Genomic DNA, 228,732 nt, shown 5'->3' with positions numbered 1-228,732 from the left:
GCGGACGGTCGAGCAAGCTCAGCGGCAGAATTTCAAAGTCGTCGACCCGTTGGCTGCCGGTGGCCCAGACCGGACGCACACCCATCAGCGCCATGGCCTGGGCGATGTCGTCGCCGCCGGTGCGCATGGTCGCGGTGCCCCAGACGGACAGGCCGAGCTGGCGCAAGTGATCGCCGTGGTCCTGCAAATGCCGTTCGAGAATCAGGTTCGCCGACTGAAAACCGATGCGCCACGCGGTGGTGGTCGGCAGGTTGCGCACGTCCACCGAGTAGAAATTACGCCCGGTCGGCAGCACGTCCAGCCGACCGCGACTCGGTGCGCCACTGGGGCCGGCCGGGACGAATCGGCCGCACAGGGCGTCGAGCAGGCCGCGCATTTCTGCCGGGCCGCAGGCGTCCAGACGTGGTGCGACCACTTCACGCAGACTGTCGAGGATGGCGCCAACCTCATCCCAACCCCTCTCCTGTGGGAACAGGTATTTGTGGCGAGGGAGCTTGCTCCCGTTGGACTGCGCAGCAGTCCCATTTTCTGGGTCCGCTTCGCGAACCAACGGGAGCAAGCTCCCTCGCCACAAAAGCTCACTCCCACAGGATTCGGGGTTGGCATTCAACGTCTGCGAGATCAGTTGAGCGGCGAACAATTCCAGGCGTTCGCGGGTATCTCCGGCGGTACGCCAGATTTCTTCGCTCATCGATTGCAAGGCATCCGGTCGCGGCCCGGTCCACGGTTCGGCCAACGCACAATCCAGCGGATCGAACCCCAACTCGAACGCCTTGGCCAACGCCCGCAACAAACTCGACTGCGCCCCACGACCATCGCCACGGGGAATGCGCAACAGCGCCAACAACGTATCGATGCGCAAGCGCCCGGTCGGCGACTCGCCAAAGATGTGCAGGCCATCGCGGATCTGCGATTCCTTCAAATCGCACAAGTAGGTGTCCAGCCGCGGCAACCAGATCGCCGCATCGGCGTCGCTGTTGAGCTTTTCGTCCAGTTGCAGTTCACGGTCGATGTGCGTGTCGCGCACCAGTTGCAGAATGTCGCGCTGCAACTCCCGGGCACGGCGCGGGTCGAGCAATTGCGCTTCGTAATACTCGTCGGCCAGCAACTCAAGGTTGCGCAACGGGCCGTAGGTTTCGGCGCGGGTCAGCGGCGGCATCAGGTGGTCGATGATCACCGCCTGGGTGCGGCGCTTGGCCTGGGCGCCCTCGCCCGGGTCGTTGACGATGAATGGATAGATGTTCGGCAGCGGCCCGAGCAGCGCGTCCGGCCAGCAGTTTTCCGACAGCCCGACACCTTTGCCCGGCAGCCATTCAAGGTTGCCGTGCTTGCCAACGTGGATCACGCCGTGGGCGCCATAGGTGTTGCGCAGCCAGAAGTAGAACGCCAGGTAACCGTGGGGCGGCACCAGGTCCGGGTCGTGATACACCGCGCTCGGATCAACCTGATAACCCCGCGCCGGTTGAATACCGACAAAGGTCAGACCAAAGCGCAACCCGGCGATCATCATTCGTCCGTCACGGCACATCGGATCGCTGTCGGGCGTGCCCCAGCGCTCCAGCACGGCGTGCTGATTGGCCTCGGGCAAGGCGTTGAACATCCGCCGATAGTCGTCCAGCGCCTGGCTTTGCTGACAGGGACGCTGGTCGATCGTGTCGAGGTCGTTGCTGACGCCGCCGAGCAATTGTTGAATCAACGCAGTGCCGCTTTCCGGCAATTCGGCGGGCAACGGATAACCTTCGGTGTGCAGCGCACGCAGGATGTTCAGCGCGGCGGCCGGGGTGTCGAGGCCCACGCCATTGCCGATGCGTCCGTCGCGGGTCGGGTAGTTGGCGAGGATCAGCGCGATGCGTTTTTCGCGGTTCGGCACCCGGGCCAGATCGATCCAGCGCCGCGCCAGTTCGGCGACGAAATCCATGCGCTCCGGTTGCGCCCGATAGCACACCACGTCCGACTGACTGCGCTCGCTGCGCCACGCCAGGTCCTTGAAGCTGATCGGCCGGCTGATAATCCGCCCGTCCAGCTCCGGCAAGGCGATGTGCATTGCCAGGTCACGCGGGCCGAGGCCTTGCTCGCTGGCACGCCAGCCCGGCTCGTTGTCCTGAGCACAGATCGCCTGGATCACTGGGATGTTGCGACGAAACGGTCGCAAGTGCGGCGCTTCGGGGCTGGACTGGGCGAAGCCGGTGGTGTTGAGAATCACGCCCGCCTCGACTTCATCCAGCAGATCCTCGACCACCGTCAGGCAGCCGGGTTCTTTTAAACTGGCCAGCGCAATCGGCAAAGGGTTCAGGCCCGCGGCCTGCAAACGCTGGCAGAAAACATCGATAAAAGCGGTGTTCGCCGCCTGCAAATGCGAGCGATAAAACAGCACCGCTGCAACCGGTTGATCGGCCTGCCAGTCAGCTTGCCAATCGTGAAGGTCTGCGGGGCTTTTGTGCGGGTGGTAAATCGCCGTGCGCGGCAGGGTTTGCGGCTCGGCCCACACGTAATCGCGATCCAGCCAGCGATTGGCCAGGCAGCGGAAAAAATCCAGGGCATTGGCCATGCCGCCCTGACGCAAGAACTGCCAGAGGCGGTCGCGGTCGTTGGCAGCCACGCTGCTCAGGTCGCTGAGTTCCGGGTCCGGGCGATCATCGCCGGGCACCAGAATCAGCTGCACGCCACGCTGGGACAGCTCCACCAGACGTTCGACACCGTAACGCCAATAGGCGATGCCGCCGTGCAGCGAAATCAGTATCACCTTGGCGTGGCGCAGCACTTCGTCGACATACAGGTCGACCGACGCATGATTCTGCACCTGCATCGGGTTGGCCAGGCGCACGCTCGGGTAATCGTCCGGCAACTGTTGCGCCGCTTCGGCGAGCAGCGCCAGGCTGGAGTCACCGCTGCACAGGATCACCAGCTCGGCGGGGGTTTGTCCAAGGTCGGCAATGTTGTCATCCGACACGAAACCGCCGGGCTGGGTCCTGAGCAGGTGCATGGCTTAAGCGCTGAGCGCAGCGCGCAATTGCGCTTCGATTAGAATTCCGTCCAGTTCCTGGCCGATCAATACCAGGCGCGTGGCGCGCGCTTCATCGGCGCCCCACTGACGGTCGAAATGCTTGTCGAAACGCGTGCCCACGCCCTGGATCAGCAGGCGCATCGGTTTGTTCGGGATCGCGGCGAAACCTTTGACCCGCAGGATGCCGTGCTGAACCACCAGCTGGGTCAGCGCGTCCAGCAGCAGGCTTTCGTCGGCTTGCGGCAGTTCGATGGAGATCGAATCGAAGGCGTCGTGATCGTGATCGTCTTCACCTTCGTGGTGGTGATCGTGATGGCTGTGACGACTGTCGATGTGTTCTTCGGAACCGGCACCGAGGCCGATCAGCACGTCCAGTGGCACGCGCCCGCTGCTGGCTTCGATGACTTTTACCGCTGGCGGCAGTTCTTCGGCGACTTCCAGGCGCACACGGGCCAGGTCTTCAGGGCTGATCAAGTCGGCCTTGTTGAGGATCACCAGGTCGGCGCTGGCCAGTTGGTCGGCGAACAGCTCGTGCAGCGGCGATTCGTGATCCAGGTTCGGGTCGAGTTTGCGTTGGGCATCGACCTGGTCCGGGAACGCGGCGAAGGTGCCGGCGGCGACCGCTGGGCTATCGACCACGGTGATGACCGCGTCAACGGTGCAGGCGCTGCGGATTTCCGGCCACTGGAAGGCTTGAACCAAGGGCTTTGGCAAGGCCAGGCCGGAGGTTTCGATGAGGATGTGGTCGAGGTCACCGCGACGGGCGACGAGTTCGCGCATCACCGGGAAGAATTCTTCCTGGACGGTGCAGCACAGGCAGCCGTTGGCCAATTCGTAGACGCGACCGTTGGCTTCTTCTTCAGTGCAACCGATGGAGCACTGTTTGAGGATTTCACCGTCGATGCCCAGCTCGCCAAACTCGTTGACGATCACCGCGATGCGGCGGCCCTGGGCGTTGTCGAGCATGTGCCGCAGCAAGGTGGTTTTGCCCGAGCCGAGGAAGCCGGTAACGATGGTGACGGGGAGTTTGGCCAGTGTTTTCATCGGATGCCCTTTGGCAAGGTGGCGGGCATACGGGACGACAATCGCAGCGACGGGCGCGCGCGGAAGAGTTCGCCACCGGATCACCCCGCCCGGTTGTAGTGAGAATCTGTGTCGAGGCAGGTCTCCTGGCTGACGGTGTGCCGGGCGGTTGGCCTGGCATTCGCTGCGCCTTCCCGCGAACCCGTTGGACAGGGCTTGCAGTGGCGTGGCAGCGAACATCACCGTTCACAGTTGCGGGGGCAGCCGCGGCATCGACCGCGTTCCCTTCTTAGCTTCGGCAAATGCCGAAGAACCTCGAAAGCGCAAGGCTACGCATCGCGTCGGGGCGGGTCAATGTTCAGCTTGGTTCAGTGGTGACTGTGAGGGCCTCTTCGCGGGCAAGCCTCGCTCCTACAGGACCGCGACGCCCTTGTAGGAGCGAGGCTTGCCCGCGAAGGCGTCACCTCGGTCCGGGATCTGGCATTGAGAACCCATGCCAATTGACTCCCGCGCCCCGCCCATGCTCTCCTACACGCCTTGTTACGGGTGCCCTTCACAGGGTGAAACGGGAAACCGGTGAATCATGTGCTTTACTCAAAGCCATGTCAGTCCGGTGCTGCCCCCGCAACGGTAAGCGAGCGAAGCGTCAAATCCACTGTGCCAGCAGTTCGGCATGGGAAGGTGATGCTTGCAGGTTCAGGCGCAAGCCTTGGCCCCTCGTGAGCCCGGAGACCGGCCCGCAACACAAAGTGACCTTTACGATCACTGAATAACAAACCCGCGGTGGGTGGGCGCTGTTTGAACCTCTGCGTGCCCGACTCGCAGGGGTCTTCCATGCGCTCTATTCACCCGCTGACAGACCAGAGGGAAGCGCCATGTCGATCATCAGCAGCACTAGCCACACAACGGCCAGCACCACCACGACCCTGACTCAACGCCTGACCGCTGCCGTTTGCGCATCGATCCTTGGCGCGTGCCTTGTGTATTTCGCCGGTTTCTCGCACATCGAAGCGGTCCACAACGCCGCGCACGATACCCGTCACAGCTCCGCCTTCCCGTGCCATTGAGATCTGCTGACATGATCAAGCGTATTGCGCAAACCGCAGGTTTCACTGGGCTGCTGGCCGCCCTGTTGCTGACCCTGCTGCAGAGCTTCTGGGTCGCGCCGCTGATTCTGCAGGCCGAAACCTACGAAAAATCCGAGCCTGCCGCGGTTGAAGTTCACGAACACGCCGCGGGTGTCGCCGCTCACACTCACGATGCCGAAGCCTGGGAACCGGAAGACGGCTGGCAGCGCGTTTTGTCGACCACGGGCGGCAACCTGGTGGTAGCCGTCGGCTTCGCCCTGATGCTCGCCGGTCTCTACACCTTGCGTGCACCGACCAAAACCTCGCAGGGCTTGCTCTGGGGCCTGGCCGGTTACGCGACCTTCGTGCTGGCGCCGACCCTCGGCCTGCCGCCTGAACTGCCGGGCACTGCCGCGGCCGATCTGGCCCAACGGCAACTCTGGTGGATCGGCACGGCCGCTTCCACGGCTGTCGGCATCGCGCTGATTGTGTTCAGCCGCCACTGGCTGATGAAGATTCTGGGCGTGGCCATTCTGGCCGTTCCGCACGTGATCGGCGCGCCACAACCGGAAGTGCACTCGATGCTGGCCCCGGAAGCTCTGGAAGCGCAGTTCAAAATCGCTTCGCAGCTGACCAACGTCGCATTCTGGCTGGCCCTGGGCCTGATCAGCGCGTGGTTGTTCCGCCGCAAAAACGACGGCCAATACCACGCATGACAGATACCGGCACAGCGCCGACTTTAGTGGTCGGCCTGGGCTGCCAGCGCGGCTGCCCCGCCAGCACGCTGCGGGCGTTGCTCGATCAGGCATTACAGGCGCATAAAATCGAACTTCACCAGATCAAGGCCCTGGCCAGTATCGACTTGAAGCGTGATGAACCGGGCCTGGTCGAACTCGCCGAACAACTTGGGCTAGAAGTGACGTATTTCAGCAGTGAGCAACTGCAAGGTTACAAAGCGCAGCTCAGCCATCACTCGGACATCGCGTTCGAACGCACCGGCTGCTATGGCGTGGCGGAAAGTGCAGCCCTGGCCTTGGCCGAACATCTGGCCCAGGCACCGGCGAAACTGCTGATTTGCCGACAAAAATACGCCCAGGCCACCCTGGCATTGGCCTGCGTTGCGTAAGATCCGCGATAATCCCCGCCTTCGATCATGAGCAATCTTCATCTGAAGCCTTGCCCGCGCCCTTTTTCTGACAGACTCTTTTTTCAAAGGAACGGACGATGACCGTCTACTTCATTGGCGCAGGTCCCGGCGACCCGGAACTGATCACCGTCAAAGGCCAACGGCTGATTCGCAGTTGTCCGGTGATCATCTATGCCGGCTCTTTAGTGCCCGCCGCCGTGCTGGAAGGCCATTGTGCCGAACAGGTGGTCAACAGCGCGGAATTGCATCTGGAACAGATCATCGAACTGATCAAAACCGCCCATGCCAACGGCCAGGATGTGGCGCGGGTGCATTCGGGTGATCCGAGTCTTTACGGGGCGATTGGTGAGCAGATTCGTTATCTGCGCGAACTCGGGATTGCGTTTGAAATCATTCCCGGGGTCACGGCGACCGCCGCGTGTGCGGCGCTGCTGGGGGCTGAACTGACGTTGCCAGACGTTTCACAGAGCGTGATTCTGACTCGCTACGCCGACAAGACTGCGATGCCGGCCGGAGAAGAGCTGGGGAGTCTGGCTCAGCATGGGGCGACCATGGCGATTCATTTGGGCGTGAATCACTTAGAAAAAATCCTTGCTGAGCTGCTGCCACATTACGGCGCGGACTGCCCGATCGCGGTGATTCACCGGGCGACCTGGCCGGATCAGGATTGGGTGGTGGGGACGATTGCAGACATTGCCGAAAAGGTGGCGGCGAAGGGCTTTCGGCGCACGGCGTTGATTCTGGTGGGTCGGGTGTTGGGAAGTGATCAGTTCAGCGAGTCATCGCTGTATCGCGCAGGGCATGCGCATTTGTATCGCCCATAAAGCACCTGTGGCGAGGGAGCTTGCTCCCGCTGGACCGCGAAGCGGTCCCAACATCAGCCAACGCATTCATCACGGGAAAATGCATTAGCTGCATTGCGATTGCTTCGCAATCGAGCGGGAGCAAGCTCCCTCGCCACAGTGCCGTTTTTTCATTTCGCAGCGAACACCTTACTCAGTAGTAGGCGTTTTCTTTCTGCGTGTGATCGGTCACATCGCGAACACCCTTGAGCTCGGGAATGCGCTCGAGCAAGGTGCGCTCGATACCTTCGCGAAGGGTGACGTCTGCCTGGCCGCAGCCCTGGCAACCGCCGCCGAACTTCAACACGGCGATGCCGTCCTCGACCACATCGATCAGGCTGACCTGACCGCCGTGGCTGGCCAGCCCCGGGTTGATTTCGGTTTGCAGGTAGTAGTTGATGCGCTCGTTGACCGGGCTGTCGGCGTTGACCATCGGGACTTTGGCGTTTGGTGCCTTGATCGTCAGCTGGCCGCCCATGCGGTCGGTGGCGTAGTCGACTACCGCGTCGTCCAGGAAGGCTTCGCTGAACGAATCGATGTAAGCGGTGAAGCTTTTGAGCCCCAGCGCCGTGTCTTCAGGTTTCTCTTCGCCCGGCTTGCAGTAAGCAATGCAGGTTTCGGCGTACTGGGTGCCAGGCTGGGTGATAAAGACGCGGATGCCGATACCCGGGGTGTTCTGCTTGGAGAGCAGATCAGCCAGATAATCGTGTGCGGCGTCGGTGATGGTAATAGCGGTCATGGAAACTCCTCGCAGGCTTGGGCGCAGTTTACGCCAATCATCGCGCCGTACAAAGTCCTAGTATTTTTGTCGGGAAAGAGCCGCTGCGGACTGAAGAACCGTTTCGCCGTCAATCCGGGCTTTAAGCCACTGCTAGCTGCGTTTTTCTACAAATTCGTAACTTGCCCAGGACGCCAGACCGATAGTCGCCGCGCAAACGGCGAACATCACGTAGGGATTCACGCCATAACGCTGTGCGACAAATCCACCGGCAGACAGCACCAGCACGTGACCACCGCCCAGGCCGCGGCGGCGCGCAGGGCTTGTACAGAAATCAACATTGACCGCCCTCCCGACCTATAAATGCATACCACCGCAAATTCCTGTAGGAGCGAAGCTTGCTCGCGAAGGCGATCGACCTGCCAACAATGATGCTGAATGAACCGGCCTCTTCGCGAGCAAGCTTCGCTCCTACCAGGGGGGCGGCGGTGCCTATAGAATCCGACACCGTGCAGCGTTCAAAAGTCGATCAAAGATTCTCGTACCGGTTCATGTCCAGCACGCCCTCTTCCACTGGCTCGGTTTCGTGGAGGTAGCGACTCAGGTCATGGAAGTAAAACCAGAACTGCGGATGGCTGCGGCGAATACCCCAGCGCTCGACGATTTTCTCGAAGCGGTGCGCGTCTTTGGCGTTTTCCATTGCATCAACAAATGCCGGGACCTGGTCGGCGGGAACGCTGAACATGAAATTCGGGTAGCTGCTGAGCACGCCCGGAAAAATGGTCAACGTATCAAGCCCCGGCTGATAGCGCAGCGATTCACCGAGCAGGAAGGCCACGTTGCTGTGAGCCCGGTTGCGCAGCAGGCTGTAGACCTCGCGTTTGCCGCCAGCGGTTTCGATGCGCAGCATGGTCGCTTCCGGTAGCTGATCGATGACTCTCAAACCGGCCGCCGGGCGTGAAGTCAGGCGACTCAAGGCTTGCTCGGCGCTCTGCAAGTCCGGGTCGATGTTCGGCCGCGAGCAATAAGCACCGTCGCAACGATTGATCGGATCGGGCTTGGCGTTGAGCTCCCCATAACGGGACAGCAACTGCATCGCAAAGTCGCGCTTGGGGTCTTTCTCATCCAGTCTCAGCGCCGTCGGCGTGTCGTTGTCGATGGCTTCGTAATCCAGCCACATCTTGAATTGGCCGCCGCTCTGATACCAATCGTCGAGGTAATCGTCCCGAGAATCGGCCGGCATCAGACGCAGGAAATTCTGCTCGGCGCCGTTGCGGATCAGGTCGAAGTACAGCCGCGTCTGCGCTTGGTGAGAGACGTTACCGAACACGTCGAAGTTGACCGCCAACTGATAATAGGTGCGCTCCAGCAGCGGAAAGTCAAACAACCACATTGTTTGCGGCACGTCGCCGATCAGGCCCTTGTTTACCGAAGCGCTGTCGAAATGCCGAAAGATGCTCAGCAGCGCGTTGTCATTGCCCGCCCACAGGGTCGACCAGCTCGGCGCCGGCAGCTCGGCGTAATTATCCCGGCGCAGCGCTTCGTACTCGTTGCGCTTGTTTCGGTAGTCATGCCACAGGCTGAGGACGCTGCCGACGTCGTCGTTTTGCCCCGGCATGGCCAGCAACGGCGTGGCCTGGCCGCGATAGTTCGGGTCGGTGATGTAGAGATCGTGTTCCGGCGCCTGAAACAGCGCCCAAAAGTTATCGCGGATCACATCGGTGGCGATCTGGCCGCGGCAGACCGGGCCGCGAATGAAGGTGCGTACAAAGTATTCGGCGTTATCGAGCATGAACTGATAACGCGCCTGCGCCGGGATCGCTTCGAACGTGGTGAACGGATTGGCCCGGCGCTCCGGCCCATATCCCGGCAAGGCGTTGACCTGCCAGTTACCGCTGTAAAAGAGGCTTTTGATCCGCGCCATTTTTGCCGCGCTCAGCGGATAGGTGATGTGGGTCTTGTGCACGATCACGCCCTGTACCGGCCACAAGCGGTAATACACCTGGGTGCCTGGATCATCGTTCGGACGACGTGTATTGATCAGGTCGATAGGCTGCCCGGTCGGCGTTCGCGAGCGTACCCACTGGAAGAAATGCCCCGGCTCGCCGTCCTTGAAGTAGAGATGGGCAAGGAACCAATGCTCGAACAACCAGCGGCCGACCAGGCTTTGCCGCGCCCCCCGGGCGTTGAGCAGATTTTCCCACTGCACCACCTGCAAGGCTTCCTTCGCGCTTGGGACCAGGCCTTGCTCATCGATGGGCGCACCGGAGGCAAGCCAGCGTTGCAGCGTCTGGTATTGCTGGTCGGTCAGGCCGGTGACCGCCAGCGGCATGCCTTCTTTGGGGTGGGTACTGGCGTAGCCGTTGAACTCCGCCGGCATGGCGCACATGTTTTCCCGGTTCAGGCCCAGGACGATGTCTTCCGGCAATTTGGCGTTGGGCGTTAGTGGCGTGGTGTGGCCCAGCTCCAGCATTCGCGCCATCAACGCCGCTTGGCTGCCTTGGGCGTCAAGGACCGAATAGAAGCCCTTCTGCTGCCAGGCGCGTTTTCCGAAGGCGTCATAAAACAGCCGGGTCGGCGCGGCGGCCTGGCTGCGTTCGCCGTCGTAGACCGGGGTTTTGGTCGCGCCACGCGCCACCCCTTCGCCGCTGCCCAGATTGAGCTGACAGGCGGAGTCGTAGCAGGCATGGCAGGCCACGCACTTTTCGGTGAAGATCGGCTGGATGTCCCGGCTGTAGGAAATGGCAGGGGAAATCGCGGGTTCTTGCGCAACGGCATCCCAGCTTAAAAGCAGCATAAAAATGCTGGTGATGACGCGATACGACATGTCCCTGGTCCCGATCATGGAAAAACGCCGCGATTCTACCGGTCCGGCACCTGCACCAACATGAGCGATATTCATGAAAAACCGGCGCATGCTCTAAAACCGCACAGGTTTGCTATCATCCCGGCCCTTCGTCATGGTCTTTCCGAGTAGTCCCAATGTCCGATCGCAGTGTTCGCCTTCAAGCTCTCAAGCACGCCCTCAAAGAGCGCATCCTGATTCTCGATGGCGGTATGGGCACGATGATCCAGAGCTACAAGCTCGAAGAGCAGGATTACCGCGGCAAACGCTTCGCTGACTGGCCGAGCGACGTCAAAGGCAACAACGACCTGTTGGTGCTGACCCGCCCGGACGTGATTGGCGGTATCGAGAAAGCCTACCTGGATGCCGGCGCCGACATTCTGGAAACCAACACCTTCAACGCCACCCGGATTTCCATGGCCGATTACGGCATGGAAGAACTGGCCTACGAACTGAACGTAGAAGGTGCCCGCCTGGCGCGCAAGGTCGCCGATGCGAAAACCCACGAGAACCCGGACAAGCCGCGCTTCGTCGCCGGCGTGCTCGGTCCGACCAGCCGCACCTGCTCGCTGTCACCGGACGTGAACAACCCCGGCTACCGCAACGTGACCTTCGATGAACTGGTGGAAAACTACACCGAGGCCACCAAAGGCCTGATCGAAGGCGGCGCCGACCTGATCCTGATTGAAACCATCTTCGACACCTTGAACGCCAAAGCCGCGATCTTCGCCGTGCAAGGGGTTTACGAAGAACTGGGCGTCGAACTGCCGATCATGATTTCCGGCACCATCACCGACGCCTCCGGCCGTACCCTGTCGGGCCAGACCACCGAAGCGTTCTGGAACTCGGTGGCCCACGCCAAACCGATTTCCGTCGGCCTGAACTGCGCCCTCGGCGCCAGCGAATTGCGTCCGTACCTGGAAGAGCTGTCGAACAAGGCCGGCACCCACGTCTCGGCGCACCCGAACGCCGGCCTGCCGAACGAATTCGGCGAGTACGACGAACTGCCGTCGGAAACCGCCAAGGTCATCGAAGAATTCGCCCAGAGCGGCTTCCTCAACATCGTCGGCGGCTGCTGCGGCACCACGCCGGGCCACATCGAAGCCATCGCCAAAGCAGTGGCCGGCTACGCGCCGCGTGAAATTCCGGAGATCCCGAAGGCCTGTCGCCTCTCGGGTCTGGAACCATTCACCATCGATCGCAGCTCGTTGTTCGTCAACGTCGGCGAGCGCACCAACATCACCGGTTCCGCCAAATTCGCCCGTCTGATCCGTGAAGACAACTACACCGAAGCCCTGGAAGTCGCCCTGCAACAGGTCGAAGCCGGCGCCCAGGTGATCGACATCAACATGGACGAAGGGATGCTCGATTCGAAGAAGGCCATGGTGACCTTCCTCAATCTGATTGCCGGCGAACCGGACATCTCCCGCGTACCGATCATGATCGACTCCTCGAAGTGGGAAGTGATCGAAGCCGGCCTCAAGTGCATCCAGGGCAAGGGCATCGTCAACTCGATCAGCATGAAAGAAGGCGTCGAGCAGTTCATTCACCACGCCAAACTGTGCAAGCGCTACGGCGCCGCCGTGGTGGTTATGGCGTTCGACGAAGCCGGCCAGGCCGACACCGAAGCGCGCAAGAAAGAAATCTGCAAACGCTCCTACGACATTCTGGTCAACGAAGTCGGCTTCCCGCCGGAAGACATCATTTTCGACCCGAACATCTTCGCCGTGGCCACCGGCATCGAAGAACACAACAACTACGCGGTGGACTTCATCAATGCCTGCGCCTACATCCGCGATGAGCTGCCGTACGCACTGACCTCCGGCGGCGTTTCCAACGTGTCGTTCTCGTTCCGGGGCAACAACCCGGTGCGCGAGGCGATTCACTCGGTGTTCCTGCTGTATGCGATCCGCAACGGCCTGACCATGGGTATCGTCAACGCCGGCCAGCTGGAGATCTACGACCAGATCCCGGCCGAGCTGCGTGATGCGGTCGAAGACGTGGTACTCAACCGCACGCCGGAAGGCACCGACGCCCTCCTCGCCATTGCCGACAAGTACAAGGGCGACGGCAGCGTCAAGGAGGCCGAGACCGAAGAGTGGCGCGGCTGGCCCGTCAACAAGCGTTTGGAGCATGCACTGGTCAAGGGCATCACCACGCATATTGTTGAAGACACCGAAGAATCGCGTCAGTCCTTCACGCGTCCGATCGAAGTGATCGAGGGGCCGCTGATGTCCGGCATGAACATCGTTGGCGACTTGTTCGGTGCCGGCAAAATGTTCCTGCCGCAGGTGGTGAAATCCGCCCGCGTGATGAAGCAGGCCGTGGCGCACTTGATCCCGTTCATCGAACTGGAAAAAGGCGACAAGCCGGAAGCCAAGGGCAAGATCCTGATGGCCACGGTGAAAGGCGACGTGCACGACATCGGTAAGAACATCGTCGGCGTGGTGCTCGGCTGTAACGGCTACGACATCGTCGACCTCGGCGTGATGGTGCCTGCAGAGAAAATCCTGCAGGTGGCCAAGGAGCAGAAGTGCGACATCATCGGCCTGTCCGGCCTGATCACGCCTTCGCTGGATGAAATGGTCCACGTGGCCCGTGAGATGCAGCGTCAGGACTTCCATCTGCCGCTGATGATCGGTGGCGCGACCACCTCCAAGGCGCACACGGCGGTGAAGATCGAGCCGAAGTACAGCAACGATGCGGTGATCTACGTCACCGACGCCTCCCGCGCCGTGGGCGTGGCGACGCAGTTGCTGTCCAAGGAATTGAAACCGGCGTTCGTCGAGAAGACCCGCCTGGAATACATCGACGTTCGCGAACGCACCGCCAATCGCAGCGCCCGCACCGAACGCCTGAGCTACCCGGCCGCCATCGCCAAGAAGCCGCAGTTCGACTGGAGTGCCTACGAGCCGGTGAAACCGACCTTCACCGGTTCCAAAGTGCTGGACAACATCGACCTGAAAGTCCTGGCCGAATACATCGACTGGACGCCGTTCTTTATCTCCTGGGACCTGGCCGGCAAGTTCCCGCGCATCCTCACCGATGAAGTGGTCGGTGAAGCCGCCACCTCGCTGTACGCCGACGCGCAGGAAATGCTCGCCAAACTGATCGACGAAAAACTGATCAGCGCCCGCGCGGTGTTTGGCTTCTGGCCCGCCAACCAGGTGCGTGAGGATGACATCGAAGTCTACGGCGATGACGGCAAGGCGATTGCCAAGCTGCATCACCTGCGTCAGCAGATCATCAAGACCGACGGCAAGCCGAACTTCTCGCTGGCCGACTTCGTAGCACCGAAGGACAGCGAAATCACCGACTACGTGGGTGGCTTCATCACCACCGCCGGGATCGGCGCCGAGGAAGTGGCCAAGGCTTATCAAGACGCTGGCGACGATTACAACTCGATCATGGTCAAGGCCTTGGCCGACCGCCTGGCCGAGGCGTGTGCCGAATGGCTGCACCAGCAAGTGCGTAAAGACTACTGGGGTTATGCCAAGGACGAGACGCTCGACAACGAGGCGCTGATCAAAGAGCAATACACCGGCATCCGCCCTGCTCCCGGCTACCCGGCCTGCCCGGATCACACCGAGAAAAGCACCCTGTTTGCATTGCTTGACCCCGAAGCCCGCGAAATGCAAGCCGGCCGCAGCGGCGTGTTCCTCACCGAGCACTACGCGATGTTCCCGGCGGCAGCGGTCAGCGGCTGGTACTTCGCTCACCCGCAAGCGCAGTATTTTGCGGTGGGCAAGATCGACAAGGATCAGGTGCAGAGCTACACATCGCGCAAAGGGCAGGAATTGAGCGTGACCGAACGCTGGTTGGCACCGAACCTCGGGTACGACAACTAACCCTTAAGCCAACAAAGATCCCTTGTAGGAGCGAGGCTTGCCCGCGAAGAGGTCATAACATTCAACATCTTCGTTGACTGTTACGCCGCCTTCGCGGGCAAGCCTCGCTCCTTGTATGTTGACCCTGATTCCAACGAGAGAGGTTACGCTCAAGGACTCATACAACATCAAGTGTGTTTCTGGGGGAGGTCGATCGCTCCTAAAGGCAGGATTTACTCCTGACCTTGTCTGTAGAGAGGCCCCCCCGCCTCATTGCCCACCACGAAGAGTATCGAGAAGCCGACAAGTCGGACTTCGCATTACAAGGTTGCAGTGGCATGAAGTTCGAGGTCGGGGGAACCAGGAGCAATCTTACCGAAAGTCAGGGAAGTGAAAAGCATGAATACTCATGTCGGCATAGACATTGGTGCCCGCACATCTGCTATGGGATGGCGGCAGAACGGTAAAACATCAGGCCAGTGGGACATTCAGCACACACCCAAGGGGCGTAAGGCTGCCGTGACCAAGATGTTGGGCCTCAAACCGCTGAGCGTGGTCATGGAGGCCACCGGCATTTACTACCTGGACCTGGCGATAGAGTTGCATGCCGCCGGCTTACCGGTCTCGGTGATCAACCCCAAAAGCTTCCATAACTTTGCCAAGCTGATGCTGCAAAACAGCAAAACTGACCAGATTGATGCTCAGTTGCTGGCCGAGTATGGCGAACGTATGGCGCCTAGACTGTGGGTGCCACCTACTGCAGATCAACTGATGCTGCGTGCTATTGGTCGCCATATCAACCGGCTGATTGGCCATCGGACCCGAGCCAAGAATGAGTTGCACGCACTACAAGCGACGGAAACGAGTGTTGAGCTGCTGATCGAGGATGAAAAAGATGCGATTGCAGCGCTAGACACACGGATTGATCGTTTGAAGAAGGCCGCTCGCGAGGCCATCGCCAAATGCCCAGATCTGAGCTTGCAGTTTCGCTGCATGATGGCTGCACCCGGCGTGGGAGAGGCCTCGGCCATCGCAGCACTGGCTGAGTTGACGACACTTCCTGTGACGCTTAAATCGGCGCAGGTAAGCCGTTATGCAGGACTCGATGTAAGGTTGACCCAGTCAGGCACCAGCGTGAACCGGCCAGGCCGAATGTCCAAATGCGGCAACGCGTATTTACGTGCAGCGATGTTCATGCCGGCAATGACGGCAATTCGCTGTGATGAGAATGTGAAAGCCTTTTACGAGGCGCTGGTAGCCCGCGGCAAGAAGAAAATGCAGGCCATCGGAGCAGTGATGCGCAAATACCTGACCGGGTTATGGGCATGCATGCGTTCTGGAGAAGAATTTAATACGGCCAAGCTTTTTAGCGAAAAACATCTCGCGAAAGCTTGACCGTGAACAGAGTATCTACAGGTGTTTTTGGGGGGGGGTCGAAAATGCCCGGATCAACCGGATCAAGGGTGGGAGTGAGCCTGCTCGTGATGGCGGTGTAACAGTCAACGAAGATGTTGAATGTTATGGCCCCATCGCGAGCAGGCTCGCTCCCACATTTGGTTTGTGTATGCCGTGGATTGTCTATGCTTGCCTGACACACATACATGACGAGGGATTTATGGACGATCCAGTCGACAACAAGCCGCCGACGTTCTGGCAAATGCTGCACAGCGTCATGGCGGCGGCGTTCGGGGTGCAGAGCGGGAAGAACCGGGCGCGGGATTTCACCCACGGCAAGCCGAGTCATTTCGTGATTCTGGGGATTCTGTTTACGGCGGTGTTTGCATTGACGCTGTTCGGCATCGTGCAGCTGGTGGTGCATCTGGCCGGGGTTTAGCGCATCAGGGTTTGCAGGCTGAACGGATAGCGATAGGACGTCGGCCGGCCTTTGGCAGACAAACGACGGAAGTTCACCCCATAGTTCGGTGATGCGCCCATGGCCAGCAAGCGTTTGGCCTGGGCCTTGTCGATCAGTTGCAGTAATGGAATCAGCCGGTCGCGCCCGCCGTACTGTTCCAGATCCACGCCCCGTTCAAGGTCATGCAACTCCACCAGCGCCCAACCGCCCAACGTGAAGTGCCCGCCCAACAACACGCTCATCCGACCGTCGACCATCGCCTGCAACGCGGCGGGCGACGTGTTCACCGCGCTGAACAGCGCGTCTTTGCCGGGCACTCCGCCCGTTTCCGAATACGCCTGCATGGCACCAAAGGCCATTTCGTCATTGGCCGACCACACCAGCGAGACCTTTGGGTAACGTCGGAACAACAGCTTGGCCTGCTCGTAAGCCCGGTTCCGGGTCCAGCCGCTGTAAACCAGCTGGCGCAGACGTACTTCCGGGTGCTCGGCCAAGGCGCGCATCATGCCTTGCTCGCGCAGTTGCGCCGACGGCGTGATCTTCAGGCCGGAAAATGCCAGTAATTCGATGACCTGACCGGGCGCCACCGGTGGATGCTGGCGAATCAGCTCCTTGAGCATCAGGTAGCCACCCTCTTCATCGTTCGGCACCAGGCTACCCAATCGATCGGAACGCTCGCCCAGCAGGCTCAGCTGATTGGCCGTCAGCGCAGCGTTGACCGTAAACAGCTTGACCCCACTGCCCTGGGCCAGACGCAAAATCTGCGGGGCGACGTACTGTTCGTTGACGAACACCAGATAGTCCGGACGATCGGGACCTTGCAGCGCCAGGCGAGCTTGCGCCACGGTGAGTTCAGGCATGCGTTGGGAATAGAGAATTCGCAGATCAATGCCCAGATCCGTGGCGGCTGCCTGCATGAATTGCGAATAGCTGAGCCAGAAGGCTTCGTCCGTCTTCCCGGGATTCAGGAACAACACCGACTCCGCGCGCGCAGCAGGGCCATAAGCCGCGCCCAGCATCAGCAGGAAGGTGTAGAAAAACTTCAACATTAACGTCCGAGCCCCCGGAAATTTCGCCGCGCATTATAGCCAGCGAAGTCCCGGCAAACGGGGTTTATTCCGGTTTTCGTCCGACAATCGTCGGAACCGGGCCAGGACGGGGTCGGTTATTGATGGCTGACCCAAAATACTGCAGTGCCCACGACCAGGATGATCAGGAACAGAATCGCCCAAGCATCGACCGTGCTATCAGGCTTTGTCGCTTTGGTAGGGTTGCTCATTGCATCGCCTCTTGTCGGTTTTATCGGTGATTGCATAAAGACTCGACCACAGTAAAGACGACGATTGCCCGCACTACAAATACGGGATTACCAATAACGGTTCTCGTTAGTCGTTTTGGTTCTTTGCATATACTCAAACATCACTTTTGCGCATAACTGCAAACTGGTATCTTGCCCCGGCTCCGTAGGGAGTGCGCGGCCGTGCGCGCAGAATTGCCGAGGCAGTATCGGAGACCTCCAGGCGAAAAAACGCAACGGGATCCGACCGGCCCAAGCCTGAGAACAGGACTTATATGTACGTATACGACGAGTACGATCAGCGGATCATCGAGGACCGCGTCAAGCAGTTCCGTGATCAGACCCGACGCTATCTGGCAGGCGAGCTGAGCGAAGAAGAATTCCGCCCCCTGCGCCTGCAAAACGGGCTTTATGTCCAACGCTTCGCGCCGATGTTGCGGGTGGCGGTGCCTTACGGCCAGCTCACTTCGCGCCAGACGCGAATGATGGCCAAGATTGCCCGCGACTACGACAAGGGCTATGCCCACATCAGTACCCGGCAGAACGTGCAGTTCAACTGGCCGGCGCTGGAAGACATCCCGGACATCCTCGCCGAGCTGGCCACCGTGCAGATGCACGCGATCCAGACCAGCGGCAACTGCTTGCGCAACGTCACCACCGACCAGTTCGCCGGTGTCGCTGCCGATGAGCTGATCGACCCGCGCCCATGGTGCGAGATCGTTCGTCAGTGGACCACGTTCCACCCTGAATTCGCTTACTTGCCACGCAAGTTCAAGATCGCGATCAACGGTTCGACCTCTGACCGTGCCGCCATCGAAGTCCATGACATCGGCCTTGAGCCGGTACACAACGCCGCAGGCGAACTGGGCTTCCGTGTGCTGGTGGGCGGTGGCCTCGGCCGTACGCCGGTGGTGGGCGCGTTCATCAATGAATTCCTGCCGTGGCAAGACCTGTTGAGCTACCTCGACGCCATCCTGCGGGTCTACAACCGCTATGGCCGTCGTGACAACAAGTACAAGGCGCGGATCAAGATTCTGGTCAAGGCGCTGACACCTGAAGTCTTCGCGCAAAAAGTCGACGCGGAAATGGAACACCTTCGCGGTGGCCAGACCACGCTGACCGAAGCCGAAGTGCATCGCGTCGCCAAGCACTTCGTCGACCCGGACTACAAGGCCCTGGACAATCAGAGCGCTGCGCTGGCCGAACTCGACAAAGAACACCCGGGTTTCGCGCGCTGGCGCACCCGCAACACCCTGGCCCACAAGAAGCCGGGTTATGTGGCGGTGACCCTGTCCCTGAAGCCGACCGGTGTTGCTCCGGGCGACATCACCGACAAGCAGCTCGACGGCGTGGCCGACCTGGCCGATCGCTACAGCTTCGGTCAACTGCGCACCTCCCACGAGCAGAACATCATTCTGGCCGACGTTGAACAGACCCAACTGTTCGCGATGTGGGGCGAGTTGCGCGAACAGGGTTTCGCCACGCCGAACATCGGCTTGCTGACCGATATCATCTGCTGCCCTGGCGGTGATTTCTGCTCGCTGGCCAACGCCAAGTCGATCCCGATTGCCGAGTCGATCCAGCGTCGTTTCGACGACCTGGACTATTTGTTCGACATTGGCGAACTGGACCTGAACATCTCCGGCTGCATGAACGCCTGTGGTCACCACCACGTCGGCCACATCGGCATTCTCGGGGTGGACAAGAAAGGCGAAGAGTTCTACCAGGTTTCCCTCGGTGGCAGCGCGAGCCGCGACGCCAGCCTGGGCAAGATCCTCGGCCCGTCCTTTGCCCAGGAAGCCATGCCTGATGTGATCGAAAAGCTGATCAACGTGTACATCGAACAACGTACCGAAGACGAGCGCTTCATCGACACCTATCAGCGTATTGGCATCGACCTCTTCAAGGAGCGCGTCTATGCAGCGAATCATTAAGAACAACGAGGTCGTCGACGAAACCTGGCACTTGCTGCCAAAGGACTTCAACATCGACGACGTCAGCAACTGCGACGACCTGATCGTCCCGCTGACGCTGTGGCGTGAACACGCGCGCATGCTCAAGGCTCGCGACGGCGGCCTGGGCGTTTGGCTGGACGCTGACGAAGAAGCCGAAGAAATCGGTGAGGACGTTGCGAATTTCCAGGTCATCGCCTTGAACTTCCCGGCCTTTACCGATGGCCGCAACTACTCCAATGCCCGTTTGCTGCGTGACCGTTACGGTTTCAAAGGCGAACTACGGGCAATTGGCGATGTGCTGCGCGACCAGCTGTTCTACCTGCGTCGCTGCGGTTTCGACGCCTTTGCGTTGCGCGCCGATAAAGACCCGTACGAAGCCTTGGAAAGTCTCAAGGACTTCTCCGTGACCTATCAGGCCGCTACCGACGAACCGCTGCCGCTGTTCCGTCGCCGCTGACCGGTAAACCTTGAACCCCGCCCGGGGTTCAAGGCTCCCTCCTTCGCTTAGAAACCGGCACGATCCTCCAGCGCCCTGAACGCCGCCAACGGGTGATCAAACCGCCCGCTGCTACGACTCATCCGCCCCCACATTTCATCCGTGGCATCTGCTTCTTGCAATAATCGCCAGACCCGAGCCTGAAGCGACAGGTAACTGACCTGAAAGTCGGCCGTCAGGCTGAGCCGGTCTATTACGGCTAGAAATCGCGTACCGGAGGGTTTGCTTGCCAGTCGCTGCCAAAGGGCTTGCCGGGACTGTTGCAACGCTTCGTCGCAGTCGCGTAACCATACCGTCGGCGTGCCATAGTCTGCGCCCGGCACGCTCAACCACAGATTGACTCCCGTTTGTTCGCGATGACTGACCAACCGACGCAACGTGTCCTCGTCGGTCAACGGATTCCCCCATAACAGCACGCGGTCGTCGGCCACCGCCTGATTCATTATCGCTGGCGGGACCCGCGTAATACCGTTGTCGCGCAAATCCAGCATCGTCAGATAAGGCTCGTCCTTGATCCCGACCGGACAGCGGGTAATTCCGGTATTCCTCAGGTTGAGCTGACGTAAATTGTCCATGCCCAGCACCATAGGCGGCACACCTAGCGGGTTGTCGCTGAGGTCCAGCGTTTGCAAGTGGGTCAGCTCACTCAGTTGCGAAGCGGCGCTCTCGGAAAATACCAGCTGAGTGGCTCGCAGGTTGAGTGAGGTCAGGTGGGTCAACTGGCCGATGACGGGCGGCAAGGCGCGCCCTGCGTCGCCGTCCACGAAGAAATGACGCAAGTCGACTCGTTCCAGATTCAACACTTCAAGGTTTGGAAAATTCTCCAGGAACCCGTTCAAACTGTCCTGCTCGGCCAGGTGAAAACCCCGCATCGACAATTCGATCACATCGGTGAGCCTGACATTCAAGGCGGGTAATCGGTGGTAGTCCTCGAAGGTCAGATCCAGCCTGACACCGCGCAGTTGCCCGTCTGCATAAACATGATCCTGCAGCGACCCGCGCTTTTGCCAAATGGCGACAAGCTCCTCGGCGAGCTCTGTCCTGACCCCACGCTCCTGTTCCAGGGCGGTTTGCAGCAGGTGAGCATTGTGCACGGCGATTTGCGCGCGGCTCATGCCCTCTGCCTCCTCATCACCCATGGCCACGAAGGAAATATCCATGTCGGCAATGTCTTGCGCCGCTTGATCAATCCAGCCGCTCAGATCAGTGTGAAGCTGTTGCAGTTGCAGATTCAACTGGTCGATATACGCCTGCACCCTGACACCCGCGAACTGCAGCACCTGATCAACACCCGCGTCGGTGATGTCCGGGTAAATGTCCTTGATCTGCAACTTGGTCGCTTGCAACTTCATGGCCTCGCCTTGCGGTGTCGCCGGGTAACCTCCGCCGCGCAGGCCCTGCCGCTCGAAGGTCAGACCGGTGTCCAGCCGTTGCAAACCCAGGATGGTTTCTGAACGGGACAATGCCCTATCGCTGATGCTGAGCCGCAACTCACTGGCGGGATCCGGAGAGGTGAAATGCAATGCCGAATGTTCCTTGTCCGACAGCACGCCAAGGATCGCGTCGTAGAAATCCGTTTGCCGGCCTTGTCGCAGGTAACGGTTTCCCACCTTGATGACGTTTCGGTTATGAGGGGTATCAAGGGGGCCACATCGGTCGAGAACCCGGCCAGTGGACGATCCGTCGAGGATCTCGATTCGCAAATCCTTTGGCCAGCCGGGCAGGTTTTTCAGGGAGTGCAATGCCAGCGTGTCCGTCTCGGCGCTCACCACCGACTGCAGATAAAAGCCTTCATAGGCTCGATCGAGCCGTACATGCTGTTGGTATTGGCGCGCCTTGCTGTCCAGCCGCGTGAACACTTGCCTGGCCTCGGTAGCGTCGGGCAATGCCTGGATGTCGACGCCATAGCGGTCAAGCATTTGCTCAATGGCGGTTGTCGGCAGGCCCGGGTATTCGCGCTGAAACAGTCGGACCCATTCATGCTCCGACCGTTGAAGCGCTTCGTAATGTTGATTGAATAACACGGGGTTCCCGGCCGGACCGAGGTCCTGATCGATCTTGAAGCGGCTGATCGTGTCCGCCAGCAAGGGGGTCGGTGGGCGGCCCGTTTGCATCAACCGCAGCATGTCGTCGTCAATCGTGCTGACCTTGGCGATCTGCTCCAGGATCTCATCGTTGAAGGAGGCCACCGAGGGACCGATTCCACGGATGAGCTCGGTCCGGTTGCTCATGGGCGTCGGGGCAACGGTTGCATCCGACGCGGGTCGAGGCCCTTGCTCTCCCGGATCAGCGCCGGGCTCGTGGGCGCGCTCCGCCATGCTATCGGCCTCGGCAACATCCCCCTTCACAGCCGACTCTGCACCCAGCATCGGCAACGCATTCAGCAAGCCAAACACCGTGCGCGTCCGCCCTTCCGAACGTTGGCTCAGGGTCTTTCCGTTGACCGCCTGATTCAGACCATAACCGGCGTCAATGAGCCCGGCCAATGCCAGCAGCCCCTCGCCTCCGGGGACGAATATGGCGAGCGGAGCAAACCGGTTGACCCATTGCACAATCGGTTCGACGACAGCGCTCAACTGATCCCGGTTGACCTGCGCATCGTCACGGATGGTCGCGATGCCTGACCGTGCGGCCTGCTTCATCGTCAGTACCAACCGGGAAAAAGGATCGGTGGCGACGGCCGGATCGTCGTAGCCGATGTACTCGTTCGGGTCCCAATAGCCGTCGTTGTTGAAGAAGCCGGCGTTGTGGGTCAGCCAGTGCTTTGCAGGATAAAGCGCCATGCCATCCAGCGCCGTCAGCACACCGGCGTGAAACGTACCGTCCTCGCGATCGTCCTCGGCAAAGTGGAGGGCCAATGCCTGTTTGGCCTTGCTGGACTTGCCCTGGGCGACAATCCATTGGTGCAGTTGCGTGGCATCGGCAAATTCATGCAACGGAGAAGAATTGCCAGGGATGTACACCAGCACGCGGGCACTGGCAGTGTCGCGGAAGACCCAGATATCGGTCGCGGTGTAACGGTACAGTTTCAGAAGGCCAAATTTGGCGGTTGAAGGAACGCGCGCCGGTGCTTGCAGTTGCTCAAGGGTCAGCGTTGCCCATGGCTGATCGGCTGGCAAACCTGCCGCCCGCATCGCAAGCTCCAGACCTTTTTGCGTCAGGCGTTGCTCATGATGCTGCAACCAGGCGGCCATGACGAACGCTGCTTTGACCGACGTTCTCAAGGCGTAAGGTGTGGCCGCAACGAGCACGTCATCGGCAGGCCAGACCTGATCGAGATACGCTTGGTACAAGTTCTTTAACTCCAGTTCCCAGACCCATTTCTTGAAATCGGCGGGTCTGAGAGTGATCTGGGTCTTCGGCCCATAAGCTTGCGGTGTGGTTTGGCGATAAATGCCTTCGTACATCTGGTGATTGCCGCTGCCGTGATCGGCGAACTCGTCGACGTGTTCGACCATCCGGACCGTTGGCCCGATGTCCGGCGGCGTGTACAGACCGAATGCCGTTTCAGCGAAACGACCGTCACCCACGGTCTGGTAGTTGGACAGCAGCGTTTGCAGCAGCGAACGGGAACTCGCCACTCGCCCTTGCTCGATACCGTTTTCTGCGGGATGGCCCTTGTAGTGGTAATCAAGCGTGACCAACAAGGCCGTCCGCGGATCGATGTCCGCCCCCCACTTTTCCTTGATCAAGCGTTCGCCAAACTGGCCGGGGGATTGCGGCAAGGCGAGATCCACCATGGCTTGCAGTTCGTCGCGCATTGGCAGAGTCGGTACTGGATGGGGGCCGGCAACATTATCGTCGGGTTCATTCATGGTGCATTCCATTGCATTCATTTCAGGACCATCACCCTACCCGGCCTGAGTCCAGTCGAAAGCCGGAGCGATCGACAATGGCCCTAGGAAAGTTCGCTATTTCCCCGTGGACCTTTCTGAAGGCAAAAAAAAAACCGTGGACATCCACGGTTTCAATTTTTTGTTCGGTGTAGAAAATTACCAGAAGCGTTGCTGAGTCAACCGGCTCCACCAGCTCAGCAATACGCGATCAACCGAACCACTGGCCGCCATGCCGATACGCTCTTGCAGGCTTTTGCGTTCGGCGTAATGCAAGTGGTACAGCTCGGACTTCTTCGCCCGTTCAGCGAGATATTCGTCGCTGGTCTTCAGCTCATCCACCAGCTGTTTATCCAGCGCAGCGATGCCGAGCCAGATTTCACCGGTGGCGACTTCGTCGATGGCCAGTTGCGGGCGATAGCGCGAGACGAAGTTCTTGAACAGCTGGTGGGTGATGTCCAGGTCTTCCTGAAACTTCTCGCGGCCTTTTTCGGTGTTTTCGCCAAACACGGTCAAGGTGCGCTTGTATTCGCCGGCAGTCAGAACCTCGAAGTCGATGTCGTGCTTTTTCAGCAAGCGATTGACGTTCGGCAACTGCGCCACTACGCCGATCGAGCCCAGAATCGCGAACGGAGCGCTGATGATCTTCTCGCCGATGCACGCCATCATGTAGCCACCGCTGGCCGCGACCTTGTCGATGCAGATGGTCAACGGCACGCCGGCGTCGCGAATGCGCGCCAGTTGCGAGGACGCCAGGCCGTAGCTGTGAACCATGCCGCCGCCGCTTTCCAGACGCAGCACCACTTCGTCTTTTGGCGTCGCCAACGTCAACAGCGCGGTGATCTCGTGGCGCAAGCTTTCAGTGGCCGACGCCCTGATGTCGCCGTCGAAATCCAGCACGAATACCCGTGGTTTGACCTCGGGTTTCTTCTTTTGCTTTTTATCGGTTTTAGCCTGGGACTTGCGCAAGGCCTTGAGCTGGTCCTTGTCGAGCAAGGTTTGCTCAAGGCGTTCGCGCAGCCCTTTGTAGAAATCATTCAGCTTGCTGACTTGCAACTGCCCGGCCGACTTGCGCCGACCTTTGCTGCGCAACGCCACGAAACTGGCCAGGACCACCAGAATGGCGATCACCAGTGTCACGGTCTTGGCCAGAAAACTGGCGTACTCGGACAAAAACTCCACAGTGACTCCTTCAAAACGATGCGCGGCTTAAAACACGCGCGGGACAACGCCAGCATACCCATGCTCCGCCTCGGCGGCCAGCCGTGAAACCTCTGGCAACACGCCTGTAACGGGCATTTCAAACAAGCGTATGTTTTTTCATTGACAGCTCTCCGTCATCCTCATAACCTCGCCAAACCTTCAACGTACCGGGATGACGCGGACGTGGGCAGCATCTATCTGATTCGACATGGCCAGGCCTCCTTTGGTGCAGACGACTATGACGTCCTGTCGCCGACCGGTGTTCGCCAGGCAGAAATCCTCGGCCAGCACCTCGCCGAGCTGGGTGTCAGCTTCGACCGCTGCCTCTCGGGCGACCTGCGCCGCCAGCAGCATACGGCCACTAGCGCGCTGGAACAGTTCGCTGCCGTAGGCATGCCGGTGCCGATCCTGGAAATCGATTCCGCCTTCAATGAATTCGACGCCGACGCGGTGATCCGCGCGCTGCTGCCAGCCATGCTGGAGGATGAGCCGCAAGCACTGGAGATCCTGCGCAACGCCGCGCAAAACCGTGCCGAGTTCCAGCGCATTTTCGCCCTGATCATCGAACGCTGGCTCGCCGGCACCTATGACACGCCGGGGCTTGAAAGCTGGCTGGGTTTTGTCGAACGCGTGCAGGCCGGTCTTCACCGCATTCTCGAAAGCGCCGACAACACCCAGAAAATCGCCGTGTTCACCTCCGGCGGCACCATCACTGCCCTGCTGCACCTCATTACGCAAATGCCGGCAAGGCAGGCGTTTGAACTGAATTGGCAAATCGTCAACACCTCGCTCAACCTGCTGAAGTTTCGCGGTCGCGAGGTGGCTCTGTCTTCTTTCAACAGTCATGCGCACTTGCAACTGTTGAAGGCACCGGAACTCATCACGTTTCGCTGAGTCCGGACTATTGTGACCCTGGCTGTAATCACCCAGCTCTAACTACCCAAGAAAGGATCGAACCATGACCTCCGTAGCTGATGCCGTACAAGCAATGAAAGCCAAGTTCAACCCAGCCGCCGCTGCCGGTCTGGACCTGGTCTTCGGTTTCCGCATCGACGACACCAAAAACTTCTCGCTGATCGTCAAAGACAGCACCTGCGAGCTGCAAGAAGGCGAAAACCCTGACGCCCAGGTCACTCTGGTGATGGACGGCGAAACCCTGCAAGGCATCGTCGACGGTTCGACCGACGGCATGCAAGCGTTCATGGGCGGCAAACTGCGCGCTGAAGGCGACATGATGCTGGCGATGAAACTGTCCGAGCTGTTCCCAAGCTAAGACGGCGGTTTCCGTCTTCGGAAACCTTCCTGGTTGCACACGAATCCCGCCCCTAGAGACGGGATTCGTCGTTTTCCGCCCCCCAAAAACGGCTACCTGTGGATTTGCCGTCTATATTCCTTCTGGCCGCATGCGTCAGACATCGGCTGTTTGCCCCTCGATCATTTGGCGCGGAGCACTGCCCATGAGCCCACCTGACGACCACGAAGGTTTCAACCGCCGACGTGTACTGCAAGGCCTTTCGGCAGGCGCCGTCGGTGCCTGGATCAGCCCGCTATTCGCAGGGAGTAAAACCATGCCCGATACCCCCGCCGACCTCATTCTATACAACGGACGCCTGCACACCGTCGATCGCAAGAAACCCCAAGCCAGCGCCGTCGCGATCAAGGACGGACGCTTCGTGGTGGTCGGCAGCGACGCCCAGGCCATGGCCCTGCAAGGCCCCGGCACACAAATCATCGACTTGCACGGCCGCACGGTGATTCCCGGTCTCAACGACTCGCACCTGCACCTGATCCGCGGCGGCCTGAATTACAACCTCGAACTGCGCTGGGAAGGTGTGCCGTCGCTGGTCGATGCCTTGCGCATGCTCAAGGACCAGGCCGACCGTACGCCCACGCCACAATGGGTGCGGGTGGTCGGTGGCTGGAACGAATTCCAGTTTGCCGAGAAACGCCTGCCGACGATTGATGAGCTGAACAAGGCCGCGCCGGATACGCCGGTGTTCGTGCTGCACCTCTACGACCGCGCCCTGCTCAACCGCGCCGCGCTGAAAGTGGTCGGTTACACCCGTGACACGCCGAACCCGCCTGGCGGAGAAATCCAGCGTGACGCCAACGGCGATCCCACCGGCATGCTGATCGCCCGCCCGAACGCGATGATTCTCTACTCGACCCTGGCCAAGGGACCGAAGTTGCCATTGGAGTATCAGGTCAACTCGACCCGCCAGTTCATGCGCGAACTCAATCGCCTCGGCGTTACCAGCGCCATCGATGCCGGCGGCGGTTATCAGAACTACCCGGACGACTACCAGGTGATTCAGCAACTGGCCAAAGACCAACAACTCACCGTGCGCATCGCCTACAACCTGTTCACCCAGAAACCCAAGGAAGAGCTGACCGACTTCAAAAACTGGACCAGCACTTCCCATTACGGCCAGGGCGACGACTTCCTGCGGCACAACGGTGCCGGGGAAATGCTGGTGTTCTCGGCGGCAGACTTCGAAGACTTCCTCGAGCCACGCCCGGACCTGCCGCAAACCATGGAACAAGAGCTGGAACCGGTGGTGCGCCATCTGGTGGAACAACGTTGGCCATTCCGCCTGCATGCCACTTACAACGAATCGATCAGCCGCATGCTCGATGTGTTCGAGAAGGTCAATCGCGACATTCCGTTCGACGGTTTGCCGTGGTTTTTCGATCATGCCGAAACCATCACCCCGCAGAACATTGAGCGGGTGAAAGCCTTGGGCGGCGGTATCGCCATCCAGGATCGCATGGCCTTTCAGGGTGAATACTTCGTCGATCGCTATGGCGCCAAAGCCGCCGAACACACGCCTCCGATTGCGCGCATGCTCGCCGAAGGCATTCCGGTGGGCGCCGGCACCGATGCCACGCGCGTCTCCAGCTACAACCCGTGGACCTCGATGTATTGGCTGGTCAGCGGCCGCACCGTCGGTGGATTGGAGCTGTACCCGCAAGGCTTGAGTCGCGACACGGCACTGGAGCTGTTCACCCACGGCAGCGCCTGGTTTTCCTCCGAACAAGGCAAGAAAGGTCAGATCAAAGTCGGGCAATTGGCGGATCTGATTGCGCTGTCGGCGGACTACTTCCACATTGAGGATGAAGCGGTCAAATGGATTGAGTCGGTGTTGACCATCGTCGACGGGAAGATCGTCTATGGCGCCGTCGAGTTCGAAAAACTCGGGCCGCCGCCGGTGCCTGTGGTGCCTGAATGGTCGCCCGTCGCCAAAGTGCCGGGCCACTGGAAACCCCTGGCACCACTGACGGCGCAGGTGCATCAATGCGTCGGCGCGTGTGCGGTGCATGCACACAGTCATGAGCGAGCGCGATTGTCGTCAGCGCCGGTCAGTGACTTTCAGGGGTTCTGGGGGGCGTTTGGCTGCTCGTGTTTCGCGTTTTAAACAAAGACCTGACAAACACCGAAAATCTCCTGTAGGAGCGAGCCTGCTCGCGATAGCGGTCTGACACCCACCGTCGATGTTGACTGGACTATCGCCATCGCGAGCAGGCTCACTCCTACAAGGGTTCTGCATCAAGCAGACTTCTCTAGCTGCGACGACTGTCGCGAATCTATTTGTCCCCTTCTTTAGCTACCGCCGTCATCGCAAACTCGTCTAATAAACTGTTACTTCTTACAGGTGTCAGTACGAGGGCGTTAGTTCTACTCTTTCAACTAACAATCAAGCAGGAATGGTTTGACCCACGTCAACTTCCCGCGCCTGTAAATCCCGCACGATAACTTTCATCGAAAGCCAATGACGGCTCATTCGAGGCCGATGGCCGGCCATCCTCAAGGAAGAGACAAACATGCGACCACTCAACATTATTCTGTTGTCATCGGCATTCAATGGCCTGAGTCAAAGAGCCTGGCTAGCGTTACGCGAAACGGGGCATTGCCCCAGCGTAGTGCTGTTCACCGACGAAAAAACAGTCTGCGAGCAGATTGAACAGTCTGGCGCCGACCTGGTGATCTGCCCGTTCCTCAAGGACCGGGTGCCGCAACAATTGTGGAGCAACCGTGAACGCCCCGTTGTGATTATTCATCCGGGCATTGTCGGCGACCGTGGAGCCAGCGCACTGGACTGGGCCATCACCCGTGAGTTGACCCATTGGGGTGTCACCGCGCTGCAAGCCGTGGAAGAAATGGACGCCGGGCCGGTCTGGTCCACCTGCTGTTTCAAACTGCCCCAAGGCCTGCGCAAATCCGAGCTGTACAACGGCCCGGTCAGCGATGCGGCGATCCGCTGCATTCGTGATGTCGTAGACAAATTCATCAACGGTTATGTGCCAGTACCGGTGGACTATGCCCATCCTCGGGTGGTGGGCGGCTTGCAGCCGAACATGACGCAGGCTGATCGGACGTTCAGTTGGCACGACTGCTCACGTTTCATCAAACGCTGCATCGACGCCGCCGACGGTCAGCCCGGTGTTCTGGCGAGCCTGGCGGGTGGTCAGTATTACGTGTACGACGCCCATCTGGATTCACGTAGCGGCACGCCCGGAGAGATTCTGGCGGTGCGCGACGACGCGGTACTGGTCGCCACCGGCGATCGCAGTGTGTGGATCGGTTCGTTGCGACGCAAACCCCGGCCCGGCGAAGAAACCTTCAAGCGCCCGGCCCGACACGTACTAGGCGCGCAGTTGAATGACGTGACCACACTTGACGAACCGATTGCCTCAACCCTCTACAACACCGAAACCTATCAACCGATCCGCTACCGTGAATCGGGGCCTGTCGGCGAGCTGACCTTCGAGTTTTACAACGGTGCCATGAGCACGGAGCAATGCCAGCGACTGGTCACGGCCCTGCGCTGGGCCAAATCCCGAGACACTCAGGTGCTGCTGATCAAGGGCGGGCGCGGCAGTTTCTCCAACGGCGTGCACCTCAACGTGATCCAGGCCGCCGAGGCGCCGGAGCTTGAGGCCTGGGCCAACATCCAGGCGATCGATGACGTCTGCGCGGAATTTTTCAGCGCCCGGCAACTGGTGGTCAGCGGCCTGACGGGTAGTGCCGGGGCCGGCGGCGTGATGCTGGCGCTGGCCGCAGACCTTGTCTTCGCCCGTGCGGATATCGTGCTCAACCCGCACTACAAAACCATGGGGCTGTATGGCTCTGAATACTGGACCTACAGCCTGCCCCGCGCCGTCGGCCCGCAGATGGCGGAAAAACTCTGCGAGGAATGCCTGCCGGTCAGCGCGACCCAGGCAATGCAACTGGGCATGGTTCAGGAAATCGGCCCACGTTGCCCGGAAGCGTTTGGCCAGTGGTTGTTGCAACGGGCGGGCAATGCGCTGACCGATCCGGCGTATACCGCTGTGCGCGAGCGCAAGGAGCGGTTCGATACCCAACTCATGCAGCACTGCAGAAATGCCGAACTGCAGCAGATGGAACTGGACATGGTGCACGACCGCAACCGGTTCGCCGAGAAGTGCCGCAATTTTGTGTTCAAGCGCAAGGCGTGTGGCACCCCGATGCGGCTGGTGGCGCCGTGGGCACGGCAGCGTAGTCGGACGCAGAGTTTGGCCACGGCTACATAAGCCAAATACCGACAATCCCCTGTGGGAGCGGAAAGCTGTTCACTTAAGACAATCATCAGTCGAGCGAGAACCTGTGGCGAGGGGATTTATCCCCGTTGGGCTGCGAAGCGGCCCCCTAGGCCCGTTCAGACAGACCGAGTCGTCTGGATTTACGACTGCTTCGCAGCCGAACGGGGATAAATCCCCTCGCCACAAATGAGTGCCCGCGCTTAAGTGAACAGCATTACTTGTGGGAGCGAGCTTGCTCGCTCCCACAGGGGTTCTGCGTCGGGCACAAATCTCTGCAATTGCGCAATCAAGGCTGCAACAACAACGCAATCAGCGCGCTCCATCCCGTCTGATGGCTGGCCCCCAATCCGCGTCCGGTTTCCCCATGAAAATACTCATGGAACAGCACCAGATCGCGGCTGGCAGGGTCAGCCTGCAACTGCGTATACGCCGCCATTGACGGCCGATTGCCCGCTTCATCGCGAAGCACAAGCCGGGTCAGTCGTTGACTCAAGCTGTCGGCCACCTCTTCCAGTGACGCCAGAAACCCCGACCCCGTAGGGTATTCCACCGAAAAGTTCTGATCGTAATAGCGATGAAACTCGCGCAGGGATTCGATCAGCATGTAGTTGATCGGCATCCACACCGGCCCGCGCCAATTGGAGTTTCCGCCGTACAGGCGCGATTCGGATTCTGCCGGCTCGTAATGGGCACAAAGCCGTTCGCCATCGATTTGCAGGCCGAATGGCTGTTCGGCGAAGGCTTTGGACAACGAGCGAATACCGAATTCGCAGAGGAACTCGCTTTCATCAAGCATGCGTTTGAGCAGGTCCTTGGTGCGCTCGCCACGCAATAGCGCCAACAGCATCCGGTTGCCTTCGCCCGGTTCGGTCCAGCGTGAGATCAGGCTGGCGAGGTCCGGGCGATGCCGCATGAAACCGAGCAAACGCTCACGCAAACCGGGCAGCCCTTCATGCTCGTGTTGCTCCAGCACTTGCACGGCAAACAGCGGCATCAGGCCGACAATCGAGCGCAAACGCAGTGGCTCATTCACGCCTTCGGGGCGATGCAGGACGTCGTAGAAGAAGTGATCCTGCTCGTCCCACAGGCCTTCGGCATCGGAGTCGACCCGATTGATGGCCCCGGCGATGTAGAGGAAGTGTTCGAAGAACTTCACCGCAATATCGACATACACAGCGTTGCGCCTGGCCAGTTCCAGCGCGATGCGCATCAGGTCCAGCGCATAGGCGGCGACCCACGCCGTACCGTCGGCCTGGTCGAGCTGATAGCCGGGCGGCAACAGCGCCGAGCGGTCGAACAGCGCAATGTTGTCCAGCCCCAGGAAACCGCCCTGAAACAGGTTGCGCCCTTCGGCGTCCTTGCGATTGACCCACCAGGAAAAATTCAGCAGCAGTTTGTGGAAGATCCGTTCGAGGAAATCCATGTCCCCTGTTCCGGTCAGCGCCTTGTCCTGCTGATACACCCGCCAACAGGCCCAGGCATGCACCGGCGGGTTGGCGTCGTCGAAACGCCATTCGTAGGCCGGTAACTGGCCGTTAGGGTGCATGAAGCGGTCTTTGACCAGCAGCAATAATTGATGCTTGGCGAATGCGGGATCGATCAGCGCAAACGCCACGGCCTGAAAGCCCAGATCCCACGAGGCGTACCACGGGTATTCCCAGGTGTCTGGCATCGACACGATGTCGAAGTTCGACAGGTGGCGCCAATGGGTATTGCGCCTGTGCGAACGCCCGGGCGGCGGCGAAGGTTGAGCCGGATCGCCGTCGAGCCACTGATTGACGTCGAAGTAATACAGCTGTTTCGACCAGAGCAACCCGGCCAGGGCTTGACGCTGAACGTTGCGCGCATCCGCATCGTCGATGCCGGCTTGCAGGGCTGCGTAAAAATCATCGGCTTCACTGCGACGCCGAACGAACAGGGCTTTGGCGTTGACCTGAACCGCGCTGGTCGGAGCGAAACGCAAGTACACGCATCGGCTTTGGTCTGCTGCAAAAGCCAGGGTGAAGTGTGCCGCCACCCGGGTCCCCGCATCATGGCGGATCGCATCGTTGTTGCCCGCGACCAGAAAATCGTTGATTCCATCCTTGAATGGACCGCTCGCCGCCACGCCATCGAGTTTGGGGAAGTTGCTCTCGTTGTTGCAGAACAGCCATTGGCAGTCTTCCTCGCCCCAGGCGCTGGCCTGCCGATCAGCGACTTGCGGATGCCGGGCCAGGACCTCATCGCCGCTCAGCGTGAGGCTCGGTGGCTGCCCGTCCGGCGCCCAGCTCCAGGTGTTGCGAGCCCAGAGCTGCGGCAACACGTGCAGCCGTGCCGGCTGATCGGACCGGTTGTGCACGGTGACGCGCATGAATAGGTCATCGGCCGCGTGTTTGGCGTACTCCACCGTTACATCGAAATAGCGGTTGTCCTCGAACACGCCGGTATCGAGGATTTCGTACTCGGTATCGGCCAAGCCACGGCGAGCATTTTCAACCACCAGGTCGGCGTAGGGAAATTCGGCCTGCGGGTATTTGTAGAGCATGCGCATGTACGCATGACTTGGCACGCCATCGACATAGAAATACAGCTCTTTGACGTCCTCGCCGTGATTGCCTTCGGCATTGTTCAAGCCAAACAGACGCTCTTTGAGAATCGGGTCACGCTCGTTCCACAGGCCCAGCCCCAGGCACCAGTGCTGAGCCTTGTCACAAAACCCGGCAAGCCCGTCCTCGCCCCATCGATAGGCGCGGCTGCGGGCGTGATCATGGGGGAAATAACCCCAGGCATCGCCATCGGCGCTGTAGTCCTCGCGCACCGTGCCCCATTGGCGTTCGCTCAAGTAAGGGCCCCATTCGCGCCAGGCCTCGGCATCGCGGCCGGCCAGGCGCAGGCCTTCAGTGGTGTCGAGGATGTTTGCTGCGTGCTTTGCCGTCATGGGGGGCGCCGTTGGGCTAGAGACGGTTGCAGTGTAGTGCTTCGCCGCGCCCCATAACTGAACACCCCCTGTAGCAGCTGCCGAAGGCTGCGTTCGGCTGCGAAGCAGTCGCAATATCAGGCACTGCGGTATTTCAGATAGACCGAGACAGCCGGATTTACGACTGCTACGCAGCCGAACGCAGCCTTCGGCAGCTGCTACATGAACCGGCTCCGGCAGGATCCGTTTACAATGCCTGCACTTCCCGCACCGGCCGCCCCATGGACATTGATCTCGCTCGCACCTTTCTGGAAATTGTCCGCCACGGCAGCCTGGCCGCTGCCGCCGAAAAACTCCACGTCACCCAGACCGCGATCACCGCGCGCGTGCAAAAACTCGAGAGTCAGCTGGGCAGCACGTTGTTCGTGCGCAACCGCGCCGGTGCGCGTCTGACGCCCAATGGCGAGGCCTTTGTGGTGTACGCCAATCAACTGGTCGAGACCTGGGAAGCCGCGCGTCGGGACTTGCCGTTGCCCGAGGGTTACCGCGACGTGCTGCATATCGGCGGCGAGGTCAGCCTGTGCAATCCGCTGATGCTCAGTTGGGCCGGTGAACTGCGCGAGAAGATTCCCAGCCACGCCTTGCGCATGGAAATCCGTGACGGCGAAAACCTGTTGCGCCAACTGGAACTGGGGGTGCTGGACGCGGCGCTGGTCTATCAGCCTGAATATTGGCCGCGTCTGCAAGTCGAGCAGATCCTCGAAGAAAAACTGATCCTGGTACGCCTGGCCGGGCGCCCCGATCCTTACGTGTACATCGACTGGGGTCCGGACTTCCGCCGGCAACACGATGCCGCATTACCGGAAAAAGCCAAGGCCGCCCTGAGCTTCAACCTCGGGCCGCTGGCCCTGCAATACATCCTGGAAAACGGCGGCAGCGGCTACTTTCGCACCCGGGTGGTCCAGAGCTATCTGGAAAACGGCGTGCTGGAGCCCGTGCCCAAAGCCCCGGAGTTCAGCTACCCGACCTACCTGGTTTACTCGCGCGATCGGGACTCGGCGACCCTGCAACGGGCTTTCGATTTATTGCGCGAAGTCATCAAGACCGACGACGACTGGTCCCAGCGCTGGAACCCGCTGACCTGAATACACCGGATCATGGCGCTTGTGTCCTCCAGGTTTGCTCAAGTCTGCGCAGGCAGATCAGCTAATCTGCTGGTTATAACTATAACCAGAGGTGACCGCAGTGAGGCAGACCACCCAGGCATTTCGCAGCCGCTATCGCGCTGACATTCATCCCCGCTACAACCCCTGGCTGCACGGCGCCTTTGTGCTGCTGTTCGGGGTGCTGGCCATCGGCGGGTTCTGGAGCACCGTGCATCAGGTCCAGCCGCTGGAATGGCTGGCGGTGCCGCTGACGCTGCTGTTCTTCAATTTCGGCGTGTACATGGTGCACCGGCATTTGGGGCACCACAAAAAGAGCTTCGCGCGGATGTTCTACGCCCGCCATGCCGGCGACCATCACAGCTTTTTCGCCCCCGGCCACATGACTTACGACAGCGCCCGGGACTGGCGGGTGATTCTGTTCCCGGCCTGGCTGATCGTGTTGCACACCGTCGCCATTACCCTGCCCCTCTGGTGGCTGCTCAAGCAGGTTGATGCCAACGTCGCCGGGTTGTTTGGCGGCTGTCTGGTCCTCGGGTACCTGATGTACGAGGTGTTTCATGCCTGCGAGCACTTGCCCCCCGAAAACCCGGTCACGCGTCTGCCGTGGATCCACCAGATGCGCCGCCTGCATGAGCTGCATCACCGTCGCGAGCTGATGCAGGAGCGCAATTTCAATATCGTTTTTCCGCTGATGGACTACCTGTTCGGCACCCTGTACTGGGAGCCGGAGCATGACACCCTGCCCCTGACGAGAACGACCATGACCCGCATGCAGCACCAGATCGCTATCGCTGGAAACCCGATTGAAGTGCTCGCTTATGCCTGCACCGTCATCCGTTGGCCGGAGTGGCACCCATCCTCCCTCAAGGTCCAGGGGCAGGTTGGCCCGCTGCATGCCGGTCAGCGGTTCGAGGAGGACATCAGTGCCGGCGGGCGGGCGGGGCACTTGAGCTGGGAGGTCAACGAATACCTGCCAGGACGACGCTGGAGTGCCTGGGCACGCGGTGATCATGGGTTATCGCTGGTCGTGACCTACGAATGCGAGGCACAGGGTGAAGGCACACGCTTCGTGCGCACGTTGGAGTATCAATTCAGTGGCCTGGCGATGCGTATCACCAATCAACTGCTGCTCAAACGTCGCATCGAGCGCGAATCCGCAGCGTCGATGCTGGCATTGCGCGAAATGGCGCAAAAACACCTGACGCCGGCAGGAGTCAGCGCGTGAGAAGAACCTTAAGGCTTCGCAATCTGCTGTTGCTGCTGATTATTGCCCTGGGGGCTTTCCTGTTGTTGTTCCCGACCAAGGTTCGGCCGGTGGCCTGGACACCGCCGCCTGCGCCTTCCCTCATCAGCGGCGTGTATGCCGACAATCAGCGTCTCAAAGGGGTGGAACGTGTCGGTCCAGCGGACATCGACGGGCCCGAGGCGCTGTTACTGGAAGACAACGTACTCATCACCGGTCTACACGACGGCCGGCTGATCCGCACCAGCCTCGACGGCAAGGTCATCAAAGTGCTGGCCGACACCGGCGGCAGGCCTCTGGGCCTGGCGCGACACCCGAATGGATTGCTGGTGATCGCTGACGGCGTCAAAGGTTTGCTGTCCCTGGATGCCCAGGGTCGGTTGATCCCGCTGACCACTGCGGCCGGCGACGTGCCCTTCGGTTTTACCGATGACGTGGCCATCGACAAGCCCGGGCACTACGCGTACTTCAGCGACGCCTCCAGCCGCTGGGGCTACGGCAAGGATGGCGAGGCGATCCTTGAGCACGGCGGCGACGGTCGTTTGTTGCGTTATGACTTCCAGACCGGCAAGACGGCGGTGCTGCTCGACAAGCTGGAGTTCGCCAACGGTGTGACGCTGGGGCCGGACGATAGTTTTGTGCTGGTCAATGAAACCGGTGCTTACCGAATCACTCGCTTGTGGTTGAGTGGGCCGAAAGCCGGCACCCACGACGTGTTTATCGACAATCTGCCCGGGCTGCCGGACAACCTCGCTTTCAATGGCCGCGACCGCTTCTGGGTGGCGCTCTACGCCCCGCGCAATGCACTGCTTGACGCCACGGCGCCGCACCCGTTCGTGCGCAAGATGATCGTACGGGCAATGACGGTGCTACCCAAACCCGTGGAAAAGCGCGCCTTTGCGCTGGGTCTGGACCTTGACGGCAAGGTGATTGCCAACCTGCAGGATGCTAATACCGGCAATTACTCGCCGATTACCACGGTGCGCGAGTATGGGGACTGGTTGTATCTGGGCTCGCTGAAAGCAAACAACATGGCGCGCTTGCCCCTGACCACCGCCCTCCAGAAATAACGAAAATCAACTGTAGGAGCGAGGCTTGCCCGCGAAGGCGTCTATTCAGTAGATATCTATATTGAATGTGTAGGCCTCTTCGCGGGCAAGTCGGATCGCCGCACCGCTCGCTCCTACAGGGGATCTGTGTGGAGTGGGGTTAGCGGGGATCCATTTTGTTATCGCGTACGGCGTGGTCCGTTTCTTCACGCACCCGTTCCGGGTCCATCGAGGTGGAGTCGTCCTCATCCAGCGGACGCACACCTTCATTGTTCGGCAATTCGTCGATGCCCGGTTCATCCTCGGGGTTCACCGCTGTGCGGCCGGGGCTTAACGGTTCAGGATGAGTGGGAATCGGGTCGAACCCGCCCTGCTCTTCGCTGGGAAACTCTTCTTTGTCGGGAAACGCTGGTTCGGTCATAAGGCACCTCGCAGGGAGTCGAAAAGGTCGGACTCTGATCTTTCGAGGTGCCGGTATTGATCACCGTTCCAATTTTTCAGTCACCGGTTGTCGGTGGGTTGGCAAGGTGCGTCAGGATGGCGTCTGGAGCCGATCAACGATCTGATTCTTGACCTGCACGCGCTTCTCCTTGAGTTTCTTCAATGCGTCATCGCTGGGCGCATCCGATTGTGCGGTTTCAGCCTTTACCACCTCGGCGTCCGCTTGCGAATACTTGTTGATCAGCGAATCCAGTAACGGATCCTTGGTGCGTTTTTTCTGGACATCTTCCTTTGAAAGTTTCAGGTCCTGATAAAGGTCGTGTGGCACCGGCATGGAACACCTCCGTTTGTTTTTCGGGTAGCAAACGCGATCGATTGCGTTCACCAACTATCAGAATGGCCTCGGTTAACGGGTTCTGTCGACCGCCTATCAGACCAGCGGTGTCCGTTCGTCGTCCTGGCGCAATCCCGATAAAACCTTTGCCCGAGCGCCCGCCTCCATTGAATAACGATCATCTTGATCGCTGACCAAAATCCTGTGTGGAGAATGACCAATGGACGGATTCACCCTGCGCCACCTCGCCCTGGCCGTAGCCTTGAGCGCCAGCATGGGCACCGCTTTTGCCGCCACTTCCAATGACTTTGTCGACAACGCCGCCGCAGGCGGCATCGCTGAAGTCGAAACCAGCAAACTGGCCCTGGAAAAAAGCTCATCAGCGGACATCAAGGCGTTCGCCAATATGATGATCACCGACCACACCAAGGCTAATAAGGAATTGACTGCGCTGGCGAAAAAGAACGATATCGAGGTGCCGGACGACACGACGCTGGTCAAGCAGGCCAAGGAAAAAATCCTCGACATGCGCGACGAATCCTTCGATGCGGCCTATGCCAATAACCAGGTGAAGGCCCACGAAGAAACCATCGAGCTGTTCAAAAAACAAGCCAACACGGTGACGGACGACAAGGTCAAAGGCGCCACCGACCTGAAAGGCTTCGCGCAGAAAATGTTGCCAGCCCTGGAAAAACATTTGGATATGGCGAAAAAGCTTCAGGCCGCCCATCCCAGCAAATAATGTTCAAAAAGAAGGCCGCATCGTTTGATGCGGCCTCTTTTTTAAGCCTGACGGGACTAGCCGCCATCCGTATCGATGTCGGCATCCGTATCTTCGCCGGGTTTTGGGCGGTCGGGCGTCGGTTTGAAACCAGGGCTGAACTCATTGTCGTTGTCGGTGTGATGGTTCTTCTGATCCACCGCTGCATCGGCGCTTGGCGAGCCGGTGGATTGGCTTTGACGCTGACCACCCGGCGCGCCCTCACCCGGGGTCTGCGGGTCAATCGCCGGGTCATTGCGGTCGACCGGCGCCCCCGATTGTTCCTGTCGTTGTGTCGATTCGTCTTTCATACGTACCTCGCTCGTGACGGCAAGCCCACGATACAAACAGCCGGGGCCTTGAAGGTTCGAAGCCAACCGCGGACAGGGGTTCAATCCAAAGGACAGTCACCTGGCAGGATCAAGGTCAAAAAATCGTCGTCGACGGCTGTGCCGACTAGAGTTATCGGGCAAGTACTGGTCAGGATGGAAAATATCCCGCCCGATTGACCAACTATTTCACTCGGCAAATGTCACTGACTCGGGCCCGTTGTTTTTTGGGGAATCGGCCCGTCAAATTTCAGGAGCACAAGGACATGGCAGCAATGCAGATCAGCACGCTCGACGCGATGAAAAACAACCACGCGCAATTGCTTGGCGATTGGGTCACAAGCCTTGAAGCCAGTGGTGCCAACCGTAACCTCAAGGACCATGAGCTGAAGCAGCAGACCTCGGAATTTCTGCAACTGGTGGTCACGGGCCTGGAAAACGGCAACGGCCCGAACATCGCCGCACCGGGCTGGGACGAAGTTCGCCAATTCCTCGAAAAACTCTCCCACAGCCGCGCCCAGCTCGGTCAGGACTCCCACCAGACCGCCAGCTTCATTTTCTCGCTGAAAGGTCCGCTGTTTTCCCTGTTGCAATCCCACTACAAAGACAACCCGGCGGTATTAGCCGAACAGCTCTGGGAAGTGTCCGAGCTGCTCGATGCGCTGGGCATGCACACCATTCGTACCTTTCAGAGATCCCGCGAAGCGGTGATCAAGCGTCAACAGGAAGAACTGCTGGAACTCTCCACCCCGGTGGTCAAGCTCTGGGACGGCGTACTCGCCTTGCCGATGATCGGCACCCTGGACTCGCAACGCACCCAGGTGGTGATGGAATCGCTGCTGCAAAGGATCGTCGACACCGGTTCGGAAATTGCCATCATCGACATCACCGGCGTGCCCACCGTCGACACCCTGGTGGCCCAGCACCTGCTCAAAACCGTGACCGCGATTCGCCTGATGGGCGCCGATTGCATCATCAGCGGCGTGCGTCCGCAGATCGCTCAGACCATCGTCCACCTGGGGCTGGACCTGCAAGGCGTGGTCACCAAGGCCAACCTGGCCGATGCCCTCAAACTGGCGCTGACCCGTCTGGGAATCACTGTCAGCAAGACGGTATAAGCCGATGGAACGCATTCCTATTCTGAAAATGGGCGATTTTCTGCTGGTGACCATTCAGGTCGACATGCACGACCAGCTTGCCCTGACCTTGCAGGATGACCTGTCGGAGCGCATCAGCAAAACCTCGGCGCGGGGCGTGTTGATCGATATTTCCGCGCTGGACATGGTCGATTCATTCATTGGCCGGATGATCGGGACGATTTCCGGGCTGTCGAAAATCATGGACGCCGAGACCGTGCTGGTGGGCATGCAGCCCGCCGTGGCGATTACGCTGGTTGAGCTCGGCCTGACCTTGCCCGGGGTCAGCACCGCGCTGAACGTCGAGCGCGGGATGAAACTGCTTCATGAACGAGTACTCAAGCAATGACCCTGCGCAGCAGCGGCACTCAGCCAATCCAGATCGAGCAGGACGTGGTCCTGGCCCGGCAGACTGCGCGCAAGCTGGCCACCGAATGCGGCATGCGCCTGATTGACCTGACCAAACTGGTGACTGCCGTCAGCGAGCTGGCGCGCAACACCATGGTGTATGGCGGCGGTGGCGACATGGACTGGCAGATCCTCGACGAAAACTCGAGGGTCGGCTTGCGCCTGACGTTTCGCGATGAAGGCCCCGGCATCCCGGACATCAAACTGGCCATGACCGACGGCTGGACCTCCGGCAGCGGTCTGGGCCTTGGCTTGACCGGGGCAAAACGGCTGGTGGAGGAGTTCGAACTGGACACCGAGCCCGGGAAAGGCACTCGCATAACGATCACCCGATGGACATGAACATTGGGGGGTTGATGACCCAAGTGCTGTTGATCGAGGACAGCAGCCAGATCGGCTTTGCCCGGCGCACCGCGCAGAAGCTCGCCGAAGACCATGGTTTCGACGCAACGGATGCCGGCCGCGTGGCGCTGGTGGCCACTGAATTGGCCAGCAACGTACTCAAGCACGCAACCCGGGGCGAATTGCACTTGCGAATCCTGCCCGGTAAAAACGCCAGCGGCATCGAGATGCTTGCGGTGGACCGTGCCCAAGGCTTTGACTTGCAGGCGTGCATGGCTGACGGGTTTTCCACGGGAGGCACTCAGGGCATCGGCCTCGGTGCGGTGTCGCGCCAGGCGGACGTCTTCGATGTGCACACCGACTCGCGCGGCACCGTGTTGCTGGCCCGTTTGTATCCACGCGCCAGCAAGGCAGCGGACTTGCGCATCGGCATCAGCCAGCACTCGTTGCACGACGACCCGGCGTGCGGCGACGTCTGGCACCTGGCGTTCGATGGGGCAAATATCAGTGCCTTGGTCATCGACGGCCTGGGCCATGGTGAAGAAGCCGAACGCGCCGCTCGCGCCGGTGAAAAAGCCTTCGCCGTGGCGCCGTTTGCCTTGCCACTGTTCCTGCTCGAAGACATCCACCAGGCCATGATTGGCACCCGGGGCGGCGCCCTGGCAATCGCGCAGTTCGACGGCCACCTTGGCACCCTCAGATTCACCGGCATCGGCAACATCGGCGGCAACTTGATCAGCCTGGACAAGTCCCGTGGCCTGGCGTCCCATCCGGGTATCGTCGGCGGGCAATACCGGAAAGCCCAGCCTTTTGACTATGCTCACGTGAACGGACATCTATTGATCATGTACAGCGACGGCCTGCAGTCCCGTTGGAATTTGAACGACTACCCCGGCCTGGTGCACCGACATCCCGCCGTGATAGCCGCAGTCCTGCATCGCGATTTCTGTCGCGGCCGGGACGATGTGACGGTACTGGTCGTTGCTTTGGAGGCCGCCCATGGCTGAGTCGCCCATGCCGCCGATCGAAGAACCCTCGGCACTGATTGAGCGCTTGCAGAACGAAACCGCAGCGCTGCGCGAAGAGCTCGATGAAACCAATCAGGGCGTGCTCGCGCTGTACGCCGAGCTCGACACCCAGGCTGAAGAACTGCGCCAGGCGTCGGACCTCAAAAGCCGCTTCCTGTCGTACATGAGCCACGAGTTTCGCACGCCGCTGGGCTCGATCCTGAGCATCGCCAGCCTGCTGACCGATGAACTCGACGGCCCGCTAAGCCCCGAGCAACACAAGCAGGTCACGTTCGTCAGCACCGCCGCGCGGGAACTGAGCGACATGGTCGACGACTTGCTGGACCTTGCGAAAATCGAGGCCGGGCGTATCACTATATCGCCTGCCTGGTTCGACATGTTCGACTTGTTCGCCGCCCTGCGCGGCATGTTTCGCCCGATCGTCGACGCTTCGGCGGTGGACCTGATCTTCGAAGAACCGGTGGGTCTGCCGCGCCTGTACACCGATGACAAGAAGCTGGCGCAGATCCTGCGCAACTTCATTTCCAATTCGCTGAAGTTCACCACCCGCGGTGAAGTACGGGTTTCGGCCTCTCTCGAAGGCGCCAGCCACGTGCGCTTTGCCGTCACCGATACAGGAATAGGTATCGCTGCCGAGCTACATGGCGCATTGTTCGAGGACTTTTCCCAAGTCGATTCGCCCCTGCAGAAACGCTTGCGCGGTACCGGTCTGGGCTTGTCTTTGTGCAAACGCTTCGCCGAACTGCTGGGTGGCGAAGTCGGGGTCGAGAGTACTCCCGGGGTCGGTTCGACCTTTTTCGTGATCATCCCGCTGGCCATTGCCATGGAGCCTGCCGATGAAACGTGACATTCGCCTGTTGATCGTCGACGACAACGTCGCCACTCGCTACGCCCTGCGCCGACGCCTGGAGCCGCACGGCTACATCGTGCTCGAAGCCGGGACCGGTGGCGACGGCCTGGCGCTGATCGACAGCGAATTGATCGATGCGCTGATTCTGGACGTCAACCTGCCCGACATGAGCGGCTTCGACATTGTCCGTAAACTGCGCTCGGAACCCGCCACGGCGTTGCTGCCGGTAATTCACGTGTCGGCGGCGTCGATCCAGACCGGTGACATCATCACCGGCCTGGACGCCGGGGCCGATGCCTACCTGATCCATCCCGTGGACCCGGACGTGTTGCTGGCGACCCTGCGCACCCTGCTGCGGGTGCGTGATACGGAAAACGCCCTGCGTGAAAGCGAGGCGCGTTTTCGCGAGATTTTCGTCAATGTCTCGGCACCCATCGCGGTGCTGGACGCCCAGTTCAAAGTCCACGAATGCAACCATGCCTTCTCCCGATTGATTCAGGACAACCGCGACCCGGACACCTTGCGCGAATGCTTCGCCGACCAACAGCAAGCGATCCTTGATGAACTGCGCCTGCGCCTGACAGCGGGTGAACGCTGGAAAGGCACGCTGAATATGCGGATCGAAGGGGAACTGCGGGAAACCGAGTGGCAGATTTCGCCCTATCGCACCCCTGAACTGAGCCTGGTGTTCGTGGAGGACGTCACCGAGCATCGCCATCGCGAACGCTCGCACCTGGCCCGGCTCGACGACACCACGTTGCAACTGGAACACGAGATCGCCGCGCGCGTGCGCACCGAAAGCCAGTTGCTGCAAGTGCAGAAAATGGACGCACTGGGCAAGTTGACCGGCGGCATCGCCCATGACTTCAACAACCTGCTGACCGGCATCATCACCAGCCTGGAATTGATCCAGAAACGGGTGGCCGATTCGCGTACCGACAAGGTCCAGTTCTATGCCGAAGCGGCGCTGAACTCGGCCATGAGCGCTGCCTCCCTGACCCATCGCTTGCTGGCCTTCGCCCGCCAGCAGCCGCTCAATACCCGGCCGGTGGACATCAACGAACACATCCGCTCCCTTGAAGAATTGCTGGCGCGCACCATCGGCGAACACATTGCGCTGAAACTCGAACTGACCTCCAAAGCCGCAATTGCCCTGGTCGACCCGATCCAGCTGGAAAGCGCCGTACTCAATCTGGTGATCAATGCGCGCGATGCGTTGCCGCAAGGCGGGAATATCTGGGTCAGCACCTACGCGGCGTATTCGCGCGGTGATCTGAAACTGGCGGACGGGGCGTATGTCGCGTTGTCCGTGCGCGATGACGGGACGGGCATCGAACACAATGTGATCGACAAGGTGTTCGACCCGTTTTTTACCACCAAGCCACTGGGCCAGGGCACCGGGCTTGGGTTGTCGAGTATTTACGGGTTCGCCCGGCAATCGGGTGGCGATGCGCACATCCGCAGCGTGGCCCGCCGTGGCACCGAAGTGACCATCATGCTGCCCGCCAGTGCCGATCCGACGGCCACTGAAGCGGAACAGACGACAGTCGATCAACAGGGCTCGGGTGAGCATGTGTTGATTGTCGAAGACATGCCGTCGGTGCGCATGTTTGTCGCCGAAGTGTTGGTGGATGCCGGTTACCGCTGCACCCAGGTATGCGATATCGAAGGCGCCCTTGAACGCCTGCAAAACGACCCCACGATTGATCTGATGCTGACGGACGTGGGTTTGCCGCGCATGAACGGCCGGGAACTGGCCGATGTCGCCCGTAGTTGGCGTGAAGACCTACCGATCCTGTTCATGACCGGTTACGCGGAGAATGCGATCAACCGCCAGGTGTTCCTGGGCGAAGGCATGGACATGCTGATCAAGCCGTTTCAGATCAATGAGCTGTTGGACAAGGTCCGGCGCACCATCGACTGCGCCTGACGCAGGTCCTGTAGGAGCGAGCGGTGCGGCGATCCGACTTGCCCGCGAAGAACGATAACCGGGTTTGTCTGAATGTCCGCGGCGCTTCATTCGCGGGCAAGCCTCGCTCCTACAGGGAAAGTGTCCGGGCTAAAAACGGAGCCGTGCGGCTCTTCTTGCTCCTGGCCACTTTCTGCGGCGTGCCGGCAACGACAATCTTCCCGCCCTGATCCCCCGCCCCCGGTCCGATATCGATCACCCAGTCACTCTGCGCAACCACGCGCATTTCATGCTCAACCACAATCACCGTGTGCCCCGCCGCCACCAGCGTATTCAACTGTTCAAGCAGCCGGTCAACGTCCCGTGGGTGCAAACCGGTCGTCGGTTCGTCGAGTACATACAACGTCGCCCCACGCTGGTTGCGTTGCAGCTCGGTCGCCAGTTTGATGCGCTGGGCTTCGCCACCCGAGAGCTCCGTGGCTGGCTGGCCGAGGCGCAGATAGCCCAGGCCGATATCGCGCAGCACCTCCAGCGAACGGCGAATGCCTGGTTGCTCGGTGAACACCTCGACCGCTTCGTCCACCGTCAACTGCAACACCTGCGCAATGTTCAGATCCTGCCAGATGATCGCCAGCGTCTCGGGGTTATAGCGGGCGCCATGACACGTCGGGCACGGGGCATAGACGCTGGGCATAAACAACAACTCAACGCTGACAAAGCCCTCACCTTCGCAGGTCGGGCAACGGCCCTTGGCGACGTTGAAGGAGAACTGCCCGGCGTCGTAACCCTCGGCCTGGGCCTGGGGGGTGGCGGCGTACAGTTTGCGCACGTTGTCGAACAGCCCGGTGTACGTCGCCAGGTTCGAGCGCGGCGTGCGGCCGATGGGTTTCTGATCGACCTGCACCAGGCGCTTGATCGATTCCAGCCCGGCCGTGACCTGACCGCCGCTGACTTGCGGCGCATCGTCTTCAAGGCTCAACTCTTCAGGCTCGCTGCCGCTGGCGGCACGTCCCAGATGCGCGCCCACCAACTCCAGCAACGCCTGACTAACCAGGCTTGATTTGCCGGAACCGGAAACACCGGTCACCGAGGTGAAACACCCCAGAGGAAACTCGACGCTGAGGTCGTTCAGGTTGTTGCGCGTGATGCCTTCCAGGCGCAGCCAGTCGGTCGGCTTGCGCTGAGTTCTGGTTTCAGTGACCTGTTCGGCGAACAGATAGGCACGTGTCTGCGAGTTATTGACCTCGGCCAGCCCCTGCGGTGGTCCGCTGTACAGAATCCGCCCGCCATGCTCACCCGCCGCCGGGCCGACGTCGATCAGCCAGTCCGCACGACGCATGGTTTCCAGATCGTGCTCAACCACAAACAGCGTGTTGCCGGCCGCCTTCAAGCGTTGCAGCGCTTCAAACAGCGCTTCGCCATCCGCCGGGTGCAGACCGGCCGACGGTTCATCCAGCACGTAGATCACGCCGAACAACTGCGAGCCCAGCTGAGTGGCCAGGCGCAGCCGCTGCAACTCGCCGGACGACAACGTCGGCGTGCTGCGCTCCAGGGCCAGGTAACCAAGACCCAGGTCGGTCAGGGTGCTGACCCGCTCCAGCAAGTCCTGAGCGATCCGTTGCGCGGCCAGGCGTTTCTCCACTGACAGGTTAGGCGTATGCCGCACGTCCGGCGCGTTGGCATGAGCGCTGGCGCCGTGGGCCACGCGCTGTTCACGGGCTTCGCGCGTCTGGCTGTGAGTCAACACTTCGCCCGCCTCATCGGCCTGCTCCAGGTAACTGTGGGCCGCCACCGGTTTCAGCACCTCGGCCACTTGCAGCAACGGCATCTGCGACAGCTCACCGATGTCATAACCGGCAAAAGTCACCGACAACGCCTCGCGCTTGAGCCGTTTTCCGTCGCACAACGGGCACGGGCTGCCAAGCATGAATTGCGCGACACGCTTCTTCATCAGCGCACTTTGCGAATGGCTGAACGTGTGCAGGATGTAGCGTCGAGCGCCGGTAAACGTTCCCTGATAACTGGGCTCCATTTTACGTTTGAGCGCGACTTTGGTTTCTTCGGGGGTGAGCCCGGCATACACCGGAACGGTCGGTGTTTCCTCGGTGAAGAGGATCCAGTCACGCTGCTTTTTCGACAGATCGCGCCAGGGTTTATCGACGTCGTAGCCCATCGTCACCAGGATGTCGCGCAGGTTCTGTCCTTGCCACGCCGTTGGCCAGGAAGCCACCGCGCGCTGGCGGATGGTCAGGCTCGGGTCCGGGACCATCAAGGCTTCGGTGACTTCATAGACCCGGCCCAAACCATGGCATTCGGGGCAGGCACCTTGAGGCGTATTGGGCGAGAAGTCCTCGGCGTACAGCATCGGCTGGCCCGGCGGATAGCTGCCGGCCCGGGAGTACAGCATGCGGATCAGACTCGACAGCGTTGTCACGCTGCCCACCGAAGAGCGCGTACTCGGTGTGCCGCGCTGCTGTTGCAGAGCCACGGCCGGTGGCAGGCCTTCGATGGAATCCACGTCCGGTACACCGACCTGATCGATCAGCCGCCGCGCATACGGCGCTACGGATTCGAAATAGCGGCGTTGCGCTTCGGCATACAAAGTGGAGAACGCCAGCGACGACTTGCCCGAACCCGAAACGCCGGTGAACACCACCAATGCGTCCCGGGGAATGTCGACGTCAATGTTCTTGAGATTGTGTTCTCGGGCACCGCGTACCCTGACCATGCCGGAAGGAGGATTGGAGGTGCGCGTTGAAGTCATCGGGGGCCCTAATTAGATTGCAGAAAAAAACACAAACCCCTGTAGGAGCAAGTCCTGTGGTGAGGGGATTTATCCCCGTTGGGTCGCGAAGCGGCCCCTAAAATGGGCCTGCTGCGCAGTCCAACGGGGATAAATCCCCTCACCACAAGGCTCACTCCTACAGGGGTTATTCCCACATTGGATGTGGTTAGCCGCTGAGGACGGTGTGAATCATGTGTGCCAGTGCCTCAGGCCCATACGGTTTGCTCAGCAGATGAGTATCGGGGCTGAGTTGGTGATTGCGCGAGATGATGTCCCGAGTGTGGCCGGAGGTAAACAGCACCGCCACCGGGGGAGTTTGCACCTTGGCCCAGGCCGCCAGGTCCGAGCTTTTGATCAGGCCGGGCATGACCACGTCGGTGAAAATCAGGTTCACCGCCACGCCCTCCAGCAACATCTGCATCGCCTGGTCGCCGTTGGCCGCGGTCAGGACCTGATAGCCCTCTTCGCGCAGTAACTCCACCGCCGAGCTGCGCACCGCTTCGTTGTCCTCGACCACCAGAATGGTTTCGTGCCCGCCCCGGCGAGGTAAGTCCCGCTGCGTTGTTTCACTGAGCAACGCTCGCAAGCTGCGTGGAAAGTAAAGCTGCACCCGAGTGCCCTGCCCGACGACGCTGGAGATTTCGATGTGCCCGCCGCTCTGTTTGACGAAGCCGAACACCATGCTCAGACCCAACCCCGTGCCCTGACCGTCGGCCTTGGTGGTGAAAAACGGCTCGAACGCCTGCCCGAGCACTTCGGGTGACATGCCGGCGCCCGTATCAGCCACCGCGACACGCACATACTCGCCGGCCACGATGCCCTTGCCAGCACAGAACCTACGATCGAGTGCCACATTCTCGGCGCTCAGCTCAATCGTCCCCTCGCCCTGCATGGCGTCACGGGCATTGATCGCCAGGTTGAGAATCGCATTTTCCAGTTGGTTGCGGTCGACGTTGATGTGCCAGGGTGCTTGCGGCACCTGCACATCGATCTGGATGGTTTCACCCAGCGCCCGCTGCAACAACTCGCCCAGGCCTTCGAAGATCTGTTGTGGATCGCACACCGCCGGCGACAACGGTTGGCGGCGGGCAAACGCGAGCAATTGCGAAGAGAGTTTGGCGCCGCGCTCGACGGCCGCAATCGATGCACTGACCCGGCGCTGCACGTTGGCGTTGTCCGGCTCATGCCGCGCCAGCAAGTGCAGGTTACCGGCGATCACCTGCAACAGGTTATTGAAGTCGTGGGCCACGCCGCCAGTGAGGCCGCCGATGGCTTCGAGCTTCTGTGATTGGCGCAGTTGTTCTTCAGCCGCCAGCCGCGCGTCGACTTCGTCGGCCACACGCTGCTCGAGGTTGCGGGTGAATTTGAGCAAGGACTCTTCGGCAATCTTGCGCTCGTGAATGTCGATCAACACCCCGGGAAAGCGGAACGGCTCGCCCTGCTCGTTGAACTCGCAACACCCACTGGCCTGCACCCACAGATAGCTGCCGTCGGGACGCTTGACCCGGTACTCGGCATTAAAAGGTTCGCCGGTTGCCACTGATTGACTGACCTGTTCCTGCACCCAGCTGCGGTCGTCGGGATGAATCTTTGCTTCAGCGATGTCGGTAGACAGGTCGGCCAGGTTCTGCTCGGCGGGGTAGGAAAAAGTTCGGGCAAAGCGCTCGTCGCCGGACAGCACATTGCCCTTGATGTCCCAGACGAACGAACCCAGCAAAGCGCCGGCATTGAGCGCCAGGCGCACCCGTTCGTTGTCGGCGCGATAAGCGTCTTCGGCTTCCTGGCGCCGGCGTTCGGAAATCACATGTTCAGTGGTTTCAACGACCATCGCCATGACCCCGGCCGGGCGACCTTCATCATTGGCGACAGGGCTGTAATAGAGGTCCAGCCAGACGTCTTCGGGAATCCCGTCCCTCAGCAATACCAGCTCTTTATTGCGATAAGACAAGGTGCCACCCGCCAGGCAGGTGTCGACGACATGGCGGTTGAACTCGGCCACTTCCGGCCAGCCCAGCTCCACCGGAGCACCCAGCAGATACGGATGACGGCCACCGGCAAATTTCGAGTAAGCATCGTTATAGATCATGTAGCCCGCCCAACCCCAGAGCATCACCATCGGCAACGGGGATGCGAGCATCAGCTGCACCGCGCTGCACAGACTGGCGGGCCAGGCGTCGATGTTTCCAAGTTCGGTCTGGCTCCAGTCGAACGCGCGGATGCGCCCGGCCATTTCACCGTTCCAGCCTGCACACCCGTGGCTATCAGATAGAAACTGCATCGGCTGACTCTGTGTCCTTGTGAGTGGCTGACGTGCGGGATCGCAACTGCGCGAGGACGGCGCGGGCCCGATTGTTTCGAGCATCACCGACGCCAATGGTTTCATAGAGGTTAGCCGATTCCTGGTCTACGGATTTTGTAGCATTGCCTGATGAAGAACCCCGTAGCAGCTGTCGAGCAGCGCCCTGTGGCGAGGGGATTTATCCCCGTTCGGCTGCGAAGCAGTCGTAAAACCTGAACACACGGTCTATCTGATGCACCGTGTTGTCTGAATTCACGACTGCTTCGCAGCCGAACGGGGATAAATCCCCTCGCCACAGGGCAGCTACAGGTCCCAGCGACTAAACCTCGATCAGGTGCTTGAGCGGGTGGTAACCGGTTTTCAGTGTGGCGGCGACGTCGAGGATGGCCTTCTCGATGCCATTCAAATGCATGCAGGTCAGTTCGATGGCCGCGCTTTGATTACCGGCCTCGATGTACTCAATCAGCCGCAGGTGTTCGTCGTCGCGACACGCCTCGTGGCTGTCGTCATCCAGCGCGGCAGCGTACAGCGAAGCGCGGGAAATCAGCTTCTGGAACCAGTCCAGCAGCACCGGGTTATTCAGGCTGCGTGCGAGTTTTATGTGGAACTCGCCGAGCAAATGAATCAGTCGCTCATGGTCGCCACTGCGGTGCGCTTCATCCTCCAGCAACAAGTGATCGCGCAAGTCCTGGGTCACCGCGGTGTCGCGTCGACGGCAGAGTTCGCTGACGATGCCGATCTCGATCAAGCGCCGGGTCTCGAACAGCGAGCGGATTTCTTCGTCGCTGGGCAACGACACCGATGCCCCTTTATTGGGCTCGGTGGTGACCAGCCCGTCCGCTTCCAATTGCTTGAGCGCGGCACGAACCGACGTGCGGCTGACATTAAAAAGTTCGGCCAGCGATGCCTCGCCGAGCTTCATGCCGGGACGCAACGAACGTTTGCTGATCGCCTCGTAAACCCCTTGGTAGACGCGGTCGACCGTGGTTTCGAGTTTCTTCTCGGTCATCTCAACACTCCTTTAGCGCTAAACAACCGGCCCCTGGCGGTGAGCAGCCATTGGAAAAAGGGGGTTGCACGAGCAGATTAATCCGGTTATTTGTAGATTGCATCCAGATATTGCATACAATAATTAGAGGATCGCACCATTATGGGTCAACCAATAGCTATCGAAGTGCGTAACGTCTTTAAGCGGTATTCCGACGATCCGGGGCTGGCTCCAGCGCTCGACAACGTTTCAGTCGACATTGCCGACAACGAATTCTTCACCCTGCTCGGCCCTTCCGGCTGCGGCAAAACCACCCTCCTGCGGACCATCGCCGGCTTCGAGCATGTCAGCGAAGGCGAGATCCGTCTCGCCGGCGAACCGGTCAACGACCTGCCGCCGTTCAAGCGCCGGGTCAACACCGTCTTCCAGAGCTACGCGCTGTTTCCGCACATGAGTGTCGCGCAGAATATCGCCTTCGGCCTCGAGATGCAGGGTCTTGATCACAAGCAAATTGCGCAGCGCGTCGATGAGATGCTGGCGCTGGTGCAAATGCAACACCTGGCCAGGCGCAAACCGGCCGAATTGTCCGGCGGTCAGCAGCAACGCGTGGCCCTGGCCCGGGCCCTGGCGCCGAAACCCAAAGTGCTGTTGCTGGATGAGCCGCTGTCGGCGCTGGACCTCAAGCTGCGCAAGGAAATGCAGGTCGAACTCAAGCGCGTGCAGAAGGAAGCCGGGATCACCTTCATTTTCGTGACCCACGATCAGGAAGAAGCGCTGACGCTGTCCGACCGCATTGCCGTGATGTCCGCCGGCAAGATCCTGCAGATCGGCACACCCAATGACATTTACGAACGCCCGCAGCATCAGTTCGTCGCCCAGTTCATCGGCGACATCAACTTCCTCCCCGGTCACCTCAAGCGCGGCCAGCAGAACGAAAAACTCTTCGTGCCGAGTGGCATGCCAGTGGAAATCCCCTGCCCGGCTCAAGGCTTCGACGGCGCCAACGTGCAACTGGCCTTTCGCCCGGAGCGTTCGCAACTGGTCGATCCCGGGCAGCCGCATCACCTGCGCGGCGTGATCGAAGCGGTGTTGTACGTCGGCACCGCGACGCTTTACCAATGCCGCTTGAACAACGACATCAAAGTCATGCTGCGCGAGAACAACGAAGGCCTGAACCGTGGCCGGGTGGTTGGTGATCACGTGGCGGTCAATCTGCCGCCTCACGCCTGTCTGTTGATGGAGGCCTGAGATGAGCGTCAGCAGCACTTCCCCCGCCCTCAACCGTGCGCTGTTGCTCAGCCCGGTGGTTCTGACTTTGCTGGCGCTGATCGCCATTCCGCTGGGCATCATGGGCTACATCAGCCTGTTGCCGCGCAACGTGTATGGCGGTGTCGACTGGCAAGCCGACTGGCAATTGCAAAGCTACGTGCAACTGTTTTTCCAGGAAGGTTTCGACGGTGAACTGGAACTGAACTGGGTCTACGCCCAGGCGTTGTTGCGCTCGGTGTTCCAGGCCGGTGGCACCACCGTGTTGTGTTTCCTGTTCGGTTTTCCGGTGGCGTTGTGGATGTCGAGCCTCACACCGCGTCGACGCAACCTCATGGTCTTGCTCATCACCATTCCGTTCTGGACCAACCTGCTGATCCGCAACTACGCGTGGCTGATCATCCTGCGCGAGCACGGCTGGGTCGCCCAGAGCCTCAACGCGCTGTTCCCCCAGGCCGGCGGCATCACCCTGCTCTACAACGACTTCGCGGTCAGCGTCGGGCTGGTTTACAGCTTCCTGCCGTTCATGATTTTGCCGATCTATTCGACCCTGGAAAAACTCGACTGGCGTCTGGTGGAAGCCGCCTACGACCTCGGCGCCAATCGTTGGCATGCCCTGAAGCGGATCATTCTGCCGCTGTCGATGCCGGGGGTGATTGCCGGTGCGCTGTTGGTGTTTGTACCGAGCCTCGGTGCCTTCATTACCCCGGCGATTCTCGGCGGCGGCAAGACGCTGATGATCGGCAACTTGATCCAGCAACAGTTCGGCACCGCGCGCAACTGGCCGCTGGGCAGTTCGCTGTCGTTCCTGTTGCTGGGGATTCTGCTGTTGTCCCTGGTGGGTTACGCCCTTTACAGCCGTAGCGCCGCCAAAACTCTACGTCGGGGAGCCACCGCATGATCGCCCTGCACCTGAAAAAACTGCCGCTGACCCGCGAAGTCAGCCTGCTGATCCTGGCCTATCTGTACGTGCCGATCTTTGTCCTGATCGCCTACAGCTTCAACGCCAACCGCTCGGCGACAGTGTGGACCGAGTTCTCCTTCGCCTGGTACGGACGGATTCTGGCCAACCCGTCTATCCAGACCGCGGCGTTGAATTCGATCATCGTCGCCAGCATCGCCACAGTCTGCGCCACGGCGATTGCGCTGCTCGCGGCGCTGGCGACTTACCGGCCGTTCTATGGACAGAAGATGGTCGAGGGCGGAATCAACCTGCCGCTGATCCTGCCGGAGATCGTCACCGCTGTGGCCACCCTGCTGTTGTTCATGGCGCTGGGGATCAAGCTCGGGTTGCTGACGGTGATCGTCGCGCACATCGGCTTCTGCATTCCCTTCGCCTACCTGCCGATCCGCGCTCGATTGAACGATCTGGACAAGAGCCTGCTGGAGGCGGCGAACGATTTGTACGCCAACCCGTGGCAGGTGTTTCGCCGGGTGACGTTGCCGCTGCTGTGGCCGGCAGTGCTGTCCGGTTCGGTGCTGGCGTTCGTGGTCAGCCTCGACGATTTCATCATGACCTTCTTTGTCGCCGGGCCGGGTTCGACCACCTTGCCGGTGTACATCTTCTCGGCGATCAAGGCCGGCGTGACGCCGGAGATCAACGCGATCTCGACCCTAATGCTGTTGATTTCCATCGTGCTGGTGGTGCTGGCCTTCTGGCTGGGACAGCGCGGCAAAAACCAATAATCCTGGAGCGCACAAAAACATGAAAATGAAAAACATGTGTTTCGCCGTCACCGGTCTGGCCCTGAGCTGCTTCACCGCCCTCAGCGTCCAGGCTGCCGAACCGAAGGAATTGTTCTTCTACAACTGGACCGACTACTACCCGGTCGACCTGCTGGCCAAGTTCGAAAAAGAGACCGGAATCAAGGTCACCATGGACGGCTACGACAGCAACGAAACCCTGCTGGCCAAGTTGCAGGCCGGTGGCGCGGCGTATGACGTGATCGTGCCGTCGCAGTCGATCATGCGCACCTTGATCAACCAGAACTTGCTGCTGCAAATCGACGCAGCGGCCCTGCCCAACTTTCAATACGTGAAACCGGCGTTTCGCGACCCGGTATTCGACCCCGGCCGCAAGTTTTCGGCGCCCTATTTGTGGGGCACCACCGGGTTCTCCTATGACAGCGCACGCGTGCCTGGCGGCAAACTCGATGACTCGTGGAAAGAGTTCTTCGAACCGCGCAAGGAACTTCAAGGACAACTCGCCGCCCTCGACACCTCCAGCAGCGTGATCAACGCCGCCAGCCATTACCTGAACGTCGACGAATGCAGCGAAAACCCGCAGGACGCCAAGCGCATTCTGGAGCTGCTGCAAAAACAGAAACCGTTCCTGAAGATGTACAGCTCGGACAACACCGTGGACCGCATGGCCTCCGGTGAAGTGATCATGATGCAGAACTGGAACGGCTCGACCGCACGCGCCACGTTGCAGAAGAGCACCATCAAGTACGTCTATCCGCGCGAAGGACTGGCGATGTTCCAGGACAACTTCGCCGTGCCGAAAAGCGCGCCGCACCCTGGCAACGCGAAGATCTTCATCGACTGGATGATGAAACCGGAAAACGCCGCTGCCGTGTCCAATTCCATCGCCTACGCCAACGGCATTCAGAGCGACAAGCTGCTCGACGCCAAGTGGAAAGTCATGGACGCCATCAACATGCCCGACGAATTCGCCTCGCGTTTGCGGCCGGAGAAAGAGTGCAGCAACAAGGCCCGGGAGCTGCAGGATCGGGTTTGGTCGAAGCTTAAGGGCTGATCCAAGACCGAGTCGTGGCCTTCGCGGGCAAGTCGGATCGCCGCACCGCTCGCTCCTACAGGTTTGGCGCTGCTCTTGTAGGAGCGAGGCTTGCCCGCGAAGAGGCCCGCCCTGACAACACAAAATCAGAGGTATGCAATGACCCACCCCCGCTGGCTACGCAATGTGCGGCCCTACGGTGCCCCCGCCGAAGACCTGCTTCTGGAAAACGGCCTGTTCAAAGATCGACGCCCGGCCTCCAGCACTCCGCTGACCGCTACCGACATCGACGGCCAACATCAGCTCCTCACCCCGGCTCTGGTCGAAAGCCACGTCCACCTCGACAAAACCCTCTGGGGCCAACCCTGGCGCCCGAACAGCGCCGGCCCGACGCTCAAGGACTACATCGCCAACGAGCGTCGCGTCCTGCGTGAAGTCGACGCGCCCATAGCCCAACGCGCCGGCGCGCTGCTGGAAAACTGCATCGCCCGTGGCTCGCTGACCATGCGCTGCCACGTCGACATCGACCCGGAATTCGGCCTGTGTCATGTCGAGGCCATGCAACAACTGCGCGACACCTACCGCGACCTGATCGACCTGCAACTGGTGGTGTTTCCGCAAACCGGTCTGATCAGCCGTCCTGGTACCGCCGAACTGATGCGCGAAGCGATGGCGCTGGGCGTGGAAAACGTCGGCGGCCTCGACCCGTGCGGCATCGACAACGACCCGATCGCGCAACTCGACTTCGTCTTCAAACTGGCCAGCGAATTTGACCGTGGCGTCGACATTCACCTGCACGACAAAGGTGAGTTGGGCCTGTGGCAAATCGCGTTGATCGCCGACTACACCGAGCGCTTCGGACGGCAAGGTCGAGTGATGATCAGTCACGCCTACTGCCTGGGGATGTTGCCGTGGAGTCAGGTCAAACCAGTGGCCGAACGTTTGGCGGCATTGAGGATCTCGCTGATGAGTTCAGCACCCGCCGATTGCGCGGTGCCGCCGTTCCTCGCGTTGCGTGAAACAGGTGTGAATGTCTGCCTGGGTTCGGACGGCATTCGCGATGCTTGGTCACCCATGGGCAACGGCGACATGTTGGAACGGGCGATGCTGTTGGCGTTCCGCTTTGATTTGAACAAGGACGAGGAACTGGCGGCAGCGTTCGCAGCGGCAACGGTGAATGGTGCCCGGGCGCTGGGCCTTGAAGGGTATGGCGTGGAGATTGGCCGGCCGGCGGACTTCCTGCTGATGCCGGTGCAGACGTTGGGCGAAGCCGTGGTTTCACGCCCCGTGCGCCAGGTTTATCGCGGCGGTGAACTGATTGCCTCCGGTGGTCGCCTGCTGGAAAGCCGCTTGTGAAACGCATCGGTCTGAAGGCCAGTTGCGTGGTCGGTTTCGACGGCACGCAGCATGTGCTGTGGCGCGACGGCGAAGTGGTGTTCGAAGGCTCGCGCATTGTGTTTGTCGGGCGTGATTATGGGGGGCCGGTGGATCAGTGGATCGATTACGGCAACGCACTGATCGGCCCGGGGTTCATCGATCTGGATGCACTGGGGGATCTGGATTCAACGGTGCTGACGTTGGACAACGGCGATGAACGCGATATGGGCCGGATGTGGACCGAGGACTCTCTGGCGGCCGGTCCGCGCGAGAGTTTCAACCCCGACGAAGAAGTCTTCAAATACCGCTACGCCTTCACTCAACTGATCCGCAACGGCATCACCACCGCGATGCCGATCACCTCGATGTATTACCGCGAGTGGGCCGAAACCTACGACGAGTTTGCTGCCGTGGCGGGCGTCGCTGCCGAGTTGGGGCTGCGGACTTACCTTGGCCCTTGTTACATGAGCGGCATGAGTTATTGGCGGGCCGATGGCACTCTCGGGCATCACTGGGATGAAGCGCGGGGAATGGCCGGGCTGGATGCGGCTGTGCGGTTTTTCCATGATTACGACGGTGCGCACGAGGGTTTGATTCGTGGCGCGTTGTTGCCGGATCGAATCCAGACGTGCACCCCGGCGCTGCTGCAACGCACCGCCGCGCTGAGTCGCGAACTGAACGCGCCGATGCGTCTGCATTGCTGCCAGGGGCTGGGTGAAGTGGCGATGGTCGAGCAACTGCGCGGTGTGTCGCCGCTGCGCTGGTTGCAGCAGTTGGACCTGCTGACCCCGCGCAGCCTGCTGCCTCATGGCATCTACACCAACGGTGATGACGACCTGCAACGTGTGGTGGACGGTGGCGCCAGTCTGGTGCATTGCCCGGTGGTGTTTGCCCGAGACGGTGAGGCGCTGAACTCGTTTGGTCGTTATCGGGCCAGGGGCATCAACTTCGCCCTGGGCACCGACACCTGGCCGGCGGATTTGCTGGAGAACATGCGCCAGGGCTTGAACATCGCCCGTTTGATGGAGGGCGGCAGCGCTCTGACCAGCACGCTGGACATGTACAACGCCGCCACGCTCGGCGGCGCCAAAGCCTTGGGTCGCGACGATCTTGGCCGTCTGGCAACCGGGGCCAAGGCCGACATCACGGTGTTCAGCCTGCGCGGCTTGCACCTGGGGCCGCTGTTCGACCCGCTGAAAAACCTGGTGCTGGCCGGTCGCGGTGACGACTGCATCGCCAGTTACATCGACGGCCGCTGCGTCATGCAGGACGGCCAGGTTCAGGGCATCAATTACCCCGCCCTGCAACGCCAGGCCCAACAACAATTCGAAAAACTGATGCGCAGCCACAGCGACCGGGCCTTTGGCCAACCGGACTGGAAAACCCTGTTCAAACCAACCATTCCGTTCGCCGACGACTACAGCGCACACGCGCCGCTTTGCGCGATTGATCCCCTTCTTTAGAGATGTCTGCCTATGCAAAGCTTCGACTTCAGCACATTGAGTGCCCGGGACAAATACAAGATTCTGATCGGCAGCGTGGTGCCACGGCCGATTGCGCTGGTCACCACCATCGACGGCGAAGGCCGGATCAATGCCGCGCCGTTCAGCTTCTTCAATGCGCTGTCCGCCGACCCGCCGATCCTCGCGCTGGGCGTGGAGAACTACGGCGATCAAAGCCCCAAGGACACGACTCGCAACATCCAGCTCAATCAGGAATTCACCGTCAACATCGTCAGCGATGCGCTGGTGGAGGCGATGAATGTGTGCGCGGTGCCCTTCGCGCCTGGCTTCGATGAGTTGACGGCGGCGGGGCTTACGGCAATTGCCGGCACCACGGTCAAATGCCCGCGCATCGGCGAGGCGCCGGTGGCGTTGGAATGTCGGCGGATGATGGCGCTGTCCATCGGGCAGTCGCGGGAGATTATCTTTGGCGAAGTGTTGATGGCGCATGTACGGGACGAATTGATCGACCCGAAAACCCTGTACATCGATCAGCTGGGGCTGGATGCGATCGGGCGCATGGGTGGGCATGGCTATGCGCGAACCCGGGATTATTTTGATTTGCCGACGCGGTCATTGCAGGCGTGGACGGATGCGCCGGGGGGTGGGGAGCGGTTTTGGCCAGAAGCCAAGTAGAACAGCATCACACAAACTGTGGCGAGGGAGCTTGCTCCCGCTGGGCTGCGGAGCAGCCCCAAAAACTGACAGCGCGCTCTTCAAATAGATCGCGTCTTCAGATCGACGACTGCTGCGCAGTCGAGCGGGAGCAAGCTCCCTCGCCACAGGAGCAGCTCCACACAGGGGCTTTCCGGGTTCAGTCAGTACCGTATTTCGGCGAACGCGGTCCGTACAGCAAGCCCGCGGGTTGCCCGGCCGACAGCAGTCGCGCACTGGCCACACCGGCAATCGGGTGGCCGGCGTCGGTGGAGCTGTTGATCACTTGCTTGACCGCTGCCGTAATCAGCATGCCCACCAAACCACCGCCACCGTTGTTGCCGCCCTCTTCGCTCGAAGCCCGGGCCGAGCCGGTCCACAGGGTGGTGCCGCTCTTGAGGTCCACCAGTTTCGCGGTGGCAGTCACCACGGTTTCGCTGCTGATGATCATGTAGCGCGTGCCGTAGTCGGTCACGGTGATGTACAGCGCCGCATCGGCACCGAAGATTTCCTGCAGCTTGTTGGCCGGTGCCTGGTGAATATCCGCCGGTGTAGTCAGGCCATTCTGGCGGAATGTCTCATCGACCAGGGTGATAGGCAGCACGTAGTAACCGGCTTCCGCCAACGGGTACGTGACCTGCGACAACATGCTGTAGGACGCCTTGACGTCCGGCGAGTTGTTTAGCGGCGGCAGCACCAGAATGGTTTTCGGACGGGCTTGCTTGTACGCCGAATAGTCCACGGTCTTGGGGCTGACGCAGCCACCGAGCACGGCCAGCGCCAGCAACCCGGCCAGCAGTTTCAATGAACGCGCGATCATTGGGTGTCTCCGGTCTTGGCGTTTTTAAGCAGAAAATCCATGTACGGTGTCGACTCGGGAAACAGGGTTTTCTCGGTCCGGAACTGCTGCACCATCTGATCGTCCTTGCCCATGCTCAGGTACAACAGACCCAGGTGAGCGTGGTAGCCAGGCGGCGGTGTCTTGCCGGTGGACTTGATCTTCTGCAGGTCGCGTTCCAGCGCTTCGGCCTGAGCTTCCTTGGGTTCTTCGCCCTTGAAGTACTCGTAGACTTCCGGCTGGTAGCTTTCCCACTGGTAAAGGGTTTTCGGGCCGGCGCAACCGGCCAACAGGCCACTCACCAGCAACGTCGACGCCATCAGCGCCCACGACACATACGTCTTGAACATGCTTGTACCGCTCCTTGTCATCAACCTTGATCAGTTACCCGGTTTCCATGCCCCGGCGTTCATCCCGTCCACCAGACGATTGATCGCCTCGCGCATGGCCAGGTCGAGCACTTTGCCGTTGAGGGTCGAATCGTAGGCAGCGGTGCCGCCGAAGCCGATGACTTCACGGTTGGACAAGGCGTACTCGCCCGCGCCCTGAGTCGAATACACCACTTCGGACGTGCTGATGTTGACGATGTTCAGGTTGACCTTGGCGTAGGCCACCTGGGTCTTGCCGCGACCGAGAATGCCAAACAGCTGATGATCGCCGGTCTCTTTGCGGCCGAACTCGGTGACGTCACCGGTGACCACAAAGTCAGCACCCTTGAGGCGCTGGGACTGGCCCTTGATCGCGGCTTCTTGCTGGATTTCGCCCATGTTGTCGCGGTCCAGCACGCTGAAGCGGTTGGTTTGCTGCAAGTGAGTGATCAGGATGGTCTTGGCCTGACCGCCGAGGCGATCCACACCGTCGGAGAAGATCCCGCGCATGTAGCTCGAACGGTTGTCGAACTTGCCGACGGCCATAGGCACGCGAACACCGTTATAAACCACGCTGGCGCTTTCGACTTTTGCGATCGGCAAGGCGCGCGAGCTTTCGGTCGCACACCCGGCCATCGCGACCAAGAGGGCAATCGCTGCCGCCGATACCAACATCCGAGAGATCATTCTCACTGTGCATTCCTTCTGAAAAAACGGTTTATCCCGGCACGGCCATAGCCAACCGCTGCGGGTTGCAGCGACGAAAAAGCGAGGGGAATCAGATCGACAATCGACGTGCGGGACGTCGGCGGCCGGCATTATGCCAAAGTGCCATCACCGAGAACAGCGTTTAATTTTTTATTGGCGTCAGTGATTTGGCAGCACACTTCCCTGTAGCAGCTGACGAGTGAAACGAGGCTGCGATCTTTTGATCTTGTTTTTACAAAGCAAAGTCAAAAGATCGCAGCCTCGTTTCACTCGTCAGCTGCTACATGGCTCCTATGGGGGGTATGAAGGATCAGCGGAAATCGCGGCTACGCACGCTGATGCCGTCCAGCAGTGGGCTCAGGTCGCTCAGCCGTCCGGCAATCAGGTGCCGCACCTCGCCTTCCTTTTCCCAGCGGCCATCGACCTTGAGCAATTGCGAGCCGACCAATACCTGGCGCTGCCGGTCGGCGAGGTCGCGCCAGACGATGACGTTGACGTTGCCGAACTCATCTTCGAGAGTGACGAAGGTCACGCCACTGGCGGTGCCCGGGCGTTGTCGACCGGTGACCAGCCCCGCGACGCTGACCGGTCGCCCGTGTTCGACCTCTATCAGTTCTTTCGAGCTGCGGCAGCGTCGGGCTTTCAATTCACCGCGCAGCAACGCCAGTGGATGCGGACCGAGGGTGGTGCCGACACTGTTGTAGTCGGCCAGCAGGTCCTCGCCCACCGTGGGTTTTGGCAGATAGATCGCAGGTTCTTCCTGACTCGGCAGGCCGGCAAACAAACCGAGCTGTTTCTGCACCCCCGCCACTTCCCAGCGCGCCCGATGACGGTCACCGGCCAGGCCACGTAGCGCACCGGCATCGGCCAGTTGCTCCTGGGCACGGGCATCGAGTCGCGCGCGCTCGCCCAGGTCGGCGATGTCGACAAATATCCCCTTTGCCCTTGCCGCTTCAATGCGCCGGGCATCGTCCTCGCGAAAGCCCTTGATCATCCGCAACCCCATGCGAATCGCCGGCTGCGCACCGGTGATCGGTTCCAGGCTGCAATCCCAGTCACTGGCGCGCACATCCACCGGACGAATCTGTAAATGATGCCGGCGCGCGTCCTGCAGAATCTGGTCCGGGCTGTAGAAACCCATGGGCCAGCTGTTGATCAGCGCACAGGCGAAGGCCGCCGGCTCATGGCATTTCAACCAGCAACTGGCGTAGGTCAGCAAGGCGAAACTGGCGGCGTGGGACTCGGGAAAACCGTAGCTGCCAAAGCCCTTGATCTGTTCGAAGATCTGCGCGGCGAACTCGGCCGTGTAGCCGTTTTTCTTCATCCCGGCGGCCAGCCGATCCTTGTGCGGTTCCAGTCCACCGTGGCGTTTCCAGGCGGCCATGGAGCGACGCAACTGATCGGCCTCGCCGGGGCTGTAGTCGGCGGCGACAATTGCAATCTGCATCACCTGCTCCTGAAACAGCGGCACACCGAGGGTGCGTTTGAGCACGACTTCCAGTTCCGGCGAGGGATAGGTTTCGGGCTCTTCCTTGTTCCGGCGGCGCAGATACGGGTGCACCATCCCGCCCTGAATCGGCCCCGGACGGACGATGGCCACCTCAATCACCAGGTCGTAGAACTTGCGGGGCTTGAGTCTGGGCAGCATCGACATCTGCGCCCGGGATTCGATCTGGAACACGCCGATGGTGTCGGCACGGCCGATCATGTCGTAAGTCAGCGAGTCTTCGGACGGGATCGTCGCCAGGCTCAAGTCCTGATGGCGATGACGGCGCAGCAGATCAAAACAGCGGCGGATCGCGCTGAGCATGCCCAACGCCAGAATATCCACCTTGAGCAGCCCCACCGCGTCGAGATCGTCCTTGTCCCACTGAATGATGGTGCGCTCGGCCATGGCGGCATTTTCCACCGGCACCAGACTGTCCAGCGGCTGCTCGGAAATCACGAAACCGCCGGGGTGCTGGGACAGGTGGCGGGGAAAACCGATCAGTTGCCCGGTCAAACTCAGCACCCGGCGCAGCACCGGGCTCTCGGGGTCGAAACCGCCTTCAAGCAGGCGTTCCACGGGGGGTGTTGCATCGCTCCAGTGACCACAGCAATCGGCCAGGGCGTTGATCTGATCCGGCGGCAACCCCAGGGCCTTGGCCACATCTCGCACCGCGCCGGCCGCGTGATACGTACTGACCACCGCCGTGAGCGCGGCGCGGGTCCGGCCATAACGCTGGAACACGTATTGCAAGACTTCTTCGCGGCGTTCGTGTTCGAAATCGACGTCGATGTCCGGCGGTTCATTGCGCTCTTTGGAGAGAAACCGTTCGAACAACAGCGTGGTGCGATCCGGGTCGATTTCCGTGATGCCCAAGGCAAAACACACCGCCGAGTTCGCGGCGGAACCCCGGCCCTGACAGAGGATTTGTTGCGCGCGGGCGAACCGCACAATGTCGTGAACCGTGAGGAAGTAGCTTTCATAGCCCAGCTCGGCGATCAGCTCCAGTTCCTTGTCGATCTGCACCAGCACCTTGGCTTGCGGGCCTTTTGGCCAGCGCCACGCGATCCCCTCGTCGGTCAGATGCCGCAGCCAGGACGTGGCCGTCTGGCCTTGCGGCACCAGCTCGCGGGGATACTGATAACGCAACTGGCCGAGGTCAAAAGTGCAGCGCCGGGCAATAGTTAGCGTTTCATCGAGCAACGCTTGCGGGTAGATCGATTGCAGGGCATCAAGGCTGCGCACATGCCGCTCGCCGTTCGGATGCAGCCGCAACCCGGCCTCGGCCACCGGCAAGTGATGACGGATCGCGGTCATGGTGTCCTGCAAGGCGCGCCGCCCACGGGTGTGCATGTGCACATCGCCACTGGCCACCGCTGGAATCCGCAGTTCCCGCGCCAGGGTCAGCAGTGCGTCCAGTCGCCGGGTGTCGTCCTGCCCGCGATGCAACTGCACCGCCAGCCACAGGCAATCGCTGAACGTCTGTTTCAGCCAGTGACCGCTGGCAACATCATCGACTGTGTCCGGCACCCACAACGCCAACAGCCCCGGCATCGGTTCGCTGAAGTCCTCACGCAGCACCTGATACTGGCCTTTCTGCGTACGGCGTCGCGCTCGGGTAATCAGCCGGCACAGGGTCTGGTAACCCTCAAGGTTTTCCACCAGCAGCACCAGTTTCGGACCGTCCTCGATGCGTATTTCGCTGCCGATAATCAGCGGCAACTCCACGGATTTGGCTGCTTGCCAGGCGCGGACGATGCCGGCCAATGTGCATTCATCAGTGATCGCCAGCGCTTGATAACCGTGCTTTTTCGCCCGCTGAAACAACTCAAGGGCACTGGAAGCACCGCGCTGGAAACTGAAGTTCGACAGGCAGTGCAGTTCCGCATACTCGACGCTCATGCGAACCAGCCTTGCAGCCACAACGGGCCGCCCTCACCCACCGCACGGTAGGCCCACCCCTGCTGGCCGGAACGGGTTTCGATCAGGTAATAATCGCGGCGCACGTCGTCGCCGTCCCACCAGCCGGACTCGATGCGCTCCGGCCCCATGAGGATCCGCGTCGAGCCTTCGTGTACGGCCTGCGGCTCCGTCAGCAACCATCCCGGACGCTGCACGCCTGCCAACCCTGCGCAGAGTTGGCTGTCGGCCCGTGCCTGCCACGCGCACTCTGGCCGGTGATCGGCCTGAAAGCGCAAGCCGTGCACCGCCTCATCCCCAAGCCGCGCGCGCAAGCGTTCGCGCAGTTGCTCCCAGGGCAAGGACTGCTGCGGACGGTCGTCGAACAGCTCCTGACGCTGCGGGACGAAACTCGGCAGGTCTTCGGCACGCAGCCGAAAACCGCGCACCGGGGCCGCGACCTGGACCTGCTCCAGCCGTCCCCGGGCCAGTTCGAAGAGCATTGCCGGATCGCGCTCGGCGCTGAGCAGGCCGACCTTGATCACCGTGTCCGGCAAGCCGGCGTGTTCCAGGTGCAGGTCGAAACGCTGCACGCCACTGTCGCGGCCGCAGAGGAAGGCCGACAGATCGCCGGTCAAGCGACGTAATGGAAACAGCAGCGCCTGATGGGATTGCACATCGAAGTTGAGTTCGATGCGCACATCAAACCGGTCCGGCGGCAGGTAGAACGCCAGCGCCAGCCGCCGCTCACCGAACAAGGCATCCAGGTGCTTGAGCACCTGCGCCTCGAAACGTCGCGCCAGGCTGTTGCGCGGCAACGCCTGCACCTGACTCAAGGTGCGCAACCCCATGCGCGACAACGCCGTGGCCACCGCCGGCTCCAGGGCAACCCGGTCGACGGGCAACTGCCCCAAGTGATAGCGCAAGGCTTGATCGTCCGGCACCACCAGACCGTCATACACGTTGGCCAACACCCGCGCGGCCACCGGGTTGGGTGCGGCGACGATCCGATGACGAAAGCCCAGTTCGCCGAGCTCGGCGCGCAACCGCGCCTCGAACTGCGGCCAGGGCCCGAACAGCCCCAGGCTCGATTCAATTTCAAACACCACGGCTCGCGGGTAATGCACGCTGACCTGAGAGCTGAAGCGATAGGCCCATGCCGCCAGAAACTGCTGCCAGTGTTCGATTTCGGCAACGTCGTATTCGGCCGTGGCAAAACCTTTGCTCAAGGCCTGGGCGGCGGTCATCGACTGCCCCGGACGCAAACCCAGCGCCCGCGCCGGAGCGTTGACCGCTTGCAGCACTCGACGTTGCGCCGGGCCGGTCAGCAGCGCCAACGGTTCATCGGGATCGGGGCGCTGACGCAGGACCGCGTCCAGCGCCAATTGCGGGAAGAGAATGCAGACCCAGCGCATGGCAACCTCAATGCCCCACGGGAAAGGCAATCGGCGCCGAACGCGCCAACCCGCCCCGACACTTGAGCACGCGCAACTGTGCAGGCCTGGCATCGATGGCGATGCGCAGGGCTGCGGGCGAAGGGTTGATGGCTTCGTTGATCGAGCGGTAAGCAAACGCCAAGGTCGAGCCGGTCTCCGCCGCCACCTGCAAGCGCCGCAGCGCACGGTCATCGGCCTTGTGCGGCCAGCACAGCACCGCACCGCAACTGCCCGAACGCAGGCATTGTTCCGCTGCCCACAGCGCATCGCGCTCGCTGGCCTGAATGATCGACAACTGGCGCAGATCGACCCCGGCGTTCTGCCAGGCCAGGGGATACGGCACGTAAGGCGGCGCCACCAGCACGATACGTTCGCCCGCCGCCGACAGCCGCGCCAGCGCCGGCCACACCAGTTGCAACTCACCCACGCCCTGCCCGGCCAGGAGGATTTCAGTCAGCGCCGCTTCCGGCCAACCACCGGAGGGCAATGCCGCATCCAGCGCGGCATGCCCGGTGGGTTGCGGGCTGACAGCCGGTGGCGCAGGCCGGCCCTTCCAGACCTGGCCGCCATTGAACAGCGTGTCCAGCGCAACGACGGCGCCCATCACCCTTGCCTCACCAGACCGCAGAACACCCCTTCGATGGCCAGGTCCTGACTGGCCTCGACGATGATCGGCTTATAGGCCGGGTTGCGTGGCAGCAACCGGACAAGGTCGCCGACCCGCTCGAAACGCTTGATGGTGACTTCGCCGTCGAGCCGCGCCACCACGATCTGGCCGTTGAAAGCCTCGGGATTGCGGTGCACGCCCACCAGATCGCCGTCGAGAATGCCGTCCTCGATCATCGAATCCCCCTGGACCCGCAGCATGTAGTCCGGCACCCGCGAGAAGATCGACGGATCGAGCAGCAAGCGGCTGTGCACCTCGGCATCGGCACCGATCGGCGCACCCGCCGCGACCCGACCGAGTACCGGGATGTCCAGCCACTCGGGTCGCGCCGGTTGCCCGAGCAAACGAATGCCCCGGGCCTGATGCGCATTGACCTCGATAAAACCGGCCTCGGTCAGCGCCAGCACATGCTTGCGCGCCACGCTGCGGGAGGCGAAACCAAACGCCTCGCTGATTTCAGCGAGGCTCGGGGACTGACCGTACTCCGCGATTCGATCACGGATAAAGGTCAGGATGGCAGTACGGCGGGGGGTTAAATTCGTCATGGAGTACATTTGTACTCTTTCGGCATTTTCCTGGCAAGGACTTGTAGCAGCTGTCGAGTGAAACGAGGCTGCGATCTCTTGATCTTGCTCTTCAGAAAATCGCAGCCTCGTTTCACTCGACAGCTGCTACAGGAAGAGCCAGGCCAATGCATGCGCGTAAGCATCGAAATGCCAGCATCATCCTCCGCCGCAGTCACCACTCAAGCCACGAGACGCCAGAAACCCTGCGATGTAATCGATGAAAGCCAGCACTTTGGCGGTGGCCCGTCGATGACTGGGGTACACCGCCAGGATGTACGAGCCGAAGCTGTCCGGATCGATGTCGTAATCGGCCATCACCCGCACCAGCCGGCCATCCGCCAGATACGGCGCGGCACTCCACAGCGGCGTGTGCAGCAAACCACGTCCTGCCAGCGCGTTGGCCAGCAGCAGGTCGTAATTGTCGCTGCGCAACCGTGGCGACTGCGGTTGCGGCAGGCTCAAACGCTGCCCGTCGCGCTCGGCCCACCAGAATTCGCGGCTGAGCAACGGATGCCGATAGAGCAACCATTCATGGTCATCAAGGGTGTGCGGAGTCACCGCCACCGCCTTGCGCGCCAGATACGCCGGGCTGGCGCACAAGGCCAGACGATTGCTGCCGACGACGCGGGCAATCAACCCTGGCAAGTCGTCATGCCCCTCGCGCAACGCCAGGTCGTAGCCGCTTTCCAGCAGATTGACGAACTCATCGCACAGGTCCACTTGCAGGTTGATCTGCGGGTATTGCTCCAGAAAACCGCCGCACACCTGATCGAGAAATGCCTGCCCGTACGCCAGCGGCGCGGTGATTTTCAGGTTGCCGCGTAGGCCATGCTGCAACTGCTCGATTTCCTCGCCGGCCTCCTCCAGCCGCTGCAACACCTGACGCGCGGTTTCCAGATAAAGCCGACCCGATTCGGTCAGCAAAATCCGCCGGGTGCTGCGCTCGAACAACCGGGCGCCAAGCTCCGCCTCGAGGTGATTGACCGCTTTGGTCAGGGCCGACGGGGTCTTGCCCAGTTGCTCGGCGGCACGGCTGAAACTGCCCAGTTGCGCCGTGACCACGAACATTTTCAATGCACCCAACTTGTCCATTCTTTTTCCATTCAGGCAAAAACGTTTTTCGTGAGCAAGGCGTTCTGCTTGCCGTGACAAGCCACTAATCTGGCCATCAGACGCAATAACAAGGAAACATTCAATGAAAAGATTCATCCCGAATCTATTGATGGCCGCCGTCAGTTTTGCCTCGATGGAAGCCATGGCCGCCGCCGATCTGGTGCTGATCAATGGCAAGATCTTCACCGCCGACCGCGCCCAACCGAAGGTGCAGGCGCTGGCGGTACAGGACGGCAAAGTGCTGCAAGTCGGCAGCGATGCGCAGATCAAGGCCCTGATCGACTCGGGCACCCAAGTCGTCGACCTCGGCGGAAAATCCCTGATGCCCGGCCTGATCGACAGCCATTCCCACGCGGTTTTCGGCGGTCTGGAAATGGTCTCGGCCAACATGGCAGACGAGGTGGTCGACCTCGACGAACTGGAAAAACGCCTGAAAGCCTGGCGCGATGACGGCAAAGCGAAGCATGGGGATGTGTTGAGCGTGGCCGGCATGAGTTCGACTTACTGGGCCCAGGCCGAAGCCTTAGGCAAGAAATTCAACAGTGGCGAATGGGCCAATGTGCCCGTGGTGTTCACCGGCAGCGATCACCACACCGCGTGGGCCAACAACGTGATGCTGGAGCGTGCGGGCATTGATGCAGCGCTGCTGAAAAACCTGCCGGACGCGGAAAAAGACACCATCGGCAAGCTCGCCGATGGCAGCCCCAACGGTTTCCTGGTGGACGCCGGTTGGGATCGCGTCGCCTCGAAAATGCCGGTGCCGAGCCTCGCCGCCATGCTGAAAGCCGCGCAGTCTGCCGTGCGTTACAACAACAGCCTGGGCATCACCGCGTGGATGGACCCCGCCGCCAACGCCGCGCCCGGCGAGCCGGTGTTCGCGCTCAAACCCACGGAAAAAACCGTCGGCGTATTGCCGGTGTACAAAGCGCTGTCCGAAACCGGCGGCATGAGCGCCCACGTCGCCGCGTTGCTGGTGGCCAACCCGAAAAGCATGCCGGCCGATCTCGACACCCTGGACAAGGTCCGCCAGCAGTTCCAGGGCATCCCGAACCTGACCTTGCCCGGTATCAAGATCTTCGCCGACGGCGTGATCGAATACCCGGCGCAGAGCGCGGCGATGATCGATCCGTACAGCAACTCGCACAAACAGGGTGAATTGCTGATCGATCCGAAGCATTTTGGTGAACTGGTCAGCGCCATCGATCAGCGTGGCTGGCTGGTGCATATCCATGCCATCGGCGACCGCGCGGTGCGTGAATCGTTGAACGGCATCGCCCAGGCGCGCAAGGATCGCCAGAGCGGCGTGACCCACTCGATCACCCACCTGCAAATGGTCAACCCGAAAGAGTTTGCGCGGTTCAAACCGCTCAACGTCATCGCCTCGATGCAACTGCTGTGGGCCAGCGCCGACGAGTACACCCTGGACATGATCAAGCCGTATGTCAGCGCGCTCGCCTTCCGCTATCAATACCCGGCGCACTCGCTGCTCAAACAGGGCGCGACCATTGCCGGTGCCAGTGACTGGGCGGTGTCTTCTCCGAATCCGTGGAACGCCATGGCCCAGGCCATCACCCGCGAAGGTCCGCTGGGCGTGCTCAATGCCGATGAACGCATCGACCGCGAAACGATGTTTTACGCCTACACCTTGAACGCTGCGCGCACCATCGGCCTGGAAAAGCAGATCGGTTCGCTGAGCCCCGGCAAACAAGCCGATTTCATCGTGCTGGACCGTGACGTGTTCACCGTCGATAACAAAGCCCTGCACGACACCCAGGTGCTGCAAACCTGGTTCGCCGGTCGCGAAGTCTACGCACCGACTCTCTAAGAAAAATCAGCATTAACCCCTGCCCGCCCCTCGCGTTTTACGTCGGGGTTCGGCGCAGCCTCGCCGCAAAAAACTGCCCATAACAATCACAATATCGGGACGCTACCCATGAAAGCTTTCACCCTGTTCGCCCTCGGTTCTTTGAGCTTGCAGCCTTTGAGCAGCCAGGCGCTGCCCTTGAATGACGACTTCGCCCTGCTGATCGACCTGACCCTGGCCAGCGACTACCGCACTCGCGGCATTTCCCAGACCCAGAACGACCCTGCGGTGCAGGCCGGGTTGACCCTGGCGCACAGCAGCGGCCTGTACCTCGGCGCATGGAGCTCAAACGTCGATTTCGGCGGTGGTTTGAAGACCCGGCAAGAGATCGATTACTACGCTGGCTGGCTCTGGCAAGCGACCGATGCCGTCAGCCTGGACCTTGGCTATCTCAAATACGCTTACCCCAGGGAAAGTCAGTTCAACCAGGGCGAGACCTACGCAATCCTCAGCGCTTACGGTGTGAAGCTGGCGGCCTATTACTCCGCCGATGCGCCGGGCATCGACAGCAAACAGAGTTCGCTGTACAGCTACGTCGGCTATGAAACCGGGTTGCCTTACGACACAGGCCTGAAGCTGCGCTACGGCAACATGGATTTCAAGGACCCGCACCTGTACGCGATGTCGGGCGATGTCGAAGACTCGTACCGAGAGTGGGAAGTGAAACTGACTCATGAACTGGCCGGTGTGATGCTGGGCTTGAGTTACATCGACACTGACCTGTCCCAAAGCGAGTGCGTCAGCAATTGGGGTTATGGAGATGTATGCACCGCGACCGTCGTGGCCAGTATCAGCAAGTCATTCTGACCCACACAGATCCCCTGTAGGAGCGAGCCTGCTCGCGATGGCGGACTTACATTCAACATCGATGTTGAATGTGATGCCCTCATCGCGAGCAGGCTCACTCCCACATTAGATTTCAGTGGTTTTAGGGGTGAGTTGTGCCAGGTAGGGCCACGGGTAGATGCCGCGTTCATGGCCGTCGCTGAAGATCAGTTGCAGGCCGTAGCCCTGTTGGTTGAGTTCAATCACGCGGATGCGCTCGTCGACTTTCACCGTCAGCCCCCGCAACCGAAACGCCCGGCATTGCGAGCACGGGCACTGACGGCGCAACTCGGCATGGCCCAGCAACTGCTCACGACCGTCCGGCCAATTCAATCGCAGCTTTTGTTGACCTTGGGAATTCCCAATCGCCACCGGGTTCATTGCAACTGGCTCAAGGCAATGCGCACGGCTTTGCGCACTTCCGGGTCGCCGTCGTCTTGCGCAGCCTGCAAGGGTGCGATGGCGCCTTTATCGTTCAGTTCGCCGAGGGCCAGCGCGGCTTCCTTGCGCAGGTTGCTGATGCGGTGGCCCAGGGTTTCGATCAGCGCGTCGAGGGCCGGGGCGAAACGCAAGCGGCCGAGACTGCGGGTGGCGCGCAGGCGGACTTGCCAGTAGTCGTCGCTCAAGGCGTCGACCAGGGCGAAACCGGCGTCAACGTGGCCGACCTTGCCCAAGGTGGTGGCGGCTTCTTCGCGCACTTGCCAGGCGTGGTCCTGCAACGCCTGACGCAGGGCCGGCAGCACGTGCGCATCGGAGGCCAGGCCGAGGGCGCCGGTGGCGGCGCGGCGGACTTCGGTGTCCGGGTCGTGACTCGCCAACTTGGCTAACGCCGGCAAGGCATCAAGCTGTTTGAGCCAGCCCAGTACGCCGACGGCTTCGCGGCGAACACCGGCGTCTTCATCGTTCAAGGCGCCTGAAGCAGCAGCGGCGGCATCGGGAAAGCGCAGCTCGCGCAAGGCCCGGAACGCGGCGATACGCACGCTGATCTCGGCGTGCCCTGTCCACGGCAGAATGACTCGGCCCGCCGTCTCGCTCTTGAGCAGACTGAGGCTTTGCGCGGCGGCAGACTGCACCGCCAATGAAGGATCGGTCAGGGCCTGGCACAGCGCTTCGACCACAGGCTCGTCTTCCCAGGCTTCGAGCAAGCGTGCGGCTTCGGCGCGGACTTCTTCGGTCGGGTCTTCAGCCAGGCGATTGACCAGCCACAGCAGGCCATCCGGTTCTTCGAGGTCGGCCAGTTCAATCAGGGCGATCCGGCGCACGCCGGGATCGTCGTCGGTCAGGCGCGGTTGCAGGGCAAGAATGTCGTCGTTGTCGGTTACATCGAATAATGAGGTCATAGGGCAAATCGCGGCAGTTTGTTTTCAGGAGGAAGTCCGAGAGGGTTCAAGCGCGGTAACTGCCGACCGTCTTCGTGACGCAGTAATTCGAGGCAATGCCGTTTCAAGCGGGAGAACTCATGGCTCGTCACCAGTTCGGTGGTGCGCGGCCGGGGAAAGTCGAGGCGCAGGTCTTCGATGATTCGACCGGGGCGCGAGCTCATGACCAACAGGCGATCGGCGAGGAACAGCGCTTCGTCGATGTCGTGGGTGACGAACACCACGGTGGTGCGAATCCGCGTCCAGATGTCCAACAGCAGTTCCTGCATGTTCAGCCGGGTCAGCGCATCGAGGGCGCCGAAGGGTTCGTCCATCAGCAGCAGGCGCGGACGATTGATCAGCACCCGGGCGATCTCTACCCGTTGCTGCATGCCGCCGGAGAGCTGGTCGGGCCAGCGATCGGCGAAGCCTTCCAGCCCTACCAGTGCAAGGATTTCATCGGCGGCTTTGTGGCGTTCGGCTTTGCCGATGCCGCGCATTTTCAGGCCGAAGGCGACGTTGTCGCGCACGGTGCGCCAAGGGAACAAGGTGTGGTGCTGGAAGACCATGCCGCGCTGGGGCGAGGGACCTGAGACCTGCGCGCCGTCGACTTTCAGGGTGCCCGAGTTCGGTTGCAGGTGCCCGGCCAGTGCGCCGAGCAAGGTCGATTTGCCGCACCCGGACGGCCCGAGAATGCACACGAATTGCCCCGGCTCGATCTGGCAATCGAGGCCTTGCACGGCTTCGAAGGCTTGCTGGTTTTCGCCGAGGACGATGGACAGTTGGCGGATGTCGATCCGCCCTTCAGGGGTTTGCATCACGCTCATCAGGCTTTTCCTCGTGGTCGGTGCCACGGCGTGAACAGCCCGCCGAGACGCTTGATCAGCAGGCTGCTGCCCATGCCGAGTACGCCGATCAGCAACATGCCGACGACGATGTCGGCGTAGTTCTGGATGGTGTAGGACTCCCAGGTGTAATAGCCGATGCCGTATTGGCCGGAGATCATTTCCGCGGTCACCAGGCAGAACCATGAGGTGCCCATGCCGATGGCGAGGCCGGTGATGATGCTCGGTGCGGCGCCCGGCAGGATCACCTCCAGCAGAATCGCCCGGCGCCCTGCCCCGAGGCTTTTGGCCGAGGCGATCAGGCGTGGGTCGACGCCTTCGACGCCGTGCACGGTGTTGAGCAGGATCGGGAACAGCGCGCCGGTGAAGGTGATGAAGACCATCGACAGTTCCGAGGACGGGAACATCAGGATGGCCAGGGGAATCCAGGCGACGGCGGGGATCGGGCGCAGGACTTCCAAGGGTGGCAGCAGTAAATCTTCGGCCCATTTCGAGCGGCCGATGGCCAGGCCCAGGGCAATGCCGATGACCAGCGCCGCGAGGTAACCGGCGAAGACCCGGCTGAGGCTGCTGCCGAGGTGCTGGGCGAGCTTGCCGGAATCGCAGAGACCAAGTGCGGCTTCAATGACGGCCACCGGCGTCGGGACGTTGGCGAAGGTCACCAGGCCGAGGTTCCAGTGGTGGCTGGCGGCGAGTTGCCAGAATAGAAGGCAGAATAGCAGCGAGGCGGCTCTTGGAACCCAGCGTAAATATGATCCGAACACAATTCATCCTCTCAACCGAGAACCCTGTAGGAGCGAAGCTTGCTCGCGAAGGTGTGTCAGCTAAGTCAATTTTGGCTGACACACCTTCGCGAGCAAGCTTCGCTCCTACAGGGATCAGTGCGTCTGGTGTTTAGCGAACGGCAACGGCCTGGGTGGTGGCGTCGGTGAAGTCGAGGACTTTACCGCCCTGGGCCGTGGCGAATTGTTGGGCCTGGCCTTTGAGCAGGAATGCACTGAGGCGACCCTTGGCATCGCTGGCAAACCACGCCTGATCCGCGAGCAATTTGATCCCGCTGTCACTCGCCTGGGCGTACACGGCGCGGATGTTTTTGCCTTCCTGCTTCAGGCTGGCCAACGCAGTGAATGCCGACTCCGCCGAGGCGTACTGCCGAACCTTTGGCTCGCCACGCACCCAGATCTCGGCCACATGACTGAAGTCGGTGATGGCTTTGCCGCTCGCCGCATCCACGCCTTTGAGTGGTGTCTGTGCGTAGTTGGCCAATTGCGCGGTGTAATCCAGGTTTGAGGCCTTGAACGCGGCGCGGATGTACTGGTCATCGATAAAGGTATTCAGATCGAGCCCACGATCAGCCTTCTTCAACAGCTTGAGGGTGTCGATCGCAGTGCCCACGGCCTGGCGGTACTCCGGCTTCCAGCTCAGGTCGCGGGTTTGCACGCCCAGCGGGCCATGGAACAGGTAATTGACCTCGGCATCGACGCCGGTGACCTTGGCGATCAGCTCGCTGTATTTCTCCGGTTCGGCCGCCAGCAGCTGGTTGGCTTCGATGCTCGCTCGCAGATAGGCCACGACGATTTCCGGGTATTTCTTCGCGTAAGCCTGATCCACCAGCGCGCCGTGGAAAGTTGGCGTGTTGGCTTGGGAACCGTCATAGACCTTGCGGGCAAAACCACGGCTCGGGAACAGTTCGGCGAACGGAACAAAGTCGGCATGGGCGTCGATTTTCCCGGCCTGCAATGCCGAGCCGGCGACTTCCGGCGGCTGGGCAATGATGTTCACGTCTTTCAGCGGATCCCAGCCTTGCGCCGCGACGGCCCGCAGCAACATGCCATGGGCGGTGGACGCGAACGGCACGGAAATGGTCTTGCCTTTCAGCTCTGCCAACGACTGTACGCCCGACGCACTCGGCACCACGATGCCATTGCCGCTGCCCTTGATGCTGCCCGACAACACACTGATGAACAGGCTGTGTTTGCCGGCGGTTTCGAACGCCACGCCGTTGAACGAACCTGGGAAGTCGGCCATGGCGCCGAAGTCGAGTTTGCCGGCGACCATTTCGTTGGTCAGGGGTGCGCCGCTGGTGAAGTTCTTCCACTCGACCTCGTATTTGGCGTCTTTGTACTGGCCGTCATGGGGCAGGTATTTGTCCAGCAGGCCGAGCTCGCGAATCAACAGGCCGCCAGCGGCGCAGTTGATTGTGGTGTCCTGAGTGCCGATGGCAATGCGGATGGTTTCGGCCGAGGCCGACAGGGTGAATGAAGCCAGTACCAGACCGGCGAATGCTGCACGCAGCAATGTTGGCGAAGACATGGGTGTATCCCCTCGAATCATTTATAGGATGTTCGTCTCCGCCACGATCAGGGCGTGGTGGGAAACGAGGGGTGTTTTGAATCAGGCGTCCGGGGGTTGCCGGATGGCGTTTTGTGTTGTCTGTACTGGACCCTTCGCGGGCAAGCCTCGCTCCTACAGATCAACGATGTTTGTAGGAGCGAGGCTTGCCCGCGAAGGCGTCCTGTCAGTCAGCGCAATAAATAGGGGATTTCGACTTTCACGGCTCCGGTCGGGCAGTCCTTTTCGCACGGCATGCAGTACCAGCATTCGTCGAAGGCCATGTAGGCCTTTTGCGTGGCCGGGTTGATCGCCAGCAAGTCCATCGGGCAGACGTCGACGCACACGGTGCAGCCTTTGTGGGCGATGCAAAGATCCTCGTCGACCGTGACCGGCGCGTTGGAGCGGAAGAAAATTTCCTGGGGTTGATAGGCCATTTGGCGGTCTCTCTTTTTGTGATGCTCAGGCAGCAAAGGCGCCGACCCGCAGCCGGTCGTAGGCCTGCATTTCTTCGGCGTCGAGCGGGATGATGTAAGGCTCGACGGCTTTCTTGAAACTGGTCATCTGGCCGTCGTCACCCTTCTTCAGGTGGCAATGGCAGAACCAGTCGCTGTCGTTGCGTTGCGGGTGATCGACCCGATAGTGGTAAAGCCCCCAACGGCTTTCAGCGCGAAACAAGGACGCGCGGGCGGCCATTTCGGCGCAGTCGCGGATCATGCTGACTTCCATGGCGCGCATCAGTTCGTGGGCGTTGTGGGCCTTGATCTGATTGAGGTCGCGCTGGATATCGCTGAAGCGTTGCAGGCCGATTTGCATCTTCTTGGTCACTTTCGGCGGTTGCAGGTAGTCGTTCACAAAACGCCGCAGCTTGTATTCGACCTGGGCGGGCGGCAGACCGTGTTCGCGATCCAGTGGCGCATAGACCCTTAGTTTTTCCGTTTCGATCTGCTTCGCGTCGACCGCTGAAAACTCGCGACCAGCGACAAAATCCGCCGCGTTGGTGCCGGCAAACCAGCCATAAGTGAACGCACCCAGCATGTAGTTGTGCGGCACCGCCGCCATGTCACCCGCCGAGTACAAACCTTTCACTGAGGTTTCGGCTCTCTCGTTGACCCACACACCCGACGCCGAGTGGCCGCTGCAAAAGCCGATTTCCGAGATGTGCATCTCGACCATCTGCGTGCGGTAGTCAGTGCCGCGATTGGCGTGAAACTGCCCGCGGCTCGGGCGTTCGTTGCTGTGCAAAATCTCTTCGATGTTCTGGATGGTTTCCTCGGCCAGGTGATCGAGTTTGAGGAACACCGGGCCGTTACCGCTTTCGAGTTCCTGGTGGAACTCCCACATCATCTGCCCGCTCCAGTAGTCGCACTCGATGAAGCGTTCGCCCTTATTGTTGGCGGTGTAGCCTCCCAACGGACCGGTGACGTAGGCGCAGGCCGGGCCGTTGTAATCCTTGATCAACGGGTTGATCTGGAAGCATTCGAGGTTCGCCAGCTCGGCGCCGGCGTGATAGGCCATCGCGTAGCCGTCGCCGGCGTTGGTCGGGTTTTCATAGGTGCCCATCAGGTAACCCGAGGACGGTAAACCGAGGCGCCCGGCCGCACCGCACGCAAGGATTACAGCCTTGGCCTTGATCACGTGGAAGTCGGCGGTGCGGCAGTCGAAGCCCATCAGGCCGTTGACTGCGCCCTCTTCGTCCGTCAACAACCGTGTGCAAACCACGCGATTGGTGATGCTGACTCGTGCCCGTTTCAACTGGCGGTACAGGACTTTCTTGATGTCGTGCCCTTCCGGCATCGGCAGCACGTAGGCGCCCATGTGGTGGACCTTTTTTACCGCGTAGTCGCCGGTTTCGTCCTTCTCGAACTTCACGCCCCAGCGGTCCAGTTGCTCGATCGTTTCGAAGCTGTGGGTCGCATAGGCGTACACCGCGGCCTGATTGACGATGCCGTCGTTGGCGATGGTGATTTCCTTGGTGTACTGCTCCGGTGTCGAGTGGCCGGGAATGATCGCGTTGTTCAGGCCGTCCATGCCCATGCTGATCGCGCCGCTGCGCTTGACGTTGGCCTTGTCGATCAGCAAAACCCGCAGATCGCGATTGCGCTCCTTGGCCTTGATCGCCGCCATCGGCCCGGCCGTGCCACCGCCGATCACGACGATGTCGTATTCCTGTTCGAGCGTGCTTCTGGTTATTGAGCTGCGTGTCATGCCTGATCCCCTTTTTGCCGGTCGATCCGCAAGCGGTACTGGAACGCATCGCCGCGATAGTAAAGGTGTTCGAAGTCCACGGGCTGGCCGCTGGCATCGTGGGTCAGGCGTTCGATGCGCATGATCGGCGAGCCCGTTTCGATGTTCAGCGCCTGGGTCAGGTCGCTGTCGGCCAGCACCGCGTCGATGGCCAGGTCGGCATGACCCAGGGCCAGGCCGCAGTCGTTTTCGAGGATCAGAAAGATGTCGCGGGTGACCAGATCAGCCTTCTCCAGCCGTTCGCCGATGGCTTTGGGCAGGTAGGTGATTTCCAGCGAGATGGGCTCGCGATTGATCAGCCGAACGCGTTTGATCTGCGCCACGGTCTCGCCTTCGGCAACCTGTAAACGCTCGGCGACGAGCTTGTCGGCGGGGATGAATTTGAAGCTGCGCAAACGGTTGATCACCTCGTAGCCGCGACCGGTCATGGACTCGGCCAGGCCCTGCAAGGTGCTGACGTTCTGAAAGGTTTTCGGTTTGGCGACGAACGTGCCCTTGCCGTGAATCTTGAAGATCAGCCCTTCCTTCTGCAGGTCGCCCAAGGCCTGGCGCACGGTGATGCGGCTGACTTTGAACAGCGCGCCGAGTTCGCTTTCGGACGGCATCTGGCTGTCTTGCGGGTATTCGCCGTCGAGGATGCGGGCGCGCAGCACATCGCGCAGTTGCGTGTGCAGCGGGATGCTGCTGAGGGATAGAACGTTATCGGTCATGGCAGATCACTTGTTATAACGAGTTATGACGTGATCTTAGAGAGGCCGTGCAGGAATTGAGAAATACTGATTAAGCATAAGGTTAGATTCGCCAGATAACCGCGGACTTTGTAGCAGCTGCCGAGCAGCGCGAGGCTGCGTTCGGCTGCGTAGCAGTCGTGAAATCAGGCCACGCGGTGCATCAGGATGACCGCATGCGCAGGTTTTACGACGACTCCGTCGCCGAACGCAGCCTCGCGCTGCTCGGCAGCTGCTACAAGGGCTCCGGTTTCGGCAGTGAGATTGCCTGGCTTTAGCCGCGCTTGAGGATCTGGTCCATCACCCAGTCGGTTTTCAGCGCGTGTTCGGCCACCGCGGGATGCTGCGCCTCGCCACGGATGTGAGCGTTCATGCCCAGCACGTGATGCCACTGGATGTGCTCGTGATGGTCGATGTGCAGGCTGAGGTGTTCATCGGCTTGAAGCTGCACCGGGTGTTCATCGAACACCGAAAAACTGATCCGGCCTTGGCTGCCGATCAGCTCGACCCGATCTTCGCGGCGGTCGGCGACGAAATTCCAGCAGCCCATGCCCAGGGCACCCGAAGCGAACCGCCAACTGGCGCTGACGGCGTCTTCGGCGGCATACAAACCCGCCTGCCGCGCGGTGAAACCGGCGACTTCGACGATATCCCCGAGCAAGTACTGGAACAGATCGAAACCATGACTGGCCAGGTCGGCGAAGTAACCGCCGCCGGCAATCACCGGGTCAGTGCGCCAATTGTCGACGCCACTCAGATCGTTCGGCGAAGGGGCTTTGGTCAGGGTCCAGGTCAGATGCCGCACCTCGCCGATCCGCCCCTCCTCCAGCCACTGCCGTACTTGTTGAAAGCGCGGCAGCGAACGTCGGTAATAGGAAACGAACAGGTGCAATCCGGCGTCGGCAAAGACCTTTTGCATGTCACGGCTTTGCCCGGCATTCAGCGACATCGGTTTTTCGACGCAGCAATGTTTGCCGGCGGCGGCGACCAGCAAGCTATACGCGTGGTGACTGTCGGGTGGTGTGGCGATGTACACCGCGTCCACCTCGGGATCATTGATCAGGGCTTGCGCGTCGGTGTAAACCCGGGCGATGCCGTGGCGTGCGGCGTAGTCGGTGACCGCGTCCAGACGCCGTCCCATCACCGCCACCAGCGCCGAGCCGGGTGCCTTGTAAAAGGCCGGCCCGCTCTTGCGTTCAGCAACACTGCCACAACCAATCATGCCCCAGCGCACCACGTTCATCATCGCTCCTTGATGTTTAGCCGATGCGCAATGCGCGCAGGTCCAGATGACCGTCCTTGAGCGGCGGGCACCAGTAGTAGCCGCCGGTGATCGGGCGGCTGATGCGGTACAAACCGTCGGTGATGCCGTCTTCCAGCCCGCTCATGCGCCGCAGTTGGGCTTCGAAGGCGTCGAGGGAAAAACCAAACGCGAGGAACATCAGGCCCGCACGATCGCCTTCGATCCACGGCATCGAGCGACGGACCACGAACGCTTCGGGGGCGAAGCTTTCCTGGGCGGTGCGTTTGACGTGAGCGGAAATCGGCGCGTCATCCAGTTCTTCGTTATCGCTCAAGCGACGGCCCATGATGTTGTCCTTTTCATGGGACGGCATCGCGTGGAAGCCCTTCAGATCATGCTGCCACTGCTGGATCGCGGCAAAGCTGCCACCGACCAGGCCTTCAGCGCCTTCGCCCAACAGCGCGGCGGCCACGGCGGCTTCGTCGTGCGGGTTTTCAGTGCCGTCTTCGTAACCGGTCAGGTCGTGGCCGGTCAGGTGGCGGAAGGTTTCGTTCATCTGCACCAGGCGCAGGGCCGGGGCCAGCGCGGCTTCGATGGCGTTGCTGCGATTGAGCAATTCACCCCGGTCGACGCCGTGCAACCAGCACCAAAGCGCGTGTTGGGTCGACGGGTTGTCGACGCCGACACCGGTCAGCGCCGGAAAGGGCCGCAGGCCATCGATCTCAACGTGCAGTGCCTTGACCAGAGATTCACCAAAGCCGACCACCGCCGATTTCCCGTCCACCAGCTGCATCAAGTTGTCGAGCGCAGCCGGCAATGCTTCGGCAGATTCAAGGGCGAAGAACATATGACGGGCTTGAGGCGGAACGGGGGTGGCGAGAATGCCCGGCTGGTAGTAACTCATATGAACTCCTTAAAAAGAGCGCGGAGTTTAACCGGAGCACGTGCGTTTGTGTGCACCGACCTGTAGCAGCTGCCGAGCAGCGCGAGGCTGCGTTCGGCTGCGAAGCAGTCGTGAAATCAGGCACTGCGGTGTGTCAGGAATACTTTGCCTATAGGGTTTACGACTGCTGCGCAGCCGAACGCAGCCTCGCGCTGCTCGGCAGCTGCTACCAGGGATTTGTCGTTAGTGAGAGTGGAGCTTCGTTGCGGAAGGCGCTCGGGCTCATGCCGGTCCAGCGCTTGAAGGCCCGGCGAAAGCTGCGCACGTCGCTGTAACCGACTTCTTCGGTGATGCGCTCGATTGACAGGTCCGGGTTGGCCAGCAGGTTCATTGTGCGGGCCTGGCGTACTTGCTCCAGCAGCGTCTCGAAGGTCAGCGCATGCTCGGTCAGGCGGCGGCGCAAGGTGCGGCTGCTCATGTTCAGGTCGCCGGCGATCTTCTCGATGTGACTGCCCTCGGTCAGGTCCCGGGAAATCGCCAGCTCAACGGCCTGAATCAAGTCCATTTTCTGATGAGCCTGCGCGGCTTCCAGTTCAAGCAATTTGACCGCCTGGTGCAGCGCCAGGGAATGGTGATTAGGCAAATGCACGTCAAGCCAATGGGCAGCGATCACCATGCGGCTTGCCGATAGGAAATGCGCTGCGCCGGGTCCTGAAGATCGTCAAGGGTAAAACCCAGGCCTCGGCAAAGGCTGTCGGGGTTGACGCCTTTTTGCTCGGCGACTTAATAATAATGAGTACACACATGAACCCGACCCGCACGACATTTCCCCTGTTGGTCATCAGCCTGGCCGGCGGCTGCGCTCTGCAACTGGCACTGGCCACCGAGGCCGGCGTGGACAACATCGGTACCGGCACCGACGGTTTTTCCATGTTGCCGCTGGAGGCCGACAGCCTTCCGGACAACATGGTTGCGTTCAACCTCTACTACAACCACTACAAGTCCAGGAAGCTGAACATCAGTTCGCTGGGCGGCAAGGTGCCGAATGTCGAGATCGAATCCACGGCGGTTATCCCGCGCCTGGATTACCTCAGCCCGGTGCGCATTTTTGGCGGGCGGCTGGCGGGCTACATCGGCCAACCGTGGCTGAAACAGGAAGTCTCGGTGTTCGGCTTGCAGGACACCCGCGAAGGCATGGGTGACACCACCGTCGCGCCGATCATTCTCTGGGACATGGGCAAGAACCTGACCCTCGGCGCCGCCGTGGAAATCACCGTACCCACCGGCGAATACAGCGTTGATCGCCTGGCCAATACCAGCAACAATTTCTACACCTACAAACCGCTGTTTTCCTTCACCTGGTTGCCGACGGAAAGGACCGAGGTGTCGATGAAGACGACGTACAGCTTCAACGAAAAAAACAAGGACACCGAGTACACATCGGGGCAGATCTTCCACTTCGATTATTCAGCCAGTTACAAGATCACCGACAACCTGATGCTGGGGCTGAACGGCTATTACTTGAAGCAGACCACCGATGACAAGCAGTTCGGCAGGACCGTGCAGTTCAATGGCGAGGACGTGAATGACGGCGTGCGCGGGCAAGTGTTCGCGATCGGGCCGGCGTTGCACCTGACCTTCTTGAAGTACGCCAGCGCGGAGATACGCGGGCCAAGGAGTTCGATGTGGAGAACCGGCCTCGAACGAGTCGCCCACCCGGTCATCGAAACTGATCAGCGCCAGGAACTCTTCCTGCGAACACTGCATGCACATCCCCATCGGCGGCATGCCGTTGTAGCCGTTGATCGTGTGGTCGAGCAGCGTGTCGGCACCCTGCTGCACACGCGGCTCCCAGGCTTTTGTGTCGCCGGTCAACGGCGCGCCGGCCGCCGGGTTGGCGTGGCAGAGCTTGCAACTGTTGTCGTAGACCTGTGCCAGCGCGGTGTCGGTGGGCATGGCGGCGGCTGCTTCGCTGTGAATCGCCGGGCTTTTTGGCTCATCGCCACAACCGTTGAGCAGCGCCGCGAAGACGCCGCCCACCAACGCCAAACAAAGGCTAGGCTTTTCAGAGACTCGACTGGCCCGCATGGCTGTCCTCTCGTAGGGCGTCCCTCAGCGGAGACACCTTTTTTATTGTGATCAAGCACAGGTCAACACTAAGGCACCGACGCGGGCAGGTTGAGGGCATTGGGGGCCAACAAGGGGGGCATCTGAGGCCATGACCGAAGGTGCCGGCCGTTCCACGATCGAAAACCCTGAACCGCCGAACGATGAGATGAGTCATGACAAGCGAGGCCGAGGTCTGCTAAAACGATTCATCAGCTCATCACCCAATCCAGACGGGGTAGCGACATGACCACAGCACATATCCTTGGCAACCTGTTTCCCGATTCAAGCGACATCCCGGAAAAATACCGCCTCGACGGTCAGACCGAGCAGCGTGAATACCTGGTCGATGGCGAACTGAAAACCTGGTCCGGCCCCCTCGCCCAGGTCCGCAGCCCGGTGTACCTGACCGGTGAAAATGGCGACGAACAAGTCATCCTCGGCAGCACCCCGCTGCTCGACGCAGAAACCGCATTGACTGCGCTGGACGCCGCCGTCCGCGCCTATGACCGGGGCCAGGGTTTGTGGCCGACCATGCGCGTGGCCGAACGCATCCAGCACGTCGAAACGTTCCTGGGCCACATGCGCGAACAGCGTGAGGCGGTGGTCAAGCTGCTGATGTGGGAAATCGGCAAGAACCTCAAGGACTCGGAAAAAGAGTTCGACCGCACCTGCGATTACATTGTCGACACCATCAACGCCCTCAAGGAACTCGACCGCCGCTCCAGCCGCTTCGAGCTGGAACAGGACACCCTCGGGCAGATCCGCCGCGTTCCACTGGGCGTCGCCTTGTGCATGGGGCCTTACAACTACCCACTGAATGAAACCTTCACCACGCTGATTCCGGCGCTGATCATGGGCAACACCGTGGTGTTCAAACCGGCCAAGCTGGGTGTGCTGTTGATCCGTCCGTTGCTGGAAGCCTTCCGCGACAGCTTCCCGGCCGGGGTGATCAACGTGATCTACGGCAGCGGCCGCGAGACTGTCAGCGCGCTGATGGCCAGCGGCAAGATCGATATCTTTGCGTTTATCGGCACCAACAAAGCCGCCAGTGACCTGAAAAAACTCCACCCGAAACCACACCGTTTGCGCGCGGCACTGGGCCTGGATGCGAAGAACCCGGGCATCGTGTTGCCGGAAGTCGATCTGGACAACGCGGTCAACGAAGCGCTGACCGGGTCGCTGTCGTTCAACGGTCAGCGTTGTACAGCACTGAAAATCCTCTTCGTCCATGAAGACGTGGTCGAGTCCTTCATCGAGAAATTCAACGCCAAACTCGCCGGCCTGAAACCCGGCATGCCTTGGGAAAGCGGCGTGGCCCTGACGCCGTTGCCGGAGTCGGGCAAGGTCGATTATCTGCACTCGCTGGTCGCAGATGCGGTCAGCAAAGGCGCCAAGGTAGTGAATCCAAATGGCGGAGAAGCGCGAGCATCGTTCTTCTACCCGGCGGTGCTGTTCCCGGTGACGCCGCAGATGCGCGTCTACCAGGAAGAACAGTTCGGCCCGGTGGTGCCGATCGTGCCTTACCGGCATCTGGACACGGTGATCGACTACGTCCTCGAGTCGGACTTCGGCCAGCAGTTGAGTATCTTCGGCACCAACCCGGTGGCGGTCGGCCGACTGGTGGACACCTTTGCCAATCAGGTCGGGCGGATCAACCTCAACGCCCAGTGCCAGCGCGGCCCGGACACCTACCCGTTCAACGGCCGCAAAAACTCCGCCGAAGGCACGCTGTCGGTGCACGATGCGCTGCGGGTGTTTTCGATCCGCACGCTGGTGGCGACCAAGTTCCAGGAAACCAACAAAGAACTCATCAGCGAGATCATCAGCGGACGCAGTTCGAGTTTCCTGACCACCGATTACATCTTCTGAGGACACCGAGCCTGAACACGTTCAGAGCCCATCGACTGCCACCGCTGCTGCGCCGATTACTGCGTCCGTTGCTGGACCCGTATCGGCGCTATCGTTACGCCAAGCTGATCCACGCGGTCCGCGTGTCGCTTGGGTTGCTGGCATCGATCATGCTGACCACCGGCATCAACCTGCCCCACGGTGAGTGGGCGTCAGTAACAATGCTGGTGGTGATCGGCGGCTTGCAGCACCACGGCAACATCGGCAAAAAAGCCGCCGAGCGCGCCGTCGGCACGTTGATCGGCGCCAGTATCGGCCTGCTGTTGGTGGCGCAACAGGCCTGGCTCGGGATGCCGTGGCTGACCTATTTTGTGATGTCGGTGGTGTGCGGGTTCTTCTCGTATCACGCCATCGGCAAGGGCGGTTACACGGCGCTACTGGCGGGAATCACGGTGTTTATTGTCGCCGGGCATGGCGACAACCCCATCTCTGATGGGCTGTGGCGCGGTGTGGATATTCTGATAGGCGTGGTCCTGGCCCTGGCTTTTTCCTTCGCCCTGCCGTCGTATGCGGTTTATTCGTGGCGCTACAACCTGGCCAACTCGCTGCGCGATTGCGCGACGATTTACGGACGCATCATCGATGGGAAGCCCGTCTCCGATGACGAACACCTGAAGCTCATGAATCGTCTGAACGCAGCGATGGTGCAACTGCGTTCGCTGATGCCGTCGGTGTCCAAGGAAGTGAAGATTTCCATGACCGAGCTCGATGCGATCCAGCGTCATTTGCGGATGTGCGTCAGCACCCTGGAAATCCTCGGCAACACCCGGCCCGATGCCAACGACCGCGACGCCATGGCGCATCTGCAATCGAGTTTCAAAGCCGAACACCGGCAGATTCGCGTGCAATTGATCGGCATGGCCCGGGCGCTGAAAACCGGCGCGTCGCAGCGACTCAGTCGCCCCCTCGATTTGCCGGCCAATTCAAGTCTTGAAGCGCCGGTCCACAACCCGCTGGACGGCTATCGGTTATTGATCCGCCAGTTCGCTTCGAACATCGGCGAGATGCGCCAGCGACTGGCCAAGACCGCACCGCGCTGGAATATCTGACGCCCGTTTATTGTGTGGCCGCCCGCCGAAACTTCAGGCCCCAGCCCTGCTGCATGCCCGCGGCGGCCAGCAGAATCGCGGCAACGCCGATCCATTGCAGCGGCTCCAGGCGATGGCCGAAGGCAAACCAGTCAACGAAAATCGCCGCAATCGGGTAGATGAACGACAACGCCCCGGTCAATGCCGTCGGCAATTTTTGAATCGCGCCGTACAACAGCACATACATCACACCGGTGTGGACGATGCCCAGCGTCACCAGGCTGGCCCAGGCACTTGGCGCTTGTGGCAACGCTGAAAAGTGCGCGAACGGCGCGAGCAGCAGCACGCCGGTGCTGACCTGGATCAGGGCAATCAAGTGCGGTGGCGTGCCGGTCAGGTGTTTGATGATCAACGCCGCAATTGCATAGAGAAACGCAGCACCCAGGGCCAGACCGATGCCCATCAGGTAATCGTTGCCACTCGCGCCCTGCTCGCCATGAGCGCTGACAATGGCCAGCATCCCGAGAAACGAAATGCCCAGCCAGAACAGCTTTTGCAGGGTGATTTTCTCGCCAAGAAACAGCGCCGCCAACCCGACCAGCATGAACGGTTGAACGTTATAAACCGCGGTGCCGATGGCAATCGAGGCACGGGAATAAGAGGCGAACAACAGCACCCAGTTGCCGACAATCGCTACGCCGCTGAGCACCGCCAGCAGGAACGTGGTGCGGGTCAGAATGCCCGGGCGCAGAAAGCCGAATGCGGCGCAGATCAACAACAGCGTGCCGGCGCCAAACACGCACCGCCAGAACACCACGTCCAGCACGGGTTGCCCGGACACCAGCACGAACCAACCAATGGTCCCGGAGATCAGCATGGCGGCGCTCATTTCGTATGAACCGCGACGTAGTGTGTTGTCCATCATCAGACTCCCGTGATTGAGCCCAAATTATGCCAATCCGCCCAAGGGCTTCTCCAGCGCAAAAAGCAGGCTAAACTCGGTTTCTGCCTTTTTTATCAAGGCGTATTCCGTCAACTGCCTAACAGGGGATTTGCCATGACCGACGACATCGACCAAGTGCTGATCAGCGCATTGATGGAAGACTCACGCCGTTCTCTCAAGGCCTTGGCGCAGATCAGCGGCCTGTCCTCACCCAGCGTTGCCGAACGCCTGCGTCGGCTCGAAGAGCGTGGCGTGCTCAAGGGCTACACCGTCGAGATTGACCCCAAGTGCTTCGGCTATCAACTTCAGGCCATCGTACGAATCCGCCCGTTGCCGGGCCAGTTACAGGAAGTCGAGAGGCAGATTCAGGCGATCCCGGAATTCACCGAGTGCGACAAAGTCACCGGCGACGACTGCTTCATCGCGCGCCTGCATGTGCGCTCGATGGAGCAACTGGACGCCCTGCTCGATCGCCTCAACAGCCACGCCGAAACCAACACCTCAATCGTCAAGAAGACCCCGGTCAAACGCCGACTACCACCGATGGCATAAGTGCTGTTTGGGTTTGAATGGCGTAAATTGAGTGTTTTCCGGCGAAGGATTGGCGGTATGAAAATTCAGGTGGTTTTACTCGCGGTGCTGATGCTGGCGGGTTGTGGCACGGTACAGACAGTGATTCGCGGTGACGAAGTGACGAAGTGACGAAGTGACGAAGTGACGAAGTGACGGCGAAGGATCACAAGGATCACAAGGATCACAAGGATCACAAGGATCACAAAAGCTACTGCGGCGCCGTTCCCCGTATCTACAGCGGCGTGACCTACGATTTCTGCATGCTCAATGCTCCCCTGGAAAAAGGACGGGATGCGCAGGTGCATGACAATGCTCCGGCCATTGTCCTCATCGACGTGGTCATTTCCGGCGCCCTCGATACGTTGCTCCTGCCCTATACCATCTACCGCCAGCAGGTCGATGGCAGCATTATCATCACGAAATGACGCTGAATTTCAGGCAATAAAAAACCCGCCTAAGCGGGTTTTTTACTCAAGGCTGCCGATTAATCATCGCGGCTCATGATGCCGAGGATCTGCAACAAGCTGATAAACAGGTTGTAGATCGATACATACAGGCTGATGGTCGCCATGATGTAGTTACGCTCGCCGCCATGAATGATGGCGCTGGTCTGGAACAGAATGCAGACCGAGGAGAACAGCACGAAACCTGCGCTGATCGCCAGTTGCAGACCGCTGACCTGGAAGAAGAAGCTCGCCAGCGTCGCGCCCAGCAGCACGAAGAAGCCTGCGGTGATGAAACCACCGAGGAAGCTCATGTCCTTGCGGGTGATGAGCACGTAAGCCGACAGACCACCAAACACCAGTGCGGTCATCGCGAAAGCCGAACTGACGACTTCAGCGCCGCCCTGCATGCCCAGGTAGCGGTTGAGGATCGGGCCGAGCAGGAAACCCATGAAACCGGTCAGGGCAAATGCCGACACCAGACCCCAAGCCGAGTCACGGAGCTTGTTGGTAAGGAAGAAAAGCCCGTAGAAACCGATCAGCACCACGAAAATGTTCGGGTAGCCGACACGCATCTGCTGAGCCACGAACGCCATCACGCCACTGAATGCGAGGGTGAGAGCGAGCAAGCCGTATGTGTTGCGCAGGACGCGGCTAACCTCTAGCTGCTCAACCTGCACGCTGTTATTAACTGCGTAATCCTGTTCGCGCATGGCGACACTCCTGTTGGTTTGAAACGTTCAGTCGCAAAGATCATAACAGACGCTCTGTAACAAGCCATGCAGAGAGTTTGACAGTGTGTTTCATTCAGGTATTATGGCGCCCGCAACGCAAACGGAGGTGTGGCCGAGTGGTTTAAGGCAACGGTCTTGAAAACCGTCGACTGTAACAGGTCCATGAGTTCGAATCCCATCGCCTCCGCCATATTTGTAACGACAAAGCCCTGATTATTCAGGGCTTTGTCGTTTCTGGCTTTTGACAAATCCCTGCAGCCCATACTTCAGCCCATACCTTGGATAAATCATCGATTTTCGACGAGCGGCTAACATTTGAACCCCTCATCGCTGGCAATCAGTGCGGTAGCAAGGATCGATCAGGTATGAAACGCGAAAGCATGTGGGGCCTGGGATAACAAATAAAACGCATTCGAAAACGCCGCTCAATGAGCGGCGTTTTCGATTTTGTGGTGGGATGGAAACAAAGGCAGCAATCGGCCAGAAGCATCGAGCCTGCCAAGCAGTGGCACCGAAGACGACAAACCTCACCACGATCGGGGGCTACCGGCCAGAGGTGAATACCCGGAGGATTCTGGATTTCCCGGTTTGGTTGGCAACTGAGCCACTGTCGCCTCCCCGACGGCAGCAAACTCGACTACCGCCACCAATCCGGCGGTCGACTGAGCAGCATCGACCTCAACGGCTCGCGTCTGACCACGCATCAATTCAGCGCCGGTCGCGAACTACAGCGCCAACAAGGCCTGTTGCTCAGCCAATACCAGTACGACGAACAAGGTCGCCTGCAAGCCCACAGCGTCAGCCAGCAGGATCGCAACCTGTTTCAACGTCGCTACGCCTACGACGCCAATGGCAACCTCGCCAGCATCGACGACAGTCGCAAAGGCAACCGCAGCTATCACTACGATCCGCTCGACCGTCTGATAAACGTCCGTGGCAGCACCCCGGAAAGCTTCGCTCACGATCCGGCCGGTAATTTGCTGGGCCAGGGCAACCAACTCAGTGCGAATATGGCCAACGTCAAAGGCAACCGTCTGCTGATGCAGGGCGACCGCCACTACGACTACGACGCATACGGCAATCTGACCCGCGAGCGTCGCGGCACCGGTCAGAAACTCGTTACCGAGTACCGTTACGACTGCCAGCACCGCTTGATCGGCGCCAGCCTGCCGGGTGGTAGCGTTGCAACCTACAAGTACGACGCCTTTGGCCGCCGCATCGAAAAAACCGTCGACGGCAGCACCACCGAATTCTTGTGGCAAGGCGAACGCCTGATCGCCGAAAGTGCCAATGACCGTTATCGCACTTACATCTACGAACCCGACAGCTTCCGACCGCTGGCGATGCTCGACGGCGAAGGCCCGCTGAAGGCCACGCCGTATTACTACCAACTCGACCACCTGGGCACTCCACAAGAGCTCACCGACTACAGCGGCGAAATCATGTGGTCGGCCAAGTACCGCTCTTACGGGAACCTCGCTGCCCTCGACGTGGCGGAAATCGACAACCCGCTGCGTTTTCAAGGTCAGTACTTCGACACCGAAACAGGCCTGCATTACAACCGGCATCGCTACTACAATCCGGGGAACGGGCGGTTTTTGACGCCGGATCCGATCAAGCTTGCGGGCGGGTTGAATAACTACCAGTACGTGCCTAACCCTACGGGATGGGTGGATCCGTTGGGGTTGGAGGGTTGTCCAGGACAAGGTGGAACAAAACCTGAAGGCGCAACCCGAGATACTGCAACTAAACCCGTTGTCGACGAGGGCACGCCAGCTGTACCAAGCTACGAGACCCCATACAAACCTTTGAGCAGCCCTCAAAAGAAAGTTCTGCAGGGTAAAGTCGAAAGCAGGACAGCCACCCGGGGCGAGGTTGCTCATCTAGATTGGGACAGACGTTTCTCGAACAGGCGCCAAAGAGGTGTAGATCGTTTCTGGTCAGAGGAAAGGAAAAGACTTCGCGGGGGTGAGTCGGGCACAAGGGATTGGAGTCCGGAGCAAGCCGATGACATCATGAAAAACAAGCGCCCGAAATTTGATGACAAAACTATTGAGGGTCATCATATGTACAATGCACTGGATTACCCACAACTGGTTGACAAAGCTTTTAACATCTATCCAGCAACAAGAGATGAGCATCTATATAGATGGCACGGTGGTAGTTTCCAAAACGAGACCAAAGGAAAACCACTTAACCCATTGGTACCCGAGGATTTTTGAGCCATGACTAAGATAAGTATTGCTGCTGCAGCCCCAACTAGCGACCTTGAAGTGGCCAAATTCCTGCACCAACGATTTAAAATGTCGCTGATTGGCTCACAAAAAAAGCTCGCCTTGGGCGATAAGGGCTTTTTTTACACGTGTGATCTCTATCAAAATGACCATGTTGAGCGCGACAAGGATATTCGCGACATAATTACTTTCTTCAGTCAAAAGAAACTTCCACTACTGCTCTTAGAAATCGAAGACGAACAGGAATGGGGGGAGTTAGATATAGATAACCTTAGTCAGTATTCAATATCTGAAGAGGAACTGCTAAATGCTCTGGACTCATCTAAAGGACTTTACGAGTAGCTGAGCCCTTTCTTCATATTTAAATACCTGACCTGCCTTCGATGAAAAGAGGGTATTTTGCTGACGACGTCAGCATCATACCCAACCAGTCAGGATTGCTTGGACTGCGCACGGTAATCGAGTTTTATCAGAGGAGCGTTCGCGCTCCTGCACACATACAACGGAGTGTTCGGCCATGCCCACTAAGAACCCGGGCTTCACTATCCGCCACTACTGCCAAGGCATCGGTGACTGTCATCTGCTCCGCTTTGAGAAAGACAGTGGTGACCCTTACTGGATGCTCATCGACTGCGGGATCCACACGTCTATTCAAGGGAGGGTCGCAAATCATCGACGACTTAGTCGCCGACCTTCACCAACAGACTGGCGGCAAAATCGATGTCCTGGTGCTGACGCACGAACACACTGATCACATCTCCGCTTTCAGAGAATCCTCTAACCGATTTGTAAACTTCAAAATCGACGAGGTGTGGATGGATTAGACGGAATCACCGACGGCCCCTGACGCTCGAGATCTGGACAGGTTCAAGCAGCAGGCCCTGAACGCGCGCTCCGGCGTTAGCCGACAGTTGCATGGCGCATCCCACCTGGACGCAGCACAGCCGACTGCGCCTCTGCGCGAAGGAATAGACGAGCTCTTGACCTTCAGTTTCGGAGCCCAGGGTGAAACGGTACGCGGTATGCGAGATGCCGCCGGCCGGCTCGCCAGTAAAGTAATCAAGTACCTCGAACCCAAGCAAGCGCCGCTCAACATTCCCAGCACACCTGCGATACGAGCGTACGTCCTTGCTCCGTCCCGAAATCCTGACTACCTCAACATCGTGGACCGCGTTGGTGAGCGTTACCAGATGGCCAGCGATGAGGACGGGGCCCGCGTTGCCGAGACGCTCACAAGCGCATTCTCTGCAGCTGCACCAGATAGCGACTTCACTGACCCGACAGCCCCCTTCGCCCCCTGCCTGGGTACCCGACTCACCAACATCGAGCGTTCGACCAAGCCGCGCAATTCCGTTGCCGCATTCGCGTACTCGCACTACTTCGGCCCGAGTGAGCGGTCGCCCCTCATTGCCTCCAGGAAACGCGTGCGAACCGATGACGCAAACGAGACCGATCAGGCGTGGCGCAGGATTGACTTCGACTGGCTAAGTTCCGCCGGCACGTTGGCGATGCAGCTAGACAACAAGACCAACAACACGAGCCTCGTACTCGCCTTCGAGATCGTGGACACAGGTCGCGTTCTCTCTTCGCAGCCGATGCGCAAATTGGCAGCTGGCTGAGTTGGCAGGACTCGGACTGGAAGATGTCAGATGGGACCATCGTGACAGGCCCGGACCTGCTGAAAAGAACCGTCTATTACAAGGTGGGTCACCACGGCAGCGAGAACGCGACTGCCAAGGCCAAGGCCAAGGGCCTTGAGCTAATGACGAGTGAGGATCTCACCGCCTTTGTTCCCACCAATGAGAACGATGCAAAGAAAGTGAAGTGGGGCGAGATGCCCTACCCCTCACTCCTTGCGGCACTTGAGGCCCAGTGCGGCCCGCGCGTTGTTCGCGCTGACAACCCGCAACTCCTGGAAGGCAAAGCTCCCTTTGAAACACCTTCCGGGTCCATCCACGCGGTCCGGGTAGGAACCGTCGGTAACGGGGGCGACCAACGTCGAACATGGATTGAGTTCGATGTTGCGTAGCACCGGGAGGTAGCGCGTCACTACAGGAACCAGTAGCGATTCAAGGCCAACGCTTTGGTATACACCTGTAAAATTGATTCCTGCACTTCTTATGGTTCGTTCGGAAACTCCACGTACGCGATGACTTTGCCGAACGGCGCGCTTGCCATACCAATAGGCATATTCACCCCTGGATACCCTGGCATGAGTGTATTGATGACTGAAACCTGCTCCCCTAAGGCTCGGTTATCCGCAGCGATCAGCAAAAAGTAGGTTCCATCGGCGGGCGCGACGCCGGACCATTCAATCGCAAGAGCATTGGGGCCGTCCAAATTATCAGCAACGATATTACCTTGGGCGTCGAGCACGACTGCTTTAGGTTTCAGCGCATTTTTCGCAAACCCCATACACATGTTGTTGCACATTGAGCTGACGTTGATTACGTAGGTTTGGCCTTTGAGCAAACGGAAATTGAACAGTCGGTAGTTACCTATCTGCTCTCCCAGGACAATGCGTGGCTCTGCTGCGCTGATCTCCCATCGCTTCGGGAACAGGCCACGATTAATCGGAAGTGGAGTGGCCTGCGAGTGGAGAATCGCTTCATGGAATGAATGAGCGATCGTTGAATTGCTGGACTGAACCTGATCGATGTATTGGCTTTGCGAGTTGCTTGAGCAGCCAGCCAAGGATAAGACAATAACAAGTGGTAGTAAGCATTTGAGCATCGGAGGTCGTCCATTGAGTACTACGGCGGGAGTCGTTAGCCGAATCAAAAATGGTAAACAAGCATTGTCGGCGGCTCTGGCTGAAGCTTGAACGCGATAGGTAGCAAAAAAACGATAGACCCAGTCTGAGCAATTGCTCAAGCACCTGCTATCCGGGACCGCCATCTCTTCATTTCGAAGCCGGCACTTTTGGCTCGCGTATTTTATCGTCTAGGCCCTATTGGCAATGAAGTCTTAGACGCCGCCTCTTTCTCAGTCCGGGCAGTCGATACGAAAAAGTTTGACGTCAAAATGATGGCCATCTAACATCGCGCCACTATTGTGCTACCAGCCTCCATTTCGAGGGATCGAACATGTACCCAGCCGCCCTCGCGGCGAGGTTGTGCCTGGCTTTGCTGTGCCTTTCTCCGCTGAATCTCGCTTACGCTGCCCCTACCCCGGGGGAAACCGACCTCATCCGTGAACGTCAGGATCGCCTGCTCGAAGAGCAACGTCGGCGTCTCGACGAGCTCAAGGATTTACCCGGCAAGGAAGTCAAACCCGCCGCACCGACAGCGCCTGCGGACGCCCGTTGCTTCCCCATCAAAGACATCCAGCTCAAAGGCGCCGACAGTCTCTCCGAGCGCGAGAAAAATCGTCTGCTCAAGCCTTACATCGGCCAATGCCTGGGCGTTACGCAGCTCAACGAACTGCTGAAAGTCATCACCGATCACTACATCGAAAAAGGCCTGGTCACCAGCCGTGCCTATTTGCCGCAGCAGGATTTGTCCGGTGGGCATTTGAAGGTGCTGGTGGTCGAAGGCAAGCTCGAAGGCTTGAAGGGCGCGGAGGGTAGCAAGCTGTCGGATCGCGAGTTGGGCATGGCTTTTCCCGGCAAGACCGGCGAGCTGGTCAACCTGCGGGAAATCGAGCAATTGGTCGATCAGCTCAACCGCTTGCCGTCGAATCAGGCACAGATGGAATTGGCGCCGGGCAAGAACGTCGGTGGCAGCGAAGTGCTGGTCAAGAACTCGCCGCAAAAGCCCTGGCGTGCCGGGTTGTCCCGCAGCAACGATGGCCAGCGCAGTACTGGCGAGCAGCAGTGGGGCACCACGTTTGACTGGGACAGTCCGCTGGGTTTGGCGGATCAGTTGAATCTGCGCGGCGGTCACGATGCGATGACCGATCATCAGCACACCTCCAACAACGCGCTGCTCAATTACAACTTGCCGTTGGGCTGGTGGAACTTCAATTACACCTACAGCCAGAGTGAATACCGCTCGCAGGCGCAAGCCAACGGCTTCAACTTCAAGCAGACCGGCGACAGCGAAAACCACCAACTGCGCGCCGAGCGGGTGATCCATCGCGACGCCGTAAGCAAGACTTCCCTCAGCACCGGCTTGTCGTACCTGCGCACCAACAACTTTATCGAAGACAGCAAACTCAAGCTGAGCAGTAACCGCATCAGCGAAGCGCAGTTCGGCATCAACCACGGTCGACGGGTCGGCAGTGCGTTCGTCAACATTGACCTCGGTATGCAGCAAGGCATCGGCGCGTTCGATGCGCAGGGCAACGGTCACCCTGGCCCCGGCGAGCCGGATGCGCGCTACCGCAAATACACCGCCACCGCGAGCTACCTGCAACCGTTCAAGGTGTGGGGCGAGTCGTTCAGTTTCAGCAGCCTGATGACCGGCCAGCGCAGTGAAGACGTGCTGTTCAGCCCGCAGCGCACCAGCCTCGGCGGGCAGTCGTCGATCCGTGGTTACAAGGATCAATCCTTGTCCGGCGACAGCGGCGGTTACTGGCGCAACGACCTGCGCTGGAGCCGTCCAGTGACGCTGGAATGGCTGCGCCCGGTGTTCGCCGAATACGGCACCAGCCTCGGTTACGACCAGGGTGTGATCCGTGGCGATCGCTACAACGGCGACCAGCACGGCCGAATGTCCAGCAACTCGGTGGAGGTGTTTGCCCGCGGTCAGCACCTCGCCGCCAGCGTCACCTTTGCCCATTCCCTCGAACGTCCGGACACCCTGACCGAGCGCGAAGCGCCGATCTATTTCCGCATGGATTTCTTCCTCTAACTTCGTTGCATCGAGACCTACCACATGGACGTTCGTCAGTACGCCTTTCTCGCGCGCCAACCTTCTGCGTGCGTGAAAACCCGCGAGCACTTCTGGGGTATGCCCAAGCGGGGATTGGCGTTCCTGTTGGCAAACGTGATGTTCTGGCAACCGATGTGGGCGCAGGCCGAGGGGATCGTGGTAGCGACGCCGGGGACCAGTCTCGGTCAGGCGGGCAATGGCGTGCCGATCGTCAATATCGCCATGCCCAATGGCACGGGGCTGTCGCATAACCAGTTTCACGATTACAACGTCGGCACCCAAGGCGTCATCCTCAATAACGTCGCCAACCAGACCGGTGCGACGCAATTGGGCGGCATCATCGTCGGCAACCCCAACCTCACCAACAGGGTCGCCGCGCAAACCATCCTCAACGAAGTGGTCGGCGGCAGTCCGAGCCAATTGCGCGGTTACACCGAAGTGGCGGGGCAGTCGGCGCGCGTCATTGTGGCGAACCCTTACGGCATCAGCTGCAACGGGTGCGGTTTCATTAACACCCCGCGCGTGACCTTGACCACCGGCAAACCGGTACTGGACAACGGGCGTCTGGATCGTTTTCAGGTCGATCAGGGCAGCGTCTCCATCGACGGCGCCGGGCTGAATGCCAACAACGTCGACAGCTTCGAAATCATCACCCGCAGCGCGAAGATCAACGCCGAGATTCAGGCGAAGAACCTGACCATTGTGGCCGGTCGCAACGACGTCAATGCACAGAGCCTCAACGCCACCGCGCGAGCCGATGACGGCAGCGCCAAACCACAACTGGCCATCGACTCGTCGGCGCTGGGCGGGATGTACGCCGGGGCGATCAAACTGGTTGGTACCGAGGCCGGGGTCGGGGTGAAACTGGCCGGCAACCTGGCGGCCAGTGGCGGTGATATCCAGCTCGACGCCAATGGCCATCTGAGCCTGGCGCAGACCTCTGCCGCCGGCGCGGTGAACGTCAAAGCCGCCAGCCTCGACGCCCGGGGACCGGTTTATGCCGGTGCCGTCAATGTACAAACCCAAGGCAACCTGACCAACCAGCAAACCCTCGCGGCCCGGGACGGCATTGTCCTGAGTGCCGGTGGGCAGTTGACCAACAACGGCATCATCGAAGCCGGGGTCAATGCCGATAACAGTCGCAACGCCAATGGCGATGTCAGCCTGACGGCGCAGAACCTCAACAACAGCGGAAAAAGCGTGGTTGCCAGCCGCAACCTGACGGTGAGTGCCGCGCAGACCCTGAATAACCAGGGCGGTACGCTGAGTGGGCAAACCACCAATATCACCACCGCAGTCCTGGACAATCAAAACAACGGGCGCGTACTCAGTAACAGCACGTTAAACCTCCATGCCAACAAGGTGTTCAACGCCAAGGGCGTGATCACCAGCACCGGCAATCTCTACGGCAACTTCGGTCGGCTGAACAACAATAGCGGCGAACTGAGCAGCCTGGCTGATATCGTTCTGAACGTGGTCTCACTGGATAACGTCGCCGGTCTGGTGACAGCCGGTCAAGCGTTGAGCCTCACCGTCGCAGGAGCAGTGAATAACCACGATGGAAAACTCACCAGCCTCGACAGCCTGACCCTTACTGCCGGTAGCGTCGATAACAGCGGTAAAGGCCGGATCGCCAGCAACAAGTCACTGACCGCCAGCGTCAGCAGTCTCGACCAACAGGATGGTGGGCAACTCACAAGCGATACGTCGCTGATCCTGGATCTGAACCACGGCACACTGAACAACAAGGGTGGGCTGATCAACGCACCGTCGCTGGTGCTGAAAAATCTCGCGCAGGTGGACAATCGCAGCGGCGAAATATCTAGCGCGCAGGCGTTCACATTCGCGGCTGACAGCCTCGACAACAGCAATGGCAAACTCCTCGGCAATCAGGCTATCACCCTACGTGTGACGCAGGCACTGACTAACGTCAAAGGCACCATCGCTTCGGCTCAACTCGATGCACAGGTGGGTAGCCTGAATAACAACAGCGGCACTCTCACGAGCCGTTCCGACCTCGTTCTAAGAGTCAACGGTCAACTCGACAATCAGGACAAGGGGCTGATCAACGCTGCCCAGAACCTGAATATTAACGCCGCGAACCTGAACAACCAGAATGGAGGTTCGCTGCTCGGTAGTGCCATCGCCATTGACTTCAGCGGCGCCATGGGCGATTTGAACAATGCCAAAGGCCTGATCACCACAGCGGGCCAACTGAGCATCAACAACCTGCGGGATCTGAACAACCAGGGAGGTGAACTCTCCAGCAATCTGAGCTACACGCTGCGCGGGCGTAATCTCGACAACAGCGATGGCATGCTCTTCAGTCGTCAACAACTGGATCTCAACGCTGCCAGCACCCGAAATCTCAACGGCCTGATTTCTGGCTGGGGGGGCTTGAGCCTGCTGGGTGGCAGCCTCGACAACCGGAATAAAGGCACCCTGTCGAGCCGTGACGGTGATCTGTTGGTCGACCTGACCGGCGATGTTCTGAACAGGAATGCGGGCGCGCTCGTAAGCAAAGGCACACTGAAGGTCACCACAGCCAGTCTCGATAACTCAGAGAAAGGCATTCTCTCCAGTGAAGGTGCACAAACCTTCATCGTCGCTGGCACGTTGAACAATGGGCTAGGCGGCTTGATCGACAGCGGCGCGGGCTTGGAGATTCAGGCCAAAGCTCTAAGCAACATCAATGGATTCATTTACGGAAAACAGGACCTACGGATCACCGGTACCGACCTGAACAACAGCGAAGGCGTGCTGTCCGGTGATACGTCGATGACCCTGGATCTGCTTGGCACCCTGACCAACACCAAGGGTCAGTTGGTCAGCGTCGGCCCACTCGTAATCTCCCAGGCCGCTCAAATCAATAACCAGGGCGGCAAACTAGTCAGCCAAGGGCTGCTTACGTTGTTGACTGGCGACCTCGATAACCGCAACGGCGGCACTGTCGCCGCCAACGATGCGCTGACTGTAACTGCCAGCGGCGTCGTGCAAAACAGCGCTGACGGTCTGATCTACAGCGCAGACGCCGATCTAACAGTGAATGCAGCCAGTCTGGATAACGCCAAGGGTAACCTGCAAAGTGAAGGCGACCTGACGGTCAAGACCGATGGCGCCATTGATAACCAGAGCGGACGCATCGTTGCCAAGTCCGGCAACCTTAAGATCACGGCCGATAGCCTGGATAGCCGTGGCGGTGTATTGGCCAGTCTGAAAGGAGCATTTAGCGCGCGGATCACCGGTGTGCTGCGCAACGGCTATGACCTCAACAACAATCGTCAAGACGGGGTAATTCAGGCCCAACGTCTGGATCTGAAAGCCTGGGGCGGTCTCGAAAATAACGGCGGGCGAATCACCGCGCAAACCGGTGATGTGATCATCGATACCGGTGCCAGCGCCAGCTTCGACAACCGCAATGGCGGTCTATATGCCAAGGAGCGCGTCAGCGTCACTGCCAAGGATTTCGACAACAGCGGCGACCTCGGTGGCCAGATAGCCGGCCAACAGATCGATCTCAGCTTGCGCGGTGCCTTGAACAACCGCAAAGGCATCATCGAAAGCATCAGCACCTTGAGCATCACAGCGGCCAGCATCGATAACCAGACTGGCCAACTGCGCGCGCTGGGCAACGCTGGCAAAACCGTGTTCGCCATCGGTGGGGTGTTCGACAACCGCAACGGCACCGTGGAAAGCGCCAACAGCAACCTGGACCTCGGTGCTGGTGGTTTGTTGAATACTGGTGGCAACGTACTGCACGTCGGTACCGGTGTCTTTGATATTGCTACCAGTTTGCTCGGTAGTGCCGGCGGCAGTTTCGTTACTCGCGGCGGTTTGACTGTGGCCGCCGACAGTTGGACTAACAGCAGTGTGATTCAAGCGGATAGCCTGACCGTCAACGTCAACAGTCTCAATCAGACAACCGACGGTCAATTGTTGGCGGTCAGCCAGTTGACCGGCAACGGTGGTAACTGGAACAACGACGGCTTGATCGCCAGCGATGGAAAATTCGATCTGACCCTGTGGGGCAACTACACCGGCATTGGTCGCACCAGCAGCCTCGGTGATCTGACGCTCAAAGCCAATCAACTGACCCTTAGCGCAGCCAGCAGTATTGCCGGTGGCGGCAACACCACGGTCAACATCAATGGCCAGTTGAACAATCAGGGCCGTTTGACTTCCAGCGGAGACCTGATCGTCACTGCTGCCAACCTCAACAACTACGGCACAATCGGTTCCGGTAAAGACTTGACCCTCACCACCGGAGTACTGCTCAACAGTCGTGGCCTGATTTCCAGTGGCGGCGATATGCGGCTGCTACTGTCCAGCTTCACCAACGCTTACGGCCAGGTCTATGGCCTAAGCAACGTTCACATCGGTCGCGACCGCGACAGTAGTAAGGCCGATTTGCTGGACAACCGCTCCGGGGACATTTACAGCGCAAAAGATCTGACCATCAATGCCCTGACCGTGAACAACGTGCGGGACATTCTGGAATACACAGCCCATGAGAAAAGTTCGGTGGTCATTACCGAGCTGGATTGCAATTTGATCCCGATTGCCGGGTGTGACTTCCGCAGCGGTTCTCGCCGTAACGGGCACTGGGAAATCGCCGAGACCGATCGTCTCAAAGTCACACAAAGCAGCGCCGCCGCCAGCCTGACCAGCGGTGGAAACATGACGGTCAACGCTCAGTCGCTGAACAACACCAGCAGCACCATCGCCGCCACAGGCAACATCACCGTCACTGCCGGCACGATCAACAATACTGGCCTGCAAGAGCAGGAGATCATTACCAAACGCACATTCTGGAACTACGTCGACCAAATCTTCGCCACGGTTCCGGCGGCCGCGGCCTTCAACAATAAGAACAGTCCGACACCCTCCTCCACTGTCGAGGCGGATTTGAGCTATTTCATCAGCCTGCTGGGCGGCGGCAAGTTGACCGAAAGCACTACCACGGTAGCGGGCTCGGGCTCGGGCTCGGGCAGTTCCTATGATGCAGTGATCCAGGCCGGCGGCAACATCTCCCTCAACGCGACGCAGACCATCGACAACAGCGTGGTGCGTCCGTACTACAGTTACGTCGCTGGGGGAAAAACCAACACTGATACTGGGGCCGGCAACGGCTACTCCACGCCGGTTACTATCAACGCGCAACTGCCTCCGGATCTTGCCCAGCAACAAGTCAACCCGATGGATCTGCCGGGCTTCAGCTTGCCCACCGGGCAGAACGGTCTGTTCCGCCTAAGCCAGGAGGGCAACAGCAATCCGACTTCGACTGGCCCACAAAGCTGGACGCTGACCGGCGGCCAAGTCACATCAGGGGCAACAGCCGCACCTGTCACCATCAATCGCGTCCAAGGTCTACCAAACAGTGCCGGCAAATCCCAACCGCACAAATACCTGATCGAAACAAACCCGGTACTTACCGACCTCAAACAATTTATGAGTTCGGACTACCTGCTGTCTGGCTTGGGTTACGACCCCGACCAGAGCGCCAAGCGCTTAGGTGACGGCCTCTTCGAACAGAAACTGGTCCAGCAAGCCGTGGTCGCCCGTACCGGTCAACGCTTCATCGATGACCAGACCTCTGACGAGGCTGTCTTCAAATACCTGATGAACAACGCCATCGCCAGCAAGGACGAGCTGAACCTAAGCCTTGGTGTCACCCTCACCGCGCAGCAAGTCGCGGCGCTGACCCACGACATCGTCTGGCTCGAAGAGCGCGAAGTGAATGGGGAGAAAGTCCTGGTGCCGGTGCTGTATCTAGCCAACGCCAACAATCGTCTCGCACCCAACGGTGCGCTGATTCAGGGCAAAGACGTCACGCTGGTCGCCGATAAGGACCTGCACAACGCCGGCACCTTGCGAGCCAGTCAAAACCTCGATGCGACGGCAAAAAAAGATCTGGTCAGCAGCGGTCTAGTGGAAGCCGGGGATCGTTTGAAGTTGGTGGCGACCAACAACCTGACCAACAAGGCCGGGGGAATTATCACGGGGCGGGATGTAACCCTTGAGACCAAAAACGGCAACATCATCAACGAACGCACGGTCACGTCCCATGACAGTAGCGTTGATGACTACAGCCATGCCCGCGATTTCGTGGACAACGCTGCACGGATCGAAGCCGCCAATAAGCTGGTGATTAACTCCGGTCGCGATGTGATCAACAGCGGCGGCGTGCTCAAAAGCGGCGGTGAGATGGACATCGACGCCAAGCGCGATGTCGCCATCGCCGCAGTTGCAGAACGTCATTCCGACAGCCGCACAGACTTCCTCAATTCGAGCATCACGCAACATGGCGCCGAAGTCAGTTCCGGTGCGGGTCTGACAATTGATGCCGGCCGCGATATCGCGGCGGTCGCGAGCAAGATCGACGCCAAGGGCGACGTAACTATTGAGGCCAAACGCGATGTGTTCTTCGGTGCCGCCGCCGATGAAGAGCATTCCTATTTCAAGGACAAAAAGGAAACTCGTCAGGAGGACCACGTCAGTCAGATCGGCACCTCACTGAATGCGGGAGGCAAGCTGACTTTCAAGTCCGGCAAGGACATGACGCTGGTTGCTAGCGACATCAGCTCCGGTCAAGAAGCTTATCTACATGCCGACGGTGACTTGCAGTTGTTGGCCGCGCAAGACAGCGACTATTCGCTGTACGACATGAAGAAAAAGGGCAGCTTTGGCAGCATGAAAACACAGCGTGATGAAGTTACCGACCTCGTCCACGTGGGCACCAAAATAAAGTCCGGTGGCGACCTGACACTTTCCAGTGGCGGCGATCAACGCTATCAGGCGGCCTCGCTTGAAAGTGCTAACAACATCACGCTGGACAGCGGCGGCGCGATTGATTTCGAAGCGGTCAAGGATCTGCACGACGAGAGTCACACCAAGAGCGATAGCAACGCGGCCTGGAACTCGGCAAAGGGTAAAGGCAACACCGATGAGACCTTGCGTCAGAGCGAGTTGGTGGCCAATGGCGCGTTGGTGATCAAGGCTGTCAAAGGCCTGACCATCGATATCAAACAAATTGATCAGCAGAACGTCAGCCAAACCATCGACACCATGGTGGCGGCCGATCCTAAACTGGCCTGGCTCAAAGACGCTGAACTGCGGGGCGATATTGATTGGCGCCGCGTGGAGGAAATTCACAAAAGCTTCGAGTATTCGACCTCCGGTCTCGGTGTCGCCGCACAAATAGCCCTGGCGATCTTGCTGGCGGCGGTCACGGGCGGAGCGGGAGCCGGATTGATAGGAGCCACGGCCGGGACCTTCTCGGCAGGCTTTGCCAATGCTGTGTTGATTGCGGTCGAAACCACGGCCGCCAACAGTGCAATTAGCAATAAGGGTGATCTGGGCTCCGTGCTCAAAGACGTCTTCAGTGCTGAGAACCTGCAGGGTTATGTGCTCTCCGGCATGTTGGGCGGAATCGGCACCGGCCTGGGTTACAACCCGACCGAACTTGGGTTCGACTGGAGCAGCGCCGGTACGGTGGTTTTGAAGACGGGCGCCGATACCCTGGCGCAAACCGCACTGCAGGGCGGTAGCCTGAGCGATAACTTCGTTAACAATCTGTTAGGGGCGGTCATCGATATTGGCGGTGCTCTCGCAGCCAATGGGATCGGCAACCTAAATCTCGTCGACGGCAGCCCTACCAAGATTGCGGCGCACGCACTGGTGGGTGGCTTGAAGTCCATGGCCATGGGCGGCGACTTCAAGACTGGCGCGTTGGCCGGCGGCGCCAACGAAGCGATGGTTCAGTACCTCGCGGATCTGATCCTTCCAGAAAATTACGATCCGAAGATGCCCGGTGCCGATCAGGCCAAAGCCAACATGTTGGCGATGTCTCAGTTATTGGCAGTACTCACGGCAGTCGTTTCGGGCACCGATCCCAACATCGCCGCGAACATTGCTGCCACGGCCACCCAATACAACTACCTGTCTCACTCTGATCTGGAAAGGGCGGCGAACGAGTTGAAAGGCTGCGGGAGTGACTCCGCATGCATAAATAAGGCATATAGCGACTATCACGAACTCAGCCGGCAGCAGGATATTGATGCGGTCGCGCTATGTGCAGCGGATCCTGCCAATTGCGCTTCCATCTCCAAGCGTGTCGCCGAGGCTGAAAAGCAAACCCAAAGCCTCAAAGACATGGCCGCTTCAGCATCGCCGGAAGCCAAAGCGATCTTTGACCTGTTAATTACGGAGAACAACGGCTTCCAGAATATGCTTGCAGGCGTTACCACCGGACACACTGTCAATGCCCTTGCGGATACCCTTGCTCAAACGCTCGGCATCAGCCACGAGACCGCTCTTGCTGCCCTTGATAATCTTGCGACGCTCGCGGCCGGATTGAATCCTATCGTCAAGCCTGTGGTGGCGGGTGGTGGTAAGGGGCCGACCAAAGAAGGCAATTCAGGGACGAAAGGTGGGACGAATACTACCGACAACGGCACTGGTGGTTCAAAAGCCCCAGGTGATACTGTTGTGCGCAGCGATAATGACTTTTCGTCAACTGTCGGTGGAAATGGGAAGCCGAAGGCATACATCAACGAGAACGGCGACTTGGTTCCTCCAAATCCAGAGGGAACAGGTACCGTTCAAACGCATGTGCGTGGCAGTGGTCCTGAAAATTCTCCCTACATCTCCGTAACCGACCCGAGCACCGCCTTGAATCCGAAGGACTACGGAACGCATAAAGTTGAAATCGACGTAACGCGGTTGCAGAAGGATATCGATTCAGGTGTATTGCCAAACACCAAGTTTTTGACGAGTCAACAGGTGGCGGCGGAATTGCAATCAAAATTGGATGCGGCTCGTGTTAGATTCGAAAACAATCCAAGCAAGAGAAACGAAGACTCCCTAAAAGGTGCAGAGAGAGATTTAGGAAACGCGATGCGTGATGGCGAGTGTCTGATCAAGGGATGTGTTCCATCCACGTATATTACTCCCGTTAAGAAATAGAGGTTGATGATGGAGCGTAAAATCTACGATCTGTTAAATAGCGTACCGGATCATGCTGACTATGCCGTTGATGCCGGAGACCTTGATTTGGAAGATGTTCCTACGGAAAGAATCAATGCCGTAAGGGACTTGTTGTCAAATACGAAAGACGACACGGAACGCTTTTTAGCTGCCAAGTTGCTGACTAGTTGGGGCGAACATGTAGGTCTTCTTGCGCTGGAACAGTGCATGGATAATTACAAAAGCATCGAAGACTCCTACCCTCACAGGTTGCGTGGTTATGATGACACCTACCATCAATTGCTAATGACTATTATTAGATATTACTCAAACTCGGCTGATAATGGTCGAGAACAAGAGGCGAGAGCTCAAATCTACGCTCCGCTATCCAAGATAATAAAGTTATCTGCTCACATGCCCTTTGAGATCGCCAATGTTTTTGACTTTATTAGTCGAGAACAATTTTTTGAGTACGTGCCACTTATAAAAGAACATCTTGTTTCGATAATCGATAATCCGGCCATGCATCGGTGGAAAATTACGGATGCTATTGATTTTTTGCAAAAAGCAGATGAACCGTTCGTGCTGTCACTTCTGAAGGAGAAAGGTAAAACAGTCGATGACTTTAAAGAGGGTTTCGTCTGATATTTTGGCAAGACGCGACTAAAGGACCTTTCGTCCTGTCGGATCAGGGCAAAAATTGGAAGGTCTTAGATGCCCCGGAAACCGGTCTGTAAGCATTATTTGGCAAATCCGGCAGGCCGGTTTCCGTGAGCTTTTGCGCCACCTCCGTGAGGTGGGGAGGCCGGCCAGATGATTCTCAGATTTATTTTCCCTGCTCTAAATGTCCGCCTCTGGCCGAATGCGTCCTTCAGATTTTCGCTTCGATGACTACTGAACAAGCACCACCGAAACCACTTCGATATATCTGAATTTTTTCTTTTTTGCATCGTTTTTTACCTCCTGTTCAGCGACGAACGTACTCAAAGGCGCCTCATAAACGAGAAGCTCGACGTCCCCCTCAAAATCCTTAGAAACGCGCAATGTCACCCTAAGCTTCGGTGAGAACCGCTTGGTACCAAATTGAGTACGCAGGGATGGCTGAGACGTCGGCAAGATTGGATGAGGTGATTTCGGCGCTGATTGAGGATCGGGCTCGGTCAAGGAGCCAAATAGCGCTAGGTGCATCTCCCCCTCACTCAATGCTGTGCTCATGTTGTATTTCTCGGTACAGGAATAGGTGGAGTCACATTTTACACATGGCAAACGATAGAAGCCGGTGCCACATGCAACAGAGCACAAGCATTGATTGCGAGCTGCAAACCTGCGCTCCTACCCCTCCCCCAACATCGCGTTTACTCATCACGCGAGTGATCAAGACGTTCGTACTGTTCTCGACTAGCCCCGCTGGCAGCAACCGCACTGAGCAAACGTTGTCGTGGATTCCAAATCGTCAAACACCATCCGCTGCGCCACTCCTCTCCTAAACTGAAGTATTCGCTCCATGGCTCGCTGCCAGGGATGAAGTCTTCTGGAAGACTCCCGGCCCTGATGCCCTTGATGTATGCGTCCGGCCAAGTCATCTACCCAACCCCGCAAAGCCGGGACATGGTGTGCACTTAAATTTAGGTGGGCACCAGTTCTAGCCTTTTAAGCGGGTATTTCATGCAGCCAACACGCCGTTCGTATTCCAAATCCTCAGAGTATTCGCGGTAGTGGGTGCTGACAGACAAACGGAACTGCATCACCTCCATTGGGATAGTTTACTAACGCTTAGAGGCAGACTTTACGGAAGGCGCGCAAAAATCGACTGTATTAATAATGGAGTCACTTCACTTAGTACCGATAGGTAGCCTGCACTGAAACGCCATTCGCACTATTGTCGTAGTTAGCACTGTATTCCGGTTGAAGACCGGAATTGTTCGCCTGCTTTACCGAGACTTTGGAGTCCCAGAGATATCCGTAAGCAAAATCTATCGTCAGATCGGAATTCGGCGAGTAAGCACCACCCAACGTCACGGCTTGGCGATTTCCAACTGGAATGCGCACGCTGCGGTCGGCGTTTCTGATGGGCGAAGGATCATAGGCGTAGCCTGCGCGCAGCAGCCATTGTTGGTTCACTTGATAGGAGGCGCCGACTGCGGTGCTCCAAGTGTCGCGCCAGTTCATTTCTTCGATCACATGCCCCAGGCCAGCCGCCTGCCCCATGGGGGAAAGACCGCTATTGACTGCCTCGACCTTCTGGATCCGGCTCCAACGTTTCCAGGTGGTCCCCAGGTAGCCCGTCCAGCGACTATTGAAATGATGGGTGATAGACGTGTCCACGGATTCGGGCATCGTGAGGTCTATCTTGTTGTCATACTTTCCGTTCAGCGGGATAACGCTCGGAGAACCAGAAACCTCAGTATGCCCTTCGAGTTCATAGTCCACCTTCGAGTGATAGTTAATCCCCCAACTGGTTGCCTCAGTAAAGTCAACCAGGATGCCTACGTTGTAGCCAAGTGCCGTGTCATCGCCTTTGATGGTGACCCGTGTGTCCTCGCCGTTGTTCAGGGCGCCGGTGGCCAGGTAATTCTGAAGCTTTGCATTGAAACGGTTTAGGGTCGGGCCGCCACCAATGGACACGTAATCATTGATTCGCCAGGCAATGGTGGGTTGCAGGGTTATTTCCTTGGTCGTGCTATAGGAACCATGGTAGCGGCCCTGAAAAGTGCTTTCGTAATCATTGATCAGACCACTCGGCGCATAAAGCCCCAGACCAATCGAAAGGCGATCATCAAGTGGCGTCGACATGTAAGCGAAAGGCACAGCCCCCAAAGGTACCGAGTCCCCCTTGTTCGTTCCCGCGACACTGCTCTGCGCATCACTGATGTCATCACTCACCGAGATGACCGCGGCACCGCCGGAAATCTCAGTGCGCTTCAACTTGGTCAATCCTGCGGGATTTCCAAAGATGGTGCTGGCGTCCAGCGCGGAAGACGACCTTCCCGCATAGGCCGTTCCCGCACTGCTTGCACTTTGTTCGTTTAAGGCAATGCCATTGGCGCTTGCAATTGTGGAGGCGCTGAGTAGTGCGATGGCACTGCTGAATTTAATCCAGACAGCACACTTATGCTGAACAGAGAGACACGGGATCACGCGGCTATTCAGTTTCATTTTCCACCTCTTGTTTGTTGTTTTTGTTGATTTCACGCAGGCAAGGCTTCGCCCTCCCGTGCACCTGTCAGTGCCGGTTGGAGTTGATCGATATTGTGTAAATGGCCCTGGCGGAACAGCACCAGGGCGTAACTGCTGGACTTACAGACTGCGAATCAGGAACTCAATTGATCCACTCGACTTGAAAGCTGTAACGCCCCAAAAGCGGAGCCAGGACTTCCTGACCAGTGCCGGCCCTGACGCAGGCAACCTGCCCACGACGATTGTCCTGCACGACTTCAACAGCAATATCCGTAAGCCCCAGACGTTCGACTTCCTGCTGGACTACTTTGGCAATCTCCCGCTGCTGCAAAGCCGGCTTGAATATCTTGCCCACGGCAGTCAGTGGCAACGCTTCGAGGATTTCAATGCGCTTGGGAACGGCTGCCCGCTCGCTGATGTTGAGATGAGCGAACGCCTGAAGTTCTTCGGCGTTGCACACTTGCCCGGGACGCAGTTGAACGTAGGCGACCGGCACCTCGCCCGAGTAGGCATCGGGGCTGCCGATTGCAGCGGCCAAGGCGACGGCGGGATGCGCCTGAAGCGCTTCTTCAATTTGCTTGGGATCAATGTTGTGACCGCCGCGGATAATCAGCTCCTTCTTGCGCCCGGTCAGCCAGAAATAACCTTGGGCATCCTGGCGGCCCAGATCGCCCGTATTCAGCCAGCGCTGACCGTTGATATCGATCCAGAGGCCCTGGTTATGGCGCTCTTCCAGATAGCCATTGAAGAGATTAGGTCCACGGATGGTGATCAGACCGATCTCATCCACGTTGGCATCGCGCAAGTACTCTCCGGAATCATTGAGCAAGACCGCGCGCATATTCTGGTAGGCGATCCGTAGCCCGATAGAGCCGATATGGCGCTCACCATGGGGTGGATTGATTGAAGAAACGCAGGCGCCCTCAGTCAGACCGTAACCTTCAAGAATCTTTACCCCGGTACGGCGCTCGAATTCTCGGAAAAGCTCCGCCGGCATGGGTGCGGCACCACAGATTGCATAGCGAAGACTGGAGAGGTCGCGGCCCTGCCATTCATTTTGCAGAAGTGCCGCATAGACAGTAGGCACACCGGAAAAGAGGTTGATACCGAAGTGCTCGACCATCTCCCAGAATCGTGGGATCACCCCCTCGCCTCGATACCCGTTAGGCGTCCCAAGGATCACATGGTCGCCTTGAGTCCAGGGCATCAGTCCAGTCACCAACTGGCCATTGACATGAAATAGCGGCAGGCCGCAAAACAGAACCTGGACATCACTGCGTGGCTGCATGTGAGCGGCGATGGCCCATGCATTGAATACTTCAGAGCCATGAGTTCGCGCGGCGATCTTGGGGAGCCCGGTGGTGCCGCCCGTGCAGATGTAGGAGGAGCACTCATCCTCGCGGATCCGCCGACCGCTCTTCAGGTGGGTGTGTGGCTGAGCATTCATCAGCGATCGCCAATCGTGGATCGCGATATCGCTGTGTAACTCTCGTTCCTGCCGTGCCATGGCTTGCCGAGCCCCACGCACCGATTCGGCGATATAGGGTTCCATGCTGACCCAAACCACAGACCTGACCGTAGGCAACTGATCCAGATGCGAAGCCAGTTTGGGCCACAGGTCGCTGCCTGCCGTTGGCGCGAGCGTCACTACTACAGATACCTTCGCGGCGTTCAGCAAGCCAGCCATCTGCTTGGCCTCGAGCAGAGGATTGATCGCCATGACGATGCCCGCCGCCTCCCCGCCCCATATCGTGAAATGGGTTTCCGGCAGGTTGGGCAGGATGAAGGCCAGCACCTCACCCGGTTTTATGCCCAGGTCATGGAAGGCATTGGCCGCGCGGGTAATATCCGCGAAGAGCTGGGTGTAGTTCCACTCGAAGGTGCGCTTGAAATCGGCGGCGTCGGCGAAGAAACTGAGCGCTGGTGCCTGGGGGGTACGCTCGGTCGCCTGGCGCAGCGCTTCATAAGTGCTGCAAGCCAGACCACGCTCCGACAAGGGAACTCGTTCGAGACTTTCGATGTCATCCAGGGTCTGCACAACCATCAGGCCTCCCCCACGACGCGATTGCGTTGCACGCCGAGGTCGATCACGCCATCGGCACTGCGAATGCGCGCCTCGACCACGTCACCGGCCTTGAGGTACTGCGTCCGGCTTTCCTGCGCCTTGAGGAAAAGCTTCCACTTGGTGGCTTCGGGCAGCAGGGCTGCAATGCGCATTTTGGCAGGCGAAGGGATCGTCAGGGCACAGCCGGCAGGCGTACCGGTGGCGATCAGGTCTCCAACGGAGAGATCTTGCAAGGCGGAAAGTTCGGTCAGGGTTTCAGCGGGGCCATAAACCAGGTTTGCCGTGCTGTCGTTCTGTCGCACCTGATCGTTGACCGTCAGGCGCAGTTGCAGCTCTTTCAGATAATGAATGTTCGTGGCATCCAGCAGGCAGAGGTACGGGCCGACCGGACCGAAAGTGCGATAGCTCTTGCCCTTGTAGAACTGCATCTGGGGAATCTGAATGTCACGAGCCGAGTAGTCATTGACAATGACGACGCCTGCAATGAACTCATGCAGATTGGCGTCGGTGACAGAAACAGAGCCGGTGATCGCGCGCTTCATCACAAGGCCCAGTTCGATCTCGTAGTCAAGGAAGCGCACGTGGCGCGGCTTGATCAGGTCGCTGTCAGCCGCCACCAGGCAACTCGTCGCCTTGGTAAAGATCATGTTGAATTTCTTCGCATCCGGGTCCATGCCCGACTCGATCATGTGCTGACGGTAATTGGCACCCTGGCAGACGAACTGCTGGTTACGGGTCACCGGCGACAGCAGTTTCACTTCGCCCGCATCCAGCTCCGTACCTTTCAGTTGAGCGAGGTCATCGATATTGTTCTGGCTAATGAAGTCACCGGTGGTATCAAAAGTACCGGGAACAACTGTGATACGGCCCTGGCGAAGTACGCCCCAGTGGATACCGTTCTGAAACTCAAAGCGAACTACGTGTACAGCAGACATTGAAGGTACTCCTGGAGCGGTGTTTGTCTCGCGCTCGGTGGCGCGGGAATTGTGGTGTTGTTCTGAGGGAGCGCTGGCAAGGGTGTAGACCCACGCACTGCCAGCAATCACAGCGCCAGCTTTAAGCACGTCGCGCCGGCCGTACCGGGTTGATTTGTCAGACATGGCAGCAGCTCTACCCGAACATCCGCATGAGTGTTACCAACTTTCGAAGGGTCAGGTCCGGGCTGCGTCGCAGGTTTCGGATCAGCAGAAGCAGATTGGCCAGGCTCATCTTGGGTTTGGTAAAACTCCTGGGCATGCGCTGCCCCCACTGCGCCATTGCCTCGGGGCTCACCGGATGAATGCCCATAGGTCGAGCGGCCGTGAAAACATCCCCGTCGCAGTAATGCTCGTGCTTGTCGCCCCAAGGGTCTTGCCAGTAATCGAAGATCTGACTGCCCAGAATGTGCCGGCCGATGCCCCATGAATGTTCCCAGCCGCGCTCGCGCAAGACGCGCTGCCCCATACCCACGGCGTCTGCATCGACGACTTCATAGGCGCTATGGCTATAGGTCGCCATGAACCCTTGTGCAATCGCGAGCGTATGGTGATCCGCGGGAATGTCACCGAGATCCAGGCGCATGAAAGTGACGATAGGCGTGCCGTCGGGGAGTACCTGTACATCACTTGGAATAAACCCGAAGTGCTGCGTATACCAGGCACACGTCGCTTGATAGTCAGCCACTTCAATGACGATATGGCCAAGCTTGAGGACTTCAGGGGGAGCAATCGGCGGGCGCTGCGTGGCGTTGATTCGGGGTTGCTCGTGCGCCAGATTCCAGTTCAAAGGAGCTCTATGTGCCAGAGGCTTGCCCGGGGTCTGGTCGCAGACGGCTTCCACAATGAAACCGGAAGGATCCATCAGTCTGACGTAATACCCTTTGCCAGGATGCTCCGACTTCTCTACCGATGACGCACCCGGGATTCGACTGAGCTTTTCCAGATCTTCCAGGGACTGCACTGCAAGTCCGAACCCGATAAAACGTGCCTGTTCGGCACGTTGGACACGGTAACAGTAGGCAGTCGCTTCGGCGCCCCGTAAATAGAGCGTATCGGCGTCCTGCCGACTGACCGTCAGGCCGAAGTCAGTCAGGAAACGCGCCGCCGCATTCAAGTCCGGCCGTTGGAAGATCAGGTGAGTCAGATCCTGAGCCTTCACCGTCGGCTGCGGATGCCGGGCGGGCTGTTGCGTCGCCAACCGGTGCAATTCGATTTTGTTGTTCATTGTTGTTGTTTTCCGGTTTTTTAGGGCAAAGCTGTCCCGAACCCCTGAAAAAAATCAGGGGTTTATTCAATCAAGTCAGTTACGGGCTCAGTCGAGAGATGGAAGCGCCGGCAACTCTTTGGTCGCCAACGCACGAGCCTCCTCTGACGGCACACCCAGTGCCCGCAGTACCAGCTCGGCGGTATCAGAGCCCGACTCGCGCCACGTTCGGTGACCTTCCAGTACCAGGAAAATCGAGCCCAGCACGCTGCTCGATATCAACGTCAGTACCGAGAGCAATTGCTCCTGCGCAAACGTGTAGCGTCCAGTGGTAAGTCCGCTCAGAAGATCCTTGGTCGCCTGGCTGCTAAACATTTCGCGCAACGCCGAATTGCTCATGGCGAATTTATGGATGAACGCGCCCCACTGGGAGTCTTCGTGCGCTCGGCGAATGAAGAACCGAATGCCATTGGCAAGACGATGAGCGGGATCCGAGAGGGAATCGAAGCTCTTGTTGACGCGTTCATGCATCTCCCTCGCGAGATGGCTGGCGACCGCCTCGAACAGGTTTTCCATGCTGTCGATGTTGCTATAGACCGTTCCGCGCGCCACGCCTGCCTCTTGCGCGAGGTCGAGGATGTTCACTTGTGAGGTGCCTCTCTCGGCGAACAGGCGAAAGGCGGCTTGATGAATGCGGCGCTGTGTTGGATTCAGGGATTCCACGGTTCTCTCTCCAGGATTACCTTATGGATCGATTGAACACTCGTGTTCATTTTACGTCAACCCTATTTTTTAGTCTGTTGGATTTTTTGCCGAAAACCCGACCAACAGCGTAATGATTTGGATGCCATGATCGATGTCTTTGGATCAACAAAAGCCCTTCACATTGACACAACTGAACACGCATGTTCAATTATGTCATGACTCAGGTTCGTCTTCCCGACAAGCACCTGGCTCTGCCCAACGATGAAAACCAGGACACAACATGACCGTCTCAAATCTCTTCAAACCGCTTCGATTGCCCAATGGCACGGTGATTCCAAACCGAATTGCCAAGGCTGCCATGGAGGAGAACCTTGCCAATGAGGAACACGCTCCAGGCGAGGCGCTGGTTAAGCTCTACCAGCGTTGGGCGGAGGGTGGAGCCGGCCTGATCATCACTGGCAACGTCATGGTTGACCGCCATGCGTTGACCGGACCGGCCGGCGTAGTGCTTGAGGACGATCGGAACCTGGGCAAATTCAAGTTATGGGCCGATGCTTGCCGCAGCTGTGGAGCCCAGGCCTGGATGCAAATCAATCATCCCGGACGGCAGCTATTGGCTTCAATGGGGCAATCGGCAAGAGGCCCCTCCGCAGTGGCGGTTGATATCCCAGGGCTTTCAAAAGCGTTTGTGCTGCCCAGGGCTTTGGAGCAGCAGGAGATCGAAGAGCTGATCGTGCGCTATTCCCAAGCGGCGGTGCTGGCAGAGCGTGCCGGATTCACCGGTGTGGAGATTCATGCCGCGCATGGCTACCTGTTCAGCCAATTCCTTTCGCCCTTGACCAATCGGCGTGACGACCGCTGGGGCGGCAGCCTGGAAAACCGTGCGCAAATTCTCCTGCAAACCATCGACGCCATACGTCAGCGAGTGGCACCGAACTTTTGCGTCGCTGTGAAGCTCAACTCTGCAGACTTTCAGCGCGGCGGGTTCGATGCCGAGGATGCGGCTCGCGTGGTGGAAATGCTGAATGCCAAGGCGGTCGACCTGGTCGAGTTGTCGGGTGGCAGCTACGAAAGCCCGGCCATGCAGGGGCAGACCCGCGATGGCAGCCGCCTGGCTCGAGAGGCCTACTTTCTCGAGTTCGCAGAGAAAATAGGAGACATAGCGCGCATGCCGCTGATGGTCACCGGCGGCGTGCGTAGAAAGGAGGTCGCGGAGCGAGTGGTGAGCGGCTCGGTATCAATGGTCGGACTTGCCACTGCGTTAGCAATCGAGCCAGCCCTGCCGAAACAGTGGATAGCGGGTCGGGACATCAAAGTGGAGCCGATCGTGGTCCGCTGGAAGAACAAGACGCTGGCATCGCTTGCAGTGGCGTCGGTGATAAAGAAACAACTCGGCTTGCTGAGCCAGGGAAAACGGACAAACCCCGGGATGTCGCCACTCATGGCATTGATCGGCAATCAGTTGAAGTCTCGCCGCCAGGCGAAGAGCTATCGACAATGGATTGATCAAGCCAGGTAGATCAAGGATGACATCGGATCAGGCCGGTAACGGCTTGCCGGCGATTTTCCTGGCTTTGGCAGGTGTGACGCCCAGAGCCTGGAGAACCATTTCGGCGACCCGCAGATCGTGCTCCGCCACTGCCCGCCCCTCGACAACCGAGCGCATGGCTCCGGTTGTGCACGACAGGACGATGTCCAAAGCGACCCCTTCGTCCTCGTAAGCAAACGTGCCCGCACGCAATCCTTCACGCAAATCGCCCAGTACATGGCCAGCCAGACGCGAGCGCATGGCCTGGTCGAAATGGATGATGCGCAGCAGCGCATTCGCCCATTGGTGGTCTGCCGCCGCCCGGCACACAAACATGCGCACACCGATCGAAAGCCGCTGCGCACCGCAGTTCACGTCCGTGCTGAGTGTGGAAATGGCATCGGAGAACTCGGCGGCCATGGCAATTCCCACCGCCTCCAGCACTTCATCGCGAGTTCGAAAGTAGTTGTAGATGGTGCCGTTGGATACCGCGGCTTCCGCAGCCACCTCGAGCAGTGCGATCTCCCCCACTTCCTTACGTGCGATAAGGCGCAATGCCGCGTCCATCAGGCCGCGACGGGTGCGCTCACGTTTCTTGTGACCTCTCGTGAGAGGTTCTGGCGCATCAGCTTCTAAAGGAAGTGTGGGGGAATGCATGATCAAGCTCGCAATCTAATGGGCTCGTTGATGGTAATGGAAACGCTGTCAGCAGTGGCGTCTTCGCTGGCCAGCAGATTCCCGCAGTCTCGAAGGAGATTGCCTGCCTCGGCGCCGGGGGCGTGGTGCATGATGATTCGGTCGGGGCGAACCACAACGAGCGTTCCCTTGGCAGCCAGCGGCAGGATCTCATGGTTCATGTCTTCGATGAAATCACAGCTGCCGCCGGAGCGTTGGCCACGTGCTCTGACTTCTAAAAAGTGACCTCCCATTTTTTCCCAGGAAATGATCTGATCAGGGGTCAGCAGTGACAACGGGTCAACACCGAATCCAACCAGGGTCAGGCTATCTCCCAGAGCATCGTCGCTCAGCTTGATCTGCTTCTGCAGGTTGCGAGTCCAGGCCTGGGGAAACAGGCTGCCACGCACCAGCTTGTCGCCTCGGCGATGCTGCACGAACAGGCCGTGGTTGAAGATGTTCTTCGGCTTGATGTCCAACTGTTCGAAGTACCTTCTGGTCGCGGGAGTCAACGCCAGCGTACGCATCAGGCCGTGGACAAAGAATGCGGCAATCTTGTTCTTGGGCATCACCAGACGGCCCATGAGTTTCGCCAGATTGATCATCGCCTGGGCATGGGGGCGGCGCTCTACGTCATAGCTATCGAGTATTGCAGGCGCCGCATGGCCGCGAAGGACCCAAGCCAGTTTCCAGGCAAGGTTGGCGCCATCCCGAAGTCCCGCGACGAGGCCCTGCCCCACAAACGGAGGAGTGATGTGCGCTGCGTCGCCGGCGAGAAAGACACGCCCCTTGCTGAATCTGTTGCAGCAGCGCGCATGGAATCGATACACCGCCTTGCGCTCGATTTCCAGCTCCAGCGGGTTGATCCATGGCGCGATCAGCCGGGCTATGCTTTCCGGGCTTTCCAGCTCTTCCCGGGACTCGCCGGATTGCAGCATGAACTCCCAACGCTCCCTGCCACCGGGTGCCGGCATGTGCGGCGTTGGCCGTCGCGGATCACAGAGAAACTCGATGTGATCAATCGCAGACTTATGCCGGTTCTTGACATCGACAATCAGCCAATCCTCCGCATAGGTCTGCCCATCGAACTCCTGGCCAATCAACGCTCTGACTCTGGAGCTGGCGCCATCCGCTCCGATCAGGTACTGGGCGCGAACGGAGTGCGATTGCCCATTCTGATCCCGTACGGAGGCGACGACGCAATCCGACTCCTCGACCAGGCTCTCAAGTTCGAAGCCACCCAGGCTGGTCACGGTCTTAAGCCGGGAAACCTGGCCGCGCATCGCGTGTTCGAGGTCGGGCTGATAGAACGTCACGAGTTTTGGATGGCCGTCGACGCACCCCTCGGTATTGGCTCGACCGAATTGCCCGAGGACCGGGGAGTGCATCTTCACCTCAGGGATTACGATTTTCTCGAAAGCGTCTTCCGACAAACCGGCTTGTTGCAGGATGCGCAGCGCCTCGTTGTCCAGGGCAATGGCACGAGGCATCAGTACGACGTCATGGACCTTGTCCAGTACCAGTGTCGTGACCCCATAGCGGCCGAGCAGCGCCGCGATTGTCGCACCTACCGGACCATAACCGATGATCAGCACGTCGACGGCGGCGGGAGGCAATTCGCAAACTTTCTTGTTGTTGTTCATCTTGAGCCCTTGTTGTGATTGAAGTCGTGAGACACGAGGTCTCATCGTCAGGCAAGGTGAAGGTATTCAATATTGAGGAATATTTCAATATTGATGTTTTTGTCATTATTTTTTGAGATCATGCTCAAGCCGCGTCGGGGCCAAGGGGCGAGCCGAAATACGCGGCGTGAACCGAGTTTGCGCGTGTGCCAGTTTCCGACCGACGACGCTTGGCTTCAGAGCCGATCAGCGTTGTCATTGGAGCAACGGCTCAAGACTGCCGAGGCTGGAGAGCCGTTGACTCAAAAGGCTGGTCGACAGGGAAGTCGGTTTTCAGTATCGCCCCCCTGTGAAGCTTTCGCGGGCACACCCTGTATTACTCTTCAGGAATCAACCGTGGCACGTCCGCAGCTCCATCCGACCCCAGTCTTGCTTAGCTTTGTCGAGTTCGAGCTCGACGAGACCAACGCCTGTTTGTCACGTAACGGGCAAGCGGTAGCGTTGGCACCGACGCCCTTCACGTTGTTATGCGCGCTTGCACGCCAGCCAGGATCGCTGGTGACCAAGGACGCTTTGCTTGATGCGGTGTGGGGACATCGGTTCGTCAGCGATTCAGTCCTGAAAACAGCCATCAGCGATCTGCGCAAAGTGCTGGGTGACGACCCCAGGCAGCCTCGCTTCATCGAGACGGTGTCGCGGCGCGGCTACCGCTTCATCGCCCCACCCTCCTGCGCACTTTCGATACCGCCTGCACCCGCTACGGTTGCAGCGGCCGGCACACCTCCGTCACCGTCATTCGTCGGTCGCACCGACGAGGTTTCCAGGCTGAAACGGGCCTGGGAGCGGGCATATAGCGGCCAACGCGCAGTAGTCTGGCTCGCCGGAGAGCCGGGGATTGGCAAGACCACGCTGATCGAATATTTCCTCGCGAACCTTGGCGATATCGCCTGCGCACGCGGCCATTGCGTGGAGCACTTTGGCGCCGGCGAACCGTATCTGCCGGTGCTGGAGGCGTTAGCCGATCTATGCCGCAACGACCCCACCCTGCCGGCGCTGATGCGCGCCGTGGCACCGACCTGGCTGCTGCAACTCCCGTGGCTGAGTACCACGCAGGAGAAAGACGCGTTGCGGCGCGAGCTTGCCGGCGTAGGCCCGGATCGCATGCTGAGGGAGATGGGCGAGTTGCTGGACCGCTACACAGAGCAGCGCCCGCTAATGCTGGTGACCGAAGACCTGCATTGGAGCGATCGCGCTACGGTTCAGCTTATCGACTATGTGGCGCGGCGACGTGGCCGCGCGCGGCTTATGTGGTTGTCGAGCTTCCGCCTTGCCGAGGTTGTAGCACTCGAGCATCCGCTTAACTCGTTACGCCATGAACTGCGCCTGCAACGTTTGTGCGAGGAAGTGGTGCTCGACCCGTTCTCGGAAACCGAGGTCGCTGACTATGTTGCGCTGCGTTCGACCTCACTGGCACGCGATGAAGCCTTCGTGCGCGCCCTGCACGAGCGGACCGACGGTGTGCCGTTGTTCGTTTCGTCAATCACCAGCGAAGTGATGGACCCAAAGGACGACAAAGTCACCATCGAGGCTCGGCTTGCGAATCTTGCGGTTCCCGAAAACCTTGCCGCCATCATTGATCACTACATCGCCAGGCTGGGTCCGGAGCAACGTACCCTCCTCTCGGCAGCAGCAGTGTGCGGGGTCGAATTCCGAATCGAGACGGTTTCGCTGGCCCTTGAGCGCGACTTCTCTTCGGTCGCCAGCGCTTGTGAGGAGCTGATGCGCGAGCAGGTCTGGCTCACACAGTCCCGGGCCACCAGGATTGAAGACACGCTAGAGCAGCCCTACTCGTTCCGACATGCCCTCTTTCGCCAGGTGCTGTACGACCGCACGCCGCGCTCATTGCGCACCCAGCTCCATCGCCAGGTCGGCGCTGCTCTCGAACGCGAACGCACGATAGGCGTACCGGTTGCTGCCTCGGAGCTGGCAATGCACTTCGACCGGGCTCGGCAGCCGATGATCGCGCTGCGTTACTACGCCGAGGCCGCAGAAGCCGCGCTACTGCACTTCAGCCCGGACTTGTGCATTGGCCTCACTGAGCGCGCCTTGGTCCTGCTGATGCAGGCACCCGAAGGAAAGGAGCGCAATTCGCTCGAAATTACCCTGGCCACGCTGCAAGGGGTTTCGGCTTTCCACATGTTCGGTGTCGGCAGCGAAGCCAAGAGCGCCTTCGAACGTGCATACAGGCTGCTAGCGGATGTACCCGAGCACCCTATGCGTGGTCGCCTGCTGCACGGATTCGGCTATCTGCTTGGTCTGCGCGGCGACTATGCGCTGGCGCTCGAGGTGGCGGAGCGCGCCGAAGCCCTCTCCTCAGATGCAAATGATCAAGAGCTCATGCTGGCGGCGTGCATCGTCCAGGGCGAGGTGCATCATATGCAGGGACACACGCAAACGACCCGCCATTGGTTGGAGCGCGCCCTCGCAATCGCCGAGCCGCTGGACATCGGGGCGAACGAGGTCTTTGCGGCTGATCCTCAGGTCATGTTGCACGGTATGCTGGCCATAGAACTGGTGCGTTCTGGCCTGCTTGAGCAGGCCCGGGTCCATCTGCAGCAGGCACGGGTACGTGCGCAGACGTTGCGCCAGCCCATGACCTGGCTGGTCGCCGCCTGGCAAGAGGTGTTGATCGAAGTGAGATTGGGAAACCACGTGCGTGTGGTTGCGTTGGCCGACGACATGCAGGCGCTGGTGGATGAATATTCACTCGCACTCGGGCGTACGGCTTGCCGCTGGTGGCACGGCTGGGCCGATGCGCGCAACGGTACGCCGCGTGAGGGCTACCGTCGCATCCGTGAAGCCTATGAAGAACACACCGGGCTTGGAATGCGCTCCGGTGCCAGCGAGGTACTCGGGTACGCCACCGAGGCGTTGCTGCTCGCAGGTGATTGCAACGCAGCGCAAGTCGAGCTGCAGGAAGCATTTCGGGTGGGCGAGGAACTGGGCGAGCGCGTCTACCTGCCGCAGCTATTGCTGCTGGAGGCAGCGATCTCGCGAGCGCAGGGTCGGCCCGATGCCGGTATCGCTGCGGTGCGGCGCGCGGTTGAAGAGGCTCGCGCCCAGGAAGCTCCGTGGCTGGAACTGCAAACGCTGGTCGAACTGTGCGAGCACCCTGACGCTACGGCCGAGGACCTGCAGGCATTGGCCACACTGGTTGACCAGTCGCCCGAAACTGACGGAACCGAGCTGACGGAACGTGCACGCTCGCTGATTCACGCTGCCAAGCCGGCTTGAAGAGTTAGGGGCGAAAACTTGTGGGAGCTCGCTCCCACAGGGGCTGCGGTGCGTTCCCGACCGAAGCCTGACCTTTCGCTTACGACTCGACCCAGGAGGCGGCTTACGCTGTCGTCGAACTTTCTTGCCCCCCTGGTCTGCGATGATCCTGAACCCTGAATCCAAATACCCGAGCCGCCGCTCATACGTAGTGAAACTGCGTAGCGACGCCGCGCCGGGGGCCCTGGTGGGCCGCCTCGAAAACCTGGTCACCGGACGACAGCGCGAATTTTCGTCCGCCGAAGAACTGTTGGAGTCGATTGCCTCAGACCTCGCGTCGGCGACCGGCGAGCACACGGCCGATGCCGGCGGCGAGTGACGCCCCCACCACGAATCAGCGCTCGATATGGCGACCGAACGGCGACCCTTCGCTGACGACTTCGCGCACACCGGGCCCTACGCTGATGCCACCTCGAATTTTCACGAGTCCCAATCCGATGCCGCGACTTCCAGCTTTCCATCTGTTGACCCGCAACGGGCATACGCCCCTGCAATATGCCGAACGCGTGGTCAGCATCGTCATGGGGGCGGCGCTCGCCGCGTCTGTTGCCCTGGTCTTGACCGGTTGCTCCACCGAAGTGCTCACGCCGTCGGTAGACCTGCCGAGCCACTTCTCCGCGAGCACGGCCTCCGAAATGGAACCCGAGGCGGCATGGTGGGAGGTTTACCACGACCCGGTTCTGACGGATCTGGTGCGCCGGGCCGCGCGTGAGAACCGCGACGTCAAGATTGCAGCCGAGCGCCTGCACGCCGCACGAGCCGGCGAAACGGTCAGCCAGTCCTGGCTGTTCCCGAGCGTCGGCGCATCCGTCTCCGGCAGCGATCGCAGCAGTGGCTACAACTCGGCCACGAAACAGGGTTATCCGGATACCAAGACCACCAGTGCAGGCCTGGACGTCTCGTGGGAGCTCGACCTGAGCGGCCGTCTGCGAGCCGGCGCAGCGGCGGCCGACGCCGATGCGCTGGCCGCGGAACACAGCATGCGCGGCGTACGACTGCTGGTGATGAGCGACGTCGTCAGCAACTATTTCACTCTGGTCGGCGCGCAACGCCAGGTTGCGACGCTGCGTGCCATCTCGGCGATGCAGGACGAGACGTTGCGTCTGGTCGTTGCGCGCCAGCAGGCGGGGCTGGCATCCGCCTTCGACGTGGAGCGCGCGCAGACCGACGCCTTGTCGGCGCGGGCGCAGATTCCGCCGCTGGAAACGCAGGTGGCTGTGTCGCGCCATCGTATCGCGGTGCTGATTGCCGACCAGTCCTTCAATACCGCGAACGTCCAGACTTCGATTAGCGATGTGACAGCGGTGCCCGAGGCCAAGCCGGGCCAGCCCGCCGAGCTGCTGCAACGCCGACCTGACGTGCTGGCGCTGATGGCGCAACTCGATGCAGCCAATGCGCGCCGCAAGCAGGCCGCGGCCGAGTGGTTCCCGCGGCTGTTCCTCGATGCCTCCTTCGGCCGCCAGGGCTTGAGCCTGAACGGCGCCGATCTCGGCGTTGCACGCTTCACCAACGTGGCGGGCCTGCTGGCGATGCCGCTCTTCAACGCCGGGCGCACGCAAGCGATCAACGATGCTGCCGAAAGCGCTCAAAAAGAGGCGCTGCTGCGCGCCGAAGACGGCATCGTACGGGCGCTCGAGGATGTGGAGAACGCCCTCGTCACGCTGGCGCAGGAACGCCGCCGTGCCGGGTCGCTGCAATTGGCCGCCGCGTCCGCCGAGGCTGCGCAGAACCGCGCCCAATCGCTCTATAACCGCGGGCAGATCGACCTGTTGCCACTGTTGGATTCGCAGCGGGCGCGCCTGGCGGCACGCCTGAACTCCAATGAAAGCAACACCCGCCTGCTGATTGATAGCGTGCAGCTCTATAAGGCACTGGGCGGGGGCTGGCAGGTGTTCGAACAACCCTCCAATCCAACCGCATCCGCCAAAGCCGACCGGCCACCACTTTCCTAAGAATCTGTCGTTTTCCAAAGAGGAACCGTCTTGAAGAATTCCCTTACTGCGGCCGGCGCCTTGGCCGTAGCCGTCATGCTGTCCGCGTGTAGCCCCGACCAGCCCACCGTGCAGGCACCACGACCGGTGCGCACCGTTGCAATCAGCTACGACAATGCCCGCGACATCAGTCGCTACGTAGGCACCGTACAGTCGCGACATGAAGTCGACCAGGCCTTCCGCGTGGGTGGCAAGGTAGCCCAGCGCAAGGTCGATGTAGGCCAGTTTGTGCGTGAAGGCGACATCCTGGCTGTACTGGATGACGCCGACTACCGCCTCGCCGAAGAAGCGTCGCGACAACAGTGGACGGTTGCCGTCGAACAGACGCGGCAGGCCGACTCGGACCGCCAGCGCCTGACCGCTCTGAAGACTGACGGCTCGGTCAGCGCGGCCGACGCCGAGCGCGCTCAGACCAATGCCCAAACCGCGCATGCGACCGCCGAGGCCGAGGCTCGAAAGCTCGAACTCGCGCGCAACCGCCTCAAGTACACCGTGCTGCGCGCCTCGCGAAGTGGCGTCGTCACGGCTGTGCGCTTTGAGGCCGGGCAGGTTGTACCGGAGGGTCAACCGGTTCTCTCGATCGCGAACCCGGATGAATCCGAGATCGTCATCGACGTGCCCGAGGATCAGTTAACCGTCTTCAAGGACGCGCGCTTCAAGGCCACGCTGGCCAGTGCGCCGAACGAGGTCTTCGATGTCACGCTGCGCGAGCTGTCGCCGCAGGCGGCAGCGCAGACGCGCACCTATCGCGCGCGGCTCAAGCCGTTACAGGCGCTGCCACTGGGCGCCACCGCCACGGTGATGGCCGAGCGAGTCATGACAAGTGTCTCTGTGGCGGCAGTGCCAGCCACTGCATTGACGCAGATTGGCGGCCAGCCGGCGCTGTGGGTGGTCACGCCCACGGGCAATGATCCTGCAGGCATCGTCGATCTGGAGCGTGTGGCAGTTTGGGGCTACCGCAATGACCAGGTGCTCGTCTCAGGGCCGCAGGCTGGCGTATTGGTCATCACCGCCGGCGTCCAGAAGATGACGTCCGGCCTGAAGGTTGCGCTTCCCGGCGCAGCGATTGTTGACGCGAACACCACACAGCAGGCCGCCCGATGAACAACTTCAACCTCACCGACTGGGCGCTGCGCCATCGCGCCATCGTTCTGTTCATGCTCCTCATTGTGGCGTTGGCCGGTGCCTTCAGCTTCACCCGGCTCGGTCAGCTTGAGGATCCGAACTTTTCCGTACCCTCCATGACCGCCATGGTCATCTGGCCGGGCGCCACTGCCCAGCAGTTGCAGGACCAGGTCCTCAACCGCATGGAGAAAAAATTCGAGCAGATCGACAACTTCGAGAAGGTGGTCACCTACGCCCGGCAAGGCTACGCAGGCATGACGCTCACCGTGCGCGGCGGCACTTCCAAGGCTGACCAGCGAGAAGCCTGGTACCAGGCGCGCAAGAAACTCAACGACCTGAGCCTCGAGATGCCTGACGGCGTGATCGGTCCGATCCTGAACGACGAATACGGCGACGTGTATGGCCTGATGTACGCGGTCAAGGGCGACGGCGTCGGTCACGCCGACCTGTCGGCCGCGGCTGAGGACATCAAGCGCCAGATGCTGAAGGTGCCGATGGTCAAGAAGATCGATCTCATCGGCAAGCAGGCCAAGCGTGTCTATGTCGAGTTCTCGCACGAGCGCCTGGCCGCACTGGGCATTACCCCGCTGGCCATCGCCGACAGCCTCAAAAGCCAGAACTCAATGCTGCCCGCAGGCCAGATCGACACCCGCGGCGACCGCGTCATGGTGCGCGTGAGCGGCCAGTTCGCCAGCGAAGAGGCTATCCGCAACGTGCCCATCTCTGCGGGCAGTCGGCTGATCAAGCTCGGCGACATCGCGACCGTTGCACGTGGCTTCGAGGATCCGCCCACCTACACGGTTCGCCACAACGGCCAGCCGGTGCTGATGCTCGGCATCACGATGACCAGCGACGGCAACATCGTGGACCTCGGCAAAGAGATGGACACGGCCGTCGCCAAAATCCAGTCGGAGCTCCCGCATGGCGTAGAGCTGGAACTTGTGGCCGACCAGCCCACCACGGTGAAGGATGCAATCCTGGACTTCGGGCGTGCGCTGGCCGAGGCGCTGATCATCGTGATCGCGGTGAGCCTCGCCAGCCTGGGCTGGCGCGCTGGTCTCGTGGTCGCGGCTACGGTGCCGCTGGTGCTGGGTGGCGTGGCGCTGGTGATGCTGGCGATGGGCTGGAACCTCGAACGCATCTCGCTCGGCTCATTAATTATCGCCTTGGGACTGCTGGTGGATGACGCGATTATCGCCATCGAGATGATGGTGGCGAAGATGGAAACCGGCATGGACCGCGTAAAGGCGGCCGCCTTCTCCTATCAGTCCACCGCCATGCCACGCCTGACCGGCGCACTCATCACGGTCGTGGGCTTCCTGCCGATCGGCCTCTCGAAATCCACCACCGGCGAGTACGCGGGTGGCATTTTCTGGATCGTTGGCGCCGCAGTGCTGTTCTCGTGGATCTGTTCCGGCATCTTCACGCCGTACCTGGCAGTGAAAATGCTGCCCAACGATTTGGGCAAGCACCAGCACGCCGATCCTCACGACACGAAGTTTTACCGCAGCCTGCGCCGCCTGATCGACGCCGCCATCGAGCGTCGCTGGGTGGTCATCGGTGCGACAGTTGGCGCGCTGGTGCTTGCTCTGGCCTGCATCAAGCTGGTGCCGCAGCAATTCTTCCCCAACAGTTCGCGCCCTGAACTGGTCATAGACCTGCGCGTCAAGGAAGGCTCCTCGTTCGCCGCGACGACCGAGCAGGTCAAGCACATGGAGGAGATCCTGGCGAAGGACGAGGACGTGCGTTTCTATACTGCCTATACCGGCGCCGGCGCACCGCGCTTCTATCTCTCGCTCAACCCCGAGCTACCCAATCCGGGATTTGCCCAGTTCGTGGTGATGACCAAGGATCTGGAGGCACGCGAGCGGGTACGTGCGCGGCTGGTGGCCTCGGCTGACCAACAATTCCCGCAGGCGTGGGTGCGCGTGACCCGACTTGAGTTGGGGCCGCCTGTCGGCTACCCGGTGCAGTTCCGCGTCGTAGGGCCTGATACCCAGAAAGTGCGCCAGATCGCTCGCGAGGTGGAGAATGTGGTTGCATCCAACCCGAAGGTGCGCGACCTCCAGCTTGACTGGAACGACCCGGTGCGCACGCTGAAGGTCGAGCTTGATCAGGACAAGGCGAGCGCGCTGGGCCTCACGCCGGCCGACGTGTCGCTGGCGACCCAGACCGTGATGAACGGCGCAACCCTGTCGCAGCTGCGTGAACACGAGGACCTGATCGACATCGTGGCCCGTGCCGTACCCGAGGAACGCTTGAACCTCGACACACTCAAAGACATCAACCTCTACACGCGCCAAGGCACAGTGGTGCCGTTGTCGCAAGTCGCACAGGTGCGCGCTGAACTGGAAGAGCCGGTACTGTGGCGCCGCAACCGCGATATGGCGATCACGGTGCGTGCCGACGTGAAAGATGGCGAGCAGGGTGTCTCGGTGACGCAGGAAATCCAGCCGTTGCTTAAGGACATCGAAGCCAAGCTGCCAACGGGTTACCGCATCGATGTGGGCGGCGCCGTTGAGGAAAGTGACAAGGCTAACAAGGCACTGCTCGCGGTGGCCCCGCTGATGCTGATCACCATCCTGCTGTTGCTCATGCTGCAACTGCAGAATTTCTCCCGCATGTGGATGGTCGTGCTGACCGCACCGCTGGGCCTGATCGGTGTGGTGCCGGCGCTGCTGGTGTTCCAGTCGCCGCTGGGCTTCGTTGCGATTCTGGGCATCATCGCACTGGGTGGCATGATCATGCGCAACGCAGTGATCCTGATCGATCAAGTGCAGATCGAAATCGCCGAGGGGCGCGACCCGTGGAACGCTGTGCTGGATGCCGCGATTCACCGAGCACGCCCGGTGATGCTGACGGCGCTGGCCACCGTGCTTGCAATGATCCCTCTGACGCGCAGCGTGTTTTGGGGGCCGATGGCAATTGCGATCATGGGCGGACTTACGGTGGCGACGCTGCTGACGATTTTCTTCGTCCCGGCGTTGTACGCCGCATGGTTCAAGGTGGGGCGCCAGACGGTCGCTGGCACCCAACCGGCAAGGGGTGATGCCGCGCTCGCTTCTGAGTAATGAGCGCTGCGGTCATTCAGTCGTCCGCTGGTCCAAGACGTCGCGAAGAGGAACTGACCCGGCGCGTCGATCAGCGGTCGATTTGAACCTCAAGTTTCAGCGCTTGAATGCCTCATTTTTACAGTGACGAACATTTTGATGCGGTCGTGAATTTCCTGGAGAGCATGTCGAAAAGGCTCATGTTTCTCACTGGTTGCAGGATCCTCAAAACTCCACGAAATCACTTTGTCAGAGATCGGCATTCTGTCTGCCTCTTCCGATGACTTGTCACACAGCGTGATGACGTAGTGGAACGGCGGCACTTCAAACTCGCCGATTGACTTGCTCCGCAACCCGGTTGCGTCGACGCCGATATGATCAAGCGATTCAAGCGTGCGCGGGTCGACCTCACTGGGTTCCAGACCCGCGCTGAAGGCTTCAAAGTGTTCGGAATCGGTATGTCTGAGCAGAGCTTCCGCCATCAATGAACGGATGTCGTTTTTAGCGCAGACGAACAGCACCCGGGATTTTTCGGTCATGATCAATTCCCCTCTCGCGAGACAGTGAACGGGACGACGGTTGCTGTTATTAGAGCAGTGTTTCGACCTGCGGTGAGTCTTTGCCGATGGGACGCACGCGCCATGCCCTGGCTGCTCCTGGCCAGACCGAGGTCTCCTTATTCTTCCCGACAATTTCGACGACACCTTCGCCGGCTCACAGGCTTCCTGGAATCGGCGCAATTATTTCGCATTTCAATTTTGCTTACCGTCAAATTCCAACTACAGATTATAGGTGAGGTGGGGGGTGTCCAAATCTTGACAGTTGTCGCCATGGCTCGAACGTCCGACAGATGGCTCTTTGTCATCTCCGGCTTTTTGATCACCTCCCAGGTTTATTCCGAGGTCAAGCGCAACGCTTTCTCGCTGAAGGGTTTTTATCAGCGACGCATTAATCGGATTGTTCCTGCCTTGGTGACGGTATTGCTGGCAACTGTGATCGTCGGGGCATTTATCCTTTCTCCGGTCGACCTGATCCGGCTCAACGTCAGCGCCCTGCTCTCTTTGATGGGCGTCTCGAACATCTATATCTGGGTCAAGTACGGCAACTACTTCGCCGCTGACGCCAGTGAAGCCCCCCTTTTGCATACCTGGTCACTGGGTAATGAAGAGCAGTTCTACTTGCTCTGGCCGCTGTTCATTGTGTTGCTCTATCGCTTTGCGCCGCGTTACGTGCTGCCGGTATTGGCCATTGGCGTGGTCGTCGCGGTTGGCGTTTCAGAATACGCGACAGGCATTTTTGCGACAGCCGCCTACTACCTGTTGCCGACGCACTTTTTCGAATTGATGCTGGGCGGTTTGCTGGGGATCTATCTGCATCAACCACGCCTCATCGGGAAGCTGACGGCTCATGGCATCGCTCTGGCGGGTTTCCTGCTGATCGGCTATTCGCTGTTTGCCTTGACCCCCAACTCGACCTTTCCCGGGATCAAAGCCCTGATCCCTTGCCTGGGGGCCACGTTGTTGATCCTGGCCGGCAGCGGGGACACGCGCTCGCGTTTGCTCACCAGCCGGCCCATGGTGTTTATCGGCTTGATTTCCTATTCGCTGTATTTGTGGCACTGGCCGTTGATTGCCTACCTGAGCTACCTGGAGATCCCCATCGATTTGCCGGTCGGGGCGATGCTGATCGCGGTCTCGATCATCCTCGCGTGGCTATCATGGCGTTATGTCGAGGTTGCCCTTTCGACGCAACGGGGCGACGTGGCAATTTTTCCCACCAGCGCGCTGTACGGCACAGCACCTAATGACGCGTGTCGTCTGGGGGTCAAAAAAGAAGGGCTGGACGGCATCATGATCGGTGATTCGTTTGCCAATCACTTCACCGGCATGGTCGATCTTCTGGCCAAACCCAACACCCTCTCGATCATGGACTACACCATGGACTCGTGCCCGCCGATCCTCGGGTACACCGTCGACATGTCCGCGGTCTATGCCGCCCATTGTGCACAACGCAACGAACGGGCGTTCGGTCTGATCGAGCAGAACCAAAGCGCCAGGGCGCCCTATGGGGCTGATATACATGTGAAGTATCCGCAGGTGCACTTTATAGACCCCGATCAAGTGATCTGCCCGGAAGGCGTATGCAGCCCGATTATCAAGGGCCAACTGCTGTACCTGGATGATTCGCACTTGAATGAAGTGGGATCACGTTTTATCGGCCGCACATTATTGGACCGAGGCTACTCATTGCTACACGACCCGGTGGCTACCCCAAGTACGGCCGGGTCGGAGTTTGATGCCACCGTTCACCTGTAGGGCAGGTTCGGGAACGTCGACTTCTGGCTGAACCGCCACGCGTAAACAGGCGCACCATTGCAGTGCAATTTATTGGCGTAAATCCATTTCCTCGACTAGGGTTTCTACCGAATCGAATGGCGCGGATTCTGTAGCGGGCGCCTGATCAAGGAGGATAGATGACATGATTTCTAAAGCCGAGAAAACCTATCGCACCTACTCCAGCCCTATCCTGATGGAACTCAAGGTGAGAGAGCATCAGCTGGACCCTGATTCCCGCCAGGCACTTCAGAATGTCCTTGTAGAAAGGAGGCTGATAAACATTGGCAATCCTTCTGGCAACGAGCGACGCCGACCAACTTCCTGACGGCGTCCATCAGCACCTTTTATGGCAAACCCCGTCTGTTCATCAGATTCTTCAAGCGCTCCCTTGCGGTGGTGGCCAGTAGCCGCTACACATTAAGGTGAATTCGGAAGGAGTACGCGAAGATGATTTCAAGATTCGTTGTCGTCCCTGCAATTCCCACGGAAACGGGATCAACGCGCAACGGAACGCGCTTCTACTGCAAAACCGCCCCCATAGGGTTCAACCTCTATGACAACGAAGAAAAGCGAAGGCTCCCAACGACCTACCCGACCCGGATAGAAGCCGAAAACGAATGCTCCCAGCTCAACACTGAATGCCTTCAATGCATGCTGGCTGATCGCCCCTGCGTGAACGCGCCATGAGCGCGTGCATGACGACTGAATGAAAAACGTCGCGTTTTGCCGAAGCTGATAAAAGTCCGAAAACAGAGGGAACTGGCACTACGCCATCAATGTCGTAGTGGCAGCACCTGGAGATTCGGATGACCCGCCCTCGATATTTTCAAATCACGTATGGCTTCAACAAGACTCGGCATATTTTTATTCAACCCGACTCCCACATGACTGAGGCAGACGCTTGGTACTACGCCTGCCTGCATTCGGGGATCGGGCTTTCGTATGGGGACAATCACGATCAACAAGATGTCGATGCTCTGCGCAGCCATGCACTGGAATATGGCTTGATACAGGTTAGTTGGGAGGAGTTACCGTAAATGCCGGTGTGCGGTCCACCTAAGTGCCACCGCCCACGCCCTCTATCGCTTTTGAAAAGGCAATGCCCGCTTCTTGCACCAACTTGCGCCATTCCACGCCGTTGATCAGCCCGGTACGCTCCATTTCATCAGCCGCCTTGAGCAATTCGTCATACTGTTCTTCGCAATCCATGCGAATTTCCGGCTCATTGAGGAGCTGGTACCAGGAAGCCAGTGCTTGCTTCTTTTGATCATCATTCATCGCCAAATTCCCAAGGACAATTTTCACTTGGAAGTTCTCCAGCGAATAACCGTTCCTCGGTTCCGACAGATGGCGCTTACAAACGAAGTTCACATGAAGTGAGTTTTACAAGCAGCTGCGTACCGCTTTACGCATCGCGTCCGACTTGGCCCATGGCGGCCCCTGATACAGCGAAACCCGACTACCGTCCTTGTATTTCACGATGTCCAGAATCTCGTCCGCCGTAATGATGCTTGGCGCGTTGATCCGGTAGCCATTGGAAATCGCAGTCTGAGTCGTTCTGGAGACTTCCTGCTGCCATAGCGGCAAAAGACACGCGGCATAGTCTTTGGGCGTCTTGTTACTGTACTTGCTGACGTTAGGCTCACCTGGGACCAGGGATGTCGGCAATGAACAACCTGCCAGTATCGATATCGCTACTCCCCCAATCAACATCCGCATGACGCTTCCTTATCCCGAAAAGCGGGAAATATAGCGAGTAGCGGTCCAGACATCCATCTATTGAATCATCCTTCAGGGGGTTGGTTTGTGATGAAGTGGTCTGGGTAAGACCTTTCATTCAAATACGTCATCCATCGCTCATAGGCTTCATGCTGCCATCGAGTGACCCGCTCCCACTCCGGACCGCTCAACTGATGAGCCGAAATCAGATTCATCATCTCCGTGGTTGCTGCATCCAGATCAACAATCAGCGCTTGCGCATGGAATCTGAAATCATCGGTATTGGTCATTTGAAGTTGCCTCGCCCTAGCGAAAATTCGCCACCTCAGTACGACATCACGCCTGTCCGTTCAGGCTCATCCTCCCGACAAGCGGCGTACCTTCCATCCATTGAGCATCCGTTGAACAAACGCCCCGCCCGCTAATCGGGACTACTCTTTCGGTGAGGGATATTTGCAGGAGGTCATCATGTGGCTTAACGAAGATGAAAATGAACTTCGACGTGACCTGCAAGGCGTTGCGTCGGACTTGAGGTGGTCGGCAGTGGAACTCTTGCGTATTGCAGAGCAACTACGCCAGGCCGGTAATGATGTGGATGCGCAAGCTGCCCTGAAATTATGCGACCTGTTTCAAGGCGATGAACAGCGACTGGCGGGCTATGCCGAAGAAGTGAAAGCCAAGGTCATCAGTCGGACGAAAGCTCACTAACGGGAGCGGTGTCATGAACAAGCCTCTATTCGCGCTGGTCGTCGTGCTGGCGGCGACGGGTGGCTGCAGCACTGATTCGCACGTTTATCGCGATCAGCCGCTGGTCGCAAAAGTCGATACCGGCATGAGCAAGGATCAGGTTCAGCAGATTGGCGGTCAGCCTTTATTGATATCGGAGCGCACGGTGGTGCCTGGCACTTGCTTTGACTACGAGCTGACGCAGGCCGGCCAACAGAAGCCGTACAACATCAGCTTCGATGACAGGGGCAAGGTAGACCACAAAAGCTTCATGACCTGTGCGCAATGGAGTCACGCACAACAGAAAGCCAGGGAACCGTCTCGCAGTGCGGGCGGCGGAGGTTATTAACCAACGTGGCGCACCGGCTAGCTGGAAACCGGCTTATTACAGGTGTTCCGCCATTTATCCGCGAACGTATTGATTGCCTTGCTCTTGAGTTCTGGAGAATCGAGGGCGGGCTGGTTGTACGCTTCGTTGATCAGCATTGCGCCTAACGTGTCGTGATCAGGATTACCCGACTTCACCGCCAGCAAGCTTTCTTTCGATTCGCCATTTTGCCGAGACTGCATGATCGATCCGGCCAATGTACGGAAAGCATCACAAACCTTTTGATTGGTGTGGATTTCGCTTAGCGTTTGGGCTTGGACCTGACTTACACCCGCAAAACAAAGAGCGGACCACACTGCCAGTGCAGTCCAGCGACCTTTCAACATGAGTTCATCCTTGGATTAAAAGCCGCCACCCTATCATCCGAATGTCGCGTTTAAAATCCTCCTGGCCGTGGATTTACGACAAAAAAAGCCCCGGCATTCCAGGGCTTCAAACTCACGCTCATTCTGATTTCTGACTTCGAGTCGATCGACCCGCTTTGTAGCCAGGCAGCGCAGCCGCGTAGGCCAGTGCTTCCTCTCTGCTGGCAAAGGCTCCGAGCCGGTCGCCTTTGGTGCATACCCGCCAGGGCCCGTTGTTTACGCTGAGTACGTCATAACCGTTCATGTGCATTTTGTTCAGCATCGGAACGCTCATAGTCACCTCCTTTTCGGCAGTGATAAGCCACGATTGACCTGGCTACCTTACACCCGACCTTCGCCCAAGTACCGACCAGACGTCGCGTCGGGTTTTCGACATCCCTTTGCACTTTCTGCCGCCCCCCCTGACTCCAACCCTTGAAACAGAGGCCTCGGCCTGAATATTGCATTTTCATGACTGTTTTATGACAGGCGGCGGTTTAGTAACACATGAAAGTTCGGGCAACAGTCATTTGCGAGCAGGATCGGCATGTTCTCCTGGTACGCAAAACCAGGTGTCGCTGGACCCTGCCCGGGGGAAAAGTCGAGCGTGGCGAGACCAACTCGGGTGCGGCCAGGCGCGAACTCCAGGAGGAAACCGGCCTGGGAGTCGACGGTCTGCTGTATTTGATGGAACTGGAAACGGGCGGCACCCGACACCATGTTTACGAGGCGTCAGTGCTCAACTCGGACGAGGCCCGGCCACAAAATGAAATTTTCGATTGCATGTGGTATCCGCTGGACGCGGTCCAGAACCTGAACACAAGCGACGCCACGCTCAAGATTGTCAGAGCCTTTCAGCGTCGCTTGTAACGGTGTCTAGGCTAACGCGGTCGCGGCCTTGTCGATAAACGCCGCAATCTCGGCCGGCATCGAAGCCAGCGAAGCATGGCTGGCGTTCAAGGTCAGGACTTCCCTGGCGTTCAGTCGCCCGGCCATCCATTGCTGATTTTGCGGCGCGATCATGCGGTCATCGCTGGAGACCTGATACCACGACGGCTTGGTCTTCCACGCCACCGTGTTAATGGTGTCACCGAAAGTACTGGCCAGTGGTGCTTTCTGGGTGAGGCCCATGACCAATCCCTCGGTCGCCGACAGATCCTGGCAGAAACTTTCGTGGTAGAGCTCAGGTTTGACCCACAAATACCCATCGCTGTCGGGCGCCAGGTTGGCCGCCGCCACGGGAGGATGCCGCTGAGTGATGCCACCAGGACTTTCCCCGGCGTCCGGGGCGAATGCGGCGATGTACACCAGGCCCACGACATTCGGTTGGTCGCCGGCCTCGGTGATCACCGCGCCGCCATAGGAATGTCCCACCAGCAATACCGGCCCCGGCACCTGGGCGACCATTTTGCGCGTGCGCTCGGCATCGTCGGCCAATGACGTCAGCGGTATCTCGACCGCACGGATCTTCGTGCAGCCCTTGCTCAGCAGTTCGGCGATGACTTTGTTCCAGTGGGCAGCGCCACCCCAAAAACCATGGACCAGCACGATCGTGGGTTTGTCGCTCATCACGATGACTCCTGTTTGCAGGGTGTTTTTAATGAGGCGCGTCAGCCCTGGTCGCCGCCGCCCACCGGCATGATCATGCCGGTGATGTACGACGCTTCGTCGCTGGCCAGAAACAGAATAGCGCCTGCCTGCTCATCCAGCGTGCCGTAGCGTTTCATCAAACTGCTGTCGAGCGTCTGATTGACAATCTGCTGGTACCAGACCTTTTCTTCGGCGCTTTGCTCTGTGCTGTTACGCGGGATGACCCGCGGCGGTGCTTCCGTGCCGCCGGGCGCGGTGGCATTGACCCGAACCCCACGTCCGGCGGTTTCAAACGCCAGGCACGCGGTCAGCGCATTGACGCCGCCCTTCGCCGCGCCGTACGGCACACGATTGATGCTGCGGGTGGCGATGGACGAAACGTTGACGATCGCGCCGCTGCCCTGTTCAAGCATGAACGGCAGCGCGGCGTGGCAGCACCATAACGTCGGAAACAGCGAACGACGGACTTCGGCCTCTATCTGCTGCTCTTCATAGTGTTCGAAAGGCTTGGCCCAGATCGTGCCGCCCACGTTGTTGACCAACACATCCAGACGCCCGAAGCGCTCGACGGCGGTGCGCATTACGCGGCTGCATTCGCTGTATTGCTCAAGGTCGGCGGTCAGCGCTAGCACCTGGCTGCCCTGCCCCAATTGTTGCTGCACCTCGAACACCAGGTCCGAGCGATCGACCAGAATCAACCGCGCACCTTCGGCGGCCATACGCTCCGCCACCCGCCGACCGATGCCTTGCGCCGCACCTGTGATCAGCGCAACTTTGCCTGTGAATCTGTTCATACATACCTCGTGGCGAATATCGCTTTCGCGGTGAGTCGCTTTTCGTAGGAGCCAAGCTTGCTGGCGAAGGCGCACTCAAGGACGCCTTCGCCGGCAAGCCTGGCTCCTACAGGAAACGTGAGTCACTGCTGACAAATGCTCAAGCCGCGCTGGCGGCGAATTTCTCGTAGTAGAAGTTCGTCGGGGCAACGCCCTGTTCACGGATGAACTGACTGACCGCTTCAACCATCGGCGGCGGGCCGCACAGGTAAACGTCGACGTCGCCATCGTTCAAATGCCGTGGCTCGATGTGCTGGGTCACGTAGCCCTTGAGCGGGTGCTGGCTGTCGGGGTTGGCGACGCAGGCACTGAAACTGAAATTCGGGATTCGCGCGGCAAACGCTTCGAGCCGGTCCAGTTCCACCAAGTCGAAATCGTTGGTCACGCCGTAGATCAAATGCAGCGGGTGCTCACTGCCCTGCTCGGCGATTTTTTCCAGCATCGCGGTGAACGGCGCCAGGCCCGTACCGCCGGCCAGCAGCAGCAATGGACGGCGAATGTCGCGCAGATAGAAACTGCCCAACGGCCCGGCCAGGCTCATGCTGTCGCCGGCCTTGGCCATGCCGGTGAGGAAGCTGCTCATCAAGCCGCCAGGCACGTTGCGGATCAGAAAGCTAACTTCGCCGTCACGCTGCAACGAGCTGAAGGAATAAGCGCGGGTCTGCTCGCTGCCGGGAATCCCGAGGTTCACGTATTGGCCCGGCAGAAACGCCAGTTTGCTCAGTGCCTCGCCCTTGATCGACAGCGCGATGGTGCTGTCGGACAACTGCCGCACGGCGCTGATGGTCGCGTCGTAACTGGCCTGCTGCGTACGGCAGACTTGCGATGAGGTCGGCACCCGCACCACGCAATCGCTCTGGGCGCGCATCTGGCAGGTCAGGACAAAACCCTGTTCGGCTTCGTCCGCCGTGAGCGCGTCTTCGATGTACTCCTCGCCCAAGTCATAACGACCGGCCTCGGCGAAACACTTGCAGGTGCCGCAGGCGCCGTCGCGGCAATCCAGCGGAATGTTGATGCCTTGGCGATACGCGGCATCGGCCACGGTTTCGCCCACATTGGCGTCGATGAACCGAGTGACGCCGTCTTCAAAATTGAATGCAATGGAATGAGTCATGACGGCCGCCTCAGAGGTGGTAGACATCGATGACCTGGCGAACGTAATCGTTCTTCAGGATCACTTTCTTGGCCTTGATCAACGGGTTTTCACCGCGCACATCAAGGGTGTAGAAACTGCTGCCGAAATAGCTGTCGACGGTCTTGTAGCGAAAGCTCAGGGTGTGCCAGTTGAAGCGCACCTTGCACAGGCCATCGGCCTGTTCGAGCAACTCGATGTTGCTGATGTTGTGCGAAGTACGGGTGTCCGGAACGCTGGCGCTGGAGCGTTCTGTCTTGATGCGGAAGATGCGGTCTTCCAGGCCGCTGCGGTTGCCGTACCAGATCAGCGAAATCTCGCGCTGCGGGTCTTCGGTCAATTCATCGTTGTCGTCCCAGGACGGCATCCAGAACGACGCATCGGCGGCGTACAGTTCCAGCCAGTCATCCCACTGCTTGTCATCGAGGTAGCGCGCTTCGCGGTAGAGAAAATCGCGCACGGCGTCATAGGTGATGGTCATTGCACGGCCTCCACAGCGATCAAATCGGACTGTTCGGCGGCCAGGGCCTTGAGCATGGTTTGCTGCCAGTATTTGTGTTGCAGCACGAACAGGCCTTCGTCTTCGGTGCGCACGCCGCTGAGCAGTGGATGCAGGTCGATTTCCCTGGCCGCCTCATCGGCGCCCTCGACCCAGTGCTCGGCACCGCGGGACATGTCATTCCACGTCGTGACGCTGCCCTGATAGCTGGTCTGGCAGGAACGAAACTCTTCCAGATCGTCCGGAGTGGCCATGCCGCTGACGTTGAAGAAATCCTCGTACTGACGAATCCGGCTCGAACGGGCGTGGTCGCTTTCGCCTTTGGGGGCGATGCAGTAAATGGTGATTTCCGTGCGGTCGACCGAGATCGGCCGGGCGATGCGGATCTGCGAGCCGAACTGGTCCATCAGGTACACGTTCGGGTACAGGCACAGGTTGCGCGAGTTCTCGATCATCCAGTCGGCGCGGGCCTGGCCGAAGTCTTGGGACAGTTCATCGCGGCGCTCGTAGAGCGGACGATCCTCGGGGTTGGACCAGCGGGTCCAGAGCAGCATGTGGCCCTTGTCGAACGAGTAAAAACCCCCGCCCTGTTTGGCCCAGGTCCCGGCGCTCATGGTCGGGTTGCTGTCACCGGCTTCACGCTGTTTGCGCTGGTTCTGGGTGGCGGCGTAGTTCCAGTGCACGGAGCTGACGTGGTAACCGTCGGCGCCGTTTTCGGCGGTGAGTTTCCAGTTGCCTTCGTAAATGTAGCTGGAGGAACCGCGCAGCACTTCGAGGCCATCGGTGGACTGGTCGACGATCATGTCGATAATCTTGGCCGACTCGCCCAGGTGTTCAACCAACGGCACGACATCAGCCTTGAGGCTGCCGAACAGGAAGCCGCGATAGGATTCGAAACGCGCGACTTTAGTCAGGTCGTGGGAGCCTTCGCAGTTGAAGCTCGCCGGGTAACCCGCAGCGGCCGGATCTTTGACTTTGAGCAACTTGCCGGAGTTGTTGAAGGTCCAGCCGTGGAACGGGCAGGTGTAGGAGCTTTTGTTGCCGGTCTTGTACCGGCACAGCGTCGCGCCGCGATGGCTGCAGGCGTTGATAAAGGCATTGAGCACACCTTCCTTGTTGCGCGCGATGAAGATCGACTGGCGCCCCATGGTGGTGGTGTAGAAATCGTTGATATTGGGGATCTGGCTTTCGTGCGCCAGGTACAGCCAGTTGCCTTCGAAGATGTGTTTCATCTCCAGGTCGAACAGCCGTGGGTCAGTGAACATCTCGCGCTTGCAGCGGTAGATGCCTTGTTCTTTGTCATCTTCAAGCAGGGAGTGAAGGTATTCGGGTCGCAGGGACATGGCCGCCGCCTCCATTGTTTTTATTCAGGCAGGGCCATGCTAGGACGGGGGGATGGAGCGGACTATCCGATGGGTGCAGACGTGTATCCGTTTACTGCAAACAGCCCACGTCTTGTAGCAGCTGCCGAGCCTGCGAGGCTGCGTTCGGCGACGAAGTCGTCGTAAACCCTGCGAGCGCGGTTTTCCTGATGCACCGCGGAGGCTGATTTCACGACGACTTCGTCGCCGAACGCAGCCTCGCAGGCTCGGCAGCTGCTACAGGGATTTGTGGTGGGTCAATCGCGGCGTTTGAGGGTGTCGGAAGGTAATTCGCCGAACTGCTTGCGGTAGTTGTCGGAGAACCTTCCCAGGTGCAAGAAGCCGTAATCCATGGCCACTTCCGTGACGTTGCGCGCGTTGCAGGTCGGGTCGCTCAGGCACAGGTTGATGCGTTCGAGTTTCTTCTGTCGGATGTAGTTTTTCGGCGACGTGCCGGCATTGCGCTCGAACAAGCCGTACAGCGAACGCAGGCTCATACTGGCCTGGCGCGCCAATTCTTCACTGTCGATGTCTTGCTTGAGGTTGCGCGCGATGTAATCGGCAATCACCTCGAACGTCGCCGACGACGAGCCGAGGCTGCTGCGGATGACGTTGGTTTTCATCAGGCTGAGCATCTTGCTGACGATGATCTGCGCGTAGTGCTCCTGCACCCGGGGGATCTGCTCGGTGGCTTCAGCCTCCTGGCAAATCATCGCCAGCAGACCGACGAAACCTTCCAGTTCATCGAGCTGATAACGGTTTTCCAGAAACCGCACGCCCTGCCCCGGATAGCGCCAGCGTTGCTCCTCGCACACCGATTCAAACAGTCGGGTGGGCACTTTGAGGATGAATTTTTCGCAATCGTCTGAATATGTCAGGTCCACTGGATCGTCGGGGTTGATCAGCAGCAACTCACCCGGCGCAAAGTAATGTTCCTGACCGAGACCGCGCCACAGACAGTTGCCGCGCAGCAACACTTGCAGGTGATAGATACTTTCCAGCGCACCGGAGGTCACCCGCACGCTGGCGCCGTAGCTGATGCGGCACAGGTCGAGGCTGGCGAATTTGCGATGATCGAGGCTGGCCAGCGGACGGCCGACCCTGGGCATGAGGATGCAATGATTACCGACGTGCTGATTGACGTAACCCGACACCGCGTAAGGGTCGGCGTGGTCGAATATTCTGCTGCGCTGACTCAATAGTTGCGCGTGCATCATCGGATCACTCTCGTTGTTCTTATGGGCTGCGTCGGGTCATTCTAAGGCAGTACTTGCAGCGGTGTGTCAGTAAGCTGACATGTGGGCAGTTCTGGCCCTATCGCGAGCAGGCTCGCTCCTACAATTTGACCGCATTCCCACGGGTGAAACGCGGTCAACTGTAGGAGCGAGCCTGCTCGCGAAATCGGTGTATCAGTCAACATCGATGTTGAAGCTGACGCCCTCTTCGCGAGCAGGCTCACTCCTACAAAGGTCCGGCTATTCGAGTTGATCAATCCTCGAGCGCGCGAACCCGTTCGTGGCGTTGCTGCTCTTCTGGTTGCGCGGAAGTCTGCAAGGTGAAATCAAAGTCGATTTCAGCAAACCGCCCGCTGACGCCATGGGCCGCGGCACGCTGTGGATCGTCGCTGAAGGTGATGTGGGCGATCAGCTCGTCGCGGGTGGCGTAGGCAAAATCGTCGTGCAGGTATTGATCACCGTCGAGGTTGATCTGGGTGGTCAGGTGACGATGGTCCGGTGCGGAGATAAAGAAGTGAACGTGCGCCGGACGCTGGCCATGTCGGCCCAGTTGATCGAGCAATTGCTGGGTTGGACCGTCTGGCGGGCAACCGTAGCCCGACGGCACGATGCTGCGGAAACGATAGCAGCCCTCGGCATCGGTGACGATGCGGCGGCGCAGGTTGAACGCCGATTGCGTGGTATCAAAATAGGAATACGTGCCGCCCGTGTTGGCGTGCCAGACATCCACCACCGCACCGGCCAATGGCTCGCCAGCGGTGTTGCGCACCTGGCCCTGCATGAACAGAACCACGCCCGGATCGACACCGTCATCCAGTCGCGCCTCACCTTCCGACAGCGGCGCACCCGCCACATACAGCGGGCCTTCGATGGTCCGCGGCGTACCGCCCGCCTTCCCCGCCTGCGCGTCTTCGGCGTCCATCAGCAAGTCCAGGTAATGTTCCAGACCCAGCCCTGCCACCAGCAAACCGGCTTCCTGACGCGCGCCCAGCACGTTGAGGTAATTGACGGCAGTCCAGAACTCTTCCGGGGTCACGGCCAGGTCTTCGATGATGTTCACCGAGTCACGCAGAATGCGATAGACCAGGGCTTTGACCCGCGGGTTGCCGGCTTCGTTGAGCAAGCCGCTGGCGTCTTCGAGAAACTTCTGGGCGCTGGCAGTGTGGGAAATCTTGACGTTCATTTTGGGTGGTTCCTCATCTTGTAATTATTAGCGTAGCGAACTGAACAGGCTGGGTCAGCGGTCATCCTCGCGAATGGAAGAAGGATGCCGGCACATCGCGTCGACCTCGATCGCCATGTACGGAAACAGCGGCAATTGCATCAGCAGGTCGTGCAGCTCCTGAACGCTGTCGACGTCGAAAACGCTGTAATTGGCATAGTGCCCGGCGATGCGCCACAGGTGCCGCCACTTGCCTTGCTCTTGCAGGCGCTGGGCCAGGGCCTTTTCATCGGTCTTGAGCCGGGTGGCGAGCTCCGGATTGATGTCGACCGGCAGATTCACGGTCATTTTTACGTGGAATAGCATGATGCTCTCCTCAGGCTTGATGAACGGAAGTGGATGTTTTGTCGCGACGGAAAAACGCCAGGCGTTCTTCGTCCAGGCTCAGACCAAGGCCCGGGGTCTGCGGGACATGCAGCGCAAAATCGCGATAGACCAGCGGCTCGCTGAGCAGGTCTTCAGTCAGCAGCAACGGGCCGAACAGCTCGGTGTCCCAGGCCAGTTTATTCAGGGTGATAAAGGCATGGGCCGAGGCCAGCGTGCCGATTCCGCCTTCCAGCATAGTGCCGCCGTACAAACCGATACCGGCAGCCTCGGCGATGGCAGCGGTCCGCAGCACGGCGCGAGGCCCGCCGTTCTTGGCGATTTTCAGGGCGAACACCGAAGCGGCGCCTTCGCGCGCCAGATTGAAGGCGTCTTCCACGCACTCGATGGATTCATCGGCCATGATCGGCGCCGGGCTCATGGCATTCAAGCGCACCATGCCGGCGCGGTTGTTGCGCGAGATTGGCTGTTCGATCAGATCGATGCCATTGCTGCCCAGTATCCGGCAGGCGCGCAGTGCGACCGCTTCGTCCCACGCCTGATTGACATCGACCCGTACACTGGCGCGGTCGCCCAAGGCTTTCTTGATCGCTATGACGTGGGCCAGGTCGCGATTGACTTCGCCGGCACCGATTTTCAGTTTGAAGATCCGGTGGCGACGCAAGTCGAGCATTTTTTCAGCTTCGGCGATGTCCTTGTCGGTGTCACCGCTGGCCAGGGTCCACGCCACCGGTAGCGCATTACGAACCCGGCCGCCGAGCAACTCGCTGACCGGCAGGCCAAGGCGTTTACCTTGAGCATCCAGCAACGCGGTTTCGATACCTGACTTGGCAAACGTATTGCCACGGATACTGCGCTCCAGGCGCAACATCGCCGCATTGATGTTGCCGCTGTCCTCACCGATCAGCAGGGGCGCGAAGTGTTTGTCGATGTTGGTCTTGATGCTGTCCGGGCTTTCGTTGCCATAGGCCAGGCCACCGATGGTGGTGGACTCGCCGATGCCTTCGATGCCATCGGCGCAGCGCACGCGGATGATCACCAGGGTCTGGTTCTGCATGGTGTGCATGGCGAGTTTGTGCGGGCGAATCGTTGGCAGATCGACGATGATCGTCTCGATCGATTCAATGGCTGTTGCACGCATGTCGATACCCGTCAGGTTCTTGAAGTTCTGAATTGGATTCTCATACGGCTTTTTACTTAGGGCCAATATAGAATTGGTCTGGCTCGATACCTTAAAGGTATTCAACTGATCAATGCCCGGAGGCACCATGGAACTGCGTCACCTGCGGTATTTTCAGGTGTTGGCTCAAACCCTCAACTTCACCCGCGCCGCCGAGCTGCTGCACATTGCCCAGCCGCCCCTGAGCCGGCAGATCCAGCAATTGGAAGATGAACTCGGGGTGATATTGCTGGAGCGCGGCCGTCCGCTGAAGCTGACCGACGCCGGGCGTTTCTTCCATGAACATGCCACCGCCCTGCTCGAACAACTGGCCAAGGTGTGCGACAACACCAAGCGGATCGGTCTGGGGGAAAAGACCTGGCTGGGCATCGGCTTTGCGCCATCGACGCTGTATGGCGTGCTGCCGGAACTGATTCGCCGTTTGCGCAGTGGCGAGCCTCTGGAGCTTGAGCTCGGGCTGTCGGAAATGACCACGCTGCAACAGGTGCAGGCGCTCAAGGCCGGGCGCATCGACATCGGTTTCGGGCGGATCCGCATCGACGACCCGGCGATCATTCAGACGGTATTGACCGAAGACCGGCTGGTTGCCGCCCTGCCCGCCGGCCATCCGCTGCTGGCCGGGCCGATCAGCCTTCGCCAACTGGCCAAGGAACCTTTTGTGCTGTACCCCGGCAATCCGCGCCCCAGCTACGCCGATCATGTGATTGCACTGTTCGAATCCTACGGCGTGAGCATCCACGTGGCGCAATGGACCAACGAGCTGCAAACAGCGATTGGTCTGGTGGGGGCCGGGATCGGGGTCACGCTGGTGCCTGCCTCGGTGCAGTTGTTGCACCGCGACGACATTGGTTTCACCCCGCTGCTGGAAGACAACGCGACCTCACCGATCATTCTCAGCCGGCGCGTGGGCGACGTGACACCGGGGTTGAATCATTGCTTGAAGATGATTGATGAGTTACTGCCCCGGAACCAACCATAACGCGATTCCGTAGCAGCTGGCGAAGCCTGCGTTCGGCTGCGCAGCAGTCGTAAAATCAGACTCCGCGGTGTATCAGGTGAAACGTGGATGCCGGTTTTACGACTGCTGCGCAGCCGAACGCAGGCTTCGCCAGCTGCTACATGGATCCATTTCAGCCAGCGAATATCGCTTTCGCCATCGCTACGAGAGCGCCTGCGAACTCTATGTGTTGGCTGTTGTTCATTTCGCTGGGGTTTTAATGCGAATCCCCATCCCACAACCAGTTCCAGATCCCCGGCAACTTCTCTGCCTCTGAACCGCTGCTGACGGTACGCGCCATGGCCGCCCGTTGCAGCGCCGCCGTGTCGTCATAAAACGGTTTCTGCGCCACCGTCACCCCGGTGCCACGGGCGCTATCAAGCAGAATTTGCAGGTATTCACGGGCATGCCGGGCGGTATACCGGTTCAAGTCGTGGAAGGTCACCACCACCGGAACCACACCGTCCACCGTCGGCAATTCGCCCAGCGCGATACGTTCACGCACTTCAGACAACTGCCGCAGCATGTTGGCCCGCCGCCGGGGGCTGGCGTTGAAGCCCCAGATTTTGCCGTCGTTGGCGCTCAGGTCAGTCAGCAGCAGGTGCATTCCGTGTCGCTGGTAGGCAGCAAACACACGCTTGTCGTAATTCCAGAAAGGTGGGCGCACCAGGGTGGGCGGCGCACCGGTGATCGCGGCGATGTCGGCACTGCCTTTGCTCAGCGACTGCTCCAGCTGTTCCGGGCTCAACGAGCGGTGATTGGTGTGCGAGTGGGTCGCCGTGTGGAAACCCAGCACATGCCCTTCAGCCTGTTCCCGGTGCATGACCCCGCGTCCGATGTCGCTGTCGCCGGCCCGTGGGGCGCCGGTCTGGACGAAGAACACCGCTTTGATCCTTGGCTGTACCGGGTTCTGCGCGAGGCTGTCGAGCACCGTCATGCTCGGGTTCCAGAAGCTCGACGCACTGGGACCGTCGTCGAACGTCAGCAGGAAGCGGATCGGAGGCTGCTCGCGCAGACGCTGTTCGGTCTGCGGGGTCAGTTCGATCGGTGAAGCGATGCAGCCCACCAACCCGGCAGCGAGGATGAGCGCAGAGATAACCTTGAACAGCTGTTTCATGGTTTGCCTTGAACCAGACCTTTACGGTCATCACGTTAAACGGCAAAAACCCTTCGCCCATTGATCCATTGTCGCCCCGCAAGTGGCTGCAGGCCGAGGTTGGATCAGGGTACACAGTGTTTGGTTCCAGCGCTCACCCGCCTGGCTTACTGCGCCAGCGACTGCTGGAACGAGTTGTCGATAATCGGCGCGGTGGCCAATGCCGCCGGCAGCGCCTTGACCTTGAACAGGAAGTCCGCGGTGCTCTGCAAATCCTTCGCAGCTTGCTCATCCACCGGGCCGACGGTCATGTGGGCCTGACGCAGCCAATGGCGTGACACGTTCTGGTCTAGGTTGGCTTTCTTCGCCCACAGGTCGGCGTATTCGTCGGTGTGGTTGTCGACCCAGGCCCGGGCTTTTTTCAGGCGCACCAGGAAGTCTGCGATGGCTTCGCGCTTGCTCTCGATCGACGGTGTAGACGCGGCAATGGCGCTCAGGCCGGGCATAAGATTTTTCGCCGTGAGAATCGGCCGGGCGCCGGAGAACAGAATCTGCTGGGAAATGTAGGGTTCCCAGACCGGGAAGGCGTCGATGCTTCCTTGCGGCAACGCGGCGGCGGCATCGATGGGCATCAGTTTGATGAAGTCGACGTAGTCCTCCGGCAGATCGGCTTTTTCCAAGGCGCGCAGGGTCAGTTGCTGGCTCCAGGCACCGGGCCAGTAGGCGACTTTCTTGCCCTTCAGGTCGGTAATGGTTTTGACCGGTGAATCCTTGGGCACCAGCAAGGCGATGGTGTCGGGGTTCTGCCGCGACACGCCGATCAACTTCACCGGCGCCTGTTTGGCCGCCAGGAACAGAAAACCGGAATCACCGAGAAAGCCCACATCCAGGGCACCCGTGTTCAGCGCTTCGGCCAGTGGAGCGGCGGCCTGAAAGTGCTTCCAGTCGACGGTATAGGGCGCCCCTTCCAGCACACCCGACGCCTCCACCGAGGCGCGAACGTTGTAGTAGTTCTGATCACCGACGTGCAACACGACGGGTTCTGCGGCATGGCTCAGTGGCGCGGCAAACATTGCGCTGGTCAACAGACCGCGCACGAATCGGGACAGGTTCATCGAAGGCTCCAGGAACGTATTTTTATAGACCCTATCGCTCTTACAGCACCGCTTATAAATTCTATTTATGCATAAGCTCATGACCGACAGACCTCGCTGTTCACCCAGCAACAGCGACTCAACAGAGTGTCTTCATCGGAACAGCCAATCCCCTCATTCTCACCGCCAAAGCCCTGAAAAATCTGCCACTGCGCGACATGGCACAGAGCCTGCAATATTCCTTTTATGCAGGAAGCATTCGTAAAAAATAAATTTTTGGACATAAGAATCTCGCCGCCTTGCCCGGAGCTGTCCCATGAAACCGACCTTCCGCTTTCCAAACGTCAGGTACCTGCTGAGCGCCTGCGCCCTGGCCCTGAGCCTGCAACCCGTGGCGCAGGCAGCCGAAACCGTACCGGCCGAAGTGCACCTCGATTACGCCTATTACTCGCCGGTGAGCCTGGTGCTCAAGCACTTCGGTTTCCTCGAAAAGGCCTTGCCACAAACCAAGGTCAGCTGGGTGTTGAGCCAGGGCAGCAACCGCTCGCTGGAATACCTCAACAGTGGCGGTGTCGACTTCGCATCGTCCGCCAGCCTGGCCGCCGTGCTCAGCCGCGCCAACGGCAGCCCGATCAAATCGGTCTACGTCTACAGCCGCGCCGAATGGACCGCGCTGGTGGTGCGCAAGGATTCGCCGTACAAAACCGTGGCTGATCTGAAGGGCAAGAAAATCGCCGCCACCAAAGGCACCGACCCGTACCTGTTCACCTTGCGCAGCCTGCAACAGGCGGGCCTGAGCAAGGACGATGTCGAGCTGGTGCATTTGCAGCACCCGGATGGTCGCACCGCGCTGGAAAAAGGTGACGTCGACGCCTGGGCCGGCCTTGATCCGCACATGGCGGCCAGCGAAGTCCAGGCCGGTTCGCGCTTGCTGTATCGCAACACCCATTTCAACAGCTACGGCGTGGTCAGCGTCACCGACACCTATGCCAAAGAACATCCACAGACCATCGAAACCGTCCTGAGCGCCTATGAAAAGGCCCGGGACTGGGCGGTAAAAAACCCTGACGAACTGGCGAAGTTGCTCGCGACCGAATCCGGTCTGCCCCTGGAAGTGGCCAAGTTGCAGTTGTCGCGCACCGACCTGAGCAGCCCGCAATTGACCGCCAAGGATGTGATTGCCTCCAAGGCCGCCGCACCGATCCTGGTCTCTGAAGAACTGGTTCGCCGTGGGGTGAATGTCGACCAGGTGATCGATCAGTTGATCGACACCGGCTTCAAGGAAACCGTAGCCCGTCAGTAACAATAAAAGCTCGCAGCCTCGTTTCACTCGACAGCTGCTACACGGAAATAGGCGTTCCTTGTAGCAGCTGTCGAGTGAAACGAGGCTGCGATCTCTTGATTTTCCCCGCGCCCGTTGCGGATTCGTCGTGACTGGAGAAACCCATGACCAGCAAAAGCAAAGACCTGCCCGCCCCCCTGGCACTGCCTGCACCCGGAGGCCTGAGCAACGCCTGGAAACTGCGCCTCAAGGGCCTGGCGCTGCCGGTACTCATCGTGCTGGTGCTGGAAGTCGTCGTGCGCATCGGCTGGCTGCCGTCCTATCAAATGCCGGCCCCGAGCGAGGTCGCGGTGACCCTCAGTGACCTGGCCGAAGGCACATTGTGGAAACACATTAGCGCCAGTCTGCTGCGGGTGCTGCTGGGTTTCGCCATTGGCGCCAGCCTGGCCTTGGTGTTCGCCGCGTGGGTGGGTTTGAGCCGCGAAGCCGAAGCGTATCTGGAACCGACGTTCGCCGGATTGCGCTCGATTCCGAGCCTGGCCTGGGTGCCGCTATTGCTGTTGTGGCTGGGCATCGACGAGACCTCGAAAATCGTCCTGATCGCCATCGGCGCGTTCTTCCCGGTGTACCTCAACGGCGTCGCGGCGATTCGCGACATCGACCGCAAACTGGTGGAAGTCGGGCAAATGTACGGCTTCAGCCGGTGGCGCCTGGTGAGGCGAATTCTGTTGCCCGCCGCCCTGCCCGGCCTGTTCACCGGATTGCGCAGCGGCATGAGCCTGGCCTGGATGTTTCTGGTGGCCGCCGAGCTGATCGCCGCCACCAAAGGCCTGGGCTATTTGCTCAGTGACGGTCGCGAGACCTCACGCCCGGACATTGTCCTGGCCGCCATCATCGTATTGGCGCTGCTGGGCAAACTCAGCGACGGCATCCTCGCCGGCCTGGAGAAACGCTTCCTGGCCTGGCGCGACACCTTCAACGGCCAAAGCGCAGAGGATTGAGCCATGACCGAACACTTGCTGGACATTCGCGTCGAGCGCAAAACCTTCGCCGCCATTACGGTCCTCAACAACATCCATCTGCAACTGCAACCCAGGGAAACCGTCAGCCTGCTGGGCCCCAGCGGCTGCGGCAAAAGCACTTTGCTGCGGATCGTCGCGGGCCTGGAAAAGGACTTCCAGGGTGAGCTGCGCAACAACGCCGGGGAAGTCGCGTTCGTGTTTCAGGAACCCCGGCTGATGCCCTGGCTGACAGTCGAGCAAAACATCGGTTTCAGCGCCGACAGTCATTACGACAAGGCCTGGGTCGCGCAACTGATCGAAGAAGTCGGCCTCGGCGGCTTTGCACAGGCGCTGCCCAAAGCCTTGTCCGGCGGCATGGCGCAACGGGTGGCGATCGCCCGCGGCCTCTACTCGCGACCGCAGGTGCTGTTATTGGACGAACCGTTCAGCGCAGTGGACGCCTTCACGCGGATGAAACTCCAGGACCTGTTGCTGCAACTGGCCGAGCGTCACGCCATCGCCCTGCTGCTGGTGACGCACGACGTCGATGAAGCCCTGTACCTCAGCGATCGCGTATTGGTGATGGACAATCGCCCGAGCAGCATTCGTCAGGAACTGGCCGTGGAGCTGCCCCATCCTCGCGACCGGCGGGACCCGCTGCTCGCGCAATTGAAGGCGTTGTCGTTGACCGAGTTGCAGCGTGCGCAGGTGATTTGATCGGTGTCCGTAAAATCGCCTTCTCCGGCAAGCCGTGCTCCTACACTGAAAGCTCAAGCCGGAGGATCAGCCGATGTGCGGACGCCTGTCGCAGTACCGTGGCATTCACGACTTTGTCGCGGTGCTGAGCATTCCCGACGCGCTGATCAACCACGTCGGTGATGAACCGCTGGCCCGCTACAACGCCGCGCCCACCACCCAGCTCGCGCTGCTGCACCTTGAGCCCGATGGATTACACGCCGATTCGGTGCGATGGGGATGGCGTCCGCACTGGGCAAAGGATCGCGCGGCGCCGATCAACGCCCGGGTCGAAAAAGTGGCTCACGGCCCTTTCTTCCGGGCGATCTGGCCGCACCGTGCCATTGTGCCGATCGACAACTGGTTCGAATGGGTGGATGCCGGCGATAAGACGAGGCAGCCCTGGCTCATTCGTCGACGTGATCGGGCGCCGATCTGCTGCGCGGCAATCGGCCAGTTTGCCCACGGGGGCAGCGACGACGGTTTTGTCATCATCACGGCGGACAGCGCCGGCGGCATGCTCGACATTCATGACCGGCGGCCGGTTGTGTTGTCGGCGGAACTGGCGCGCGAATGGCTGGACCCGACCACGCCCAAAGAACGCGCCGAGCAGATGGTGCTTATGCAAGGGGAAGTCAGCGAAGTGTTCGAGTGGTACAGGGTCGATAAAGCGGTGGGAAATGTCAGGAACCAGGGTGCGATGTTGATAGACAAGCTTATTTAAAGTGGATCCATTCCTGGACCTGAATAACCGCACGACGTAAACGTTACACAGACTGTTTCATCGTAGAAACACTTGTCGATGTGCGGCCTAACGACGCATTAACCGCTTGTCCGACAATTCATTCATCGTACATACATTTAGCAACACTACCGCTAGCATGCGCGCCGCATTTCCCTCGGCAGTACCCAGTTGACCAAAGAGTCAATAACTAAGGAAATCCCTAAACCTAACAAGCCTTGCAGAGAACTAAGTTGCGCGACGATCTTGTAATTAATCAAGTCAGCGGTCTGGAGTGCGTGTACCTGTCGCTGACAGAACGCTATCAACTTGACTGTTTTATCGGGCAATACATAAAGACCCGAAACCTGCGTTCCATCCCCAATATCAACGACATCCTGCGTTCAACCCTCGCGACCTACTCCGGCAAACCGCCGGTCATGGTCAACGAGCTGAATGCCTGGATCGACAAGACATTGGGTTATCGGGCCTCCCACCCTGATTTTCCGCCGCTGGAAGATCTTTGAAGTGATGTGCGGTTCAGTTCAACACTGAACGAACCGGACATCGTTGCACTCTGAAGAAGAGGCCCATCAAGGCCTCTTTTTTTTGCTCTGATCATTTGCACAAGGATTGCACCGCAGACTTCCGAGTGCCCTGTTCGACGACTGACCCAAAGCCCTCGCGGACTTCAGGAGGAATACATGAGCGAACTCGTTCCCTATGCCGTGCACTATTTGCTCGACGGCGTTCGGCAGCACTTTTTCAAACTGGCCGAACAGTTCTCCGATGTGGACGCGATCCATTCGGCCTCCGCGCATGCCTTTCCGCAATCCGACCGAAAGATCGCCGCACACGCCTCCCTGGAAACGGCGCGCTTGAGCGCTCAACAATTGGGCATCACGCACATACGCTGGAATGAGGCGATCTGACCCCGCCTTTGTGGCGAGGGGATTTAGCGAAACGTCGCACCGCCCCGTTCGGCTGCGAAGCAGTCGTAAATCCAGACAACCCGGTCTATATGAACGGACGCTGGGGGGCCGCTTCGCGACCCAACGGGGATAAATCCCCTCACCACAGTTTTTTGCTCTACTGGAGATTGTCTTGAGCTTGATTGCGGTTGGGTATGCAAATCGGTCAAGGCTTCAGCGGAATCTCTATATCGCGGTCTGAGAGCTCTCGACTGTCGTCATGTTTCCAAGTCTTCTCTGCACGCCTCTGCCGCTCAATCTCCTCTTCCGAGGGTTCATCCTTTTTTTCATCCAGGTCCGTACGTTTAGAATCGTTGGCCATGCTCACCTCGCTTCCTGATGGAATCCCCTTTAAGCGTAGAACAATTTCCCGAGCACAGCTCAAAGCCACCAGCGCAGCAAAAAGAAAAACCCCATGCTCAACAACATGCTGAGCAAGGTATTACGGGTGTACAGCACCAAGCCCACCGCCACCAGCGAACTGATCAGGTACGGATTGTCCCACTGCAAATTCAGCTGTTTTTCCGGCATGAACACAATCGGCCCGCAGATCGCGGTCAACATCCCCGGCACGGCAAAACCGAGGAACTGCCGGGCGTTGCTGCTCAAGCGTAGCGGCAGCCGAGGTTCGAGGAATACGTAGCGGTTCAGGAAGACGAGTACGCCCATCCCGATAATCACAGCCCAGACCATCATGTGCGGCCCCCATAGAATTTGTTGCAGATAAAGCCCGCGGTCATGCCCAGCAACCCCGACAGCACCAGCGCCGAACCCCATTGCCAGTAGCTGAACAACACCGAGCAAAACAGCGAAACCGCGACGCAGACCACCGTCGGCACATTGCGCACCACCGGGGTGATCAAAGCAATAAAGGTCGCGGCAATGGAGAAATCCAGCCCCAGGTGTTCGAGGCCAGGAATGCTGCTGCCCAGGACGATGCCGGCCAGTGTGAACAGGTTCCAGGCGATGTAAAACGTCAGGCCGACGCCCAAGGCGTACCAGCGATTGAACTGCTGTTTGTCATGCTGGCTGGTCAGGGCGAACAGCTCGTCGGTGAGCAGAAAACCCAGCCCCACGCGCCAGCGACCCGGCAGCGGTGAAATCACCGAGCGCAGGCTCATCCCGTACAGCAAATGCTGGGAAGTCAGTAACAGCGTGGTCAGCAGGATCGAAAAGACCCCGGCGCCGCCCTTGAGCATGCCGATGGCAACCAGTTGCGCGGCACCGGCAAACACGATGCTCGACAAGCCCTGACCTTGCAGCGGCGTGAGATTGGCCTCGATGGCCATGGACCCGGCCAACAGCCCCCAGGGCGCCGTCGCCAGGGACAACGGCATGATCGCCACGGCGCCGCGAAGAAAGGCACTGCGCGGCATGAGTGAGTTCGACATAACGCTCTACAACCAGGGAAAGTCGCCAGACTGTGCCAGCAGTCGCGGTCGAAGGCTTGAACAATCTTGCGCACTTGCGGGCAACGCTCGCCGAATGGCTCTGAAGCGCTGTAAATGAAGAGAACCCGAGTACCATGGAGCCATTCGTATAACGCGTCAGGGAGTCGACATGCTTTACCGGATTGCCGCCGATGGGCTGGTGCTGTTTCATTTGCTGTTCATTCTGTTCGTGCTGTTCGGCGGGCTGCTGGTGCTCAAATGGCGCCCCTTGATCTGGTGGCACCTGCCCGCTGCGGCGTGGGGCGTGAGCGTGGAAGTGTTCCACCTGACGTGCCCGCTGACGCAATGGGAAAACCTCATGCGTGAGGCCGCCGGGCAAACCGGTTACGGCGGTGGTTTCATCGAACATTATGTTTGGCCGGTCATCTACCCGGCCGGGCTGACACCGACGATTCAACTGGCACTGGGCAGCGTGGTGCTGGCGATCAACGTAATGGTCTATCTTCGGCTGATCAGGCTGTGGAAGTTACGCCGGGCATCCTGAAATACCCGCCGAGGACAGGACATGCTGTCGATTGAAGACCTGACGTTGCTCGAAGCCATCCGCGAAACCGGCAGCCTGTCGCGGGCCGCTGCCCACTTGGGTAAGGCGCCCTCGACGGTGTCCTACGCGGCGCGGCAACTGGAAGAACGCTTCGACGCCTTGTTGTTCGACCGTCGTCGTTATCGCTTGCAGCTGACCCCGGCGGGTGAGTTGCTGGTGAACGAGGCGGCGCGGCTGATGCAGGATGTCGCCCGGCTGACCCAACGAGTGCAACAAGTGGCCAATGGCTGGGAAAGCCGGCTATGGATCGTCACCGACGAACTGCTCGAATTCGAAACCTTGATCCCGGTAATCCACGAGTTCGACGCGCTGGAGTCCGGCGTACCGCTGCGCATCACTCACGAAGTGCTCAAAGGCGTGTGGGAATCCCTGCGTGAAGGCCGCGCGGACTTGATCATCGGCGCCACCAATGAGCCGCCGGCCATCCCCAGCCTGCGCTGGATGCAACTGGGTGAAATGGAGTGGGTGTTCGCGGTCTCGCCCAAGCACCCGCTGGCCAATGCCAGGGAACCGATTTCAAGGGCGATGGTTGCGCAGCACCGGGCAATTGTCGTGGCCGATTCGTCCAAGGCGACGGAGGGCAGCACGTATGGCGTCTCCGGCGGCCAGCCCGTGCTCGCAGTGCCGACCATGCGTGCCAAGATTCTCGCCCAGTGCGATGGCCTCGGCGTGGGCTGGTTGCCCAGGCATCGGGTCAGCGCATTACTGAAAAACGGCACGCTGGTGGAAAAGCAGATGGCTGATCCGCGAGAACCGAACATTCTGTACGCCGGCTGGCGCGGCGATCATGACGGTCGCGCCCTGGGCTGGTGGCTGGAAAAACTCAAGCAATCGTACCTGTCCACAAAACTGGTCCAGGGCAGCGACCGCTTCGTTTGAACTCAGTTTGCAATGACACTCATGTTCCGCCCACTGGCCTTGGCCACATACAAGGCCTTGTCCGCAGCACTCACCAAATCGTTAGGCTTACCCTGAGAGGCCGGGTTGTAGGCACAAACCCCCACACTGACGGTCACCGTACCTTCCGGGCACTCGCTGTGTTCGATCCCGGCCTGCTGTACCGCGCGGCGGATTTTTTCCGCGACCAGAAACGCCCCCACATAGTCGGTGCCGGGCAGTACCACCGTAAATTCCTCGCCGCCATAGCGAGCGGCCAGATCGCCAGGTCGTTTGATGTTGTCCTGGATGATTGCGCTGATTTTGCGCAAACATTCATCCCCCGCCACATGCCCGTAACGATCGTTGAAACTCTTGAAGTGGTCGACATCGATCATCAGCATGGCGAGGTGAGTCAGGGTGCGCCGGGCACGGCCCATTTCCGCGAGGATGAACAGATCGAACTGACGCCGGTTGGAAAGCCCGGTCAGTGCGTCTTCGAGCGCCAGCAATTCAAGGCTGCGGTTGACCTCGAGAAGCTTTTCCTGGGCATCGAGCAACACGCTCTGAATGTGATTCTGCTGCTTCATGAAGCGTATGAGTCGATAACCGAGCCCGCCCAGAAACACCAGCAGCAACAGCACGATGCCAGCGCTGAGGATTGACTCCTCGCGCCAGCCGGCCAGCACGTCGTTCTTGTCGAGAGCGGCGAAAACGATCAGCGGATAACCATCGACCCGTCGAAACCCCACCACTCGCTCGACACCATCCACATAAGACTTGACGGTGGCCGTGCCGGAATTGCTCTTGGGCAACAGTTGCGTAAACAGCGGTCCCTTGGCGACGCTGGTGCCGACTTCCGCTTCGTTGAAGGGCCGGCGAACGACGATGGTGGCGTCGTCGGCGATCAGGTTGATCACGCCGTTTTTGCCCATGTCGATGCTGTCGTAGAGCCCGAGGAAATGGCTGAGATAGATCGATGCCAGCGCGACACCGGCAAAGCTGCCATCCGGATGATTGATCCGGCGTGACACGGTCATGATCCATTCGCTGGTCGATCGACTCTTGATCGACGGGCCGATGTAGGGGCCGCGGTCAGGATGATCACGATGGTAGATGAAATACTCGCGGTCGGAATTGTTCGCGCCGGGCATATCCGCACCATTGGAGTTGGCGATCCACCCCCCTCGTTCGTCGAATACGAACAAGCCATGGAGCTGGGCCAGCTCACTGCGCTGGGCGCTGAGCAAGCGGCGCAACCTGGGTAGCTGCGCCGGAGCCACGCCCTCGTTTTCGAGGCGGTCCACCAGGGTAAACAGCAGCGTATCGGCCTGTTTGACCGACGCCTGCGCTTGCGATGCCAAGGTCTGGGCAAGGTTGGACATTGCCACTTCTTTGTCATGCAAATGGTACTGGCGCGAGTTCCAGGCTTCCCAGATGACAATGGCCGTCATGGACAGGCACACCGCCACGAGCAGGGCAACCGCGTAACGGACCCTGAGCCTGGACTCAATGTGCTCGGGCACCCAAGGCGCGACGGGCCGGGGGTGTTCAATTCGGTCGTTGATGGACGGATGTCCCATGACGCTCCCTGAATCGTTATGACATGGCGAATTTTCCCGTTCGCCCTTTTTGCGCCATCCAGCCGTGTCTGACACTCGTATCGCAATGCCCCATCAGAAACAAGATAGGTGATTTTGCTAGCGTTGTGACGGGTTTGTGTGGGGTGACGATGCCACCCCACGGGTTTTACTTCGGCGTCTGCTTCACCGCTTCCAGCCAGGCGGGATTCAATTGCGTCTGTTCGGTGTCGAGGCCCAGCGCTTCCATCCGCGCCTTGTGTTGCTCCATTTCGCGACTCAGTTGGCCATGGTCGCTGGAGTTGCCGTCCAGTTCGTGCATCTGGCTCAAGCCCAGCTGGTAGAAACGCAGCAGCTTCATGGCCGTCGGATCACCCACCTCCACCGCCGCCGTCACCTGATGCATCACATTGGTGATGCTCATCAGGCTGCGTTTGAGCTGCCAGCCGTACACCGCCGGCGCCATCCAGGCCTGGGACCAGAACGTGCCGCGCATCAGCGCCGCCATCAGCAGCACCGCGACAAACACGCCGCCGACGTTAAACCGGAGATTGTCGCCCCCAGGCTCACCAAACAACGCCACCGCCACGGTGGACAGCACCATCGCCAGCGCGAGGAATATCAGGGCAATAATCACCGTGCTGCGCCGCGTCTGCTTTCGAAAGAGTTCGGCGTTCATCGGCTGGATTTCGAACATCGTGACGGGGTTCCTTGCATCAATGGTAAAAGGCTCAGTGAGCGAAAAGACTGCGGGGCATTATCGCCCCTGCGCAGGATTTAGCTATGCTGGGCGCCTCTTCATCTTTTCATCGTCAATCGGGGAACATGGCGATACAGCGCAGTTCGTGCCATCTTCTTTCATGGATACACACTATTCGAATGCCATTTGCCTGTATGAATGCCATCGTTTTAAGGATCATTGAATGACCCAACGACAAGTAATCAACGCCTCTGTCAGCCCTAAAGGCAGCCTGGAAACCCTTTCTCAACGTGAAGTACAGCAACTGAGCGAAGCCGGATCCGGCAGCACCTACACCCTGTTCCGCCAGTGCGCCCTGGCCATCCTCAATACCGGCGCCCATGTTGATAACGCCAAGACCATTCTCGAAGCCTACAAGGACTTCGAAATCCGCATTCACCAGCAGGACCGTGGCGTGCGCCTCGAACTGCTGAACGCCCCCGCCGACGCCTTCGTCGACGGCGAAATGATCGCCAGCACCCGGGAAATGCTGTTCAGCGCCCTGCGCGACATCGTCTACACCGAAAACGAACTCGATGCCCAGCGCATCGACCTGAGCACGTCCCAGGGCATCAGCGACTACGTCTTCCACCTGCTGCGCAACGCCCGCACCCTGCGCCCCGGCGTCGAGCCGAAGATCGTGGTGTGCTGGGGCGGCCACTCGATCAATACCGAAGAATACAAATACACCAAGAAAGTCGGTCACGAACTGGGCCTGCGCAGCCTCGACATCTGCACCGGCTGCGGCCCCGGCGTGATGAAAGGCCCGATGAAAGGCGCGACCATCGCCCACGCCAAACAACGCATCCACGGCGGCCGCTACCTCGGCCTGACCGAGCCCGGCATCATCGCCGCCGAAGCGCCGAACCCGATCGTCAACGAACTGGTGATCCTGCCGGACATCGAGAAACGCCTGGAAGCCTTCGTGCGCGTGGGCCACGGCATCATCATTTTCCCGGGCGGCGCCGGCACGGCCGAAGAGTTCCTGTACCTGCTCGGCATCCTGATGCACCCGGACAACGCCGGCGTGCCCTTCCCGGTTGTACTTACCGGGCCGAAACATGCGGCGCCGTATCTGGAGCAACTGGACGCGTTCGTCGGCGCCACGCTGGGTGACGCCGCGAAGCAACACTACGAAATCATCATCGACGACCCGGCGGAAGTCGCTCGCCAGATGACCCAAGGCCTCAAAGCGGTCAAACAATTCCGCCGCGAGCGCAATGACGCGTTCCATTTCAACTGGCTGCTGAAAATCGACGAAGGCTTCCAGCGCCCGTTCGACCCGACCCACGAAAACATGGCCAACCTGAAACTCAGCCGCGACCTGCCCGCCCACGAACTCGCGGCCAACCTGCGCCGTGCGTTCTCCGGCATCGTCGCCGGCAACGTCAAGGACAAAGGCATCCGCCTGATCGAAGAACACGGGCCTTACCAGATCCGTGGCGATGCAGCGGTCATGCATCCGCTGGATCAACTACTCAAGGCCTTTGTCGCACAGCACCGGATGAAACTACCGGGTGGCGCGGCTTATGTGCCGTGTTACCGGGTGGTTGCTTGATAAACGGCGCCTGACAAACACCCAATCCACTGGGGGGGCGAGCCTGCTCGCGTTGGCGGTGAGTCATCCAACATTGATGTTGATTGACAGGCCCTCATCGCGAGCAGGCTCACTCCTACAATGAGTTCGGTGTACACGCTTCGCTCCTCACCACTCATCAGGCCGAGCGTTAGCTCGCCTGCAGCTCTTGATCTTGATCTACTCGCCCCGTCGGGAGGCTGAGTGGAGGCGTTCATCTGGGGGGTAGGCGCGAAGCGCCGTTCGACGAAGTCGAACACATCGAGAGGAGGTTGAAGCGAAGCCAACCGGAGGCGATGCCCCCAGATGAATGCCGGAGCGAGCGTACGCCGAGCCTAAGCGAGGGGCCGGACGTTGGGGCGAAGCGTTTTGGTTCCTTTTGGGCGTTTGCAAAAGGGACTCGCTGTAAGAGCGAAACCATAAGCGGCCGTAACCGCAGGAATGGATATGTACACCTGAAAGAGATTGGTCGGCTGTCAGGCCGCCATCGCGAGCAGGCTCGCTCCTACAGGGGACGGGGTACATCGGGGTGAACCTGGTCGGCCCGAAGGCCGCCAAGGTCAACCGCCCTGATTCCCACACGCCGCAAACTTACTGTAATCCAGCACCTTCTGCGTACCGCTGGAATCCAGATACGTCATCCGCGCATTCACAATCCCGCAATTCCCCCCACCGTCTTCTACAGTAGAAATCACCTTCTTGATATCCAGAGGGGTACTGTGCGCCTGAACATCCGCATGGGCCGAAAACGCCGCAACGTGCAAGACAGCAAAGAAGCCCGCGGCAACCAATTTATTCCAGTTCATGATGATGTCCTCTAAGTCGATGGGCAGTAGAGCGAGGCAAGCCACCTTGTCTCGATGGAACCCATTCAATCGCCCTGAGGTATCTGCCATGTGTCGAAAAACCGGGACTATTAAGGCGTAAGGTGTCACGCAGGGCACCCGATACAGTTCGATACACCCGCCCCAGCAAAAAGCCGTCTTGTATCCCCATGTATCAACGTCACCACCAGATACAGTGAGATACAAAGGCCGGCAGGCAGGCGCGGTGCGGCTCCCTAGAATGCGCGACGAGCGAATAACAAGAGGGTTGAGCAATGGACCATGTGAACCACATTTTGATCGTCGATGACGATCGCGAGATCCGCGAACTGGTCGGTAATTACCTGAAGAAGAACGGCCTGCGCACCACAGTGGTCGCCGATGGCCGGCAGATGCGCAGCTTTCTCGAGGCCAACACCGTGGACCTGATCGTGCTCGACATCATGATGCCCGGTGATGACGGCCTGCTGCTGTGCCGCGAATTGCGCTCGGGCAAACACAAGGCCACGCCGATCCTGATGCTCACCGCCCGCAACGACGAAACCGACCGCATCCTCGGCCTGGAGATGGGCGCCGACGACTACCTGACCAAGCCGTTCGCCGCACGCGAATTGCTGGCGCGGATCAACGCCGTTCTGCGCCGCACCCGGATGCTGCCGCCCAACCTGCTCATCACAGAAAGCGGGCGGTTGCTGGGTTTCGGCCGCTGGCGCCTGGACACCACCGCCCGCCACTTGCTGGACGAAGACGGCACGATGGTTGCACTCAGTGGCGCCGAATACCGCTTGCTCAGGGTTTTCCTCGATCACCCGCAGCGCGTGCTCAGTCGCGACCAGTTGCTCAACCTCACCCAGGGCCGCGACGCCGACCTGTTCGACCGTTCCATCGACTTGCTGGTGAGCCGTCTGCGCCAACGGCTGATGGATGACTCCCGGGAGTCGACCTACATCAAAACCGTGCGCAGCGAAGGCTACGTATTCTCCTACCCTGTGGAAATGCTCGGCGCAGAATCATGAAAGCACCGGCCTGGGCCTTGCCATCGCGCAGCAACTGGCCCTGACCATCGGCGGTTCCCTGACCCTGAGCAACCGCGAAGGCGGCGGTTTGTGCGCTGAACTCACACTTGCCCCTCATAACCACTGATCCCTGTAATTGGATGGACTCGCCCAAGCCGAGGCGTCAATGCGCCACGGTGGCAGTCTAAACAGCCAACGACAGCGAGGGCGAGTCCATGAAAAAGCATACTTCGATTGATCAATCCCTGTCTTCTTCCGATTTGTCGGCCTGCACAACCGTGGCGATCGATCTGGCCAAGCAGGTCTTTCAGGTCGCCGGTGAAGACGTCCTCGGCCAGGTGCACTACGAGCAACGGATCAAGTCGCGCGAGGCGTTTTATGAGTTTCTACGCCAGTTGCCGCCTCATGTCGTGGTTCTGATGGAGACCGGTCCGGGTGCTCAAGCCTGGGCCCGGCAGCTGCAAGACCAAGGCAATCTGGCGCGGATTCTTCCAGCCCGTTTGGTGGCCACACATCGTAGCGGGCCTAAAAATGATCGCAACGATGCGCTGGCGATTCTGCGGGCTGGTCGCGATGAAAAGATCTACGCAGTGCCGGTCAAAAGCGTTGCGGCGCTGGCAATGCAGGCGTTGCATCGGGCCCGCCAAGGCTATGTGCGTCGACGCACGGCGGTGAGCAATCAGATGCGCGGCCTGCTGCTCGAGCATGGCGTGGCCTTGGCGCAGGGCGATGTTGCGATCAGCCAGAAAATTCCGCGGGTCCTGGAAGATGCCACCCAGCCGGTGCCGGGCCTGCTGCGTGAACTGATCGACGAACTGTTGGCCGAGTGGCGCCATTTGGGCGAACGCATCAGCGTGCTGACGGGGCGCCTGGAAGTGGCTGCCAACGCCGACATGACGGCGAAGCGACTGATGACTGTGCGCGGCATCGGCCCAGTCACTGCCACGGCACTGGTGGCCAAGGAAACCAAGCCTGAGCGATTTCCCAATGCCCGCAAGTTTGCCGCGTACTTTGGCATGGTGCCTGACCAGCACAGCAGCGGGCAGACGGTCCGGCTGGGGGGCATGACCAAGCGAGGCGATGTTTATTTACGCAGCCTGATGATCCAGGGAGCCCATGCGGTACTGCAGCAACTACGACCTGATTCCCAGCAACCCGATGACCGCCGCTTGTTGCGCTGGATGAGCCGGCTGGGTCGTAAGGAGGCTGCGATCAGGCTAGCCAACCGCAACCTGCGAATCGTCTGGGTGCTTCTACAGAATGACCAGACTTATCGTCGCCAGGCTGGTGATGGCCAGCAAGCGACGATGAGCCACTGAGCGACAGAGTTCTGCCACCGAGGTACTAACTGTCCGGCCCTTTGCTGAAAAAAAATTGACCCCAGGTAAGACCGGCGTGGATTGATGCCTTAGCTGCTACTGGCCTTCGAGGCCTGACTGTAATCGGCATACCACGAGCTCTTCCAATTTTGGCCAGAAGCCGAAGACGGCTTCCTCGAATAGGCCTAATACATAGATGCAACGGGGCGGCGGTTTTTCAAAAGCGAGTAGACAGTGGGGGCGAGTCCATACATAGCAGCTGCCCTGTGGCGAGGGGATTTATCCCCGTTCGGCTGCGCAGCAGTCGTGAAATCAGACAACGCGGTGCATCAGATAGACCGTGCGTTCAGGTTTTACGACTGCTACGCAGCCGAACGGGGATAAATCCCCTCACCACAATGCAGCTGCTACAGAACGTAGAAAGTCGCGGGGTTTTGTATCCGTCTGTATATGAACCCCGAGCTGATACGTAGAAGCCGATTTCAGCGCGTTCAAGCACACATCACCGATACACCCGGGCGTTTAACTGTGTTCACCGGATAGCAGCAGCTACCGACCCACACACACTTAAGCGCACGGAGAATCAACCATGTTCAACTTCTCGAAAGTCTCGTCCCTGGTACTCGGTCTGGCACTGGTTGGCGGTCTCGGCCTGTCGAACCTGGCATCGGCCAGCACCTCCAGCACTGTGTCCCACAGCCAGATCCAGCAACTGCTGGTGGAAGGTGGTTCGGACCGGCTGCAGCAGAATCGCGTCGCTGAATATGGCTCTGAAAACCTGCAAAAGAATCGCGTGACTGAAGGTGGCTCCGATCGACTGATCGAGAACCGCGTTGCCGAGGGCGGTGCCGATCGCCTGCAGGAACTGCGTGAACGTGTCGCGCTGATCAGCCCGAAGAATGCCGTGCAAGGGGGTGTGGTTGTCGCGGAAAACCGCCCTGAGTTCGGTTCGAAATATCAGCGCTACTGAGCAAAATCTACAAACCGACAGAGATCAACTGTGGGAGTGAGCCTGCTCGCGATGGCGGTGTGTCATTCAACAATGATGTTGACTGACAGGGCCTCATCGCGAGCAGGCTCACTCCTACAGTTGTTTAGTGTTATGCCTATCCCCCTGCAGCACACCGATAAATCCTGAAATCTGACGCAATAGTCCGACAATTTCTCGGGACAGTTGAACAACCGCGTACTAAGATTTGCACCTCATTCAATCAAGGACGATTCATGAAGCGCATTGCCGGTTGCCTGCTGTCTTTCCTGACATTCACTGCGGTGGCAGCCGACCTGAACCTGCTCACCGACAACCATCCGCCCCTGCATTTTCAGCAAGGCAACGAACTGGTGGGATTTGGTGTGGATGTGGTCCAGGCGCTGGCCGAAAGCGCCGGCGATCAGGTGCATTTCCAACAAGTCCCTTTGCTGCGCGCCTTGCGTGTCGCCAGCACCGAGCCTGCCACCGGGGTGTTTACCGTGTTGCGCACCGCCGAGCGCGATGGCCAGTACCAGTGGGTCGGTCCGTTGATGGAAGTGGAAACGGCACTCTACTCCGCCAATGGCACCCAGCAACCGGTGCACAGTTTGCAGGAAGCCGGCAGCCTGGGCCGCATCGTTGTCCCGCGAAAATGGCTGGTCTACAGCTACTTGCAGAAGCAGGGTTTGAACAATCTATACGGCGTGGAAACGCCCGAACAAATGATGCGTCTGGCGCGCCTGGGCCGCACCGAATTCGTGGTAGCGGACACCCTCTCCGTCAATACCCTGGCCAGGGAAGAAGGCGTGGCGCCCAGTCAATTGCATTACCAAATGCCGCTGATGAAGCAAGGCACCTACATCGCGTTTTCTCCGCTCACCGATGCTCGTCAGGTGGAGCGCTGGCAGCAGGCGCTGGAGGAGATGAGCCGCGACGGACGCCTCGAACAACTCAAACAGCGTTGGCTCAGCGACAACCCACCCCGCTGATGGTGGATCAACGCGCTCGATAACAACTATGCGCAAGGGTGTTTTCTCATCGCGGCGCTCCAGCACTACAGTGGCCACATCTTCTCCCCACACTACTGGAGCAACATCATGAAAAGCATCATCGGTCTTGGTTTCGCCCTGTCGGTTCTTGGCGCTACATCCGCCATCGCCGCCCCACACGCCACCTCGCAAGTTGTTGCCGCAGCTAAAGTCAGCCAACCGGCAACGTTGAACGTGGACACTGTCGGCGTTGATCACAAAGACAGCCAGGCGAGCAAACTTTACGTCGCTGAAAACCGCCCTGAGTTTGGTTCGAAGTATCAGCGTTATTGATCAACGGCTTTGCGCTGCTTGAAACAAGAAACCCCGGGTAGATCCGATCTACCCGGGGTTTCTTCATTTACGCGACCACTGTTGTCCGTAGCAGCTGTCGTTGTGGCGAGGGGATTTATCGAAACGTCGCACCGCCCCGTTCGGCTGCGAAGCAGTCGTAAACCCTGCCAACGCGGTTCCACTGATGCACCGCGCTGTCTGAATTCACGACTGCTTCGCAGCCGAACGGGGATAAATCCCCTCGCCACAAGGTATCTACAACGACCGGGTGAGACGTTCGGCCAGGGCTTTGGCCTGGCTGGCGACATCGGTGACGGCCGTGCTTTCCCACCACATCCCCCGCAACGGCGGGCCCATGGCGAACAGGCGTTGAGCGACCTGTCCGTCGGCATCCAGCACTGCGCCATCAACCGCCGCCGCGATCCCCAACGCCAACGGCCCCGGACGAATCAGCCCGCGGGCCAGCAGTTGTTGTGGCAGCGGTCGGGCCACTCGGCGCCAGTCGTATTCGATACCACTGGAATTGATCAACGCCGCGCCGTTGACGACCGTGGTTTCATCCTCACCACGACGGCGGATGCGGATGCTCACCTGCCCCTCAGTCGTCGATTCCAGCCCTTTGAACGACGCTGCCTGAATCCGCAACCGCCCTTCCTTGTGCAACCGTGCCACCAGCTCGGCACTCAACGGTGGCGAGCGGTGGTGATGACTCTCCCACCAGGGCCGCACATGCCGCACGAACTGCCGCCGCTGTACGTCGGTCGCCTGATTCCACAATCGGCCAATATGCGCCCGCACGGTGTCGAGCGGCGACTGCCAGTCGATGCCTTGAGCGATGGCGTCCCGGCAATGCCGGCGCAGTTCGCGTACCAATTGTCGAGGCGTGCGAATGCTCGGGTCCTCGGCGAGAAAATCCACCCAGGTTGGAGGTTGCCGGCGCACGTGCGGCAGCAAGCCATGACGGGAAAACACTTCGATCGGCCCGCGATGCCCGGCTTGCTCCAGCGATACCACGGCATCGACCATCGTCAGGCCCGAACCGATGATTAGCACCGTCGATTGCGGGTCCAACCGGCGCATGGCCGCGACATCCCACGGATCGAGCGCTGCGGCGTTCAAGCCGCTGGACTCGGTCTGCGGCGTGCGCGCGGCGGGAAACATCCCCGTGGCCAGCACCGCATAAGCGCCTTGCAAGCGTTGCCCATCACTCAGGGTCAGCAGCACCGAATCGTCTCGGGTTTGCAGATCAACCACTTCGGCCCGCACATGCTCGACCGTTGAACCGTTCACCGCCCCGATCGCTTGCGCCTCCGCCAGCCGTTGCTGTACGTACACACCGAAAAGCCCCCGGGGCGGGAACAATTCGCTGACCGGCACATGCTGCTCATCCGACTCCGGCCAGCCACCCGCCGCGATGTGCTCGGTCAGCCATTGGGTCAGGTCATCGATGTTGTCCGGGTCGACGCTCATGCGTGCGGCATTGCCGTTGAGCGTATGGCCCAGTTCGACCGCGCTGTACGCCTCGCCCCGGCCGAGTTCGGCGCGCGGTTCGATCACCCGCAATGAACGCTTGCCAGGCAATCGCAACAACTGCGCCGCCAGCATCGCGCCGCTGAGGCCGCCGCCGACGATCAGGATGTCCGCGTGGCGGATGGCGTCGGTCGCCTGTCCGCGTTGGGTTTGAGTCATGGCGTTCTCACTGGTCAATGGCTCATCTCGAAAATCTCCTGGACGATAATAGGCGCCAAACCCATGGAGCGGTCATCAAGCGGTACCAAAGTCGAACACGTCACCGTCAGCACGCCGTATCACTGGCTTGCAGGATGGAATCGGTCGAGTTCATGCTATGTCCCGTTTGAATTCGTTGAGCCAGTTCGGCGCCGGTCGAGCCTCCGGGTTACGCGTGGCTTGCCAGATGAAATGCAGGTTGTGGAACCCCAGCAGGCGACGAACGCGGTTTTTGATCAGGCGTTGCAGCGGTTTTTGCGGGTGGGCGATGGCCCAGTCACAGAGACGTCGACGCCAGGTGCCTTGGGGGGCCAGGCGACTGTCGATTTCAGTGGCCAGCCGTTGCAGGCCTTCGGCAGACAGCAACAGCCCCGACGGCGCCACTTCACGGCGATCGCGGCTGGCACTGCCGGGGCTTTCCGGGAAGGCCAGGGATTGTCCGCTGGTGAGCCATTGGTCGAGTACGACAGTCAGGCCGTCCTGCCATTGCGTGCCCTCTTCGCTCCACAGTTGGGCGCCTTGTGCCCAGCGATGCCAGCGTTGCGGGGGTTCTGTCGGGCCGAGCAGTGCGGCGAACTCCAGCAGCGTCTGGCCGTGGTCGAGCCAGAGTTGCTGCGTCTGCCGGCCCTGGACGAAGGCATGGGTCGGGCGGCTGCGCCACAGGGCTTTGTGCAGTGATTCGGCGTCGAGGTTGTCCGGCAATGTTAGCCGTTCACCGCCGATGTGTTGAGCGGCGAGTGCCAGCAGCAACAGATTCGGTTCGAAGGCACCGCTGAGCGCCAGCCGCGAGTCTTCATTGAAACCTTGTTGACGCAAGCCATCGGCCAGCCGTTCGACATCGCGCAAGGCGTCGATCCAGCGCCAGACAACCCACTGACCGTGGCGCTTGTGCCGCAACGCTGGCTGCAACGGGCTGACCTGCGCCCAGTGGCGCATCTGATCCAAAGCCTGGGGCAGATCAACCCGCCACGGGGCCGAGTCCGCGATTGGCGGACGCTTGAGTTCATGCACGCTCATGGGTTTGACCTCCTGTTCATGGGCAAAAGCGTGCGGTGGTCCGCCGGGCTGAAAAACTAACGCAATCTCTAAAACACCACCGCCCCCCTGTGGGAGTGAGCCTGCTCGCGATTGCGGTGGATCAGGCAATATCGATTTTGAATGTGCCGGCCTCTTCGCGGGCAAGCCACGCTCCCACAGGGGTTTGTGTCGTCCACACATATCGCCGGCGAAACGAAACCTGTGGGAGCGTGGCTTGCCCGCGAAGGGGCCTACGCCGACACCACTTTCCTCTCCTGCTGCCGCAACCCCGCCAGATCCCGATACCCCGCACCCGGATGAATGTCGGGCAATCGCGGCCCCTCCCCGAACAACTTCTCGCGCAGGGTCCCGGGCGCGTATTCGGTCTTGTACACCCCGCGTTTCTGCAACTCCGGCACCAGCAACTCCACGGCGTCGATGAACGTTTCATGGGTCAATGCATAGGCCAGGTTGAACCCGTCCACATCGGTCTCCTCGGCCCACTCCTGCAGCAGATCAGCGACGGTTTCCGGGCTGCCTACAAACAACGGACCAAACCCGCCGATACCGACCCAATCGGCCAATTCGTTAGGCGTCCAGACCTTGTTCGGATCAGCCGTCGAGAACGCTTCTACCGCCGATTGAATGGCGTTGGTGTGTACATGCTTGAGCGGCTCGTCCGGTTTGAATTGGCTGAAATCGATCCCGGTCCAGCCGGAAATCAGCGCCATCGCCCCTTCGTAACTGACCCAGGTTTTGTATTCCTCGAACTTGGCTTTGGCCTTGGCGTCGGTCTCGCCGAGGATCACGGTTTGCAGGTTGAAGATCAGGATCTTCGACGGATCGCGCCCGGCCTCGGCGGCGCGACGACGAATGTCGGCCACAGTTTTCTTCAGCAGCACTCTCGACGGCGCCGCGACAAACACGCACTCTGCATGCTCTGCAGCAAACTGCTTGCCGCGACTCGATGCGCCCGCCTGATAGAGCACCGGGGTGCGTTGCGGCGAGGGTTCGCAGAGATGAATCCCTGGCACCTGGAAGTGTTTACCCACGTGCTGGATCTCGTGGATCTTGCTCGGATCGCTGAACATCCGTCGCTCGCGGTCGCGCAGGATCGCGCCCTCTTCCCAACTGCCCTCCCAGAGCTTGTAGCAAACCTCCAGGTATTCCTCGGCGAAGTCATAACGCGCATCGTGTTCGGTCTGGGCTTTCTGGCCGAGGTTCTTCGCACCGCTTTCCAGATAAGACGTGACGATGTTCCAGCCTGCGCGGCCCTTGGTCAGATGGTCGAGCGTCGACAAACGTCGCGCGAACGGATACGGATGCTCGAAGGACAACGACGCAGTCAGGCCAAAACCCAGATGCTCGGTGACCAGCGCCATCGGCGGAATCAGTTGCAACGGATCGTTGACCGGCACCTGCGCCGCCTGACGGATCGCCGCATCGCCGTTGCCGTTGTAGACGTCGTAGATGCCCAGCACATCGGCGATGAACAAACCGTCGAACTTGCCGCGCTCAAGGATTTTCGCCAGATCGGTCCAGTATTCCAGGTCCTTGTACTGCCACGAGCGATCCCGCGGATGCGCCCACAAACCCGGCGATTGGTGACCGACGCAGTTCATGTCAAAGGCGTTGAGACGGATTTCACGGGCCATCAAACGGCACTCCGAAAGCGTGGGGGATGGATACCGTTGAGGCGAAAATTGCCAATGATGTGAAGTTTCCAGCGCAGCGGATCATGCAGTGATCCGTGCAACACGGTGCGTTGGCCGGTGAGTTCAAATTCAGCATTGCTGACGGCGTTAAGTGCGTCGGCGCTGGCCAGGCGCGACTCGGCGATGGCAACGCTGATTTCCGTATCGTCTTCGTGGCTGTTCAGAAACTCTTCAGCGCGTTCGAGCAGCGCAGCGGCAACTTCGATGCGGATGTGCAAATCACCGACACGGCTGATGACGTAAGGGTCATCCGTGGTTTGGGTTTGCTGACGGACAAAACGCAGGGTCGCATCGAGCAGGCTGCGGGCGTTGTGCACGTCGTGCTGACTCTTGGCCAGAGGCTGGTCGGCAACAATCGGTTGGGTCAAAGCGTTCATGGTGGACTCCTCAGTTCCAGGCGTGGCGCGCGGGCTTCACGCCGTTGAGCAGGTAGTTGCCGATCAGGTGGAATTTCCAGCGCGCCGGGTCGTGCAGCGTGTGGGTCCGGGCATTGCGCCAATGGCGGTCGAGGTTGTATTTGCCCAGCACCGAGCGGGTGCCGGCCAGTTCGAAGAGTTTGCTGCTGGCGAGCAGCGCGATTTCGGCGGAGAGGACTTTGGCCTGGGCGACCACCACTGAGGCGTGGGCAACCGTGTCTTCGTTGGGGTTGAGCAAGGCTTGATCGATGGCCAGTCCAGCCTTCTTGAGGATCGCTTCAGTGCCATGGACCCGCCATTCGAGATCGCCAATCGCGGCGATGCTGAACGGGTCTTGCCAGCCGTGATCCTGCCCGCTGTCGATCCATGGCCGGGCTTCACGGGCGTAGCGTTTGGTTTCTTCCAGGGCGCCGACGGCGATGCCGGTGTCCACGGCAGCCTGAATGATTTGCGAGATCGGGCCGTCGGCGGTGGGTTCGTCGAACGCCTTGTGGGCCGGGATTACCGCACTGAGCGGGACCTTCACTGCGTTAAGCGTAACGCTGCCACTGGCCGTGGTGCGCTGGCCGAATCCGTCCCAGCTGTCGATCACCGTCAGGCCGGGGTTGTCGCGCTCGATAAACGCGATGAAGGCCTTGTTCTCTTCATCTACCGCCACGGCCGGCACGATGTGCGCGAACAACGCGCCGGTGCAGTAGAACTTCTCGCCGTCGATTTGCGCGGTGTCTTGATGGACGCGGATACGGGTTTCAAAGGCCCCGGCGTTTTTACTTTTGGATTCGGAGAAGGCATTGCCGAAACGGTAGCCCTGCAGGACTTTGTTGAAGTAATAGCGCTTCTGCTGTTCGGTGGCGGTTTGCAACAGGATGTCGAGGACGCCGAGGTGGTTTTGCGGGATCTGGCCGAGGGATGAATCGGCGGCGGAAATGATCTTGATCACTTCGGCGACCGTCACATAGGAAACACCGGCGCCGCCGTACGCCTTGGGAACCGTGATGCCCCAGAGGCCGCTGGCGGAGAACTCGTCCAGTTCATCAATCGGCAGACGTCGGTCACGGTCGCGGACGCTGGCCTCGATGGCGAAGCGTGCGGCGAGCTTGTGAGCGACGGCGATGGCTTCGGCGTCAGAGTGGATGACGTGGGCGGTGCGAGGGGGTTGGGCAGAGGCTGTCATGGGCCGACTCCGGGATTCTGGTGAATACGCCGGAAGCTTCTGCAGGAGTCGTGCCTGAATACAATTTCGTTTTATTTCAATAGGTTGAGGGTTTTTCCGAGAAAGACTTGCAGCTTTAAAACAGCAAAGTGTCCGTCCAGTGTTGATCGGCGAACAGTTAGATCACTACGTTTCGCACAAACCGCGCGGCCACCGGACCATCGTTGCGATAAGCATGGGGCTGGTCGCTGGCGAACATGTAGAACTCTCCAGCAGCAATGTGCTGCGGCGTGTCGCCCAGCATCAACGTCAAGTAGCCTGCAAACACATAGATCTGCTCACTCCAACCCTCAGCATCCGGCTGCGACGGGTAAACCTCCCCCGGTTGCAGGCACCACTCCCACTGTTCCACCTCACAGGTGGCGGTGGCTTTGGACAGTAGAACGGCTTTGCTCCCGGGAATCGTTCCGGCCCAGGCGATTTCATTGATGCGGCTCGGGTCGCGGGCGTCCGGGGCCTGGATCAAATCGCTGAACGCCACGTCCAGCGCTTCGGCCACGCGGTCGAGGGTGGTGAGGCTGACGTTTTTCTCGCCGGCCTCGATGGCCACCAGCATGCGGCGGCTGACCCCGGACTTTTCGGCCAGCGCGGTCTGGCTCATGTCGGCGGCATGGGGAAGTTTAGATTAATCTCTAAGCCAAGTGAATTTCATAGGAAGCCAGTTTTGATTCAAATCCATTACCACCGCCACCCGGGTAGACCGTATACATAAATGGAACCTTTCCCTGGCCTGAGTAGTTCAGAAAGGATTCTTTTGGCACAATCACGACTATCTTCTTAACTTCCTCCCCCGTAAGTTTATAGGTACAGACAACTTCTTTTTTAATGTGAATATCAACTTCATCACCAGGAGAGGCATCAGGCCAACAAGAAATAATAGCCGTCCCGCCCTTTTCGACCGATGCCATCTTGATCACACCATCGATAGCTTCTTCAATTTTAAGTGGTTCAAAATCCATTTCCTGATTCCTTCTAGTAGACGGTCTTTAGTTGCACTAGCCAGGCCAAATTCGCATATCTAATGCTCTGAGGCGTGCTGACCAATATTGAGAGCCAAATGACGCTTAACGTCTACTGTCAGAACTAACAGGTAGCTCATCATTCCCGATGAGCGGTAGTCCGCGATCAAATCACCACATTACGCACAAACTGCGCTGCAACCGCCCCATCATTGCGATAGGAATGCGGCTGGTCACTGGCGAACATGAAGAACTCACCCGCGCCAATCTCATGCGGCGTATCGCCCAGCATCAAGGTCAGGCAGCCTGCAAAAACGTAGATCTGCTCACTCCACCCCTCCGCATCCGGTTGCGACGGATAAATCTCCCCCGGTTGCAGGCACCATTCCCACTGCTCCACTTCACGGGTGGCGGTGGCTTTGGACAGTAAAACGGCTTTACTGCCGGGAATCGTTCCAGCCCAGGCGACTTCGTTGATGCGGCTCGGGTCGCGGGCGTCCGGGGCCTGGATCAAATCGCTGAACGCCACGTCCAGCGCTTCGGCCACGCGGTCGAGGGTGGTCAGGCTGACGTTTTTTTCGCCGGCCTCGATGGCCACCAGCATGCGGCGGCTGACCCCGGACTTTTCGGCCAGCGCGGTCTGGCTCATGTCGGCGGCATGGCGCAGGCGTCGAACGTTCTGGCTGACGTGCTGGAGGACCGAAGCCCGCTGGGTAGAATCTTTGTGCACTATATTGCTCACTTGGTGGGGTTGGGCAGTATACTGCGCAACATTCGGCGCATTGTGCGTCCCCCTCAGGTAGCGCGCAAGGTCATGACGTCTGTGAACGCCTCTCACACTTCTTCCCGTTTCTCGCGGTTCAGCAAGGCCGAGTGCGTGCTGGTGCTGATCACCATGGTCTGGGGTGGAACCTTCTTGCTGGTGCAGCACGCAATGACCGTCAGCGGGCCGATGTTTTTTGTCGGCCTGCGCTTTGCTGCGGCGGCGATCATTGTGGCGCTGTTCTCCTGGCGTCACCTGCGGGAACTGACCCTGTTCGAACTGAAGGCGGGGGCGTTTATCGGCGTGGCGATCATGCTGGGTTACGGCTTGCAGACTGTCGGCTTGCAAAGCATTCCCAGCAGTCAGTCGGCGTTTATTACTGCGCTGTACGTGCCCTTCGTACCGTTGCTGCAATGGCTGGTGCTGGGACGGCGTCCGGGGCTGATGCCGAGCATCGGGATCATGCTGGCGTTTACCGGGTTGATGCTGCTGTCCGGGCCGGCGGGCGCTTCCTTTAATTTCAGTCCGGGTGAAATCGCCACGTTGATCAGTGCTGTCGCGATTGCGGCAGAGATCATTCTGATCAGCACGTATGCCGGGCAAGTCGATGTGCGCCGGGTGACGGTGGTGCAACTGGCGACCACGTCGGTGCTGTCGTTCCTGATGGTGGTGCCGACTCAGGAAGTGATTCCGGGTTTCTCATGGCTGTTGCTGTGCAGCGCGTTGGGCTTGGGCGCTGCGAGCGCGGCGATTCAGGTGGCGATGAACTGGGCGCAGCAGAGTGTCTCGCCGACCCGGGCGACGTTGATTTATGCGGGCGAGCCGGTATGGGCCGGGATTGTCGGAAGAATTGCCGGGGAGCGGTTGCCGGCGATTGCGTTGGTGGGTGCTGGGTTGATTGTGGCGGCGGTGATTGTGAGTGAATTGAAAACCAAGGGTAAGGTTGCTGCGGCGGAAGAAGAGTTGGAACAGGAAACCCAGATTTAAGCTTCAAGATTTGCAGCGCCTGCCAGATCGTCTTCGCGGGCAAGCCTCGCTCCTACAGGTTTTTTGTCGAGACTAATATTTGCGAACAATACAAAACCTGTAGGAGCGAGGCTTGCCCGCGAAGGGGCCAGACCTGCTGAAAACGCACCTTTGAAACAATGTGAATCAGGCTTTTCCCATCTACCTTGTAGGATTCTGCGACAGCTTGGCGTTTGGTGATCCGGGAGCTGGCACGTATGATGCTTCACAAACTTCCGCAGATTAGAAGCCTATGTCCCTGATAGTTCTACTGCTTCTGCCTTTTATCGGCAGCTGTCTGGCGGCTTTGCTGCCTCACAACGCGCGTAATACCGAATCTTTGCTGGCTGGTCTGGTTGCCTTGATTGGCACCGTTCAGGTCGCCCTCTTATACCCGCAAATCGCCCATGGCGGCGTCATTCGTGAAGAGTTTTTCTGGCTGCCCAGCCTGGGCCTGAACTTCGTCCTGCGCATGGACGGCTTCGCCTGGCTGTTCTCGATGCTGGTGCTGGGCATCGGCACGCTGGTTTCTTTATACGCCCGCTATTACATGTCACCGGACGATCCGGTGCCGCGCTTCTTTGCGTTTTTCCTGGCGTTCATGGGCGCGATGCTCGGGTTGGTGATCTCCGGCAACCTGATCCAGATCGTGTTTTTCTGGGAACTGACCAGCCTCTTTTCATTCCTGTTGATCGGCTACTGGCACCACCGCGCCGATGCGCGGCGCGGCGCCTATATGGCGCTGATGGTCACCGGCGCAGGCGGATTGTGCCTGCTGGCGGGGGTCATGCTGCTCGGCCATGTGGTCGGCAGCTATGACCTGGACAAGGTCCTGGCCGCCGGCGATCTGATTCGCGCGCACTACCTCTACCCTATCCTGCTGCCCCTGATCCTGATCGGCGCCTTGAGCAAAAGTGCGCAATTCCCTTTTCACTTCTGGCTGCCCCACGCGATGGCGGCGCCGACACCGGTTTCGGCCTATCTGCACTCGGCGACCATGGTCAAGGCCGGGGTATTTCTGCTCGCAAGACTGTGGCCGTCGCTGTCCGGCAGTGAAGAATGGTTCTACATCGTCAGCGGTGCCGGTGCTTGCACCCTGCTGCTCGGCGCGTACTGCGCGATGTTCCAGAATGACCTCAAGGGCTTGCTGGCCTACTCGACCATCAGCCACCTCGGCCTGATCACTCTGCTATTGGGCCTGAACAGTCCGCTGGCCGCCGTGGCCGCGGTGTTTCACATCCTCAACCACGCCACGTTTAAGGCCTCGCTGTTCATGGCCGCCGGGATCATCGACCACGAAAGCGGCACCCGTGACATTCGCAAGCTCAGCGGCCTGATCAAGCTGATCCCGTTCACCGCCACCCTGGCCATGGTCGCCAGCGCCTCGATGGCCGGCGTGCCGCTGCTCAACGGCTTCCTGTCGAAAGAGATGTTCTTCGCCGAAACCGTGTTCATCAACGCCACGGCCTGGATCGAGATGACCTTGCCGATTGTCGCGACCATCGCCGGCACCTTCAGCGTCGCCTACTCGCTGCGCTTCACCGTTGACGTGTTCTTCGGCCCGACCGCCACCGACCTGCCCCACACCCCGCACGAACCGCCACGCTGGATGCGCGCGCCGGTTGAATTGCTGGTGTTCGCCTGTCTGATCGTGGGGATTTTCCCGGCGCAAGTGGTCGGCCCGTTGCTGGCCGCCGCTGCGTTGCCGGTCGTAGGTGGGACATTACCTGAATACAGCCTGGCGATCTGGCACGGCTGGAACGCGCCGATGATCATGAGCCTGATCGCCATGTCCTGCGGCATCGTGCTCTATTTGCTGTTGCGCAAGCAGCTCAAACTCGGGCGTTTCAAATACCCGCCGATCATTGGCCGGTTCAACGGCAAGCGCCAGTTCGAGCGCAGCCTGGTGATCATGATGCGTCTGGCCCGGCGGCTGGAGCGGCGGATCAGCACCAAACGCCTGCAAACCCAATTGTTCCTCGTGGTGCTCGCGGCGGTGTTCGCCGGGCTGATCCCGATGCTGCACAGCAGTCTGAGTTGGGGCGACCGGCCGAAGATTCCGGGGTCGATCGTGTTCGTGACCCTTTGGCTGCTGGCGATTGCCTGTGCCCTCGGCGCGGCGTGGCAGGCCAAGTATCACCGGCTCGCGGCCCTGACCATGGTCAGCGTCTGCGGCCTGATGACCTGCGTGACCTTTGTGTGGTTCTCGGCGCCGGACCTGGCGCTGACGCAATTGGTGGTCGAGGTGGTGACCACGGTGCTGATCCTCCTCGGTCTGCGCTGGCTGCCGCGCCGGATCGAAGAGGTGTCGCCGCTGCCGAGCACCCTGCGCAAGGCACGTATCCGGCGTCTGCGCGACTTGCTGCTGTCCATCGCCGTCGGCGGCGGCATGGCGGTGTTGTCGTACGCGATGCTGACGCGCCAGACGCCGAACGCCATTTCCTCGTTCTACCTCAGCCGTGCCCTGCCTGAAGGCGGCGGCAGTAACGTGGTCAACGTGATGCTGGTGGATTTCCGTGGCTTCGATACCCTCGGCGAAATCACCGTGCTGGCGGCCGTGGCGCTCACCGTGTTCGCCCTGTTGCGTCGCTTCCGACCGCCGAAAGAAAGCCTGCAGTTACCCGCCCAACAGCGCTTGCTCGCGCCGGACGTGGTCACCGATCTGGTCAACCCGCGTCACGCCAGCGACACCGCGCTCGGCTTCATGATGGTGCCGGCGGTGCTCGTGCGCCTGCTGCTGCCGATTGCGTTCGTAGTCTCGATCTACCTGTTCATGCGTGGCCACAACCAGCCGGGCGGCGGGTTTGTCGCGGGGCTGGTGATGTCGGTGGCGTTCATCCTGCAATACATGGTCGCCGGCACGCAGTGGGTCGAGGCGCAAATGAGCCTTCGACCGCTGCGCTGGATGGGCACCGGCTTGCTGTTCGCCACCGTTACCGGGCTCGGGGCGATGGCGGTCGGTTATCCGTTCCTGACCACCCACACCTGGCATTTCGCACTACCGCTGCTCGGCGACATTCATATCGCCAGCGCGCTGTTCTTCGACATTGGTGTGTACGCGGTGGTGGTCGGTTCGACGCTGCTGATCCTCACCGCCCTCGCCCACCAATCGGTCCGGGGTCACAAGACCGCTGCCCAGACCAAACCCGTCGCCATGAAGGAGGCCGTCTGATGGAAGAAGTCATCGCAATCGCCATCGGCGCGCTGGCCGCGTCCGGTGTCTGGCTTGTGCTGCGGCCACGGACGTTCCAGGTGGTCATGGGCCTGTGCCTGTTGTCGTACGGCGTCAATCTGTTCATCTTCAGCATGGGCAGTCTGTTCATCGGCAAGGAGCCGAACATCAAGGACAGCGTGCCGCAGGACTTGCTGCATTACACCGATCCCTTGCCACAAGCGCTGGTGCTGACCGCCATCGTGATCAGCTTCGCCATGACCGCGCTGTTTCTGGTGGTGCTGCTGGCCTCCCGCGGCTTGACCGGGACCGACCATGTGGATGGCCGGGAGCCTAAAGAATGAATGCGATGACGCACCTGATCGCCGCACCGATTCTGCTGCCGCTGCTGACCGCCGCCCTCATGCTGATGCTGGGCGAGAAACATCGCCCGTTGAAGGCCAGGATCAACCTGTTCTCCAGCCTGCTGGGCCTGGGGATCTCCGTGATGTTGCTGCAATGGACGCAGACCACCGGCGTGCCCGGCTCGATCGGCGTCTACCTGCCGGGCAACTGGCAGGTGCCGTTCGGTATTGTGCTGGTGGTCGATCGCCTGTCGGCGTTGATGCTGGTGCTGACCGGGATCATCGGCATCAGCGCCTTGCTGTTCGCCATGGCCCGTTGGGACGGCGCCGGTTCGAGTTTCCACGCGCTGTTCCAGATTCAGATGATGGGCCTTTACGGCGCGTTCCTGACGGCGGACCTGTTCAACCTGTTCGTGTTTTTCGAAGTGCTGCTGGCGGCCTCCTACGGCCTGATGCTCCACGGTTCGGGTCGGGCGCGAGTGTCGTCAGGCTTGCATTACATCTCGATCAACCTGCTGGCGTCGTCGCTGTTTCTGATCGGCGCGGCACTGATCTATGGCGTCACCGGCACGCTGAACATGGCTGATCTGGCGTTGAAAATCCCGCTGGTCCCGGAAGCTGATCGCGGCCTGCTGCATGCCGGTGCGGGGATTCTGGCGGTAGCGTTCCTGGCCAAGGCCGGGATGTGGCCGCTGAACTTCTGGCTGGTGCCGGCCTACTCGGCGGCCAGCGCGCCGGTGGCGGCAATGTTCGCGATCATGACCAAGGTCGGCGTGTACACCTTGCTGCGCCTGTGGACCCTGCTGTTCTCCGGTCAGGCCGGGGCGTCGGCGTACTTTGGCGGCGACTGGCTGATCTACGGCGGCATGGCGACCATCGTCTGCGCCGGCGTGGCGATCCTTGCCGCACAAAGGCTGGAACGCCTGGCCAGCCTGAGCATTCTGGTGTCGGCGGGGATCCTGCTGTCGGCCATCGGTTTTGCCCAGCCCAACCTGATCGGCGCGGCGCTGTTCTATCTGGTCAGCTCGACCCTGGCGTTAAGCGCGCTGTTCCTGCTGGCCGAACTGATCGAGCGCTCCCGCTCGGCCAATGAAATGCCATTGTTCGATGACGGCGACCTACTGCCACGCCCGATGGAATCCCTGCAACCGCCCAAAGGCATCAACCTCGATGACGAACAGAAAGCCGTGGTCGGCCAGGTGATTCCCTGGACCATGGCGTTCCTCGGTTTGAGCTTCATTGCCTGCTCGCTGCTGATTATCGGCATGCCGCCACTGTCCGGGTTTATCGGCAAACTCAGCCTGCTCAGCGCCCTGCTCAACCCGTTGGGGCTGGGCAATAGCACCGATGAGCCGGTGTCGAACGCGGCGTGGGGTTTGCTGGCGTTGCTGATCCTGTCCGGGCTGGCGTCGTTGATCGCCTTCTCGCGCTTGGGCATCCAGCGTTTCTGGACACCCGAAGAGCGGCCATCGCCGTTGTTGCGTCGCTTCGAGTGCGTGCCGATCATCGTCCTGCTGGGGCTGAGCGTTGCGCTGACCTTCAAGGCTGAGCCGCTGATGCGTTATACCCAGGCCGCCGCCGATGCCTTGAACAACCCGCAGCAATACGTCATGGCGGTGCTGGGCACGCGTGTGGTTCCGAGCCCGGAAGCCAGGGCGGCGATGCTGGAGGTGCAGCCATGAAGCGTCTGTTTCCGGCACCGTGGTTGTCGCTGGCCTTGTGGCTTTTGTGGCTGGTGCTGAACCTGTCGATGAGCCCAGGCAATCTATTGCTCGGCGCGGTGCTGGGGTTCTGCGCGCCGCTGATGATGCGCAAGCTGCGGCCGCTGCCGATCCGTATTCGTCGACCCGGGGTGATCCTGCGCTTGTTCTTGCTGGTCGGACGCGACGTGCTGGTGTCCAACCTGGCAGTGGCCTGGGGCGTGCTCAACGCCGGTCGCCGTCCACCGCGCTCGCGCTTCATCAAAGTGCCGCTGGACTTGCGCGACGCCAATGGCCTCGCCGCGCTGTCGATGATCTGCACGGTGGTCCCCGGGACGGTCTGGTCGGAACTGGCGCTGGACCGCAGCATCCTGTTGCTGCACGTGTTCGACCTGGATGATGAAGTGCTGTTTATCGAGCACTTCAAGGCGACCTACGAGCGCCCCTTGATGGAGATCTTCGAATGAGCGAATTGCTGTCGAACGCGATCCTGCTGAGCCTGTTCCTGTTTTCCCTGGCGATGATCCTGACCCTGATTCGCCTGTTCAAAGGCCCGTCGGCCCAGGACCGGGTTCTGGCGCTGGACTACCTCTACATCATTGCGATGCTGATGATGTTGGCGCTGGGTATTCGTTATGCCAGTGACACTTACTTCGAGGCGGCGCTGCTGATCGCCCTGTTCGGTTTCGTCGGCTCGTTTGCCCTGGCCAAATTCCTGCTGCGTGGCGAGGTGATCGAATGAACGCGGAACTGTCTCTGTGGGTTGAAATTCCGGTGGCGATCCTGCTGGTGCTCGGCAGCGTTTTTGCGTTGATCGGCGCCATTGGCCTGGTGCGGATGAAGGATTACTTTCAGCGCATGCACCCCCCGGCGCTGGCCTCGACACTCGGCGCGTGGTGCGTGGCGCTGGCCTCGATCATTTACTTTTCAGCGCTCAAGTCCGGGCCGGTGCTGCATGCCTGGCTGATTCCGATTCTGTTGTCGATCACGGTGCCGGTGACCACGTTGCTGCTGGCGCGGGCGGCGCTGTTTCGCAAGCGCATGGCGGGGGATGATGTGCCGGCTGAGGTGAGTAGTCGGCGCACTGAGAATCAGGGACAGGTTTAGAGCTTTGTGGTGAATGACACGGCCTCTTCGCGGGCAAGCCTCGCTCCTACAGAATTGTGTGAAATCATTAATTTGTAATCGACACAAAACCTGTAGGAGCGAGGCTTGCCCGCGAAGCTTTTCAGCAACAACTCAGATCCAGGCGACTGCCAACAACCCGGCGCCCAACACCACACACAACGGCGAATAAGCCCAGGTATCGAGCCGGGCAAACTTCGAATCCTTGACCTGCTTGAAGAACCCCACCAGGTTCGAATCGCCGATCGCCCGGGCAAACATCAGCATCGCAATGGCACTGATCACCCATTGCAGCGCCCAGTGATGCACCGTCGGCAAGTACAGGCCGACCCGCAGGCACACCAGCATCGCGATCAACAGCAACCCTACCGCGACCAACAAGGTGGTAAAGCCCGACGGCTTGAACGCCGGCCTGGACTCTGCATCGCCCTCCCCGGGCACCCGCGGCACCGCCGCCTCGCTTCCCAACTTGCCCCCCGCGGCCCAGTACAAATGGACCAGGCTGATCAAGAGGAAGATTGCTGCAATCCATTGCGCGACCATTAGGCTCATATTCAAACATCCTGCGTGAAATGTCGCAGCAGGATGAACCTCCTTGAGCGTTTTTGTAAGGGTATTTTTCATCGACGGTGGTAACGTGCCGCTCCATGAAATTCGCCCGAACTGATCGCACATTGATGGCCTGGATGCTTTATTGCTGCGTCCTGGTCAACGTGTTCGCCTGCAGTATCGGTCACGGGCAAATGGTCGGGATGCAGCTCAATGGCATCGGCGGCCAGTTCTGTTCGGTTGATCCGGCCACCCAGGCGCCCGCCTCCTCGAACACCTCCGATGACAACCTGCCGACCCTGTCCAATGCCTTCGGCTGCCCGCTGTGCTCCACCGGCGGCATGGGCCCGGCGCTCAATTCCAGCCTGACCCTGGCGATCCTCCCGGAGCAACACAGTCCGCCCTTGGCCGTCGTCGCCAGCGCTGACCTCCCTGCCCTTCAGGATTCATCGATGAAACGCATTCCTTTACTGGCCAGCCTTTTCGGCTAACTGTCTGTTAACGCCTGGGCGCAATCCACCGTCGACTTGGCCCCCATTACCATTGATGGCGAAGCGACGGCCGAGCCAGGGTTAAGCCTCGATCAATCCAGCGGCATGGCCTCGCGCCTGGGCCTGAGCGTGCGTGAAAACCCGGCGTCGGTGGCCATCGCCAACCGCAACGACATCGAGCGCCACGGTGCGCAAAACTTCCAGGACGCCGCCAACACCTTGCCCGGCGTCAATGCCAGTGCTCCGCCGGGTTTCGGTGGGTTCGTCTCCTACCGGGGGCTCACCAGCAGCCAGATCACCCAGATGCTGAACGGCATCAACGTCTCCGGCGGCCTCGCCCGGCCGGTGAATGCGTGGATTTATGATCGGGTGGAACTGGTGGACGGCCCGTCGTCGCTGATCAATGGCGCAGGCTCCGTGGGCGGCTCATTGAACTACGTGACCAAACTCGCGACCCGCGAAGAGCAAGCAGTCGAAGGCCGCGTCAGCTACGGGACTTATGACACGACCGAGACCGCGTTCGGCCTCAACCACGCGCTCAGCGACGACGGCGCCGATGTGCAGCATTACGCGCGGCTCGACGTCAGCCACAACACCGGCAATGGCTACTTCGACCGTCAGGAGCGCGATGCCTGGAGCGTCGCGTTCTCGCTGCTCAGCGACCTGACGCCAAACCTGTCCCACACCCTCGCGCTGGAATATCAGGACGAACACGAAGACAGTCCGTACTGGGGCACGCCCGTGCTCAACCCCAAGACCGGCAAACTGAAAATCGACAAGCACAACCGCTTCAACAACTACAACGTCGAGGACGGCCGTTACGAGCAGCGTACGATCTGGGTTCGCTCGATCATCGACTACCAGATCAACGACAGCACCGGGGGAAGCCCGCTCCCACAGGTTTTTTGTGAACACTGAAGATCCAGTGTGGGAGCGAGCTTGCTCGCGAAGGCGACATCAGACTCACTGCATTACTTCAACTCAGCAGAAACCTTATCCGCCACATCCTTCGGCACCCACGCCTGCCACACCTCCGGGTGCGCCTTCATGAACGCCTCCGCCGCCTGACGTGGCGGGGTGTGTTTTTCGCTCATTTCAGCCAACGCCTTGTTCAATGGGGCGATCGGAAAATCGACCTTGCTGAAGAAATCGGCAATCTGCGGATACTGCTTCTGAAAAGGCGTGGACACGCCGATCGACAGCTTCGAGGCCAGCGAGCGCGTCGGTTTCGGATTGGGGTTGTCAGCGTCGGTCAGGGTTTTCCAGGCTTCGGCATCGAAGGGCGGCTCCTCCAGCTGAATCAGCTTGAAGCGCCCGAGCAGCGGCGTCGGTGACCAGTAATAAAACAGCACCGGCTTGCCGCGACGAATCGACGAACTGATCTCTGCATCCAGCGCCGCCCCGGAACCGCTGCGAAAATTCACATAGCTGTCGTTCAGGCCATAGGCCGTTAGTTTCTGTTTGTTCACCACTTCCGACGTCCAGCCAATCGGGCTGTTGAGGAAGCGTCCCTTGCCTGGGCTTTCCGGATCGCTGAACACATCCTTGTATTTGGGCAGGTCGCTGACACTGCGCAAACCGGGCGCCAACGGCTTGATGCCCTTGGCCGGGTCGCCCTTGATCACATATTCGGGCACCCACCAGCCTTCAGTCGCACCCTTGACCGTATCGCCCAGGCTCACGACTTTGCCCTCGGCTTCAGCCTTGACCCAGACCGGACTGCGACCCGCCCATTCTTCACCAATGACCTGAATGTCATTGTTGGCCAGTGCGGTTTCCAGGGTGATGGTTGTCCCGGGCAAGGTGTCAGTCGGCAAGCCGTAGCCCTTCTCGACGATGATCCGCAGGATGTCGGTGATCAGGCTGCCGCTTTCCCAGTTCAGGTCGGCAAAGTGGATCGGCGTCTGGGCAGCGGATACCGGAACGGGTGAACTCAACACACCAAACGTGGCCACGGCAACGGCCAGCAACCGTCGAAATCCTTTCATGCTTTTGCACCTCGTGCTGTTCACAGCAATAGCAGGATGGCCTGACAGAAGACCGCAAGCCTCTGAATACTCAGTCAACTGACTGTAGTAGAGGTTCCTGCTTTCGAGGGGCGTGATTTAATTTTCGGAAACTTCCTGCAAGCGTGCCAGCTCTCCTCTTACCATGCTGGCGTACGCCGCCGGGCGCAGCGTGTAGATCTGTGACGCCACCCAATTCAGCCAGCCTCCCTGCAGAACAGCTTTCTGCTCGAACAGCCGCCGGGCTTCGACTTGCGCGCTGGCCTGGTTCTGTTCGTGGAAATCGGCGCGGGTCAGGGTCATTACTCGCTGGCCTTGAACGTGACCAGTTCGCCCTTGCGCCACTTGGCGGCTTTGGCAGTCACGGCTTTCAGGGTTTTGGTCAGGCCTTCCTGCAACTGCTGGTGGGCGGCGAAAACCATCACCACGCTATGACCTTCCTTGAACACAATCGCGTGACCGTCTGCGGTGGTGACAAAGGCGTAATCGCCCAGCCCATAAACCGTCAGTTTGATTTCACGGAACTTGATGTCGAGCTTGCCGCCTTCACGACTGGGCAGCACGGAAGCGCTGAAATGATCACCGACCTTGAGCTTGAGCCCCGGCTTGTCATCGACCACCAGTGCCTCTTCGGTGTCGATCTCGGCAATGTAAATGCCTTCAGCGTTCTGTTCGGTGATGTAAACGAAACGTGACTGAAACTGTTTAACCAGCTTTGCGCGCAAATCACCCAGCACGAACAAAGCATGCATATCGAGATTACTTACTGCCAAGGAAACATCCCCACATCTGAAAATGATGCCGCACGCAGAAAAAGCGCACAGCAGAAAAAAAGCGGCCATGCCGGAGGTTTGCCGTAAGACCCGGGTTGAAATCCTGAGCTGAGCAGAGCGCTCATGCCTCGCGAGGTCAGTGAGATTACTGGAATACCACCCGCGCCGTCCTCTGTGAAAGTCGTCAGATGTTGAAGGAAAATGCCCTTCTTACTGCCAGAGGAAACCGGATTACCAACTTTAGGGAAAAATCTCTTTAAAAAAAGCACTTTTCCGACATATCGCCAGTAAAAAATTGCTTTAGATGAACACCATTCTCCAACCAGTGTTGGTGATTCTAGAGCAGCCATGCTTACCGAGACTACCCAAAACGACGTACACACGTCGGCAAAACAATGAAAAGGACTTCACATGTGCACAATGACTCACATCGCTTCCGCCCAGGCATCGCGCGCAAACAGCTGCGCCCCCTTGCTACCGGTGTTGTTCCAGCCACATGAGTTACAGCCGGAAAGCTTTGTGCTTCCACGCTTTCAAGTGGTACTGGCCGGTAATGCCTTCTTCCATATCAAGGAAATTTCCACCGGCCGCGTAAGAGGTTTCCGTGGCTGCCATAACGAAGCCTGCGCCCTTGCCCGCTCTCTTGAGTCGCGCGCCTGACGTGCTCTTCTGCGTTCACATCTATAGACGTTTCGTCATGCCGGCGACTTAACTCAGCCGCCGGCAGGCAACTACTGCCATACTGCCCGACCCACGAAATCCGTCCCCAGGACGGACGGCGTTCAACACAACAAAATATTTCCAAGGGAAGGCAGCTACGTGACGGAATTTGATATCGGTGAATTTTTTATCCGGGGCGAAGCCAGAGAGGTCGAAGGCGAATTCCAGGCTGTCATTGTGATGCGTGCCAAGCCACCGCTGACCAAGGAGACATATCACCAGGTCGAGAAGGATCGCTGGTTCAAGACCTCGGACGTCGCCGCCGTTGCCGCCCAGGAAGCCGCGAAGGAGCTGAAGCTTGCCGTCGATAACGGTGCATTGAAAGCCTGATCGTCGGATTTGCCGTCTATGCTCTCTCCTGCTATCCACATCGCGATCGAACTCCTGAAGCGCGGCCCCCTCAGATGCAATGACGCCGCACCTCAGATCTCGCATTCGACGCGACACGCAAGGAGATGAAGATGGATTCACCTACACACGACTTGAAAGGTTTGTTCGACCAGCTCGGCCTGGACTCCAGCGAGAAAGCCATCGACGATTTCATCGCCAGCCATTCCCCTTTGGCAGACGACAAGAAACTCATCGATGCCGAGTTCTGGACGCCACAACAAGCGGGCTTCCTCAAAGAACAATTGCGCGAAGACGCCGATTGGGCGCGGGTGGTCGACGACCTGAACCTGCGCATGCATCAGGTTCACTGATAATCCGATCCTGAGCCAACGATAACCTGTGGCGAGGGAGCTTGCTCCCGTCGGGCTGCGAAGCGGCCCCAAGATGGGACTGCTGCTCAGTCCAGCGGGAGCAAGCTCCCTCGCCACAGTTCAGTGTCAGGCATACTCACCGGTTATCAGGCTGCGCCTCTAGCGCGGACTTTCCGGCTTGTACCCCAAGCGCAATCCACCCCAATGCCGTCCCTTGAGCATGATTGGCACCGAGAGGTCGTGCATCAGTTCCCCGGTGTCACGGGTGTAGGTCTGCAACAACACGGGCTGCTGATGGCTACCACAGCGGATGCCGGTGCGGTCGGCGAATTTGCGCTTGGTGCGGTTTTGTATCGTATCGACCTGCGCGTCGCCGGTCAGCGGCTGACTGAAGACTGTGTTGTGGGTGGGCACGTAACCCTGCTGGGTGCAGGCGATGGCAAACACCAGGCCTTCATGGCGCGGCAACAACGGTTCCTGGATCGCCGGCAAGACTTGATCGGTATAACGATCGAAACGGGTCTGAAATTTGGCGGGGCTGGTATTGGGGATCGCTTGGTAACTGCGATCGAACAGGTCATCGAGGCTGACACGGCCCTGATCGATATCCGCTTCAAAGCGTGCGGCAATCTGGCTGGCGCCTTCGCGGGCCAGGTCGTAAATCCGTTGGTGGTAGTCATCCAGCCCGACTTCGGCGAGACGCTCGCTGATGGTTTCGGCCTGACCTTCCATTTGCACGGCAGCCTGAGCCAGGCGCTGGGTCTGTTGGTCGCTGACCGCCAGGTCGCTGCGCATCTGTTCGATGGCGTGGAACAGGCTGTCGAGTTGTTCGCGGTTAGTGTCCGCACCCTTGGCGATTTCGCCGACCTGGCTCTCGACGCCGGCGGCCAGACGCGCAATGTTTTCCAGGTGCTGGCCGGTGTGCTCGACCTGCTCGACACCGGTGTCGAGGTCGCTGGACAGCTGGCGGATCTGCTCCACCACTTGCGCCGTGCGTTGCTGAATATCGGCGACCATCTCGCCGACTTCGCCGGTGGCCGTCGCCGTGCGCGCCGCGAGACCGCGAACCTCATCCGCCACCACCGCGAACCCACGACCGTGTTCCCCGGCCCGGGCCGCTTCGATCGCGGCGTTCAAGGCCAGCAGGTTGGTCTGGCTGGCGATCGACTGAATCACCAGGGTGACCCGTTGAATATCGTCACTGCGCAGGCTCAGTGCCTCGATCAGTTCACGACTGCTGCTGGCGCGCTGACTGAGCTGATGCATGCGACTGATGGATTCAATCAGTTCCGTGCGCCCTGCGGCGCTGCTCTGATGCGCTTCGCTGGCCGCACTGAGGGCTTCGCGGCTGAGTTTCGAGGTGGCTTGCTCGGTTGCGATCATCACTTCGGCGTTGCTGACGATTTGCGCCGCCGCATCGAGTTGCGATTGCAGTTTGTCCGCCAGTTGCTTGACCGAAAAGGCTACGCCCGCGGCCGACAAGGCGTTATGACTGGTGGTGTAGGAAAGATCGCGCGTCAACTCGGCGATGGCACTGGCGCCGTCGGCGGGAGTTGCTTGGGGAGTGGCGCGTGAGCGCAGGCGTGGCAGCCAGATGACCAGAATGGCCAGTGGCAGGCAAAGGTAAAGCGACCAACTCCCCAGCGCCATGCCGCACAGCAACAGCATCAGGGCGATGCTTTGCAGGGTTGGCGTCAGCCAAAGGTTTTCCGGCAAAAACACTGGTGCAGGCACTGCCGCAACCAGAGACCCGTCTCTCGTCATCTTCGTCACCCCATGTACCTTCTAATTGTTGTCCAGCCATTAAACGCCACTACTGGGCCATTATCTATGGTCCATTAGTAGTGGGCGTTGCAGCAGATCAATAGAAGTACTTGAGATTTTCGCAGGCGAAAAAAAGCATCGCGGGCAAGCCTCGCTCCTACAGGAGTGGCTTGCCCGCGATGCAGGGCGTTACGGAATCAGGCCTGACGCTGGTGCTTGTCGATCTGTTCGTGACGCTCTTGAGCTTCGATGCAGTACTTGGTGGTCGGGCTGATCAGCAGGCGTTTCAGGCCGATGGCCTCGCCGCTGTCGTCGCACCAGCCGAAGCTGTCTTCTTTGATGCGTTCCAGAGCCTGCTCCAACTGAGGCAGCATGCGCTGGTCGCGATCGATCGCGTTCACCAGCCAGGTGCGCTCTTCTTCGACAGAAGCAGCGTCGGCCGGATCGGCTGGCGTGTCCAGGCTCTCGATGGCGATGCGATTCTGTTCGATGCGCTCATGGGTTTCGACTTTCATGTTCTGCAACAGCTCGGAGAAAAAAGCATGTTGCTCGGCATTCATGTAGTCATCCGCCGGCATGGCCAGCAACTTGTCCTTTGTCATTGATATCTCTATAAAAAAACGTGCATTAAGGCGAATTAGGGAGCATTCCGGCGGACCTGGTCTGGCCATCGGAAAGGCGCCGTTTATTCCAAGCGCCACCCGGCACTCAATTTACGAGGGCCGGCAGTCTAAGGCCGACTTGAGGCCTCAGCAACTGAAAAGACAGCGAATTTATCCGACAAAGCCCGGAAAGTGCTCTATGGCAGCCTTTGCGGTGATTATCGGAGTGCGTTTATAGCAAGAAATTCAATCGAGCGGCGGTATAGAGAAGACAAACGGCTGCGCCACGCGGGTCAGGCGTGGCGCATTGGCTGTCTGTTCCAAGACTCAGCGCTTGAGTTTACGCTTGTTGCGGTATTGGTCGATCACCACCGCCACCACAATAATCAGTCCCTTGATGATGTCCTGAATATACGCATCAACCCCGACAAAGGTAAACCCGCTGGCCATCACCCCGAGAATCAATGCACCGATCACGGTGCCGGTAATGCGCCCGACGCCGCCCGCCAGACTGGTACCGCCGATCACGGCCGCGGCAATTGCGTCCAGCTCATAAGACATGCCCATCCCCGCCTGCCCGGTCGCGGCACGTGCCGAGGCGACCACACCGGCCAGGCCTGCAAGCAACCCGGCGATGCTGTAGACGATCACCAGATGACGCTTGACGTTGATCCCCGAGGTACGCGCCGCCTGCATGTTGCCGCCAATGGCGTAGGTGTACTTGCCGTACTTGGTGTAGCGCAGGGCGATGTGAAAGATCACCGCGACCACCAGGAAAATGATCACCGGCATGGCACCATGTCCGATGGCCGTGTAGGAATCCGAGAGCATGCTCACAGGCTGGCCTTCGGTGTAGAACCGCGCCAGGCCACGCGCCGACACCATCATGCCGAGGGTTGCAATGAAGGGCGGAATTCCGGTGATGGCAATGATGCTGCCATTGATCGCGCCCGCCAGCAGTCCCACGCCGAGTCCGGCAATCACCGGAATCCACACAGGCAAGTCAGTCAGTGATGGAAACACCGCCCGGGCGAAATCCGAAGTCTGGGCCAGACTGGCCGCGATCATCGCCGACAGCGCCAACACTGAACCGGAGGACAGGTCGATCCCGGTAGTGATGATCACCTGCGTCACGCCAATCGCCAGCAGGCCGATGATCGACACTTGCAGGATCATCAGCACCAGGCGCTGGGAGTTCATCAGGAAGCTCTGGTCGCGCACGATCCAGCCGAAGACTTCGAAGACCAGGCCGATGCCGATCAGCACCAGGAAGATACTCAACTCGGTCGGAAAGCGCCGGCGACTCTTGACCGGTGCCGTTGCTGGCTTGTTTTCCAGTATCGCGTTCATAACCACTCACCTTCTAAAAAATCTGGCATCAGATACATACCCTGTGGCGAGGGGATTTATCCCCGTTGGGCTGCGCAGCGGCCCTAAAAAAATGGGACTGCTGCGCAGTCCAACGGGGATGAATCCCCTCGCCACAGAATCCCTCTTCACCCTTGAGCTAGTGACATTGGGTCATGCCCGAGGCCAGTTGCATGACTCGTTCCTGGGTCGCTTCGCTGCGGTCGAGGGTGCCCATCAGGTCGCCCTCGTGCATGACCATCACCCGGTCGCTCATGCCGAGCACTTCCGGCAGCTCCGAAGAAATCATGATCACTGCCATGCCTTCGCTGGCGAGGTAAGAGATGAGCCGGTAGATCTCGGCCTTGGCGCCGACATCGATGCCGCGGGTCGGCTCGTCGAGAATCAGGATCCGTGGATTGGTCATCAGCCAGCGCGCCAGCAAGGCTTTCTGCTGATTGCCGCCAGACAAGGTGTCGATGCACTGTTCAAGCGACGGGGTCTTCACCCGCAGCTTCTTGCACATGTCTTCGCACAACACCCGCAGGGCTTTCTGTTGAATGAATCCGTGACCGGCGTAGTGCGGCAGCACCGCCATCTCCATGTTCTCCAGCACCGACAGGCACGGGAACAAGCCGCTGAGCTTGCGATCCTCGGTCAGCAACGCGAAGCCCTTCTCGATCGCCATGTGCGGATCGCTGATGCGCACCACTTCGCCGTCGAGCCGAATCTCGCCGCCGTCACTTGGGGTAATGCCGAAAATCGCTTCGGCGACGTTGGTCCGGCCCGACCCCATCAACCCGGCAATCCCAAGGATCTCGCCCGCGTGCAGGTCGAAGGACACCCCTTTGAAAATACCGTCCAGCTTGAGGTCGCGCACCGACAGCAGCAAATCGCCGATGGGCTTTTCCCGCACTGGGAACAACTGGCTCAGCTCGCGGCCGACCATCATCGAGATCAGGCTGTCGCCGTCCATGCTGTCGGCCCGTTGCAGACCGATGTAAGCGCCGTCACGGAACACCGCCACTTCATCGGCGATGGCGAACACTTCATTCATTTTGTGGGTGATGTAGATGATGCCTTTGCCCTGGCTCTTGAGGTCGGCAATGATCGAGAACAGGTGCGCGACTTCCTTGTCGGTAATGGCTGAAGTCGGTTCGTCCATGATCAGGATGTCGGAGTCGTAGGACACCGCCTTGGCGATCTCGACCATCTGCCGCTCGGCGATGCTCAGGTTGCCGACCTGCTCCTCGGGGTCGAGGTTGATCCGCAGGCGCTCGAGCAATTTCGCGGTGCAACGGTGCATCTCGCGGTGGTCGATCATGTGCAGGCTGTTGAGTTGCTCGCGGCCGATCCAGATGTTCTCGGCGATGCTCATGTGCGGCATCAGGTTGAGCTCCTGGTGGATCATCGCGATCCCGGCCTGAAGTGCTGCCAGCGGCGTTTCGAACACCACCGGTTTGCCCCGAAGGCGCAGTTCACCGGCATCCGGCTGGTAGATGCCGGCGATGATTTTCATCAGGGTGGATTTGCCCGCGCCGTTCTCGCCCATCAGCGCCAGGACGGAGCCGGGGCGGACCCGAAGCTGCACGTCGGACAACGCCACCACACCAGGAAAACCCTTGCTGACGTTGATGATCTCCAGCAGGTACGGCTCATCGACGGGTGTTGCGGTTGGCTGGATACCCACCAACGGGGTGCTTGAAGCAGTCGCTGAAGCGAACATGATCAGGTACTCCATCAGCAAGGTCGCGGTGGCAACCTTGCGTACTTATTGTTGTTATTTGGCGGACGGGCTATTTGAACGTGTCGACGTTTTGCGGAGTGATCAAGCGATATGGCACCCACACGGCCTGTTCAACCGGCTCGTTCCTGGCCATTTTCACGGCGGTGTCGATCGAACCATCTGCCTGACCTTTGGCGTCCTGGAACACCGACACCGCCATGTTGCCTTTCTTGATCGCGTTCAAGCCGTCCGGCGTACCGTCGACGCCAGCGATCAGCACACTGCCCTTGTCGACGCCGGCCTGTTGCAGGGCCATCGCGGCACCAATGGCCATTTCGTCGTTGTTGGCCACGACCGCGTCGAACTTGCGGCCTTGGGTCAGCCAGTCGTTGACCAGCGTCATGCCTTTATCCCGCAGCCAGGTGCCGGTCTGCTCTTGCTCGATCTTGATGTTCGGGTATTTGGCCAGCACCTCTTTGACGCCTTTGGTGCGGTTGGTGGTGGAGTTGTTGGCCAGGTCGCCCAACAGAATCACGATGTCGCCCTTGCCACCCATCTTGTCGGCCAGGTATTGCATCTGCATTTCACCCGCCTCGAGGTCGTTGGAGGCCACCGTGACCACGCCTTTGGGAAGCTTCAGGTCATCCGGGCGACGGTTGACGTAGACCAGCGGGATGCCGGCCTTGACGGCGGCTTCGGTAATTTTTTTGGTGGCGGCGGTGTCCACCGGGTTGACCACGATGGCATCGACTTTCTGGCTGATGAAGCTTTCTACCTGGCTCAACTGCTTGACCACGTCGCTGCGCGCGTCTTCGAACTGCAACTGCACGCCATCGGGATAGGACTTGGCTTTCTTGTCCATGGATTCGCGCAGGTAGGTCAGCCAGGTGTCATCGAACTGGGACATGCTGACGCCGATCTTCATGTCGGCGAGTGCAGCGCCGCTGGCGAACATCAGGGACAAGGCCAGTGAGGCAAAACGGATCTTGGTCTTCATGAAAAGTCTTTCTCCACATTCTTGTTGGTTTTATGGATGAGGCGTGACGATTTTCAGTAAGCGGGCAAGCGGGAAAAACGTTGAAAACGAGCGAGAGGCAGTTCGCTGGAAATGACTTTATTGGAATATTATTTCTATATCAACTCATTTTAGAATTTTATTCTGATTTTGTTCCATGGCTTTCAAACGGGCTTAATTCCACCACTCGATGCTGCTCGAAGCTCAGTCGCGCAGCGTCTAGAACGCGGGTGGTCGCCAGTGCATCACGGGCGTCCACAGGCAGTGGGCCACCGCTCTGTAACGCGGTTTGTAGCTGCAAATAGAACTGATTCCAGCACCCGCGCTCCGAGGGAACACGTTCGCGCACTTCGCCCTGTTCGAACCAGCCCCAGCGCCGATGCTCTTCAACGCCCCAGCGTTCACCCTCGGATTTCGGCGAGAGCCCGGCGAGCGCCGAGGCCTCTTGCCCGTCCAGACCATCGACGCAGTAACAACCTTGAGTGCCGGTCACACGGAAACGCGGGCCGGGGGTGTTTTGCAGGCAGCTGCCGCCCAGGTGCGAGATCACCCCGTTGGCGTGGGTCAGGGATACAAAGAAGCCGTTGTCGAAGGTTTGGCCTTTTTCCAGGTAATCCAGTTCGGCGTAGACCGTTGTCACCGGGCCGAACAGCAGCAACGCCTGATCCACCAGATGACTGCCCAGATCACGCAGGAAACCACCGCCACTGCCGTTGTTCACCGATTGCGGCGAGTAACGCTCGATCCGCGATTCGAAACGGGTGACGTGGCCCAGGGCGCCGGACTCGATGAGTTTGCGCACGGTGAGGAAGTCCGAGTCCCAGCGGCGGTTCTGGTAGACGCTGAGCTGTACACCCTGGCGCTCGGCCATGGTGATCAGGGTCTGTGCTTGCTGCGCATCGGCAGCGAACGGCTTGTCACTAACCACCGCCACGCCGTGCTCAATACCGTCGAGCACCAGCGCCGGGCGGCCCTTGAGCGGTGTGGAGATCACCAGCACATCGACGCCGGCGTCCACCAGTTGGCCGATGCTGTCGAAGGCTGGCACACCGGGGTGCTCGGCCGCCAGCCACTGTCGGCGCTCCGGGGAACGGGTGACCACGCCAACGAACTTCGCCGTCGGCAGACTGCTGATCAGCGGAGCATGGAAAAACCGGCCGCCATGGCCGTAACCGACAAGTCCGATACGCATGAAAATATTCTCCTTATAAAATGCTGCCGGATGTACACGGACCTTGTAGGAGCGAGCCTGCTCGCGAAAGCGGCGTGTCAGGCGCCCTCAATATTGACTGTGCTGACGCCATCGCGAGCAGGCTCACTCCCACAGGGGTTTTGTGGTGGCCGTTAGCGGCAGAGTTCGCTTTTGACGCGTTCGAGCATCATCCGGTTGGACGCGTCCGGCCGGTCTTCCCAGGCGAATACCGAGACCGTGGCGATGCCGTCGAATTTGATCTCGCGCAAGGTGCCGAAAAACGCCTCCCAGTCGACTTCGCCCTGGCCGATGTCCAGATGCTGGTGCACCGTGGCGACGACGCCCGGCGGGTTGACGATGTAGCGCAAACCCGAAGAAGCCTTGTGGTTGTAGGTGTCGGCAATGATCAAGTGGCTCAGTTTGGAGCCCGCGTACTTGAGCATCGAGGCAATGTCACCCTTGCCGTCGTCGTAGAAAAACGTGTGCGGCGCGGCGTAGAGGTAGTTGATCCAGTCGCGATCCAGACCGCGAATGATGTCCACCGACTCGTTGTTGCGCTCGCAGAAGTCGTAAGGATGGGCCTGGATGTCGAGCTTGACGCCTTCGCGTTCGAACTCCGGGATCAACTCGTCCATGGAGCGCATGAACTGGTTCTCGCAGACCAGCGGATTGTCTGACTGGCCGGTGAACTCGGTGTTGACCAGCTCGCAGTCCATCTCCACGGCAATCTGGATTGCGCGTTTCCAGTTGCGCACCGCCGCCACGCGCAGGCCTTCGTCGGCGGCGGCCCAGTGGTACATCGGTAATAAGGAAGACAGCTTGACCCCGGTGTCGCTCAGGGCTTTGCGAAATTCCTTGATCCGCGCCTTGTCGACACGCGGGGCCTTGTAGAACGGCAGGAAATCTTCCCGGGGCGAGAGTTCGATGTGTTCGTAGCCGAGTTCGGCGACTTTATCGACCATCTTGCCCAGAGACAGGGTGCGGTACATGTAAGGGTCTAGTGCGATGCGCATGTTGTTATTCTCCTTCACCATTGCCTCAGCCGTGACACTCCCCCCGTAGGAGCGAGGCTTGCCCGCGAAGACTGACTTTCAGCCGACATCTACGTTGAATGTACCGACGCCTTCGCGGGCAAGCCTCGCTCCTACAGGGTGCGGGGTTAGCCGTAGAAGTGGGGGCGGTCTGGCAGGGTGACTTTTACGATCTGGCCGCTGTTTTGAGCTTCGATGCAGGCATCCGCAGCGACGGCGGCGGCGAAGCCGTCCCACGCCGATGGGCCGCCCACCTGTCCCGCTCGCACGCCATCAATGAACGCCTGCAACTCGACGTCATAAGCCGCGATGAAGCGATCCTTCCAGTCCATCAAAATCGCATTCGACAGCTTCGCCCCGCTGCGCAGTTGAACCTGCGAAGGCTCCGGCAGTTTGGCGATACCGGTCTCCCCCACCACTTCACACTGAATGTCGTAGCCGTACTGGCAATTGACGAACACTTCCACGTCGATGCGCGTGCCCTTGGCGGTTTCCAGCAGCACGATTTGCGGGTCTCTCAAATGTGCGAGGGCTTTGCTGCTCTTGCGTGGGAACACCACTTGCACCGACACGTAATCGTCGTCGAGCAACCAACGCAGCACGTCGAGTTCATGGATCAGCGTGTCGGTGATCGCCATGTCGGTCTTGTAATTCTCGCCCACGGTCGGGTTGCGATGCGCGCAGTGGAGCATCAGCGGTTCGCCGATCTGACCGCTGTCGATCACCGCTTTGAGGGCGCGATAACCTTCATCGTATGGACGCATGAAACCGACCTGCACCAGCCGCTTGCCGTGGGCCACTTCGGCCTCGACGATTTTGCGGCAGCCTTCAGCGGTGACCGCCAGCGGCTTCTCGCAGAACACCGGTTTGCCCGCCGCAATCGCCGCCAGCACGAACTCTTCGTGGCTCGGCCCCCAGGAGGTGACGAGGATCGCTTCGACTTCTGGCGCCTTGATCAGCGCGTGGCCGTCAGGGTAGACCTCGGCGGTCAGTTTCAGGTCGGCAACCACCTTGGCCGCTTGCTGCAAGTTGATGTCGGTGACCGCGACAACCTGGCTATTGAGCAAGGTCTGGCTGCAACGACGAATGTGATCCTGGCCGATGGCCCCTGTACCGATAACACCCAGTTTCAAAGACATTTCTGATCTCCTGTTGGAATTTTTGTCGAGCAGTCAGTACTGACGGGCCTTGGCCAGTCGTTCGTTCAGGGTCTTGGCCACCGCATCGGTGCGGGCGCTGGTGGAGACTTGCGCCACACCGACCCGCCACCACGACAGGTATTTGTGGATCATGGTTTTGGGCAACACCTTGATGTCGATCAGCGTCGACACGGTCTGCACGCGTGCATCCGCCAGCGCGGCTTTCAGCTCTTCAACGGTGTTCACTTTGTAAGTCTTGCAGCCATAAGCCGCCGCACTCATGGCGAAGTCCACCGGGACGAAGCCGCCATCGAGCTTGCCGGTGTCCGGGTTGCGGAAGCGGAACTCGGTGCCGAAGCTGTCCATGCCGTGCTCCATCTGCAGGTTGTTGATGCAGCCGAAGGTCATGTTGTCGAACAGCACCACATTGATCTTGCGGCGCTCCTGGATCGAGGTCGCCAGCTCAGAGTGGAGCATCATGTAAGAGCCGTCGCCGACCAGCGCATAGACCTCGCGCTCGGGCTCGGCGAGCTTCACGCCCAATGCGGCGTTGACCTCGTAACCCATGCAGGAATAACCGTACTCGACGTGATAGGTGTTCACGCCCTTGCTGCGCCAGCTGCGCTGCAAGTCACCGGGCAGGCTGCCGGCGGCGGCGACGATCACGGCGTCATCGGCGAGGGTTTCGTTGAGCACGCCGAGCACGCGGCTCTGGGTCAGGCAGGAACCGGTCAGCTCGATGAATTCGCGCAAGACCGCAGGGGCCATGTGGTCGTTGATTTCCGGGATGAAGTCCTGGGTCTGGTACTCGACCTGATAGAGGCGATCGACTTCCTCGTCCAGTTGCGCCTTGGCCTGACGCGGTTGATCGCCCCACGCGGAACGGTAATCGCCCAAGGCCTCAGCCAAGGCTTGCAAGCCGGTTTTGGCATCCGCCAGCAGTTGCACGCCGTCGAGTTTCAGGGCATCGCAGGGGCTGATGTTGAGGTTGAGAAATTGCACGTCCGCATTCTGGAACAGGGATTTCGACGCGGTGGTGAAATCGCTGTAGCGGGTGCCGATACCCATAATCAGATCGGCGTCCCTGGCCAACAGATTTGCCGCCAGGCATCCGGTTTCACCGATCCCGCCAACGTTCAGCGGGTGGCTGGACACTACCGCACTCTTGCCGGCCTGGGTTTCGGCGAAAGGTATATCGAAACGCTCGGCAAACGCTTGCAACGCCGCGTTGGCCCCGGAGTATTTGACCCCGCCACCGCAGATGATCAGCGGTTTGCGCTTGCCTTTGAACAGCGCCAAGGCATCGCCGAGCATCGCTTCAGTGGCCGGACGACGCTCGATGCGGTGCACGCGTTTTTGCAGGAAATAATCGGGATAGTCGTAGGCCTCGGCCTGCACGTCTTGCGGCAAGGCCAGGGTCACGGCGCCGGTTTCGGCAGGGTCGGTGAGGACGCGCATGGCGTGGATCGCTGCGGCCATCAACTGCTCGGGACGGTTGATGCGGTCCCAGTATTTGCTGACTGCCTTGAACGCATCGTTGGTGCTGATGCTCAGGTCGTGGAACTGCTCGATCTGTTGCAGCACCGGGTCCGGCTGGCGGCAGGCGTAAACGTCACCGGGCAACAGCAGCAAGGGAATGCGGTTGGCGGTGGCCGTCGCGGCGGCGGTCAGCATGTTCGCCGCGCCGGGGCCGACGGATGAGGAACAGGCGTAGATTTTGCGGCGAAGGTTTTGCTTGGCGAAACCGATGGCGGCGTGGGCCATGCCTTGTTCGTTGCGGCCTTGATGAACGATGAGGTCGCCGCTGTCCTGCTCCAGGGCTTGCCCCAGGCCCAGCACGTTGCCGTGACCGAAAATGGTAAAGATCCCGGCGACGAATTTGCTCTGGACGCCATCGACCTCGATGTACTGGTTATCGAGGAATTTCACCAGGGCCTGGGCCATGGTCAGTCTTGTTGTGGTCATAACCGATCCTTTCAAATGCATCCGATCCCCTGTAGAAGTGAGCCTGCTCGCGATGGCGGAGTGTCAGGTAACATCAATGTCGACAGACACTCCGCCATCGCGAGCAGGCTCACTCCTACAGGGGGGATCTTCATTAGCTTTGGGATTTTTGTAGGTGATCCATGCTTGCGCCGATGGCCTGTTGGATATTCGCCAGGCCATGGACGCTGTCGGCAAACGGTTCGAACGACAGGTAGCCGCTGTAGCCGCTGCCAAGCAAGGTGTCGATCTGCGCGGCGTTGCCGAGGATGTCGCCCTCGCCCACCAGCACGCGATGGCCGTCGCGAATAGTCGCCAGCGGCGCCTCGGCATCTTCGACACCGGAGATGTGAACCAACCCGGTCAGTTCGGCGAAAAACTCTTGTTCACTGGCCAGGTGGTGGTGAAAGGTGTCGTGAACCAGCCGGAACACATCCAGCCCGCCAATCGCTTTGATCGCATCTACCGCCGTACGCTTGAGTCGCAGCGAGCATTCTTCAAAACCCAGCGGCTCGATGAAACCGAGGATGCCGTGGTCGCGCAGGATCGGCGCCAGTTCGCTCAATGCGGTACGCAAGCCGGAAGCGCGCTCGGCTTCGCTTCGCGGATCGGCGCGATCATTCAGCGGGCACATGACCAAACCCTGCGCGCCGCAATCACGAGCATAAGCCGCCAGTTTCAAGGCCTGCGCCCGGCGCTCGTCATTCCACACATCAAACGGATACAGCGCGTTGATCGACAGCACGGTGATGCCTTTGGCCGCACACAACTCACGGACATGTTCGGGGGCGGTGCCGTCTTCGATCTCGACGCCCTTGAGGTCGTTGCGAATCTCGATGGCGTCGGCCTTGAGGGCCACCGCCAGGTCGATGAACGCAGGCAGTGACAAACGTGGGGCGACCATACGGTTCAGGGCGAAACGCAGGGGTTTGCTCATTATTGTTGTTCTCCGCACAGGTGAATTATTTGGCCGTCGGCATGCTGAATTCAGGGCCTTTGGCGATGCTGTCGGGCCAGCGTTGCATCACGCTTTTGTAGCGGCTGTAGAAGCGGATGCCTTCTTCGCCGTAGGCGTGATGGTCGCCAAACAGCGAGCGCTTCCAGCCGCCGAACGAGTGCCAGGCCATGGGCACCGGAATCGGCACATTGATGCCGACCATGCCGACCTTGATGGCGCGGGCGAAGGCTCGGGCGATGCCGCCGTCGCTGGTGAAACACGACACACCGTTGCCGAATTCGTGGGCATTGATCAAAGCGACCGCGCTGGCGAAATCCGGGACGCGGACGATGCCCAGCACCGGACCGAAGATTTCCTGCTGATAAATGCTCATCTCGGTCGTGACGTTATCGAACAGTGTCGCGCCGACGAAGAAGCCGTTCTCGGCCCCCGGCACTTTGAAGTGACGGCCATCGACAATCAGCTGCGCGCCTTGCGCCACGCCCTGGTCGATAAAACCTTCGACCTTGGCCTTGTGTTCGGCCGTCACCAACGGCCCCATGTCGCTGTCGCCCTGCATGCCGTTGCCGACCTTGAGTTGATCGATGCGCGGCAACAATTTGGCAATCAGCTGGTCACCGACATCACCCACCGCGACGGCAATCGAGATCGCCATGCAGCGCTCGCCGGCCGAGCCATAAGCCGCGCCGATCAGGGCGTCTGCGGCCTGATCCAGATCCGCATCGGGCATGACAATCATGTGATTCTTCGCCCCGCCCAGCGCTTGGACCCGCTTGCCGCGAGAGGTGGCCTGTTGGTGGATGTACTCGGCAATCGGCGTCGAGCCGACAAAGGAAATCGCCTCGATGTCCGGGTGTTGCAGCAATGCGTCGACCGCGGTCTTGTCGCCCTGAACCACGTTAAACACGCCGTCCGGCAACCCCGCTTCGGTCAACAGGCGCGCCATCAGCAAACTGGCGGACGGGTCGCGCTCGGAGGGTTTGAGGATGAAGCAGTTACCGGTGACCAGCGCCAGCGGAATCATCCACAGCGGCACCATCACCGGGAAATTGAACGGAGTGACGCCGGCGCAGACGCCCAGCGGCTGACGCAGGTTCCAGTTATCAATGCCGCCGCCGATGTTGTCGCTGAACTCGGTTTTCAGCAGGTTCGGCGCACCGCAGGCGTATTCGACGATTTCGATGCCACGGGTGACTTCGCCCTTGGCGTCGGAGAACACCTTGCCGTGTTCGCGGCTGATGATTTCTGCCAGTTCATCGTGATGACGGTCGAGCAATTCCTTGAACTTGAACATCACCCGCGAACGGCGCAGGGACGATTGCTCCGACCAGGTCGGAGACGCTTTCAAGGCCGAGGCAACGGCGGCGTCGACGGTCTTGTCGCTGGCCAACCCGACGCGCGCTTGCACCTCGCCGGTGGCCGGGTTGAAGACGTTACTGAACCGCTCGCTGGCGCTGTCTTGCACTTGACCGTCGATGTAATGGCCGATGACCGGGGCGTCGCTCATTGTTCCTGTTCTCCGTGCAGATAGTGAAATCAGGCTTTTTAGTTCAGACATCAAGCAGCCAACTGTGCTGCGGATCGTTATGGAACTGCCAGACGCGCTTCGGCCCGGCCATCACGTTCAGGTAATACGACTCGTAGCCGTAAGGCACGCTGACCGGGTGATAACCCTTGGGCACGACCACGAGGTCGCTGTTTTCCACGGCCATGGCTTGATCGATGCTGCGGTCGTCGGTGTAGACGCGCTGGAACACGAAGCCTTGAGGCGGGTTGATCTGGTGGTAATAGGTTTCTTCGAGAAAGCTCTGGTGCGGCAAATCGTCGGTGTCGTGCTTGTGCGGCGGGTAGCTCGACGAGTGACCCGACGGCGTGCGCACTTCCACCACCAGCAGCGAATGGGCGGGTTCGGTGTCCGGCAGGATGTCGCACACGTATCGGGTGTTGGCGCCCTTGCCGCGCACGCTGCGCTTCATGCTGTCGGGTTTGATCAGCCGCGGACCGAGGCCCTTATCGGCTGAGCCCGGCGCGGCGCAGACGGCGATTTGCACATCGCTTAGCGCAACGACTTGGGCCTGGCTGCCCGGTGGCAGATAAGCAGCGAACGGCGATTTGTCTTCGAACACCGAATGGCGATCGCCAATGTTGTCCCAGTCGAACGCGCCCTGCCCCGGTGCTTCGCCCTTGATGCTGACCCGGCCGCTGAGCAGCACCAGGCACAGTTCCTTATCGCCCGCCGACACCGGCAAGGTTTCGCCCAGGCTCAAGCGGTACGCGGCGAAACCGACGTATTCCAGTTCACCTTTGCCCAACTCGACCATGGTCCGGCCACGGGCATTGCTTTTGACCAGCAGGTTCATAAGGCAATCCTCTCGTCGAGCAGCGCACGCAGGGTGTCGTAACCTTTTTTCGCGTAGGCATAACTGGGCGCAACGGCCGGATCCTGCTCGGCCTCGACCACCAACCAACCGTGGTAATCGTTGGCCAGCAACACCTCGAGCAGCGCGGCAAAGTCGATGTCGCCATCGCCGGGCACGGTGAAGGTGCCGTTGATGATGCAGTCCGGAAAACTCCACAGGTTGTTGCGCGCCAGTTGCACCACCGGTTTGCGCACGTCCTTGAAATGCACGTGGCAGATGCGTTCGATGTGTTTGCGCAAGACGTGCAACGGTTCGCCGCCGCCCATGTAGCAATGGCCCGAATCGAACAGCAGACCGACTTCGCTGCCGGTCAGCGTCATCAGTTTGTCGATGTCGGCCGGGGATTCGACGTAAGCGCCCATGTGGTGGTGATAGGCCAGGCGCACGCCTTGGGACAGGGTGAAACGCGCCAGTTCGGTGAGTTTGTCGGCGTATTCCTGCCAGGCCTGTTCGGTGTGAAAACGCGGCCGTTCCACCAATGGAATGCGTTGGCCCTGGATCGAGTCAGCCACTTCACCGTAAACCAGCACCTTGGCGCCGTTCTTCGCCAGCAGCTCGACGTGGCTGCCGATGGCGTCGATTTCCTCGGCCACGGAACGGCAGGCGAGACGGCTGGAATACCAGCCAGACACCAGCGCCAGATCGTAAGGCCGCAGCACGTCACCGACGCCTTTGGCATCCTTGGGGAATTTGCCGTTGAGTTCGAAACCTTCGTAGCCGATTTCCTTGCCTTCGCTCAACGCAGTGCTCAGCGGCGTCTCGCCACCGAGGGACGGCAAGTCGTCGTTGCTCCAGGAGATCGGGTTGATGCCAATTCGGATAGCGGGCATGGCTGCACCTTTTATTGTTTTCTAAATTTCCGTTGAGTCTGAGGCCGCCTTCGTGGGCAAGCCTCGCTCCTACGGGGAGCCGCTGTGACCTGTAGGAGCGAGGCTTGCCCGCGAAGAACGATAACGCGGTGTTGCGTCATGCGCGGGCCGTGCGCCAGGCATCGATCAGTTCGACGAAGGTGTCCTGCACTTGGCGGATCAGCGCCTCGTCATCGATTTCACCGGCCATCCACGCGCGGCTCGGTTCCTGAAAAATCGTCCGGCCCACGGCGAATCCACGGCACGTCTGGCTTTGACTCGCTTGTTGAAACCCTTCGGCTAGCGCAGCCGCTGGCGCATTCAGACCCAGCAACACCACGCCACGGCAGTACGGATCGCGCTCCTGAATCAGCTCGTCGAGTTGCTTCCATTCCTCGGCACTCTGCGCTTCGATCTTCCACCACGCCGGGTAAATCCCCAGGTTGTAGAGGCGTTTCAGCGCGCGATACAGCACGTCCGGATGGGTCGACGGATGATCCTTGGGCGGGATGATTTCCAGCAGCAGTTCATGCCCGCTGACCTGAGAGGCCTGATACAAACCTTTGATCTGCGCTTCCTGTTCCAGACGCAGCATCGGCTCGTCGTCAGGATGAAATTGCACCAGGCACTTGATGATTTGTTCCTGCGGCCAGGCAATCAGGTTGCTGCCGATCGAGCGCCCATGTTCAAACGCCAACGGCCGCGAGCCCTGGACTTCCACCGGCCGCGCCACCCACCAGCCGCGACCTGTGGCAGCATTCAACGAATCCTGGCCGAAGCGTTGATCGGCGAGCAAGCCGACATCAGCATCGATCCCTTGCTCGCGCAAATCGGTTTCAACCCGCTCAACAGCCTTGATAAAAAGTTGCTTCAGTTCGCAGATGGCGTTCAGGTCGCGGCCTCCCTTCTGCGCCAGTTCCACCAGTTGCCCACGATGATCAAAGGCAAAAATGAACAGCTGCCGCCACTGTTTGCGCGGTACGCTGACCTGGTGCAGGCGCTGCAACACCTCATCCTGATCCGGCCGGGTAATCGGCACCGGGCTGTTGAACAGGTAGTCGAGTTCGGCGCGGGTCGGCATCGCCGGAGCGCACGCATGGCGCGACACCACCAGACCGCCGCAGGCATTGGCCAACTGGCAGCAACGCTCATCGCTGGCATCCTCCAGCCAACCGCTGAGAAAGCCCGAAATGAAGGCATCACCGGCCCCTAACACGTTGAGCACTTCCACCCGCACGCCGGGGTAAATCGCCCCGTCTTCAAGACGCACCGGAATCACCCCGTGAATCACCGTACAACCCTGCGGGCCGAGCTTGACCACCAGTGTCGCGGCGCTCAGGCGCCGAACATTACGCAACGCCGTGAGCAAATCCTCGGCGCCGCCAGCAATCAAAAACTCTTCTTCCGTGCCAACGATCAAGTCGAAACGCGGCAGGATTTTCTGTACATGATGACTGACGTTCTGATCGGCAACGAACCGGGTTTCCCCGTCGGCCTTGCCGGCCAGCCCCCACAGCACCGGGCGATAGTCGATATCCAGCACACGTTTGACGTTGTGCTTCTCGGCGTAATCCAGCGCCTGGATGCTCGCCTTGTAGACGCCGTCGGTGGAGAAATGGGTGCCGGTGATCAGCAAGGCTTTGCTGGAGGCAATAAAGGCTTCGTTGATGTCCTCGGCCCGCAACGCCATGTCGGCGCAGTTTTCGCGGTAGAACACCAAAGGAAAGGTTTCGCGGTCCTTGAGACCGAGCAGGACCATGGCCGTCAGGCGTTCCGCATCGACCTTGATGCCGCTGACATCACAGCCTTCACGGGCCAGGGATTCCAGGAGGAACCGGCCCATGTGGTCGTCCCCTACCCGGCTCAACATCGCCGATTTAAGCCCCAACCGCGCGGTGCCGAAGGCGATGTTGGCGGACGATCCTCCGAGGTATTTGGCGAAGCTTGAAACATCTTCCAGCCGCGCCCCGACTTGCTGCGCATAGAGGTCGACGCCAAGGCGCCCCAGGCAAATCAGATCCAATTGACGCCCACTGGCAAAACGAGTCTGGCCCATGCTGGCTCCTGTTATTTTTATCAGCCTGCGTTCGGGTCGATGGAGGCGCCGAACGCTCTTGGTGGGATGCAGACTAAAACGACCGGGACCGAACAATCAATAATTATTCCAAATAATTTTTACGTGGAATATTTTTTCCAATAAACTTTTACAAAAGCATTCCAGACACAGTGCATCGTTTCAGCAAACCTCACGCCGGCCGCAAGCTCAAGATTTTATTCCGGCCTACCCTGTAGACTGCGCACAGCCAACCTATTGTCAGGGGACGACAAAAAAAGTCGTCCCTATAAGAACAAGCCAGAAGGATTCCCTATGTCCCGCACCGATCAGCCGGCTTCGACCGAGAGCACGCCCGACAGCGATCTCGTCAGCCCCCCGATCAATGCCGAGCGTCTGCTGCAGCTGATCACCAACGAATACGAAAGCCTGCCGCGCCAGCTCAAACGCATCGCCAGCTACATGAGCCAGCAAAGCGACCGGATCATGGTCGACCGCATCAGCGACATCGCCCGTGAGTGCGAAGTGCACCCGTCGGCCATCGTGCGGTTCTCCCAGCGCTTCGGCTTCAGCGGTTTCAGCGAAATGCAGGCCCTGTTCCGCGAGGCGTACACGCACAAAACCACGCCGGTGCAGAACTACCAGCAGCGCATTCGCAGCATGATTGCCAACAAATCGCAGAAAGCCAGCGGCGGCGACCTCGCCCGCGAGTGCATCGACGCGACCCTGTCCGGCATCGAACGGCTGGGGCAGGAACTCGATGACGAGGCTTTCGACAAAGCCGTGGACCTGGTGGTCAACGCCGACAACATCTACGTGGTCGGCGTGCGCCGCTCGTTCGCCGTGGCCGATTACCTGGTCTACAACCTGCAACACACCAACAAGCGCATCCACCTGGTCTCGGGCCTCGGCGGCAGTTACCGCGAGCAGATGCGCAGCGTGCGCGCCAATGACCTGGTGATCGCGATCAGCTTCACGCCCTACGGAAAGGAAACCCAGCACTGTCTGCGCATCGCCCAGCACCATCAGGCGAAAACCCTGATCATCACCGACAGCAACCTCTCGCCGCTGGCCAAGCGCGCCAACACCGTGCTGCTGGTCAACGAAGGCAGCTCGTTCGCCTTCCGCTCGTTGAGCGCGACGCTGTGCCTGTGCCAGGCGCTGTTTATCGCCGTGGCGTATCGACTGGAATTGAAGGTCGACGAGATTCACGAACAGGTCGGTTTCGACGATTAGCCCAGCGCCGTTTGCAGGTCGCCGAACCTCAGCTAAGGTAGTCCATCCCGACATGGACACCTGAAGGAGCGGCTCAATGAAACTGATCGGCATGCTGGATTCGCCCTACGTGCGGCGCGTGGCCATTTCCGCCAGACACCTGGGCATCGACCTGGAGCACGAATCGGTTTCGGTGTTCCGCCACTTCGAGCACTTCCAGCAGATCAACCCCGTGGTCAAGGCGCCCACCCTGGTGCTGGACGATGGCGAGGTGTTGATCGACTCGACGCTGATCATCGACTACCTGGAAGCCTTGGCCAGCCCCGGCAAAAGCCTGATGCCCGACGACCTCAAGCAGCGACTGCGCGCATGGCGCCTGATCGGGCTCGGGTTGGCGGCGTGCGAAAAGTCGGTACAGCTTTACTACGAACGCAACCTGCGCCCGGCCGAGATTCAGTACCAGCCTTGGGTTGAGCGCGTCGAAGGCCAACTCGCCGCAGCCTATTCGGCTCTTGAGTGCGAGCTGGAAAAACAGCCTCTGGCAAACGGCGCCTTGATCGGGCAAGACGGCATCACCCTCGCCGTCGCCTGGAGCTTCACCAACCTGGTGACACCGGATCAAGTCGATGTGGAACGGTTTCCTTTAATCGCGGAATTCACCGCGCAGGCGGAAAAGCTTGAGGCCTTCATCAGTACCCCGATAACCTGACCGGCCCCCTCGAACGGACCCGACCATGACCGCCGCCGAGCAACCTGCCCCGGCGCTGAAGGAAATCTTCAACGCCGAACGCCTCAAGCACATCGCGACCGAAATGACCGCGGTCTACCCGGCGTTCAACGCCAAAGCCTTCCTGAAAATGGCCAACGACGGCCTCGCCGACCTGTCGATCATGCAACGCATGGCCCGGGTCAGCGAATGCCTGCACGCCGTGTTGCCGCTGGGTTATGACGAATCCCTCGAAGTGCTGCGCGCCCTCGCCCCTCGTTTGAACAGCGGGTTTGTCAGCATTTCGTTGCCGCATTATGTGGCGATGTATGGCGGGCATGATTTTGAGCGGTCGATGGAAGCGCTCAGGTACTTCACTGCGTTTGGGTCGGCGGAATTTGCGATTCGGTATTTTCTGCGCAGCGATCTCGAACGGTCGTTGGCGCTGATGCGGGAATGGTCTCGGGATGAGAATGAGCATGTTCGGCGTCTGGCCAGTGAAGGCAGTCGACCGCGGTTGCCGTGGTCGTTTCGGTTGGAGCAGATTCAGAGTGATCCGACATTGGCGGTGGCGATTCTCGATAACCTCAAGGCGGATGACAGCCTTTACGTGCGCAAGTCGGTGGCTAATCACCTTAATGACATTACCAAGGACCATCCGGAGTGGGTGTTGGATCTGATTGAGGGTTGGTCGCTGGAGAACAAGCACACGGCGTGGATTGCCAAGCATGCGTTGCGCAGTTTGACTAAGCAGGGGAATCAGCGGGCGTTGGCGATTATTGGGGCAAGTGGCAAGGCTGAGGTTGAGATTGTTGGGGTGAAGGTTGAGCCGGCGGTGATTCGGTTGGGGGAGAAAATCACCCTGTCGTTTGCGGTGAAATCCACGGTGCCAGAGAGTCAGCGGCTGGTGATTGATTATGCGATTGACTACGTCAAAGCCAATGGCAGCACCTCGGCGAAGGTGTTCAAGCTTAAGGCGTTGACGCTGCCTGGCAAGGCCACTGAACGGGTCAGCCGCGGTCAGCAGATCAAGGAACTCACCACGCGCAAACACTATGTGGGCAAACACGCAGTACACATCCTGGTAAACGGCGAACGCCTCGCCACCACCTCATTCGAAATCCTCGCATAACTTGTAGCAGCTGCCGAGCAGCGCGAGGCTGCGTCCGACTGCGAAGCAGTCGTGAAATCAGGCAGCCGGTTCTTTCAGGAAAACCACGTTTACCGTTTTGCGAAGACTACGTCCTCGAACGCAGCCTCGCGCTGCTCATCAGCCGCTACACATGCAGGCACTGATTGACTGTTAAGTAAATCCACCCCGCTATTTCCAGACCAATCTTGCCAGCGCATCACAAATGACAACATCGCCTGATGTTCGCACTTTATTTCGTCTTTTTCGTGGGTGTGCATTTGGTGTGAACAGAGAGCTGATCCTGTCCGACTTCTTCCTTGAGCTGATCAGCTGCGTACTGACAGGCCTCCAGATTTTCGTTCAAACAAAGGTTATGGGTTGTCATGAAATGAAAAAGCGCTGTCGCCAAATGAAAGGCTGGCGCACGCCCCGTCTATAAACTCCTCATCAAGTCTGCGCAGCAAGCCCATGAGTGAGCGGTCGATAACCAGTTCTTTTCCGCCCCAGGGGATCCGCTTCGCATGCTGCGGCAGTCTTGGCGGGCAGCGCGAGCAGATGGCACTGTATTCCTCCGCGTGCGGCAAGACAGGTGCGATTCGCACGACGGGAAACGGTTAATATCCACCTACTAATGTATAACTATAAGTCCACAGTCTACTGCGCAGCCACTCCAATAAAGCTCACACATTAAAAAATGTGTTCCTAGAACTACATTGTGAAAGATAAAAATAAGTAATATTTTTGCGATTTGTTTTTTTGTTGAATCCATGAATTTTATAAAAACCATGACAACCCTTGCAGAGATATCACTTCAACACCCTCAATGCTGGAAGCTCGATATAAATAATCGAATCCTATTCGACGGCGCCAATCAAATACACTTAACTAATATTGAGAGCATCATTGTAAAAAACATGCTCCTCAAGAAGGAGCGCGTCATTAGTAAAACAGAGCTAATTAGTAGTATTGGGAGAGATCCCGATCTCTATCGCGGCCTGGAGATGAGTTTGAGTAGACTGCGAATAAAATTCAAGAACAGTACTGAAGGAAGGCATCTCTTTCGCGCAGTCAGAAATCGTGGCTACTGCCTCACTCAAACCATACATATTAATGGGGAGCCGTCTCGGGAATTTACGTGAGATAAGCGGCAATACACCCCTCGCATGGTCATATGGCTGATGATGACTAACGAAATTATGAATTTAGGGGGGCTGCGGGCGCAGCGTTCAAGATGAGTGAGTTCACTTTTTACGATTGAGCTTGAGCTTGAGCGGAAAAAGTGGACGGATTTATTATTGAAAAAATAAATCCGGTCCCTTTGCGCCGTTTGTTTCATCTGCAACACTCCTTCTGCTTACACAGAATTTAGGTGTGTTGCATCGACCGGTTGAATCCACAGCCATAAGCAGTCAGTGGACAGACCAGGTGTAACCTGATTGCCGCGTTGCACCATTTTACTCGTGCATAGGTAACTGCCTGCTTTTTACCGTTGTATTTCTTGTGCGCAACCTGCGCAGTCAGAACCGGTTGCCGCCCAACCACTGACATCTCTGCCAAAGGAGTCTCCCCATGTCAAAGCTATATCCCGGTATCGATCCTGAGGGGCTGGTCGAGTACTCAGTGGTCTACACCGACCGCTCGCTCAACCACATGTCACAGTCATTTCAAGGCGTGATGAAGAACATTTCCAGGACCCTGAAACAGGTCTACAACGCCCAGGCTGTTGCGGTAGTCCCGGGCAGCGGCACATTCGGCATGGAAGCGGTGGCGCGACAGTTTGCCACCGGCCAGCAATGCCTGGTGATACGCAACGGCTGGTTCAGTTATCGCTGGAGCCAGATCCTTGAGATGGGCAACATCCCGGCGGCCACTACGGTGCTGAAAGCCCGACCGGTCGACACGAGCCGTCAGGCTGCCTACGCCCCACCCCCTCTGGACGAAGTGCTGGCAGCCATTGCGGCGCAGAAGCCGCAGATTGTCTTCGCCCCCCACGTTGAAACCTCATCAGGGATTATCCTGCCCGACGACTACCTGCGGGCCGTCGGCGACGCCGTGCATGCGGTGGGTGGCCTGTTCGTGCTGGACTGCATCGCCTCGGGCACGCTTTGGGTTGATATGCACAAATGCGCAGTCGACCTGCTGATCAGCGCACCGCAAAAAGGCTGGAGCGCCTCTCCTTGCTGCGCCCTGGTGATGCTCAGTTCTTTGGCCCTCGAGCGCATCGAACAGACGCATAGCAGCAGCTTCGCCTGCGACCTGAAAAAGTGGCTTCAGATCATGCAGGCCTACGAACAGGGCGGACATGCCTACCATGCGACCATGCCCAGCGATTCCCTCGCGCGGTTTAACGAAGTGATGAAAGAGACGCAAGCCTACGGTTTCGACAAAGTCCGCGGCGAACAGCAGGCTCTGGGCGATCGGGTGCGCGCAATGTTGACCGGCAAAGGCATCAAAAGCGTGGCCGCAGCTGGCTTTCAGGCCCCTGGTGTAGTGGTGAGCTACACCGATGATGCCGACATCAAGAGCGGCAAGAAATTTGCCGATCACGGCCTGCAGATCGCCGCCGGAGTGCCGTTGCAATGCGACGAGCCGGCCGACTTCCAGACCTTCCGCATCGGTCTGTTCGGACTCGAAAAGCTGCACAATATCGAGCGTACGGTCAGCACCCTCGAGCAGGCACTGGACGAGGTGATGGTTAACTAATCGCTCATCCTGGCGTCATCAATGTCGCATTTAAACGCGACAGTGATGTCGCCAGAAAGTAGTCAGGCGTATTAGTAGGAGGAGTTGCAATGACAACAATCGATGTGAAATCCCGATTCGAAGCAAAGCTTCTTCGTCCGGCAAAGCCCGGTAATGATACGTCATGGGCGTTCGCAGTACTGCCAAGAGACGCGAGTGAACCGCTTCCCAGGCGAGGAAGGACGACAGTTGAAGGCACAATCAATGGGCACCCTTTCCAGGCAACCCTTGAGCCCGATGGTCAGCTGAGCCATTGGCTGAAGCTAAGTAGCGAGTTACTCGACGCCGCAGGTGTGGTCGTTGGGGATGTCGTTACACTCGAGCTAACCCCTGTGAAGAAGGAACCCGAGCCTGACATCCCGGCAGATTTTGAGGAAGCACTGGCAGCCACTCCTGAGGCTCGTAAAGTTTGGAATACTACAACGACCCTCGCACGAGTGGACTGGATTCACTGGATTACATCAGCCAAGCAACTCAAGACGCGCGAAAAGCGAATGGGTGATGCCTGCGATATGCTTGCAACCGGCAAGAAGCAGGTTTGCTGTTTCGACCCGTCCGGCTATTACAGTAAGGCCTTCCGTGCGCCTGAGGCAGAAAACCTTTAAAAGGAACATTCCGTTGAATACGCCTGACAACGCGTTCCCCTCGTTCCCCGGGACAGACTAAAGCCGGCCTTTTGGCTTAATTGTTATGAATGTCTGTAAAGGGGCGAATAGCGACCACCACGTGTTGTGACTGATTCACCCTTGTCCTCCGTCAACGTGGAGGACGAGCCATGAACACTATTGCCAGATACAGCAATCAGCCTTGTAACAAGGGAAAACCTGTCGGGCAGAAACCCCCGCTCCGAGTCAGAGATATCTGGGCCATTCGGGTCAGACTCCAGCTCGCGGAGAAGACACGTGATTTGGCGCTCTTCAACTAGGCCATCGACAGCAAGCTGTCCAGCTTCTGCTTGGTCATACGAAGCTTGAAAGCACCGTCAGATACTTGGGAATCGAGGTCGATGATGCCCTGGAAATGGCGGAACAAACGGAAGTCTGACCTCCATAGTGACGGTCGATGCTTGACCGTCGCAATCCGACCCATAGCTGACATTCAAGGTCTTTCTAGCCATGCAGCGAATCATCTTTGATATCGTCGGCAAACTTGCGCATAAGACGCACTAGGTTCTCGAAGTCCCGCTCGTCCCATGTGGCGAATATAGACTGTCCAATTCTCTCGCGCGCATCGTCGACACGATCAGTCATCGCTTTGCCCTTCTCGGTAACGACAGATTCTCGGACACGGCGGTCGATTGCGCTTTCCTGCCTGTGGATCAATCCTAAGGTTTCCAGCTTCGCGATCTGACGGCTGACAGTCGTGTAATCGCGCCCAACGCGATCCGCCAGCTCGACAACGCCAATGGGCCCCAGCCGCTCCACCAAAACCAGTAACGGAAACAGCGCACGGTCGAGGGATATTCCAGCCTCTCGAACCATCGCTTCGTCGCGCTGAGGTCGGTTCATCACCCCGACAATCTCAAGGAGCGCCCCATGAAGCTCGCGGAGCTGGTTGTTTATATGTGTATGTTGCACATTTTTTGTTGACACGATTCTTTCTCCGTCTGAATATGTGCATATTGCACATGTTGGTGGTCGAAATGAAAGAGCAATTCGCAGTGGATGTGTTGATTTGCGGTGCGGGTGCGGCCGGTTTGACCTTGGCGATTGACTTGGCAAGAAGGGGAATTGCCTTTCGTCTCATCGAAAAAGCGGACCATCCTTTCCATGGATCGCGCGGTAAAGGTATTCAGCCAAGAACTCAGGAGATATTCGAGGATTTCGGGATCCTCGACCGAATTGTTGCAGTGGGAGGAGCTTATCCGACTGAACGGCGCTATCGCGATGACGGGAGCTACAGTGACTCAGATGTCATGGTGCATCAGGACGCGACACCGGCCGAGCCTTACCACTTGCCTTTGATGGTGCCGCAATTTCTGACCGAAAGCGTAATGCGCGAACGCCTGCTTGAACTGGGCTACAGGCCTGAGTTTGGTTGCGAGCTAATAGGTTTCGAACAGGATATGGACGGCGTAACGGCACGTCTTCTTGGCAAGGCTGGCGACGAGTCGCTTCGCGTGCGGTGGCTGGTTGGCGCCGATGGCGGTCGTAGCTTTGTGCGTCATGCGCTTAATGTCGAATTCCCGGGCAAGACTCTAGGCGTGCGCGCTCTGGTAGCCGATGTCGTGCTGTCAGGCCTGTCGCGCGATTGTTGGCACCGCTTTGGCGATGGCGACATGGAGCGGCAGATCGCGCTGTGCCCACTGGCCGGTACTGAGATGTTTCAGATACAGGGCCCGATCCCGTTCGATGTGGACATGGACCTTTCCTCCGAAGGACTGACAGCGATAGTGGCGAAACGCACCGGCCGCGACGACATTCACGTCCAATCGGTCTCCTGGTCCTCGGCCTACACGATGAATGCGCGCCTGGCGGATCATTATCGTGTGGGTCAGGTTTTTCTCGTCGGGGACGCCGCGCACATTCATCCCCCCACTGGCGGACAAGGTCTAAATACCAGCGTACAGGACGCGTACAACCTAGGTTGGAAGCTGGCTGCGGTCGCCAATGGAGCGCCTAATACGCTGCTCGACAGCTATGAAGAGGAGCGGCGACCTGTCGCGGCAGCAGTCCTTAACCTGGCGACAAAGCTTCTTGACGATCTGAAGCGTGGCGACATGCGGCGTGGCCGGGAGACGCATCAACTTGATATTGGCTATTCCCAATCGACACTCGTGATGGAGCAGACTGAACGTAATGTCGGTTTGTTTGCTGGCGACCGCGCACCGGACGCAAAGGTGTGGGGGGCCGCCGGCCAATCACTACGGCTATTCAACCTGTTTCAGGGCGCACACTGGACACTGCTTGGCTATGGGGTAGAGCGCGGGCTCGTGCCGCCTCGCCCTGGACTGCATATCCATACCTTTGGCCCAAGCGGCGAGATATCTGATGATCAAAGGCATTTTTTCAGCGCTTACGAACCCGCTATTGGCGATTGGGTGTTAGTACGCCCCGACGGCTACATCGGTGCGGTCGTTAAGATTGACGATGTCGAATCTCTAGAGCGCTATCTCGCACAGGTAGGACTCAGTGCGGCCAATACTTGCTGTTACTGATGAAGCTGAAAGTGGAAAGATTTTTTCTGGTTTATTTGTCCGACTCCGAACGGCTGCTTCTGGCCGTTCTGCCTCGTGCGAAGGGCAGCTTTTGGCCGAGAGTGTGTAAAAACGTCAGATTGGGTTTTCTATATCGACGCTAAAAGACCGTGCTCACGTTTCGCAACCTGATAAAGGTCACGGCGGTTTCAGGAACAGTCAACACGGCCCAGTAGCCTCTTAACCCCCCCAGGTTGGGTAAATAGACCGATTTTTACGCCGTTAACGCTTCAATCAAGCCAGTGGTGCCGATGATTTTCATGACCCTTTTCAGGCTGTAGGCGAGCACGTTCAGACTCATCTCTGCACTGACCCCGTTGAGCTTTCGCGTCAGGAAGTGCGTTGCGCCCATCCATTGTTTGAGCGTCCCGAGGGGATGCTCAACCGTCCATTTTCGGATCCGCATCATTTCCGGCGCGTTGCTCAGCCTGTTCTGCATTTCCTCCAGGACGGATTCATGCTCCCAGCGTCGAACCCGCCGTTCCGTGCTCGGTGTGCACTGCGGTTTCATTGCGCAGTCCCGGCATTTCGAACTCCAGTAACGGTGCAACGTCAGGCCTTTTTCAACGTTGGTATAGCGCCAGATCAGCGCCTCTCCAGCCGGGCAAACGTATTCGTTCTTTGCCGCGTCATCGACCGCTGCCTGCACGTTGTAACCGACGATTCCAGTGCCACAAGTCATCATGGAACGGGCGTCTGGATCGGTCCGTGAGACCTGTTTATCCAGCGATTCGTTGAGCTGAGTTTCAATGATCTGTAACTCTTTCATCTGAGCGTTGAGCTTGTCGATTTTCTCTTGCAGACGAGTAGCCGATTCAATTTCTTCCATGCCGCTTCAGTTTGGCGCCGGTGAAATTGCGGTCGCGATTGTTGACGGCCTTAAATTTACTGCCGTCGATGGCAACCAGATTTTCTCCGAACAGTCCCAACTGCTGGCACAGCACCACGAATTGGCGGCAGACACCTCGGATGGCCTTGCTGTTTTCTTTTCGGAAGTAGGCGATGGTCTTGAAATCGGGCATCAAACGCCCGGTCAGCCACATCAGCTAGACGTTACGCTGGGCTTCTCGTTCAAGACGCCGGCTCGATGGGATGCGGTTCAGATAGCCGTAGATGTAGATCTTCAGGAGGACAGCGGGATGGTTAGCAGGCCGGCCAGTATCGACCGGTATGGCGCCTTCAAAACCCAGTTTGACCAGGTCGAGTTCGTCGACAAAGACGTCGACTACGCGCACCGGATTGGTATCCGTGACGTAGTCGTCGAGGCTTTCGGGAAGGAAGGTACTTTGGCCTCGATGTTCACCTTGGATAAAGCGCTTCATGGGCGATCCCTGCGATGAAATCCTCAGAAATCATAGCAAGGGTTCGAGAAAGCGTTTTTACACACTCCGGGCCGATAGCAGCCAGCAATGATCCGATTCTCGCCCAAAAGCTCAGACCTCATGGTTACAGTTGCCGACTTACCCTCCCTCTGTGACGACGGACTAACCCACCGCCACAGAGGGTTTGGCACTTACTCCTTCACCTCAACCTTATCCAACGCCTGATTCACCGCCAATTCCCCCAGCATCACCACTTGCGTAATCCCCAGCAGCGTCTTGCGGTGCGAGTTATCCAGCAACGCAGCGAAATTGCTGAGCATGGTGGTGGCCGAGCCCAGTGATTCGGTGTCGTACGCAGGGTTGGCGAGGAACATGGGTTCGGGTTCGTGGGTGCTGGCCATGATGTTGGCACCTGGGTTGAGGTAGTGGTCGAGGGCGCGTTCGGCGGCTTCGTGGAGTTTTTTGGAATCGAGGGATTCGTAGGGGGATGCCGGATTGGTGTCCGGTGGGTTGGGTGTTGGTTTGATCATAGTGAAACTCCGATGCTATTTAAAAAAGGAGCCATCGCCCTCTCGCTACCAAACGGAGGGTGGCGGCCATACGGAGGTTGGTAGACCGGGCATCGGAACCGGCGCTCCCGAAGGAGCCCTACGCATGGCCACCATAAAATCGCAGTCCTGAGGAAAGGACCGCCGAAGGTGACGCTATGCGTCGATGCTGTGGGTCTACCAAACCCATCGCTGTTTTTCAGCGACGGGACCACGATAGAACCCACACCCTGGACGCACAAGCCGGCGGATTCTGGCGTACGCGTAGGTAATGACGCAAGGCGTTGTAGCCGTTGGGACGTAACACTGAGTGTCTTTAAACGTGGGGCCTTGAGCATGTTTAAGGCATCAAATGTCGGGCGGAAAATTCTTGGCTGAAATTGATGGTGTCGGGTCTGACGCCATCGCGAGCAGGCTCGCTCCTACAGGGGATTTAGGTTGAATTCTAGATTTTTTGGGGGGGGCAATGGGTGTGGCCGGTGTCTGGTCGGCATCGGGTTCGGGATTATTTCGGCGCCCTCGGACGCAGCCTCGCGGGCTCGACAGCTGCTACAGAGACATTGCGTTGGCTGGGCATTGATAGTCCGTCCCGCCACTTCGAGCGGGATACGGATCACCTACTGAATCCACTGCCTGGAAATCCTTCACGACATCTGTGCACGACACCAGGCGCGATGATGAGCTCTAGCCCTTCAGCTCGTCCTTCATATCATCCAGCGCATCGATGATTGCGTCATCGCTGTCCCATGCGATCAGAGATCCAACCCCAGACGATCTGTCCGATACCCCCCGTAATGGTGAAAAGTACGGAGTACGCCGCGGCCTCGGCGAAGTTGCAGTGAGCCACGAATGCCAGGTACTGAGGCAACCAGAAGCTGATGCCAAAATACCCAACGATGGCGAGCATCGAGACGATGCGCGATTGTGCTGATGTTCGGATTGCGCATCGCGGACCGAAAGGCTCCCTCAGGTGCCACCACCGTCCCCTGGGCAGCGATCAACGCGGGAACTGTTTCACTCGCGTCAGGCACATGATCGACGAACGACTCATATCTCTTTTTGGTGCAAAACCACCAATCAACGTCCCCCACGGATAGCCAGTGTGATGCAGACCCAACGCGAAGCCGCGTCTCTCACGAGACCACCACTGCGACAACGACGTGACTTCGATGGCCTCACCGGCACCACCAAAGGCGTGGGAAATCACCTGCAACGCCACCAGCACCCCAAGTGATCCGGTCAGGAAATTCAACCCGGTCAGAAAGGTAAACAGCGTGTAGGCAATCACGATTGGCAGGTGACGGTACTTCCTCATCCAGCCTTGCCCACCCTTGTCAGCCCAGATCATGCAAGGCACAGCGATCAACGATGTTGCGATGGTGATAAACGCCGCGAGCAGGCCTGTCATCTCTGCGCTGGTTTTGAATTCACTCGTGATCGAGGGCAACACCATGAAGAACATCTGGCGTGAGTTGGCATCCATGGCGTAGACCAGCCAGAGCAAAGCCATTGCTCCCCACGAAGCGGTCCTGCTCCTTTGGAAACCCGAGTGAACGACGCAATGACACCAGCTTTTTCTTGAGCGAGTCCCATAGGATTATCTCCCGCTGAGTTTTATTTTTAGTGTTCCCCGACAATTGATCAGCGCAGAGCATTCGCAACGTCGGGTCTGCAGGCGACTCCAGAACACTGGGAGCGTTGGAATTCACCGTCTGCAGATTAGAAACCCGACGAGATTTGATGCATATAACTAATAAATCACACCTGCTTTGAAGTTTTGGCACAGGTAGGTGACAGCCTGATTGGGTCAGGGCACCAGCGAACCCCAGGGTTCAAGATCACTCAGGCGAGAGGTCAACTCCAACAACATCGGTAACAGGTGACAGGCTGCAATCGGCTGTGGATTAAACCGGTCGACGGCCGGCGCGTTCAACCTATCGCCATAAATCCCCGGGGAAAATCACCACCCTGCATATTTCGTTCTTTGTCGGCTTTCGTATTGACATATCGATAAATCTCGATATTCTCAGCTTATGGAATTACTCGAAATATTCAAAGCCCTCTCAAACCCTACACGCCTTGAAATCTTGAAAGGCTTGAAGGATCCCGCAAAGAACTTCCCTCCGCAGGATGAAGGTGACGTTCTCACGGTGGGGGTCTGCGTCAGTAGTATTCAAGAAGGTATCGGACTGTCGCAGTCAACGGTGTCTGGTTATCTTGCAACTCTGCAACGAGTGGGCCTGGTCGAAGTCAGGCGCATCGGTCAGTGGACCTACTACAAACGGAATGAAGCGACCATCAGTGCGCTTGCCGAGATCATAGGGAAAGATCTGTAATTTTTTTACTGCATGATATCGAGATTTCTCGATATCCCTTTTTGTCGATACGAGGATTTGTAATGAAAGCGATGATGCTTAAATCATTTGGTGGCCCGGAATCGTTCGAACTTTGCGAGGTGCCCAAGCCAGTGCCGCGTGCGGGACAAGTCTTGGTGCGGGTGCACGCAACCTCCATCAACCCCTTGGATTATCAGGTTCGACGTGGCGATTATGCCGATTTGGTGCAACTGCCGGCCATTACCGGACACGACGTATCGGGCGTTGTCGAAGAAGTTGGGCCGGGTGTGACGACCTTCGCTCCGGGCGACGAAGTCTGGTACACCCCGCAAATATTTGACGGGCCAGGAAGTTATGCCGAGTACCACGTTGCGGCCGAAAGCATTATCGGGAAGAAGCCGCCATCACTGAGCCATCTTGAGGCGGCAAGTCTGACCCTGGTTGGCGGGACGGTGTGGGAAGCCCTTACCGTGCGAGCGGCGCTCAGAGTGGGGGAAAGCATTCTGATACACGGTGGCGCCGGAGGAGTCGGTCATGTAGCGATCCAGGTGGCAAAAGCCATTGGAGCGCGGGTCTTCACGACCGTGCGCGAAACCAACGTTGAGTTCGCACGAAGCATGGGTGCCGATGTGGTCATCGACTACGAAAAAGAGGATTACGTCGACGCCATCAATCGGGAAACGGATGGCCGTGGAGTCGATGTGGTGTTCGACACCATCGGCGGCAACACTTTGTCGCGCAGCCCCGACGTGCTCGCTCAACTTGGCCGAGTGGTCTCGATTGTGGACATTGCCCATCCGCAAAACCTCGTTCAGGCCTGGGGCAAGAACGCGAGTTATCACTTCGTTTTCACCCGACAAAACCGCGGCAAGCTGGATGAGTTGAGCACGTTGATAGCGCGCGGTCAGCTGCGCCCGCACGTTGGCGCCGTCTATTCACTTGCCGACCTTGCGCTCGCCCATGCACGGTTGGAGAGCCCCAACAACGGTCTTCAAGGAAAAATCGCGATTGCAGTCGAGCCATCGCTCATCCCGTGAGTGCGTACTTTTAACTGTTTAAGTCATTTTCGAGGAACGCCATGATTTATGAAATCGCTCTGCTCCCGGTTCACAAAGAACGCGTTGAAATGTTCAGACGTGCATTTGCCGAGGTCGCTCCTTTGCTCACCCGCGCAAAGGGTTACGGCGGCCATTTGCTCGCGCAAGGGATCGAAAGCCCCGAGCTATTCAACCTGATAGTTCGCTGGGCTTCACTTGAGGATCACACGCCGGGCTTTGAAGAGAGTGAAGACCATCGAATGTTCATGATGGGCTTGGAGGAATATTTTTCGGAAGAACCGAGGGTCTACCATATCGAAGGGGCAGCTTTTTCTGCTGGCGAACAGGATGATTTGAACAGCACCGGTAGCATGGGTAATGCTAGAGCCTCAAGGGGTTTGTGGCTTTAAAGCAATTGGCGTTATCGGAAATAGGCAGGCTAGTTGTGTTGCATGGACCGGTTGAATCCACAGCCGTTAGCGGATGTTCATGGCCGGTCCGCTTTCGGCCAAAAACTGGCACTCACACATTTAAGCGATCAAGCAATAACGCTAAAACCCTTCCGGTACTGATATTTTTCAATCAGCTGCATCCAGTTCATCCTCCTGCGGGTAGTACAGGTAGTAGCCACAGCTGCTGAACTGATTACTTTTCTGGAGAGATTTGCATGAACGCTAAACGATTCCTGGGCATTGTCAGTACTACGCTTGCTGCCACCTGCTTGTTGGTCACAGTGCCAGCTGCCTATGCGCAAACAGATTTGCCCGACAGCATCAAGGTCCCGGACGGTCATAAGGTCGCGATGGAGACCGTGGGCGTGGGCGAGATCACGTATGAGTGTCGCGACAAGGCTAACTCCGCCGGCCAGACTGAATGGACTTTCGTCGGACCCAAAGCGGTACTGAATGATCGCAGCGGCAAACAGGTCGGCACCTACTTTGGACCGCCTGCCACCTGGCAAGCCAATGACGGCTCTAAAATTACCGGAACGCAACTGGCGGTTGCACCCTCAGGTACGGGTGACCTCCCTTATCAGTTGGTCAAAGCCAACCCTGCGGAAGGCAAAGGCGCGATGAGCAATGTCAGTTTTATCCAGCGGGTGGCCGTTAAAGGTGGCGTAGCGCCAACAATCGAATGCTCCGCCGCAAACAAAGGCAATCGTGAGGTCGTGAAATATCAAGCTGACTATATTTTTTGGGCAGCCAATTAAGCCAACGATCCAGGACAGGTTGTTAGCGCACAAAGTCGTCTACTCTGCTCCGATGGACCCCCAGCCTTAGGGCTGGGGTAATTACTACCTGCAGGCGGCTGAAAACCTTGTCACTACCTGAGCCCTGTTTTGACTACGAAGCCTGTTTAGCTGCTTGTGCCCGCGGCGAGCAGCAAGCATTGCAAGACTTGTATGAGCAGGAAAGTGCTCGTCTTTTGGGAGTTGCCAAGCGAATTGCTCGCAGTAACGCCTTGGCCGAAGACATCGTGCACGATGTCTTTATCAAAATATGGACCCGTGCCGCCAGCTTCGATCCGGCACGAGGCTCTGCCCGTGGCTGGATCTTCAGCGTGACGCGGCATTTGGCGCTCAACTTCATGCGTGATAACGCCCGGGAGGTACAGGTCAGCGAGCAAAGCGAAATGGCATTGCTAGCCTTAGCATCCATGGAGGCATCGTTAGAAAGTGTGGACGCCTTCGATTTTCGAGCCCGTTCAGGACGTATATATGTGTGCCTTGAACAACTGGAGCCGGCGCGGCGCAACTGCATACTCCATGCGTATGTAGACGGCTATTCGCATTCAGAAATATCGCAGAAACTGGGCGCACCGCTGGGGACCGTCAAAGCCTGGATCAAACGCAGTCTGGTGGCATTGCGGGAGTGCATGGGATGACCATAAGCCCAGAGGATGACAGCCCCGACAACATTGACGAACTGGCGAGTGAGTATGTGTTAGGCACGTTGCCGGCCGAGCAACGCATCGAGATACAAAAGCGTCTCGCTCAGGAAGCGGATTTGCGAGCGGCTGTAGATGGGTGGGAACAGCGTTTGCTTGCGTTGACCGATCTGGCTGAACCGCAACCCCCTACCCCACTTCTCTGGCGGCGAATCGAGCGCAGCTTGAACAGCAATGACCGGCGAGCACCACAAGTGACGGCCGCTGTGAAGCCAATCTCGTGGTGGAACCTTCTCCCTCTATGGCGCGGACTCGCGGGGGCAGGTCTTTTCGCAACGCTGTTGCTCGCAACGGTGCTTCTGACACGAACAGCTCCGTTGAATCCGACCACCTACCTGGTCGTTCTGGTGGCTCCGCAGAACCAGGCTCCCGGCTGGGTCATTCAGGCGAGCAACCCAAAGGAAATCCAACTGATTCCTTTAGGGGTAGCGCAAGTCCCAACCGACAAAGCACTTGAGTTCTGGACCAAAGCGGACGGCTGGCAAGGACCGGTGTCCCTTGGATTGGTCAAACCTGGGCAAACGCTTTCTGTCCCTTTGGATAAATTACCGCCGCTGGAATCCAACCAGCTCTTTGAATTGACTCTGGAGAACCCCAATGGATCGCCGACGGGCAAACCCACAGGACCGATTCAGTTCATTGGCCGGGCGGTTAAAGTGATCTGACCTCGGGCGGCTTTAGCCGAAAAACCAGTAACACACCACAATCGAGGCCAGCACCCCGACCAGATCCGCCAGCAGGGCGCAGCCCACGGCATGCCGGGCACGTTGCAGGCCGACCGAGCCGAAGTACACCGCCAGCACATAGAAGGTGGTCTCGGTACTACCCTGCATGGTCGCGGCGACCAGCGCCGGGAAGCTGTCGACGCCGTGGGTCTGCATGGTCTCGATCAGCATGGCGCGCGCCGCGCTGCCGGAGAAGGGTTTGACCAGGCCGGTGGGCAGCGCCTCAACGAAGCGCGTGTCCCAGCCCAGGCTCTCGACCAGCCAGCGGATGCCGTCGAGCGCCAGGTCCAAGGCACCGGAAGCGCGCAGCACACCCACGGCGCAGAGCATGGCGATCAGGTAGGGCAGGAGGTTTTTCGCCACCTCGAAACCTTCCTTGGCGCCCTCGACGAAGGTTTCGTAGACCGCCACCCGCTTCAACGCGCCCAGCAATAGGAAGGTCAGGATCAGGCCGAACAGGGTCAGGTTGCCGAGCAGCGAGGAGAGCGCCGCCAGCGCGGTCGCCGAAAGCCCGGCGAGTATCGCCATAAAGCCACCGAGCAGCAGCGCGCCGCCGCCGAACCAGGCCAGCAGCACCGGGTCCCAAAGTTTCAGGCGCTGCATCACGGCCACCGACAGCAGCCCGCTTAGGGTGGAGACGCTGTTGGCCAGCAGGATCGGCAGGAACACCATGGCCGGATCAGCCGCCCCTTGCTGGGTGCGGTACATAAAAATCGACACCGGCAGCAGGACGAAGGACGAGGCGTTCATCACCATAAACAGCACTTGGGCGTTGCTCGCCGCGATGTTGCTCGGGTTGAGTTCCTGCAAGGCCTTCATCGCCCGCAGGCCGATGGGCGTGGCGGCGTTGTCCAGGCCCAGGCCATTGGCGGTGAAACTCAGGGTGATCAGGCCCAGGGCCGGGTGGCCACGCGGCACTTCCGGCATCAAACGGGCGAACAACGGGCTCAACAGGCGCGCCAGCACGTCGACCAGGCCGGCCTTCTCTGCGATTCGCAGGAAGCCGAGCCAGAGCGTCAGGGTGCCAAACAGCAGGACCATGACTTCGACCGACAGCTTGGCCATGGCGAACAGGCTTTCGACCATGGCGGCGAATACCGTCGGGTCATCCCCCAGCAACCAGCGGGAAAAGCCGGCAATCGCCGCCACCACGAAAAACCCCAGCCACAAGCCGTTGAGCATAGTTATCCCCCGTTTTAATGGGCGGGATAATAGCGCGGCTTAGCTGGTCGGGGTGTGATTATAAGTCTGAGTGGCGGTGGACTGGCGGGCTACGATCAGAGCCATGGGCGGCGGCCCACGATGAACGAGACGACAAACATCACCAGGAACACCACGAAGAGAATCTTGGCGATTCCCGTCGCGGTGCCGGCAATATCGCCGAAGCTCAATACCGCGGCGACTATGGCGATAAGCAGAAAGCTATGGCCCAACTAAGCATGGCGTTCTCCTGCGAACCTGTCTGGGAGCTGCTGCGCGTCGGCGATACTGCGTTAGAAACAGGTTCTTGGAGGAAAAGGCCGCAAACGCGGCCTTGTTTGTCCGTCACATCTCTACCTGAGTTCCCAGCTCGATCACCCTGTTCAACGGCAACTTGAAATACTTGAGGTTGCTGTTGGCGTTCTTCAGCAAAAACGCGAAAAGACTCTCCCGCCAGCGTGCCATCCCAATGCGCTTGGTGGGAATCACTGTCTCCCGGCTGAGGAAATAGGTCGTGCGCATCGGACTGAAATCCAGCTCATTCAAGTGACACAGACTCAGCGCCATGGGTACGTCAGGCTCCTCCATAAAACCAAAGTGGAGACTGACTCGGAAAAACCCTTCGCCATACGCTTCAACCTCAAACCGCTTGTCAGCACTAACGCGAGGACTGTCTTCAGACACCACGGTGAGCAGCACCACTTGCTCATGCAAGACCTGGTTATGCAGCAAGTTGTGCAGCAACGCATGGGGTACAGCGTCGGCTCTGGCCGTCAGAAACACCGCAGTGCCTTGTACGCGATGGGGAGGCTGCGTGCGGATGCTGGCGATGAATAGCGGTAAAGGCAGCGCGGTTTCATCCAGTCGTTCAACAATGATCTTCCTGCCCCGCTTCCAGGTGGTCATCAAAATGAACAAGCCAATGCCAGCGATCACAGGGAACGCACCACCTTGGAAAATCTTAGGCGCATTGGCGGCGAAATACAGGCCGTCGACCAGCAGAAAACCGAGCAGCATCGGGATGGCCAGCCAGCGCGGTGTTTTCCAGAGGAGCAGCACGACAGCCGAAGAAAGAATGGTGGTGATCAACATGGTGCCCGTCACCGCAACCCCATAGGCAGCGGCCAAGGCACTGGACGACTCGAAACCGATCACCAGCAGCACGACACCGACCATCAATGCCCAGTTAACCGTACCGATGTAAATCTGCCCCTGTTCCTGGCTCGAGGTGTGCTGGATAAACATGCGCGGGACGTACCCTAGCTGTATTGCCTGGCGCGTCAGAGAGAAAGCACCAGAGATCACGGCTTGAGAAGCAATGATCGTGGCGAGAGTAGAGAGAGCAACCATCGGCAGCAGTGCCCAGCTCGGCGCGAGCAGATAGAACGGATTGCGCACAGCCTCCGGATTCTCCAGGATCAGGGCACCCTGGCCAAAATAATTGAGCACCAGCCCTGGCAGCACCAGAATGAACCAGGCACGGGAAATCGGTTTGCGACCAAAGTGGCCCATGTCGGCATACAGCGCTTCAGCACCGGTCAATGCCAACACGACGGCGCCCAAAATTGCCACACCCATGCCCGGATGAACGGCGAAGAACTGCACCGCCCAAGCAGGGTTGAGCGCTTGCAGCACTTCAGGGCGCTGCAAGATGCCGTAGACCCCGAGAGCACCCAACACCACAAACCACAGCACCATGACCGGGCCAAACAGGATGCCGATGCGAGCCGTGCCGTGTTTTTGTATCAAGAACAGCGCCACCAGCACGATCACTGACAAGGGCACGACCCAGTGCTCTATTCCGTCAAACGCCAGCTGCAATCCTTCAACCGCAGAGAGCACCGAAATTGCCGGGGTGATCATGCTGTCCCCGTAAAACAGTGCCGCTCCAAACAGGCCGAGCAGGACCAGTACCTTGCTCATGTGTGGATAAGGGGCGGCTGCGCGGCGGGCCAAAGCCGTCAACGCCATGATGCCGCCCTCACCCTGGTTGTTGGCTCGCAGGATAAACAATACATATTTGATCGAGACGACCCAAATCAGTGACCAAAAGATCAACGACAGAATGCCCAGCACGCCGTCGTGATTTACCTGAACACCGTAGTGGCCGGAAAATACTTCTTTCAGCGTGTAGAGGGGGCTGGTGCCGATGTCCCCGTAAACCACCCCAACAGCAGCGACGAGTAAGCCCACTCCTGAGGCTTTGGATTGGGAGTCTTCGTTTGCAACGGTCGCTGTCTCACTCAAGGGGCGCTTCTCTCAATTAACGGGAAGTAACTGCAAGCCATCCTTGGGCAATACATTTTTCCAGGGCCATAGGAAAAACAAGGCGCATGGACGATCTTAAAAAAACGCGGCCAGTATCGTTGCGGTCAAAAACACCGACCGTAAAGAAAGCGTAAAAATTTTACGGTGATCACACCCATTTTTTCGAACACTGAAGCTTCAGATCGGTTTCGGTTGTATTTTTAATGTGCAGGCGCTTGACCATATAGCAGCAAACGAAAGGAATACTCGTTTACCGAAAACTTCAGAGTCGATGAGAAAAGGTCTAATGCGCCACCAGGGTGTTTATTCTTATGAAAGAACAGCCAACCGGTGGCGGAATCGACAATGAGGTGTTCATGTGGTCGAAGCAATCGATCTCAGATTTTGCATCTCATGCTGATGCAACCACTGTCGGACGCCCGGGTTTGCGTAGGAGATCGAGTCGCGATCCGCTGTAGCGGGATTCGCGGAAGAAACGCCAGCGCCCGAACAAGCCATAGACATGCATGACCCGACCCTGCTCGTGGTACCCCATGCGGATGTGCAATTTGAGCGCCGGGACGTTGTGCGTCTCACAGACGTCCACTACCTTGTTACACCCTTGCGCTTGCATGGTCTGCCACAAACTGATTTGGGCATCGACTGAAAGGGCCGTACCGAAGTAAGGTCGCGTCATCTCGCCGCCGAATTCGAAGAACTCGCCGTCCTTGACCGGGAACCAGCAGCCGTAGTAGTGGCGATCATGGTAATTGCGTTTGCTGCCCCAAATGAAGGCCACGGCATCGTCGTTTTCGTCCAAGTACATATGACCTGTATGCCCTTCGGCGGCCAGTTCGCGCATGGTTTCCACGCGGTCGCCAAAGTGCTTGGTGAACGCATCAGCGTTCTGTGTATCGATGTCGACCTGGCGTAACCCCGAATAGGGTCTGAGCGTGCAGGGTGGCACCGGCGTGACCAAGTCACGCTCCATCCACAGCAGCTCCCAGTGGAAAAACACATAGCGCTCCCACAGTGTACTGAAGGTGCGACGCAGGCCTTTTTGTTTGATTCGGTCTTGTAGCTTCTGCCATGCACTCATGATGTTCTCCCGGCGGAACTGGGGCGCCGTTATAAAAGTCAGTGACAATTGAAATCCACAATGGACAATCAGCAACGTTTCAGTTGAGTGGGTATATGAGCAGCTAATGGACTGCAGTCGATGCGACTCTTGGGATGAAGTGCCAGCCACATCCATACACTTGAAGTGGGTATAGATCAGCGCGGCAGGCACATATCAAAAAGACACCAACAGTTTTGTAACAAACTATTCTGCTTTCCGCTGAATGAAGCTAAGTCTTCGCTGCACATGAATTTTTTAGGCCGCGCCGTCCTTCGCGACCGAGCGATGCCCGCTGGAACCAGCCACTCAGGGGGTATTAAAGAATTCAGGAGCGAATTAGGTTGGAGACGAATGCCCAGTCAGGTTGTGCAGATGCTAGACGCATGTCCTCAACACCTGCTGTTTTTCTGCTGCCTCTCTAGACAGTTTTTTTTGCCTGACAGTTTTGGCAGCAGTGTTGCCAAGTCAGCTAATCGAGCTTCTGCTTTTTCAAGTGGGCGCAAGTCAGAGTCGGTTGACGCCTTTTGACACCATTGATAATGGTCATGCCAAGAGCCTAAAGCCGATTGCAGTGCTTTGAGAGAGCTCGCAGCTTTACACGATAGTGGTGAAAGCTTGGGAAAAGCTTCCGTGAGGTAGCGTGTCCGTTTGACCAGGATGCGCAACTCATGGCGATCAAATCCAGTGTCATCCACGGCAGCATGCAAACGGTTGCCGACTTACCCTCCCCTCTGTGACGACGGACTAGCCGACCGCCACAGAGGGTTTGTATTTACTCCTTCACTTCAACATTATCCAACGCCTGATTCACCGCCAGCTCCCCCAACATCACCACTTGCGTAATCCCCAGCAGCGTCTTGCGGTGCGAGTTATCCAGCAACGCCGCGAAATTGCTGAGCATGGTGGTGGCCGAGCCCAGTGATTCGCTGGCGTTGGCCAGCACGGATTCGGTGTCGTACGCCGGGTTGGCGAGGAACATGGGGTCGGGTTCGTGGGTGCTGGCCATGATGTGGGCACCTGGGTTGAGGTAGTGGTCGAGGGCGCGTTCGGCGGCTTCGTGGAGTTTTTTGGAATCGAGGGATTCGTAGGGGGATGCCGGATCGGTGTCTGGTGGGTTGGGTGTTGGTTTGATCATGGTGAAACTCCTGATTGTTCATTAGGAGCTACCAACATCACTTGCAGATGATGGGTGGCAGCTATGCGCGGGTCTGCAAGACCGGGAAACCAGGAACCCGGCAGACCGTGAAGTCTCCCGCACAAAGCCGCCATTTAACGGACCTGAACGAGCGTCCTGTGACAGGGCTATGCGACTGGTATTCCGGCGGGCTTGCAGACCCGGTCACTGATGAGCAGTGACAGGAATCAAGTTACCGACGGTGCCCTGGACGCACAAGCCGGCGGATTCTGGCGTACGCGTAGGTAATGACGCAAGGCGTTGTAGCCGTTGGGGCGTAACACTGAGTTTCTTTAAACGTGAGCCTTGAAACCTGTTTAAGTGCATCAACAGTCGGGCAAAAAATCCTCGGCTGAAATCTATGGTGTCAGGTCTGACGCTATCGCGAGCAGGCTCACTCCTACAGGGGGTTGTGTCAGGCCCGGGGGCTCGGGGCGGCAATTAGCACGTCCGGTGTCTGGCTGGCACCGGGTTCGGGGTTATCGCTGGCGCTGGTTGATGGGATTACTGGACCGGCCCGGCAACATGCGCGTCAGGGTGTTGTCCCGTACCCAATAGTGATGAAACAGCCCCGCCGCCGCGTGCAAGCCGATCAGCCAGTAACCGGTGCTGCCGAGCAGTTCATGCCAGTATTTGAATTGCTTGGCCAGGTCCGGATCAACGGCCACCGGCGAAGGCAGGTAGAACTCGAAATAAGGCATCGGCTTGCCCCCAGCCGAGAGCATCAGCCAGGCCAATAATGGCGTGGCGATCATCAGCCCATACAACGCCAGGTGCATCAGGTGTGAAACGCCAGTCTGCCATTTAGGCAGTGCCGGGGTAATCGGTGGCCGAGGTGTCAGGCGTCCGAGCAGACGCACCCACACCAAGGCAAAAATGCTCAAGCCGAACAGGCCGTGCAACCCAAGAAACATTCCCCTCAAAGCGTGTCCCTTGGGCAGCAGACCTTTGATTTCGATGCAGGCATACACGCCCACGAACAGCGCCAGCATCAGCCAGTGCAAGGTGATCGAGAGTTTTCCATAGCGTTGTACTGCTGAATCGCGGGTCATAAAGGGCCTCGATAACTTCATTGCCGGCTGCCGAGTCATTCGTGCGGCCGGGGTCCGGTGTGTCACCGCACCGACGGGCGACACCCTGCTCGCCGAGTCTTAAGGCAATCTGAAGACCTTGCCGATCACTCTTTTTGTCACCTTCAGACTTCGTTAAGAAATGCCTCGGATACTCCTCCCACACTGACCCGGGAGGCGCATTCCAATGCCCGATTTTGAATGGAATATCCCTCTACCCCTGCGCTTCGGCCAGGCCGAGACCCCGCTGATGAGTCTGGCCAGAGCGTTGCCGGACGCCGTTGAGCGTCCTGTATTCGAAGCCTTTATCCAGCAACGTTTTCGTAAAGCTCACGGCGCCGATATTCGTCATTTCATGCCGGAGTTGTTCGGTATGGGCAATGCCTCAGGCACGCTCTGTGCGGTGGCGGGTGTGCGGCTGGCCGACGTCGAATCGTTGTTTCTGGAACGTTATCTGGACGAGTCGATAGAGCCGCTGATCAGCGCTGCGGCAGACCGCCCGGTGGATCGCGCCGGCATTGTCGAAGTCGGCAACCTGGCCGCCAGCGACACCGGCAGCGCGCGGATGAGCATCATCGCCATCACTTACTTGCTGGCCATGGGCGGTCTGGAATGGGTGGCGTTTACCGGCAACATCGGCCTGGTCAACAGCTTTCATCGCCTGGGCTTGAAACCCGTGACGCTGTGCGCGGCCGACCCTGAACGGCTGGGTGATGAACGCCAGCACTGGGGCAGTTATTACGAGAGTAAACCCTGGGTACATGTCGGCAACATCCGCGCCGGTTTCATTCATTTGCGCAACATCGGGATGTTCAATCGCCTGGGGTTGCCGACGTCCCTTGAGGAATCCAGCCATGTCGCCTGAAACCGAGCGTTTCAAACAGGCCCTGCGCAGCCATGCCGAGCGCAAGACCAGCGCGATTGCGCTGTGGGGGGATCAGCTGAAAGTGGATTACGCCACGCTGTACGCCGAAGTGGTGTATCGCCAGCAACGGCTGCGCGATGAGCAGGTCAAGGTGATCGCGCTGGCGTTGGACAATGGCGTCGAAGCCATGCTCTGGGACCTGGCGGCGCTGTTCGAAGGCCTGACGTGCCTGACGTTGCCGCCCTTTTTCAGCCCGGCTCAACGCGCCCATTGCCTGGAACAGAGCCAGGCCGAACGGGTGATTGCCGAACCTGCGCTGGAAGACGAACTGCAAACGGCCGGTTACGAGAACAGCGGTGAGTTCTGGCGCCGTACGTTCAGCGGCCCGAACCGCCTGCCGGAAGGGACCGCCAAACTGACCTTCACTTCCGGCACTACGGGGACGCCCAAAGGCGTGTGCCTGAGCGCCGAGAGTTTTTTAACAGTCGCTCGCGAACTGAATCAGGCCAGTAAATCCACCGATCCGCAGCATCACCTGGCCCTGTTGCCCCTGGCGATTTTGCTGGAAAACCTCGGTTGTTATGCCGCGCTGTATGCCGGTGCAACGTTGAGTTTGCCCAGTCAGAAAACTCTCGGAATTCAGGGGGCCAGCGGTGTTGATGTGCCGCGCCTACTCGGTTGCCTGGCGACCCGGGCGCCCGAGAGCCTGATCCTGGTGCCGCAGTTGTTGCTGATGCTGGTCAGCGCCGCCGAGCAGAAAGCTTTCAACCCCTACTCTCTGCGTTTTGCTGCGGTGGGTGGCGCGCGGGTGTCCGAAGAATTGCTGCATCGCGCGCAACGGATCGGCCTGCCGGTTTACGAAGGCTACGGACTGTCGGAGTGCGCCTCGGTGGTGTGCCTCAATCGCCCTGAAGCACGCCGCCCCGGCAGTGTCGGCCGTCCCCTGCCCCACGTAGAGATTCGCCTGGCCGAGGACGGCGAAGTACTGGTCAAGGGTTCGACCTTGCTCGGTTACCTGGGAGAGGCGCCGCACACCGATGAATGGTGGCCGACCGGCGATCTCGGCGAGTTTGACGCCGATGGTTTTCTTTACCTCAAGGGGCGCAAGAAGCATCAATTCGTCACCAGTTTCGGGCGCAACGTCAACCCGGAATGGGTCGAGGCCGAATTGACCCAGCGCCGCCATATCGCCCAGGCCTTCGTCTACGGCGAAGCCATGCCGCGCAACCACGCGTTGCTCTGGCCCCATCGCCCGGAATGCACCGACGGCGAACTGGCCGCTGCCGTCGCCCAGGCCAACGAGGCCTTGCCCGGTTACGCGCAGGTCTATCACTGGACCCGTCTCGATCAACCCTTCTCCCCCGCCAACGGCCTGCTTACCGCCAATGGGCGACCGCGCCGTGACGCCATCGTCGAGCGTTACCGGGCGCAACTGACCGAATCTGTATTTTCCGAGGAATCCGCATCATGAGTTTTTTCGACACGCTGCAAGAAGCCACCCAACACGAACGCCATGAACTGTTCAATCTGCCGGTCATTCGCGATGCGCTTGAGGGCAAGGTCAGTCTGGAAAGCTACCGGGCTTTTCTGGCGCAGGCCTATTACCACGTGCGCCACACCGTGCCGTTGATGATGGCCTGCGGTGCGAAATTGCCGATGCGCCTGGAATGGCTGCGTGAAGCGGTCTGCGAGTACATCGAGGAAGAATACGGCCACGAACAGTGGGTGCTTGACGATATTGAAGCCTGCGGCGGCGACCGGAACGCCGTGCGCGACGGTCGCCCGTCCCTGCCGATCGAATTGATGGTCAGCTTTCTTTACGACCTGATTGCCCGCGACAACCCGGTCGGTCTGTTCGGCATGGTCAATGTGCTGGAAGGCACCAGCATTGCCCTGGCCACCCACGCGGCCGGCAGCATTCGCGAGCGTCTGGACTTGCCGGAAAGCGCCTTCAGTTACCTGAGTTCCCATGGCTCCCTGGACATCGAGCACATGCAGACCTATCGCCGGTTGATGAACGCCCTCGACGATCCGGCCGATCAGGCGGCGGTGATTCACGCCTCTAAAGTGGTGTACGCGCTCTACACCGACATGTTCCGTGGCTTGCCGCGCGACGGGGAGACTTTGCATGCAGCTGCATGAAGCCCGCGTGGTGCTGACCGGTGCCAGCGGCGGCATCGGCCTGGCGATCGCCACCGCCCTGTGTGCCAGTGGCGCCCGGGTGCTGGCGGTGGCTCGGCATCAGGAACCGCTGATGCCTTTGCTTGTGCGCTATCCGCAACACCTGTGCTGGGTCGGCGCGGACCTGACTGTGCTGTCCGACCGGCGCAAGGTGCTGAGTGCAGCCGAGGCGATGGGCGGGGTCAACCTGCTGATCAACGCCGCCGGGGTCAATCACTTCGCGATGCTCGAACAGCTGGAGGACAGCGACGTCCACGCGATGCTGGCAGTGAACATCAGCGCGCCGATCTGCCTGACCAAAACCCTGCTGCCGCTGCTGAAGCAGGCCGAAAGCGCAATGGTGGTGAACGTCGGTTCGACTTACGGCTCCATCGGCTACCCCGGTTACGCCAGCTATTGCGCCACCAAGTTCGCCTTGCGCGGGTTTTCTGAGGCCCTGCGCCGGGAACTGGCGGACACCCGGGTCAGCGTGCTCTACGTCGCCCCGCGCGCCACCCGCACCAGCATGAACAGCCCGGCGGCGCAGGCGTTGAACGATGCGCTCAAGGCCAACGTCGATGACCCGCAAACCGTCGCCGCCGCGGTGATTCATGCGATTGCCGGTGACCGGCGTGACTTGTACCTGGGCTGGCCGGAGCGCTTTTTCGTGCGCCTGAACAGCCTGCTGCCCAATCTGGTGGACAGAGGTTTGCGCAAGCAATTGCCGCTGATCCGTCGCCTGAGTCAGAAGCCCGACAACGAGAACCTCAAACCATGAAAACCATCATCGCTTGCCTGCTGCTGGGGGCTCTGAGCCAGAGCGTCTGGGCGCTGGAGCCCGCCGACCAGCAACGTCTCAAGGACATCCAGCAACGCTGGGCGCACATTCAATACGAAGTGCCGGAGGCGCAACGCACCGCAGCGTTCGAGAAACTGGCGGCCCAGGCGTCCGCGTTTACTCAGCAACGCCAATCCGTGGCGGAAGCCTGGATCTGGTCCGGCATCGTCAGCAGCAGTTGGGCCGGTGCGCAGGGTGGTCTCGGGGCGCTGAGCAAAGTCAAAGCGGCGAAAGTCGACCTGGAAAAAGCCATGGCGCTAGACCCGAAAGCCCTGCAAGGCTCGGCCTATACCAGCCTCGGCGCGTTGTATGACCGCGTCCCCGGCTGGCCCATCGGTTTCGGTGACTCGGACAAGGCCGAACAGTTACTCAAGCAGGCCTTGCAACTCAACCCGGACGGCATCGATAGTCTGTACTTCTGGGGCGATCACCTCTACCGTCAAAAACGCTACAGCGAAGCGCGGGCCGCGCTGCAAAAATCCCTGCAAGCCGCCCCGAGGCCAGGCCGGGAAACCGCCGATGCCGGGCGGCGCAAAGAGATCGAAGCGTTGCTGGTGGACGTGAACAAGAAACTCGACTGACAGGAGTTCGTGTGCGCTTATTACTGATCGAGGACGACGTGGCCCTTGGCGAGGGCATCCATCAAGCCCTGGGCCGCGAAGGCTACACCGTCGATTGGCTGCAGGACGGCACCAGCGCCTTGCACGCGCTGCTCAGTGAAACCTTTGACCTGGCGGTGCTCGACCTCGGCCTGCCGCGCATGGACGGGCTTGAGGTGCTGCGGCGCTTGCGGGACAGCGGCTCCAACCTGCCGGTGCTGATCCTCACTGCGCGGGACGCGACCGAAGACCGCATTGCCGGGCTGGATGCCGGGGCCGACGATTACCTGGTCAAGCCCTTTGATCTGGCGGAACTGAAGGCTCGCTTGCGGGCGTTGTTACGGCGCAGTGCCGGCCGCGCCCAGGTGCTGATCGAACATGCCGGCATCAGCCTGAACCCCGGTACGCAGCAAGTCAGTTATCAAGGCGAACCGGTGGCGCTGACGCCCAAGGAATATCAGTTGCTCCACGAATTGCTCTCGCCGCCGGGCCGGGTCATGACCCGCGATCACTTGATGCAGTTGCTGTATGGCTGGAACGAGGAAGCCGAAAGCAACACCCTGGAAGTGCACATTCATCACCTGCGCAAAAAATTCTCCACCGACCTGATCCGCACCATTCGCGGTGTCGGTTACCTGGTGGAGGAACGTCGATGACGTCGATTCGACGCCGCACCCTCACGCTGATCATTGGCCTGATGCTGGTGGGGGTGGCGGTGATCAGCCTGTTCAACCTGCACGACAGCAATCACGAAATCGCCGAAGTCTACGATGCCCAACTCGCTCAAAACGCCCGGCTCTTGCAGGGCGTGATGCGCATGCCGATGGCCAGCAAGGAACACGCCGAACTGTATCAGGCCTTCAACCAGGCGCTGGGTGAAGCGGAGCCCAGGGTCGACGGCCATCCCTACGAATCCAAAATGGCCTTTCAGGTGTGGAACCGCACCGGTGAAGTGCTGGTGCACACGGCCAGCGCGCCCTCCTTCAACGCGCCGCCGACCAAACCCGGCTTCAGCGACGTGGTGGACCTGAACAACCGCCACTGGCGTGCGTTCCTGCTGGAAGACAAACAGAACGACCTGAGAATCTGGGTCGGTGAACGGGACGACGTGCGTTCGGACCTGGTGGACCGGATCGTGCGGCATACCTTGTGGCCCAACGTGCTGGGCAGCCTGATTCTGGCGGCGATGATCTGGATGGCCATCGGCTGGGGTCTCAAACCGCTGGAAGACATGGCGGCGACCTTGCGCGCGCGGCACAGCGGTTCGCTGGAGCCGCTGCAATTGACCCCGTTACCCAGTGAGCTGGAGCCGATGCAAGCGGCGCTCAACCGCATGCTCGCGCAGATTCAGGAAGTGCTGGGCCGCGAGCGGCGCTTCATCGCTGACGCCGCCCACGAAATGCGCACACCGCTGGCGGTGCTGCGCGTGCATGCACAGAATCTGCTGGAGGCCGGCACTGAACAGGAGCGCCGTGAATCCCTCGAGTTTCTGATTGCCGGCGTCGACCGCACCAGCCGACTGGTCAATCAATTGCTGACCATGGCCCGCCTCGAACCCAAAGGCATGGACCCGGTGTTGCAGCGCATCGACCTGGCACAAACCGTGCGTGACAGCCTTGTGCAGCTGACGCCCTGGTTGCTGAGTAAAAATCTTGAGCTGGCTTTCGACGTCACTGATCGTCCCTTTGAAGTGGTGGCCGACGCTGCTGCCATCGATATCGCCCTGAACAATCTGATCAGCAACGCGGCAAACTTTTCCCCCGAACACGGCGTTATCACGGTGCAGTTGAGTCAAGCGGACGGGTTCTATTCGCTGAGCGTCGAGGATCAGGGCCCCGGCATCGACGAAGCGGATCGCGGGCGATTGTTCGAACGTTTCTACAGTCGCGGGAATGTTCATGGCGCGGGTTTGGGCCTGACCATCGTCAACACCATCGCGACCCGCCTTGGCGGACACATTACGCTGGCCAACCGAACGGAAGGTGGGTTGCGCGCGACGCTGTCCATTCCTGATAGCCAGCCGCGCGATCCGCTGCAGCGCACCACGCGGGAATTGCCGCCGAATGCTTGAGTGAGTTCGACAGGATGCGGTGAACTAGCAGACGCCATCGCGAGCAGGCTCGCTCCCACAGGGTTTGGTGTCGAACACAACACTCGTGCACGACGCCGAACCCATGTGGGAGTGAGCCTGCTCGCGATGGCCGTGGCACATCCAGCCGTGAAGTCATTGTCATGCCAAATTGCAAGCCTTTTACAGCTGCCTCACTTTTTAACACTCGCCAAATAATGCGCCAC

At 59.5% G+C, this 228,732-nt stretch carries 205 protein-coding genes, 1 tRNA gene, 10 pseudogenes and 2 riboswitches (2 of these 218 only partly in view); of the genes and pseudogenes, 107 read left to right on the top strand and 109 right to left on the bottom strand.

The genetic code is table 11. The features are described from left to right. On the bottom strand, positions 1-2,983 hold the 5' portion of the coding sequence (cobN, locus tag ACYZTY_RS11700; protein ID WP_461958606.1) for a cobaltochelatase subunit CobN. The gene continues 911 nt to the left of window position 1, outside the view; 2,983 of the gene's 3,894 nt are visible here — the first part of the coding sequence; its start codon is at positions 2,981-2,983; the stop codon falls past the left edge of the window. Positions 2,984-2,986: 3 nt separating this feature from the next. Continuing rightward, complete coding sequence (cobW, locus tag ACYZTY_RS11695; RefSeq protein ID WP_131061542.1) at positions 2,987-4,048, bottom strand: cobalamin biosynthesis protein CobW; 1,062 nt, start codon at positions 4,046-4,048, stop codon at positions 2,987-2,989. A gap of 98 nt (positions 4,049-4,146) precedes the next feature. Next, positions 4,147-4,360, bottom strand: a riboswitch (cobalamin riboswitch). A 194-nt stretch (positions 4,361-4,554) separates the two neighbouring features. Continuing rightward, positions 4,555-4,782, top strand: a riboswitch (cobalamin riboswitch). Positions 4,783-4,902: 120 nt separating this feature from the next. Between cobW and ACYZTY_RS11690 the strand changes: the two genes are divergently transcribed. The 4 genes from ACYZTY_RS11690 (at position 4,903) to cobM (ending at position 7,065) form a co-directional block, all read left to right on the top strand. Continuing rightward, positions 4,903-5,094, top strand: a complete 192-nt coding sequence (locus ACYZTY_RS11690) for a CbtB domain-containing protein (protein ID WP_461958605.1) — start codon at positions 4,903-4,905, stop codon at positions 5,092-5,094. Positions 5,095-5,105: 11 nt separating this feature from the next. Continuing rightward, complete coding sequence (locus ACYZTY_RS11685; RefSeq protein ID WP_461958604.1) at positions 5,106-5,810, top strand: CbtA family protein; 705 nt, start codon at positions 5,106-5,108, stop codon at positions 5,808-5,810. Then, a complete protein-coding gene (locus ACYZTY_RS11680) occupies positions 5,807-6,220 on the top strand; it encodes a cobalamin biosynthesis protein (protein ID WP_461958603.1) in 414 nt (137 codons plus the stop codon). Before ACYZTY_RS11685 ends, ACYZTY_RS11680 begins: the two co-directional genes overlap by 4 nt. A 98-nt stretch (positions 6,221-6,318) precedes the next feature. Beyond that, positions 6,319-7,065: a precorrin-4 C(11)-methyltransferase gene (cobM, locus tag ACYZTY_RS11675; RefSeq protein ID WP_461958602.1), complete on the top strand. Its 747-nt coding sequence runs from the start codon at positions 6,319-6,321 to the stop codon at positions 7,063-7,065. Positions 7,066-7,237: 172 nt separating this feature from the next. On the opposite strand, the gene nfuA is transcribed toward cobM, so the two are convergent. From nfuA to ACYZTY_RS11660, 3 genes and pseudogenes are all read right to left on the bottom strand, one after another. Further along, complete coding sequence (gene nfuA / locus ACYZTY_RS11670) at positions 7,238-7,822, bottom strand: Fe-S biogenesis protein NfuA (RefSeq protein WP_007898222.1); 585 nt, start codon at positions 7,820-7,822, stop codon at positions 7,238-7,240. Positions 7,823-7,879: 57 nt separating this feature from the next. Then, positions 7,880-8,092, bottom strand: a pseudogene (locus ACYZTY_RS11665) (acyltransferase family protein); the annotation flags it as partial. A gap of 238 nt (positions 8,093-8,330) precedes the next feature. Beyond that, the gene (locus ACYZTY_RS11660; RefSeq protein ID WP_461958601.1) at positions 8,331-10,628 is read right to left on the bottom strand and encodes a fatty acid cis/trans isomerase; all 2,298 of its coding nucleotides are present in this window, start codon (positions 10,626-10,628) and stop codon (positions 8,331-8,333) included. A 155-nt stretch (positions 10,629-10,783) separates the two neighbouring features. Here ACYZTY_RS11660 and metH point away from each other — a divergent pair, with 155 nt between their 5' ends. The 3 genes from metH (at position 10,784) to ACYZTY_RS11645 (ending at position 16,307) form a co-directional block, all read left to right on the top strand. Further along, positions 10,784-14,494: a methionine synthase gene (gene metH / locus ACYZTY_RS11655; protein ID WP_461958600.1), complete on the top strand. Its 3,711-nt coding sequence runs from the start codon at positions 10,784-10,786 to the stop codon at positions 14,492-14,494. Positions 14,495-14,872: 378 nt separating this feature from the next. Beyond that, the gene (locus tag ACYZTY_RS11650) at positions 14,873-15,868 is read left to right on the top strand and encodes an IS110 family RNA-guided transposase (RefSeq protein WP_461954766.1); all 996 of its coding nucleotides are present in this window, start codon (positions 14,873-14,875) and stop codon (positions 15,866-15,868) included. Positions 15,869-16,088: 220 nt separating this feature from the next. Further along, positions 16,089-16,307: a DUF2970 domain-containing protein gene (locus ACYZTY_RS11645; protein WP_438659021.1), complete on the top strand. Its 219-nt coding sequence runs from the start codon at positions 16,089-16,091 to the stop codon at positions 16,305-16,307. Here the strand turns inward: ACYZTY_RS11645 and ACYZTY_RS11640 are convergent. Further along, positions 16,304-17,377, bottom strand: a complete 1,074-nt coding sequence (locus tag ACYZTY_RS11640; protein WP_461958599.1) for an ABC transporter substrate-binding protein — start codon at positions 17,375-17,377, stop codon at positions 16,304-16,306. The two genes, ACYZTY_RS11645 and ACYZTY_RS11640, sit on opposite strands and share 4 nt — an antisense overlap. A 523-nt stretch (positions 17,378-17,900) precedes the next feature. On the opposite strand from ACYZTY_RS11640, the gene ACYZTY_RS11635 reads away from it, so the two are divergent. Both ACYZTY_RS11635 and ACYZTY_RS11630 read left to right on the top strand, forming a co-directional pair. After that, on the top strand, positions 17,901-19,559 hold the full coding sequence (locus ACYZTY_RS11635) for a nitrite/sulfite reductase (protein WP_131061531.1): 1,659 nt from the start codon (positions 17,901-17,903) through the stop codon (positions 19,557-19,559). Beyond that, positions 19,543-20,037, top strand: coding sequence for a DUF934 domain-containing protein (locus tag ACYZTY_RS11630; RefSeq protein WP_461958598.1), 495 nt, complete (start codon positions 19,543-19,545; stop codon positions 20,035-20,037). The genes ACYZTY_RS11635 and ACYZTY_RS11630 overlap by 17 nt, the downstream gene beginning before the upstream one ends. A 47-nt stretch (positions 20,038-20,084) precedes the next feature. Here the strand turns inward: ACYZTY_RS11630 and ACYZTY_RS11625 are convergent, their stop codons facing one another. Together ACYZTY_RS11625 and sohB are read right to left on the bottom strand one after the other, a co-directional pair. Continuing rightward, complete coding sequence (locus tag ACYZTY_RS11625; protein ID WP_461958597.1) at positions 20,085-23,891, bottom strand: dermonecrotic toxin domain-containing protein; 3,807 nt, start codon at positions 23,889-23,891, stop codon at positions 20,085-20,087. Between the two features lie 177 nt (positions 23,892-24,068). Then, positions 24,069-25,091: a protease SohB gene (gene sohB, locus ACYZTY_RS11620; RefSeq protein ID WP_461958596.1), complete on the bottom strand. Its 1,023-nt coding sequence runs from the start codon at positions 25,089-25,091 to the stop codon at positions 24,069-24,071. A 204-nt stretch (positions 25,092-25,295) separates the two neighbouring features. Here sohB and ACYZTY_RS11615 point away from each other — a divergent pair, with 204 nt between their 5' ends. The 4 genes from ACYZTY_RS11615 (at position 25,296) to ACYZTY_RS11600 (ending at position 30,665) form a co-directional block, all read left to right on the top strand. After that, positions 25,296-26,006, top strand: a complete 711-nt coding sequence (locus ACYZTY_RS11615) for a histidine phosphatase family protein (RefSeq protein ID WP_461958595.1) — start codon at positions 25,296-25,298, stop codon at positions 26,004-26,006. Between the two features lie 64 nt (positions 26,007-26,070). Continuing rightward, positions 26,071-26,385, top strand: coding sequence for an SCP2 sterol-binding domain-containing protein (locus ACYZTY_RS11610; protein WP_007946492.1), 315 nt, complete (start codon positions 26,071-26,073; stop codon positions 26,383-26,385). Between the two features lie 295 nt (positions 26,386-26,680). Further along, positions 26,681-28,528, top strand: coding sequence for an amidohydrolase (locus tag ACYZTY_RS11605; RefSeq protein ID WP_461959301.1), 1,848 nt, complete (start codon positions 26,681-26,683; stop codon positions 28,526-28,528). Between the two features lie 406 nt (positions 28,529-28,934). Next, complete coding sequence (locus tag ACYZTY_RS11600) at positions 28,935-30,665, top strand: hydrogenase maturation protein (RefSeq protein ID WP_461958594.1); 1,731 nt, start codon at positions 28,935-28,937, stop codon at positions 30,663-30,665. A gap of 295 nt (positions 30,666-30,960) precedes the next feature. Here the strand turns inward: ACYZTY_RS11600 and ACYZTY_RS11595 are convergent, their stop codons facing one another. Next, on the bottom strand, positions 30,961-33,591 hold the full coding sequence (locus ACYZTY_RS11595; protein ID WP_461958593.1) for an MGH1-like glycoside hydrolase domain-containing protein: 2,631 nt from the start codon (positions 33,589-33,591) through the stop codon (positions 30,961-30,963). 260 nt (positions 33,592-33,851) lie between these two features. On the opposite strand from ACYZTY_RS11595, the gene ACYZTY_RS11590 reads away from it, so the two are divergent. The 3 genes from ACYZTY_RS11590 (at position 33,852) to ACYZTY_RS11580 (ending at position 37,049) form a co-directional block, all read left to right on the top strand. Next, on the top strand, positions 33,852-34,715 hold the full coding sequence (locus ACYZTY_RS11590) for a LysR family transcriptional regulator (RefSeq protein WP_461958592.1): 864 nt from the start codon (positions 33,852-33,854) through the stop codon (positions 34,713-34,715). 100 nt (positions 34,716-34,815) lie between these two features. Next, positions 34,816-35,961: an SRPBCC family protein gene (locus ACYZTY_RS11585; RefSeq protein WP_461958591.1), complete on the top strand. Its 1,146-nt coding sequence runs from the start codon at positions 34,816-34,818 to the stop codon at positions 35,959-35,961. Beyond that, entirely contained in the window at positions 35,958-37,049 is a 1,092-nt protein-coding gene (locus ACYZTY_RS11580; RefSeq protein WP_461958590.1) for an SMP-30/gluconolactonase/LRE family protein, read from the top strand. The genes ACYZTY_RS11585 and ACYZTY_RS11580 overlap by 4 nt, the downstream gene beginning before the upstream one ends. Positions 37,050-37,188: 139 nt before the next feature. On the opposite strand, the gene ACYZTY_RS11575 is transcribed toward ACYZTY_RS11580, so the two are convergent. Further along, positions 37,189-37,449, bottom strand: coding sequence for a hypothetical protein (locus tag ACYZTY_RS11575; protein ID WP_461958589.1), 261 nt, complete (start codon positions 37,447-37,449; stop codon positions 37,189-37,191). A 111-nt stretch (positions 37,450-37,560) separates the two neighbouring features. After that, complete coding sequence (locus ACYZTY_RS11570) at positions 37,561-37,803, bottom strand: hypothetical protein (protein ID WP_461958588.1); 243 nt, start codon at positions 37,801-37,803, stop codon at positions 37,561-37,563. Positions 37,804-38,023: 220 nt separating this feature from the next. Between ACYZTY_RS11570 and ACYZTY_RS11565 the strand changes: the two genes are divergently transcribed. Beyond that, positions 38,024-38,545: a DUF4142 domain-containing protein gene (locus ACYZTY_RS11565; protein ID WP_461958587.1), complete on the top strand. Its 522-nt coding sequence runs from the start codon at positions 38,024-38,026 to the stop codon at positions 38,543-38,545. A gap of 56 nt (positions 38,546-38,601) precedes the next feature. Here ACYZTY_RS11565 and ACYZTY_RS11560 read toward each other — a convergent pair whose 3' ends face one another. After that, a complete protein-coding gene (locus ACYZTY_RS11560) occupies positions 38,602-38,874 on the bottom strand; it encodes a hypothetical protein (RefSeq protein WP_461958586.1) in 273 nt (90 codons plus the stop codon). A 284-nt stretch (positions 38,875-39,158) separates the two neighbouring features. Between ACYZTY_RS11560 and ACYZTY_RS11555 the strand changes: the two genes are divergently transcribed. Genes ACYZTY_RS11555 through ACYZTY_RS11530 form a run of 6 tightly spaced genes read left to right on the top strand, consistent with a single transcriptional unit; the run spans position 39,159 to position 44,586 of the window. Next, a complete protein-coding gene (locus tag ACYZTY_RS11555; RefSeq protein ID WP_461958585.1) occupies positions 39,159-40,010 on the top strand; it encodes an STAS domain-containing protein in 852 nt (283 codons plus the stop codon). Between the two features lie 4 nt (positions 40,011-40,014). Further along, complete coding sequence (locus tag ACYZTY_RS11550; RefSeq protein ID WP_461958584.1) at positions 40,015-40,377, top strand: STAS domain-containing protein; 363 nt, start codon at positions 40,015-40,017, stop codon at positions 40,375-40,377. Further along, positions 40,374-40,778 carry an anti-sigma regulatory factor gene (locus tag ACYZTY_RS11545; RefSeq protein WP_461958583.1) on the top strand — a complete coding sequence of 135 codons (405 nt, stop codon included), beginning with the start codon at positions 40,374-40,376 and terminating at the stop codon, positions 40,776-40,778. Before ACYZTY_RS11550 ends, ACYZTY_RS11545 begins: the two co-directional genes overlap by 4 nt. Next, positions 40,775-41,785, top strand: coding sequence for an ATP-binding protein (locus ACYZTY_RS11540; protein WP_461959300.1), 1,011 nt, complete (start codon positions 40,775-40,777; stop codon positions 41,783-41,785). The genes ACYZTY_RS11545 and ACYZTY_RS11540 overlap by 4 nt, the downstream gene beginning before the upstream one ends. Next, the gene (locus ACYZTY_RS11535) at positions 41,778-42,653 is read left to right on the top strand and encodes a sensor histidine kinase (protein ID WP_461958582.1); all 876 of its coding nucleotides are present in this window, start codon (positions 41,778-41,780) and stop codon (positions 42,651-42,653) included. Before ACYZTY_RS11540 ends, ACYZTY_RS11535 begins: the two co-directional genes overlap by 8 nt. Continuing rightward, positions 42,643-44,586, top strand: coding sequence for a response regulator (locus ACYZTY_RS11530; protein WP_461958581.1), 1,944 nt, complete (start codon positions 42,643-42,645; stop codon positions 44,584-44,586). Before ACYZTY_RS11535 ends, ACYZTY_RS11530 begins: the two co-directional genes overlap by 11 nt. Before the next feature lie 109 nt (positions 44,587-44,695). On the opposite strand, the gene uvrA is transcribed toward ACYZTY_RS11530, so the two are convergent. The 3 genes from uvrA to ACYZTY_RS11515 all read right to left on the bottom strand — a co-directional run bounded on the left by uvrA (position 44,696) and on the right by ACYZTY_RS11515 (position 50,658). After that, complete coding sequence (gene uvrA, locus ACYZTY_RS11525; RefSeq protein WP_461958580.1) at positions 44,696-47,329, bottom strand: excinuclease ABC subunit UvrA; 2,634 nt, start codon at positions 47,327-47,329, stop codon at positions 44,696-44,698. A gap of 187 nt (positions 47,330-47,516) precedes the next feature. Next, positions 47,517-49,628, bottom strand: coding sequence for a hybrid sensor histidine kinase/response regulator (locus tag ACYZTY_RS11520; RefSeq protein WP_461958579.1), 2,112 nt, complete (start codon positions 49,626-49,628; stop codon positions 47,517-47,519). A gap of 340 nt (positions 49,629-49,968) precedes the next feature. Then, positions 49,969-50,658, bottom strand: a complete 690-nt coding sequence (locus ACYZTY_RS11515) for a GntR family transcriptional regulator (protein WP_222586402.1) — start codon at positions 50,656-50,658, stop codon at positions 49,969-49,971. Between the two features lie 141 nt (positions 50,659-50,799). Between ACYZTY_RS11515 and ACYZTY_RS11510 the strand changes: the two genes are divergently transcribed. The 7 genes from ACYZTY_RS11510 (at position 50,800) to ACYZTY_RS11480 (ending at position 58,155) form a co-directional block, all read left to right on the top strand. Beyond that, on the top strand, positions 50,800-51,885 hold the full coding sequence (locus ACYZTY_RS11510) for an ABC transporter ATP-binding protein (RefSeq protein WP_461958578.1): 1,086 nt from the start codon (positions 50,800-50,802) through the stop codon (positions 51,883-51,885). 1 nt (position 51,886) lies between these two features. Further along, positions 51,887-52,804, top strand: coding sequence for an ABC transporter permease (locus tag ACYZTY_RS11505; RefSeq protein ID WP_438659044.1), 918 nt, complete (start codon positions 51,887-51,889; stop codon positions 52,802-52,804). Next, positions 52,801-53,589 (top strand): ABC transporter permease, encoded by a 789-nt coding sequence (locus ACYZTY_RS11500; protein WP_461958577.1) that lies wholly within the window; start codon positions 52,801-52,803, stop codon positions 53,587-53,589. Before ACYZTY_RS11505 ends, ACYZTY_RS11500 begins: the two co-directional genes overlap by 4 nt. Positions 53,590-53,608: 19 nt before the next feature. Then, positions 53,609-54,661, top strand: a complete 1,053-nt coding sequence (locus ACYZTY_RS11495; RefSeq protein WP_461958576.1) for an extracellular solute-binding protein — start codon at positions 53,609-53,611, stop codon at positions 54,659-54,661. Positions 54,662-54,799: 138 nt separating this feature from the next. Beyond that, entirely contained in the window at positions 54,800-55,996 is a 1,197-nt protein-coding gene (locus ACYZTY_RS11490; RefSeq protein ID WP_461958575.1) for an amidohydrolase family protein, read from the top strand. Continuing rightward, on the top strand, positions 55,993-57,480 hold the full coding sequence (locus ACYZTY_RS11485; protein WP_461958574.1) for an amidohydrolase family protein: 1,488 nt from the start codon (positions 55,993-55,995) through the stop codon (positions 57,478-57,480). The genes ACYZTY_RS11490 and ACYZTY_RS11485 overlap by 4 nt, the downstream gene beginning before the upstream one ends. 12 nt (positions 57,481-57,492) lie before the next feature. Beyond that, positions 57,493-58,155 (top strand): flavin reductase family protein, encoded by a 663-nt coding sequence (locus tag ACYZTY_RS11480; RefSeq protein ID WP_461958573.1) that lies wholly within the window; start codon positions 57,493-57,495, stop codon positions 58,153-58,155. A 178-nt stretch (positions 58,156-58,333) separates the two neighbouring features. On the opposite strand, the gene ACYZTY_RS11475 is transcribed toward ACYZTY_RS11480, so the two are convergent. The 8 genes from ACYZTY_RS11475 to ACYZTY_RS11440 all read right to left on the bottom strand — a co-directional run bounded on the left by ACYZTY_RS11475 (position 58,334) and on the right by ACYZTY_RS11440 (position 67,233). Beyond that, positions 58,334-58,993 (bottom strand): DUF799 domain-containing protein, encoded by a 660-nt coding sequence (locus ACYZTY_RS11475; protein ID WP_461958572.1) that lies wholly within the window; start codon positions 58,991-58,993, stop codon positions 58,334-58,336. Continuing rightward, positions 58,990-59,331 (bottom strand): DUF4810 domain-containing protein, encoded by a 342-nt coding sequence (locus ACYZTY_RS11470; protein WP_370654478.1) that lies wholly within the window; start codon positions 59,329-59,331, stop codon positions 58,990-58,992. The genes ACYZTY_RS11475 and ACYZTY_RS11470 overlap by 4 nt, the downstream gene beginning before the upstream one ends. A gap of 60 nt (positions 59,332-59,391) precedes the next feature. Then, on the bottom strand, positions 59,392-60,066 hold the full coding sequence (locus ACYZTY_RS11465; protein WP_461959299.1) for a CsgG/HfaB family protein: 675 nt from the start codon (positions 60,064-60,066) through the stop codon (positions 59,392-59,394). Between the two features lie 331 nt (positions 60,067-60,397). After that, positions 60,398-63,496 carry an error-prone DNA polymerase gene (locus ACYZTY_RS11460; protein ID WP_461958571.1) on the bottom strand — a complete coding sequence of 1,033 codons (3,099 nt, stop codon included), beginning with the start codon at positions 63,494-63,496 and terminating at the stop codon, positions 60,398-60,400. Next, positions 63,472-64,887, bottom strand: coding sequence for a Y-family DNA polymerase (locus ACYZTY_RS11455; protein WP_461958570.1), 1,416 nt, complete (start codon positions 64,885-64,887; stop codon positions 63,472-63,474). The genes ACYZTY_RS11460 and ACYZTY_RS11455 overlap by 25 nt, the downstream gene beginning before the upstream one ends. A 7-nt stretch (positions 64,888-64,894) precedes the next feature. Continuing rightward, entirely contained in the window at positions 64,895-65,512 is a 618-nt protein-coding gene (imuA, locus tag ACYZTY_RS11450; RefSeq protein ID WP_461958569.1) for a translesion DNA synthesis-associated protein ImuA, read from the bottom strand. Continuing rightward, positions 65,512-66,129: a transcriptional repressor LexA gene (lexA, locus tag ACYZTY_RS11445; protein WP_461958568.1), complete on the bottom strand. Its 618-nt coding sequence runs from the start codon at positions 66,127-66,129 to the stop codon at positions 65,512-65,514. The genes imuA and lexA overlap by 1 nt, the downstream gene beginning before the upstream one ends. 168 nt (positions 66,130-66,297) lie before the next feature. Then, positions 66,298-67,233 (bottom strand): LysR family transcriptional regulator, encoded by a 936-nt coding sequence (locus ACYZTY_RS11440; protein ID WP_461958567.1) that lies wholly within the window; start codon positions 67,231-67,233, stop codon positions 66,298-66,300. Positions 67,234-67,336: 103 nt separating this feature from the next. On the opposite strand from ACYZTY_RS11440, the gene ACYZTY_RS11435 reads away from it, so the two are divergent. Together ACYZTY_RS11435 and ACYZTY_RS11430 are read left to right on the top strand one after the other, a co-directional pair. Continuing rightward, on the top strand, positions 67,337-69,079 hold the full coding sequence (locus tag ACYZTY_RS11435; protein WP_461958566.1) for an amidohydrolase: 1,743 nt from the start codon (positions 67,337-67,339) through the stop codon (positions 69,077-69,079). Between the two features lie 108 nt (positions 69,080-69,187). Continuing rightward, complete coding sequence (locus tag ACYZTY_RS11430; RefSeq protein WP_461958565.1) at positions 69,188-69,925, top strand: TorF family putative porin; 738 nt, start codon at positions 69,188-69,190, stop codon at positions 69,923-69,925. 105 nt (positions 69,926-70,030) lie between these two features. Here ACYZTY_RS11430 and ACYZTY_RS11425 read toward each other — a convergent pair whose 3' ends face one another. From ACYZTY_RS11425 to ACYZTY_RS11375, 11 genes and pseudogenes are all read right to left on the bottom strand, one after another. Further along, positions 70,031-70,324: a DUF971 domain-containing protein gene (locus ACYZTY_RS11425; protein WP_461958564.1), complete on the bottom strand. Its 294-nt coding sequence runs from the start codon at positions 70,322-70,324 to the stop codon at positions 70,031-70,033. Beyond that, on the bottom strand, positions 70,321-71,283 hold the full coding sequence (locus ACYZTY_RS11420; protein ID WP_461958563.1) for a HEAT repeat domain-containing protein: 963 nt from the start codon (positions 71,281-71,283) through the stop codon (positions 70,321-70,323). The genes ACYZTY_RS11425 and ACYZTY_RS11420 overlap by 4 nt, the downstream gene beginning before the upstream one ends. Beyond that, entirely contained in the window at positions 71,280-72,128 is an 849-nt protein-coding gene (locus ACYZTY_RS11415) for an ABC transporter ATP-binding protein (protein WP_461958562.1), read from the bottom strand. Before ACYZTY_RS11415 ends, ACYZTY_RS11420 begins: the two co-directional genes overlap by 4 nt. Further along, a complete protein-coding gene (locus ACYZTY_RS11410) occupies positions 72,128-72,910 on the bottom strand; it encodes an ABC transporter permease (RefSeq protein ID WP_461958561.1) in 783 nt (260 codons plus the stop codon). Before ACYZTY_RS11410 ends, ACYZTY_RS11415 begins: the two co-directional genes overlap by 1 nt. A 130-nt stretch (positions 72,911-73,040) precedes the next feature. After that, on the bottom strand, positions 73,041-74,459 hold the full coding sequence (locus ACYZTY_RS11405; protein WP_461958560.1) for an ABC transporter substrate-binding protein: 1,419 nt from the start codon (positions 74,457-74,459) through the stop codon (positions 73,041-73,043). 209 nt (positions 74,460-74,668) lie between these two features. Then, on the bottom strand, positions 74,669-74,914 hold the full coding sequence (locus ACYZTY_RS11400) for a 4Fe-4S dicluster domain-containing protein (protein ID WP_007946457.1): 246 nt from the start codon (positions 74,912-74,914) through the stop codon (positions 74,669-74,671). Between the two features lie 25 nt (positions 74,915-74,939). Next, on the bottom strand, positions 74,940-76,685 hold the full coding sequence (locus ACYZTY_RS11395) for a fumarate reductase/succinate dehydrogenase flavoprotein subunit (RefSeq protein ID WP_461958559.1): 1,746 nt from the start codon (positions 76,683-76,685) through the stop codon (positions 74,940-74,942). Further along, the gene (locus ACYZTY_RS11390) at positions 76,682-77,434 is read right to left on the bottom strand and encodes a GntR family transcriptional regulator (RefSeq protein ID WP_461958558.1); all 753 of its coding nucleotides are present in this window, start codon (positions 77,432-77,434) and stop codon (positions 76,682-76,684) included. The genes ACYZTY_RS11395 and ACYZTY_RS11390 overlap by 4 nt, the downstream gene beginning before the upstream one ends. A gap of 292 nt (positions 77,435-77,726) precedes the next feature. Beyond that, positions 77,727-78,695 (bottom strand): Gfo/Idh/MocA family protein, encoded by a 969-nt coding sequence (locus ACYZTY_RS11385; RefSeq protein ID WP_461958557.1) that lies wholly within the window; start codon positions 78,693-78,695, stop codon positions 77,727-77,729. Between the two features lie 16 nt (positions 78,696-78,711). Next, positions 78,712-79,599 carry a Dyp-type peroxidase gene (locus ACYZTY_RS11380; RefSeq protein WP_461958556.1) on the bottom strand — a complete coding sequence of 296 codons (888 nt, stop codon included), beginning with the start codon at positions 79,597-79,599 and terminating at the stop codon, positions 78,712-78,714. 205 nt (positions 79,600-79,804) lie between these two features. Next, positions 79,805-80,257: pseudogene (locus ACYZTY_RS11375) on the bottom strand (helix-turn-helix transcriptional regulator); the annotation flags it as partial. Between the two features lie 125 nt (positions 80,258-80,382). On the opposite strand from ACYZTY_RS11375, the pseudogene ACYZTY_RS11370 reads away from it, so the two are divergent. After that, a pseudogene (locus tag ACYZTY_RS11370) lies at positions 80,383-81,311 on the top strand (SphA family protein). Here ACYZTY_RS11370 and ACYZTY_RS11365 read toward each other — a convergent pair. After that, positions 81,304-81,666 (bottom strand): annotated as a pseudogene (locus ACYZTY_RS11365) (c-type cytochrome); the annotation flags it as partial. The pseudogenes ACYZTY_RS11370 and ACYZTY_RS11365 overlap by 8 nt on opposite strands. Before the next feature lie 264 nt (positions 81,667-81,930). On the opposite strand from ACYZTY_RS11365, the gene ACYZTY_RS11360 reads away from it, so the two are divergent. Further along, positions 81,931-83,556 carry an NADP-dependent glyceraldehyde-3-phosphate dehydrogenase gene (locus ACYZTY_RS11360; protein ID WP_461958555.1) on the top strand — a complete coding sequence of 542 codons (1,626 nt, stop codon included), beginning with the start codon at positions 81,931-81,933 and terminating at the stop codon, positions 83,554-83,556. A 68-nt stretch (positions 83,557-83,624) separates the two neighbouring features. Further along, positions 83,625-84,644 (top strand): FUSC family protein, encoded by a 1,020-nt coding sequence (locus tag ACYZTY_RS11355; protein ID WP_461958554.1) that lies wholly within the window; start codon positions 83,625-83,627, stop codon positions 84,642-84,644. Between the two features lie 7 nt (positions 84,645-84,651). Here the strand turns inward: ACYZTY_RS11355 and ACYZTY_RS11350 are convergent, their stop codons facing one another. After that, a complete protein-coding gene (locus tag ACYZTY_RS11350; protein WP_461958553.1) occupies positions 84,652-85,545 on the bottom strand; it encodes a DMT family transporter in 894 nt (297 codons plus the stop codon). A 135-nt stretch (positions 85,546-85,680) separates the two neighbouring features. On the opposite strand from ACYZTY_RS11350, the gene ACYZTY_RS11345 reads away from it, so the two are divergent. Then, positions 85,681-86,118 (top strand): Lrp/AsnC family transcriptional regulator, encoded by a 438-nt coding sequence (locus ACYZTY_RS11345; RefSeq protein ID WP_461958552.1) that lies wholly within the window; start codon positions 85,681-85,683, stop codon positions 86,116-86,118. Positions 86,119-86,288: 170 nt separating this feature from the next. Further along, positions 86,289-86,564, top strand: coding sequence for a YceK/YidQ family lipoprotein (locus ACYZTY_RS11340; RefSeq protein WP_461958551.1), 276 nt, complete (start codon positions 86,289-86,291; stop codon positions 86,562-86,564). A gap of 59 nt (positions 86,565-86,623) precedes the next feature. Here the strand turns inward: ACYZTY_RS11340 and ACYZTY_RS11335 are convergent, their stop codons facing one another. After that, positions 86,624-87,295 (bottom strand): Bax inhibitor-1/YccA family protein, encoded by a 672-nt coding sequence (locus tag ACYZTY_RS11335; RefSeq protein ID WP_461958550.1) that lies wholly within the window; start codon positions 87,293-87,295, stop codon positions 86,624-86,626. 123 nt (positions 87,296-87,418) lie between these two features. Here ACYZTY_RS11335 and ACYZTY_RS11330 point away from each other — a divergent pair. The 6 genes from ACYZTY_RS11330 (at position 87,419) to ACYZTY_RS11305 (ending at position 91,579) form a co-directional block, all read left to right on the top strand. Next, positions 87,419-87,506 (top strand) — tRNA-Ser (locus tag ACYZTY_RS11330). 472 nt (positions 87,507-87,978) lie between these two features. Beyond that, positions 87,979-89,538: an RHS repeat-associated core domain-containing protein gene (locus ACYZTY_RS11325; protein ID WP_461959298.1), complete on the top strand. Its 1,560-nt coding sequence runs from the start codon at positions 87,979-87,981 to the stop codon at positions 89,536-89,538. Positions 89,539-89,541: 3 nt separating this feature from the next. Continuing rightward, on the top strand, positions 89,542-89,892 hold the full coding sequence (locus tag ACYZTY_RS11320) for a hypothetical protein (RefSeq protein ID WP_461958549.1): 351 nt from the start codon (positions 89,542-89,544) through the stop codon (positions 89,890-89,892). 41 nt (positions 89,893-89,933) lie between these two features. Then, the gene (locus tag ACYZTY_RS11315) at positions 89,934-90,374 is read left to right on the top strand and encodes an MBL fold metallo-hydrolase (protein WP_461958548.1); all 441 of its coding nucleotides are present in this window, start codon (positions 89,934-89,936) and stop codon (positions 90,372-90,374) included. 156 nt (positions 90,375-90,530) lie between these two features. Next, entirely contained in the window at positions 90,531-91,169 is a 639-nt protein-coding gene (locus tag ACYZTY_RS11310) for a hypothetical protein (RefSeq protein ID WP_461958547.1), read from the top strand. Between the two features lie 23 nt (positions 91,170-91,192). Further along, a complete protein-coding gene (locus ACYZTY_RS11305) occupies positions 91,193-91,579 on the top strand; it encodes a hypothetical protein (protein ID WP_461958546.1) in 387 nt (128 codons plus the stop codon). A gap of 89 nt (positions 91,580-91,668) precedes the next feature. Here ACYZTY_RS11305 and ACYZTY_RS11300 read toward each other — a convergent pair whose 3' ends face one another. Then, positions 91,669-92,283 carry a hypothetical protein gene (locus ACYZTY_RS11300; protein ID WP_461958545.1) on the bottom strand — a complete coding sequence of 205 codons (615 nt, stop codon included), beginning with the start codon at positions 92,281-92,283 and terminating at the stop codon, positions 91,669-91,671. 353 nt (positions 92,284-92,636) lie between these two features. Here ACYZTY_RS11300 and ACYZTY_RS11295 point away from each other — a divergent pair, with 353 nt between their 5' ends. Genes ACYZTY_RS11295 through ACYZTY_RS11285 form a run of 3 tightly spaced genes read left to right on the top strand, consistent with a single transcriptional unit; the run spans position 92,637 to position 103,973 of the window. After that, entirely contained in the window at positions 92,637-94,343 is a 1,707-nt protein-coding gene (locus ACYZTY_RS11295) for a ShlB/FhaC/HecB family hemolysin secretion/activation protein (protein ID WP_461958544.1), read from the top strand. A gap of 24 nt (positions 94,344-94,367) precedes the next feature. Continuing rightward, entirely contained in the window at positions 94,368-103,328 is an 8,961-nt protein-coding gene (locus tag ACYZTY_RS11290) for a two-partner secretion domain-containing protein (protein WP_461958543.1), read from the top strand. A 9-nt stretch (positions 103,329-103,337) separates the two neighbouring features. Continuing rightward, a complete protein-coding gene (locus tag ACYZTY_RS11285) occupies positions 103,338-103,973 on the top strand; it encodes a hypothetical protein (RefSeq protein WP_461959297.1) in 636 nt (211 codons plus the stop codon). Between the two features lie 246 nt (positions 103,974-104,219). Here ACYZTY_RS11285 and ACYZTY_RS11280 read toward each other — a convergent pair whose 3' ends face one another. The 6 genes from ACYZTY_RS11280 to ACYZTY_RS11255 form a co-directional block, all read right to left on the bottom strand. Continuing rightward, positions 104,220-104,543: a hypothetical protein gene (locus ACYZTY_RS11280; protein WP_461958542.1), complete on the bottom strand. Its 324-nt coding sequence runs from the start codon at positions 104,541-104,543 to the stop codon at positions 104,220-104,222. Positions 104,544-105,164: 621 nt separating this feature from the next. Beyond that, entirely contained in the window at positions 105,165-106,484 is a 1,320-nt protein-coding gene (locus tag ACYZTY_RS11275; protein WP_461958541.1) for an OmpP1/FadL family transporter, read from the bottom strand. A gap of 163 nt (positions 106,485-106,647) precedes the next feature. Then, positions 106,648-108,549: an acyl-CoA synthetase gene (locus ACYZTY_RS11270; protein WP_461958540.1), complete on the bottom strand. Its 1,902-nt coding sequence runs from the start codon at positions 108,547-108,549 to the stop codon at positions 106,648-106,650. Further along, on the bottom strand, positions 108,549-109,505 hold the full coding sequence (locus ACYZTY_RS11265) for a fumarylacetoacetate hydrolase family protein (RefSeq protein WP_461959296.1): 957 nt from the start codon (positions 109,503-109,505) through the stop codon (positions 108,549-108,551). The genes ACYZTY_RS11270 and ACYZTY_RS11265 overlap by 1 nt, the downstream gene beginning before the upstream one ends. 175 nt (positions 109,506-109,680) lie before the next feature. Next, positions 109,681-110,772, bottom strand: coding sequence for a VOC family protein (locus ACYZTY_RS11260; protein ID WP_461958539.1), 1,092 nt, complete (start codon positions 110,770-110,772; stop codon positions 109,681-109,683). A gap of 87 nt (positions 110,773-110,859) precedes the next feature. Next, complete coding sequence (locus ACYZTY_RS11255) at positions 110,860-111,474, bottom strand: TetR/AcrR family transcriptional regulator (protein ID WP_461958538.1); 615 nt, start codon at positions 111,472-111,474, stop codon at positions 110,860-110,862. Positions 111,475-111,736: 262 nt separating this feature from the next. On the opposite strand from ACYZTY_RS11255, the gene ACYZTY_RS11250 reads away from it, so the two are divergent. Beyond that, positions 111,737-112,975, top strand: a complete 1,239-nt coding sequence (locus ACYZTY_RS11250; protein WP_461958537.1) for an NADH:flavin oxidoreductase/NADH oxidase family protein — start codon at positions 111,737-111,739, stop codon at positions 112,973-112,975. An 18-nt stretch (positions 112,976-112,993) separates the two neighbouring features. Here the strand turns inward: ACYZTY_RS11250 and ACYZTY_RS11245 are convergent, their stop codons facing one another. Together ACYZTY_RS11245 and mhpA are read right to left on the bottom strand one after the other, a co-directional pair. Then, positions 112,994-113,641, bottom strand: coding sequence for a TetR/AcrR family transcriptional regulator (locus ACYZTY_RS11245; protein WP_461958536.1), 648 nt, complete (start codon positions 113,639-113,641; stop codon positions 112,994-112,996). A gap of 2 nt (positions 113,642-113,643) precedes the next feature. Next, positions 113,644-115,302, bottom strand: a complete 1,659-nt coding sequence (gene mhpA / locus ACYZTY_RS11240; protein ID WP_461958535.1) for a bifunctional 3-(3-hydroxy-phenyl)propionate/3-hydroxycinnamic acid hydroxylase MhpA — start codon at positions 115,300-115,302, stop codon at positions 113,644-113,646. Between the two features lie 375 nt (positions 115,303-115,677). On the opposite strand from mhpA, the gene ACYZTY_RS11235 reads away from it, so the two are divergent. From ACYZTY_RS11235 to ACYZTY_RS11215, 5 genes are all read left to right on the top strand, one after another. Next, on the top strand, positions 115,678-118,575 hold the full coding sequence (locus ACYZTY_RS11235) for an AAA family ATPase (protein WP_461958534.1): 2,898 nt from the start codon (positions 115,678-115,680) through the stop codon (positions 118,573-118,575). Between the two features lie 142 nt (positions 118,576-118,717). Then, complete coding sequence (locus ACYZTY_RS11230; protein ID WP_461958533.1) at positions 118,718-118,933, top strand: hypothetical protein; 216 nt, start codon at positions 118,718-118,720, stop codon at positions 118,931-118,933. A gap of 118 nt (positions 118,934-119,051) precedes the next feature. Beyond that, positions 119,052-120,566 (top strand): TolC family protein, encoded by a 1,515-nt coding sequence (locus ACYZTY_RS11225; protein ID WP_461958532.1) that lies wholly within the window; start codon positions 119,052-119,054, stop codon positions 120,564-120,566. A 30-nt stretch (positions 120,567-120,596) separates the two neighbouring features. Then, positions 120,597-121,709, top strand: coding sequence for an efflux RND transporter periplasmic adaptor subunit (locus tag ACYZTY_RS11220; RefSeq protein WP_461958531.1), 1,113 nt, complete (start codon positions 120,597-120,599; stop codon positions 121,707-121,709). Then, the gene (locus ACYZTY_RS11215; RefSeq protein WP_461958530.1) at positions 121,706-124,801 is read left to right on the top strand and encodes an efflux RND transporter permease subunit; all 3,096 of its coding nucleotides are present in this window, start codon (positions 121,706-121,708) and stop codon (positions 124,799-124,801) included. The genes ACYZTY_RS11220 and ACYZTY_RS11215 overlap by 4 nt, the downstream gene beginning before the upstream one ends. Positions 124,802-124,890: 89 nt before the next feature. Here the strand turns inward: ACYZTY_RS11215 and ACYZTY_RS11210 are convergent, their stop codons facing one another. Further along, positions 124,891-125,319: an arsenate reductase ArsC gene (locus ACYZTY_RS11210; protein WP_461958529.1), complete on the bottom strand. Its 429-nt coding sequence runs from the start codon at positions 125,317-125,319 to the stop codon at positions 124,891-124,893. Between the two features lie 102 nt (positions 125,320-125,421). On the opposite strand from ACYZTY_RS11210, the gene ACYZTY_RS11205 reads away from it, so the two are divergent. From ACYZTY_RS11205 to ACYZTY_RS11195, 3 genes are all read left to right on the top strand, one after another. Then, complete coding sequence (locus ACYZTY_RS11205; protein ID WP_461958528.1) at positions 125,422-127,095, top strand: acyltransferase family protein; 1,674 nt, start codon at positions 125,422-125,424, stop codon at positions 127,093-127,095. 163 nt (positions 127,096-127,258) lie between these two features. Further along, on the top strand, positions 127,259-127,441 hold the full coding sequence (locus tag ACYZTY_RS11200; protein WP_461958527.1) for a hypothetical protein: 183 nt from the start codon (positions 127,259-127,261) through the stop codon (positions 127,439-127,441). A gap of 481 nt (positions 127,442-127,922) precedes the next feature. Next, positions 127,923-128,153 carry a DUF6555 family protein gene (locus ACYZTY_RS11195; protein WP_461958526.1) on the top strand — a complete coding sequence of 77 codons (231 nt, stop codon included), beginning with the start codon at positions 127,923-127,925 and terminating at the stop codon, positions 128,151-128,153. 19 nt (positions 128,154-128,172) lie between these two features. Here ACYZTY_RS11195 and ACYZTY_RS11190 read toward each other — a convergent pair whose 3' ends face one another. The 3 genes from ACYZTY_RS11190 to ACYZTY_RS11180 form a co-directional block, all read right to left on the bottom strand. Next, entirely contained in the window at positions 128,173-128,421 is a 249-nt protein-coding gene (locus ACYZTY_RS11190; protein ID WP_461958525.1) for a hypothetical protein, read from the bottom strand. 78 nt (positions 128,422-128,499) lie between these two features. Next, positions 128,500-128,835 (bottom strand): hypothetical protein, encoded by a 336-nt coding sequence (locus tag ACYZTY_RS11185; protein ID WP_461958524.1) that lies wholly within the window; start codon positions 128,833-128,835, stop codon positions 128,500-128,502. A 65-nt stretch (positions 128,836-128,900) separates the two neighbouring features. Continuing rightward, positions 128,901-129,125, bottom strand: coding sequence for a hypothetical protein (locus ACYZTY_RS11180; RefSeq protein ID WP_461958523.1), 225 nt, complete (start codon positions 129,123-129,125; stop codon positions 128,901-128,903). A gap of 178 nt (positions 129,126-129,303) precedes the next feature. On the opposite strand from ACYZTY_RS11180, the gene ACYZTY_RS11175 reads away from it, so the two are divergent. Then, a complete protein-coding gene (locus ACYZTY_RS11175; RefSeq protein WP_131060245.1) occupies positions 129,304-129,543 on the top strand; it encodes a hypothetical protein in 240 nt (79 codons plus the stop codon). A 13-nt stretch (positions 129,544-129,556) separates the two neighbouring features. Next, positions 129,557-129,910 (top strand): osmotically-inducible lipoprotein OsmE, encoded by a 354-nt coding sequence (osmE, locus tag ACYZTY_RS11170; protein ID WP_461958522.1) that lies wholly within the window; start codon positions 129,557-129,559, stop codon positions 129,908-129,910. A 17-nt stretch (positions 129,911-129,927) separates the two neighbouring features. Here the strand turns inward: osmE and ACYZTY_RS11165 are convergent, their stop codons facing one another. Both ACYZTY_RS11165 and ACYZTY_RS11160 read right to left on the bottom strand, forming a co-directional pair. Continuing rightward, entirely contained in the window at positions 129,928-130,275 is a 348-nt protein-coding gene (locus ACYZTY_RS11165; protein ID WP_461958521.1) for a hypothetical protein, read from the bottom strand. 118 nt (positions 130,276-130,393) lie between these two features. Further along, a complete protein-coding gene (locus ACYZTY_RS11160; RefSeq protein WP_461958520.1) occupies positions 130,394-130,588 on the bottom strand; it encodes a DUF2188 domain-containing protein in 195 nt (64 codons plus the stop codon). A 212-nt stretch (positions 130,589-130,800) separates the two neighbouring features. Here ACYZTY_RS11160 and ACYZTY_RS11155 point away from each other — a divergent pair, with 212 nt between their 5' ends. After that, a complete protein-coding gene (locus ACYZTY_RS11155) occupies positions 130,801-131,163 on the top strand; it encodes an NUDIX hydrolase (protein WP_461958519.1) in 363 nt (120 codons plus the stop codon). Between the two features lie 6 nt (positions 131,164-131,169). On the opposite strand, the gene ACYZTY_RS11150 is transcribed toward ACYZTY_RS11155, so the two are convergent. The 9 genes from ACYZTY_RS11150 to ACYZTY_RS11110 all read right to left on the bottom strand — a co-directional run bounded on the left by ACYZTY_RS11150 (position 131,170) and on the right by ACYZTY_RS11110 (position 139,630). Then, positions 131,170-131,862, bottom strand: coding sequence for an alpha/beta hydrolase (locus ACYZTY_RS11150; RefSeq protein WP_461958518.1), 693 nt, complete (start codon positions 131,860-131,862; stop codon positions 131,170-131,172). A 41-nt stretch (positions 131,863-131,903) separates the two neighbouring features. Beyond that, positions 131,904-132,677 carry a 1,6-dihydroxycyclohexa-2,4-diene-1-carboxylate dehydrogenase gene (locus tag ACYZTY_RS11145; protein ID WP_461958517.1) on the bottom strand — a complete coding sequence of 258 codons (774 nt, stop codon included), beginning with the start codon at positions 132,675-132,677 and terminating at the stop codon, positions 131,904-131,906. 139 nt (positions 132,678-132,816) lie between these two features. Continuing rightward, entirely contained in the window at positions 132,817-133,830 is a 1,014-nt protein-coding gene (gene benC, locus ACYZTY_RS11140; RefSeq protein ID WP_461958516.1) for a benzoate 1,2-dioxygenase electron transfer component BenC, read from the bottom strand. A 10-nt stretch (positions 133,831-133,840) separates the two neighbouring features. After that, on the bottom strand, positions 133,841-134,329 hold the full coding sequence (benB, locus tag ACYZTY_RS11135; protein WP_461958515.1) for a benzoate 1,2-dioxygenase small subunit: 489 nt from the start codon (positions 134,327-134,329) through the stop codon (positions 133,841-133,843). Continuing rightward, the gene (gene benA, locus ACYZTY_RS11130; protein ID WP_461958514.1) at positions 134,326-135,690 is read right to left on the bottom strand and encodes a benzoate 1,2-dioxygenase large subunit; all 1,365 of its coding nucleotides are present in this window, start codon (positions 135,688-135,690) and stop codon (positions 134,326-134,328) included. Before benA ends, benB begins: the two co-directional genes overlap by 4 nt. A 275-nt stretch (positions 135,691-135,965) precedes the next feature. Next, a complete protein-coding gene (locus tag ACYZTY_RS11125; RefSeq protein WP_461958513.1) occupies positions 135,966-136,925 on the bottom strand; it encodes an AraC family transcriptional regulator in 960 nt (319 codons plus the stop codon). Positions 136,926-137,196: 271 nt separating this feature from the next. Then, positions 137,197-138,126 (bottom strand): catechol 1,2-dioxygenase, encoded by a 930-nt coding sequence (gene catA, locus ACYZTY_RS11120; RefSeq protein ID WP_461958512.1) that lies wholly within the window; start codon positions 138,124-138,126, stop codon positions 137,197-137,199. A gap of 54 nt (positions 138,127-138,180) precedes the next feature. Beyond that, positions 138,181-138,471, bottom strand: a complete 291-nt coding sequence (gene catC / locus ACYZTY_RS11115; protein ID WP_461958511.1) for a muconolactone Delta-isomerase — start codon at positions 138,469-138,471, stop codon at positions 138,181-138,183. A gap of 10 nt (positions 138,472-138,481) precedes the next feature. After that, positions 138,482-139,630, bottom strand: coding sequence for a muconate cycloisomerase family protein (locus ACYZTY_RS11110; protein ID WP_461958510.1), 1,149 nt, complete (start codon positions 139,628-139,630; stop codon positions 138,482-138,484). A 127-nt stretch (positions 139,631-139,757) separates the two neighbouring features. Here ACYZTY_RS11110 and ACYZTY_RS11105 point away from each other — a divergent pair, with 127 nt between their 5' ends. Then, the gene (locus ACYZTY_RS11105) at positions 139,758-140,648 is read left to right on the top strand and encodes a LysR family transcriptional regulator (protein ID WP_461958509.1); all 891 of its coding nucleotides are present in this window, start codon (positions 139,758-139,760) and stop codon (positions 140,646-140,648) included. A 235-nt stretch (positions 140,649-140,883) separates the two neighbouring features. Here ACYZTY_RS11105 and ACYZTY_RS11100 read toward each other — a convergent pair whose 3' ends face one another. Both ACYZTY_RS11100 and ACYZTY_RS11095 read right to left on the bottom strand, forming a co-directional pair. Next, on the bottom strand, positions 140,884-141,783 hold the full coding sequence (locus tag ACYZTY_RS11100) for a polysaccharide deacetylase family protein (protein ID WP_461958508.1): 900 nt from the start codon (positions 141,781-141,783) through the stop codon (positions 140,884-140,886). A 146-nt stretch (positions 141,784-141,929) separates the two neighbouring features. Continuing rightward, positions 141,930-142,835 carry an ABC transporter substrate-binding protein gene (locus ACYZTY_RS11095; protein ID WP_461959295.1) on the bottom strand — a complete coding sequence of 302 codons (906 nt, stop codon included), beginning with the start codon at positions 142,833-142,835 and terminating at the stop codon, positions 141,930-141,932. 337 nt (positions 142,836-143,172) lie between these two features. Here ACYZTY_RS11095 and ACYZTY_RS11090 point away from each other — a divergent pair, with 337 nt between their 5' ends. The 6 genes from ACYZTY_RS11090 (at position 143,173) to ACYZTY_RS11065 (ending at position 147,527) form a co-directional block, all read left to right on the top strand. Next, positions 143,173-144,159 (top strand): aliphatic sulfonate ABC transporter substrate-binding protein, encoded by a 987-nt coding sequence (locus ACYZTY_RS11090; RefSeq protein ID WP_461958507.1) that lies wholly within the window; start codon positions 143,173-143,175, stop codon positions 144,157-144,159. A gap of 143 nt (positions 144,160-144,302) precedes the next feature. Next, positions 144,303-145,139 (top strand): ABC transporter permease, encoded by an 837-nt coding sequence (locus ACYZTY_RS11085; protein ID WP_461958506.1) that lies wholly within the window; start codon positions 144,303-144,305, stop codon positions 145,137-145,139. A gap of 3 nt (positions 145,140-145,142) precedes the next feature. Continuing rightward, a complete protein-coding gene (locus tag ACYZTY_RS11080; protein WP_461958505.1) occupies positions 145,143-145,856 on the top strand; it encodes an ABC transporter ATP-binding protein in 714 nt (237 codons plus the stop codon). 73 nt (positions 145,857-145,929) lie between these two features. Further along, positions 145,930-146,598: an SOS response-associated peptidase gene (locus ACYZTY_RS11075; RefSeq protein ID WP_461958504.1), complete on the top strand. Its 669-nt coding sequence runs from the start codon at positions 145,930-145,932 to the stop codon at positions 146,596-146,598. 251 nt (positions 146,599-146,849) lie between these two features. Beyond that, on the top strand, positions 146,850-147,122 hold the full coding sequence (locus ACYZTY_RS11070; RefSeq protein ID WP_461958503.1) for a hypothetical protein: 273 nt from the start codon (positions 146,850-146,852) through the stop codon (positions 147,120-147,122). A gap of 177 nt (positions 147,123-147,299) precedes the next feature. Beyond that, complete coding sequence (locus ACYZTY_RS11065; protein ID WP_461958502.1) at positions 147,300-147,527, top strand: DUF6555 family protein; 228 nt, start codon at positions 147,300-147,302, stop codon at positions 147,525-147,527. Positions 147,528-147,732: 205 nt separating this feature from the next. Here the strand turns inward: ACYZTY_RS11065 and ACYZTY_RS11060 are convergent, their stop codons facing one another. The 3 genes from ACYZTY_RS11060 to ACYZTY_RS11050 are packed head-to-tail and all read right to left on the bottom strand — an operon-like array spanning position 147,733 to position 148,957. Then, entirely contained in the window at positions 147,733-147,888 is a 156-nt protein-coding gene (locus ACYZTY_RS11060) for a hypothetical protein (protein ID WP_461958501.1), read from the bottom strand. A gap of 59 nt (positions 147,889-147,947) precedes the next feature. Next, complete coding sequence (locus tag ACYZTY_RS11055; RefSeq protein ID WP_165557448.1) at positions 147,948-148,259, bottom strand: AzlD domain-containing protein; 312 nt, start codon at positions 148,257-148,259, stop codon at positions 147,948-147,950. Continuing rightward, positions 148,259-148,957: an AzlC family ABC transporter permease gene (locus ACYZTY_RS11050; protein ID WP_131060224.1), complete on the bottom strand. Its 699-nt coding sequence runs from the start codon at positions 148,955-148,957 to the stop codon at positions 148,259-148,261. The genes ACYZTY_RS11055 and ACYZTY_RS11050 overlap by 1 nt, the downstream gene beginning before the upstream one ends. A 169-nt stretch (positions 148,958-149,126) precedes the next feature. Here ACYZTY_RS11050 and ACYZTY_RS11045 point away from each other — a divergent pair, with 169 nt between their 5' ends. Beyond that, positions 149,127-149,501, top strand: coding sequence for a DUF2784 domain-containing protein (locus tag ACYZTY_RS11045; RefSeq protein WP_461958500.1), 375 nt, complete (start codon positions 149,127-149,129; stop codon positions 149,499-149,501). Between the two features lie 21 nt (positions 149,502-149,522). After that, positions 149,523-150,440: a LysR family transcriptional regulator gene (locus ACYZTY_RS11040; RefSeq protein ID WP_461958499.1), complete on the top strand. Its 918-nt coding sequence runs from the start codon at positions 149,523-149,525 to the stop codon at positions 150,438-150,440. Positions 150,441-150,442: 2 nt separating this feature from the next. Here ACYZTY_RS11040 and ACYZTY_RS11035 read toward each other — a convergent pair whose 3' ends face one another. Further along, positions 150,443-152,020, bottom strand: a complete 1,578-nt coding sequence (locus tag ACYZTY_RS11035; RefSeq protein WP_461958498.1) for a sensor domain-containing diguanylate cyclase — start codon at positions 152,018-152,020, stop codon at positions 150,443-150,445. Positions 152,021-152,186: 166 nt separating this feature from the next. Further along, positions 152,187-152,714: a DUF3087 family protein gene (locus ACYZTY_RS11030; protein WP_461958497.1), complete on the bottom strand. Its 528-nt coding sequence runs from the start codon at positions 152,712-152,714 to the stop codon at positions 152,187-152,189. Positions 152,715-152,940: 226 nt separating this feature from the next. Between ACYZTY_RS11030 and ppnN the strand changes: the two genes are divergently transcribed. Continuing rightward, positions 152,941-154,314, top strand: coding sequence for a nucleotide 5'-monophosphate nucleosidase PpnN (ppnN, locus tag ACYZTY_RS11025; protein WP_461958496.1), 1,374 nt, complete (start codon positions 152,941-152,943; stop codon positions 154,312-154,314). A gap of 578 nt (positions 154,315-154,892) precedes the next feature. On the opposite strand, the gene ACYZTY_RS11020 is transcribed toward ppnN, so the two are convergent. After that, complete coding sequence (locus ACYZTY_RS11020) at positions 154,893-155,138, bottom strand: DUF2790 domain-containing protein (RefSeq protein ID WP_461958495.1); 246 nt, start codon at positions 155,136-155,138, stop codon at positions 154,893-154,895. Between the two features lie 293 nt (positions 155,139-155,431). Here ACYZTY_RS11020 and ACYZTY_RS11015 point away from each other — a divergent pair, with 293 nt between their 5' ends. The 6 genes and pseudogenes from ACYZTY_RS11015 (at position 155,432) to ACYZTY_RS10990 (ending at position 159,783) form a co-directional block, all read left to right on the top strand. Continuing rightward, positions 155,432-156,172 (top strand): response regulator, encoded by a 741-nt coding sequence (locus ACYZTY_RS11015; protein WP_461958494.1) that lies wholly within the window; start codon positions 155,432-155,434, stop codon positions 156,170-156,172. 4 nt (positions 156,173-156,176) lie between these two features. Next, a pseudogene (locus tag ACYZTY_RS11010) lies at positions 156,177-156,299 on the top strand (hypothetical protein); the annotation flags it as partial. A 133-nt stretch (positions 156,300-156,432) separates the two neighbouring features. Beyond that, complete coding sequence (locus ACYZTY_RS11005; RefSeq protein ID WP_461959254.1) at positions 156,433-157,491, top strand: IS110 family RNA-guided transposase; 1,059 nt, start codon at positions 156,433-156,435, stop codon at positions 157,489-157,491. Between the two features lie 589 nt (positions 157,492-158,080). After that, complete coding sequence (locus ACYZTY_RS11000; RefSeq protein WP_461958493.1) at positions 158,081-158,461, top strand: hypothetical protein; 381 nt, start codon at positions 158,081-158,083, stop codon at positions 158,459-158,461. Positions 158,462-158,715: 254 nt separating this feature from the next. Further along, the gene (locus tag ACYZTY_RS10995) at positions 158,716-159,450 is read left to right on the top strand and encodes a substrate-binding periplasmic protein (RefSeq protein WP_461958492.1); all 735 of its coding nucleotides are present in this window, start codon (positions 158,716-158,718) and stop codon (positions 159,448-159,450) included. Between the two features lie 108 nt (positions 159,451-159,558). Continuing rightward, entirely contained in the window at positions 159,559-159,783 is a 225-nt protein-coding gene (locus ACYZTY_RS10990) for a hypothetical protein (RefSeq protein WP_461958491.1), read from the top strand. 255 nt (positions 159,784-160,038) lie between these two features. On the opposite strand, the gene ACYZTY_RS10985 is transcribed toward ACYZTY_RS10990, so the two are convergent. The 8 genes and pseudogenes from ACYZTY_RS10985 to ACYZTY_RS10950 all read right to left on the bottom strand — a co-directional run bounded on the left by ACYZTY_RS10985 (position 160,039) and on the right by ACYZTY_RS10950 (position 167,561). After that, positions 160,039-161,472: an FAD/NAD(P)-binding protein gene (locus ACYZTY_RS10985; RefSeq protein WP_461958490.1), complete on the bottom strand. Its 1,434-nt coding sequence runs from the start codon at positions 161,470-161,472 to the stop codon at positions 160,039-160,041. Positions 161,473-161,622: 150 nt separating this feature from the next. Then, the gene (locus ACYZTY_RS10980; RefSeq protein WP_461958489.1) at positions 161,623-162,528 is read right to left on the bottom strand and encodes an AMP-binding protein; all 906 of its coding nucleotides are present in this window, start codon (positions 162,526-162,528) and stop codon (positions 161,623-161,625) included. A 251-nt stretch (positions 162,529-162,779) separates the two neighbouring features. Next, the gene (locus tag ACYZTY_RS10975; protein WP_461958488.1) at positions 162,780-164,183 is read right to left on the bottom strand and encodes an LLM class flavin-dependent oxidoreductase; all 1,404 of its coding nucleotides are present in this window, start codon (positions 164,181-164,183) and stop codon (positions 162,780-162,782) included. Next, positions 164,183-164,620 (bottom strand): acyl-CoA dehydrogenase, encoded by a 438-nt coding sequence (locus ACYZTY_RS10970; protein WP_461958487.1) that lies wholly within the window; start codon positions 164,618-164,620, stop codon positions 164,183-164,185. The genes ACYZTY_RS10975 and ACYZTY_RS10970 overlap by 1 nt, the downstream gene beginning before the upstream one ends. 10 nt (positions 164,621-164,630) lie before the next feature. Next, positions 164,631-165,833: an SfnB family sulfur acquisition oxidoreductase gene (locus ACYZTY_RS10965; RefSeq protein WP_461958486.1), complete on the bottom strand. Its 1,203-nt coding sequence runs from the start codon at positions 165,831-165,833 to the stop codon at positions 164,631-164,633. A 157-nt stretch (positions 165,834-165,990) separates the two neighbouring features. Further along, a pseudogene (locus ACYZTY_RS10960) lies at positions 165,991-166,494 on the bottom strand (helix-turn-helix domain-containing protein); the annotation flags it as partial. Positions 166,495-166,504: 10 nt separating this feature from the next. After that, on the bottom strand, positions 166,505-166,831 hold the full coding sequence (locus ACYZTY_RS10955; protein ID WP_461958485.1) for a hypothetical protein: 327 nt from the start codon (positions 166,829-166,831) through the stop codon (positions 166,505-166,507). Positions 166,832-166,997: 166 nt separating this feature from the next. Next, a complete protein-coding gene (locus tag ACYZTY_RS10950; protein ID WP_461958484.1) occupies positions 166,998-167,561 on the bottom strand; it encodes a helix-turn-helix domain-containing protein in 564 nt (187 codons plus the stop codon). On the opposite strand from ACYZTY_RS10950, the gene ACYZTY_RS10945 reads away from it, so the two are divergent. The 7 genes from ACYZTY_RS10945 (at position 167,556) to ACYZTY_RS10915 (ending at position 174,922) form a co-directional block, all read left to right on the top strand. Beyond that, positions 167,556-168,581, top strand: coding sequence for a DMT family transporter (locus ACYZTY_RS10945; RefSeq protein ID WP_461958483.1), 1,026 nt, complete (start codon positions 167,556-167,558; stop codon positions 168,579-168,581). The two genes, ACYZTY_RS10950 and ACYZTY_RS10945, sit on opposite strands and share 6 nt — an antisense overlap. 271 nt (positions 168,582-168,852) lie before the next feature. After that, complete coding sequence (locus ACYZTY_RS10940; protein WP_461958482.1) at positions 168,853-171,771, top strand: monovalent cation/H+ antiporter subunit A; 2,919 nt, start codon at positions 168,853-168,855, stop codon at positions 171,769-171,771. Then, positions 171,771-172,115 carry a Na+/H+ antiporter subunit C gene (locus ACYZTY_RS10935; protein ID WP_461958481.1) on the top strand — a complete coding sequence of 115 codons (345 nt, stop codon included), beginning with the start codon at positions 171,771-171,773 and terminating at the stop codon, positions 172,113-172,115. The genes ACYZTY_RS10940 and ACYZTY_RS10935 overlap by 1 nt, the downstream gene beginning before the upstream one ends. After that, a complete protein-coding gene (locus ACYZTY_RS10930; protein WP_461958480.1) occupies positions 172,112-173,797 on the top strand; it encodes a monovalent cation/H+ antiporter subunit D in 1,686 nt (561 codons plus the stop codon). Before ACYZTY_RS10935 ends, ACYZTY_RS10930 begins: the two co-directional genes overlap by 4 nt. Then, positions 173,794-174,282, top strand: coding sequence for a Na+/H+ antiporter subunit E (locus tag ACYZTY_RS10925; RefSeq protein ID WP_461958479.1), 489 nt, complete (start codon positions 173,794-173,796; stop codon positions 174,280-174,282). The genes ACYZTY_RS10930 and ACYZTY_RS10925 overlap by 4 nt, the downstream gene beginning before the upstream one ends. Continuing rightward, positions 174,279-174,557, top strand: coding sequence for a K+/H+ antiporter subunit F (locus ACYZTY_RS10920; RefSeq protein ID WP_131060204.1), 279 nt, complete (start codon positions 174,279-174,281; stop codon positions 174,555-174,557). The genes ACYZTY_RS10925 and ACYZTY_RS10920 overlap by 4 nt, the downstream gene beginning before the upstream one ends. Further along, on the top strand, positions 174,554-174,922 hold the full coding sequence (locus tag ACYZTY_RS10915) for a Na+/H+ antiporter subunit G (RefSeq protein ID WP_461958478.1): 369 nt from the start codon (positions 174,554-174,556) through the stop codon (positions 174,920-174,922). The genes ACYZTY_RS10920 and ACYZTY_RS10915 overlap by 4 nt, the downstream gene beginning before the upstream one ends. Before the next feature lie 132 nt (positions 174,923-175,054). On the opposite strand, the gene ACYZTY_RS10910 is transcribed toward ACYZTY_RS10915, so the two are convergent. After that, positions 175,055-175,492: a DUF3995 domain-containing protein gene (locus ACYZTY_RS10910; protein ID WP_461958477.1), complete on the bottom strand. Its 438-nt coding sequence runs from the start codon at positions 175,490-175,492 to the stop codon at positions 175,055-175,057. A gap of 95 nt (positions 175,493-175,587) precedes the next feature. On the opposite strand from ACYZTY_RS10910, the gene ACYZTY_RS10905 reads away from it, so the two are divergent. Together ACYZTY_RS10905 and ACYZTY_RS10900 are read left to right on the top strand one after the other, a co-directional pair. Next, positions 175,588-175,980: a DUF2946 domain-containing protein gene (locus ACYZTY_RS10905; RefSeq protein WP_461958476.1), complete on the top strand. Its 393-nt coding sequence runs from the start codon at positions 175,588-175,590 to the stop codon at positions 175,978-175,980. Beyond that, positions 175,981-176,859, top strand: a pseudogene (locus tag ACYZTY_RS10900) (TonB-dependent siderophore receptor); the annotation flags it as partial. It abuts the gene before it with no gap. A 92-nt stretch (positions 176,860-176,951) separates the two neighbouring features. Here ACYZTY_RS10900 and ACYZTY_RS10895 read toward each other — a convergent pair. From ACYZTY_RS10895 to ACYZTY_RS10880, 4 genes are all read right to left on the bottom strand, one after another. Further along, the gene (locus ACYZTY_RS10895) at positions 176,952-177,968 is read right to left on the bottom strand and encodes an ABC transporter substrate-binding protein (RefSeq protein WP_461958475.1); all 1,017 of its coding nucleotides are present in this window, start codon (positions 177,966-177,968) and stop codon (positions 176,952-176,954) included. A gap of 117 nt (positions 177,969-178,085) precedes the next feature. Continuing rightward, entirely contained in the window at positions 178,086-178,289 is a 204-nt protein-coding gene (locus ACYZTY_RS10890) for a hypothetical protein (protein WP_461958474.1), read from the bottom strand. After that, a complete protein-coding gene (locus ACYZTY_RS10885) occupies positions 178,289-178,759 on the bottom strand; it encodes a hypothetical protein (protein WP_109629923.1) in 471 nt (156 codons plus the stop codon). Before ACYZTY_RS10885 ends, ACYZTY_RS10890 begins: the two co-directional genes overlap by 1 nt. Continuing rightward, positions 178,750-179,109: a hypothetical protein gene (locus ACYZTY_RS10880; RefSeq protein ID WP_461958473.1), complete on the bottom strand. Its 360-nt coding sequence runs from the start codon at positions 179,107-179,109 to the stop codon at positions 178,750-178,752. The genes ACYZTY_RS10885 and ACYZTY_RS10880 overlap by 10 nt, the downstream gene beginning before the upstream one ends. 61 nt (positions 179,110-179,170) lie before the next feature. Between ACYZTY_RS10880 and ACYZTY_RS10875 the strand changes: the two genes are divergently transcribed. From ACYZTY_RS10875 to ACYZTY_RS10865, 3 genes are all read left to right on the top strand, one after another. Then, positions 179,171-179,419, top strand: coding sequence for a hypothetical protein (locus tag ACYZTY_RS10875; RefSeq protein ID WP_461958472.1), 249 nt, complete (start codon positions 179,171-179,173; stop codon positions 179,417-179,419). A gap of 159 nt (positions 179,420-179,578) precedes the next feature. Beyond that, entirely contained in the window at positions 179,579-179,809 is a 231-nt protein-coding gene (locus tag ACYZTY_RS10870) for a hypothetical protein (protein WP_461958471.1), read from the top strand. A gap of 131 nt (positions 179,810-179,940) precedes the next feature. Further along, the gene (locus ACYZTY_RS10865; RefSeq protein ID WP_084323168.1) at positions 179,941-180,180 is read left to right on the top strand and encodes a DUF2789 domain-containing protein; all 240 of its coding nucleotides are present in this window, start codon (positions 179,941-179,943) and stop codon (positions 180,178-180,180) included. Between the two features lie 159 nt (positions 180,181-180,339). On the opposite strand, the gene ACYZTY_RS10860 is transcribed toward ACYZTY_RS10865, so the two are convergent. The 14 genes from ACYZTY_RS10860 to ACYZTY_RS10795 all read right to left on the bottom strand — a co-directional run bounded on the left by ACYZTY_RS10860 (position 180,340) and on the right by ACYZTY_RS10795 (position 198,261). Beyond that, positions 180,340-181,563, bottom strand: a complete 1,224-nt coding sequence (locus tag ACYZTY_RS10860) for a methyl-accepting chemotaxis protein (RefSeq protein ID WP_461959294.1) — start codon at positions 181,561-181,563, stop codon at positions 180,340-180,342. A gap of 578 nt (positions 181,564-182,141) precedes the next feature. Beyond that, the gene (locus ACYZTY_RS10855) at positions 182,142-182,546 is read right to left on the bottom strand and encodes a TraR/DksA family transcriptional regulator (protein WP_007907888.1); all 405 of its coding nucleotides are present in this window, start codon (positions 182,544-182,546) and stop codon (positions 182,142-182,144) included. Between the two features lie 327 nt (positions 182,547-182,873). Then, positions 182,874-183,896, bottom strand: a complete 1,023-nt coding sequence (locus ACYZTY_RS10850; RefSeq protein WP_461958470.1) for an ABC transporter permease — start codon at positions 183,894-183,896, stop codon at positions 182,874-182,876. 157 nt (positions 183,897-184,053) lie between these two features. After that, positions 184,054-185,619 carry a sugar ABC transporter ATP-binding protein gene (locus ACYZTY_RS10845; protein WP_461958469.1) on the bottom strand — a complete coding sequence of 522 codons (1,566 nt, stop codon included), beginning with the start codon at positions 185,617-185,619 and terminating at the stop codon, positions 184,054-184,056. Positions 185,620-185,689: 70 nt separating this feature from the next. After that, complete coding sequence (locus tag ACYZTY_RS10840; protein WP_131060191.1) at positions 185,690-186,616, bottom strand: sugar ABC transporter substrate-binding protein; 927 nt, start codon at positions 186,614-186,616, stop codon at positions 185,690-185,692. A gap of 157 nt (positions 186,617-186,773) precedes the next feature. Next, positions 186,774-187,826 carry a Gfo/Idh/MocA family protein gene (locus ACYZTY_RS10835; RefSeq protein ID WP_461958468.1) on the bottom strand — a complete coding sequence of 351 codons (1,053 nt, stop codon included), beginning with the start codon at positions 187,824-187,826 and terminating at the stop codon, positions 186,774-186,776. 152 nt (positions 187,827-187,978) lie between these two features. Further along, on the bottom strand, positions 187,979-188,839 hold the full coding sequence (locus ACYZTY_RS10830; RefSeq protein ID WP_461958467.1) for a sugar phosphate isomerase/epimerase family protein: 861 nt from the start codon (positions 188,837-188,839) through the stop codon (positions 187,979-187,981). Positions 188,840-188,985: 146 nt separating this feature from the next. Then, positions 188,986-189,996 carry a bifunctional inositol 2-dehydrogenase/D-chiro-inositol 1-dehydrogenase gene (iolG, locus tag ACYZTY_RS10825; RefSeq protein WP_461958466.1) on the bottom strand — a complete coding sequence of 337 codons (1,011 nt, stop codon included), beginning with the start codon at positions 189,994-189,996 and terminating at the stop codon, positions 188,986-188,988. Between the two features lie 33 nt (positions 189,997-190,029). After that, entirely contained in the window at positions 190,030-191,961 is a 1,932-nt protein-coding gene (gene iolD, locus ACYZTY_RS10820; protein ID WP_461958465.1) for a 3D-(3,5/4)-trihydroxycyclohexane-1,2-dione acylhydrolase (decyclizing), read from the bottom strand. 133 nt (positions 191,962-192,094) lie between these two features. Further along, on the bottom strand, positions 192,095-192,916 hold the full coding sequence (locus ACYZTY_RS10815) for a TIM barrel protein (protein WP_461958464.1): 822 nt from the start codon (positions 192,914-192,916) through the stop codon (positions 192,095-192,097). A gap of 25 nt (positions 192,917-192,941) precedes the next feature. Beyond that, positions 192,942-194,444, bottom strand: a complete 1,503-nt coding sequence (locus tag ACYZTY_RS10810) for a CoA-acylating methylmalonate-semialdehyde dehydrogenase (RefSeq protein WP_461958463.1) — start codon at positions 194,442-194,444, stop codon at positions 192,942-192,944. A gap of 43 nt (positions 194,445-194,487) precedes the next feature. Further along, positions 194,488-195,297, bottom strand: coding sequence for a 5-deoxy-glucuronate isomerase (gene iolB, locus ACYZTY_RS10805; RefSeq protein ID WP_461958462.1), 810 nt, complete (start codon positions 195,295-195,297; stop codon positions 194,488-194,490). Then, positions 195,294-196,187 carry a myo-inosose-2 dehydratase gene (iolE, locus tag ACYZTY_RS10800; RefSeq protein WP_461958461.1) on the bottom strand — a complete coding sequence of 298 codons (894 nt, stop codon included), beginning with the start codon at positions 196,185-196,187 and terminating at the stop codon, positions 195,294-195,296. The genes iolB and iolE overlap by 4 nt, the downstream gene beginning before the upstream one ends. Before the next feature lie 136 nt (positions 196,188-196,323). Continuing rightward, positions 196,324-198,261 (bottom strand): bifunctional 5-dehydro-2-deoxygluconokinase/5-dehydro-2-deoxyphosphogluconate aldolase, encoded by a 1,938-nt coding sequence (locus tag ACYZTY_RS10795; protein ID WP_461958460.1) that lies wholly within the window; start codon positions 198,259-198,261, stop codon positions 196,324-196,326. A 312-nt stretch (positions 198,262-198,573) separates the two neighbouring features. Here ACYZTY_RS10795 and ACYZTY_RS10790 point away from each other — a divergent pair, with 312 nt between their 5' ends. From ACYZTY_RS10790 to ACYZTY_RS10760, 7 genes and pseudogenes are all read left to right on the top strand, one after another. Continuing rightward, entirely contained in the window at positions 198,574-199,494 is a 921-nt protein-coding gene (locus ACYZTY_RS10790) for a MurR/RpiR family transcriptional regulator (RefSeq protein WP_461958459.1), read from the top strand. A gap of 76 nt (positions 199,495-199,570) precedes the next feature. After that, positions 199,571-200,182, top strand: a complete 612-nt coding sequence (locus ACYZTY_RS10785; protein ID WP_461958458.1) for a glutathione S-transferase — start codon at positions 199,571-199,573, stop codon at positions 200,180-200,182. 25 nt (positions 200,183-200,207) lie between these two features. Then, positions 200,208-201,311 carry a DNA alkylation repair protein gene (locus tag ACYZTY_RS10780; RefSeq protein ID WP_461958457.1) on the top strand — a complete coding sequence of 368 codons (1,104 nt, stop codon included), beginning with the start codon at positions 200,208-200,210 and terminating at the stop codon, positions 201,309-201,311. Positions 201,312-202,078: 767 nt separating this feature from the next. Then, positions 202,079-202,450 carry a winged helix-turn-helix domain-containing protein gene (locus ACYZTY_RS10775; RefSeq protein ID WP_461958456.1) on the top strand — a complete coding sequence of 124 codons (372 nt, stop codon included), beginning with the start codon at positions 202,079-202,081 and terminating at the stop codon, positions 202,448-202,450. A gap of 430 nt (positions 202,451-202,880) precedes the next feature. Beyond that, positions 202,881-204,014, top strand: coding sequence for an alanine--glyoxylate aminotransferase family protein (locus tag ACYZTY_RS10770; RefSeq protein WP_461958455.1), 1,134 nt, complete (start codon positions 202,881-202,883; stop codon positions 204,012-204,014). Positions 204,015-204,103: 89 nt separating this feature from the next. Further along, positions 204,104-204,658 (top strand): YdeI/OmpD-associated family protein, encoded by a 555-nt coding sequence (locus tag ACYZTY_RS10765; protein ID WP_461958454.1) that lies wholly within the window; start codon positions 204,104-204,106, stop codon positions 204,656-204,658. Positions 204,659-204,828: 170 nt separating this feature from the next. Beyond that, positions 204,829-205,097: pseudogene (locus ACYZTY_RS10760) on the top strand (hypothetical protein). Between the two features lie 65 nt (positions 205,098-205,162). Here ACYZTY_RS10760 and ACYZTY_RS10755 read toward each other — a convergent pair. Next, positions 205,163-205,645 carry a MarR family winged helix-turn-helix transcriptional regulator gene (locus ACYZTY_RS10755; RefSeq protein WP_461958453.1) on the bottom strand — a complete coding sequence of 161 codons (483 nt, stop codon included), beginning with the start codon at positions 205,643-205,645 and terminating at the stop codon, positions 205,163-205,165. 50 nt (positions 205,646-205,695) lie between these two features. On the opposite strand from ACYZTY_RS10755, the gene ACYZTY_RS10750 reads away from it, so the two are divergent. After that, positions 205,696-207,210 carry an FAD-dependent oxidoreductase gene (locus tag ACYZTY_RS10750; RefSeq protein WP_461958452.1) on the top strand — a complete coding sequence of 505 codons (1,515 nt, stop codon included), beginning with the start codon at positions 205,696-205,698 and terminating at the stop codon, positions 207,208-207,210. A gap of 253 nt (positions 207,211-207,463) precedes the next feature. Here ACYZTY_RS10750 and ACYZTY_RS10745 read toward each other — a convergent pair. From ACYZTY_RS10745 to ACYZTY_RS10730, 4 genes and pseudogenes are all read right to left on the bottom strand, one after another. Continuing rightward, a pseudogene (locus ACYZTY_RS10745) lies at positions 207,464-208,571 on the bottom strand (transposase). Positions 208,572-208,762: 191 nt separating this feature from the next. Beyond that, positions 208,763-209,101 (bottom strand): DUF6124 family protein, encoded by a 339-nt coding sequence (locus ACYZTY_RS10740; RefSeq protein WP_461958451.1) that lies wholly within the window; start codon positions 209,099-209,101, stop codon positions 208,763-208,765. A 751-nt stretch (positions 209,102-209,852) separates the two neighbouring features. Further along, entirely contained in the window at positions 209,853-210,026 is a 174-nt protein-coding gene (locus ACYZTY_RS10735; RefSeq protein WP_461958450.1) for a hypothetical protein, read from the bottom strand. Between the two features lie 90 nt (positions 210,027-210,116). Further along, a complete protein-coding gene (locus tag ACYZTY_RS10730; RefSeq protein ID WP_461958449.1) occupies positions 210,117-210,629 on the bottom strand; it encodes an MFS transporter in 513 nt (170 codons plus the stop codon). A 523-nt stretch (positions 210,630-211,152) separates the two neighbouring features. On the opposite strand from ACYZTY_RS10730, the gene ACYZTY_RS10725 reads away from it, so the two are divergent. From ACYZTY_RS10725 to ACYZTY_RS10700, 6 genes are all read left to right on the top strand, one after another. Beyond that, the gene (locus ACYZTY_RS10725) at positions 211,153-211,455 is read left to right on the top strand and encodes an ArsR/SmtB family transcription factor (RefSeq protein WP_123509004.1); all 303 of its coding nucleotides are present in this window, start codon (positions 211,153-211,155) and stop codon (positions 211,453-211,455) included. A gap of 62 nt (positions 211,456-211,517) precedes the next feature. Continuing rightward, positions 211,518-212,492, top strand: coding sequence for a zinc-dependent alcohol dehydrogenase family protein (locus tag ACYZTY_RS10720; protein ID WP_461958448.1), 975 nt, complete (start codon positions 211,518-211,520; stop codon positions 212,490-212,492). A 41-nt stretch (positions 212,493-212,533) separates the two neighbouring features. After that, positions 212,534-212,902: an antibiotic biosynthesis monooxygenase family protein gene (locus ACYZTY_RS10715; RefSeq protein ID WP_461958447.1), complete on the top strand. Its 369-nt coding sequence runs from the start codon at positions 212,534-212,536 to the stop codon at positions 212,900-212,902. Between the two features lie 257 nt (positions 212,903-213,159). Beyond that, on the top strand, positions 213,160-213,702 hold the full coding sequence (locus ACYZTY_RS10710) for a DUF3455 domain-containing protein (RefSeq protein ID WP_461958446.1): 543 nt from the start codon (positions 213,160-213,162) through the stop codon (positions 213,700-213,702). A gap of 107 nt (positions 213,703-213,809) precedes the next feature. Beyond that, entirely contained in the window at positions 213,810-214,376 is a 567-nt protein-coding gene (locus tag ACYZTY_RS10705) for a sigma-70 family RNA polymerase sigma factor (protein WP_461958445.1), read from the top strand. Continuing rightward, complete coding sequence (locus ACYZTY_RS10700; RefSeq protein ID WP_461958444.1) at positions 214,373-215,104, top strand: anti-sigma factor; 732 nt, start codon at positions 214,373-214,375, stop codon at positions 215,102-215,104. The genes ACYZTY_RS10705 and ACYZTY_RS10700 overlap by 4 nt, the downstream gene beginning before the upstream one ends. 12 nt (positions 215,105-215,116) lie before the next feature. Here the strand turns inward: ACYZTY_RS10700 and ACYZTY_RS10695 are convergent, their stop codons facing one another. The 7 genes and pseudogenes from ACYZTY_RS10695 to ACYZTY_RS10665 form a co-directional block, all read right to left on the bottom strand. Beyond that, positions 215,117-216,346, bottom strand: coding sequence for a nucleoside recognition domain-containing protein (locus ACYZTY_RS10695; protein ID WP_461958443.1), 1,230 nt, complete (start codon positions 216,344-216,346; stop codon positions 215,117-215,119). A 95-nt stretch (positions 216,347-216,441) separates the two neighbouring features. Next, a pseudogene (locus ACYZTY_RS10690) lies at positions 216,442-216,605 on the bottom strand (DUF1328 domain-containing protein). A 104-nt stretch (positions 216,606-216,709) separates the two neighbouring features. Next, on the bottom strand, positions 216,710-218,611 hold the full coding sequence (locus ACYZTY_RS10685; protein WP_461958442.1) for a potassium transporter Kup: 1,902 nt from the start codon (positions 218,609-218,611) through the stop codon (positions 216,710-216,712). Between the two features lie 412 nt (positions 218,612-219,023). Continuing rightward, positions 219,024-219,710 carry an N-acetyltransferase gene (locus tag ACYZTY_RS10680; RefSeq protein ID WP_461958441.1) on the bottom strand — a complete coding sequence of 229 codons (687 nt, stop codon included), beginning with the start codon at positions 219,708-219,710 and terminating at the stop codon, positions 219,024-219,026. A gap of 410 nt (positions 219,711-220,120) precedes the next feature. Next, positions 220,121-220,426, bottom strand: a complete 306-nt coding sequence (locus ACYZTY_RS10675) for a CHAD domain-containing protein (protein WP_461958440.1) — start codon at positions 220,424-220,426, stop codon at positions 220,121-220,123. 77 nt (positions 220,427-220,503) lie between these two features. Beyond that, a complete protein-coding gene (locus tag ACYZTY_RS10670) occupies positions 220,504-220,866 on the bottom strand; it encodes a DUF6124 family protein (RefSeq protein ID WP_461958439.1) in 363 nt (120 codons plus the stop codon). Positions 220,867-221,384: 518 nt separating this feature from the next. Next, the gene (locus ACYZTY_RS10665) at positions 221,385-221,957 is read right to left on the bottom strand and encodes a cytochrome b (protein ID WP_461958438.1); all 573 of its coding nucleotides are present in this window, start codon (positions 221,955-221,957) and stop codon (positions 221,385-221,387) included. Between the two features lie 205 nt (positions 221,958-222,162). Here ACYZTY_RS10665 and ACYZTY_RS10660 point away from each other — a divergent pair, with 205 nt between their 5' ends. The 7 genes from ACYZTY_RS10660 to ACYZTY_RS10630 are packed head-to-tail and all read left to right on the top strand — an operon-like array spanning position 222,163 to position 228,508. Further along, a complete protein-coding gene (locus ACYZTY_RS10660; RefSeq protein WP_461958437.1) occupies positions 222,163-222,840 on the top strand; it encodes a thermostable hemolysin in 678 nt (225 codons plus the stop codon). Beyond that, complete coding sequence (locus tag ACYZTY_RS10655) at positions 222,830-224,311, top strand: AMP-binding protein (protein WP_461958436.1); 1,482 nt, start codon at positions 222,830-222,832, stop codon at positions 224,309-224,311. The genes ACYZTY_RS10660 and ACYZTY_RS10655 overlap by 11 nt, the downstream gene beginning before the upstream one ends. Beyond that, positions 224,308-224,982: a TenA family transcriptional regulator gene (locus ACYZTY_RS10650; protein WP_461958435.1), complete on the top strand. Its 675-nt coding sequence runs from the start codon at positions 224,308-224,310 to the stop codon at positions 224,980-224,982. Before ACYZTY_RS10655 ends, ACYZTY_RS10650 begins: the two co-directional genes overlap by 4 nt. Continuing rightward, a complete protein-coding gene (locus tag ACYZTY_RS10645) occupies positions 224,969-225,778 on the top strand; it encodes an SDR family oxidoreductase (RefSeq protein WP_461958434.1) in 810 nt (269 codons plus the stop codon). Before ACYZTY_RS10650 ends, ACYZTY_RS10645 begins: the two co-directional genes overlap by 14 nt. After that, positions 225,775-226,419 (top strand): tetratricopeptide repeat protein, encoded by a 645-nt coding sequence (locus ACYZTY_RS10640; protein ID WP_461958433.1) that lies wholly within the window; start codon positions 225,775-225,777, stop codon positions 226,417-226,419. The genes ACYZTY_RS10645 and ACYZTY_RS10640 overlap by 4 nt, the downstream gene beginning before the upstream one ends. A gap of 11 nt (positions 226,420-226,430) precedes the next feature. Next, complete coding sequence (locus ACYZTY_RS10635) at positions 226,431-227,093, top strand: response regulator (protein ID WP_461958432.1); 663 nt, start codon at positions 226,431-226,433, stop codon at positions 227,091-227,093. Then, positions 227,090-228,508, top strand: coding sequence for an ATP-binding protein (locus ACYZTY_RS10630; RefSeq protein WP_461958431.1), 1,419 nt, complete (start codon positions 227,090-227,092; stop codon positions 228,506-228,508). The genes ACYZTY_RS10635 and ACYZTY_RS10630 overlap by 4 nt, the downstream gene beginning before the upstream one ends. 191 nt (positions 228,509-228,699) lie before the next feature. Here ACYZTY_RS10630 and ACYZTY_RS10625 read toward each other — a convergent pair whose 3' ends face one another. Further along, a protein-coding gene (locus tag ACYZTY_RS10625) for a DUF4287 domain-containing protein (protein ID WP_461958430.1) crosses the window boundary here: on the bottom strand, positions 228,700-228,732 show its final stretch. 183 nt of this gene lie beyond the right edge of the window; only the last 33 of its 216 coding nucleotides appear in the window; the start codon falls outside the window, past its right edge; its stop codon occupies positions 228,700-228,702.

It is taken from the genome of Pseudomonas sp. LB1P83 (assembly GCF_054897885.1).
This window is presented reverse-complemented; position numbering and strand designations above follow the sequence as displayed.

What these genes read in the sequence shown, in the direction of transcription:
- ACYZTY_RS11095 (WP_461959295.1), bottom strand. Translation starts at nt 142,835, where the DNA reads ATGTTTGCCGCGCCACTGAGCCATGCCGCAGAACCCGTCGTGTTGCAC.
- ACYZTY_RS11125 (WP_461958513.1), bottom strand. Translation starts at nt 136,925, where the DNA reads ATGATGCACGCGCAACTATTGAGTCAGCGCAGCAGAATATTCGACCAC.
- ACYZTY_RS11205 (WP_461958528.1), top strand. Translation starts at nt 125,422, where the DNA reads ATGCCCTGGCTGCTCCTGGCCAGACCGAGGTCTCCTTATTCTTCCCGA.
- ACYZTY_RS10710 (WP_461958446.1), top strand. Translation starts at nt 213,160, where the DNA reads ATGAACGCTAAACGATTCCTGGGCATTGTCAGTACTACGCTTGCTGCC.
- ACYZTY_RS11305 (WP_461958546.1), top strand. Translation starts at nt 91,193, where the DNA reads ATGTCAGATGGGACCATCGTGACAGGCCCGGACCTGCTGAAAAGAACC.
- ACYZTY_RS10835 (WP_461958468.1), bottom strand. Translation starts at nt 187,826, where the DNA reads ATGCGTATCGGACTTGTCGGTTACGGCCATGGCGGCCGGTTTTTCCAT.
- ACYZTY_RS11405 (WP_461958560.1), bottom strand. Translation starts at nt 74,459, where the DNA reads ATGTCTTCGCCAACATTGCTGCGTGCAGCATTCGCCGGTCTGGTACTG.
- ACYZTY_RS11495 (WP_461958576.1), top strand. Translation starts at nt 53,609, where the DNA reads ATGAAAATGAAAAACATGTGTTTCGCCGTCACCGGTCTGGCCCTGAGC.
- ACYZTY_RS10660 (WP_461958437.1), top strand. Translation starts at nt 222,163, where the DNA reads ATGCCCGATTTTGAATGGAATATCCCTCTACCCCTGCGCTTCGGCCAG.
- ACYZTY_RS11550 (WP_461958584.1), top strand. Translation starts at nt 40,015, where the DNA reads ATGGAACGCATTCCTATTCTGAAAATGGGCGATTTTCTGCTGGTGACC.
- benB (WP_461958515.1), bottom strand. Translation starts at nt 134,329, where the DNA reads ATGACCATCACCTATGACGCCGTGCGCGATTTTCTCTACCGCGAAGCG.
- ACYZTY_RS11530 (WP_461958581.1), top strand. Translation starts at nt 42,643, where the DNA reads ATGAAACGTGACATTCGCCTGTTGATCGTCGACGACAACGTCGCCACT.
- ACYZTY_RS11260 (WP_461958539.1), bottom strand. Translation starts at nt 110,772, where the DNA reads ATGAACAACAAAATCGAATTGCACCGGTTGGCGACGCAACAGCCCGCC.
- ACYZTY_RS10790 (WP_461958459.1), top strand. Translation starts at nt 198,574, where the DNA reads ATGTCCCGCACCGATCAGCCGGCTTCGACCGAGAGCACGCCCGACAGC.
- ACYZTY_RS11100 (WP_461958508.1), bottom strand. Translation starts at nt 141,783, where the DNA reads ATGAAACAGCTGTTCAAGGTTATCTCTGCGCTCATCCTCGCTGCCGGG.
- ACYZTY_RS11030 (WP_461958497.1), bottom strand. Translation starts at nt 152,714, where the DNA reads ATGTTCGAAATCCAGCCGATGAACGCCGAACTCTTTCGAAAGCAGACG.
- ACYZTY_RS11040 (WP_461958499.1), top strand. Translation starts at nt 149,523, where the DNA reads ATGCTGTCGATTGAAGACCTGACGTTGCTCGAAGCCATCCGCGAAACC.
- ACYZTY_RS10770 (WP_461958455.1), top strand. Translation starts at nt 202,881, where the DNA reads ATGTCAAAGCTATATCCCGGTATCGATCCTGAGGGGCTGGTCGAGTAC.
- ACYZTY_RS11185 (WP_461958524.1), bottom strand. Translation starts at nt 128,835, where the DNA reads ATGCGGATGTTGATTGGGGGAGTAGCGATATCGATACTGGCAGGTTGT.
- cobW (WP_131061542.1), bottom strand. Translation starts at nt 4,048, where the DNA reads ATGAAAACACTGGCCAAACTCCCCGTCACCATCGTTACCGGCTTCCTC.
- ACYZTY_RS11555 (WP_461958585.1), top strand. Translation starts at nt 39,159, where the DNA reads ATGGCAGCAATGCAGATCAGCACGCTCGACGCGATGAAAAACAACCAC.
- ACYZTY_RS11270 (WP_461958540.1), bottom strand. Translation starts at nt 108,549, where the DNA reads ATGGTTGTGCAGACCCTGGATGACATCGAAAGTCTCGAACGAGTTCCC.
- ACYZTY_RS11045 (WP_461958500.1), top strand. Translation starts at nt 149,127, where the DNA reads ATGCTTTACCGGATTGCCGCCGATGGGCTGGTGCTGTTTCATTTGCTG.
- metH (WP_461958600.1), top strand. Translation starts at nt 10,784, where the DNA reads ATGTCCGATCGCAGTGTTCGCCTTCAAGCTCTCAAGCACGCCCTCAAA.
- iolE (WP_461958461.1), bottom strand. Translation starts at nt 196,187, where the DNA reads ATGCCCGCTATCCGAATTGGCATCAACCCGATCTCCTGGAGCAACGAC.
- ACYZTY_RS10735 (WP_461958450.1), bottom strand. Translation starts at nt 210,026, where the DNA reads ATGCTCGCCATCGTTGGGTATTTTGGCATCAGCTTCTGGTTGCCTCAG.
- ACYZTY_RS11275 (WP_461958541.1), bottom strand. Translation starts at nt 106,484, where the DNA reads ATGAAACTGAATAGCCGCGTGATCCCGTGTCTCTCTGTTCAGCATAAG.
- ACYZTY_RS10740 (WP_461958451.1), bottom strand. Translation starts at nt 209,101, where the DNA reads ATGATCAAACCAACACCCAACCCACCGGACACCAATCCGGCATCCCCC.
- ACYZTY_RS10920 (WP_131060204.1), top strand. Translation starts at nt 174,279, where the DNA reads ATGAGCGAATTGCTGTCGAACGCGATCCTGCTGAGCCTGTTCCTGTTT.
- ACYZTY_RS10730 (WP_461958449.1), bottom strand. Translation starts at nt 210,629, where the DNA reads ATGGCTTTGCTCTGGCTGGTCTACGCCATGGATGCCAACTCACGCCAG.
- ACYZTY_RS10855 (WP_007907888.1), bottom strand. Translation starts at nt 182,546, where the DNA reads ATGACAAAGGACAAGTTGCTGGCCATGCCGGCGGATGACTACATGAAT.
- imuA (WP_461958569.1), bottom strand. Translation starts at nt 65,512, where the DNA reads ATGGGCGCCGTCGTTGCGCTGGACACGCTGTTCAATGGCGGCCAGGTC.
- ACYZTY_RS11625 (WP_461958597.1), bottom strand. Translation starts at nt 23,891, where the DNA reads ATGAATGAACCCGACGATAATGTTGCCGGCCCCCATCCAGTACCGACT.
- ACYZTY_RS10830 (WP_461958467.1), bottom strand. Translation starts at nt 188,839, where the DNA reads ATGCGCATCGCACTAGACCCTTACATGTACCGCACCCTGTCTCTGGGC.
- ACYZTY_RS10650 (WP_461958435.1), top strand. Translation starts at nt 224,308, where the DNA reads ATGAGTTTTTTCGACACGCTGCAAGAAGCCACCCAACACGAACGCCAT.
- ACYZTY_RS11430 (WP_461958565.1), top strand. Translation starts at nt 69,188, where the DNA reads ATGAAAGCTTTCACCCTGTTCGCCCTCGGTTCTTTGAGCTTGCAGCCT.
- ACYZTY_RS11540 (WP_461959300.1), top strand. Translation starts at nt 40,775, where the DNA reads ATGAACATTGGGGGGTTGATGACCCAAGTGCTGTTGATCGAGGACAGC.
- ACYZTY_RS11685 (WP_461958604.1), top strand. Translation starts at nt 5,106, where the DNA reads ATGATCAAGCGTATTGCGCAAACCGCAGGTTTCACTGGGCTGCTGGCC.
- ACYZTY_RS11175 (WP_131060245.1), top strand. Translation starts at nt 129,304, where the DNA reads ATGTGGCTTAACGAAGATGAAAATGAACTTCGACGTGACCTGCAAGGC.
- ACYZTY_RS11020 (WP_461958495.1), bottom strand. Translation starts at nt 155,138, where the DNA reads ATGAACTGGAATAAATTGGTTGCCGCGGGCTTCTTTGCTGTCTTGCAC.
- ACYZTY_RS11080 (WP_461958505.1), top strand. Translation starts at nt 145,143, where the DNA reads ATGACCGAACACTTGCTGGACATTCGCGTCGAGCGCAAAACCTTCGCC.
- ACYZTY_RS11385 (WP_461958557.1), bottom strand. Translation starts at nt 78,695, where the DNA reads ATGAACGTGGTGCGCTGGGGCATGATTGGTTGTGGCAGTGTTGCTGAA.
- benA (WP_461958514.1), bottom strand. Translation starts at nt 135,690, where the DNA reads ATGTCCCTGCGACCCGAATACCTTCACTCCCTGCTTGAAGATGACAAA.
- ACYZTY_RS11230 (WP_461958533.1), top strand. Translation starts at nt 118,718, where the DNA reads ATGATCCTGAACCCTGAATCCAAATACCCGAGCCGCCGCTCATACGTA.
- ACYZTY_RS11345 (WP_461958552.1), top strand. Translation starts at nt 85,681, where the DNA reads ATGACCGACGACATCGACCAAGTGCTGATCAGCGCATTGATGGAAGAC.
- ACYZTY_RS11595 (WP_461958593.1), bottom strand. Translation starts at nt 33,591, where the DNA reads ATGACGGCAAAGCACGCAGCAAACATCCTCGACACCACTGAAGGCCTG.
- ACYZTY_RS11565 (WP_461958587.1), top strand. Translation starts at nt 38,024, where the DNA reads ATGGACGGATTCACCCTGCGCCACCTCGCCCTGGCCGTAGCCTTGAGC.
- ACYZTY_RS10875 (WP_461958472.1), top strand. Translation starts at nt 179,171, where the DNA reads ATGTGCACAATGACTCACATCGCTTCCGCCCAGGCATCGCGCGCAAAC.
- ACYZTY_RS11560 (WP_461958586.1), bottom strand. Translation starts at nt 38,874, where the DNA reads ATGAAAGACGAATCGACACAACGACAGGAACAATCGGGGGCGCCGGTC.
- ACYZTY_RS10925 (WP_461958479.1), top strand. Translation starts at nt 173,794, where the DNA reads ATGAAGCGTCTGTTTCCGGCACCGTGGTTGTCGCTGGCCTTGTGGCTT.
- ACYZTY_RS11280 (WP_461958542.1), bottom strand. Translation starts at nt 104,543, where the DNA reads ATGAGCACAGCATTGAGTGAGGGGGAGATGCACCTAGCGCTATTTGGC.
- ACYZTY_RS10905 (WP_461958476.1), top strand. Translation starts at nt 175,588, where the DNA reads ATGAAATTCGCCCGAACTGATCGCACATTGATGGCCTGGATGCTTTAT.
- ACYZTY_RS11520 (WP_461958579.1), bottom strand. Translation starts at nt 49,628, where the DNA reads ATGCAGTTTCTATCTGATAGCCACGGGTGTGCAGGCTGGAACGGTGAA.
- ACYZTY_RS10940 (WP_461958482.1), top strand. Translation starts at nt 168,853, where the DNA reads ATGTCCCTGATAGTTCTACTGCTTCTGCCTTTTATCGGCAGCTGTCTG.
- ACYZTY_RS11265 (WP_461959296.1), bottom strand. Translation starts at nt 109,505, where the DNA reads ATGTCTGCTGTACACGTAGTTCGCTTTGAGTTTCAGAACGGTATCCAC.
- ACYZTY_RS11090 (WP_461958507.1), top strand. Translation starts at nt 143,173, where the DNA reads ATGAAACCGACCTTCCGCTTTCCAAACGTCAGGTACCTGCTGAGCGCC.
- ACYZTY_RS11505 (WP_438659044.1), top strand. Translation starts at nt 51,887, where the DNA reads ATGAGCGTCAGCAGCACTTCCCCCGCCCTCAACCGTGCGCTGTTGCTC.
- ACYZTY_RS10930 (WP_461958480.1), top strand. Translation starts at nt 172,112, where the DNA reads ATGAATGCGATGACGCACCTGATCGCCGCACCGATTCTGCTGCCGCTG.
- benC (WP_461958516.1), bottom strand. Translation starts at nt 133,830, where the DNA reads ATGACTCATTCCATTGCATTCAATTTTGAAGACGGCGTCACTCGGTTC.
- ACYZTY_RS11480 (WP_461958573.1), top strand. Translation starts at nt 57,493, where the DNA reads ATGCAAAGCTTCGACTTCAGCACATTGAGTGCCCGGGACAAATACAAG.
- ACYZTY_RS11105 (WP_461958509.1), top strand. Translation starts at nt 139,758, where the DNA reads ATGGAACTGCGTCACCTGCGGTATTTTCAGGTGTTGGCTCAAACCCTC.
- ACYZTY_RS11570 (WP_461958588.1), bottom strand. Translation starts at nt 37,803, where the DNA reads ATGCCGGTGCCACACGACCTTTATCAGGACCTGAAACTTTCAAAGGAA.
- ACYZTY_RS10840 (WP_131060191.1), bottom strand. Translation starts at nt 186,616, where the DNA reads ATGAAGACCAAGATCCGTTTTGCCTCACTGGCCTTGTCCCTGATGTTC.
- ACYZTY_RS11415 (WP_461958562.1), bottom strand. Translation starts at nt 72,128, where the DNA reads ATGAGCGTGATGCAAACCCCTGAAGGGCGGATCGACATCCGCCAACTG.
- ACYZTY_RS11055 (WP_165557448.1), bottom strand. Translation starts at nt 148,259, where the DNA reads ATGGTCTGGGCTGTGATTATCGGGATGGGCGTACTCGTCTTCCTGAAC.
- ACYZTY_RS10895 (WP_461958475.1), bottom strand. Translation starts at nt 177,968, where the DNA reads ATGAAAGGATTTCGACGGTTGCTGGCCGTTGCCGTGGCCACGTTTGGT.
- ACYZTY_RS10780 (WP_461958457.1), top strand. Translation starts at nt 200,208, where the DNA reads ATGACCGCCGCCGAGCAACCTGCCCCGGCGCTGAAGGAAATCTTCAAC.
- catC (WP_461958511.1), bottom strand. Translation starts at nt 138,471, where the DNA reads ATGCTATTCCACGTAAAAATGACCGTGAATCTGCCGGTCGACATCAAT.
- ACYZTY_RS10810 (WP_461958463.1), bottom strand. Translation starts at nt 194,444, where the DNA reads ATGAGCGACGCCCCGGTCATCGGCCATTACATCGACGGTCAAGTGCAA.
- ACYZTY_RS10795 (WP_461958460.1), bottom strand. Translation starts at nt 198,261, where the DNA reads ATGGGCCAGACTCGTTTTGCCAGTGGGCGTCAATTGGATCTGATTTGC.
- ACYZTY_RS10985 (WP_461958490.1), bottom strand. Translation starts at nt 161,472, where the DNA reads ATGACTCAAACCCAACGCGGACAGGCGACCGACGCCATCCGCCACGCG.
- ACYZTY_RS10655 (WP_461958436.1), top strand. Translation starts at nt 222,830, where the DNA reads ATGTCGCCTGAAACCGAGCGTTTCAAACAGGCCCTGCGCAGCCATGCC.
- ACYZTY_RS10775 (WP_461958456.1), top strand. Translation starts at nt 202,079, where the DNA reads ATGAATTTTATAAAAACCATGACAACCCTTGCAGAGATATCACTTCAA.
- ACYZTY_RS11335 (WP_461958550.1), bottom strand. Translation starts at nt 87,295, where the DNA reads ATGCGCGAACAGGATTACGCAGTTAATAACAGCGTGCAGGTTGAGCAG.
- ACYZTY_RS11660 (WP_461958601.1), bottom strand. Translation starts at nt 10,628, where the DNA reads ATGTCGTATCGCGTCATCACCAGCATTTTTATGCTGCTTTTAAGCTGG.
- ACYZTY_RS10665 (WP_461958438.1), bottom strand. Translation starts at nt 221,957, where the DNA reads ATGACCCGCGATTCAGCAGTACAACGCTATGGAAAACTCTCGATCACC.
- ACYZTY_RS11050 (WP_131060224.1), bottom strand. Translation starts at nt 148,957, where the DNA reads ATGTCGAACTCACTCATGCCGCGCAGTGCCTTTCTTCGCGGCGCCGTG.
- osmE (WP_461958522.1), top strand. Translation starts at nt 129,557, where the DNA reads ATGAACAAGCCTCTATTCGCGCTGGTCGTCGTGCTGGCGGCGACGGGT.
- ACYZTY_RS11455 (WP_461958570.1), bottom strand. Translation starts at nt 64,887, where the DNA reads ATGCGCTGGGTCTGCATTCTCTTCCCGCAATTGGCGCTGGACGCGGTC.
- ACYZTY_RS11300 (WP_461958545.1), bottom strand. Translation starts at nt 92,283, where the DNA reads ATGCTCAAATGCTTACTACCACTTGTTATTGTCTTATCCTTGGCTGGC.
- ACYZTY_RS11200 (WP_461958527.1), top strand. Translation starts at nt 127,259, where the DNA reads ATGATTTCTAAAGCCGAGAAAACCTATCGCACCTACTCCAGCCCTATC.
- ACYZTY_RS10815 (WP_461958464.1), bottom strand. Translation starts at nt 192,916, where the DNA reads ATGAGCAAACCCCTGCGTTTCGCCCTGAACCGTATGGTCGCCCCACGT.
- ACYZTY_RS10700 (WP_461958444.1), top strand. Translation starts at nt 214,373, where the DNA reads ATGACCATAAGCCCAGAGGATGACAGCCCCGACAACATTGACGAACTG.
- ACYZTY_RS10640 (WP_461958433.1), top strand. Translation starts at nt 225,775, where the DNA reads ATGAAAACCATCATCGCTTGCCTGCTGCTGGGGGCTCTGAGCCAGAGC.
- ACYZTY_RS11490 (WP_461958575.1), top strand. Translation starts at nt 54,800, where the DNA reads ATGACCCACCCCCGCTGGCTACGCAATGTGCGGCCCTACGGTGCCCCC.
- ACYZTY_RS10975 (WP_461958488.1), bottom strand. Translation starts at nt 164,183, where the DNA reads ATGGCCCGTGAAATCCGTCTCAACGCCTTTGACATGAACTGCGTCGGT.
- ACYZTY_RS10880 (WP_461958473.1), bottom strand. Translation starts at nt 179,109, where the DNA reads ATGGCTGCTCTAGAATCACCAACACTGGTTGGAGAATGGTGTTCATCT.
- ACYZTY_RS10845 (WP_461958469.1), bottom strand. Translation starts at nt 185,619, where the DNA reads ATGTTCGCTTCAGCGACTGCTTCAAGCACCCCGTTGGTGGGTATCCAG.
- ACYZTY_RS11425 (WP_461958564.1), bottom strand. Translation starts at nt 70,324, where the DNA reads ATGAACCCGGTGGCGATTGGGAATTCCCAAGGTCAACAAAAGCTGCGA.
- ACYZTY_RS11250 (WP_461958537.1), top strand. Translation starts at nt 111,737, where the DNA reads ATGACCGTCTCAAATCTCTTCAAACCGCTTCGATTGCCCAATGGCACG.
- ACYZTY_RS11545 (WP_461958583.1), top strand. Translation starts at nt 40,374, where the DNA reads ATGACCCTGCGCAGCAGCGGCACTCAGCCAATCCAGATCGAGCAGGAC.
- ACYZTY_RS11390 (WP_461958558.1), bottom strand. Translation starts at nt 77,434, where the DNA reads ATGACCGATAACGTTCTATCCCTCAGCAGCATCCCGCTGCACACGCAA.
- ACYZTY_RS11500 (WP_461958577.1), top strand. Translation starts at nt 52,801, where the DNA reads ATGATCGCCCTGCACCTGAAAAAACTGCCGCTGACCCGCGAAGTCAGC.
- ACYZTY_RS10695 (WP_461958443.1), bottom strand. Translation starts at nt 216,346, where the DNA reads ATGCTCAACGGCTTGTGGCTGGGGTTTTTCGTGGTGGCGGCGATTGCC.
- ACYZTY_RS11420 (WP_461958563.1), bottom strand. Translation starts at nt 71,283, where the DNA reads ATGACCTCATTATTCGATGTAACCGACAACGACGACATTCTTGCCCTG.
- ACYZTY_RS11515 (WP_222586402.1), bottom strand. Translation starts at nt 50,658, where the DNA reads ATGACCGAGAAGAAACTCGAAACCACGGTCGACCGCGTCTACCAAGGG.
- catA (WP_461958512.1), bottom strand. Translation starts at nt 138,126, where the DNA reads ATGAACGTCAAGATTTCCCACACTGCCAGCGCCCAGAAGTTTCTCGAA.
- ACYZTY_RS11600 (WP_461958594.1), top strand. Translation starts at nt 28,935, where the DNA reads ATGCGACCACTCAACATTATTCTGTTGTCATCGGCATTCAATGGCCTG.
- ACYZTY_RS11000 (WP_461958493.1), top strand. Translation starts at nt 158,081, where the DNA reads ATGTTCAACTTCTCGAAAGTCTCGTCCCTGGTACTCGGTCTGGCACTG.
- ACYZTY_RS10980 (WP_461958489.1), bottom strand. Translation starts at nt 162,528, where the DNA reads ATGAGCGTGCATGAACTCAAGCGTCCGCCAATCGCGGACTCGGCCCCG.
- ACYZTY_RS10680 (WP_461958441.1), bottom strand. Translation starts at nt 219,710, where the DNA reads ATGAGTGCATGGCAGAAGCTACAAGACCGAATCAAACAAAAAGGCCTG.
- ACYZTY_RS11145 (WP_461958517.1), bottom strand. Translation starts at nt 132,677, where the DNA reads ATGAACAGATTCACAGGCAAAGTTGCGCTGATCACAGGTGCGGCGCAA.
- ACYZTY_RS11680 (WP_461958603.1), top strand. Translation starts at nt 5,807, where the DNA reads ATGACAGATACCGGCACAGCGCCGACTTTAGTGGTCGGCCTGGGCTGC.
- nfuA (WP_007898222.1), bottom strand. Translation starts at nt 7,822, where the DNA reads ATGACCGCTATTACCATCACCGACGCCGCACACGATTATCTGGCTGAT.
- ACYZTY_RS11165 (WP_461958521.1), bottom strand. Translation starts at nt 130,275, where the DNA reads ATGTTGAAAGGTCGCTGGACTGCACTGGCAGTGTGGTCCGCTCTTTGT.
- ACYZTY_RS11575 (WP_461958589.1), bottom strand. Translation starts at nt 37,449, where the DNA reads ATGACCGAACCAGCGTTTCCCGACAAAGAAGAGTTTCCCAGCGAAGAG.
- ACYZTY_RS11350 (WP_461958553.1), bottom strand. Translation starts at nt 85,545, where the DNA reads ATGGACAACACACTACGTCGCGGTTCATACGAAATGAGCGCCGCCATG.
- ACYZTY_RS11295 (WP_461958544.1), top strand. Translation starts at nt 92,637, where the DNA reads ATGTACCCAGCCGCCCTCGCGGCGAGGTTGTGCCTGGCTTTGCTGTGC.
- ACYZTY_RS10720 (WP_461958448.1), top strand. Translation starts at nt 211,518, where the DNA reads ATGAAAGCGATGATGCTTAAATCATTTGGTGGCCCGGAATCGTTCGAA.
- ACYZTY_RS11640 (WP_461958599.1), bottom strand. Translation starts at nt 17,377, where the DNA reads ATGTTGAAGTTTTTCTACACCTTCCTGCTGATGCTGGGCGCGGCTTAT.
- ACYZTY_RS10890 (WP_461958474.1), bottom strand. Translation starts at nt 178,289, where the DNA reads ATGACCCTGACCCGCGCCGATTTCCACGAACAGAACCAGGCCAGCGCG.
- ACYZTY_RS10995 (WP_461958492.1), top strand. Translation starts at nt 158,716, where the DNA reads ATGAAGCGCATTGCCGGTTGCCTGCTGTCTTTCCTGACATTCACTGCG.
- ACYZTY_RS10785 (WP_461958458.1), top strand. Translation starts at nt 199,571, where the DNA reads ATGAAACTGATCGGCATGCTGGATTCGCCCTACGTGCGGCGCGTGGCC.
- ACYZTY_RS11225 (WP_461958532.1), top strand. Translation starts at nt 119,052, where the DNA reads ATGCCGCGACTTCCAGCTTTCCATCTGTTGACCCGCAACGGGCATACG.
- mhpA (WP_461958535.1), bottom strand. Translation starts at nt 115,302, where the DNA reads ATGAACAACAACAAGAAAGTTTGCGAATTGCCTCCCGCCGCCGTCGAC.
- ACYZTY_RS10715 (WP_461958447.1), top strand. Translation starts at nt 212,534, where the DNA reads ATGATTTATGAAATCGCTCTGCTCCCGGTTCACAAAGAACGCGTTGAA.
- ACYZTY_RS11435 (WP_461958566.1), top strand. Translation starts at nt 67,337, where the DNA reads ATGAAAAGATTCATCCCGAATCTATTGATGGCCGCCGTCAGTTTTGCC.
- ACYZTY_RS10915 (WP_461958478.1), top strand. Translation starts at nt 174,554, where the DNA reads ATGAACGCGGAACTGTCTCTGTGGGTTGAAATTCCGGTGGCGATCCTG.
- ppnN (WP_461958496.1), top strand. Translation starts at nt 152,941, where the DNA reads ATGACCCAACGACAAGTAATCAACGCCTCTGTCAGCCCTAAAGGCAGC.
- ACYZTY_RS11210 (WP_461958529.1), bottom strand. Translation starts at nt 125,319, where the DNA reads ATGACCGAAAAATCCCGGGTGCTGTTCGTCTGCGCTAAAAACGACATC.
- ACYZTY_RS11315 (WP_461958548.1), top strand. Translation starts at nt 89,934, where the DNA reads ATGAAAAGAGGGTATTTTGCTGACGACGTCAGCATCATACCCAACCAG.
- ACYZTY_RS11645 (WP_438659021.1), top strand. Translation starts at nt 16,089, where the DNA reads ATGGACGATCCAGTCGACAACAAGCCGCCGACGTTCTGGCAAATGCTG.
- ACYZTY_RS10970 (WP_461958487.1), bottom strand. Translation starts at nt 164,620, where the DNA reads ATGAACGCTTTGACCCAACCGATTGTTGCCGACCAGCCTCTGGCCAAG.
- ACYZTY_RS11015 (WP_461958494.1), top strand. Translation starts at nt 155,432, where the DNA reads ATGGACCATGTGAACCACATTTTGATCGTCGATGACGATCGCGAGATC.
- ACYZTY_RS11180 (WP_461958523.1), bottom strand. Translation starts at nt 129,125, where the DNA reads ATGACCAATACCGATGATTTCAGATTCCATGCGCAAGCGCTGATTGTT.
- iolD (WP_461958465.1), bottom strand. Translation starts at nt 191,961, where the DNA reads ATGACCACAACAAGACTGACCATGGCCCAGGCCCTGGTGAAATTCCTC.
- ACYZTY_RS10670 (WP_461958439.1), bottom strand. Translation starts at nt 220,866, where the DNA reads ATGATCAAACCAACACCCAACCCACCAGACACCGATCCGGCATCCCCC.
- ACYZTY_RS11245 (WP_461958536.1), bottom strand. Translation starts at nt 113,641, where the DNA reads ATGCATTCCCCCACACTTCCTTTAGAAGCTGATGCGCCAGAACCTCTC.
- iolB (WP_461958462.1), bottom strand. Translation starts at nt 195,297, where the DNA reads ATGAACCTGCTGGTCAAAAGCAATGCCCGTGGCCGGACCATGGTCGAG.
- ACYZTY_RS11360 (WP_461958555.1), top strand. Translation starts at nt 81,931, where the DNA reads ATGACCACAGCACATATCCTTGGCAACCTGTTTCCCGATTCAAGCGAC.
- ACYZTY_RS10910 (WP_461958477.1), bottom strand. Translation starts at nt 175,492, where the DNA reads ATGAGCCTAATGGTCGCGCAATGGATTGCAGCAATCTTCCTCTTGATC.
- ACYZTY_RS11605 (WP_461959301.1), top strand. Translation starts at nt 26,681, where the DNA reads ATGCCCGATACCCCCGCCGACCTCATTCTATACAACGGACGCCTGCAC.
- ACYZTY_RS11060 (WP_461958501.1), bottom strand. Translation starts at nt 147,888, where the DNA reads ATGGCCAACGATTCTAAACGTACGGACCTGGATGAAAAAAAGGATGAA.
- ACYZTY_RS11160 (WP_461958520.1), bottom strand. Translation starts at nt 130,588, where the DNA reads ATGAGCGTTCCGATGCTGAACAAAATGCACATGAACGGTTATGACGTA.
- ACYZTY_RS11465 (WP_461959299.1), bottom strand. Translation starts at nt 60,066, where the DNA reads ATGATCTCTCGGATGTTGGTATCGGCGGCAGCGATTGCCCTCTTGGTC.
- ACYZTY_RS10645 (WP_461958434.1), top strand. Translation starts at nt 224,969, where the DNA reads ATGCAGCTGCATGAAGCCCGCGTGGTGCTGACCGGTGCCAGCGGCGGC.
- ACYZTY_RS11215 (WP_461958530.1), top strand. Translation starts at nt 121,706, where the DNA reads ATGAACAACTTCAACCTCACCGACTGGGCGCTGCGCCATCGCGCCATC.
- ACYZTY_RS11590 (WP_461958592.1), top strand. Translation starts at nt 33,852, where the DNA reads ATGGACATTGATCTCGCTCGCACCTTTCTGGAAATTGTCCGCCACGGC.
- ACYZTY_RS10765 (WP_461958454.1), top strand. Translation starts at nt 204,104, where the DNA reads ATGACAACAATCGATGTGAAATCCCGATTCGAAGCAAAGCTTCTTCGT.
- ACYZTY_RS11380 (WP_461958556.1), bottom strand. Translation starts at nt 79,599, where the DNA reads ATGAGTTACTACCAGCCGGGCATTCTCGCCACCCCCGTTCCGCCTCAA.
- ACYZTY_RS11110 (WP_461958510.1), bottom strand. Translation starts at nt 139,630, where the DNA reads ATGCGTGCAACAGCCATTGAATCGATCGAGACGATCATCGTCGATCTG.
- ACYZTY_RS11400 (WP_007946457.1), bottom strand. Translation starts at nt 74,914, where the DNA reads ATGGCCTATCAACCCCAGGAAATTTTCTTCCGCTCCAACGCGCCGGTC.
- ACYZTY_RS10935 (WP_461958481.1), top strand. Translation starts at nt 171,771, where the DNA reads ATGGAAGAAGTCATCGCAATCGCCATCGGCGCGCTGGCCGCGTCCGGT.
- lexA (WP_461958568.1), bottom strand. Translation starts at nt 66,129, where the DNA reads ATGTACTCCATGACGAATTTAACCCCCCGCCGTACTGCCATCCTGACC.
- ACYZTY_RS11395 (WP_461958559.1), bottom strand. Translation starts at nt 76,685, where the DNA reads ATGACACGCAGCTCAATAACCAGAAGCACGCTCGAACAGGAATACGAC.
- ACYZTY_RS11155 (WP_461958519.1), top strand. Translation starts at nt 130,801, where the DNA reads ATGAAAGTTCGGGCAACAGTCATTTGCGAGCAGGATCGGCATGTTCTC.
- ACYZTY_RS11320 (WP_461958549.1), top strand. Translation starts at nt 89,542, where the DNA reads ATGACTAAGATAAGTATTGCTGCTGCAGCCCCAACTAGCGACCTTGAA.
- iolG (WP_461958466.1), bottom strand. Translation starts at nt 189,996, where the DNA reads ATGTCTTTGAAACTGGGTGTTATCGGTACAGGGGCCATCGGCCAGGAT.
- ACYZTY_RS10955 (WP_461958485.1), bottom strand. Translation starts at nt 166,831, where the DNA reads ATGGATTTTGAACCACTTAAAATTGAAGAAGCTATCGATGGTGTGATC.
- ACYZTY_RS10850 (WP_461958470.1), bottom strand. Translation starts at nt 183,896, where the DNA reads ATGAACGCGATACTGGAAAACAAGCCAGCAACGGCACCGGTCAAGAGT.
- ACYZTY_RS11440 (WP_461958567.1), bottom strand. Translation starts at nt 67,233, where the DNA reads ATGGACAAGTTGGGTGCATTGAAAATGTTCGTGGTCACGGCGCAACTG.
- ACYZTY_RS10725 (WP_123509004.1), top strand. Translation starts at nt 211,153, where the DNA reads ATGGAATTACTCGAAATATTCAAAGCCCTCTCAAACCCTACACGCCTT.
- ACYZTY_RS11285 (WP_461959297.1), top strand. Translation starts at nt 103,338, where the DNA reads ATGGAGCGTAAAATCTACGATCTGTTAAATAGCGTACCGGATCATGCT.
- ACYZTY_RS10990 (WP_461958491.1), top strand. Translation starts at nt 159,559, where the DNA reads ATGAAAAGCATCATCGGTCTTGGTTTCGCCCTGTCGGTTCTTGGCGCT.
- ACYZTY_RS11290 (WP_461958543.1), top strand. Translation starts at nt 94,368, where the DNA reads ATGGACGTTCGTCAGTACGCCTTTCTCGCGCGCCAACCTTCTGCGTGC.
- ACYZTY_RS11635 (WP_131061531.1), top strand. Translation starts at nt 17,901, where the DNA reads ATGTACGTATACGACGAGTACGATCAGCGGATCATCGAGGACCGCGTC.
- ACYZTY_RS11085 (WP_461958506.1), top strand. Translation starts at nt 144,303, where the DNA reads ATGACCAGCAAAAGCAAAGACCTGCCCGCCCCCCTGGCACTGCCTGCA.
- ACYZTY_RS11610 (WP_007946492.1), top strand. Translation starts at nt 26,071, where the DNA reads ATGACCTCCGTAGCTGATGCCGTACAAGCAATGAAAGCCAAGTTCAAC.
- ACYZTY_RS11630 (WP_461958598.1), top strand. Translation starts at nt 19,543, where the DNA reads ATGCAGCGAATCATTAAGAACAACGAGGTCGTCGACGAAACCTGGCAC.
- ACYZTY_RS10630 (WP_461958431.1), top strand. Translation starts at nt 227,090, where the DNA reads ATGACGTCGATTCGACGCCGCACCCTCACGCTGATCATTGGCCTGATG.
- ACYZTY_RS11475 (WP_461958572.1), bottom strand. Translation starts at nt 58,993, where the DNA reads ATGATCGCGCGTTCATTGAAACTGCTGGCCGGGTTGCTGGCGCTGGCC.
- ACYZTY_RS10965 (WP_461958486.1), bottom strand. Translation starts at nt 165,833, where the DNA reads ATGACAGCCTCTGCCCAACCCCCTCGCACCGCCCACGTCATCCACTCT.
- cobM (WP_461958602.1), top strand. Translation starts at nt 6,319, where the DNA reads ATGACCGTCTACTTCATTGGCGCAGGTCCCGGCGACCCGGAACTGATC.
- ACYZTY_RS11470 (WP_370654478.1), bottom strand. Translation starts at nt 59,331, where the DNA reads ATGGCGTCGACGTTGCTGGTGAGTGGCCTGTTGGCCGGTTGCGCCGGC.
- ACYZTY_RS10865 (WP_084323168.1), top strand. Translation starts at nt 179,941, where the DNA reads ATGGATTCACCTACACACGACTTGAAAGGTTTGTTCGACCAGCTCGGC.
- ACYZTY_RS11690 (WP_461958605.1), top strand. Translation starts at nt 4,903, where the DNA reads ATGTCGATCATCAGCAGCACTAGCCACACAACGGCCAGCACCACCACG.
- ACYZTY_RS11035 (WP_461958498.1), bottom strand. Translation starts at nt 152,020, where the DNA reads ATGGGACATCCGTCCATCAACGACCGAATTGAACACCCCCGGCCCGTC.
- ACYZTY_RS11150 (WP_461958518.1), bottom strand. Translation starts at nt 131,862, where the DNA reads ATGAGCGACAAACCCACGATCGTGCTGGTCCATGGTTTTTGGGGTGGC.
- ACYZTY_RS11510 (WP_461958578.1), top strand. Translation starts at nt 50,800, where the DNA reads ATGGGTCAACCAATAGCTATCGAAGTGCGTAACGTCTTTAAGCGGTAT.
- ACYZTY_RS10860 (WP_461959294.1), bottom strand. Translation starts at nt 181,563, where the DNA reads ATGATCGCAACCGAGCAAGCCACCTCGAAACTCAGCCGCGAAGCCCTC.
- ACYZTY_RS11195 (WP_461958526.1), top strand. Translation starts at nt 127,923, where the DNA reads ATGACCCGCCCTCGATATTTTCAAATCACGTATGGCTTCAACAAGACT.
- ACYZTY_RS11535 (WP_461958582.1), top strand. Translation starts at nt 41,778, where the DNA reads ATGGCTGAGTCGCCCATGCCGCCGATCGAAGAACCCTCGGCACTGATT.
- ACYZTY_RS11075 (WP_461958504.1), top strand. Translation starts at nt 145,930, where the DNA reads ATGTGCGGACGCCTGTCGCAGTACCGTGGCATTCACGACTTTGTCGCG.
- uvrA (WP_461958580.1), bottom strand. Translation starts at nt 47,329, where the DNA reads ATGACTTCAACGCGCACCTCCAATCCTCCTTCCGGCATGGTCAGGGTA.
- ACYZTY_RS11650 (WP_461954766.1), top strand. Translation starts at nt 14,873, where the DNA reads ATGAATACTCATGTCGGCATAGACATTGGTGCCCGCACATCTGCTATG.
- ACYZTY_RS10750 (WP_461958452.1), top strand. Translation starts at nt 205,696, where the DNA reads ATGAAAGAGCAATTCGCAGTGGATGTGTTGATTTGCGGTGCGGGTGCG.
- ACYZTY_RS11065 (WP_461958502.1), top strand. Translation starts at nt 147,300, where the DNA reads ATGAGCGAACTCGTTCCCTATGCCGTGCACTATTTGCTCGACGGCGTT.